At 60.8% G+C, this 207,891-nt stretch carries 176 protein-coding genes and 3 pseudogenes; 89 read left to right on the forward strand and 90 right to left on the reverse strand.

Annotation, left to right across the window (positions count from 1 at the left end):
- Window positions 1-249: 249 nt before the first annotated feature.
- The 4 genes from ACUXUR_RS12995 to ACUXUR_RS13010 form a co-directional block, all read right to left on the reverse strand.
- On the reverse strand, window positions 250-543 hold the full coding sequence (locus ACUXUR_RS12995; protein ID WP_445502782.1) for a hypothetical protein: 294 nt from the start codon (window positions 541-543) through the stop codon (window positions 250-252).
- Window positions 544-657: 114 nt separating this feature from the next.
- Entirely contained in the window at window positions 658-2,214 is a 1,557-nt protein-coding gene (locus ACUXUR_RS13000; protein ID WP_445502783.1) for an AMP-binding protein, read from the reverse strand.
- A gap of 22 nt (window positions 2,215-2,236) precedes the next feature.
- Complete coding sequence (gpt, locus tag ACUXUR_RS13005) at window positions 2,237-2,743, reverse strand: xanthine phosphoribosyltransferase (protein WP_445502784.1); 507 nt, start codon at window positions 2,741-2,743, stop codon at window positions 2,237-2,239.
- Window positions 2,744-2,781: 38 nt separating this feature from the next.
- Entirely contained in the window at window positions 2,782-3,534 is a 753-nt protein-coding gene (locus tag ACUXUR_RS13010; RefSeq protein WP_445502785.1) for a competence/damage-inducible protein A, read from the reverse strand.
- A gap of 115 nt (window positions 3,535-3,649) precedes the next feature.
- Here ACUXUR_RS13010 and sfsA point away from each other — a divergent pair, with 115 nt between their 5' ends.
- Window positions 3,650-4,369, forward strand: a complete 720-nt coding sequence (gene sfsA / locus ACUXUR_RS13015; protein ID WP_445502786.1) for a DNA/RNA nuclease SfsA — start codon at window positions 3,650-3,652, stop codon at window positions 4,367-4,369.
- Window positions 4,370-4,372: 3 nt separating this feature from the next.
- Here sfsA and ACUXUR_RS13020 read toward each other — a convergent pair whose 3' ends face one another.
- Window positions 4,373-5,200 carry an FkbM family methyltransferase gene (locus ACUXUR_RS13020; protein WP_445502787.1) on the reverse strand — a complete coding sequence of 276 codons (828 nt, stop codon included), beginning with the start codon at window positions 5,198-5,200 and terminating at the stop codon, window positions 4,373-4,375.
- 145 nt (window positions 5,201-5,345) lie between these two features.
- On the opposite strand from ACUXUR_RS13020, the gene map reads away from it, so the two are divergent.
- From map to ACUXUR_RS13035, 3 genes are all read left to right on the forward strand, one after another.
- Window positions 5,346-6,167, forward strand: coding sequence for a type I methionyl aminopeptidase (map, locus tag ACUXUR_RS13025; RefSeq protein ID WP_445502788.1), 822 nt, complete (start codon window positions 5,346-5,348; stop codon window positions 6,165-6,167).
- Between the two features lie 82 nt (window positions 6,168-6,249).
- Complete coding sequence (gene radC / locus ACUXUR_RS13030) at window positions 6,250-6,936, forward strand: RadC family protein (protein ID WP_445502789.1); 687 nt, start codon at window positions 6,250-6,252, stop codon at window positions 6,934-6,936.
- A gap of 71 nt (window positions 6,937-7,007) precedes the next feature.
- The gene (locus ACUXUR_RS13035) at window positions 7,008-7,478 is read left to right on the forward strand and encodes a PRC-barrel domain-containing protein (RefSeq protein WP_445502790.1); all 471 of its coding nucleotides are present in this window, start codon (window positions 7,008-7,010) and stop codon (window positions 7,476-7,478) included.
- Window positions 7,479-7,553: 75 nt separating this feature from the next.
- On the opposite strand, the gene ACUXUR_RS13040 is transcribed toward ACUXUR_RS13035, so the two are convergent.
- The 4 genes from ACUXUR_RS13040 to ACUXUR_RS13055 all read right to left on the reverse strand — a co-directional run bounded on the left by ACUXUR_RS13040 (window position 7,554) and on the right by ACUXUR_RS13055 (window position 9,778).
- Entirely contained in the window at window positions 7,554-8,150 is a 597-nt protein-coding gene (locus tag ACUXUR_RS13040) for an exopolysaccharide biosynthesis protein (RefSeq protein WP_445502791.1), read from the reverse strand.
- An 82-nt stretch (window positions 8,151-8,232) separates the two neighbouring features.
- Window positions 8,233-8,502, reverse strand: a complete 270-nt coding sequence (locus ACUXUR_RS13045) for an usg protein (RefSeq protein WP_445502792.1) — start codon at window positions 8,500-8,502, stop codon at window positions 8,233-8,235.
- A 141-nt stretch (window positions 8,503-8,643) separates the two neighbouring features.
- Window positions 8,644-9,177 (reverse strand): GNAT family N-acetyltransferase, encoded by a 534-nt coding sequence (locus tag ACUXUR_RS13050; RefSeq protein ID WP_445502793.1) that lies wholly within the window; start codon window positions 9,175-9,177, stop codon window positions 8,644-8,646.
- A 10-nt stretch (window positions 9,178-9,187) separates the two neighbouring features.
- Window positions 9,188-9,778 (reverse strand): helix-turn-helix domain-containing protein, encoded by a 591-nt coding sequence (locus tag ACUXUR_RS13055; RefSeq protein WP_445502794.1) that lies wholly within the window; start codon window positions 9,776-9,778, stop codon window positions 9,188-9,190.
- A 144-nt stretch (window positions 9,779-9,922) separates the two neighbouring features.
- On the opposite strand from ACUXUR_RS13055, the gene ACUXUR_RS13060 reads away from it, so the two are divergent.
- Window positions 9,923-10,771 (forward strand): methionyl-tRNA formyltransferase, encoded by an 849-nt coding sequence (locus ACUXUR_RS13060; RefSeq protein WP_445502795.1) that lies wholly within the window; start codon window positions 9,923-9,925, stop codon window positions 10,769-10,771.
- Window positions 10,772-10,917: 146 nt separating this feature from the next.
- Here the strand turns inward: ACUXUR_RS13060 and ACUXUR_RS13065 are convergent, their stop codons facing one another.
- A complete protein-coding gene (locus ACUXUR_RS13065) occupies window positions 10,918-11,445 on the reverse strand; it encodes a flavin reductase family protein (protein WP_445502796.1) in 528 nt (175 codons plus the stop codon).
- 296 nt (window positions 11,446-11,741) lie between these two features.
- Here ACUXUR_RS13065 and ACUXUR_RS13070 point away from each other — a divergent pair, with 296 nt between their 5' ends.
- From ACUXUR_RS13070 to ACUXUR_RS13100, 7 genes and pseudogenes are all read left to right on the forward strand, one after another.
- The gene (locus tag ACUXUR_RS13070; RefSeq protein ID WP_445502797.1) at window positions 11,742-12,662 is read left to right on the forward strand and encodes a branched-chain amino acid ABC transporter permease; all 921 of its coding nucleotides are present in this window, start codon (window positions 11,742-11,744) and stop codon (window positions 12,660-12,662) included.
- A 14-nt stretch (window positions 12,663-12,676) separates the two neighbouring features.
- Window positions 12,677-14,089 (forward strand): high-affinity branched-chain amino acid ABC transporter permease LivM, encoded by a 1,413-nt coding sequence (livM, locus tag ACUXUR_RS13075; protein WP_445502798.1) that lies wholly within the window; start codon window positions 12,677-12,679, stop codon window positions 14,087-14,089.
- A pseudogene (locus tag ACUXUR_RS13080) lies at window positions 14,089-14,898 on the forward strand (ABC transporter ATP-binding protein); the annotation flags it as partial. The gene livM and the pseudogene ACUXUR_RS13080, both read left to right, overlap by 1 nt.
- 32 nt (window positions 14,899-14,930) lie before the next feature.
- Window positions 14,931-15,698, forward strand: a complete 768-nt coding sequence (locus ACUXUR_RS13085; protein WP_445502799.1) for an ABC transporter ATP-binding protein — start codon at window positions 14,931-14,933, stop codon at window positions 15,696-15,698.
- Window positions 15,698-16,060 carry a DUF6867 family protein gene (locus tag ACUXUR_RS13090; protein WP_445502800.1) on the forward strand — a complete coding sequence of 121 codons (363 nt, stop codon included), beginning with the start codon at window positions 15,698-15,700 and terminating at the stop codon, window positions 16,058-16,060. The genes ACUXUR_RS13085 and ACUXUR_RS13090 overlap by 1 nt, the downstream gene beginning before the upstream one ends.
- A gap of 241 nt (window positions 16,061-16,301) precedes the next feature.
- A complete protein-coding gene (locus tag ACUXUR_RS13095) occupies window positions 16,302-17,429 on the forward strand; it encodes a branched-chain amino acid ABC transporter substrate-binding protein (protein WP_445502801.1) in 1,128 nt (375 codons plus the stop codon).
- A 102-nt stretch (window positions 17,430-17,531) separates the two neighbouring features.
- Window positions 17,532-18,284, forward strand: a complete 753-nt coding sequence (locus tag ACUXUR_RS13100; protein WP_445502802.1) for a phosphodiester glycosidase family protein — start codon at window positions 17,532-17,534, stop codon at window positions 18,282-18,284.
- A 17-nt stretch (window positions 18,285-18,301) separates the two neighbouring features.
- On the opposite strand, the gene ACUXUR_RS13105 is transcribed toward ACUXUR_RS13100, so the two are convergent.
- The gene (locus ACUXUR_RS13105) at window positions 18,302-19,030 is read right to left on the reverse strand and encodes a cytochrome c biogenesis CcdA family protein (RefSeq protein WP_445502803.1); all 729 of its coding nucleotides are present in this window, start codon (window positions 19,028-19,030) and stop codon (window positions 18,302-18,304) included.
- A 94-nt stretch (window positions 19,031-19,124) separates the two neighbouring features.
- Between ACUXUR_RS13105 and ACUXUR_RS13110 the strand changes: the two genes are divergently transcribed.
- On the forward strand, window positions 19,125-20,150 hold the full coding sequence (locus ACUXUR_RS13110) for a P1 family peptidase (RefSeq protein ID WP_445502804.1): 1,026 nt from the start codon (window positions 19,125-19,127) through the stop codon (window positions 20,148-20,150).
- A gap of 153 nt (window positions 20,151-20,303) precedes the next feature.
- Here the strand turns inward: ACUXUR_RS13110 and ACUXUR_RS13115 are convergent, their stop codons facing one another.
- Window positions 20,304-21,545, reverse strand: a complete 1,242-nt coding sequence (locus ACUXUR_RS13115) for an NAD(P)/FAD-dependent oxidoreductase (protein WP_445502805.1) — start codon at window positions 21,543-21,545, stop codon at window positions 20,304-20,306.
- A 207-nt stretch (window positions 21,546-21,752) separates the two neighbouring features.
- Between ACUXUR_RS13115 and rpe the strand changes: the two genes are divergently transcribed.
- From rpe to ACUXUR_RS13140, 5 genes are all read left to right on the forward strand, one after another.
- On the forward strand, window positions 21,753-22,424 hold the full coding sequence (rpe, locus tag ACUXUR_RS13120; RefSeq protein WP_445502952.1) for a ribulose-phosphate 3-epimerase: 672 nt from the start codon (window positions 21,753-21,755) through the stop codon (window positions 22,422-22,424).
- A 58-nt stretch (window positions 22,425-22,482) separates the two neighbouring features.
- Complete coding sequence (gene purB / locus ACUXUR_RS13125) at window positions 22,483-23,796, forward strand: adenylosuccinate lyase (protein WP_445502806.1); 1,314 nt, start codon at window positions 22,483-22,485, stop codon at window positions 23,794-23,796.
- Window positions 23,797-23,869: 73 nt separating this feature from the next.
- Complete coding sequence (locus ACUXUR_RS13130) at window positions 23,870-25,120, forward strand: class I SAM-dependent methyltransferase (protein ID WP_445502807.1); 1,251 nt, start codon at window positions 23,870-23,872, stop codon at window positions 25,118-25,120.
- Window positions 25,121-25,151: 31 nt separating this feature from the next.
- Window positions 25,152-25,706: an RBBP9/YdeN family alpha/beta hydrolase gene (locus ACUXUR_RS13135; RefSeq protein ID WP_445502808.1), complete on the forward strand. Its 555-nt coding sequence runs from the start codon at window positions 25,152-25,154 to the stop codon at window positions 25,704-25,706.
- A 153-nt stretch (window positions 25,707-25,859) separates the two neighbouring features.
- Entirely contained in the window at window positions 25,860-26,450 is a 591-nt protein-coding gene (locus ACUXUR_RS13140) for a Spy/CpxP family protein refolding chaperone (protein WP_445502809.1), read from the forward strand.
- A 62-nt stretch (window positions 26,451-26,512) separates the two neighbouring features.
- Here ACUXUR_RS13140 and rpsD read toward each other — a convergent pair whose 3' ends face one another.
- The 4 genes from rpsD to ACUXUR_RS13160 form a co-directional block, all read right to left on the reverse strand.
- Entirely contained in the window at window positions 26,513-27,130 is a 618-nt protein-coding gene (rpsD, locus tag ACUXUR_RS13145) for a 30S ribosomal protein S4 (protein WP_134499065.1), read from the reverse strand.
- A gap of 184 nt (window positions 27,131-27,314) precedes the next feature.
- On the reverse strand, window positions 27,315-28,187 hold the full coding sequence (gene murI, locus ACUXUR_RS13150; protein ID WP_445502810.1) for a glutamate racemase: 873 nt from the start codon (window positions 28,185-28,187) through the stop codon (window positions 27,315-27,317).
- 9 nt (window positions 28,188-28,196) lie between these two features.
- Window positions 28,197-29,396: a dienelactone hydrolase family protein gene (locus ACUXUR_RS13155; protein ID WP_445502811.1), complete on the reverse strand. Its 1,200-nt coding sequence runs from the start codon at window positions 29,394-29,396 to the stop codon at window positions 28,197-28,199.
- Between the two features lie 64 nt (window positions 29,397-29,460).
- Window positions 29,461-30,195 carry an RNA methyltransferase gene (locus ACUXUR_RS13160; protein WP_445502812.1) on the reverse strand — a complete coding sequence of 245 codons (735 nt, stop codon included), beginning with the start codon at window positions 30,193-30,195 and terminating at the stop codon, window positions 29,461-29,463.
- A 186-nt stretch (window positions 30,196-30,381) separates the two neighbouring features.
- On the opposite strand from ACUXUR_RS13160, the gene ACUXUR_RS13165 reads away from it, so the two are divergent.
- Entirely contained in the window at window positions 30,382-31,827 is a 1,446-nt protein-coding gene (locus ACUXUR_RS13165; RefSeq protein WP_445502813.1) for an aldehyde dehydrogenase, read from the forward strand.
- An 81-nt stretch (window positions 31,828-31,908) separates the two neighbouring features.
- On the opposite strand, the gene ACUXUR_RS13170 is transcribed toward ACUXUR_RS13165, so the two are convergent.
- Window positions 31,909-32,199: a hypothetical protein gene (locus ACUXUR_RS13170; RefSeq protein WP_445502814.1), complete on the reverse strand. Its 291-nt coding sequence runs from the start codon at window positions 32,197-32,199 to the stop codon at window positions 31,909-31,911.
- Between the two features lie 502 nt (window positions 32,200-32,701).
- On the opposite strand from ACUXUR_RS13170, the gene ACUXUR_RS13175 reads away from it, so the two are divergent.
- On the forward strand, window positions 32,702-33,916 hold the full coding sequence (locus ACUXUR_RS13175) for an NADP-dependent isocitrate dehydrogenase (protein ID WP_445502815.1): 1,215 nt from the start codon (window positions 32,702-32,704) through the stop codon (window positions 33,914-33,916).
- A gap of 1,531 nt (window positions 33,917-35,447) precedes the next feature.
- Window positions 35,448-36,878 carry a DegQ family serine endoprotease gene (locus ACUXUR_RS13180; protein ID WP_445502816.1) on the forward strand — a complete coding sequence of 477 codons (1,431 nt, stop codon included), beginning with the start codon at window positions 35,448-35,450 and terminating at the stop codon, window positions 36,876-36,878.
- A gap of 56 nt (window positions 36,879-36,934) precedes the next feature.
- On the opposite strand, the gene ACUXUR_RS13185 is transcribed toward ACUXUR_RS13180, so the two are convergent.
- From ACUXUR_RS13185 to ACUXUR_RS13205, 5 genes and pseudogenes are all read right to left on the reverse strand, one after another.
- Window positions 36,935-37,216 carry a hypothetical protein gene (locus ACUXUR_RS13185; protein ID WP_445502817.1) on the reverse strand — a complete coding sequence of 94 codons (282 nt, stop codon included), beginning with the start codon at window positions 37,214-37,216 and terminating at the stop codon, window positions 36,935-36,937.
- A 161-nt stretch (window positions 37,217-37,377) separates the two neighbouring features.
- Window positions 37,378-37,598 (reverse strand): annotated as a pseudogene (locus ACUXUR_RS13190) (amylo-alpha-1,6-glucosidase); the annotation flags it as partial.
- Window positions 37,599-37,952: 354 nt separating this feature from the next.
- Window positions 37,953-38,096: a hypothetical protein gene (locus tag ACUXUR_RS13195; RefSeq protein ID WP_445502818.1), complete on the reverse strand. Its 144-nt coding sequence runs from the start codon at window positions 38,094-38,096 to the stop codon at window positions 37,953-37,955.
- Window positions 38,097-38,213: 117 nt separating this feature from the next.
- Window positions 38,214-39,239: a class I fructose-bisphosphate aldolase gene (locus ACUXUR_RS13200; RefSeq protein WP_445502953.1), complete on the reverse strand. Its 1,026-nt coding sequence runs from the start codon at window positions 39,237-39,239 to the stop codon at window positions 38,214-38,216.
- Between the two features lie 346 nt (window positions 39,240-39,585).
- Entirely contained in the window at window positions 39,586-40,263 is a 678-nt protein-coding gene (locus ACUXUR_RS13205) for a protein-L-isoaspartate(D-aspartate) O-methyltransferase (RefSeq protein ID WP_445502819.1), read from the reverse strand.
- A 196-nt stretch (window positions 40,264-40,459) separates the two neighbouring features.
- Between ACUXUR_RS13205 and ACUXUR_RS13210 the strand changes: the two genes are divergently transcribed.
- Both ACUXUR_RS13210 and ACUXUR_RS13215 read left to right on the forward strand, forming a co-directional pair.
- Window positions 40,460-41,017, forward strand: coding sequence for a L,D-transpeptidase (locus tag ACUXUR_RS13210; RefSeq protein ID WP_445502820.1), 558 nt, complete (start codon window positions 40,460-40,462; stop codon window positions 41,015-41,017).
- Between the two features lie 317 nt (window positions 41,018-41,334).
- Entirely contained in the window at window positions 41,335-41,775 is a 441-nt protein-coding gene (locus tag ACUXUR_RS13215) for a GFA family protein (protein WP_445502821.1), read from the forward strand.
- A 161-nt stretch (window positions 41,776-41,936) separates the two neighbouring features.
- On the opposite strand, the gene alaS is transcribed toward ACUXUR_RS13215, so the two are convergent.
- From alaS to cckA, 3 genes are all read right to left on the reverse strand, one after another.
- Window positions 41,937-44,585, reverse strand: coding sequence for an alanine--tRNA ligase (alaS, locus tag ACUXUR_RS13220; RefSeq protein WP_445502822.1), 2,649 nt, complete (start codon window positions 44,583-44,585; stop codon window positions 41,937-41,939).
- Between the two features lie 385 nt (window positions 44,586-44,970).
- Window positions 44,971-46,065 carry a recombinase RecA gene (gene recA, locus ACUXUR_RS13225; RefSeq protein ID WP_445502823.1) on the reverse strand — a complete coding sequence of 365 codons (1,095 nt, stop codon included), beginning with the start codon at window positions 46,063-46,065 and terminating at the stop codon, window positions 44,971-44,973.
- Between the two features lie 171 nt (window positions 46,066-46,236).
- A complete protein-coding gene (cckA, locus tag ACUXUR_RS13230) occupies window positions 46,237-48,768 on the reverse strand; it encodes a cell cycle histidine kinase CckA (protein WP_445502824.1) in 2,532 nt (843 codons plus the stop codon).
- A gap of 387 nt (window positions 48,769-49,155) precedes the next feature.
- On the opposite strand from cckA, the gene ACUXUR_RS13235 reads away from it, so the two are divergent.
- Window positions 49,156-50,379, forward strand: coding sequence for a hypothetical protein (locus tag ACUXUR_RS13235; protein ID WP_445502825.1), 1,224 nt, complete (start codon window positions 49,156-49,158; stop codon window positions 50,377-50,379).
- A 185-nt stretch (window positions 50,380-50,564) separates the two neighbouring features.
- On the opposite strand, the gene dksA is transcribed toward ACUXUR_RS13235, so the two are convergent.
- From dksA to ACUXUR_RS13265, 6 genes are all read right to left on the reverse strand, one after another.
- The gene (gene dksA / locus ACUXUR_RS13240; RefSeq protein ID WP_445502826.1) at window positions 50,565-50,984 is read right to left on the reverse strand and encodes an RNA polymerase-binding protein DksA; all 420 of its coding nucleotides are present in this window, start codon (window positions 50,982-50,984) and stop codon (window positions 50,565-50,567) included.
- 163 nt (window positions 50,985-51,147) lie between these two features.
- The gene (locus ACUXUR_RS13245; RefSeq protein WP_445502827.1) at window positions 51,148-52,134 is read right to left on the reverse strand and encodes a YcjF family protein; all 987 of its coding nucleotides are present in this window, start codon (window positions 52,132-52,134) and stop codon (window positions 51,148-51,150) included.
- Window positions 52,131-53,579, reverse strand: a complete 1,449-nt coding sequence (locus ACUXUR_RS13250) for a YcjX family GTP-binding protein (RefSeq protein WP_445502828.1) — start codon at window positions 53,577-53,579, stop codon at window positions 52,131-52,133. The genes ACUXUR_RS13245 and ACUXUR_RS13250 overlap by 4 nt, the downstream gene beginning before the upstream one ends.
- 126 nt (window positions 53,580-53,705) lie before the next feature.
- A complete protein-coding gene (locus tag ACUXUR_RS13255; protein ID WP_445502829.1) occupies window positions 53,706-56,285 on the reverse strand; it encodes a calcium-binding protein in 2,580 nt (859 codons plus the stop codon).
- A 99-nt stretch (window positions 56,286-56,384) separates the two neighbouring features.
- Window positions 56,385-56,588: a hypothetical protein gene (locus tag ACUXUR_RS13260; RefSeq protein WP_445502830.1), complete on the reverse strand. Its 204-nt coding sequence runs from the start codon at window positions 56,586-56,588 to the stop codon at window positions 56,385-56,387.
- 69 nt (window positions 56,589-56,657) lie between these two features.
- Window positions 56,658-57,665, reverse strand: a complete 1,008-nt coding sequence (locus ACUXUR_RS13265; protein WP_445502831.1) for a hypothetical protein — start codon at window positions 57,663-57,665, stop codon at window positions 56,658-56,660.
- Window positions 57,666-57,824: 159 nt separating this feature from the next.
- Here ACUXUR_RS13265 and ACUXUR_RS13270 point away from each other — a divergent pair, with 159 nt between their 5' ends.
- On the forward strand, window positions 57,825-58,355 hold the full coding sequence (locus ACUXUR_RS13270; protein WP_445502832.1) for a GNAT family N-acetyltransferase: 531 nt from the start codon (window positions 57,825-57,827) through the stop codon (window positions 58,353-58,355).
- On the opposite strand, the gene ACUXUR_RS13275 is transcribed toward ACUXUR_RS13270, so the two are convergent.
- The gene (locus tag ACUXUR_RS13275; protein WP_445502833.1) at window positions 58,352-58,876 is read right to left on the reverse strand and encodes a SixA phosphatase family protein; all 525 of its coding nucleotides are present in this window, start codon (window positions 58,874-58,876) and stop codon (window positions 58,352-58,354) included. The genes ACUXUR_RS13270 and ACUXUR_RS13275 overlap by 4 nt on opposite strands.
- Entirely contained in the window at window positions 58,876-59,724 is an 849-nt protein-coding gene (locus ACUXUR_RS13280; RefSeq protein ID WP_445502834.1) for an AAA family ATPase, read from the reverse strand. Before ACUXUR_RS13280 ends, ACUXUR_RS13275 begins: the two co-directional genes overlap by 1 nt.
- 202 nt (window positions 59,725-59,926) lie before the next feature.
- On the opposite strand from ACUXUR_RS13280, the gene ACUXUR_RS13285 reads away from it, so the two are divergent.
- The 5 genes from ACUXUR_RS13285 to ACUXUR_RS13305 all read left to right on the forward strand — a co-directional run bounded on the left by ACUXUR_RS13285 (window position 59,927) and on the right by ACUXUR_RS13305 (window position 65,423).
- The gene (locus ACUXUR_RS13285) at window positions 59,927-61,213 is read left to right on the forward strand and encodes a cystathionine gamma-synthase family protein (protein ID WP_445502835.1); all 1,287 of its coding nucleotides are present in this window, start codon (window positions 59,927-59,929) and stop codon (window positions 61,211-61,213) included.
- A gap of 129 nt (window positions 61,214-61,342) precedes the next feature.
- Entirely contained in the window at window positions 61,343-63,133 is a 1,791-nt protein-coding gene (locus tag ACUXUR_RS13290) for a cation:proton antiporter domain-containing protein (RefSeq protein WP_445502836.1), read from the forward strand.
- Between the two features lie 11 nt (window positions 63,134-63,144).
- Entirely contained in the window at window positions 63,145-64,320 is a 1,176-nt protein-coding gene (locus tag ACUXUR_RS13295) for a vWA domain-containing protein (RefSeq protein WP_445502837.1), read from the forward strand.
- 136 nt (window positions 64,321-64,456) lie between these two features.
- Entirely contained in the window at window positions 64,457-65,017 is a 561-nt protein-coding gene (locus tag ACUXUR_RS13300; protein ID WP_445502838.1) for a hypothetical protein, read from the forward strand.
- A gap of 109 nt (window positions 65,018-65,126) precedes the next feature.
- Window positions 65,127-65,423, forward strand: coding sequence for a hypothetical protein (locus tag ACUXUR_RS13305; RefSeq protein ID WP_445502839.1), 297 nt, complete (start codon window positions 65,127-65,129; stop codon window positions 65,421-65,423).
- 60 nt (window positions 65,424-65,483) lie between these two features.
- On the opposite strand, the gene ACUXUR_RS13310 is transcribed toward ACUXUR_RS13305, so the two are convergent.
- Both ACUXUR_RS13310 and ACUXUR_RS13315 read right to left on the reverse strand, forming a co-directional pair.
- Window positions 65,484-65,909: a universal stress protein gene (locus tag ACUXUR_RS13310; RefSeq protein WP_445502840.1), complete on the reverse strand. Its 426-nt coding sequence runs from the start codon at window positions 65,907-65,909 to the stop codon at window positions 65,484-65,486.
- A 16-nt stretch (window positions 65,910-65,925) separates the two neighbouring features.
- On the reverse strand, window positions 65,926-66,246 hold the full coding sequence (locus tag ACUXUR_RS13315) for a 2Fe-2S iron-sulfur cluster-binding protein (protein WP_445502841.1): 321 nt from the start codon (window positions 66,244-66,246) through the stop codon (window positions 65,926-65,928).
- Between the two features lie 319 nt (window positions 66,247-66,565).
- On the opposite strand from ACUXUR_RS13315, the gene ACUXUR_RS13320 reads away from it, so the two are divergent.
- Window positions 66,566-71,278, forward strand: coding sequence for an apolipoprotein A-IV repeat region-like domain-containing protein (locus ACUXUR_RS13320; protein ID WP_445502842.1), 4,713 nt, complete (start codon window positions 66,566-66,568; stop codon window positions 71,276-71,278).
- A gap of 351 nt (window positions 71,279-71,629) precedes the next feature.
- On the opposite strand, the gene ACUXUR_RS13325 is transcribed toward ACUXUR_RS13320, so the two are convergent.
- From ACUXUR_RS13325 to ACUXUR_RS13340, 4 genes are read right to left on the reverse strand one after another with little or no spacing between them, the layout of a single operon-like run.
- Window positions 71,630-72,298, reverse strand: a complete 669-nt coding sequence (locus ACUXUR_RS13325) for an ABC-type transport auxiliary lipoprotein family protein (RefSeq protein ID WP_445502843.1) — start codon at window positions 72,296-72,298, stop codon at window positions 71,630-71,632.
- A gap of 24 nt (window positions 72,299-72,322) precedes the next feature.
- On the reverse strand, window positions 72,323-73,660 hold the full coding sequence (locus tag ACUXUR_RS13330; protein ID WP_445502844.1) for an MlaD family protein: 1,338 nt from the start codon (window positions 73,658-73,660) through the stop codon (window positions 72,323-72,325).
- Between the two features lie 9 nt (window positions 73,661-73,669).
- Window positions 73,670-74,470, reverse strand: a complete 801-nt coding sequence (locus ACUXUR_RS13335; protein ID WP_445502845.1) for an ABC transporter ATP-binding protein — start codon at window positions 74,468-74,470, stop codon at window positions 73,670-73,672.
- Between the two features lie 5 nt (window positions 74,471-74,475).
- A complete protein-coding gene (locus tag ACUXUR_RS13340) occupies window positions 74,476-75,552 on the reverse strand; it encodes an ABC transporter permease (protein ID WP_445502954.1) in 1,077 nt (358 codons plus the stop codon).
- 269 nt (window positions 75,553-75,821) lie between these two features.
- Here ACUXUR_RS13340 and dgcA point away from each other — a divergent pair, with 269 nt between their 5' ends.
- Window positions 75,822-76,805 carry an N-acetyl-D-Glu racemase DgcA gene (gene dgcA, locus ACUXUR_RS13345; protein ID WP_445502846.1) on the forward strand — a complete coding sequence of 328 codons (984 nt, stop codon included), beginning with the start codon at window positions 75,822-75,824 and terminating at the stop codon, window positions 76,803-76,805.
- Here dgcA and ACUXUR_RS13350 read toward each other — a convergent pair.
- From ACUXUR_RS13350 to ACUXUR_RS13360, 3 genes are all read right to left on the reverse strand, one after another.
- The gene (locus ACUXUR_RS13350) at window positions 76,775-77,959 is read right to left on the reverse strand and encodes an MFS transporter (RefSeq protein WP_445502847.1); all 1,185 of its coding nucleotides are present in this window, start codon (window positions 77,957-77,959) and stop codon (window positions 76,775-76,777) included. The genes dgcA and ACUXUR_RS13350 overlap by 31 nt on opposite strands.
- 112 nt (window positions 77,960-78,071) lie before the next feature.
- Window positions 78,072-79,079 (reverse strand): glycosyltransferase family 4 protein, encoded by a 1,008-nt coding sequence (locus ACUXUR_RS13355; protein ID WP_445502848.1) that lies wholly within the window; start codon window positions 79,077-79,079, stop codon window positions 78,072-78,074.
- Complete coding sequence (locus ACUXUR_RS13360) at window positions 79,079-79,912, reverse strand: UDP-2,3-diacylglucosamine diphosphatase (RefSeq protein ID WP_445502849.1); 834 nt, start codon at window positions 79,910-79,912, stop codon at window positions 79,079-79,081. The genes ACUXUR_RS13355 and ACUXUR_RS13360 overlap by 1 nt, the downstream gene beginning before the upstream one ends.
- Before the next feature lie 198 nt (window positions 79,913-80,110).
- Between ACUXUR_RS13360 and ACUXUR_RS13365 the strand changes: the two genes are divergently transcribed.
- Both ACUXUR_RS13365 and ACUXUR_RS13370 read left to right on the forward strand, forming a co-directional pair.
- Window positions 80,111-81,043 (forward strand): DMT family transporter, encoded by a 933-nt coding sequence (locus ACUXUR_RS13365; protein ID WP_445502850.1) that lies wholly within the window; start codon window positions 80,111-80,113, stop codon window positions 81,041-81,043.
- 110 nt (window positions 81,044-81,153) lie between these two features.
- Window positions 81,154-81,771, forward strand: coding sequence for a helix-turn-helix domain-containing protein (locus ACUXUR_RS13370; protein WP_445502851.1), 618 nt, complete (start codon window positions 81,154-81,156; stop codon window positions 81,769-81,771).
- A gap of 24 nt (window positions 81,772-81,795) precedes the next feature.
- On the opposite strand, the gene ACUXUR_RS13375 is transcribed toward ACUXUR_RS13370, so the two are convergent.
- The 6 genes from ACUXUR_RS13375 to uraH form a co-directional block, all read right to left on the reverse strand.
- Window positions 81,796-82,731, reverse strand: coding sequence for a c-type cytochrome (locus tag ACUXUR_RS13375; protein WP_445502852.1), 936 nt, complete (start codon window positions 82,729-82,731; stop codon window positions 81,796-81,798).
- A 59-nt stretch (window positions 82,732-82,790) separates the two neighbouring features.
- The gene (locus tag ACUXUR_RS13380; RefSeq protein WP_445502853.1) at window positions 82,791-83,228 is read right to left on the reverse strand and encodes a c-type cytochrome; all 438 of its coding nucleotides are present in this window, start codon (window positions 83,226-83,228) and stop codon (window positions 82,791-82,793) included.
- Between the two features lie 121 nt (window positions 83,229-83,349).
- Window positions 83,350-83,664: a rhodanese-like domain-containing protein gene (locus ACUXUR_RS13385; protein WP_445502854.1), complete on the reverse strand. Its 315-nt coding sequence runs from the start codon at window positions 83,662-83,664 to the stop codon at window positions 83,350-83,352.
- A gap of 67 nt (window positions 83,665-83,731) precedes the next feature.
- Window positions 83,732-84,178: a peptidoglycan-binding protein LysM gene (lysM, locus tag ACUXUR_RS13390; RefSeq protein ID WP_445502855.1), complete on the reverse strand. Its 447-nt coding sequence runs from the start codon at window positions 84,176-84,178 to the stop codon at window positions 83,732-83,734.
- 76 nt (window positions 84,179-84,254) lie between these two features.
- Complete coding sequence (puuE, locus tag ACUXUR_RS13395; RefSeq protein WP_445502856.1) at window positions 84,255-85,697, reverse strand: allantoinase PuuE; 1,443 nt, start codon at window positions 85,695-85,697, stop codon at window positions 84,255-84,257.
- A gap of 3 nt (window positions 85,698-85,700) precedes the next feature.
- Window positions 85,701-86,054, reverse strand: coding sequence for a hydroxyisourate hydrolase (gene uraH / locus ACUXUR_RS13400; protein ID WP_445502857.1), 354 nt, complete (start codon window positions 86,052-86,054; stop codon window positions 85,701-85,703).
- Between the two features lie 191 nt (window positions 86,055-86,245).
- Here uraH and ACUXUR_RS13405 point away from each other — a divergent pair, with 191 nt between their 5' ends.
- The 7 genes from ACUXUR_RS13405 to ligD all read left to right on the forward strand — a co-directional run bounded on the left by ACUXUR_RS13405 (window position 86,246) and on the right by ligD (window position 95,183).
- Window positions 86,246-87,448, forward strand: a complete 1,203-nt coding sequence (locus ACUXUR_RS13405; RefSeq protein WP_445502858.1) for a urate hydroxylase PuuD — start codon at window positions 86,246-86,248, stop codon at window positions 87,446-87,448.
- Window positions 87,449-87,503: 55 nt separating this feature from the next.
- Window positions 87,504-87,938 (forward strand): GlcG/HbpS family heme-binding protein, encoded by a 435-nt coding sequence (locus tag ACUXUR_RS13410; protein ID WP_445502859.1) that lies wholly within the window; start codon window positions 87,504-87,506, stop codon window positions 87,936-87,938.
- Between the two features lie 168 nt (window positions 87,939-88,106).
- Window positions 88,107-89,702 carry a peptide ABC transporter substrate-binding protein gene (locus ACUXUR_RS13415; protein WP_445502860.1) on the forward strand — a complete coding sequence of 532 codons (1,596 nt, stop codon included), beginning with the start codon at window positions 88,107-88,109 and terminating at the stop codon, window positions 89,700-89,702.
- Between the two features lie 81 nt (window positions 89,703-89,783).
- Window positions 89,784-90,704 carry an oligopeptide ABC transporter permease OppB gene (gene oppB / locus ACUXUR_RS13420; protein WP_445502861.1) on the forward strand — a complete coding sequence of 307 codons (921 nt, stop codon included), beginning with the start codon at window positions 89,784-89,786 and terminating at the stop codon, window positions 90,702-90,704.
- A gap of 8 nt (window positions 90,705-90,712) precedes the next feature.
- Window positions 90,713-91,858 carry an ABC transporter permease subunit gene (locus ACUXUR_RS13425; protein WP_445502862.1) on the forward strand — a complete coding sequence of 382 codons (1,146 nt, stop codon included), beginning with the start codon at window positions 90,713-90,715 and terminating at the stop codon, window positions 91,856-91,858.
- A gap of 1 nt (window position 91,859) precedes the next feature.
- Window positions 91,860-93,494, forward strand: coding sequence for an ABC transporter ATP-binding protein (locus tag ACUXUR_RS13430; protein WP_445502863.1), 1,635 nt, complete (start codon window positions 91,860-91,862; stop codon window positions 93,492-93,494).
- Window positions 93,495-93,590: 96 nt separating this feature from the next.
- The gene (gene ligD / locus ACUXUR_RS13435; RefSeq protein WP_445502864.1) at window positions 93,591-95,183 is read left to right on the forward strand and encodes a non-homologous end-joining DNA ligase; all 1,593 of its coding nucleotides are present in this window, start codon (window positions 93,591-93,593) and stop codon (window positions 95,181-95,183) included.
- Here the strand turns inward: ligD and ACUXUR_RS13440 are convergent.
- Window positions 95,165-95,800: a glutathione S-transferase family protein gene (locus ACUXUR_RS13440; RefSeq protein WP_445502865.1), complete on the reverse strand. Its 636-nt coding sequence runs from the start codon at window positions 95,798-95,800 to the stop codon at window positions 95,165-95,167. The genes ligD and ACUXUR_RS13440 overlap by 19 nt on opposite strands.
- A gap of 140 nt (window positions 95,801-95,940) precedes the next feature.
- Here ACUXUR_RS13440 and ACUXUR_RS13445 point away from each other — a divergent pair, with 140 nt between their 5' ends.
- From ACUXUR_RS13445 to greA, 10 genes are all read left to right on the forward strand, one after another.
- Window positions 95,941-96,765, forward strand: a complete 825-nt coding sequence (locus ACUXUR_RS13445) for a polyphosphate kinase 2 family protein (RefSeq protein ID WP_445502866.1) — start codon at window positions 95,941-95,943, stop codon at window positions 96,763-96,765.
- A gap of 62 nt (window positions 96,766-96,827) precedes the next feature.
- On the forward strand, window positions 96,828-97,664 hold the full coding sequence (locus tag ACUXUR_RS13450; protein ID WP_445502867.1) for a universal stress protein: 837 nt from the start codon (window positions 96,828-96,830) through the stop codon (window positions 97,662-97,664).
- A 16-nt stretch (window positions 97,665-97,680) separates the two neighbouring features.
- Complete coding sequence (locus ACUXUR_RS13455; protein WP_445502868.1) at window positions 97,681-98,595, forward strand: SMP-30/gluconolactonase/LRE family protein; 915 nt, start codon at window positions 97,681-97,683, stop codon at window positions 98,593-98,595.
- A 44-nt stretch (window positions 98,596-98,639) separates the two neighbouring features.
- Window positions 98,640-99,575, forward strand: coding sequence for a DMT family transporter (locus ACUXUR_RS13460; protein WP_445502869.1), 936 nt, complete (start codon window positions 98,640-98,642; stop codon window positions 99,573-99,575).
- A gap of 104 nt (window positions 99,576-99,679) precedes the next feature.
- Window positions 99,680-100,870, forward strand: a complete 1,191-nt coding sequence (locus ACUXUR_RS13465) for a substrate-binding domain-containing protein (RefSeq protein ID WP_445502870.1) — start codon at window positions 99,680-99,682, stop codon at window positions 100,868-100,870.
- A 7-nt stretch (window positions 100,871-100,877) separates the two neighbouring features.
- Entirely contained in the window at window positions 100,878-101,657 is a 780-nt protein-coding gene (locus tag ACUXUR_RS13470) for an ABC transporter ATP-binding protein (protein WP_445502871.1), read from the forward strand.
- Entirely contained in the window at window positions 101,650-102,375 is a 726-nt protein-coding gene (locus tag ACUXUR_RS13475; protein ID WP_445502872.1) for an ABC transporter ATP-binding protein, read from the forward strand. The genes ACUXUR_RS13470 and ACUXUR_RS13475 overlap by 8 nt, the downstream gene beginning before the upstream one ends.
- The gene (locus tag ACUXUR_RS13480; RefSeq protein ID WP_445502873.1) at window positions 102,372-103,397 is read left to right on the forward strand and encodes a branched-chain amino acid ABC transporter permease; all 1,026 of its coding nucleotides are present in this window, start codon (window positions 102,372-102,374) and stop codon (window positions 103,395-103,397) included. The genes ACUXUR_RS13475 and ACUXUR_RS13480 overlap by 4 nt, the downstream gene beginning before the upstream one ends.
- On the forward strand, window positions 103,394-104,512 hold the full coding sequence (locus tag ACUXUR_RS13485) for a branched-chain amino acid ABC transporter permease (RefSeq protein ID WP_445502874.1): 1,119 nt from the start codon (window positions 103,394-103,396) through the stop codon (window positions 104,510-104,512). Before ACUXUR_RS13480 ends, ACUXUR_RS13485 begins: the two co-directional genes overlap by 4 nt.
- A gap of 65 nt (window positions 104,513-104,577) precedes the next feature.
- Entirely contained in the window at window positions 104,578-105,045 is a 468-nt protein-coding gene (gene greA, locus ACUXUR_RS13490) for a transcription elongation factor GreA (RefSeq protein WP_445502875.1), read from the forward strand.
- An 11-nt stretch (window positions 105,046-105,056) separates the two neighbouring features.
- Here greA and ACUXUR_RS13495 read toward each other — a convergent pair whose 3' ends face one another.
- The 7 genes from ACUXUR_RS13495 to ACUXUR_RS13525 form a co-directional block, all read right to left on the reverse strand.
- The gene (locus ACUXUR_RS13495; protein WP_445502876.1) at window positions 105,057-106,544 is read right to left on the reverse strand and encodes a sensor domain-containing diguanylate cyclase; all 1,488 of its coding nucleotides are present in this window, start codon (window positions 106,542-106,544) and stop codon (window positions 105,057-105,059) included.
- Window positions 106,545-106,701: 157 nt separating this feature from the next.
- Window positions 106,702-106,908 carry a hypothetical protein gene (locus tag ACUXUR_RS13500; protein WP_445502877.1) on the reverse strand — a complete coding sequence of 69 codons (207 nt, stop codon included), beginning with the start codon at window positions 106,906-106,908 and terminating at the stop codon, window positions 106,702-106,704.
- A 52-nt stretch (window positions 106,909-106,960) separates the two neighbouring features.
- On the reverse strand, window positions 106,961-107,242 hold the full coding sequence (locus ACUXUR_RS13505) for a transglutaminase-like cysteine peptidase (protein ID WP_445502878.1): 282 nt from the start codon (window positions 107,240-107,242) through the stop codon (window positions 106,961-106,963).
- A gap of 147 nt (window positions 107,243-107,389) precedes the next feature.
- Window positions 107,390-107,617, reverse strand: coding sequence for a hypothetical protein (locus ACUXUR_RS13510; protein ID WP_445502879.1), 228 nt, complete (start codon window positions 107,615-107,617; stop codon window positions 107,390-107,392).
- Window positions 107,618-107,632: 15 nt separating this feature from the next.
- Window positions 107,633-111,025: a transcription-repair coupling factor gene (mfd, locus tag ACUXUR_RS13515; RefSeq protein ID WP_445502880.1), complete on the reverse strand. Its 3,393-nt coding sequence runs from the start codon at window positions 111,023-111,025 to the stop codon at window positions 107,633-107,635.
- Between the two features lie 68 nt (window positions 111,026-111,093).
- Complete coding sequence (locus tag ACUXUR_RS13520; protein WP_445502881.1) at window positions 111,094-111,468, reverse strand: hypothetical protein; 375 nt, start codon at window positions 111,466-111,468, stop codon at window positions 111,094-111,096.
- A 77-nt stretch (window positions 111,469-111,545) separates the two neighbouring features.
- Window positions 111,546-111,749 (reverse strand): hypothetical protein, encoded by a 204-nt coding sequence (locus tag ACUXUR_RS13525; RefSeq protein WP_445502882.1) that lies wholly within the window; start codon window positions 111,747-111,749, stop codon window positions 111,546-111,548.
- A gap of 325 nt (window positions 111,750-112,074) precedes the next feature.
- Between ACUXUR_RS13525 and ACUXUR_RS13530 the strand changes: the two genes are divergently transcribed.
- Window positions 112,075-113,526: a protein adenylyltransferase SelO gene (locus ACUXUR_RS13530; protein WP_445502883.1), complete on the forward strand. Its 1,452-nt coding sequence runs from the start codon at window positions 112,075-112,077 to the stop codon at window positions 113,524-113,526.
- An 844-nt stretch (window positions 113,527-114,370) separates the two neighbouring features.
- Here the strand turns inward: ACUXUR_RS13530 and ACUXUR_RS13535 are convergent.
- Window positions 114,371-115,879 carry a type II and III secretion system protein family protein gene (locus tag ACUXUR_RS13535; protein ID WP_445502884.1) on the reverse strand — a complete coding sequence of 503 codons (1,509 nt, stop codon included), beginning with the start codon at window positions 115,877-115,879 and terminating at the stop codon, window positions 114,371-114,373.
- A 299-nt stretch (window positions 115,880-116,178) separates the two neighbouring features.
- Between ACUXUR_RS13535 and ACUXUR_RS13540 the strand changes: the two genes are divergently transcribed.
- From ACUXUR_RS13540 to ACUXUR_RS13570, 7 genes are all read left to right on the forward strand, one after another.
- Window positions 116,179-116,691: a tetratricopeptide repeat protein gene (locus tag ACUXUR_RS13540; RefSeq protein WP_445502885.1), complete on the forward strand. Its 513-nt coding sequence runs from the start codon at window positions 116,179-116,181 to the stop codon at window positions 116,689-116,691.
- A 352-nt stretch (window positions 116,692-117,043) separates the two neighbouring features.
- Window positions 117,044-117,229 (forward strand): Flp family type IVb pilin, encoded by a 186-nt coding sequence (locus tag ACUXUR_RS13545; protein ID WP_445502886.1) that lies wholly within the window; start codon window positions 117,044-117,046, stop codon window positions 117,227-117,229.
- A 114-nt stretch (window positions 117,230-117,343) separates the two neighbouring features.
- Window positions 117,344-117,859, forward strand: a complete 516-nt coding sequence (locus ACUXUR_RS13550) for an A24 family peptidase (protein WP_445502887.1) — start codon at window positions 117,344-117,346, stop codon at window positions 117,857-117,859.
- 58 nt (window positions 117,860-117,917) lie between these two features.
- A complete protein-coding gene (gene cpaB / locus ACUXUR_RS13555; protein ID WP_445502888.1) occupies window positions 117,918-118,679 on the forward strand; it encodes a Flp pilus assembly protein CpaB in 762 nt (253 codons plus the stop codon).
- 32 nt (window positions 118,680-118,711) lie between these two features.
- Window positions 118,712-120,055, forward strand: coding sequence for a CpaE/TadZ family protein (locus ACUXUR_RS13560; protein WP_445502889.1), 1,344 nt, complete (start codon window positions 118,712-118,714; stop codon window positions 120,053-120,055).
- A gap of 8 nt (window positions 120,056-120,063) precedes the next feature.
- A complete protein-coding gene (locus ACUXUR_RS13565; RefSeq protein WP_445502890.1) occupies window positions 120,064-120,618 on the forward strand; it encodes a TadE/TadG family type IV pilus assembly protein in 555 nt (184 codons plus the stop codon).
- Complete coding sequence (locus tag ACUXUR_RS13570) at window positions 120,615-121,031, forward strand: TadE/TadG family type IV pilus assembly protein (protein WP_445502891.1); 417 nt, start codon at window positions 120,615-120,617, stop codon at window positions 121,029-121,031. Before ACUXUR_RS13565 ends, ACUXUR_RS13570 begins: the two co-directional genes overlap by 4 nt.
- Window positions 121,032-121,092: 61 nt before the next feature.
- On the opposite strand, the gene ACUXUR_RS13575 is transcribed toward ACUXUR_RS13570, so the two are convergent.
- Window positions 121,093-121,551 (reverse strand): pilus assembly protein N-terminal domain-containing protein, encoded by a 459-nt coding sequence (locus tag ACUXUR_RS13575; RefSeq protein ID WP_445502892.1) that lies wholly within the window; start codon window positions 121,549-121,551, stop codon window positions 121,093-121,095.
- 214 nt (window positions 121,552-121,765) lie between these two features.
- On the opposite strand from ACUXUR_RS13575, the gene ACUXUR_RS13580 reads away from it, so the two are divergent.
- The 3 genes from ACUXUR_RS13580 to ACUXUR_RS13590 are packed head-to-tail and all read left to right on the forward strand — an operon-like array spanning window position 121,766 to window position 125,247.
- Window positions 121,766-123,265 (forward strand): CpaF family protein, encoded by a 1,500-nt coding sequence (locus ACUXUR_RS13580; RefSeq protein ID WP_445502893.1) that lies wholly within the window; start codon window positions 121,766-121,768, stop codon window positions 123,263-123,265.
- 12 nt (window positions 123,266-123,277) lie between these two features.
- Window positions 123,278-124,273: a type II secretion system F family protein gene (locus ACUXUR_RS13585; RefSeq protein ID WP_445502894.1), complete on the forward strand. Its 996-nt coding sequence runs from the start codon at window positions 123,278-123,280 to the stop codon at window positions 124,271-124,273.
- Between the two features lie 8 nt (window positions 124,274-124,281).
- Entirely contained in the window at window positions 124,282-125,247 is a 966-nt protein-coding gene (locus tag ACUXUR_RS13590) for a type II secretion system F family protein (RefSeq protein ID WP_445502895.1), read from the forward strand.
- A gap of 67 nt (window positions 125,248-125,314) precedes the next feature.
- On the opposite strand, the gene ACUXUR_RS13595 is transcribed toward ACUXUR_RS13590, so the two are convergent.
- From ACUXUR_RS13595 to glgA (ACUXUR_RS13670), 16 genes are all read right to left on the reverse strand, one after another.
- A complete protein-coding gene (locus ACUXUR_RS13595; RefSeq protein ID WP_445502896.1) occupies window positions 125,315-126,694 on the reverse strand; it encodes a pilus assembly protein TadG-related protein in 1,380 nt (459 codons plus the stop codon).
- 118 nt (window positions 126,695-126,812) lie between these two features.
- Complete coding sequence (locus tag ACUXUR_RS13600) at window positions 126,813-129,446, reverse strand: hybrid sensor histidine kinase/response regulator (RefSeq protein ID WP_445502897.1); 2,634 nt, start codon at window positions 129,444-129,446, stop codon at window positions 126,813-126,815.
- Between the two features lie 47 nt (window positions 129,447-129,493).
- On the reverse strand, window positions 129,494-130,225 hold the full coding sequence (locus ACUXUR_RS13605; protein WP_445502898.1) for a LuxR C-terminal-related transcriptional regulator: 732 nt from the start codon (window positions 130,223-130,225) through the stop codon (window positions 129,494-129,496).
- Window positions 130,226-130,752: 527 nt separating this feature from the next.
- Window positions 130,753-131,325 (reverse strand): HupE/UreJ family protein, encoded by a 573-nt coding sequence (locus ACUXUR_RS13610; RefSeq protein ID WP_445502899.1) that lies wholly within the window; start codon window positions 131,323-131,325, stop codon window positions 130,753-130,755.
- A 13-nt stretch (window positions 131,326-131,338) separates the two neighbouring features.
- The gene (gene ureG / locus ACUXUR_RS13615) at window positions 131,339-131,962 is read right to left on the reverse strand and encodes an urease accessory protein UreG (RefSeq protein ID WP_445502900.1); all 624 of its coding nucleotides are present in this window, start codon (window positions 131,960-131,962) and stop codon (window positions 131,339-131,341) included.
- Window positions 131,959-132,705 (reverse strand): urease accessory protein UreF, encoded by a 747-nt coding sequence (locus tag ACUXUR_RS13620; RefSeq protein WP_445502901.1) that lies wholly within the window; start codon window positions 132,703-132,705, stop codon window positions 131,959-131,961. The genes ureG and ACUXUR_RS13620 overlap by 4 nt, the downstream gene beginning before the upstream one ends.
- Window positions 132,653-133,132, reverse strand: coding sequence for an urease accessory protein UreE (locus ACUXUR_RS13625; protein WP_445502902.1), 480 nt, complete (start codon window positions 133,130-133,132; stop codon window positions 132,653-132,655). Before ACUXUR_RS13625 ends, ACUXUR_RS13620 begins: the two co-directional genes overlap by 53 nt.
- A gap of 1 nt (window position 133,133) precedes the next feature.
- On the reverse strand, window positions 133,134-134,861 hold the full coding sequence (gene ureC / locus ACUXUR_RS13630; RefSeq protein ID WP_445502903.1) for an urease subunit alpha: 1,728 nt from the start codon (window positions 134,859-134,861) through the stop codon (window positions 133,134-133,136).
- Window positions 134,861-135,481: an urease subunit gamma gene (locus ACUXUR_RS13635; protein WP_445502904.1), complete on the reverse strand. Its 621-nt coding sequence runs from the start codon at window positions 135,479-135,481 to the stop codon at window positions 134,861-134,863. Before ACUXUR_RS13635 ends, ureC begins: the two co-directional genes overlap by 1 nt.
- Window positions 135,482-135,490: 9 nt before the next feature.
- Entirely contained in the window at window positions 135,491-136,345 is an 855-nt protein-coding gene (locus ACUXUR_RS13640) for an urease accessory protein UreD (RefSeq protein ID WP_445502905.1), read from the reverse strand.
- Window positions 136,320-137,015: an urea ABC transporter ATP-binding subunit UrtE gene (gene urtE / locus ACUXUR_RS13645; protein ID WP_445502955.1), complete on the reverse strand. Its 696-nt coding sequence runs from the start codon at window positions 137,013-137,015 to the stop codon at window positions 136,320-136,322. The genes ACUXUR_RS13640 and urtE overlap by 26 nt, the downstream gene beginning before the upstream one ends.
- A 2-nt stretch (window positions 137,016-137,017) precedes the next feature.
- On the reverse strand, window positions 137,018-137,770 hold the full coding sequence (gene urtD / locus ACUXUR_RS13650) for an urea ABC transporter ATP-binding protein UrtD (RefSeq protein WP_445502906.1): 753 nt from the start codon (window positions 137,768-137,770) through the stop codon (window positions 137,018-137,020).
- A gap of 4 nt (window positions 137,771-137,774) precedes the next feature.
- Window positions 137,775-138,911: an urea ABC transporter permease subunit UrtC gene (urtC, locus tag ACUXUR_RS13655; protein ID WP_445502907.1), complete on the reverse strand. Its 1,137-nt coding sequence runs from the start codon at window positions 138,909-138,911 to the stop codon at window positions 137,775-137,777.
- Window positions 138,908-140,497 carry an urea ABC transporter permease subunit UrtB gene (gene urtB, locus ACUXUR_RS13660; protein WP_445502908.1) on the reverse strand — a complete coding sequence of 530 codons (1,590 nt, stop codon included), beginning with the start codon at window positions 140,495-140,497 and terminating at the stop codon, window positions 138,908-138,910. Before urtB ends, urtC begins: the two co-directional genes overlap by 4 nt.
- Before the next feature lie 63 nt (window positions 140,498-140,560).
- Window positions 140,561-141,844: an urea ABC transporter substrate-binding protein gene (gene urtA / locus ACUXUR_RS13665; protein WP_445502956.1), complete on the reverse strand. Its 1,284-nt coding sequence runs from the start codon at window positions 141,842-141,844 to the stop codon at window positions 140,561-140,563.
- A 260-nt stretch (window positions 141,845-142,104) separates the two neighbouring features.
- Window positions 142,105-143,634 carry a glycogen synthase GlgA gene (glgA, locus tag ACUXUR_RS13670; RefSeq protein ID WP_445502909.1) on the reverse strand — a complete coding sequence of 510 codons (1,530 nt, stop codon included), beginning with the start codon at window positions 143,632-143,634 and terminating at the stop codon, window positions 142,105-142,107.
- 285 nt (window positions 143,635-143,919) lie between these two features.
- On the opposite strand from glgA (ACUXUR_RS13670), the gene treZ reads away from it, so the two are divergent.
- The 4 genes from treZ (at window position 143,920) to glgX (ending at window position 155,274) form a co-directional block, all read left to right on the forward strand.
- Window positions 143,920-145,734: a malto-oligosyltrehalose trehalohydrolase gene (gene treZ, locus ACUXUR_RS13675; RefSeq protein ID WP_445502910.1), complete on the forward strand. Its 1,815-nt coding sequence runs from the start codon at window positions 143,920-143,922 to the stop codon at window positions 145,732-145,734.
- The gene (locus ACUXUR_RS13680; RefSeq protein ID WP_445502911.1) at window positions 145,731-150,587 is read left to right on the forward strand and encodes a malto-oligosyltrehalose synthase; all 4,857 of its coding nucleotides are present in this window, start codon (window positions 145,731-145,733) and stop codon (window positions 150,585-150,587) included. The genes treZ and ACUXUR_RS13680 overlap by 4 nt, the downstream gene beginning before the upstream one ends.
- Window positions 150,588-150,744: 157 nt before the next feature.
- Window positions 150,745-152,973, forward strand: coding sequence for a 1,4-alpha-glucan branching protein GlgB (glgB, locus tag ACUXUR_RS13685; protein ID WP_445502912.1), 2,229 nt, complete (start codon window positions 150,745-150,747; stop codon window positions 152,971-152,973).
- 96 nt (window positions 152,974-153,069) lie between these two features.
- Window positions 153,070-155,274 carry a glycogen debranching protein GlgX gene (glgX, locus tag ACUXUR_RS13690; RefSeq protein ID WP_445502913.1) on the forward strand — a complete coding sequence of 735 codons (2,205 nt, stop codon included), beginning with the start codon at window positions 153,070-153,072 and terminating at the stop codon, window positions 155,272-155,274.
- A gap of 6 nt (window positions 155,275-155,280) precedes the next feature.
- Here the strand turns inward: glgX and glgA (ACUXUR_RS13695) are convergent, their stop codons facing one another.
- From glgA (ACUXUR_RS13695) to ACUXUR_RS13705, 3 genes are all read right to left on the reverse strand, one after another.
- Window positions 155,281-156,732: a glycogen synthase GlgA gene (gene glgA / locus ACUXUR_RS13695; protein ID WP_445502914.1), complete on the reverse strand. Its 1,452-nt coding sequence runs from the start codon at window positions 156,730-156,732 to the stop codon at window positions 155,281-155,283.
- Window positions 156,729-158,012 carry a glucose-1-phosphate adenylyltransferase gene (gene glgC / locus ACUXUR_RS13700; protein ID WP_445502915.1) on the reverse strand — a complete coding sequence of 428 codons (1,284 nt, stop codon included), beginning with the start codon at window positions 158,010-158,012 and terminating at the stop codon, window positions 156,729-156,731. The genes glgA (ACUXUR_RS13695) and glgC overlap by 4 nt, the downstream gene beginning before the upstream one ends.
- A 148-nt stretch (window positions 158,013-158,160) precedes the next feature.
- Window positions 158,161-158,541 carry a DUF2934 domain-containing protein gene (locus ACUXUR_RS13705; RefSeq protein WP_445502916.1) on the reverse strand — a complete coding sequence of 127 codons (381 nt, stop codon included), beginning with the start codon at window positions 158,539-158,541 and terminating at the stop codon, window positions 158,161-158,163.
- A gap of 311 nt (window positions 158,542-158,852) precedes the next feature.
- On the opposite strand from ACUXUR_RS13705, the gene ACUXUR_RS13710 reads away from it, so the two are divergent.
- Window positions 158,853-160,325, forward strand: a complete 1,473-nt coding sequence (locus tag ACUXUR_RS13710) for a phospholipase D-like domain-containing protein (RefSeq protein WP_445502917.1) — start codon at window positions 158,853-158,855, stop codon at window positions 160,323-160,325.
- 3 nt (window positions 160,326-160,328) lie between these two features.
- Here the strand turns inward: ACUXUR_RS13710 and ACUXUR_RS13715 are convergent, their stop codons facing one another.
- From ACUXUR_RS13715 to adh, 4 genes are all read right to left on the reverse strand, one after another.
- Window positions 160,329-161,276, reverse strand: coding sequence for a putative bifunctional lysylphosphatidylglycerol flippase/synthetase (locus ACUXUR_RS13715; RefSeq protein ID WP_445502918.1), 948 nt, complete (start codon window positions 161,274-161,276; stop codon window positions 160,329-160,331).
- Between the two features lie 64 nt (window positions 161,277-161,340).
- Entirely contained in the window at window positions 161,341-162,114 is a 774-nt protein-coding gene (locus ACUXUR_RS13720; protein ID WP_445502919.1) for an endonuclease/exonuclease/phosphatase family protein, read from the reverse strand.
- 146 nt (window positions 162,115-162,260) lie between these two features.
- Window positions 162,261-162,632 (reverse strand): DUF779 domain-containing protein, encoded by a 372-nt coding sequence (locus ACUXUR_RS13725; protein WP_445502920.1) that lies wholly within the window; start codon window positions 162,630-162,632, stop codon window positions 162,261-162,263.
- A 246-nt stretch (window positions 162,633-162,878) separates the two neighbouring features.
- Window positions 162,879-164,396 (reverse strand): aldehyde dehydrogenase, encoded by a 1,518-nt coding sequence (gene adh / locus ACUXUR_RS13730; protein ID WP_445502921.1) that lies wholly within the window; start codon window positions 164,394-164,396, stop codon window positions 162,879-162,881.
- Between the two features lie 248 nt (window positions 164,397-164,644).
- On the opposite strand from adh, the gene ACUXUR_RS13735 reads away from it, so the two are divergent.
- The 3 genes from ACUXUR_RS13735 to ACUXUR_RS13745 all read left to right on the forward strand — a co-directional run bounded on the left by ACUXUR_RS13735 (window position 164,645) and on the right by ACUXUR_RS13745 (window position 168,648).
- Window positions 164,645-166,501: a sigma-54-dependent Fis family transcriptional regulator gene (locus tag ACUXUR_RS13735; RefSeq protein WP_445502922.1), complete on the forward strand. Its 1,857-nt coding sequence runs from the start codon at window positions 164,645-164,647 to the stop codon at window positions 166,499-166,501.
- Between the two features lie 304 nt (window positions 166,502-166,805).
- The gene (gene serA, locus ACUXUR_RS13740; RefSeq protein ID WP_445502923.1) at window positions 166,806-168,053 is read left to right on the forward strand and encodes a phosphoglycerate dehydrogenase; all 1,248 of its coding nucleotides are present in this window, start codon (window positions 166,806-166,808) and stop codon (window positions 168,051-168,053) included.
- Between the two features lie 64 nt (window positions 168,054-168,117).
- Complete coding sequence (locus ACUXUR_RS13745) at window positions 168,118-168,648, forward strand: hypothetical protein (protein WP_445502924.1); 531 nt, start codon at window positions 168,118-168,120, stop codon at window positions 168,646-168,648.
- Window positions 168,649-168,673: 25 nt separating this feature from the next.
- Here ACUXUR_RS13745 and ACUXUR_RS13750 read toward each other — a convergent pair whose 3' ends face one another.
- The 3 genes from ACUXUR_RS13750 to ACUXUR_RS13760 form a co-directional block, all read right to left on the reverse strand.
- Window positions 168,674-169,516 carry an inositol monophosphatase family protein gene (locus ACUXUR_RS13750; RefSeq protein ID WP_445502925.1) on the reverse strand — a complete coding sequence of 281 codons (843 nt, stop codon included), beginning with the start codon at window positions 169,514-169,516 and terminating at the stop codon, window positions 168,674-168,676.
- Window positions 169,517-169,545: 29 nt separating this feature from the next.
- Window positions 169,546-170,382 (reverse strand): aldo/keto reductase, encoded by an 837-nt coding sequence (locus ACUXUR_RS13755; RefSeq protein WP_445502926.1) that lies wholly within the window; start codon window positions 170,380-170,382, stop codon window positions 169,546-169,548.
- A 69-nt stretch (window positions 170,383-170,451) separates the two neighbouring features.
- Window positions 170,452-171,432: a S1C family serine protease gene (locus ACUXUR_RS13760; RefSeq protein WP_445502927.1), complete on the reverse strand. Its 981-nt coding sequence runs from the start codon at window positions 171,430-171,432 to the stop codon at window positions 170,452-170,454.
- 187 nt (window positions 171,433-171,619) lie between these two features.
- On the opposite strand from ACUXUR_RS13760, the pseudogene hemN reads away from it, so the two are divergent.
- The 14 genes and pseudogenes from hemN (at window position 171,620) to ACUXUR_RS13830 (ending at window position 185,735) form a co-directional block, all read left to right on the forward strand.
- A pseudogene (gene hemN / locus ACUXUR_RS13765) lies at window positions 171,620-172,738 on the forward strand (oxygen-independent coproporphyrinogen III oxidase).
- Window positions 172,739-172,977: 239 nt separating this feature from the next.
- Complete coding sequence (gene ccoN / locus ACUXUR_RS13770) at window positions 172,978-174,642, forward strand: cytochrome-c oxidase, cbb3-type subunit I (RefSeq protein WP_445502928.1); 1,665 nt, start codon at window positions 172,978-172,980, stop codon at window positions 174,640-174,642.
- 11 nt (window positions 174,643-174,653) lie between these two features.
- Window positions 174,654-175,388 carry a cytochrome-c oxidase, cbb3-type subunit II gene (gene ccoO, locus ACUXUR_RS13775; protein ID WP_445502929.1) on the forward strand — a complete coding sequence of 245 codons (735 nt, stop codon included), beginning with the start codon at window positions 174,654-174,656 and terminating at the stop codon, window positions 175,386-175,388.
- Window positions 175,389-175,400: 12 nt separating this feature from the next.
- Window positions 175,401-175,556, forward strand: coding sequence for a cbb3-type cytochrome c oxidase subunit 3 (locus ACUXUR_RS13780; RefSeq protein WP_445502930.1), 156 nt, complete (start codon window positions 175,401-175,403; stop codon window positions 175,554-175,556).
- A 4-nt stretch (window positions 175,557-175,560) separates the two neighbouring features.
- Window positions 175,561-176,457, forward strand: a complete 897-nt coding sequence (ccoP, locus tag ACUXUR_RS13785) for a cytochrome-c oxidase, cbb3-type subunit III (RefSeq protein WP_445502931.1) — start codon at window positions 175,561-175,563, stop codon at window positions 176,455-176,457.
- A 142-nt stretch (window positions 176,458-176,599) separates the two neighbouring features.
- Window positions 176,600-178,060 (forward strand): cytochrome c oxidase accessory protein CcoG, encoded by a 1,461-nt coding sequence (gene ccoG / locus ACUXUR_RS13790; RefSeq protein WP_445502932.1) that lies wholly within the window; start codon window positions 176,600-176,602, stop codon window positions 178,058-178,060.
- 12 nt (window positions 178,061-178,072) lie between these two features.
- A complete protein-coding gene (locus tag ACUXUR_RS13795) occupies window positions 178,073-178,567 on the forward strand; it encodes a FixH family protein (protein ID WP_445502933.1) in 495 nt (164 codons plus the stop codon).
- A gap of 14 nt (window positions 178,568-178,581) precedes the next feature.
- Entirely contained in the window at window positions 178,582-180,831 is a 2,250-nt protein-coding gene (locus tag ACUXUR_RS13800) for a heavy metal translocating P-type ATPase (RefSeq protein WP_445502934.1), read from the forward strand.
- 3 nt (window positions 180,832-180,834) lie between these two features.
- Window positions 180,835-180,984, forward strand: a complete 150-nt coding sequence (gene ccoS, locus ACUXUR_RS13805) for a cbb3-type cytochrome oxidase assembly protein CcoS (RefSeq protein ID WP_445502935.1) — start codon at window positions 180,835-180,837, stop codon at window positions 180,982-180,984.
- On the forward strand, window positions 180,981-182,096 hold the full coding sequence (locus tag ACUXUR_RS13810) for an MFS transporter (RefSeq protein WP_445502936.1): 1,116 nt from the start codon (window positions 180,981-180,983) through the stop codon (window positions 182,094-182,096). Before ccoS ends, ACUXUR_RS13810 begins: the two co-directional genes overlap by 4 nt.
- Window positions 182,097-182,286: 190 nt before the next feature.
- Entirely contained in the window at window positions 182,287-183,828 is a 1,542-nt protein-coding gene (locus ACUXUR_RS13815) for a PAS domain-containing sensor histidine kinase (RefSeq protein ID WP_445502937.1), read from the forward strand.
- Window positions 183,818-184,453, forward strand: a complete 636-nt coding sequence (gene fixJ / locus ACUXUR_RS13820; protein ID WP_445502938.1) for a response regulator FixJ — start codon at window positions 183,818-183,820, stop codon at window positions 184,451-184,453. The genes ACUXUR_RS13815 and fixJ overlap by 11 nt, the downstream gene beginning before the upstream one ends.
- A 114-nt stretch (window positions 184,454-184,567) precedes the next feature.
- Window positions 184,568-184,945 (forward strand): response regulator transcription factor, encoded by a 378-nt coding sequence (locus ACUXUR_RS13825; protein WP_445502939.1) that lies wholly within the window; start codon window positions 184,568-184,570, stop codon window positions 184,943-184,945.
- Between the two features lie 112 nt (window positions 184,946-185,057).
- Entirely contained in the window at window positions 185,058-185,735 is a 678-nt protein-coding gene (locus ACUXUR_RS13830; RefSeq protein ID WP_445502940.1) for a helix-turn-helix domain-containing protein, read from the forward strand.
- Window positions 185,736-185,763: 28 nt separating this feature from the next.
- On the opposite strand, the gene ACUXUR_RS13835 is transcribed toward ACUXUR_RS13830, so the two are convergent.
- The 4 genes from ACUXUR_RS13835 to ACUXUR_RS13850 form a co-directional block, all read right to left on the reverse strand.
- Complete coding sequence (locus ACUXUR_RS13835) at window positions 185,764-186,348, reverse strand: 3'-5' exonuclease (protein WP_445502941.1); 585 nt, start codon at window positions 186,346-186,348, stop codon at window positions 185,764-185,766.
- Window positions 186,349-186,450: 102 nt separating this feature from the next.
- Window positions 186,451-188,550 (reverse strand): response regulator, encoded by a 2,100-nt coding sequence (locus ACUXUR_RS13840; RefSeq protein ID WP_445502942.1) that lies wholly within the window; start codon window positions 188,548-188,550, stop codon window positions 186,451-186,453.
- Entirely contained in the window at window positions 188,547-194,390 is a 5,844-nt protein-coding gene (locus ACUXUR_RS13845; RefSeq protein WP_445502943.1) for a HAMP domain-containing protein, read from the reverse strand. Before ACUXUR_RS13845 ends, ACUXUR_RS13840 begins: the two co-directional genes overlap by 4 nt.
- Window positions 194,391-194,619: 229 nt before the next feature.
- On the reverse strand, window positions 194,620-195,549 hold the full coding sequence (locus tag ACUXUR_RS13850; protein ID WP_445502944.1) for a LysR family transcriptional regulator: 930 nt from the start codon (window positions 195,547-195,549) through the stop codon (window positions 194,620-194,622).
- Between the two features lie 142 nt (window positions 195,550-195,691).
- Here ACUXUR_RS13850 and ACUXUR_RS13855 point away from each other — a divergent pair, with 142 nt between their 5' ends.
- The 5 genes from ACUXUR_RS13855 (at window position 195,692) to ACUXUR_RS13875 (ending at window position 202,653) form a co-directional block, all read left to right on the forward strand.
- Window positions 195,692-196,678 carry a glutathione S-transferase family protein gene (locus ACUXUR_RS13855; protein ID WP_445502945.1) on the forward strand — a complete coding sequence of 329 codons (987 nt, stop codon included), beginning with the start codon at window positions 195,692-195,694 and terminating at the stop codon, window positions 196,676-196,678.
- A 41-nt stretch (window positions 196,679-196,719) separates the two neighbouring features.
- Entirely contained in the window at window positions 196,720-197,769 is a 1,050-nt protein-coding gene (locus ACUXUR_RS13860; RefSeq protein WP_445502946.1) for an LLM class flavin-dependent oxidoreductase, read from the forward strand.
- 152 nt (window positions 197,770-197,921) lie between these two features.
- Complete coding sequence (locus ACUXUR_RS13865; RefSeq protein ID WP_445502947.1) at window positions 197,922-199,298, forward strand: pyridoxal-phosphate dependent enzyme; 1,377 nt, start codon at window positions 197,922-197,924, stop codon at window positions 199,296-199,298.
- A complete protein-coding gene (locus tag ACUXUR_RS13870; protein WP_445502948.1) occupies window positions 199,295-200,455 on the forward strand; it encodes a cystathionine gamma-synthase in 1,161 nt (386 codons plus the stop codon). The genes ACUXUR_RS13865 and ACUXUR_RS13870 overlap by 4 nt, the downstream gene beginning before the upstream one ends.
- A gap of 788 nt (window positions 200,456-201,243) precedes the next feature.
- A complete protein-coding gene (locus tag ACUXUR_RS13875; RefSeq protein ID WP_445502949.1) occupies window positions 201,244-202,653 on the forward strand; it encodes a calcium-binding protein in 1,410 nt (469 codons plus the stop codon).
- A gap of 251 nt (window positions 202,654-202,904) precedes the next feature.
- Here ACUXUR_RS13875 and ACUXUR_RS13880 read toward each other — a convergent pair whose 3' ends face one another.
- Together ACUXUR_RS13880 and ACUXUR_RS13885 are read right to left on the reverse strand one after the other, a co-directional pair.
- A complete protein-coding gene (locus ACUXUR_RS13880) occupies window positions 202,905-205,136 on the reverse strand; it encodes an Ig-like domain-containing protein (RefSeq protein ID WP_445502950.1) in 2,232 nt (743 codons plus the stop codon).
- Between the two features lie 596 nt (window positions 205,137-205,732).
- The gene (locus ACUXUR_RS13885; RefSeq protein WP_445502951.1) at window positions 205,733-207,712 is read right to left on the reverse strand and encodes a hypothetical protein; all 1,980 of its coding nucleotides are present in this window, start codon (window positions 207,710-207,712) and stop codon (window positions 205,733-205,735) included.
- Between the last annotated feature and the right edge of the window lie 179 nt (window positions 207,713-207,891).

Genomic DNA, 207,891 nt, shown 5'->3' on the forward strand with positions numbered 1-207,891 from the left:
GTATCTCCAGAATTCTTAAACGCCTGAGTCCAGGACCCGTGTGCAACCGTGACAATACTGATGGGCTCGATTCAGGCAATCTTTCCAAATGTCAGACCTGCCCTTCGAAAGGACTTATTGCCCAAGAAATGGGCAAAACAAGATCGTGCTCAGGAGTTTCCGGGAAAGTGTGTCATAATCTCAACACTTCTGAAGCTCTCCCATTGCCGAAGGACATCTCCCAACGGCAGGGCGCTCTTAGCCCCAGTCTCAATCATCAAAGAAGTACGGGCGATTAGTGCGGCAGCGATACCCGATAGGGCATTGAGGAGTATCTCTGGTCGGCACGAAAGCAGGGTCGAGATACTCGTTGAATTCGCAGAAACTACGATCACGAACGAAGCGATCATAAGTGTACCCGCCTGTGCCCAGGACGGCAGCCCCTCTGGAGAAGATGACCCGCTGGGCTTGGCCGCATGTAAGGTTGAGTGTCGAGAGACGTTGCTGGGCCTGGACGCCGGAACCGAGGATCAAGAAGACCAGAGCAAGAGCTATCCTTTGCATGGCGGCATCCATCGTCCCTGTGCCGCCTTAACAAGGCGGCTCTCTTGCGAGACAACGCAGCGCGCTCAGCTTTGTTACAGGCGAATGGGAGACCGATCCTACAACGGGTCTTGTCTAAAGCATGGCCTGAAGGCGCCGCGCCATCTCCACAGTGGCCGCATAATCGACCTTGCCGGAACCCAACACGGGAATCCCCGAAACGAGAATGGCCTTCGGCACCCACAATTCCGGGAATCCCTCTCCTCGGGCATGCGCCAGCAGCACATCACGATCAGCGGCAGGCTTATCGGTGACGAGCACGAGCTGTTCACCCTTGCGTGGATCAGGCAAAGCAACAACCACGTGATTGAAGTCCGGCCAAAGGCCCTGGATCATCGTCTCGATCGCGGCGAAAGACACCATCTCGCCGCCAATCTTCGCAAAGCGCTTCGCACGGCCCCGAATGGTGACGATGCCGTCCTCCACGGTCACGATGTCGCCTGTGTCGTGCCAGCCGTCCGAAGGCGGAATGACCTCCCCCGGCCGCTCGGGATCGAGATAGCCCTTCATCACGTTCGGGCCGCGCACATGCAGGCGGCCGCCCTCATGGATGCCTTCAACCGGATCGAGACGCCATTCGATGGCGGGCAGGAACGGCCCAACCGATCCCGGGCGATTACGATCGGGCAGGCTGACGCAGATGACCGGCGAGCATTCGGTCGCGCCATAGCCTTCGAGAATGACGGCGCCATGCTTAGCCCAGAGTGCTCGCGTCTCGTCCTTGACCCGCTCGGCCCCGGCGATGACGTAGCGCACACTGGCAAGATCGTTCTCGCTCGCGGCACGGGCATAGCCTTGGAGAAACGTGTCCGTCCCCAGCATGAAGGTTGCGCGTGTGCCGGCGATGAGCTTCGGGATCTGCCGGTAATGAAGAGGGCTCGGGTAGAGCACGGACTTCGTGCCGTTGAGAACGGCCGTCAGAAGCCCCGCCGTGAGACCGAAGGAATGGAAGATCGGCAAGGGATCGAAGAACACATCGTCCGGCGTCAGGATATCGCCGGCCAGGGCTTTGACCTGATAGGCGTTGGCGACCAGATTGGCATTCGACAGCACCACTCCCTTGGGCGTGCCTTCCGTGCCTGACGTGAACAGCACCACTGCCGGATCATCGGGGCTGACTTTTGCTTGCGAGTGAACCCGGCGCGCCATCCAGGAATCGAGAACGCCCCGGAGCTTGTCGAGGCTCGTCAGCGTTCCGCGCACATCCTCAAGCCAGAGAATCTGCCGCCCCTCTCCCATGGTCGTTACGATCTCATCGAGCTTTCCCTGCTCCACGAAACGGCGGGAGGTGACGATGGTCCTGATTCCAGCAATCTCGCATGCCGCCTTGAGGTTCTTGATGCCCGCCGTGAAGTTCAGGAAAGCCGGAACGCGTCCAAAGGCATTCAGGCCAAACAGGGTCACCACGATGGCTTGAACATTCGGCAGAAGGACGCCGACGGTTTCGCGTTCCTTGGTGAGACCCGCAAGCTTCCGCCCCAGAACCAGCGCGCCCAAAACGAGCCGCCCGAAGGTGATGGGCTGACGCTCGAGATCCTCCAAGGCAACCTTGTTCTTCCCGAACTGATCGCGAGCATCGAGGAGCGCGCCGAACAGACTTTTGCGCGTTCGCGCGATGTCGAACTCTGTCACGGGCGCTCCTTAAGCGTAACGCTTAGCCGGCCGAACCTTCGCGGATCGGGGCCTGGTAAGCGAGGCCCATATCCCAGGGGAAGTAGATCCAGGTATCCTGGCTCACTTCTGTGACAAAGGTATCAATCAGCGGGCGACCTGCGGGCTTGGCGTAGACGGCGGCGAAATGCGCGTTCGGCAGCATGTCACGCACGATCTTGGCGGTTTTGCCGGTGTCGGTGAGGTCGTCGATGACGAGCACGCCCTTGCCCAGGCCGTCACCAATGGCCTTGATGGAAGGTGCGATGTCTTTCAGCACCTTCAGCTCGCCCTGACTCTTGTAGTCGTGATAGCTCGCGATGCAGACGCTCTCGATGAGGCGCAGATCGAGCTCGCGCGCCACGATGGCCGCGGGCACGAGGCCGCCGCGGGTGATGCAGATGATCGCCTCGAAAGGACCAGCCGCGGCGAGACGCCAGGCGAGCGCGCGGCAATCGCGATGGAATTGATCCCAGGAGACGGGGAAGGCTTTCGGAGAGGTGGGAGACATCGTCTTGCTCGTATGGTGCTGTGATGAGTGAGAACGCGTTAAAGGGGGGCTTGGTCGCTCTTCAGGCGGCCTAGCAAATCATGAATAGCGTTGGCGGCTCTGGTGACATCGGCAGGGTCCTTGCCCCGCACGACGATCTGGTTGCGAAAGCCGCTCGTGGAAAACGACGGATAAGAGCCGATGGAAACGCCCGGATGTGCGGCGGCAATTGCGCTCAACCCCTCGGCATAGATGCCCTCTGCAAGTCCCTCGGCTTCGATGGTCTCGATGATCATGCGGGCGCCGGTCTGGAGCGTCGGCGCGATGTTGTCGAGCATGGCCTGCATGATCGAGGGGACACCGGCCATCACGAAGACATTGCCGATCTTGAAACCTGGCGCCTTGGAAATCGGGTTCTCGATCAGATCGGCCCCATCGGGGATGCGCGCCATGCGCAGGCGTGCCTCGTTCAGCTCGTGCGGCTGGTAGCGCTCCTGCAGCATGGCGACGGCGCGCGGGTCGTGGCCGATGCCGACGCCGAAAGCCTTCGCGACGCAATCAGCGGTGATGTCATCATGGGTCGGGCCGATGCCGCCGGTGGTGAAGAGATAGGTGTAGCGGCTGCGCAGGGCGTTGACGGCGGAGACGATCTCCTCCTCCTCGTCCGGTACCACGCGCACCTCGCGCAGGTCGATGCCGATGCCTGTGAGGTACTCGGCAATGTAGCCGATATTCTTATCCTTGGTGCGGCCCGTGAGGATCTCATCGCCGATGATGAGAAGGGCGGCTGTAACGGAGACGGCCATGCGCATCGATCCCTTTTGAGGGGCTTTAGCTCCAGAAACGGCAATTCTCAAGCAAGGGTTCAGTTGAAGGCAATGCTTCTCCCCTGCTACGGAAAACCTTTCTTCCCAAGTGATGGATTGAATGCGTTTTCAGGAAACCCTGCTCGAGGGCCGGCTGATCGAGCGTTACAAGCGATTTCTGGCCGATGTGGAGCTTGCCTCCGGTGAGATCGTGACGGCCCATTGCGCCAACCCGGGCGCCATGATGGGCCTGAAGGAGCCCGGCAGCCGGGTGTTCCTCTCCCGAGCCTCGAACCCTGCCCGCAAGCTCAAGTACAATTGGGAATTCGTGGAGGTCGCGGCCGGCGGCGGCCCCTTGCAGCTCATCGGCATCAATACCTCCCGCCCCAACCTCCTCGTGGCCGAGGCCCTGCGCGAGGGACGGCTTGCCCCTTTCACCCGTTACGACCGTGTCCGCCCGGAGGTGAAATACGGCAAGAACAGCCGGGTCGATTTTCTGCTGGAAAAGGACGGTGAGCCGCCCTGCTACCTCGAGGTCAAGAACTGCCACCTGATGCGGGAGGCGGGCTTTGCCGAGTTCCCCGATTGCGTGGCGGCCCGCAGCGCCAAGCACCTCTATGAGCTCGCCGACATGGCGGCCTCCGGAGCCCGTGCCGCCCTCGTCTACGTGATCCAGATGGATGCGAACCGCTTCGACGTGGCGCGCGACATCGATCCAGCCTATGACAAGGCCTTCCGCCATGCCCTTAACTCGGGGGTGGAGTCCTACGCTTATATCTGCCGGATCACGCCGGAAGAGGTCGCCATCGACCGGCCGGTGGAGATCATTACACCACGGTAAGGGCTATTCGGCCCGCTCGAAAACGAGGTTCATCCGGGTCTGGAGGGTCTGGCGATAGCCCTTCTCCTCGAGGAGCTTGCGTATATCCACCTGCCAGCGATCGGCGACGTCGGGGATGATGAATAACGACGGGTAGAGGGAGGCAGGCGCATCCCTGAAAAACGGGTCGAGGATCAGGTCCTCAGCCCCCTCCACATCGAGCTTGACCGCATCCAGATGGGAAAATCCCTCCCGGTTCACCAGGTCGAGCAGGGTCACGGCTGGCACGCGAATCGTGTCGGTCTGGCTCGAATTCACGATCTTGAGGCTCGCCTCGCCCTTGTTGAGAGGGTCGAGGAACAAAGTGAGCTCGCCCGTCTTGTCGGCGACGGCACAATCCACCGCTTTGATCGTGCCGAAGGGATTCAGGCGAATGTTGTGGATCAGCCGATCGAAGATCTCCGGCTGGGGCTCGACCGCCAGGATCCGGGAGGACGCGCAGACCCTGCGGGCCACCAGGAGCGAGTACCAGCCGACATTCGAGCCCACATCGATGAAGGTGAAATCTCCCTTATTGCGGTCAGCGATGAGCTTGATCTCGTCAAGATCAAAGTACTGAGGCGTAAAAAGAATGCGCCGTTCGCAGATGTTCTTGTAGGGAACGATCCGCATCCGGACCCCGAAGGTCTCCAGATCAAGGGGCTGACCTTTCAGGGACTTCATGACCACCCGGCGCATGATCATGGCGATGCGGCGACCCACCCAGCTGCCAGGCAGACCGCGCGTGCGATCGATCACCCAACGGGTGATGCCTGTAGGTGCAAAGGTCCCAAAGGGACGCGGGTCATTCACGACGGAAATATCCAAAGCCACGAAACCGGATGAACAGGGTTGCTCATGACACCCCTGAGGCTTATTCGCAACCCATTGAAGCAGGGTCCTTGCTTGCGCCAGGCAAGATGATCCTTACATTCGGGCTTGAACGCAAGGACCGAGAATGACCGAGACCGACGTTGTCGAACGCAAGCGCTCAGCCGATATCCCGCTGCATGCCCCCGAAGATTTCGAGGGGATGCGGTGTGCCGGGCGCATGGTGGCCGAGTGCCTGGATATGCTCACCGAGCATGTAAGGCCCGGCGTTACAACGGAATATCTGGACCGGCTCGCCTTCGAGTTCATCCGCGACAACGGCGCCTATCCGGCCTGCCTGCATTATCGCGGCTACACAAAGACGATCTGCACCTCGATCAACCACGTCGTCTGTCACGGTATCCCCAACGACAAGCCGCTGCGGGACGGCGACATCATGAATGTCGACGTGACCCTGATCCTGGACGGCTGGCACGGCGATTCGAGCCGCATGTACTACGTCGGCGAGGTCCCCCGTCGCGCCCAGCGGCTCTGTGAGATCACTTACGAGTGCCTGTTGCGCGGAATTGCCGCTGTGAAGCCGGGCGCCACTACCAACGACATCGGCGCGGCCATCCAGGCTTACGCCGAGGCCGAGCGCTGTTCCGTGGTACGGGACTTCTGCGGCCACGGCATCGGCCGGACCTTCCACGATTCTCCGACGATTCTCCACTATGTGGAGCCGGCCTATAACGTCGAGCTGAAGCCCGGCATGTTCTTCACCATCGAGCCCATGATCAATCTGGGCCGATCGCAGGTGAAGGTGCTCTCCGACGGCTGGACCGCCGTGACCCGCGACCGGTCGCTTTCGGCTCAGTTCGAGCATATGGTGGGGGTGACGGAGACGGGCGTCGAGGTGTTCACCTACTCGCCCAAAGGTCTGGATAAGCCGCCCTACAATCTGGGCTGACGAGACAAGCAACTTTGTATCTCACGCCGGCTGAGCTAAAGAGTCTTCGTTCATTCTTCGAGAGCGACGATTCCAGGCAGGTATGAGCGGCGACGAGAATCCTCATTATCACGGCCATCGTGATCGCCTGCGCACCCGCTTCCTCGAAGTGGGTGGTGATGCGCTGCCGGATTACGAGCTTCTGGAACTGGTGCTCTTCCGCTCCATCCCGCGCCGGGATGTCAAGCCAATGGCGAAGGAGCTGATCAAGCGCTTCGGCACCTTCGCCGAGGTGCTGGCGGCTCCCCCTGCCCGGCTTATGGAGGTGGACGGCGTCAGCGAGAGAGTGGTCACCGATCTTAAAATCGTGGAGGCATCCGCCCGCCGTCTCGCCAAAGGCGAGGTGGCGAAGCGGCCGGTCCTGTCCTCATGGAGTTCGGTGCTTGATTACTGCCGTACGGCTATGGCCTTCATGGACAGGGAACAGTTCCGCCTGCTCTTCCTCGACAAGCGGAACGCGCTGATCGCCGACGAGGTGCAGCAGTCCGGCACCATCGACCACACGCCGGTCTACCCGCGCGAGGTAGTGAAGAGGGCGCTCGAACTCTCGGCTTCCGCCCTGATCCTCGTGCACAACCATCCATCAGGGGATCCCACGCCCTCCTCCGCCGACATCAAGATGACCCGCGAGATCATTGATGTGGCAAAGCCCTTGGGCATCACCGTCCTCGACCACATCATCGTCGGCCGCGAGGGCCATGCGAGCCTGAAAGGCCTGCGCCTGATCTGAGCTTTGGATCAGAACCAAGCTGCTCCCGTCGCGTTACACCCTGGCTGAAGACGCGATGTGAGGAGAAACAGATGAAGACGTTGCTGATGGCCGGGCTGCTCGGCTCTGCCCTTTTGGCCACGGGCGCCGTGGCTCAGTCCGGGCAAACCCAAGCCAACCAGTCCTCGCAGGCTCCAAGCTCCCCTCAGTTCATGACCCAACTGCCTGCCGGCTCCATGCTGCTGTCCGATCTGATGGATGAGGATGTGGTCGGCCCCGACAACAAGGACATCGGCGATGTCGAGGATGTGGTGCTCGACCGGAACGGCCAAGTGGCGGCTGTCGTGATCGAAGTAGAACAAGGCCTCGGCGACCGGACGGTGGCGCTGCCTTTCAACGCCTTCCAGATGATGCCCGATGCGGATACCACGGGCTCCATCCAAGGCTCGAACCGGGATGCCGCTTCGTCCAATGCAATCAGATCCGGCGATATGCGGCTCATGCTGAGCATGCCCGTGGATCAGCTGAAATCGGCTCCGGAATTCGACGAGGATGCCGATTAGGATCCGATAGATCTGATCACATCTCATTCAAAGCGAGCATGCCCGGCCTAGCGTCGGGCATTCGCATCTTGAGCGTTAGAAGACGGTTTCCAGACCGGCGACGATTGCGTAGACGAAGCCGAGGCTCAAGGTCATTCCGACGGACCCGATAACCAGCCCGCCGATGATCACGAGGCCGTCCCGCTCCACGAGCCCGAGGCCAACAAGGCACACGGCGAGACCGAGCGGAATCTGCCCCACGAAGGGCGGCGCGAAGAGCAGACCAAGCGCCATCACCAAGATGACTGCGCCCATGAGCCGCATGGCGAGAGGCGTATCGAGGAAAGTCATCCGCGGGCGAGAGAAGCGCTCCAGCTTGCGGAAAGCGGGCATCGCCCGCCCAACGGCCCGCTCCACATCGGTGCGGGCGAGCGACCGGTTCATGAGGTGGCCGGGAAGCCAGGGAGCTTCGCGGCCGAAAACGATCTGGATGGCAACCAAGCCGAGAAGCAGACCGCAGACCAGGGGAATCGGCGGCGGCATGGGAAGGCAGTTCGGAAGACCGAGCAGGACGACGAGGAGCGCGAAGGCTCTGTCCTGCAGCACGGTCATGATGTCGCGCACGGTCAGGCGCTCGCCTGGCTGTGAGGCAAGGGCGAGCAGGATTTGCGATGTGCGAGCGTTAGAAAACAAAGAGCCCTGGCCAGTTCGAGGCGACGAGCCTCTCTAAACGAGTTGCGCCTCCGGGCCAAGGCTTGTGAGAGATTTCTCTCCCTCAATGAATGTTGATCTCCCCCGAGACGGCCCGGAACTCGGCAGGTCGGATCAACCGCGCATGGGTGATGGTGACGGAATGAAGGGGCCCCGCCAGTTCCCGCTTCCAGAACTCCAGAAAATCGATGAGCACCGGAAAACGGGGGGCAAGGTCGTAATCCTGCCAGATATAGGTTTGCAGGAGCGTAGGATGATCCGGCATCCGGTAGAGTATCTGGGCGGTCGTCAGCCCGTAGCCTTCCATTTGGCGGATGAAATCCTTGGATGCCATGCGAACTCCCTCTCTAGGCTCGAGAACCCGAGGCAGGCATCCACCCGATCATGAGGGCGATGTCCTGCCCTATGCTCAAGGCTAAATCTTGACCGCACTCCCCGGTTCCCGCAAGACGCAGCAAGACCTGAGCCGCAAGGTTCAAGCAGGTGTGATCTGCTTGTGGAAATAGGTCGTCGGGCATAGTCCGCCCTGCGGCCAAAGGGCGTAGTTCGGGATGACGCCCACGCGTTCCCAGCCAAGACGCGTGTAAAGACGCTCCGCATCGCTTCCGGTCACCGTATCGAGCACGAGCACGCTCTTCCCTGCTTTGCGTGCGGCATCTTCGGCCGCGAGCATGAGAGCGGCGCCGACGCCGCGCTTTCGCGCTGCGCGATGCACCAGCATCTTGGAAATATCCGCGCGGTGCGGCTGGTTCTCAGGCTGTTTGAGAACCACCTGCACGGTGCCGACGATCTCACCGCTCTCCTCCGCGACGAGAAGGATACGCTCGCCCGCAGCCACACCATCGGCCACACCCCTCCAGAACCTATCCGCCTTGTCCTGCGTCATCGGCAGCATGAAGCTGACGGAAGCGCCGCCCTCCACGCAATCGATCAGAACCTTGGACAAGAAGTTGATCCGCTCGGCAGCCTCTTTCGGCGACAGGACACGGATGGCGACGGTCTCATTCATGGAAATCTCCTCAACGATGTGAAGGCTTGGTGCCGGTGGTCAGCGCCACGAGGTAGCGGGCTGGCTGACCGGACAGGTTGCGGAAGATCGTCGGCTGCTCGATGTCCATGCACAGACAGTCGCCGGCGAAGAGCCGGTAAGTTTCATCTCCGAGCCCCAATTCGATCTCACCTTCGATAATCCAGATCTGCTGGCTCACGCCCACGGAGCGGCGGCCCGTGTCATAGGCGACGCGGGCGCCGGCTGGCAGGAAGACCTCGACAAGTTCGATGGGAGACGGAAAGCCCGGAGGCGACAGATTGCGGCGCACATACCCGCTGTCCGGATCACGCCAGACACGCTGTTCGGCTTGGCGCACCAGCGGCAAGGCTCCGGCATTCTCCTCCTCCGCGAACAGGGAAGCGAGCGTGACGCCCAAGCCCGCCGCCAGCTTGTCGAGCACCACAGCGGTGGGACTGCTCTCGCCGCGCTCGATGAGGGAAATCATGGAGCGGCTCACCCCAGTGCGCTCAGCCAATCCGTCGAGGGTCAAGCCGCGCTCCGCACGCAATCCGCGCAGACGCTCGGCGAGATGTGCATTAATATTGGATGTTTCTTCCATGAAGATAGAATGCAATTCCAGCATAATGGAGTCAATGGCCGCGCTCGTTCCTGTTTAACCGAAGCGATGTAAAAACCTGGCTTGGATGGATACGCAGTCTTGCCTTGATAGGCGTTTAGCCGGCGATGAGGAGAAAACCTAAGAATGCGCTTCGCCTTTGCCGGAATCGATTTTCTCGGAGACGTATTCGAGACTCTGATCGCCAAGGGCTGGCAGCCGGTGAAGCTATTCAGCCGTCCTTGCGACGGCATCTATGATTTTAATGACGCCACGATCACCCGCGCCCGAGCGCTGCGGCTGCCGATTCAGATGACGCGCATTACTCCGGCCGATCTCGCCGCGCTGAAAGCGTCAGGCTGTCAGGTGCTGATCGTGGCGGGCTATCCCTGGCTCATCAGAGGCTGGGAGCAGCACGTTCCCTATGCTCTCAACTTCCACCCCTCGCCCCTGCCGAGCGGGCGCGGCCCCTACCCTCTGTTCAAGGCTATTCTCGATGATGTCCCGGAATGGGGCGTCACGGCCCATACCCTGGAGCCCGCCTTCGACACGGGCCCTATCCTGGCCCAGAAGCACTTTTCCCTTAGCCCACAGGAAACCCATGATACGCTGCTCGCCAAATGCCAGATGGCGGCGAAGGACATTGCGGGCCGGCTGGTCGAGGATCTCCCCCGGCTTTGGAAAGAGGCCAAGCCGCAAGGACCGGGCACCTACTGGCCCCGGATCACACAAGCCGAAAGGACAATCGACTGGACAGGCGGCGTCCAGGACGTGCTGCGCACGATCCGCGCCTTCGGCTCCATCGAGGCCTTCGCGCAGGTCGATTCCCGCTACGTTTATGTATGGGAAGCCTCCGGCTGGCGGGAGGAGCACGGCTTCAGGCCGGGATCCCTCGTCCACAAGCATCGCAAGCACATGGTCGTCGCGGCGAGGGACGGATTCGTGCAGATCACGGGCTGGAGCCCCTATGCGCCGGGACCGGCGAGAGGAACGTAACGCTCAGCGCCGATGCTTCAGCAACGTCCTGGCTTGCCGGAGAAGGACGATATGTCTGATGAACTTGAGCATGGGCGAATCTCCAGGAGCATGCGCTTTAGGGAGGCGGAGACCGAAGGTTCCTCGGGTCACGCACCCTCGAGGTCTCAAAGCTCGTGGTAGAGCCGCCCCTGATAGACCAGCGCCGGCTTCCGTTCGCCGAGGCGGATGTTCACGATCTCGCCGATGATCACGTGGTGGGTGGCGACGACGCGGGCATCGGTCAGGCGGCAATCGAAGGAGACGAGGCTCGTGGTGAGTGCAGGCGCGCCGGTAATGAGCTTGCCCCACTCTCCCTTCAAGAAGCGGTCCGGCCCATGCAGCTCGGTGCGGCCTGCAAAGATATTCGCCAGATCCTGATCGTCCGCGGTCAAAGTGTTCACACAGAACACTCCATTGGCCAGGAGCGCCTGCGCCGAACGAGCGGCCGTGTTGACGCAGACCAGGAGCGAGGCCGGGTCGTCCGTGACGGGGGTGACAGCGGTCGCCGTAAAACCGGCGATTCCGGCCGATCCATCCGTGGTGACCACGTGAACGGCTGCGGCAACGCGGCTCATGCCCTCACGAAAGAGGACGGAGTCGCGACCAAGGGCACCGGATGCGGCAGATGAGGGCGGAGCGGGAGTCTTCAACATGTTCTTCCAGGAAGCCTCTCCCACTCTTTGGAGCGGAGCACAAGGCCGTTGGCGTCCATATGGGTCCTGCGTGCGGGCTTTGGAAGCGGCCGTTCGCGGCTTGCTCTCAATCCGGTCAAACCGTGCCGAATATTCCATCAACAAGACCGATAGGAATCATAACAGTACGTTGTCGAACGAAAAACCGTTTGCTAGAGACGCGCTTAGCCGACGTATCGGCTTGGCCTTGCATCCGCATCGTGCTTTGCTGGGCCGTTCCCAAGCAAGACCCGCTTCCAGAGGGCTAAGGGTAGGACATGGAAATCTTTGTGCAGCAGCTCATCAACGGGCTGACGCTGGGGTCGATCTACGGCCTCATCGCCATCGGTTACACGATGGTCTTCGGTATCATCGGCATGGTGAACTTCGCCCACGGCGACGTCTTCATGCTTTCCGCTTTCATTGCGCTCATCTTCTTCCTGATCCTGACCACATGGCTCGGGATCTCCTCCGTGGTACTGGCGCTCTTCTTCGTGCTGATTATCGCCATGGTGCTCACTTCCCTGTGGGGCTGGGCCATCGAGCGCATCGCTTATCGGCCCCTGCGCGGCTCGTTCCGCCTGGCGCCGCTGATCTCGGCGATCGGCGTCTCGATCTTCCTCTCCAACTTCGTCCAGGTCGCCCAGGGCGCGCGCAACAAGCCGACGCCGCCTATGGTGCAGGACGTGGTGGTGCTGTTCCAGGGAGCGAGCGGCTACAATGTAGCGATCTCCTACAAGCAGATCATCATCATGGTCGTGACGGCGGTGCTGCTGACGATTTTCTGGTATCTTGTGCAGAAGACCTCGCTCGGCCGCGCCCAGCGCGCCTGCGAGCAGGACCGTAAGATGGCCTCGCTGCTTGGCATCAATGTGGATCGTACGGTCTCGCTGACCTTCGTGATCGGCGCAGCCCTCGCCTCCGTCGCGGGCACCATGTACCTGCTCTATTACGGCGTGGTGAGCTTCAACGACGGCTTCGTGCCGGGCGTGAAGGCCTTCACGGCTGCAGTTCTGGGCGGCATCGGTTCGCTTCCGGGCGCGGTTCTCGGTGGCCTGATCATCGGCCTCATCGAGACCTTCTGGTCCGCTTATTTCTCCATCGAGTACAAGGACGTTGCCGCGTTCTCGATCCTCGCCATCGTTCTGATCTTCATGCCCTCCGGTATCCTCGGACGGCCTGAGGTCGAGAAGGTTTAAGGAGCTTGCCGAGCATGAACGCTCCTTCCATTACGACAACGGCGCCGACGACATCGGTCGAGCGCCGCTTCGACCTCGCCGCCGCCCTGAAGGATTCCTTCAAGACGGCGCTCATCACTCTGGGCCTCTCGATTCCGATCCTGTCCTTCAAGACGGAGCAGAGCGGCGCGGACCTGTTCCTCACCCAGCGCTGGGGCCTGGTCGCCATCATGTGCGCCCTGGTCTTCGGCCTGCGGCTCGCCCTTCACGCCTTCACGGCGACGAAGGCCTATCGCCAGGCTACGCCCAGCGCGCATCAGGCCACAGAGCCGGTTCATGCCGAGCCGAGCGCGTTTCAGCATGTCTCCAAGTTCGCAATCCCCTTCTTCCTGGGGATTGCGCTCGCCTTCCCGTTCCTGATCGTTCTGATCCAGGGCGGTCTGGGCGAGTCCCGGTACTGGATCGACCTTGGCGTCCTGATCCTCACCTACGTGATGCTCGGATGGGGTCTCAACATCGTGGTGGGCCTCGCGGGCCTGCTCGATCTCGGTTACGTCGCGTTCTATGCGGTCGGCGCCTATTCCTACGCCCTGCTCTCGACCACGTTCGGCCTGTCGTTCTGGATCTGCCTGCCGCTGGCCGGCATCCTGGCGGCCATGTGGGGCATCATCCTGGGCTTCCCGGTGCTGCGTCTGCGCGGCGACTACCTCGCCATCGTGACGCTGGCCTTCGGTGAGATCATCCGCCTCGTCCTCATCAACTGGGTGGACCTGACCAACGGTGGCGCAGGCATCTCGTCGATCCCGCGCGCAACCTTCTTCGGCATTCCGTTCACGAACGACGAAGGCGGTTTCGCGAATCTCTTCGGGCTCGAGTTCCACACCATGCATCGGGGTATCTTCCTTTATTACCTCATCCTCGGTCTGGCGCTGCTCACCAACTTCGTCACCATGCGCCTTCGCAAGCTGCCGGTCGGCCGTGCCTGGGAAGCGCTGCGCGAGGACGAAATCGCCTGCCGTTCGCTCGGCATCAACACCACGAACACCAAGCTCACGGCCTTTGCGCTCGGCGCCATGTTCGGCGGCTTCGCCGGCTCGTTCTTCGCGGTCCGCCAGGGCTTCGTCTCTCCGGAAAGCTTCAACTTCCTGGAATCGGCGATCATCCTGGCCATCGTGGTGCTCGGCGGCATGGGTTCCCAGATCGGAGTGGCGATTGCCGCCATCGTGCTGGTCGGCGGACCCGAGATTCTGCGTAACCTGACCTTCCTCCAGGCCGTGTTCGGCTCGGGCTTCGATCCGAACGAATACCGCCTGCTGCTATTCGGCATGGGCATGGTGGCGATGATGGTCTGGCGCCCGCGTGGACTGATTTCGGAACGTGAACCCTCGGTGATCTTGAAAGAGCGCAAGGCCATTTCCGGCTCGCTCGTGAAGGAAGGACACGGCTAATGCGCTGGCTGCAGGATCCCATCCTCGACGTACAGCATCTCACGATGCGCTTCGGCGGCCTCGTTGCCGTCAACGACCTCTCCTTCAAGGCCGGGCGCGGCGACATCACCGCGCTCATCGGCCCGAACGGCGCGGGCAAGACAACGGTCTTCAACTGCATCACCGGTTTCTACAAGCCGACTGAAGGCATGATCGCGCTGCGCAAGCCGGACGGCTCGCACCTGCTGCTGGAGAGGCTCCCGGGCTTCGACATCAACTGGAAGGCCAAGGTCGCCCGCACCTTCCAGAACATCCGCCTGTTCTCCGGCATGACCGTGCTCGAGAACCTGCTGGTGGCTCAGCACAACCCGCTGATGATCGCCTCGGGCTTCACCTTCCTCGGCGTGCTCGGGTTCGGCGGCTACCGCAAGGCCGAGAAGGAGGCCATCGAGAAGGCAAAGTTCTGGCTCGAGAAGACCCGTCTCATCGACCGCGCCGACGACCCGGCCGGCGACCTGCCTTACGGCGACCAGCGCCGTCTGGAGATCGCCCGCGCCATGTGCACGGACCCGCTCCTGCTCTGCCTCGACGAGCCGGCGGCGGGCCTCAACCCGCGCGAGTCTCTTGAGCTGAACCACCTGCTGCTTTCGATTCGCAAGGATCACGGCACCTCCATCCTCCTGATCGAGCACGACATGTCCGTGGTCATGGAGATCTCGGATCACGTGGTGGTGCTCGATTACGGCACGAAGATCTCGGACGGCACGCCCTCTGAGGTGCGCAACGATCCCAAGGTCATCGCCGCCTATCTCGGCGTGGCGGATGAAGAAGAGGTGCAGCAAGTCGTAGCGGAGATCGGCGCATGACCGCTGGAGCAAGCATTCAACAAACCGCAGCCCATGCGGGCCGTCAGCCGCTTCTCAGCGTGCGTGGCGTGAAGACCTATTATGGCAACATCATCGCTCTCAAGGGCGTGGACATGGATGTCCATGAAGGCGAGATCGTCACCCTGATCGGCGCCAACGGCGCCGGCAAGTCGACGCTGATGATGACGATCTTCGGCAACCCGCGCGCTCGTGAAGGCACGATCACCTATGCGGGCAAGGACATCACCCGGATGCCGACCCACGAGATCGCGCATCTGTCCATTGCGCAATCGCCGGAAGGCCGCCGCATCTTCCCGCGCATGACCGTGTTCGAGAACCTGCAGATGGGCGCCGCCATCAACGGCATGGCCCATTTCAACCAGGATCTGGAGCGGGTTTGCACCCTCTTCCCGCGCCTGAAGGAGCGCCTACAGCAGCGTGGCGGCACGCTCTCGGGCGGCGAGCAGCAGATGCTGGCCATCGCCCGCGCGCTCATGAGCCGTCCACGCCTGCTCCTCCTCGATGAGCCGTCGCTGGGCCTTGCCCCCCTGATCGTGAAGCAGATCTTCACCATCATCAAAGAGCTGAACGAGAAGGACGGCATGACGGTCTTCCTCGTGGAGCAGAACGCCTACCATGCCCTCAGGCTCGCCCATCGCGGCTACGTGATGGTGACCGGCAACATCACCATGAGCGGTACCGGCAAGGAACTCTTGGAAAACCCGCAGGTCCGTGCGGCCTATCTCGAAGGAGGACACCACTAATGCAGGGTATCCTTTACGAAGAGCCTTCGATCTGGCTCTTCCTCCTCATCACCGTGATCATGGGCGGCTCGGGAGCCTGGATGACCGGTCGGGCCATCGCCATCACCTGGCGCGCCTACTGGAATCTGATCCTGTACCTCTTCATCCTGGGTGCTGCGGTCCGGTTCATCCACTTCGCGCTGTTCGGGGGCACCCTGCTCTCGATCCACTACTACGCAGTGGACACGATCGTGCTGCTGATCGTCGGCTCCCTCGGGTTCCAGTACACCCGGGCTCGGCAGATGACTACGCAATACCGCTGGCTCTACGAGCGGAGCGGCCCGTTTTCCTGGCGGGAAAAGGCTTCTAGTACAAAGGCCTAGTGCATCGTGCGGAAAAGCGATCCCGGTTTTCCGCACCAAACGATGCGCCGCTTTAAAAAGGTGGAGCATCGGATTGATCCCAAAAGTGGTTTCCACTTTTGGGTCCGATGCTCTGGTCCAAAAAATTCCCAGGTGACATCCGCTTAAAAACCAGCATGATGTTACCTTGGATGACGGGTTCCCCGTCAAACCGGCCCCACGAGGAAGAGGGGCCTATAAAACCACCCAGAGGAGTAACCTCATGAAAAAAATGCTGTTGACCGGCGTGGCGCTTGGTCTTGGCCTCGCCTTCTCCAGCGCAGCCAGCGCGCAGATCAAGATCGGCGTTGCAGGCCCCATCACCGGCCCGAACGCGGCTTTCGGCGCTCAGCTGAAGAACGGCGTCGAGCAGGCTATCGAGGACATCAATGCCGCTGGCGGCATCAATGGTCAGAAGCTCCAGCTCGTGATCGGCGACGACGTGTCCGACCCGAAGCAAGGCGTGTCCGTTGCCAACAAGTTCGCCGCTGAAGGCGTGAAGATGGTCGTCGGCCACTTCAACTCCGGCGTCTCGATCCCGGCCTCGGAAGTCTATCAGGAAGCTGGCATCGTCCAGGTCACCCCCGCCTCCACGAACCCGAAGTTCACTGAGCGCGGCATGTGGAACACCTTCCGTACCTGCGGTCGCGACGACCAGCAGGGCGCCGTTGCCGGCGGCTATCTCGCCGACAAGTTCAAGGGCAAGAAGGTCGCTATCGTTCATGACAAGACCCCCTATGGTAAGGGCCTTGCCGACGAGACCCAGAAGGCCATGAACGCAAAGGGCCTAAAGGAAGTCGTCTATGAAGGCATCAACCCGGGCGAGAAGGACTACTCCGCTCTCGTGTCGAAGCTGAAGCAGTCCGGCGTTGACGTCGTCTACTTCGGCGGTCTCCACACGGAAGCCGGCCTCATCATCCGTCAGATGCGCGACCAGGGCCTGAACGCCCCGATGATGTCGGGTGACGGCATCGTGTCGGCCGAGTTCACCTCGATCGCTGGCCCCGGTGCCGAAGGCACCCTGATGACCTTCTCGCCGGATCCGCGTAAGAACCCGAACGCGAAGGACGTGGTGGCCAAGTTCAAGGCCAAGAACTACGACCCCGAGGCTTACACCCTGTACTCCTACGCTGCGGCCCAGATCCTGGCCGAAGCCGCGAAGCAGGCTAACAGCTTCGACGGCAAGAAGATCGCCGACGTCATGAAGGCCGGTAAGCCGTTCAAGACCGTCATTGGCGACATCTCCTACGACAAGAAGGGCGACATTACCCGTCCGGACTACATCATGTACGTCTGGAAGAAGGGCGCCGACGGCAAGATCGACTACTCCGGCAACGAGCTCGGCATGTAATCGATCGGCCTCGCCGAACGAACAGACCCGCCCTGGCAACAGGGCGGGTTTTTGCTGTATTCGGGCATTAGGCGCGTCGAAGCAGGATGATAGAGGACGTTCATGCACCCCTTTTTCCTCGTCTTCACCGCTGTCCTGGCCGCTGCCTGGGTGTCGTTCGCTCCCTTGGAAGCGGCTGCGGCTGAGGGCGTCTGCCAGCCGATTGCCTATGAGGAAGCGAGTTACACGGTTTGCACGATTGATCTGCGCCGCCATCGGCTCAGGCTCTACTGGCAGGGGGCAGACGGAAAAGCCTATGGTTCGTTTGAACGACTGATTGGCGGCACCCGTGAGGGGCGGCGCATCGTCTTTGCCATGAACGCCGGCATGTACCACCAGGATCTTTCGCCGGTCGGCCTCTATATTGAAGACGGGCGAGAACTCAAGAAGATCAATACCGCCAACGGACCGGGCAATTTCCACCTAAAGCCGAACGGTGTCTTCTATCTCACCGGTGATCGCGCCGGCGTCTTGGAAACCGAACGCTATCTCAAGCGCCAGCCGAAAGCCGAGTTCGCGACCCAGTCCGGGCCCATGCTCGTCATCGATGGCAAGATCCATCCTCGTTTCTCGACTGACGGCACCTCGCTGAAGGTCCGCAACGGCGTAGGCATCAGGAATGCCCAAACAGTGGTGTTCGCGATTTCGGAGGGGCCGGTCTCCTTCGGTGCGTTTGCTCGCTTGTTCCGCGATCGCCTATCCTGCAACAACGCCCTCTTCCTCGATGGGACGATTTCCAGCCTTTATGCGCCGGCCCTGAATCGCTCCGACGGGATCTTCCCGCTCGGTCCGATTGTAGGCGCCACGGAGCGCTAAGTTTCAATAGCGGCTGTCTATCCCAACCGCCCAAGAGCCGGAAACGCCTCCAGCAGCCAAAACGACATGTTGGTGATCCAGCCCGTGAGGAAAGCGATGCCGGTGAGGATCAGAAGAACGCCCATAGTCTTCTCGACCAGGCCGAAACGGGAACGCATGCGCTTCATGAGGGCAACGAAGGGCTTCATGGCGAAGGCTGCAAGCAGGAAGGGAATGCCGAGGCCCGCCGAATAGGCTGCGAGCAGCATGGCGCCGTAGGAGACGCTGTCTTCCGATCCCGCCACTGCCAGAATAGCCGCGAGCACCGGGCCGATGCAGGGCGTCCAGCCGAAGGCGAAGGCGAGGCCCATCACATAGGCACCCCAGAGGCCAATGGGTTTTTCTACCTGGAAACGCGCCTCCCGGTGGAGGAAATGGAGCCTGAAGATGCCTAAGAAATGCACGCCCATGATGATGATGGCGATGCCCGCAATCGTGCTCAAGACATCGAGGTACTGCCGGATCACCTGGCCCAGTGCCGAGGCCGTCGCGCCCAGCAGCACGAACACGGTCGCAAAGCCTGCCACGAAGAGCAACGCTGCCACCATCGCACGGCGGCGCACGGCCCGGTCATCCCCGGCGTGCAACTGGTCGAAGGTCGTGCCTGCGAGAAACGACAGATACGGCGGGACCAGCGGCAGAACGCAGGGGCTCAAGAAGCTGATGAGGCCGCCGAGGGCCGCGGCAGGAAAGGAAACGCTGAGCATGAGGCCTTCTAGCCCTTTCCGACGCCTCGAGAAAGCTGGTGGATGCAAGGCTCTCCTGCTTGTGAAGCCGGCGCTTTTGGAGTTGCTTTAGGAGATGACAGCTTTGCGCAATCTTATCACCGATGTGGCAGGCCTTCGGGTCGGCAACGCCCATGATCCGAAACTCGGCTCCGGGGTAACTGCCATTCTGTTCGACGAGCCTGCGGTCGCTTCCTATGCCGTCAACGGCGGCGCGCCGGGAACCCGCGACACGGATCTGCTGGAGCCGGACAAGGTCGTGCCGGGCATCAATGCCATCGTCCTCTCAGGTGGCTCGGCCTTCGGTCTTGATGCGGCCGGCGGCGTGCAGGCCTTCTTACGGGAAAAGGGCATCGGCTTTGCCGTGGGTTCCGCGCTCGTTCCCCTGGTACCCCAAGCCATCACCTTCGATCTCCTCAACGGCGGCAACAAGGAATGGGGTCGCTATCCGCCCTATCGCGAGCTGGGCTACGAGGCCGCCAAGGCCGCCGGTCTCGAGTTTGAGCTCGGGACGGCGGGCGGCGGCTATGGCGCGACGACCGTCGATCTGAAAGGAGGACTCGGTTCGGCGAGCGCGGTGACGAGCGCAGGCCACACGGTCGGCGCGCTGGTCATCGTCAACGCCCTGGCCTCGACCCTCATCGGGGACGGGCCGCATTTCTGGGCAGGAGCCTATGAGGAAGGCCAGGAGTTCGGAGGCTTAGGGTTACCGAGCCGGATCACGCCCGAGATGCGCAGGCTCAACTGGAAAGGCCGTGCTCAGGAAGCCGCGCCGCCCATCTCCACGACCATCGCGCTGATCGCTACGGACGCCGTGCTGACCAAGGCCCAAGCCAAGCGGCTGGCTGTCATTTCCCATGACGGCCACGCGAAGGGCCTGCGCTTCGCCCATGCCCTTTATGATGGGGATACGATCTTTGCCGCCGCAACGGGCAGGAAGCCCCTGAAGGACGAAGCGGCGGACTTCATCGAAATCGGCGCTCTCGCGAGCGACTGTCTGGCCCGCGCCATCGCACGCGGCGTCTACGAGGCCACCGCCCTGCCCTTCACCGGAGCACAGCCCGCCTGGAAGGACAGGTTTAGCGGGCTGGTTAAAGGCTAAGATGCATTCCGAGCACAAAAGCGCTGAAACTTTCCTCCATGTCATCACTGGCCTTGTGCCGATGATCCCGATGCAAAGAAGCCCGGCGCGTCTCAAAAAACGAGATGGCCGGGACGAGCCCGGCCATGCCGAGAAAATGCAGGATCGGAAGGCTCAGAAGCGCTCGACCCGATAGGGCTTCGGATCGACCATCGGGGTCTCGCCCGTAATCATCTCAGCGAGCAGGCGTCCCGTGACGGGACCGAGGGTCAGGCCGTGATGGGCGTGGCCGAAGCCGAACCATAGGTTCTTGTGGCGGGGAGCCTTGCCGATGATCGGCATCATGTCCGGCGTGCAGGGGCGCATGCCCATCCACGGCTCGGGATCGACGCGCTCGCCGAGCGGGAAGAACTCCCTCGCGATCGGCTCGGCCCGGTCGAGCTGAACCGGCGTCTTGGGCGCATCGCGCACGGCGAACTCCGCGCCCGTGGTGAGGCGTATCCCCTTCAGCATCGGAGCCAGGAAGTAGCCACGGTCGAAATCGAGGGTCGGCCGGTTCAACACCGCATTGCCCTCGGGCTTGTAGTGCATATGGTAGCCGCGCTTGACGGCGAGCGGCAGGTTATAGCCGAGCTGCTTCGTCAGCACGTCGGCCCAGGCGCCGAGCGCCACGACCACAGCGCCAGCCTCCACCGGCCCTTTCTCGGTCTGGACACGCCATCCAGTCGAGGTTTCCTCGAGAGTCCGGGCATCGCCGGCAGCGAGCTCGCCGCCAAGACGCTCGAACAGGCCGACATAGCCCATCGTCAGCAGATGAGGATCGGAAACGGTTGCCGGATCGGTCCAGTGGATACCGCCCTCGGTCTCGATCTTCAGGTGAGGCTCGCGCTCGGCCACGCCCCTGGTGTCGAGGGCATCGAAGTTCACGCCGAAATCGCGCTTCACGTTCTCGGCGTCCCGGAACTGCTCGTCCCTGCTCTTCTCGTTGCGGAACACCTTCAGCCAGCCGGTGGGGCGGATGAGATGCGTGGAACCGGATTCCTCGGCCAGCGCCATGTGCTCGGTGACGCTGCGCTCGATGAGCGGCGCGTACATCCGCGCGATCGCCTTGTGCTGGGCCGGACGGGAATGCAGCCAGTACTGGAGCAGGAAGGGCGCGATCCTGGGGATCGCGCTCCAGTGATAATGGGCATCGATGTTGTTGTTCAGCGCGTAGCGCAGCAGAGCTCCGAAATCGTGCGGGAAGCCGTAAGGGTAGACGCCTTCGCGCTGGATCAGGCCCGCATTGCCGAAGGAAGTCTCCTCACCCGGCTTGCGCCTGTCGATCAGGAGAACGGAACGGCCGCGTTTCTGCAAATGCACGGCAATCGACACACCGACGATGCCGGCGCCAAGAACAACCACATCCTTACGCATGAAGCCCTGCCTGTCTCGTTGACTCTCGTGGGGAGAGCGGAGCTTTTCGCTTTGTTTCGGAAGAGTTTCTACTCCCGTTCCCGAGAGGTCGTCCATGCAATTCGTGCGGCAAAAACGTCTCTCCCCAGGCAAGTGGTATTCAATTGGATCATGACAATCGCGAAAGCCCGTTGCCGTCGGAGAAGACGCGTGCTACCGCCCCTTTTCATGACACGCCCGCTTCTCATCGCCCCCTCCATTCTCGCCTCAGACTTCTCGAAGCTCGGCGAGGAAATCCGCGCTGTCGACGCCGCCGGTGCCGACTGGATTCATATCGACGTCATGGACGGCCATTTCGTGCCGAACATCACGATGGGCCCGGATATCGTGAAGGCTATCCGCCCGCACACGTCGAAGATCTTCGACGTTCACCTCATGATCGCCCCGGTCGATCCGTATCTCGAAGCTTTCGCCAAGGCGGGCGCGGACATCATCAGCATTCATGCGGAGGCCGGTCCCCATCTCCACCGCTCGCTTCAGACCATCCGCAAGCTGGGCAAGAAGGCCGGTATCGTCCTGAATCCGGGCACCCACGAGGCCTCCATCGAGCCCGTGCTCGACGATCTGGATCTGATCCTCCTGATGACCGTCAATCCCGGCTTCGGCGGGCAGGCCTTCATCCCCTCCGTCTGCCCGAAGCTGCGGCGCGTCAGGGAGATGGTCGGCAATCGGGCTATCGACATCGAAATCGATGGCGGCGTCACCCCCGAAACCGCGCCTCTGGTGGCGGAAGCCGGCGCCAATGTCCTGGTGGCGGGCTCCGCCGTCTTCAAGGGCGGTCCTTCCGCCTATGCCGCCAACATGGCAGCCATTCGCGAGGCAGCCGCGAAGGCACGTTGAGATCGAGAGGCTATCGTGCTACCGCGCGGGCATATCATCCGCGTGGAAGTGTAGAGCCATGATCCCTCGTTACAGCCGCCCCGAGATGGTGGCCATCTGGTCGCCCGAAACGAAGTTCCGCATCTGGTTCGAGATCGAGGCTCACGCCACCACGGCGCTCGCCAATCTCGGCGTCGTGCCGAAGGAGGCTGCGGAGACAGTCTGGGAAAAGGGCTCCAAGGCAACCTTCGACGTGGAGCGCATCGATGCCATCGAGCGTGAGGTGAAGCACGACGTCATCGCCTTCCTCACGCACCTCGCCGAGATCGTCGGCCCCGAAGCCCGCTTCGTCCACCAGGGCATGACCTCGTCCGACGTGCTGGACACCACCTTCAACGTGCAGCTCGCCCGCGCCACGGACATCTTGCTGCGCGACATGGACGAGTTGCTCGCCGCCATCAAGCGCCGCGCCTTCGAGCACAAGATGACGCCGACCATCGGCCGCTCGCACGGCATCCACGCGGAGCCCACCACCTTCGGCCTCAAGCTCGCTCAGGCCTATGCGGAATTCGAGCGCTGCAAGCTGCGCCTGATCGAGGCCCAGCGCGAGATTTCCACCTGCGCCATCTCGGGTGCCGTCGGCACTTTCGCCAATATCGACCCGAGCGTGGAAGAATACGTGGCCGAGCAGATGGGTCTCCAGGTCGAGCCCGTTTCGACCCAGGTGATCCCGCGCGACCGTCACGCCATGTATTTTGCGACGCTCGGCGTGATCGCCTCCTCCATCGAGCGGCTGGCGACGGAAGTGCGCCACCTGCAGCGCAGCGAGGTTCTGGAAGCAGAAGAGTATTTCTCGGCGGGCCAGAAGGGCTCCTCTGCCATGCCGCACAAGCGCAACCCGGTGCTGACGGAAAATCTCACGGGTCTCGCCCGCATGGTTCGCGCCTATGCGCTGCCCGCCATGGAGAACGTGGCGCTCTGGCACGAGCGGGATATCTCCCACTCCTCGGTCGAGCGCATGATTGGACCGGACGCTACCGTGACCCTGGACTTCGCGCTGGCGCGCCTCACCGGCGTCATCGACAAGCTCGTGGTCTATCCTGAGAACATGCAGAAGAACCTGGACCGCCTCGGCGGCCTCGTTCACTCGCAACGCGTTCTGCTGGCCCTCACGCAAAAAGGCGCCTCCCGCGAGGACGCCTACCGCCTCGTTCAGCGCAATGCCATGCCGGTCTGGCGCGGCGAAGGCGAGTTCCTGACGCTTCTGAAGAACGATCCCGACGTGACGAAGTACCTGAAGCCTGAGGAGATCGAAGCCTGCTTCGATCTGGGCTATCACTTCAAGCATGTGGATACGATCTTCACGCGGGTCTTCGGTTCCGCTGGGGCATAGCTCCGGATCTGGACATTTTTGCCTAACGCGCGACAATCCCCGTGCAGGAGATCAACGGCACGGGGATGAGACCATGCTGTCAGACAAGATCCTCGCCACCGCCTTCACGCGCTCCGTGAAGCGTGGCACCCTGAAAATGACCACCGCCAAGGGGCAGACCTTCACCTTCGGCGATGGCGGGCTCCCCGAAGTCGCGATCCGATTTACGGATACGGCGGCTCAGACGGCTCTTTGCCTCCACCCCGAACTGAAGCTCGGCGAGCTGTTCATGGATGGAAGGCTCGTCATCGAGGAAGGCGATATCTTAGGCCTTCTCCAGCTCGTGCTTCAGGACACGCACGGCGAGCTCAACGATCTTCCTCTCCACCGCCTGCGAAAGATCCGACACTGGCTGACGCTGCGCGGCGAGAACGACGCGACACGCTCCAAGCGCAACGTCGCTCATCATTACGATCTCGACGGGCGGCTCTACTCTCTCTTCCTTGACAGCGACAAGCAGTATTCCTGCGCCTATTTCGACCATCCGGATGCGAGTCTCGAAGAGGCCCAGGCCGCCAAGAAGCGGCACATCGCGGCGAAGCTCCTGGTGGAGCGCGGCCACAGCGTGCTCGATATCGGCTCCGGCTGGGGCGGCATGGGGCTTTATCTGGCTCAAGTGGCCGGCGCGGGTTCGGTGAAGGGCGTGACTCTGTCAGAGGAGCAGTTGGAGGTTTCGCGCAAGCGGGCCGCGACCGCCGGCCTCGCCGACCGGGTGAAGTTCGAGCTCCAGGATTATCGCGCCACGACCGGCACCTTTGACCGCATCGTGTCGGTCGGCATGTTCGAGCATGTGGGCTTGGCGTCCTACGATGACTATTTCCAGACCTGCCGGAAGCTCCTGAAGGATGATGGAGTGATGCTCCTTCACACCATTGGAAGGTCCGGCACTCCCTACCCCGTCAATCCCTGGATCGCCCGCTACATCTTCCCCGGCGGCCATCTGCCGGTGCTCTCGGAGATGATGCCGGCCATCGAGCGCGCGGGGCTGGTGGTGACGGATATCGAAATTCTGCGCCTGCACTACGCCTACACGCTCCAAGCTTGGCGCGAGCGTTTCCTGGCTCAGCGGGACGAGGTGCTGAAGCTCTACGACGAACGCTTCTGCCGGATGTGGGAATGCTACCTTGCCATGTCGGAATCCGCCTTCCGCTGGCAGGATGCGGTGGTGTTCCAGGTTCAGTTGGCCAGGCGCAATGATGTGGTGCCTCTGACCCGCGACTACATCGCGGAGCGGGAGGCGATCCTCAAACGCGCCGAAACCATGGAGTTCAAGCGCAGCGCTTGAACGGACAAGGGTGCGCCTTTATCTCGGGGACATGAAAACCTCCGATTGCGATATCCTCATCGTTCCAGGCTACACGAATTCAGGCACCGACCATTGGCAGAGCCGGTGGGAGCGCCAACTCTCGACCGCGTGGCGGGTCGAGCAGGAGAACTGGGATGCGCCCAATAAGGACAAATGGGTCGAGCGCATCGTCGAGGACGTGAAGCGCGCAAAAAAGCCGGTCGTTCTCGTCGGCCACAGCCTCGGCGTCCTGGCCATCGTCCACGCCGCTCCGCTTCTTCCGGCCGACAAGGTGCAGGGCGCCTTTCTGGTCAGCATGCCGGATGTGGAAAGGACCGACTTCATTCCTGCCATCGACCGCGCCTTCGCGCCGATCCCGCGTGATCCTCTGCCTTTCCCATCGGTGCTCGTGGCGAGCCGCACGGATCCGCATTGCGATTACGAGAAGGCGGAGGACATCGCCTATGCCTGGGGCTCGGCCATCGTCGACGCAGGCGATGCCGGGCACCTGAACACGGACAGCGGGCACGGTCCCTGGCCCGAAGGCCTCATGCGCTTTGCAGGCTTCCTGAAGCGCCTGGGCTGACGCCTCTCCTTAATCTTGGCCGGGCCTGTGCCGGCCATGACGTGGGAGAGACAATCTTCATACAACATGACGAAAAGTTCATGCGGCAGTCATCCAGCCGAGAACAGGATGAGAGCAATCTCATTCTCATCGGTGTTCAAGGAGGATACCCGTATGAAGACAATTGCCACCCTTGCTACTGCTGCTGCCATGCTCGCCGGCGTCGGCACCTATGCCTTCGCCCAGGCGCAGGCTCCCGCCGAGCCTCCGGCGGCACAGGCTCAGGAGCAGGCTCGGCCCCGCATGTCGCAGGATGACTTCAACCGCCTCGTCGATGCCCGCGTCGCTTCGATCAAGGCTGGCCTGAAGCTCACTGCCGATCAGGAAAGGCTCTGGGGGCCGGTAGAAACCGCCATCCGCAACGCCGCCAACCAGCGCTACACGCGGATGACGCAGTTCCGCGAGAACCGCGAACAGCGCCGCTCGGCAGACTTCATGCAGCGCTTCGAGCAGCGCAGTACCGTACAGACCGAGCGCGCGCAGACCTCGTCGGCCATCGCTACGGCTCTGCGCCCCCTCTGGGATACATTCAGTGAAGACCAGAAACGCATCGCGCCGCGCCTCATGCGTGAGGCCGTGAACGACGGCTTGGGCTGGCATCAGCGCCGCGGTCGCGGCGACCGCCGGGCCGAGATGCGGCACCACGGCCCGGTGGGTCCTGGCGGAATGGGCCCCGGCCCGCGTGGTCTTGCCCCTCAGCAGTAAGCCTCACCAAAAACAAAAAGGCCGCCCGATCGGGCGGCCTTTTCAGTTTCAGATCGCAGCAATTAGCGCGAATAGAACTCGATCACGAGATTCGGTTCCATCTGCACCGGATACGGCACCTCGGAGAGGGTCGGGATGCGGGTGAAACGGGCCGTCATCTTGGAGTGATCGACCTCGATGTAGTCCGGAACGTCACGCTCGGCGAGCTGCGACGCGACAACCACGACTTCGAGCTGCTTGGACTTGTCCTTCACCTCGATCACGTCGCCGGCCTTCACGAGATAGCTCGGGATGTTCACGCGGCGACCGTTGACCTTCACGTGACCGTGGTTCACGAACTGACGAGCGGCGAAGGGTGTCGCAACGAACTTCGCGCGATACACGATCGCGTCGAGACGGCGCTCGAGCAGACCGACCAGGTTCTCACCGGAGTCGCCCTTCTGGCGGATAGCCTCCGCGTAGTAGCGGCGGAACTGCTTCTCGGTGATGTTGGCGTAGTAGCCCTTCAGCTTCTGCTTGGCGCGCAGCTGCGTGCCGAAGTCGGACATTTTGCCCTTGCGGCGCTGGCCGTGCTGGCCGGGGCCGTATTCGCGGCGGTTCACGGGGCTCTTCGGGCGGCCCCAGATGTTCTGACCCATGCGGCGGTCAAGCTTGTGCTTGGCCTGAATGCGCTTCGACATCGCTGTTCCTCTTGTTGTCGAATGAGCGAGGAACGCGCCCTCCTCTTCCCCGAAGGGACGACAGGCCGACCGAAAGCCGGGCCACGGGAGCGTAAAAAGTTACGCGGCCCGTGAGGACCGCGCGAACGGGTGGGATGTAAGAGAAAACGGGGCATAAGTCAATCGAGACCGGCCCTTTTCTGTCTCACCCTCGGAGGAGCGGCATATCCTCGATCGTGACGAGGGGCAGGCCCTTGCTCCGCAAGGCTTCACGGAAGGCTGCCGTGATGCCCGCACCGCCGGTGAAGACCGCTAGCGCCTCGTTCTCATCAGCCTCGTGCCCTGGAACGGGCGGACCGATGAGCTGGGTCACGCGGCGAGCGATAGCCGGAGCGGGATCGATCCAGGTGACGGGCCAAGGCGCGAGTGCCTGAAAGCGGGGCAGCAGGAGCGGATAATGGGTGCAGCCCAGAGCCACCACGTCGGTCCGCCCGTCTTCGCCTTCGACGAAGCACGGCTGGAGTTCGGCGAGCAGATCCTCATCAGGGACCGGAGCGCCCGCCAGTTCCGCCTCGGCGAAGCCCGCCAGGCGCCGCGAGCCCACGAGATTGACCTTGCAGCCGCCCGCATAGGTCTCGACGAGATCACGGGTGTAGTCGCGCGCCACCGTGCCGGGCGTGGCGAGCACGGTCACATAGCCCGTCCGGGTTGCGAGCGCCGCCGGCTTGATGGCGGGAACGGTGCCGACGAAAGGCACGGAGAAACGCTCGCGCAGAGGCGGCAGCACAATTGTTGAGGCCGTGTTGCAGGCAACCACCACGAGCTGAGGATCATAGAGATCGATCAGACGCTCCATGACCGAGAGAACCCGCGCGGTCAGAGCCTCCTCGCTCAATCGCCCATAAGGAAAAGCGGCATCGTCGCCCGCATAGACGAAGCGGGCATCGGGACGAGCTTTCAGTACCTCGGAGAACACGGTGAGGCCGCCGAGGCCGGAATCGAAGATGAGGATCGTGGGAACGGGAGACGGCATGACAGCCGCGTTATAGGACGCCCCGGCCAGAAGATCGATACGCATCGGCAAGCCTTACGAACGAAGCTGCTTCAGAAAACCGTTCAGTCCCTGCTTATTCTCGGTGGGGGACATGTTGAGCTTACGGCGGGGCCCCTGCTCCTGCTGCTTCTCTTGGCTCTCAAGCTTCGGCATCTGAGCCGACAGGCGGCGCACGGGCCAGCCGTCGCTCCAGTTGCCCATATCGACGAATTTCGGATCGCGCACGAGGGTGGTGGCGTCCTTGCCAGCGAAGGCCGCATCGGCCGCCATCTCGAAGGTCTTCCAGAGGGCGAGATAGTCGAGACTGTCGGTGCCGTTGTTCCCGAGCTGTTGGGTCAGAATCGTCTGGGGGCCGGAGAGCGCCATGTCGGCGCTCCACTTCCAGGTGTTCTTCTGCTTCGGATCGCGGGGCGGGTCCGGCTGCAGCTTGATGGCAGCGGTATCGTAGTCGGGCTTCGGAGAGCCGGGGAAGGCCAGCGTCGCCGTCAGCGCCGGATAGCCGTGATCGTCCGAGCTTGCCCGCATGAACAGCTTGCGTGTCGTCGGGATCGCGCTCGTCGCCTCGAAGATCCGGCGGGACGCGCGGTCGCTCGGCAGGTGCTCCCGATCGCCGCTCATGGCGATCAGCAGGGTCTGGTCATCCACGGTCGAGAGGTCGCGGAGCATGATTCCCCGCTCCTTCTCGTTCGACGCGATGCCGCCCGGCACGAGGCCGAAGATCAGCTTTGGAGCCGGGAGCTTGGTCTCCTCGACACCCGCCGCCACGTTGAGCGCAATCGGCACGCCGGCAGAATGGCCGATGAAGGCGACGCGGTCGTGATCGGGGCGTGCTTGGGGATCATCGGCCAGAGCCGCCAATGCATCGTGGATCAAAGCCTCCGCCCGTGCGGTCGCATCGGCAGGGCGGGAGCGGTTCACCTCCTGGAAGCGCGGGAAGATGACGAGATAGCCCTTGCGGGCCAGATGATCGATGAAGCCGCCATAGAGGGCCGGGTTCACAGCGCCCCAGGAATGGAAGAATACCACGACCGGGCGAGAGTCGGGTGTGTCGTTGCCATGGAAGACGTAAGCCCCCGAACTGACGGTTCCGGTCCCGCGCTTGACCACCTCGGTGATCCTGTAATCCGACCCGCCCGGCCCCTGCCCCGGCTGACCCGGCGGCGTTGCTGCCATGGCCACCGGAGCGGCAAGGCACGAACCGAGGAAAACAAGGGCAGTCAATGAGCGGCGCATGGCGATCTCAGATCAGAATGTGCGGAGCAAAAAGAGCTCCCGGCAACACTAGAGCAGAAGATCTTTAAGGCTTTCTCAACCGGCGTCCTTCCGCAAGAGCGCGAATCGCCCCGCGCAGGGTGCGCACGTCCTGCTCCGTCATCTCGAGCCGGTGGAAGATATCCCGCATGTTGCGCGTCATGGTCGGCTTCTTATCCTCGGGGTAGAAGTTCACCGCATCGAGCTCGGCTTCGAGATAATCGAAGAACGAGGTCACCATCTCGCGTGGTGCGGGCGGCGAGAGCCTCTCGCCGGAGAACGGCAGCGCTCCGCCGGTGGCGAGCTTGTACCATTCGTAAGCAACGAGCAGCACGGCCTGGGCCAGGTTCAGGGACGAGAATTGCGGGTCGACCGGAAAGGTGATGATGGCGTCTGCCAGCGACACCTCGTCGTTCTCCAGGCCCGTTCTCTCGCGCCCGAACATGATTCCGATACGCTGGCCCTCCGCGCCGCGCCGATGCGTCTCGACCATCGCCTCATCGGGCCCGAAGACCCGCTTCATCTGCCCCCGCTCCCGCGCCGTGGTGGCGAAGACGAAGCTCAGATCGGCAATGGCCTCGCGCACGGAATCATAGAGCTTCGCGCCCTCCAGCACATGCACCGCGCCGGATGCCGCCGAATGCGCGCCCTTCCGCGGCCAGCCGTCGCGTGGAGCGACGATGCGCAGTTCCGAGAGACTGAAATTGGCCATGGCGCGCGCCACCATGCCGATATTCTCGGCAAGCTGCGGTTCCACGAGGATGATGACGGGGCGGATCATGATGCGTCTTTGAACTAAATCTGGCCCGAGGACAGAAGAGATGCCTCTCCATAGCGCCAAACGAAGCGCCGCGCCTAGGGTCCATGTCCATCGCTGAGGCTTTCGCCTCGGCGACTGAACCGCTCTAATATGAATTCGAACGACATCACTGCGCCTCATCAGATGGCGTGTGTCAGGGAGGACAGCATGGACATAAGGCTTCTCATCGGTGATCAGGACGCATCGGCTCAAAGCGGCGTGACCTTCGAGCGGCGCGATCCGGTGACGGGCGAGGTCGCCACGCGCGCACCCGCTGCCGGTGTCGAGGATGCCAACAGGGCGATCGAAGCGGCGTCGGCTGCCTTTCCGCAATGGTCGGATACAGGCCCCGGCGAACGGCGCGCGCTCTTGTTGAAGGCCGCCGATCTGATGCAGGCGAATGCCGGGCGATTTACTGAGCTGATGGTGAAGGAGACCGGCGCCACCGCGCCTTGGGCCGGGTTCAACGTGATGCTCGCCTCCAACATGCTGCGCGAAGCGGCTGCCATGACGACGCAGATCACGGGCGAAGTGATTCCCTCCGACAAGCCGGGCACGACGGCGCTCGCCATTCGCCAACCGGCCGGCGTCTGCGTCGGCATGGCTCCCTGGAACGCGCCTGTCATCCTCGGCACCCGCGCAGTCGCCATGCCGCTCGCCTGCGGCAACACGGTGGTGCTCAAGGCCTCCGAGCTCTGCCCCGGCACGCATCGCCTCATCGGCGAAGTCCTGTCCGAAGCCGGTTTTCCGGCAGGCGTCATCAATGTCGTCACGCATGCCGCCGCCGATGCGCCGAAAGTCGTCGAAGCCCTGATCGTCCATCCGGCCGTTCGCCGCGTGAATTTCACCGGCTCGACCCGCGTCGGCAAGATCATTGCCGAGATCGCGGCGCGGCATCTGAAGCCGGTTCTGCTGGAACTCGGCGGCAAGGCGCCTCTCATCGTGCTCGACGATGCCGATATCGACGCCGCCGTGAATGCCGCTGCCTTCGGGGCCTTCCTCAACCAAGGCCAGATCTGCATGTCCACGGAGCGCATCATCGTGGATGAGAAGGTGGCCGACGAGTTTGTCGCAAAACTCGCCGCCAAGGCCAAGGCCCTGCCCGCCGGCAATCCACGCGAGCATGTGGTGCTCGGCTCCATCGTCAGCGCCGAGGAAGCGGAACGCGTCGAAGGACTGGTGAAGGACGCGGTCGCGAAAGGCGGCTCGCTTGTGGCAGGTGGCACGCGCAACGGCACGATCATGGAAGCGACACTCGTCGACAACGTGGTGCCGGGCATGCGTATCTATGAAGAGGAATCCTTCGGCCCCGCCAAGAGCATCATCCGCGTCAAGGATGTGGAGGAAGCGATCCGCATCGCCAACGACACGGAATACGGCCTCTCCTCCGCCGTGTTCGGACGTGACATCCAGCGCGCCCTGCAGGTCGCCAAGCGGATTCAATCCGGCATCTGCCACATCAACGGCCCGACCGTCGGGGACGAGGCGCAGATGCCTTTCGGCGGCGTGAAAGGCTCCGGCTATGGCCGCTTCGGCGGCAAGGCGGCGATCGCGGAATTCACGGATCTGCGCTGGATCACCATCGAGGATCCGAACCAGCATTATCCGTTCTGAACAATCATCGGCCTATCCAGAACAAAACCTCCCTGGGATCCCAGGGAGGTTTCTCTTTTTCAGCGCCTTCGAAAGCCGCTGTTACCAGCAGCCCCAGCCACAATGATAGTAGTGAGGGCGTGCAGCCGCTGCGCCGATCACTGCGCCACCGACGACGCCGACGGCCGCGCCGGCAGCGGCCTGATTGGCCGCCGTATTCGACTGGGCCACATTGTTGCGATAGCTGGCATTGACGCAGCGCGTGTAAGTCTTGGTGCCCGGTTTCAGACCCGTCTCCTGGCAGACAGACTCGGCATTTGACATGGATTGTTCCGCCGTTTGGCAGCCGGCGAGCACAAGAGCCGTCGCCCCGAGAAGAATGGCAAGACGCATTTCGTTTCCTCTTTGATATCGAAGTAAAACTTCCGATTGCTCAAGGTGAGCGGCGTTTCACAGCCCCAGACACGTCGAACCAGCCCTGTGAAAAGCCATCGGAATAAGAGGATCCCACTACGGCCACGCTTGGATTTCCGTGCGTAAACACACATGACAGGCTGTTATTCCCACCATCGGAACTAAAACTCAGACAAAAGTTTTCTCTAATCCGTTACGTTATGCACTCGCTTTTACCTTGGGAGCAGAACGGTCCTGGCCAGGTTCCTGAATCAGCACCGGAGAACGGACGACACCGTGAAGACCAAGGCGGCCATGGCCAACACGCTTTTGACCCTCACCCCTGCGTCGAGATAAGGAAAAGTCCGTATCGCGCCAGAAAGCGCTGAATTCCTGGTCTCCCCCCACCTTCCCCACCGGCCTCAACCGCGCTATAGCCCCCGGTAACCGCCTGCCGCCCGGCAGGCCTGTTCCAGCTCTTCAAGAAGCGCAAGGTGAGATCATGGCGAAGATCAAGGTTGCCAATCCGGTCGTCGAACTCGACGGCGACGAGATGACCCGCATCATTTGGCAGTTTATCAAAGACAAGCTGATCCACCCTTATCTCGACATCGACCTGAAGTACTACGACCTGGGCATCGAGCACCGCGACGCCACCAACGACAAGGTCACCGTCGAGGCCGCCGAGGCCATCAAGAAGTACGGCGTCGGCGTGAAGTGCGCCACCATCACGCCGGACGAGGCCCGCGTGAAGGAATTCAACCTCAAGGAAATGTGGAAGTCGCCCAACGGCACAATCCGCAACATCCTGGGCGGCGTGATCTTCCGTGAGCCCATCATCTGCAAGAACGTTCCGCGCCTCGTGCCCGGCTGGACCCAGCCGATCATCGTCGGCCGCCATGCCTTCGGCGACCAGTACCGCGCCACGGACTTCAAGGTACCCGGCAAGGGCCGCCTGACGATCAAGTTCGAGGGCGAGGACGGCACCGTCATCGAGAAGGAAGTCTTCAAGTTCCCGGATGCCGGCGTCGCCATGGCGATGTACAATCTCGACGACTCGATCCGCGAATTCGCCCGCGCCTCGATGAACTACGGCCTGATGCGCAAGTATCCAGTCTATCTCTCCACGAAGAACACGATCCTCAAGGCCTATGACGGCCGCTTCAAGGACATCTTCGAGGAAGTCTACCAGAACGAGTTCAAGGCGAAGTTCGACGCTGCCGGAATCACCTACGAGCACCGCCTCATCGACGACATGGTGGCCTCGGCCCTCAAGTGGTCAGGCGGCTATGTCTGGGCGTGCAAGAACTACGACGGCGACGTGCAGTCCGACACCGTGGCCCAGGGCTTCGGTTCGCTCGGCCTGATGACCTCCGTGCTGATGACGCCGGACGGTCAGACGGTGGAGGCGGAAGCTGCCCACGGCACCGTGACCCGCCACTACCGCGAGCACCAGAAGGGCAAGGAGACCTCGACGAACTCCATCGCCTCGATCTTCGCCTGGACCCGCGGCCTCGCACACCGCGCCAAGCTCGACGACAACGCCGAGCTCGCCCGCTTCGCCGCGACCCTCGAGAAGGTCTGCGTCGACACGGTGGAAGCCGGCTACATGACGAAGGACCTCGCCCTCCTTGTCGGCGCCGAGCAGAAGTGGCTCTCCACCACTGGCTTCCTCGACAAGATCGACGAGAACCTCAAGAAGGCGATGGCGGCTTAAAACGCCATATTCATCTATCGGAAAACTCGAAGAGCCCGGCCCTGCGCCGGGCTTTTTGCTGTGCTCATCATCAGCGCATCGTGCGGACTCGAAGGGCCACGCCAGCGAAAAGTGGATCCGGTTTTCCGCACCAACGATGCGTCAATGCTTCAGTCCCGAAGCTTGACAATGTTCTTATTATGTTCTGACAAAACATGAACATTGTCGGAGATGCTTTTGGATGGCTCGATCTGCCGGTTAACAGGGCGTTCTGCTGAAGGCCCGTTATGCGTTTGCGGTCGCCCAGTTGGAATTGCGACGGCTCCTCTTTTAAGGGCGTACAAGCAGTATGACCCGAACCAGCCATGAGTCCCTGCCGGCAATCCCGACGGTGGGCAGTGGACAAGCGGAGGCGGCAGTGGAGGCGGGCCACGCTCGGAATACGCCCAACTCAGACCGTGCCGACTTTCAGGTGGATGGCGCCGCCAGCTTAGAGCATCGGACTCAAGGTGGAATCCACTTTGGAACCCATCCGATGTTGCGCTCTTCAAGGGAGCGCATCGTTGAGTGCGAAGCGAAGATCGCACGATGCGCCAGCGCTGCGCTCGATACGTTCCCCTTATGCGATAGCGGACCAGTAACTTCTATGTATCCTTGTCCGGATGGAGAAGCGTTCCAAATACTGATGCACCCGTCCAAGCTAAAAGGTTCTCCGGAATGAGCGATTTGCCTCCGAACGAAGGCCCTCTGGACTATGCCGTGAGAGAATACCGGCGCTTATTCGAGGAGGCGCGCCTTGATCAGCGGCCATGGGATGAAGAGGCGACCTTGAGAGCAATAGCCGAGAAAACACATGTGACGGTGGAAGAGCTTCGCGCTGCTCTCTCTCGTTCATCAGGTTGATAAGAACACACCCGCTGAATGCGCCATGCCGGATCAATCGCCAACGCAATAGTGCTGATGAATGTTTCTTCTGCCGATGGCTGTTCAGGTTTTCGGAGAGGCCGCGATACCAGATGATTAAAGGGATGCTATGTCCCTGACCCGTTGGATCAAACATCAGCACCCTAACTCATTCAATGCCCGTGATGAGTGTCAATCTCCGAATGCACCTCTGCGGGGCCAAGGACATGAACATCGCGTCCGATCTGTTCGAAGAGCTGGCTTTGCCAGATGCCAGGAGAGCAAACACAAGAACTATGAGATGAACCCGAACCTACTTGCATCGGCAATGCTCATTTTTCTTGGGAGAGGCGATCCGCGCGGACATGTCGTCAGGTTCTCCCCTGGCGAGAAGCACCGGCATGGTGCCATGGTCTCCACCAGCATGTCCCACATTGTCATGGCCGAGAAGTCGATGGCAAGGTTGTCGGTCAGATGGAGCACGTCCCGAACGAGCAGTACAACAACAGCTAGGCACAAGCAGAACGATAGGCGACGGCTAGGCCCCCTCGGCCGCCTACGGGCGTCCTGGGAACCGCTCCCCGTTTCCGGCATTGGCGCAACGCTCTGATCTTTCCGAGCGGTTGATGTTCCAAGCTGGAGGATTCCCATGCCTCGTTCTGCATCAAGCCTAAGCCTGAGGAAGCACGTCATTGCGGGTGCGCTGGCCATCCTGGCGCTCGCTCCGCTCCCAGCTCCCGCCCAGCAGGTTCCTACCGACTTCACAGCCATCGTGAAGCAGAAGATGCCGGCCGTCGTTGCGATCACGACGAAGCAGCGCATCGAAGAGCAGGAACAGGCTCAATCATTGCCCGATGACCTTCCCTTCCGTGAGTTCTTCCGCCGCTACTACGGCGAGATCCCGGAGCCTCGCCGGCAGCAGCCCCGGGAGGCGCTCGGATCGGGCTTCGTGATCAGTTCGGACGGGCACATCATCACCAACAACCACGTGGTGGAGGATGCGGCCGAAATCCATGTCGTGTTCGGGGACAAGACGAATGTTCCCGCAACCCTCGTGGGCCGGGATCCGGCCACGGATATTGCCGTGCTCAAGGTCGATCCCCGACCCAATATGGCGACCGCCACGTGGGGCGACTCCGATGCCGCCGAGCCGGGCTCCTGGGTGATCGCCATCGGCAGCCCTTTCGGGCTGGGCGGTACCGTGACGGTCGGGGTCGTCTCCGCGCGCTCCCGCGACATCCGCTCGGGTCCCTATGACGACTACATCCAGACCGATGCCTCCATCAACCGCGGCAATTCGGGTGGACCGCTGTTCAATGCCCGAGGAGAGGTGATCGGGGTCAACACAGCGATCTTCTCCCCATCGGGCGTCAATATCGGTATCGGCTTTGCCGTTCCGTCGCGCACGGCGCAAGCCGTGGCCGACCAGCTGATCCGGACAGGCCGGGTCGAGCGGGGCTATGTCGGGCTGCGCCTGCAGGAGCTCACGCCTGCCATCGCTCAGGCCCTAGGTCGGACGAACGACAAAGGCGTGCTCGTCGCCTCTGTCGAACCTGGCGGCCCGGCCGATAAGGCAGGGTTCAGGTCGGGTGACGTGATCACGCAGTTCGATGGGAAGCCGGTGGAGAGTGGACGTGCTCTCTCCCGTGCCGTCGCCGCCATGAAACCCGGTATCCAGGCGCCGGTGACCGTGGTCCGAGACGGCAAGCCTCAGGAACTGACCGTCGTCATCGGCCAGCGCAGCGACGAGCAGAGCGCCCGCGCGGCAGCTCCCGACGACGGAGCGGATGGCGGCAAGCGGCTTGGACTCGCGCTCAGTCCGATCCCCGACGCCGCCCGAGGTCAGTTGGGACTGGAACCCGGCACGTCAGGCGTCCTGATCCAGCGGGTCGATCCGAGCGGCCCGGCGGCAGAGGCGGGCCTCAAACAGGGAGACGTGATCGTGTCGGCCAATAATCAGCCAGTGTCCGCTCCGGCAGATGTGGCGAGGGCTTGGGCGGACGCTCAGGGACAAAAAAAGCCGATCCTCCTGCGCGTGAAGCGCGAGGATCAATATCTGTTCGTTGCGATCGAGGGATAATGACATTGAGCCGCGGCATCGCCGCGGCTCCAGCCCCTTGGACGTCATGCAGAGATCTATTCAGGGAGATCAGTGTGGCCCGCCGCTGCATCATCTTTCCCGTTGCGGCTGATGCTGCCGGTCGCCTCAACCTCAGGGGCTTGGCCCGGCATCACCATGGGGCCGGTCATGCCGAACGTGACGAATCCGTTGCACCCATCCTGAAGCCCATCACTCCGAGTCTCCTGCGGAAGGCAACGGGCTGGTAGATCTTGGGTGAGGTCCGGGATCGATGATCCAGACACGGCAACACCCAGAGCCGCCGCTGCGAATGCACCGGGAAATGCATGCCTGCGCATGTCAACCTCCTCTGCAATTTCAACATCGTGAGATCTTTTTGAAAAACAGCAGGCCTTATCCAGGTTCCTGAAAATATCGCCTGAGCCTGGACCATGCCGGTTCCAGATCTGCAAGCCGGGCAGCACGCCCCGGCCGTGCCATGCTGCTATCGGCGAGGAAGGCGGCGGAACGGCACTTCACCGAGCTCGGCCATCTCGCCATACCGCACCTCATGCAGGATTTTTCCCGGCTCGGTATCAGCCTCCGGATTCTCGACCTTCTCTTGGTTCTCCGCCAGGAAATGAAGGACACCGCGGGCAAGCGCCGGACCAACCAGAGGGTCATTTAGGCCGTGATGAGGGCATCGCGCCCGCTCCATGGCGACCCACTCCGGCATATCGGAAAAGCTCGGGAACGCTGCCCTGGAGAAGGATGAACGCTCATTCCTGAGCCCAAACCCGCTCGGCAACGGGGGCGCGTGAGCGCGCCTACTCGGACGAACCGTGGCGCGGCCATCGAAGACCGGCTCGCCGTCTCTTAGAGAAGGAGCCCCTTGACGAGACCGAGCTTGCGCGACTCGTCGGGCCACTCCTCCAGGATGGTCGGCGCGCTGCGGACTGAGATTCCGACTCCGGCTCTCTCCTGGCCAACTTAATAGCGGTGAAGGAAACACTGAGCGTCTCCATCACCGGAAAAGTTTGGCCCAGCCCTGCGAGGGAGCGAGGTGCCTGGATCTGGCACTCTCGCCCCCTAACCTTACTTTTTCATGCTGGTACGGTTGTTCGTACCGGAATCGCGCTCGCCGTGCCTGTCCTTCCAGGACGACAGCCTGCCGGTGACCCGTTTGAGGGTATCCGTGATGTCATATTTCAGCTTGCTGGCCATTTCAGACATGTTCATGACAAACCTCTCGAGGTTCGGCACACAGTCCGTGCCGGACAGATAACGCCGATCTCTCCTTGCCGTTCAGTCGCTCCTCAAACTTGCCCGTGGCGCTGAAGACCTGCCCCTTCCCTGTCAGGCTGCCCGCTCCTCCAATTCGCGCCTCCATTGTCCGTCTGAAGCCAGGCCGTTCATTCGGGCCCTGTGGGTAAAAGCGCGCTGAGCTGCGGCGACGTTTTCCGGCTTGCCGGACCATGCCTTCTGGGGCGCCGCCTGAAGAGCACGGCCATAGGAGAAGGTGAGCCGCCAGGGAACTCCGCCGATCCTGTTCATGGCATCGAGGTGGGCGGTAGCCTCCTCGTCCGACTGGCCGCCCGAGAGAAAGGCAATCCCGGGCACCGCGGAAGGCACGCAGCGTTTGAGGACCGTCAGTGTTCGCTCGGCGACCTCATCCACCGAGGCCTGTTGCGGCGACTTCTTGCCGGCGATCACCATGTTGGGCTTCAGCACCATGCCTTCGAGCACAGCCCGCTGCTCGTAGAGCTCCTGAAACACGATCTTGAGCACGAACTCCGTCACGGTGGCGCAGCGGTCGATGTCATGCGCGCCGTCCATCAGCACCTCAGGCTCGACGATCGGCACCATGTTCTGCTCCTGGCACAGCGCTGCGTAGCGCGCCAGGGCATGCGCGTTGGCCTGCACGGCCGTCCAGGTCGGGATGCCCTCGCCGATGTCGATCACCGCGCGCCATTTCGCGAAGCGGGCGCCGAGACGGTAATACTCCACGAGGCGCTCCCGCAGGCCATCGAGGCCTTCCGTGATGGTCTCGCCGGGGCAGAACGGCAGCGGCTTGGCGCCGAGGTCGACCTTGATGCCGGGGATCGCGCCTGCCTGCTCAATGAGCTTCACCAGCGGCGTTCCGTCCCTGGCATTCTGCCGGAGGGTCTCGTCATAGAGGATGACACCGGAAATATAGTTCTTCATTGCCTCCGTCGAGCGAAAGAGAAGCTCGCGGTAGTCACGTCGATTGTCCGGCGTGGACTCGACGCCAATGGCATCGAAGCGCTTCTTGATCGTCCCCGAGCTCTCGTCGGCGGCCAGGATGCCCTTGCCGGGCTGCACCATCGCTTCGGCCGTTCCTGCAAGCTGATCGAGATTCATCATCTTCCTCCACTGATGGTCAGCCTCGATTGAGTTCCGATTGCACCAGGGCTCGATCTTGCGACGGGATGCCAGCCACGACCCGCCACGAGGAAACTCACCCTCGGCTCCTCACGTGCCACGTCAGTATGCATTGTAATGGTGCCAAGCCCAACAGGTGCGACATCGATCCATGATCCCTTACCGAGCGAACCTGCCCGATGTGGGGTATGACCAGGTTCTCTGGCACGTCAGGTTATCGAAGGATCATTCGGCGGACTTCTGCTTGGTGCCGGAAGGCGACGTTCGGACCGCGGCGGAAAGGTCCAAGCTCACGGCGGAGGTAGAGTCACTCGGCTGGCATGTCTCAGCTAACCGTCTCGAGGCGGCTAAAGCGAACCGGGAGGAGTTCCTGAACTTTTGTCTGGCCGTCTCCATCCTTTTCAATGATTGTGAGGCGCTGCATCTCTTCCGGGCCTAAGGGCATCACCAAGCGTCCGCCCGGCTTGAGTTGCTCAAGCAGGGCGGCAGGCGTCGTGTCGGCAGCAGCCGTGACCAGGATCTTGTCAAAGGGGGCGTGTTCGCGCCAACCGCGTGACCCGTCCCCTACGCGGATCCCGACCGTAGTGTAGCCGAGCTGGTGCAGGAGATCCCGCGCGACGCCGGCGAACTCTTCGACAATCTCAATGCTCCAGACCTGCCCCGCAAGATCTGCCAGAATCGCTGTCTGGTACCCCAATCCGGTCCCCACTTCGAGCACCTTCTCGCTTGGTTGCGGGGACAGCAGATCGGTCATGAGTGCGACAATGAAAGGCTGTGAGATCGTCTTGTTGAAGCCGATCGGAAGGGGCCTGTCCTGATAGGCATAAGGCGCGAGAGGCTCTGGAACAAAGAGGTGCCGTGGCACTTTCCGCATCGCAGCCATGACCCGCTCATCCAAGACGGCTTTGCCGATCTCATCACCGGCCAGATCAGCGTGGATGGCGATCATCTCGACCATATGCCGACGCAAGATCGCCAAGTGACTCTCGTTCATCGGCTTCATGATGTTTTACGTCTCCCTCAACCTGCTTGCCGCCTGGATCGACGAGCAAGCGATTGGTCGTCTCATGATAACGCCGATCAGGACTGCCGAGTTGGATTGATCGGACGGATTCTCGAAGTCCCGGCTGAGGAATGGAACCTTAACCGTTCTGTGGGGTCATCTTCTTGAAGACCCTGGCGATGGGAGGAGCAGGCCGATGCGAAGAATGTTCTCATCCCTGGTTGTGCTTATGGCAATTCTTGCCGGGGTATCTCGGGCCATGGGAGCCGAGGTTCTCATTTCGGTCAACAAGACCACGCAGCGGATGGCCGTGTTGGTCGATGGCACAGAGCGGTACTCCTGGCCGGTATCGACGGGCATGGCGGACTACGCCACACCGGCTGGTGTATTCACCCCATCTCGATTGGTGAAGGAGCACTACTCCCAGGAGTGGGACGATGCGCCCATGCCGCACTCGATCTTCTTCACCGATGCGGGACATGCCATTCACGGGAGCCGGGCCATTCGCCGGCTCGGGACGCCAGCCTCGCATGGCTGCGTGCGGCTGGCACCGGAGAATGCCAGAACCCTCTTCGCTCTCGTCACGGCAGAAGGGCTCGGCAACACGCGGATCGAAGTGACCGGCACTGACCCAATCGGGATGGGGTCCGGGGGCAATTATGGCCGCCTCACCAGCTTCGATCCGCTCATAAATGGTATCATGGCTGGAGGTCCTACTGATCGCCTGCAGTCTGACATGCGCAGACACCCGTAGGATGAACAACGTCAGCGCAGACAAGGTCCGCTTAGATCCTGATAGTAGTCAATAGACATATTGGAGACGCAGTAACTGCTGAACCAGCGCCAACATTCAGGATATCAGGAGCCTCAAGCGGCGTGTCAGCCGAGCTAAGGAACGGATGCCGGGTCGCACCAATATGCTTTCCATGTGCTATGACTTCCATGTGCCTCCCAACGAGCAATTCCGGGAAGCACAGGGCCTCCAAAAAACCTTTCCTGCTCGTGCCAAGTAGAATGGGAGATGAAACCCCAATGGCGGATAAAGTATTTAAATCAGACAACAGAACAGCGATGACCGGCGGCTGTCAGTGCGGCGCTGTGCGCTATGCGCTCATGTCCGAGCCGACCCACGCGAGCATCTGCCATTGCCGCATGTGCCAGAAGGCATTCGGCAATTATTTCGCGCCGCTCACGGGCGTACCGCGCAAGGATCTGGTCTGGACGAGGGGGCAGCCTGGCATCTTCAGGAGTTCGGAGGCCGTGGAGCGCGGGTTCTGCCGGGATTGCGGCACGCCGCTGACCTATTCCTACCTGGAGAACGACCGCATCAGCGTCTCCATCGGCAGCCTCGATGAGCCGACCCGGGTGACACCGGAGATTCAATACGGCATCGAGAGCAAGATCCCGGTTTTCGAGATTCTGCACACGCTGCCCGGCCAGCGGACGGACGATTATGCCTCACAGGAGGAGCTAGCGAAGATGAAATCGCACCAGCATCCCGATCACGATTGAGAGACAGCGGCTCTCCTCGTCATGCCCCTCCACGTCATGGCCGGCCTTGTGCCGGCCATCCACGCCTTTGAACCGCTGCGGCTCCCAAGACGTAGATCCCCGGGAAGAGCCCGGGGATGACGAGGTGAAAGCCGGAGATGACGCGCCGTTGAAGGGCGGCCTTAAGCCGCCGCCATTGCCGCTTCGATGGCCGAGAGGGCAGCGTCGGCCTGTGTCCCATCCGGGCCACCGGCTTGGGCCATATCGCGGCGCCCGCCGCCGCCCTTGCCCCCGAGTTTCTCGGAACCGATGCGCACGAGGGAGACGGCATCGTACTTCGCCGTCAGGTCATCCGTGACAGCGACCACGATGCCGGCCTTGCCGTCTTCGGCGACGCCCACGATGGCGACGACGCCGGAGCCGAGGCGCTTCTTGCCCTCGTCGGCGAGGCTCTTGAGATCCTTCATCTCGACGCCGGTGACTGCGCGGGCCATGAGCTTGGTGCCAGCCACGTCCTTGATCGGATCGCCGCCACCCGCACCGCCGCCCATGGCGAGCTTGCGGCGGGCCTCGGCCAGATCGCGCTCGAGCTTGCGGCGCTCCTCAAGCAGGGCAGACAGGCGCGGAGACACATCATCGACTGGCGCCTTCAGGAGGCTGGCAACTTCACGCAGCTTACGACTTTCACCGGTCAGGTGGCGGCGCGCAGCATCGGCCGTCATGGCCTCGACGCGACGCACGCCTGCGGCGACCGCGCTCTCGGACACGATGGTGATCACGCCGATATCGCCCGTACGGTTCACATGAGTGCCGCCACAGAGCTCGACGGAAAAGACCTTGTTGCCGTCTGCCTTGCCCATGGAGACGACGCGAACCTCGTCGCCGTACTTCTCGCCGAAGAGTGCGCGAGCACCGGACTCGATGGCTTCGTCCACTGCCATGAGCTTGGTGACGACCGGATCGTTCTGGAGCAGCACCTTGTTGGCGATCTCCTCGACCTTTGCGAGCTCCGCGTCCTCGATGGGCTTCGGATGACTGAAGTCGAAACGCAGGCGGTCGGGGGCCACCAGAGAGCCCTTCTGGGCCACGTGATCGCCGAGCACCTGCCGCAGCGCCTCGTGCAGGAGGTGTGTGGCGGAATGGTTCGCGCGAATGGCCGAGCGGCGCTCATGATCCACGATCAGCTCGAGCGACTGGTTCGGCTTCAGCGTGCCGTGCTCCACGGTGACATGGTGAACGAAGAGGTCTCCGAGCTTCTTTTCGGTGCTGGTCACGAAGACCCGGGCGCCGTCGCCCTGCATGACGCCGGTATCGCCGACCTGGCCACCGGACTCGCCGTAGAACGGGGTCTGGTTGAGAACCACGAGGCCGGACTCGCCGGGCTTCAGCTCCTGCACTTCCTGGCCGTCCTTGAGGAGTGCCAGAACCATGCCCTCGGCGGTCTCCGTGTCGTAGCCGAGAAATTCCGTGGCGCCGGTGCGTTCCTTCACCGAGAACCAGACGGTCTCAGTCGCCGCTTCGCCCGAGCCGGACCACGCGGCGCGGGCCTTCTCGCGCTGGCGCTCCATGGCAGCATTGAAAGCGTCCGTATCGACGCCGATTCCACGCGGCTTCAGGGCGTCCTGCGTGAGATCCAGCGGGAAGCCATAGGTGTCGTACAGCGTGAAGGCCGTATCGCCCGAGAGGTTCTGCCCCTTGCTGAGATTGCGGGTCTCCTCGTCGAGGATGGTGAGGCCGCGCTCCAGGGTCTTGCGGAAGCGGGTCTCCTCCAGCTTTAGCGTCTCGGTAATCAGCGCCTCGGCGCGGATCAGCTCCGGATAGGCCTGCCCCATCTCGCGCACGAGAGCCGGCACGAGGCGGTACATGAGCGGCTCCTTCGCGCCGAGCAGCTGCGCATGGCGCATGGCGCGGCGCATGATACGGCGAAGCACATAGCCGCGGCCTTCGTTCGAGGGCAGAACGCCGTCGGCCACGAGGAAGCAGGAGGTGCGCAGGTGGTCCGCAATCACGCGGTGCGAGGCTTTGCGGTCCCCTTCCGGCGCGACACCGGTGGCATGAGCCACGGCCTCGATGAGAGTGCGGAAGAGATCCGTGTCGTAGTTCGAATGCACGCCTTGCATGATCGCGGCAATGCGCTCCAGGCCCATGCCGGTATCGATGGAAGGCCTGGGCAGGCCGATGCGGTTGCCGGGCTCGATCTGCTCGTATTGCATGAACACGAGGTTCCAGAACTCGAGGAAGCGGTCGCCGTCCTCCTCAGGGCTGCCGGGAGGGCCGCCCCAGAGCTTGTCGCCCTGGTCGATGAAGATTTCCGAGCACGGGCCGCAGGGGCCGGTATCGCCCATCTGCCAGAAATTGTCCGAGGTCGGGATCCGGATGATCTTGGAATCGGAGAAGCCCGCGATCTTCTTCCAGAGGTTCGCCGCCTCGTCGTCATCATGGTAGACGGTGACGAGGAGCTTGTCCTTCGGCAAGTCGAATTCCTTGGTGATCAGTCCCCAGGCGAGCTCGATGGCGCGTTCCTTGAAGTAATCGCCGAATGAGAAATTGCCGAGCATCTCGAAGAAGGTGTGGTGGCGCGCCGTATAGCCCACGTTGTCGAGATCGTTGTGCTTGCCGCCCGCGCGCACGCATTTCTGCGCCGTCGCCGCCGTGGTGTAAGGACGTTTCTCGGCACCCGTGAAGACGTTCTTGAACTGCACCATGCCGGCATTCGTGAACATCAGCGTCGGGTCGTTGCGCGGCACGAGGGGGCTCGATGCCACGACCTCATGACCGTTCTTGGCGAAGTAATCGAGGAAGGCCGACCGGATTTCGTTGACGCCGCTCATGGGTTCTCAAACTTAAGGTAAGGGGCTCGAAGCCCAAAAGGTATGACGGAGGGCGGTTTTAGCCGCACTAGGCCCCTCTGTCGAGGCGGCGCGTCGTCTAATTCAGGCCAGTATTCCCCCCTCTCCCGCGCGGGAGAGGGATCAGGGGTGAGTGACCGCCCACTCAAGGCTCGAGATCCCGATCTCCATCGGCCTGACGGGAGCGTCCATCTCTCTGTCATTCTCGGGACCGGCCTTCCCCAGCCCACCCTCTCCCAAATGGGAGAAGGAGAAAAAGAAAAAGACCGCCGCGATCTCTCGCGACGGCCCTTCCTTTGCCCTTGAAGGAGAGCAAAACCTTTATCGAGCATGATCGCAGCCGGACAACCGGCTGAGATTTGCCGCCTTAATCAGCGGACCCTTCGTCCAGATCGTCGGCGGTCGGGCTCGCCTGCTCCAGGATGCGGTCGGCCAGCAAGCCGGCATTCTGGCGGATGAGCGCCTCGATCTTGCCGGCGATCTCGGGGTTGTCGCGCAGGAACTGCTTGGAGTTCTCGCGGCCCTGACCGAGGCGCTGGCTGTCGTAGGAGAACCAGGCGCCGGACTTCTCGACGATGCCGGCCTTGACGCCGAGATCGATGAGTTCGCCCACCTTGGACACGCCCTCACCGAACATGATGTCGAACTCAACCTGCTTGAAGGGCGGAGCGACCTTGTTCTTGACGACCTTGACGCGCACCGAGTTACCGATCGGATCATCACGGTCCTTCAGCGTCGAGACGCGGCGGATGTCGAGGCGCACCGAAGCATAGAACTTCAGCGCGTTGCCGCCCGTGGTCGTCTCCGGCGAGCCGTACATGACGCCGATCTTCATGCGGATCTGGTTGATGAAGATCACCATCGTGTTCGAGCGGGAGATCGAACCGGTGAGCTTGCGCAGGGCTTGGCTCATGAGGCGGGCCTGAAGACCCGGCTGAACCTCGCCCATTTCGCCATCGAGTTCGGCCTTCGGCGTCAGAGCCGCCACCGAGTCGATGACGAGCACGTCCACCGCGCCGGAGCGGACCAGCGTGTCTGCAATTTCGAGGGCCTGCTCGCCGGTGTCGGGCTGGGAGATCAGGAGATCGTCCAGGTTGACGCCGAGCTTGCGGGCATAAACGGGATCGAGCGCGTGTTCCGCGTCCACGAAGGCGCAGACGCCGCCCTTCTTCTGGGCTTCGGCGATGGTGTGCAGCGCGAGTGTCGTCTTACCGGAGGATTCCGGTCCGTAGATCTCGATGATGCGGCCGCGGGGCAGGCCGCCCACGCCGAGCGCGATATCGAGGCCGAGCGACCCCGTCGAGATGGTTTCGATTTCGACCGGCTGCTGGCCCTTGCCGAGCCGCATGATCGAGCCCTTGCCGAAGGCGCGCTCGATCTGAGAGAGCGCCGCGTCGAGAGCTTTCGACTTGTCTTTATCCATTGATGAGCTTTCCACCAGTCTCAGAGAAGACTGCGACATGACCAGACATCCTTATGGCAGGAGGAGGAGTGAATCTCAACGCGGTGTTGAGGGAATATATGTACTCACTTTGTTCCTACCCGCAAGTTCTTTTTTTGTTCTCTTTGAATTATTCACAAGCCCGCCGGCGGCCATGATGCAGCAGGCAAAAACTTGTCTTTTTACAGTTACTTATCGCCCGATCACCTGCTTCACCGTCTCCACAAGCTGACGCAGGCTGAAGGGCTTGGGCAGGAAGTTGAAATCCTCGCCTTCGGGCAGGTTCTTGCGGAAGGCCTCTTCCGCATAGCCGGAGACGAAGATCACCTTGAGGTCGGGATAGAGCTTGCGCAGCTCGCCCAGCAGCGTCGGGCCGTCCATCTCCGGCATCACCACGTCCGAGACCACGAGGTCCACGGGCGCGCCGCGCTCCTGGATGATCTCCAGGGCCTCGATGCCGGAGGCCGCCTCCAGCACCGTGTAGCCGCGTGCAGAGAGCGCCCTTGCGTTCACGGCGCGGACCGGGTCCTCGTCTTCCACCAGGAGGATGGTTCCCTGTCCCGTCATGTCGGCGGCGGGCTTCTTGGGCGCATCGGCCTTGGCTTCCTCGGGCGCCTCCTGAATGTCGGGAATGTGGCGCGGCAGGTAGATGCTGAAGGTCGTGCCTTGTCCGGGCTTCGAATTCACGTCGATATAGCCGCCCGACTGCTTCACGATGCCGAACACCGTGGAAAGGCCGAGGCCCGTGCCCTTGCCCACCTCCTTCGTGGTGAAGAAGGGTTCGAAGATCTTGTCGAGCACCTCAGACGTCATGCCGATGCCGGTATCGGAGACCTCCACCAGCACGTAATCGGCGGGCGGCATGGCACTCACATTGAGGCGCGCCGCCTCCTGGGCCGAGACATTGGCCGTGCGGATCGCGAGCTTGCCGCCGTCGGGCATGGCATCGCGCGCGTTCACGGCGAGGTTCACCACCACCTGCTCGAACTGGTTCACGTCCGCCTTCACGAACCACAGGTCGCGGCCATGGCTGAGGTCCAGCTCCACCCGCTCGCCGAGCAGGCGCTTGAGGAGCATGGAGAGGTCATAGAGCCGGTCGTTGAGATTGAGCACCTCCGGCCGCAAGGTCTGGCGGCGGGAGAAGGCGAGCAGCTGGCGCACCAGGCTCGCGGCCCGGTTCGCATTCTGCTTGATCTGCATGATGTCCTGGAAGGACGGATCGGTCGGCCGGTGGTTGGCGAGCAGCAGATCGCTGTAGCCGATGATTGCTTGGAGCACGTTGTTGAAGTCGTGCGCCACGCCCCCGGCGAGCTGGCCGACCGCGTTCATCTTCTGGGATTGGGCGAGTTGCTCCTCGACTTTGCGGAAATCCGTGGTGTCGAGGGCATAGAGGATTGCCGTCTCACCATCCGCACCCGTATCGCCTGCCGGCGTCACCCACACGCGGACGGAACTGCCGTTCTCGCCCACCGTCTGGAGTTCGAGCGGCGCGATATCGCCCCGGTTCTCGGCCACGGCCTTAAGCGCTGCCTCAAGCGGACCGCTTTCACGGAAGCTCTCGAAGATGGAGGGCCCGTCCCCCCCGCTCTCGCCCGTCCGCGGCAGGGTGCCGAAGAGCTTGGAGAACGGCGCATTCGCATGGACGATCCGGCCTGCCCGGTTCACGGTCGCAATCGCAATCGGCGTGTTGTTGAAGAAGCGAACGAAGCGCACCTCGGCGGCCCGCTGACCCTCATCCACCTCGACACCCGGCGAGCGATTGATGACAAGCGTCCGGGAGGCGCCCATCCGGCCGTCCTGGCCGAAGGCGATATGATGGTAGAGACGCACCGGCAGGAACTGACCGTTGCGGCGGCGAAGATCGAGGTCGAAGGTCTCGGTGCGCACGGTTCCCGGGTCGCCCGTGAACGAAGTCATCATCGCCACCACGTTGCGCGGCACGATATCGGCGAGATTGAGGCCGCCCGAGCCGACCTGGGCGAGATCGTAGTCGAGCCAGGTGGCGAGCGTAGCATTGAGATAAACGATCGAGCCGTCGGGATCGATGGAAAGGAAACCCGCCGGCGCATGATCGAGATAGTCGATGGCGTGCTGAAGCTCCTGGAAGACGTTTTCCTGACGCTCCCGCTCATGGGTGATATCGGCAATGCTCCAGAGAGTCACATTCCGGCTGCCTGAACGCGGCATGGGACGGACGCGGACGCGGTACCAGCCAAATTCCTGCGTTCCCTCGAGGGACGGCGACAGGCGAATCTCCTCCGTGCCGGTCCGGTGTTCGCGGGCAGCCTGGGCCAGGCGGTAGATCGCCTCGGAGACTTCCGGAGCGCCCATGAACAGACGCTCGACGGGGCGAACCTCGTCCCCGTCCGAGCGAGCAAAGGAGAGATAGGCCTCGTTGGCATAGATGATGCGGCCATCGTCATCGATCACGGCCAGCCCCTCGCCCGCCGTATCGGCCATGAGCTTGGTGATGTCGTTGCGAATGGTCTGGCCGGCAAACTGGATGACACCGATGGCCCAGGCGAAGAGGAAGAACACACCTGCCATCGCGAAGAAGGCGAGCAGCCCCAGGATCAGAGGCTGCGCCTGCTCGCTACCGAGGTAGCGAAGGCTCATGACCGCACCGGCCAAAAGGGCAGCCAGCAGCAGGACCCATCCGAAATGGCCGGGACGGTCGGAGCGGTCGATGGTCGAGCTCTTTGGCATGTCGCCTTGGTGAGCCATGAACTTCTCTATCCTTCAGGAAGGCGGATGTACGGTGGCACCGGATGCGGAACCTTGCATCCAACCGCTTGAACTTCGGATCGTCCTACAGGGAATTTATTGATCGACCTCTAAGGCGGCATCAAGAGATTGCGCAAGAGGCCTGTAACCAAAGGTTTTTCCAGGGAAGAGTTCTCAGCCTGCCCCGCGCTAGCCACATTTTGCGTGCTTGAGGGCTCTTCACCTTCCCTTACGGATTGCAGGGATTCCTCTGAACCCCATATGCCGCAAGGCATAGATTGTGCCGTTAACCATCTGTTAACCTTGCGGCTGGCTTTGACGGTCAATGTGGTACAACCAACACAGAACTGGCCTGTCAAAGGCCCCCACAAGGCTTGAGAGTTCATCGTGTCATCTCTTTTTGGTATCGAAGCGTCGCGAGCAGTCCTCTTCGTGATCGCATTCGCGATCATTCTGGCTCTGGTTGCCCTGTTCGGCCTGGTCCTGCGCAAGTTGACGGGCGCTCGCCTCATGATGCCGGGCAGCGACCGGTCCCGCAGCCGTCAGCCCCGGCTTGGCATTGTCGACGTTTACGACCTTGACCGGCAACGACAGCTTCTTCTGCTGCGCCGCGACAATGTCGAGCACCTTCTCCTGATCGGCGGCCCTAACGATGTGGTCATCGAGACCAATATCGTGCGCGTGGCCGGAGCCCGGATTCCGGCTGCGGCCAACGAGGCGGGTCCTGAGCGCATCGAGCCCGCCCTGGATCAGGTTCAGCGCCCCTTGCCGGTCGAGGCCAACGGACGTCCTTCCATTGAGGCTCAGCTTGCGGCCCAGCTCGGCACCTTCGTGCGTCGTCCATCTGAGGAATCCGATGTGGACCAGGAGCTTTCGGCGGTTGCCTCCGTCAGCGCTCCTGTTCCGGCGCATGCCGAGCCCATGCTGAAGCCCGATGTCGTGTCGGTGACGGCCACTCCGGTCGTACAGGGCCTGCGGGCCGAAGCCCGGACGGCAGCTCCTTTCCCGAGCACTCCGGCTGCTCCTGTGGCTCCCGCGCCGGTGGAGCGCCCTGAGCCGCGTCCGACATTCACCCCGCCGCCGTTCCAGTCGCGTCCGACGCCGACGGCTCCGACTCCACCCGCTCCTGCCCCGCAGGCAGAGCCCGTCCGTCCCTTCCAGGCTGCACCTGCCGAGAAGCCGGTGCCCCCCGCCGCCAAGGCTGTGCCTGATGCTGCAGTCCTCTCCAACATGGCCAAGCAGCTCGAGGAAGCCCTGAAGCGTCCCGCCGCGTCGGTCGCCCCTGCTCCTGCCCCGGCCCATGAGCCGCGCGAAGAGGATGTGGCTGACGAGGACGACCTGCTTGAAACCGGGCACACCGAGGCGGCGCCCGTGGCCTACCGCGACGAGGATCACGAGGATCTCGCCGAGGAGCCTGCTCCCGCTCCGGAGCCTGAGCCGCCGCGCCCGGCGGCCGAGCCGGTCCGCCCCGCTCCGTCGCCGCTGCCTCCACAGCAGCCTAAGCCCGCTCCCGCTCTGCAGAAGGAGTCCGATCCCTTCTCCGTAGAGGATATCGAGGCTGAATTCGCCCGCCTTCTCGGACGTCCGCTGGATACCGGCAAGAAGGGCTAAGCACCCAAAACTAATGAAAAGGGCCCCGTCACCGGGGCCCTTTTTGTTTGTGCAGGAATGAATGAGAGGGGGCAGCGCATCGTGCGGAAAAGTGGACCCGGTTTTCCGCCCCGAACGATGCGCCCATGAAAGGGAATGAGCATCGGAGGGATCCCGAAAGTGGAAACCACTTTTCTCGTCCGATGCTAATCGTCCCGGTAAACCCGCTCGTTGCGCTCGTGACGCTCCTGGGCTTCCAGCGAAAGGGTCGCGATGGGGCGAGCCTCGAGGCGCTTGAGAGAAATCGGATCGCCGGTTTCCTCGCAGTAGCCGTAGGAGCCGTCTTCGATCCGGGCGAGAGCCGCATCGATCTTGGCGATCAGCTTGCGCTGGCGATCGCGGGCGCGAAGCTCGATTGCACGATCCGTTTCAGAAGAGGCGCGGTCCGCCAGGTCAGGATGATTCTCGTTCTCGCTCTGCAAGGTGGCGAGAGTTTCCTGAGCCTCTTTGAGGATATCGTTCTTCCAGCGGATCAGCTTGCGCCGGAAATACTCCCTCTGCCGTTCATTCATGAAGGGCTCGTCTTCTGTCGGTCGATAACCCTCATCAATAACGATGTCTGTCATGTTCGGCCATTGTTCCCCAATGAACTGTGGGGCCCCTATATAGGGAAGCAAGTTCCGCGACAACGCTCTTCAGCGTCATCGATTTGTCTAATTATTTCCTTTGCCCCCTTGAAATGCCTAGAATACGGGCAAAGACCTGAAACTGAACGATTTGCCGCACCGGCTAGGAGGCGGCGGCTTCGGCGCGGCTGATCAGTTCCCCGGCCACGTCCCCGATCCTCGGCGGCTCCTCGCGGATGAAGGGCAACGGGCGGCAGACGGAAAGCGCGGCAAGCCCGAATCGGGCCGTCATGAGGCCGTTCAGAACGCCTTCCCCCAGTTTCGCCGAGATCCGAGCCGCCAAACCCAGCCCCAAAACCTGCTGCATGAGGCTGTCGCCCACGGCCACGCCACCGGTGACGGCCAGGTGATTGAGGGCCGCTTTAGCGAGCCGCAAGAAACCGAAGAGGCCCGGCCTGCCGCCGTAAATTCGCGCCAGGGTCCGCAACAGGCGGATTGCGGAGAAGATCACGAAGGCGACGTCCACGATGGCGCGCGGGCTCACAGCCGTCACCAGGGAGACCTGCTTGGCGGCGGCAGCAATCGCGCGCTTGGCCTGGGCATCGAGCGGAGCCAGCAGTTCACGTTCGGCGATGGCGAGACGGTCATCAGCGTCGATGATTTCATCTGTCAGGGCCTTGAGCCTGGCACTTCCCTGGGCCGCGCTGCTTCTGCCGCCGTAGAGGCTCATGAGATCGGCCACGATGCCCTTGGCGGCCTTATGGTCCTTTACCGCCAGAGCATCGACCGCGGATTCACGCAGCTTCTCGATCTTCTGCTCCCGCCAGATCCCTAAAGCTTCCCGCCCAATGATAGCGAGGAAGGCGATGACCGCGATAACGGCAAGAGCCAAGGCCACCCAGCCGAGCCAGGGAGCCACGGCATAGAGATCGACGACCAGATTTTCGAGGGCGAGGCCCAACCCCAGCAGCAGAAGGCCCGAGAGTGCCGAGACCAGAATACTCACCCAAGGCGCGCGTCGCCGGTCGCCCATGGGGACGACGACACCGTCCGCCGCCTCGATGGCGTCGAAGGGCTCCTCCGTGACCTGGATCGAACCGCCGGTCACATTGGGATCGTCGAGGCGAAAGGCGCGAGGTTGGCGGCTCATGCGAAACGGTCCCCCAGCAGGAATTCAAGGGCACGGTCGAGACGGATGTGAGGCATCTTGGCCATGCGGCCCGCCGCATCAACCGGCAGCCTGGGGGGCCTGAAGCGGGGGAAGCGGAAGGAGCCGGGCTCGATGGCACCGTGGAAGATAGCTTCTGCCGATTCCGGCAGTTCGCCCGGAAAGATCGCAGCTTCCGTCTCGCCATCGAAAATCTCATCCCCCACCCGCTCGCCGACCTCGGGAATGCCGGCGACGGCCCGCAGGGTCTCGCGCCCCTCGCGGATGGTCGTCTCTCTGGTCGCGCGCATGGAAGCCAGCGCCACGGTGCCGACCCGCGCGCCCGCAGCCTCCGTGCGACGCGAGGCGCGGTTCACGAGATGGCGGAGGACAGCGTCGAGACGGTCGTGATCCGTATGATGGATATGGTCAGCCTTGGTGGCTGCGAACAGCACCCGGTCGGCCCGAGGTGAGAACAGGCGGGAGAGCAGCGTGTTGCGCCCGGTCCGGAACGCCATGAGCACTTGATCGAGCGCCTCCTCCAACTCGGCCAGAGCCGCAGGTCCGGCATCGATGGCGGCGAGTACGTCCACCAGCACGATCTGCCTGTCGATCCTCTGGAAATGGTCGCGAAAGAAGGGGCGGACCACATGGGTCTTGTAGGCCTCGAAGCGGCGTTCCATGAGGGCGGCGAAGCTGCCGGGAGCGACAGGCTGACCGCTCGGCAGATCGAGTGGCGCGAAGGTGAGCGCCGGGGAGCCAGCGAGATCGCCGGGCATGAGGAAACGCCCCGGAGGTGTCGTCGCCACGGCCTCAGTGCCCGCCCGGAGAGCCATGAGGTAATCCTTGAAGACCTCGCTCGCCTTGGAGGCCAGCATCTCGTCGGCCGGCCCAGCCGGGTCGAGTGTCTTGAGGATCTCGTGCCATGGGCCTGCCACCGCCGCCCGGTCGCGGCGTCGGCTGGCTTCGATCGTCTGACGGGACCATTCGGGGTAAGCAGCATCGAGCAGCGCCAGATCCAGCAGCCACTCGCCGGGATAATCCACGATGTCGAGGGCAAGTGATGCCGGCCCCGGCCGCCACCCCCCCTTGCGTTCATAGTCAACATCCACCCGCAACTCGCTGATCCGACTCGTGGATTGCGGCCAGCGACGATCCTGCGTGAGGGCCGCCATATGCTCTTCGAACGGGAAGCGCGGCACCGCGTCGTCGGGCTGAGGGCTGAGCTGCGCGCGGCGAATCCGCCCCTCGGCGGAGGCCCTGAAGGCGGGCAGGTTCGTGCCGCGCGTCAGATGATGGACCAGGGCGGTGGTGAATACGGTCTTGCCGGAGCGGGCCAGCCCCGTGACGCCGAGACGGAGGGAGGGCTGGATCAGTTGGCCGGAGGCCTCCCAGAGCGATTGCGCAGCAGACCCGGCGCGGGAGGCGAAATCGGTGATCAGCGACACGGGGCTCCGTCTGCTTCCAAGTGATGCCAAGCTTGCTTGTGAACGGGAAGATGGGGCTCCGGTTCCCGGTCCGCAAGCCCGGCCGAGGCGCTGCCGCCCCGTCAGGCCGATTCGCCAAAGCCGAGATCAGATCACCAGGAAGTCGTTGTGGTCGAGAAAGATGCCCTTTGTCACGGTCGCGAATTTGATTGCCTTGGTCTTGCCCGTGCCGTCGGCGTCGTAATAGAGGGCGCCGGCTACCTTGTCGTAGATGACCCGATCAGTCTTATCGTGCGCCTTCCTGCCGACGTGGAACATGGAGGTGTTGAGGATACCGGTTTTCTTTCCGAGCTTGGTGAAGATCGCGTTCTCCAGCGCGATCGTGTCTTCCGCAGCCTTGAAGTCCAGGATCCTGTCCATGTTCAGCTTGACATCGGCCTTAGTGTTGAAGACGAAGCGGTCCTTGCCTTTGCCACCGGTGAGAATGTCGTTGCCCCCCTTTCCGGCAATCACGTTCATGCCGCTATTGCCGGTGATCCTATTCGCCACATCGCTTCCAGTCAGGTTGATCTTCGTGGCCCCGGCCTTCGCGAGCAGATACTCGACCTCCGCGGATCCGAGGGCAAAGCTCGCCGAGGCTATAACCTTGTCCGTGCCCTGTCCTGCAAGCTCCGTCACCGTATCGAGCGCGTCGACATAATAAATGTCGTTACCAACGCCGCCGCGCAGATCATCCCTGCCCGCGCCGCCGTCGATCACGTCGTTGCCACGCCAGTCGTTGATCGTGTCGTCGCCGGCACCGCCAAGCAGTTTGTCGTTCCCCTCACCGCCGTCGAGCTGATCGCGCCCAGCCCCGCCATCGAGGATGTTCGCGCCCGCATTGCCGTACATAATATTGTCGAGAGCGTTACCAGAGCCGACGAAATTGCCGGCGCCCTCGAGGGCGAGATATTCGACGTTTGCGCCGAGAGTGTAGTTGATCGAGGCGAGCACTCGATCGAAGCCGGTGTCGGCGGCTTCCACGACCACATCGCCCGGATTGTCGACCCAGTAAAGATCGCTACCGGCTCCGCCCTCCATCCGGTCGGCGCCCGCGCCACCATGCAGCGAGTCATCGCCACCGAGACCGATCAGCGTGTTGTTGCCGCCGTTGCCGCGAATGACATTGTTGTGCGCGTTGCCGGTCCCCCTGCTTGCAGAGCCCGTCAGAGTGAGGTTTTCTAAATTGGTAGCAAGCGTGTAATCGACGCTGGCTTGGACAGTATCTGTGCCTTCGCCATCGTTTTCGTGCAGGACATCGCCATCACCATCGACGGTGTAGGTATCGTCGCCACCCTCCCCCCAAAGATCGTCGACTCCTGCACCGCCTCTCAATACATCGCTTCCATCGCCGCCCTTGATAGTGTCGTTGCCGTCCAGGCCTTCGAGGATATTGTTGCCACTGTTGCCGAAGAGCTTGTTGGCGATGTCACTGCCGATGCCGATGATATTGTCCGTGCCGGTCAGGTGCAGCTCCTCAACGTAGAGCCCGCCCTGCCTCGCGAGACTGAAGCCTGTCGCCGTGAAGGCTCTGTCTCTCGTGCCCTCGCTAGCTCCTTCGGTGATGATGTCGAGTTGGTCGACGTAATAATCGTCGTCGCCCACACTCCCTATCAGGTTATCGGTTCCCGCGCCGCCATCGAGGGTGTCGTTACCCTGACCACCATCAAGGACGTCGTTACCATTGCTGCCAATGAGGCTGTTATCGAGTCCGTTGCCCGTCGCAGCACCGGCAAGCATCAGAACGACGTTCTCTAGATTTGCGCCTAAAACATAATTCAACCGATGACTGACGATCACTGTGTCGTTGCCTTTGTCGGTCTCCTCCGTAATCACGTCAGCGGTGCTGTCGATCATATACGTATCGTCGCCATCTCCACCCACGAGAGTGTCGGCTTCCGCGCCGCCATCGAGGGTGTCGTCGCCATCCAGACCCCATAGATGATTGGCGCCGCTGTTGCCGACGATGATGTTGTCGAGAGCGTTTCCGGTGCCGTCAATGTCAATTGACGGCACCGTTTCCTCTTCCTCTTGAGGTTCCGTCAGATGGAGTTCCTCAACCTCCAACCCGCCGTTCAGCGCGATGCTGAGATCGAAGGATACGGAAGCAAAAACCGTGTCGTATCCCTGATCCAGCATCTCGGAGATACGGTCCTGTCCACTATCCACGATGAAAGTATCGTCGCCAAGACCGCCGACCATGAAATCATTCCCCGCGCCGCCGTCGAGAGTGTCGTGGCCAATGCCGCCATCCAGAAAGTTCGAACCCGAATTCCCGGTAATGAAATTGTCGAGCCCATTGCCGGTTGCGCCGATACCCGCGGTGCCCGTGAGCGTCACAATCTCAATGAAGGCGTAGCTTGGAATGCCGGACAGATCGATAGACGTGTCCGTCACGATGGTGTCGATCCCGCCGTTCTCGACCTCGCCCTCGATGACATCGTCATCGCCGTGCAGAATATAAATGTCGTGCCCCAGGCCGCCGACTAGGGTGTCCGTGCCAGCGCTGCCTCCGTCGAGGGTATCGTCCCCATCGGACCCGACGAGGCGATTGTTGGCGTCGTTTCCCGTAATCATGTTCTCCAGAGCATTACCGATCACGTTGGCATCGCCATCCGCCGGCTGCAAACTGAAGCTCACTTCGCTCTCCAGCGTGTAGGTATTGGTCTGCGCGTCGTAGATCGCCATAGAGAACTCCATATCATTGTTACGTTAATACATAACGCACGATTGGAGAATCTCAAGCCGGGGAGCAACCGGCTCCGGGCGGGCCTACCCAACTTGGTCCTAATCATCCTCGCCTACTCCCACCGATTTCGGCGTCAGGAAGCGCTCTAGCTGACCGGACTTGCGCCTCACGTGGGCCCAGCTCTCGACGGAGAAGCCGATGACGCCGAGACGGAGGGAAGGCTGGATCAGTTGGCCGGAGGCCTCCCAGAGCGATTGCGCAGCAGACCCGGCGCGGGAGGCAAGATCGGTGATGACGGACACCCAGATGAACCTAATTCTCTCAAGCCAAGCTGAAAGGCAGGGCTTGAAGTCCTATCGCGCAAGGCAGGCTCACTGTTCCCGAGGCCGGTCCGTCTTGATGCTGGCCTCGATCTTGGCGCTGGCCCGCTCGATGGCGGCCTCGACCAGATCGGGGCTCGCCCGCAGCGCTCCCAACTCGAAGGACGACATCGCCAGCATCACGCGGGCAAGGTTCGGCAAGGGCCTGCCCTCCGCAGAGAAGAGCTTGAGATCGTCATTCGGCCCAAGGCCTAAGCCCTCGACCATGCGGCTGGCATAATTGCGCAGGCGCTGTTCGTCGGGAGCGCAGACCGAGGCAACTTTTGTCTTGAGAGCGGTCGAGGCCGTCGTCACAGGTTCGCGCTTGGGCTTGGACCGCTGGATCACGAGAGGCCGCGGGTCCGGAGCCTTCGGCTTCTCGCCCATCCCCACTGCGATGCTTGGGACCCGGTATTGAGGCGTCTTCGGTGTCAGAGGAATGACCATGGACACCCGGCCCGGCTCGCCGCCGGAACCGCTCTTTGCGGTATAGCGCACCACACGCCCCTTGCGGCGGGAGGCGAGGTATTGCGCGCGCACCGTGCCGCCGATTCCCCTGACCGCGAGCACCGCCATGCCGCCGATGCCGGTGACCATACCGCACTCGGCAGGAGCCCAGCGCCGCACGATGTCGAGGGCGGATTTGCGTTGGAAATCGAGATAATAGCGTCTGAGCAGCAGGGCGGCGGCATCGGCTCCGTGATCCGCGGAGGCAAAACCCACATGACCTTCGCTATCGGTGGCGAGCTCTCCATTCCAGCGGGCGCTCTTGATGCACCAGTAATTGTTGAGCTTCACGCAGCGGGTGACGAAGGGGCGCTCGGCCTTGAAGAGAGCAGCCAATGTGACCACCATCTTCGGCTCAAGCGCATCGATGGCTTCCGAGCGCCAATTCGTAACCTCACGGCTCTGCGGCTCATAGCGCACCTGCAGCGCCTGCGCCCCGATCGGGAGATCAGCCAAGCCGGGAAACAAAGCGCGCCCGGCGAACCCAAGCGCAAGAAGCGTCTGAAGCAGCATGTGTAGAGGGTCCCCGCGACCGCCTAAAGCTTTGAAGATCTTTCGGGAGAAACGATGGCGGGGGCGATATGTTCAAGCCGTCACAGCAAACGATCGCCGATCTTGACCGTTTGCCCGGTACATTACACGAATGACCTGCCCTCACATGCATCAGACCCCATGACAGCCGGCATTCTGATCCGTTCTCTGGAGCCCTCGGACGCCCAAGCCTTCCGCGACCTGAGGCTCGAAGCCCTCGCCACCAACCCGGAGGCTTTCGGCTCCAGCTATGAAGAGGAAGCACCGCTTCCCCTTGAGACGATCCGTTCCCGTATTCCTCCTTCGGGTCCGAACGCGATCTTCGGAGCCTTCGCAGGCGAAAGCCTCGTGGGTATGGCGGGCTTTGCGGTTTACGACCGGCGGAAGGCCGCCCATAAGGGCCTGATGTGGGGCGTCTACGTGCAGGCGGACTGGCGAGGCCACGGCCTGGGAAAAAGGCTCGTCCAGCACGTGATCGAGCATGCGTCGCAGCATGTGATCATGCTCGAAGCGGCGGTGGGCCTCACGAACGAGAGCGCGCGGCGAACCTATCATGCCCATGGCTTCAAACCCTATGGCATCGAACGCAAGGCCCTGCGCGTCGGCGAGGTTTTCTACGACGAGGAATTGCTGTTCATCGACTTCTCGCAATCCGGCGAGCAAAGCTCCTAATCGTCTTCGTCAGCCCCGATGGATTTCGGCGTCACGAAGCGCTCCAGCCGGCCGGACTTGCGCTTCACGTGAGCCCAGCTCTCGACCGGGAAGTCGATGACGGCGAGACCGGCTGTCGGATACTTGCGACCGAGGCGCAGGATGCCGTCCATGTCGCCCTCGCCGATCAGGAAGCTCGCGAGATCCTCGAAGCCGGGATTGTGGCCGATCATCAGAACCGTGCGGGCCTCAGCTTCCACCTCGTGCAGGACAGTCAGAAGGCGTGAGACGGGAGCCTCGTAGATGCGTCCGTCGCTTCGGCTCTCCACATCGCCGATGATCGGGTGAATGAGCTCCCAGGTCTCCTGCGTGCGGCGTGCGGAGGAGACGAGTGCGAGATCCGGCGCGAGGCATTCACGCCTGATGTACTTGCCCATCAGCACGGACGCCTCATGCCCGCGCTTGGCGAGAGGACGGTCGACATCGAGAACCCCGGCGGGCCAGGCGGCCTTGGCATGACGGAGAAGAAGCAGGCGGAGCATCAGCGCCCCTCCCTCCTGGCGATGAAGGCCAGCTTCTCAAACAGGCTCACATCCTGCTCGTTCTTGAGGAGCGCACCGTGCAAGGGCGGTATGAGCTTGCGGGTGTCGCGCTCGCGCAGTTGCTCGGGGCCGATATCTTCGGAGAGCAGGAGTTTCAGCCAGTCGAGCAGCTCAGAGGTCGAGGGCTTTTTCCGGAGGCCGGGAACTTCGCGCACATCGAAGAAGATTTTCAACGCCTCTTCCACGAGCCGGTGCTTGATGCCGGGGTAATGCACCTCGACGATGCGTGCCATGGTCTCGGCATCAGGGAACTTGATGTAGTGGAAGAAGCAGCGGCGCAGGAACGCGTCCGGCAGTTCCTTCTCGTTGTTCGACGTGATGATGACGATGGGGCGCTGCCTGGCCCTGATCGTCTCGCCCGTTTCGTAGACGAAGAACTCCATGCGATCGAGCTCGAGCAGGAGGTCGTTCGGGAACTCGATATCCGCCTTGTCGATCTCGTCGATCAGCAGAACGGGACGGGTATCGGACTGAAAAGCCTCCCACAGCTTGCCGCGCTTGATGTAGTTGCGGATATCCGAAACTCGGCTGTCGCCGAGCTGGCTGTCCCGCAGCCGTGAGACCGCATCGTATTCATACAGCCCCTGTTGAGCCTTGGTGGTGGACTTGATGTGCCAGGTGAAGAGCGGCGCGTTCAAGGAGCGGGCGATTTCCTCCGCAAGCACGGATTTGCCGGTGCCGGGCTCTCCCTTCACGAGCAGCGGGCGCTCCAGGGTGATCGCCGCATTGACAGCCACCGTCAGGTCTTCGGTCGCCACATAGGTATCAGTTCCGGTAAAACGCGCCATCCCCACCATTCCCTTTCGCGATCAAACCCTAGAGCATCGGCCTCAAAAGTGGAAACCACTTTTGGGATCAAGCCGATGCTCCCTTTTTAAACGGCGCATCGTGGGACTCGAAGGGTCGCACGATGCGCTAAGTCGTGTCGCCACCTTTCGGCAACCGCTCTCATCATGTAAGCCAATGACAAACTCGGGAGGACAAAAGCCAATGGCTTATAATCGTTATCACAAGGACCGCATCGGCAATCACAAGCTGAAGCCCGAAACCCTCATGCTGGGTTACGGCTACGACCCGACCCTGTCGGAAGGCGCCGTGAAGCCGCCGGTCTTCCTGACCTCGACCTTCGTGTTCACCAGCGCCGAGCACGGCAAGGAATTCTTCGATTACGTGGCCGGCCGCAAGGAGCCGCCCAAAGGTGAAGCCGCAGGCCTCGTCTATTCCCGCTTCAACCACCCGAATGCGGAAATCGTGGAGGACCGCCTCGCCATCTTCGAGGAGGCGGAATCGGGTCTTCTTTTCTCCTCAGGCATGTCGGCGATTGCCACCACGATCCTGGCCTTCGCCCGTCCGGGCGACGTGATTCTCCACTCGCAACCCCTCTATGGCGGTACGGAGACCCTGATTGCCAAGACGCTCGCGAATTTCGGCATCCAGGCCGTTGGCTTCGGCGACGGCGTAGACGAGGCGGGCATCCGCGCGGCAGCGAAGGAAGCGCAAGGAAAGGGCCGTGTGGCGATCATCATGATCGAGACGCCCTCGAACCCGCTCAACACCTTGGTGGACGTGGCCCTCATCCGCACGATCGCGGATGAGATCGGCCAGGCTCAAGGTCAGCGTCCGATCATTGTCTGCGACAATACCCTGCTCGGCCCCCTCTTCCAGAAGCCGCTGAAGCATGGAGCCGACATCTCGGTCTATTCGCTGACGAAATATGTGGGCGGGCACTCGGACCTGATCGCCGGCGCGGCGCTGGGCTCCAAGGAGCACATGAAGAGCGTGCGCCTGCTGCGCTCGGCCATCGGCACCCAGCTCGATCCGCATTCCTGCTGGATGATCGGCCGTTCGCTGGAAACCCTTGCGCTTCGCATGTCGGCGGCGAACCGTAATGCCGAGATCGTGGCCAAGTTCCTGCACGAGCATCCAGGCGTCGTGAAAGTGCACCACCTCGCCTATCTGCCGGAAGGTTCGCGGGCCAAGCAGGTGTACGAAGCCCAGAGCGACGCCCCCGGCTCGACCTTCTCCTTCGACGTGAAGGGCGGTGAGGCGGAAGCCTTCAAGGTCTTGAACGCGCTCCAGGTCTTCAAGCTGGCAGTGAGCCTAGGGGGAACGGAGTCCCTCATCTCGCATCCGGCCTCCACCACCCATTCCGGCGTGCCGAAGGAAACCCGCGACAGGCTCGGCGTCACCGACGCCACGATCCGCGTCTCCATCGGCATCGAGCATCCGGACGATCTGGTGGCGGACCTCGCGCAGGCTTTGGCCACGCTCGGCTAAACTGAAGACAGCGCCATCCCGGGTTCCGCTGACGCGGCCCCGGGATGACGCATGGGATAGCCTGAGCGGACTTTCCCCTTGCACTCCCGTTCCCCGTAGACCCACAATGCGCGCGAACGGAAGGAACAGATGACCGCCTCGATCGACCTGCACGCTTATCAGGAGCCGATTCTTTTTCTGACAACGGCAGGCGTCGTCGTCCCACTCTTTCACAGGCTCAAGGTCAGCCCGGTCCTGGGCTTTCTCGCTGTCGGCGCGCTGTTGGGTCCCTATGGCCTTGGACGGCTGATCCCCGACTATCCTTGGGTTGACTGGCTCACCTTCACGAATCCCGAGGGCACCTCACGGCTTGCCGAGTTCGGCGTGGTGTTCCTGCTTTTTACCATCGGCATCGAACTGTCCTGGCAACGATTGCGCACCCTGCGACGTCAGGTGTTCGGCTTCGGCACGCTCCAGGTGCTCTTATGCGCCCTTGCTTTGGGCCTCTTCGCCTTCAAGGTCGTGAACTCGATTGCCGCAGCTGCGATCATCGGCATTGCGCTTGCGCTCTCCTCAACCGCGATCGTCATCCCCGTTCTGGCTGAACAAAAGCGCCTCAGCTCCACGGCGGGGCGCACGAGCTTCTCCGCCCTGCTCTTCCAGGATCTCGCAGTAGCGCCGATCCTGTTCACCATCGCAGCTCTCGACACGCACCAGCCCGACGAGACGATACTGTCCTTCGCAACCGCGCTGTTCCAGGCGGCCCTGGCACTCGCGATTATCGTCGGCGTTGGCCGCGTGGTTCTCAGGCCCTTCTTTCAGATGGTCTCCGCCACCAAGAGCCCTGAGATCTTCATGGCAGCCTGCCTGCTCGTGGTGATGGTGACGAGCTTGATGGCCGCCATCAGCGGGCTCTCGATGGCGCTCGGCGCCTTCATTGCCGGCATTCTCCTGTCCGAGACGGAATATCGCCGCGCCGTCGATACCACCATCCAGCCCTTCAAGGGCCTCTTGCTCGGCGTGTTCTTCGTGTCAGTGGGCATGAGCCTCGATATCTTCCGCTTCCTCGAAGCACCGGTGACGATCCTGGCCGTGGCGACCTTCCTGATTGCCATCAAGAGCGTGATCATCTTCTGGCTCAGCCGCCCCTTCGGCCTCACCGCCTCGGAAGCCGCCGAGACCGGGTTTCTGCTGGGTCCAGGCGGCGAGTTCGCACTGGTCATTCTCGGCGGCGCTATGGCCGCGGGGCTCGTGCCGACGGAGGTCGGCCAGAACCTGCTGCTCGTGACCACGCTCACCATGGTGGCGATCCCCTTCCTGGCGCGGATTGGGCGAAAGTTGAGCCGTCAGCTTGAGAAAGCGCGCTCTATCGATCCGGAAGCTGCCGTTCCGCCTCCCCCCGAGGAGCCGGGGCGTGTCATCGTTGCCGGATATGGCCGCGTCGGTCAGCTCGTTGGGGACATGCTCCAGCGCCACAAGGTGCCCTATCTCGCCATCGATGCAGATCCAGGTCTCGTGGCCGGCGAGCGCAAAGCCGGAAAGCCCGTCTTCTTCGGTGACGGCTCCTACCCGGCCTTCCTGCGCGCCTGCGGCATCGAGCAGGCCCGAGCCCTCGTCATCACCCTCGATACCCCAAGCGCCATTGAGGCGGTGGTGGCGGCGGCTCGTCAGGAGCGGCCCGACATCACCATCGTGTCCCGCGCCCGCGACGCCAAACATGCGGCGCAGCTCTACGATCTCGGCGTCGACGATGCAGTGCCGGAAACCATCGAGGCCTCGCTGCAACTGAGTGAGGCCGTGCTCGCCGACATCGGCGTCCCCATGGGCCTCGTGATCGCCTCGATCCATGAACGGCGCGACGAGTTCCGTGAGGTCCTGAGGCAGAACAACAAGAAGTCGGATCGAACCGAGTTTCGGGCACGCCGCACCGTGGGCAAGTGAGGTCAGCCGCGATGTTTCTCACCTTCTTCACGGAACTGCGTACGGCCAAGGTACCCGTCTCATTGAGGGAGTATCTCTCCCTGCTGGAGGCGCTCGATCAGGATCTCGCCGACAAGAGCGTGGAGGAATTCTACTATCTGTCGCGCGCGTGTCTGGTGAAGGACGAGCGCCATTTCGACAAATTCGACCGGGTCTTCGCCCATGTCTTCAAAGGCCTGGAGAACATGGGCCAGGCCTTCGGACAGGAAGAGATCCCTGAGGAATGGCTGCGCAAGCTCGCCGAGCGCTACCTGACGGAGGAGGAAAAGCGGCAGATCGAGGCCATGGGCTGGGACAAGCTCTGGGAGAACCTGAAGAAACGCCTCGAAGAGCAGAAAGGCCGCCACCAAGGCGGCAACAAATGGATCGGCACCGCCGGCACCTCGCCTTACGGCGCCTATGGCTACAATCCGGAAGGCATCCGCATCGGCCAGGACAAGAACCGCAACTTCCGCGCGGTGAAAGTGTGGGACAAGCGCGAGTTCAAGGATTTCGACGACAACGTCGAACTGGGCGTGCGCAACATGCGCATCGCGCTGCGCCGCCTCCGGCGTTTCGCGCGCACGGGCTCAGCCGAAGAACTCGATCTCGATGAGACGATCCACGAGACCGCGCACAAAGGTTATCTCGATGTGCGCCTGCGGCCTGAGCGCCGCAATGCGGTGAAGGTGCTCCTCTTTCTCGATGTCGGCGGCTCGATGGATTGGCATATCCAAGCCGCGGAAGAACTGTTCTCGGCAGCGCGGCTCGAGTTCAAGCATTTCGAGCATTTCTACTTCCACAACTGCGTCTACGAGCATCTGTGGAAGGAAAACCGCCGCCGCTTCGACGAGAAGATCCCGACCCTCGACGTGATCCGCACCTATCCATCCGATTACCGCGTGGTCTTCGTGGGCGACGCTTCCATGAGCCCCTACGAGATCACCCATCCCGGTGGCTCGGTGGAGCATTGGAACGAAGAGGCGGGCGGGGTCTGGATCCGGCGCATTCTCGATCATTTCCCGAAGGCGGTCTGGCTGAACCCGGTGCCTGAGCGGCAGTGGAAATACACCCAGTCCATCACCCTCATGCGGCAACTCTTTTCCGAGCGCATGCATCCGCTGACCCTTGAGGGCATAGACCACGCCATGCGCGAACTGGTACGTTAGAGCATCGTGCGGACCCAGCGGGCCGCGCTAGCGAAAAGTGGATCCGGTTTTCCGCTCGAACGATGCTCTCAATTGAGAAAGCATCGGATTAATCCTAAAAGCGGATACCACTTTTAAGTCCGATGCTGTGGAGCCCATGACACAAACCTATACCCACAGTCCCCGCCCCGTGGGCGGGCCGATCAGTTTTGCCATTAAGGGCGATCAGCTGATCGTGGATTCCGGCCGCAAGGTGCATGAAGTCCGCCTCGGCGCGGTCGAAACCGTGCGCATGACTTATGAGCCGGGACGCATCGGCCAGAAATCCTACCGCACGAAGGTGACGATGAAAGACGGCAAGGCTTTCACCTTCACTTCGCTCAACTGGCGGAGCCTCATCGAGGCGCAGGAGATGACGACGGAGTACCGGGCCTTCGCTCAAGGCCTGTGCGAGGCGATCGTGAAGGCCAATCCGGAAGCCCGCTTCATCGCCGGCAAGCCCTGGTGGCTGTGGTTCTCGACGACGGCGATTGCGATCCTGTCGCTTCTCCTGATGGCTTACCTGATCTGGCAGGCTCTTCAGATGGGCTCAACGGGTGTGGCCCTGATTGGCGCCCTGCTTGCAATCGTCGGCGTCTGGCAGATCGAGCCGATGGTGCGGCTCAACAAGCCACATCCCTTTGCTCCCCCTACCCTGCCCGACAGTTTGATGCCCTGAGGCTCCAATCCTCATTCGATGATTGGGTTGCGGTTCAGGTGGACCAGACCAAACTGTAACTCGACTGGTCGAATGACGTCGGGTCACGAAGCTGCTGCAGGAGTTTTTATTGAAAGCCTTGGGAATTGGGATATCCACCACCTTGGCACTCGGTTTGCTGACGGGTGCCGCTTCCGCCGATCCGCATAAGGACGAGAGCGGCAAGGGCCGCTGGAAAGGCGAATATTACCAGAGCTACGACAGTCCGCGCGCTTACGGCTACGAGCGCCCTCGCCGGGAACGCAGGGCCTTCAAAGAAGAATATGATGACGGCCGCTGCAAATACGAGCGCAAGCTTGAGAAGAGCGGCGAGTACAAGGAAGAGGTGAAGTGCCGGGGCGGCTATCGATCGAGCTATCGGTACTAAACTTCGTTCGTAGCGCGCTCCCTGGAGGGATCTCAGGGAGCGCCAAATTTCTGAAGGCTCTTAAGCCCGCACCACCAGCACCGAGCACTTGGCATGGCGCACGATGGTCGCGGCGTTGGAGCCCAGCAGATAGGTCGCCATGCTTGGGCGATGCGAGCCGATGACGACGAGGTCAGCGCCCGTCTTCTCGGCCTCGTCCAGCACCTCGTTGTAAACGGAGCCGAGGCGCACCACGGCAGAAACCTGCTCGGACGGGAGCTTGATGCTGGCCGCGAGCTTGGCGAGCTTCTTCTCTGCCTCGTCCTGCTGCTCCTGGTCGAAGGCCGGAGGCATGAACTCCATGTAGGTCACGGGCACGATGGCCCGCACATAGATCAGGCGGATATCGCCCTCCGCGGCGGTGGCAAGCTCCACGGCCTTGTCGAGAGCGGGCTGCGCCGCCCCGATTTCACCGAGATCGACGGGAACGAGAATCGTCTTGAACATCTTTAAGCCTCCGGGCTCAGCCCTGGCGGATGGGAGTGTGAACGACGAGGCCGTCCATTTCGGGGCGAACCCGGATCTGGCACGACAGGCGCGAATTCGGGCGAACGTCGAAGGCGAAGTCCAGCATATCCTCTTCCATAGGCTGCGGCTGGCCGGTCACGGCCTCCCATTCCTCATCGACATAGACATGGCAGGTCGCACAGGAACAGGCGCCGCCGCATTCGGCCTCGATGCCGGGAATGCCGTTGCGCACGGCAGTCTCCATGACGGTCGAGCCCTCCTCGGCCTCCACTGTCCGGGCCGTTCCCTCGGCATCGATGAATGTAATGTTTATCATTGCAGACCTCTTGGTGTCGGCGCATATTTAAGACATGGTGCGCCGGATGACGAGAGACGGGCGCGAGGCTTGCCGTCTTTTCGCCGCATTTCCCCCGGTAGTGCAGGTTACTGAGCCGTTAACGACGTTCGCAAGTGGCAGGGGACATCGGGTTTCCTTGAACATGACCGGCCGCTAAACTCGCTTGGTAAATAGTAGATTACCGTACGGAAGGACTGTCATCGGCTCTTCCGGACCGGCTGAGGTCACGCGTTTCTCTTAACGGTCAAGGGAACACGGCGGCTTCAACCATCATTCAGTTGCGTCACGAGGGCGGATCATGGCGACCGAGAAGAAGAAGATGAAAGACCCGGCGGAGGCAGCCCTTTCGGCTGTTGAGCAGGCGCTCAACCTTGACGAGACGTTCGAGATCCCCTCTCCGGGCCAGCCGGAGAGCAAGTCTTCTTCCGGCGAGCCGCGGCTCCCGGATATCGACGACCATGATTTCACGAAGGGTCCATTCTCCTTGAGCCCCGACCTTCCGGAGGATCGCGAGAACCGCCTGGATGACCGCGATATCAAGCTGGACGATGCGCCCCGTTCCGGCTTCGTCGCGCCCGACCGCGCGGCCGTCGCCAACGATGATCGCCAGAACGTCGGCGTGATGCTGCAGGCTCTTCAGGTTCGCCCCTCTCGCAGCGCTTATGTGTTCGCAACGCTTGCCTCCCTCCTCTGGCTCGGTGGCATCGCCTTCTTCCTTTACTCCCAGGGCATTGTGACGCCCGAGCAGCTCACTGCCACCTTCTCGACTTCGCAGCTCGCCCTTGGCGCTGTGGCCCTGATCGCGCCGCTCTTCCTGTTCTTCATTGCTGCGATGCTCACCATCCGCTCGCAGGAAATGAAGATGGTCGCGCGTGCCGTCGGCGAAGTGGCCGCGCGTCTCGCTCAGCCCGAGAACTTCTCCACCGATGCCGTTCTCTCCGTTTCCCAGGCCGTGCGCCGCGAAGTGGCTGCCGTTGGCGATGGCGTAGAGCGTGCGCTGGCACGAGCCGGCGAACTGGAAACCCTCGTCCGCAGCGAGATTTCCACTCTTGAACGCGCCTATTCCGACAACGAGATCCGCATCCGCTCCCTCATCGACGAGCTTGTCGCCCAGCGCGAGGCCGTCGTTTCCAATGCGGAGCGCGTGCGTGGTGCCATCACCGGCGCTCACCAGAACCTGATCCAAGACCTCGATATGGCCAGCGAGCGCGTCGTCACCGCCGTCAGTGGCGCGGGCGACAAGGTCACTGGCTCCCTCGAACATCAAGGCGAGCAGATCACCCAGGCCCTCGGCCGCGCCGGCGAACGCGTCGTCGAGGAGATGGCGAGCCGCGGCGTCGAACTCGTGGAACGCCTTTCCGGCGCCAGCGAGGAGATCCGCAACGGCATCGCCGATGTCGGCACCACTATTACCACTGCCCTTGAGAGCAAGGCGCAGGACATCACCGGTGCCTTCGAGCGCACCGGCGACGTTCTCACCCGTCACCTGCAGGAAGGCGCGAGCCAGGTGACCCGTACGCTGGCCGAAACGGGCCGTGGCGTGATCGACGCCCTCGCCCAGCAGGGCAACGACGTGCGAGAGGCCTTCGAGGAGACCGCCAAGAGCCTTGAAGAGAGTTTCGCCCATCGCGGCAGCGAGATCACCGAGAAGCTGGCGGCCACCGGCGGCGTCATCGCCGACGACATCTCCGCCCGCACCGCCGAGATGCGCGATCAGATTGCAGCAGCGGGCCTCTCCGTGAGCGAAGAGCTCATGGCACGCGGCACCGCCCTGCGCGAGCAGCTCGCCACCACCGGCTCGGATGTGGTCAACGACATCATCACCCGCGGCAACGAGTTCCGTGAACACCTGGCGACCACTGCCTCTGAGGTCGGCAGCCAGATCACGCTGCGCGGCAACGAGGTGCGCGAGCATCTCGAAGGCGCCGTGCGCATGGCCGACGAGTCCATCGGCAGCCGCGTCGAGGATCTCGCTGTGCGTCTCGAAACCGCGAGCCAGCGCGTCAGCGAGTCCGTCACCGTTCAGGGCCAGGCGCTCGAGAACAACCTTGCCCAGGTCGGCGAACGCATCTCCTACCTCTTGGGCTCCAAGGTCGAGGAATTCCAGGCGACCTTCGAAACCCGTGGCCAGGAGCTGTCTGATACCCTCTCCCGCCATGCAGACGACGTGCAGACCCGCCTCGCCGGGACGGGCAAGGACATCGTGCTCGCCATCGCCACGCAGGGCGCACGCGTCAACGAGGTGCTCAACCGTACGGCGGAAAACCTCACGACGACCGTCGATACCCGCACCCGCGAATTCGAGGAAACCCTCGGCTCTCGCCTCGAGGCCTTCGAGGGCGTCATGGGTCGCGGCGGCGAACTCGCAGACCGCATCTCCCGCGATGTGGGTAACCTGACGGAAACGATCAGCGGCCGCTTCGAAGAGATGGACCGTCTCATCACCGTGCAGGGTCGTACCATGTCCGAGGCCTTCGCCGAGCGCGCTCGCGAAGCGACCTCAGCCATCGAGTCCCAGCTCACGGCGCTCGAGGAACACGCCTCCCGCCGCACGACGGAGATCACCGTCAACTTCGACACCATCGTCGAGCGTGTGGATACAGTCCTCAGCGCCCGCTCCACGGCCCTCAACGAAGCACTCGTCGTGCGCACCGGTGAGATGGCCCGCGTGATGGCCGAAGGCGGCCGCGACGTGGCGAATGCTCTCCAGGCCCGCGTCGACGAGATCAGTCAGGCGATCACCGCCAAGACCAGCACCATCGCCGACACGCTCTCCTCCAAGGCCGAGCAGATCGGCGAGACGCTGGAGGCTCGCGCCAACAGCATCAATGAGATCCTCGGCAACCGCGCCGGCGAGATCACGCAGACGCTCGAAAACCGCATCTCCACGATCAACCAGATCCTCGGCGACCGGGCCGACGAGATCGCCGAGACCCTCGGCGCCCGCGCCTTCGAGATCAACCAGACTCTCGGCGGTCATGTCGAAGCGATTGCCTCGACCCTCGGCAATCGCACGGAGGAGCTGGCAGCCACTCTCGACCAGCGTGTGAGCCAGTTCGAGGATCGCGTGGTCAACCGCCTCGGCGGCGTGGTGGAAGCCATCGACGAGCGCGGCTCGGCGGTCGTCTCCTCGCTCAACAGTCGCATCGGCGAGATCCGCTCCATCTTTGACACGCAGGGCAACTCGCTCATCGAGTCGCTCGGCAATCGTGGCCAGGTGATCGGCCGCGAAGTCACCGCTATCACCGAGAATACCCTGCGCGCCCTTGAGGATCGCAGCCAGACCATGCTGTCGTCGCTCCAGGAGCGCACGATGGAGCTCACCTCGTCCTACATGCAGTCGACGGAAGCCATGCGCGTTGCCCTCGACTCCGGCACGGAGCGCACGGTCGAGACTCTGCTCGGCACGAACGAGCGCCTGCGCGGCGAACTCACCGACGTGCTCGGCCGCCTGGAGGATGCCAGCCGCACCCTGCAGCATGTGGCGGCCTCCGCCAGCAGCAACCTCGGCGCCGTCGAGGATGGCCTGGGCGGCCGCGTGCAGCAGATCGAGACGCTTCTGTCGGAAATCGCCTCCCAGGCGAACCGCGCGTCCGATCAGGTCGCCGATCAGGTCGATGCACTGCGCAATGTGTCCTCCGGCGCGATCCAGCAGGCGATGGACCTCGCACATGCCCTTGAAGATCGCGCTCGCGGGCTCACGGAAACGACCTACGAGCAGATCAACACCCTGACCCAGGCGACTTCCGCCCTGGAGCGTGTCGAGAGCCGCATGACCGAGGCCCTGACCAGCCGCCAGAGCGCTCTGGACGAGCTCCTCGGCCGCATCGAGGAGCGCTCGCAGGATCTCGAATCCGTCACCCGCGCCTTCACGACCCTCGTGGAAGGTTCGCTCCAGAACGCCGAGAACAAGGCTCGCCAGATCGGCTCCGTCCTTGCTGGCGCCGCCGAGACGACCACCCATGCCATCGGCGAACAATTCGAGCGCATTCGCGCCACCACCAGCGTGGAAAGCGAACGCACCGCGGCGACCCTGCGGAACACCTATGAGCAGGCCGCTGCCGAAATGGCCGAGGCGCTCAGCAACGCAACCGCAAAATTCCGCGACGCCATGGGTGAGCTGCGCGGCATGACAGGCCAGATCCAGCGCGAGCTGGAGGCCACCCGCTCCGAGCTACGCCGCGGCGTGGTTGAACTCCCGCAGGAGACGCAGGAGACCACGGCCAATATGCGCCGCGTGGTCGCCGACCAGATCAAGGCTCTCAACGAGCTCTCCGCTCTGGTCTCGCGCTCCAATCGCGTGGTCGATGCGGCTCCCGCCGCCCAGCCCCGCCGCGCTGCGGTGAACGAGACTCCGGTCGCTGCGACCATGGCCGCAGTGGCCGCCGCCGTCGAGCAGCGCATCGCCTCCCCTGCTCCTGCTCCTGCTCCTGCCCCGGCTCCCGCGCCGACAGTGGCCCGCCAGCCCGAGCCTCGCCCGGCACCGGCACCCACGCCTGTTCGTCAGGCTCCGGCTCCGGTGGAGCGTCCCGCTCCTCGCCGTGAAGAGGCCGCTCCCGCTCGCGACACCGGCAATGCCCGTGGCGGCTGGCTCTCGGATCTTCTGACCCGCGCCTCGCGCGATGAGGAAGAGCCCGTTTCCACCCCGGCACGCGGTGGCCGCACCAACAGCCTCGACTCGCTCGACTCGATCTCGGTCGACATCGCCCGCATGATCGATCACGACGCGGCCGTCGAGCTGTGGGACCGTTACCGTCGCGGGGAAACCAATGTGTTCGGCCGCCGCCTCTATACGGCGCAGGGTCAGCAGACCTTCGAGGAGATCCGTCGCAAGTACCGCCGCGACGAGGAGTTCCGTCAGACGGTCGACCGTTACGTGGACGAGTTCGAGCGCCTGCTCGCCGAAGTCTCCCGTGACGACCGCGACTCCACGCTGACGAAGACCTACCTCACGTCGGAAACCGGCAAGGTCTACACCATGCTGGCTCACGCGAGCGGCCGCTTCGAGTAAGACCGGCCCAGACTAGGACAAGAGAACGCGGCCTTTAGGGCCGCGTTTTCGTTTAGCGCATCGTGCGGACCCAGCGGGCCGCGCTAGCGAAAAGTGGACCCGGTTTTCCGCTCGAACGATGCGCTTTCTATGGAAAGGAGCATCGGACCCAAAAGTGCAAATCCACTTTTCTCGTCCGATGCTCTAGTGTTTCTCTATCCCTGCAACACAGCCTCCTCAGGATGAGGGCAGGGTAAAAGCAAATGGCCGGGACGAGCCCGGCCATGACGAAAAACAGCTGAGCAAAGACAAGCAAAAGGCCCCAATTTGATCGGAGCCTTGAACAATTTTCCAAGATAAGACCGAAAGCGCTTAGGTCGGCGCCTGTTCCTTGAGCGGAGCCTGGCTGCTGACATCGCCCGGCTCCTCGCGCCTTGGGAGCGAGCTACCGCTGACCCAGCGCACGATGTCGAGCATCACGACCGAGAGGGCTTCATCAAGGGCGCGGGCGGCATTGGCGGCATCGACCGAGGCGACGGGCGCGCGGGCGCGGAAGATGCGGCCGTTCACGATGCGACCGCTCTGGTCACCCACGATCTTCATCGAGATCTCGACCACCGCCTCGTTCGAAGGCGTTTCAACCTCGAAGCGGCGCAACTCGGAGACAAGCTGGACATCGGCCACCGCGCCGCTGCTGGGCCGCGAGACCCCGCGGAGCTGGGAGGCATTCTCAAAGGTGTTGATCAGGCGCGTCTGGATGAGGCGCGGCAGATTATCGGCCCATTGCCCTCCTCCGATGAAGGAGATGGAGCCGCTCGCATCCTTCACCAGAATCTGCTGACTGGAGAGCGTCTGCAGGGCTGCCGGCTCGTTCACGAGCACCTGGACACCCGCAGCGCCCCTGATACGGGACGTCGGCGCGGAGAGATCATACGTGGCAGGAGCCGGACCCGACGAGCAGGCGCCGGCAAGCGCCGCCAGAAGCACGACAGGCATCAGGCGTCGAAGCGGCCGAGACAGAGCGGTCGGGGGGAAAGACACGGATGATCCACGCATACAGGTTACTTAACGGCGTCCATTGTATTCGGGGAGATTGGGACGGCTACCGAAAAGAAACTGCTGTGGATTACGTTCGATGCTCCGCACCGCGCGGCTGATGTCCCCAAGCGTCCTGCGGCCCTCGACGGCCAGAGCCTCATATTCCCTCAAGCCTGAATCCGTGAAGCGTCCGACCCCGCTCACCACCCCTTCGATACCCTTGGTCCGCTCGTTCAGATCATTGGCCAGGTCACGCACAGAAACGGCAGCGGCCCGGATCTCGTCGAAGGCTCCCTTGCCCGCCTCGCCGGAGGCCGAACCGAGGAACTTCTCGGCGCCGGCCAGAACGCTGTCGATCCGATCGGCAGACTTGTTGAGCTTCTCGGTGATCGACCGCGCTTCCTGGATCGTCTTGTCGATGTCCGGCCTGCGATTGTTCAGGGTATCCATGAAGGCTTGAACGTTATCGACCGTGCTCCTCACCTTGTTCGGATCGACGGCTTTGGTCAGCGTCGAGATCTCGGTGATCGCAGAATCAAGCTTCGGCGCCGTTTCGTTGAGCCGATCGATCAGGCTTGCCGCATCACGCAGGGCCTCGCTCACCACCTGGCGATTCTCGCCCAGAGCCTGGGTGAAGTTGTCCACATTCTCAACGATCCGCGTCACACGCTGCGGCTCGACCGCGCGAACCACCTGATCGACATTGGTTGCAAGTGTATCGAGTTTCTCGGCCAGAGGACCGATCTTCTCGGCCGCCTGCCCCACCTGGGCGAGGAAACGGTCGATGCCCTCCGCGTTCTCCCCCAGAGCCTGGGAGAAGCGCTCCACGTTCTGAACCGTGCGGTTGATGGAACCCTCGTTGTCGGCCACGACACGGCCGACCCGCTCCAGCACGTCATCGGCCCGGCGGGCGATGTTGCGTGCGGTCTCGATCAGGTCCTGGAAATCGGATCGGTCGGCGAAAATGGTGGGCATGGGCTGGCCAGGACCGGCCACGAGCGGAGGAGCACCAGGCTCGCCGCCGGAAAGGCCGATATTCGCAACGCCCGTCAGGCCTTGGTATTCGAGGCGGGCGCGGGTATCGGCACGGATCGGAATATCGCGGCCCACCTGGACGATCGCCACCACACGGCGCGGGTCCTCCGGGAGAAGGCTGATTTCCGTCACCTCGCCCACGCGAAGGCCATTGAAGGAGACCGTGGAACCCTGGGACAGGCCGGATACGGAACCTGAAAAGACAATGCGCACACTCTGCCGTGCCTGTCCCCGGTCGCCACCGGAGAACCAGTAGACGAAGCCGAACGCCGCCGCGATCACCGCCAGTGTGAAGATGCCGATCAAAGCGTAATTCGCACGCGTTTCCATCGTAGTCCCTTACGCGCCGCCGGCGATTGCCGCGCGTGCCCGTTTTCCATGAAAATAAGAGCGGAGCCACGGGTGATCCGATGCCAGCATCGCCTCGATAGGCCCTTCCGCCAGGATCTTGCCCTCACCCAGCGCCGCGATCCGATCGCACACCGTGTAAAGGCTGTCCAAATCATGGGTTACCATGAATACGGTGAGCCCCAAAGTCCGCTGTAACGTCGCAATCAGCTCGTCGAAATCACCCGCGCCGATAGGGTCGAGACCGGATGTCGGCTCGTCGAGAAACACGATGTCCGGATCGAGGGCGAGAGCCCGCGCAAGCGCCGCGCGCTTGATCATGCCGCCCGAGAGTTCGGAGGGCAGCTTGTCCGCCGCATCGGGCTTCAACCCTACCATCTCGATCTTCAGCATGGCGAGCTCATCGAGAAGCCGCTCGGAGAGGTCGAGATGCTCGCGCATGGGAACTTGGACGTTCTGCTTCACGGTCAGCGCCGAGAACAAGGCGCCCTGCTGGAACAGCACGCCCCAGTGCCTCTCCATCATGCGTCGCTCCGAGGGCGACAGCTCATCGAGGTTCTGGCCCAGCACCTCGATGGTGCCTGCGCGCTTCGGGACGAGGCCGAGAATGGCGCGGGTGAGCACCGACTTGCCCTGGCCCGACGCGCCGACAAAGCCGAGAATCTCGCCGCGATAGACGTCGAGATCGAGGCCCTTGAGGATGGTCTTCTCACCGAAGCCGACCTCGATGTCGCGCACGCGGATGATCACCTCGCGATCTTGAGTGGAAGCAGGATGGCGCCGTTCGAGCATCGCTGTCAGTACCTGATGGCCGCGAAGAACATGGCAAAGAGACCGTCGAGCACGATGACCATGAAGATGGCCTTCACCACCGAGGAGGTCACGTGCCGGCCGAGGGACTCGGCGGAGCCCGCCACCGCCAAGCCTTCCAGCGTGGCGATGATGCCGATGACCATGGCCATGAAGGGCGCCTTGATGAGCCCGACCATGAAGGTGTTGAACCCGATCGCCGCCCGCAGGCGGGTCAGGAACACATCGGGGCTGATGTCGCCATAGACCCAGGACGTGATCCCGCCCCCAAGCAGCGCCGCAATCGAGGCGAGGAACGTGAGCAGCGGCAGGCCAATGATGAGGGCGAGGATTCGGGGCAGGATGAGCACCTCGATGGGATCGAGCCCCATGACTCGCAGGGCATCGATCTCCTCACGCATTTTCATGGAGCCGATCTCGGCAGTGAAGGCCGAGCCGGAACGGCCCGCCACCATGATCGAGGTCAGCAGCACGCCCAATTCACGCATCACCAGAATGCCGATGAGATCGACCACGAAGGGCGTGGCACCGAACTTGACCAGCTGGAAGATGCCCTGCTGGGCGACGATGGCGCCGACGAGAAACGAGATGAGGACGATGATGGGCACGCCGCGATAGGCGATCTGCTCCAGCTGGTTCACTACCGCCGTGCCCCGGAAGCGCCGAGGATGGACGATCACCCGGAGGAAGGCCGATACCAGCTCCCCCAAGAAGGCGACGCCACGCACGAGGTCGTCGCCCGCTCCGGCCACGGTCTGACCCACATCGACCAGGAAATCGACGAAGCGCGAGGGTTTGGACTTCTGCTGCTCCTGGAAACCGCGATAGGCAACCTCGTTCAGAAGGATATGCTGTTCCTGGCTGGCGTTGACGAAATCGGAAGCCAGACCGCCCTCGCCGAGTTCATGACGGGTGCGGTCCAGAACCCAGGCCCCGAGGGTGTCGAGCCGCTGGACACCGCCGAGGTCGATGATGAGGTGATGCCGATCGGCCTGAGCCGCGATCTCGCCTGCCAGGGATTCGACAATGCGCGCATGCTCAGCCGTCCAGGGACCGGACAGCATCGCGGTGACCTTGTTCCCGGCACGCTCTATTTTCAGCTGCGGCTCGTGAGCCAGGGTGCTCTGCGCCACGATCTTCCTTCCGGCATTGATTCCGTTTGGTGATAGCGTGTAGCTGCGTCACAAGTCGAGATGAAGTTCGAGCGCATCGTTCGGAAAAGTGGATTCCGGTTTTCCGCGCCTGACGATGCGCTCTATAGAAGAGGAAAGCATCGGATGGGTCCCAAAAGTGGACACCACTTTTGGGTCCGATGCCCGGAGAAGCCAAGAGAATGCGTCAGCTCACCGTGTCCATCGACCGTTTTCCCATTGCGGGCAAGTTCACCATCGCCCGTGGCTCGCGCACCGAAGCGGTGGTGGTTACGGCGACCATCAGCGAGAACCGCGCCGTCGGGCACGGGGAATGCGTGCCTTATCCTCGCTACGGCGAAACGGTCGAAGGCGTGGCGGCGGCCATCGAGGCCATCCGTCCGCAGATCGAAGCCGGACTGACCCGGGAGGCGCTGCAATCCCTCATGCCGGCGGGAGCCGCCCGCAACGCGGTCGACTGCGCCCTCTGGGATCTCGACGCGAAGCGCTCCGGCATCCGCGCCCATATCACGGCGGGCCTGACCCGCTGGCCGCCGGTGACAACCGCCTACACGATCAGCCTCGACACGCCTGAGGCCATGGCAGAGGCAGCCGCCAAGGCTGCGGAGCGGCCGATCCTGAAGGTCAAGTTCGGCGGGCCCGAGGGCGACATCGAGCGTATCCGGGCAGTTCGCCAAGCCGTCCCGCAAGCAACGCTCATCGCAGATGCCAACGAGGGCTGGACTGACGGTAATATTGAGGCGCATCTCGCGACCTGCGCCGAGGCCGGCTATGCCCTCGTGGAGCAGCCCCTTCCCGCCAAGGCGGATGGGCTCCTCGCCAAGATCGCGCGTCCCGTTCCCATCATGGCCGACGAGAGCGTGCACGACCGGCAGAGCCTGCAGCGGCTGGTGGGGCTTTATGACGTCGTGAACATCAAGCTCGACAAGACAGGCGGATTGACGGAAGCGCTGGCTCTCGCCGATGCGGCGGAGACTCTCGGCTTCCCGCTCATGATCGGCTGCATGGTCGGCACCTCGCTTGCCATGGCACCCGCCATGGTGATCGCGCCGCGCTGCCGCTTCGTGGACCTCGACGGGCCGCTCCTTCTCGCCAAGGACCGGGAACCCGGCCTGAAATACGAAGGCAGCCTGGTCTATCCTCCGGAGCCTGCACTCTGGGGCTGAGCCTTCAGTTTGCCGATCACGATCAGCATGAGAAGGAACCCGATGGCGCCCAAGGGAGCCATCGCGGCGAAGACCAGCGGGCCGGCCTTCTCGTAGATCATGCCGCTGCCGATGGTGGAGATCGCCGTCGTCAGGGCTGCGAGCGAGCCGTAGATGCCTTGAGCCCGCCCCCTCGCCCGCATCGGCGCGAGAGCGGTCAATGCGGCCATGGTGCCGATATGAGTCGCGGCGAAGGACAAGCTGTGCATGGTCTGGAGCACGAGGGTCACGCCCAGTCCCGGCTGAAGGGACATCACGAAGAAGCGGATCGCAGCTGCCGCCGATCCAAGCAGGATCAGCCCCACGCCGGAACCACGCCCGACAGCGCGGCCGAGGAAGATGAACACCAGGATCTCGGCGATCACGCCCGCCGCCCAGAAATAGCCGATGGCGGAATCCGAAAAGCCGAGGGAGCGCCAATGGATGCTGGCGAAGGCATTGAGCGCGCCATGGCTTCCTTGGGTAACCGCACCCGCAATCAGGAGGAGCCACAGGACCTTCGGCAGGGCTGGCGAGGCCTTCTTCTTGTTATCTTGGGTCCTGGACAGATGATCCGGCACCTCGTTCGGTACGGCTGTGAGCGTCGCCGAAATTCCAAGAATCGGGATGAGCGTGAGCGCGAGGACCACCACATTCGGCCCGAAGGCTCCCACGAGATAGCCGGCCAGGATGTTGGTGATGAAGAAGGCAACGGAGCCGCTGCCCCGAATGCGTCCGTAATTGAGGCCCGGATAGCGCTGCACCGCATTCGTCGAGACGAGATCGTTGCCGGGAATGACGGCCGCCTGAGCGAAAGCGACGAGGGCGACGAGCGTAATGATCACGGCACTGCGGTCGGTGAGCATGAGCAGGGGAAAGCCCAGCATCTGACCCATATGGCTCGCCAAGAGCAGCCGTCTTGCGCCGAAGGAGCGGTCGGCCAAGCTCAGCAGCGGAGCCGTTGCGATGATCCGCACGATGATCGGGAGAGCGACCACGAATCCGATGATGGTGGGCGAGAGCGCTTTGCTCTGGAGCCAGAGCGGAAAGAACGGCAGGTAAACGCCGTGGCTCACGAAACTCGCCGCCTGCAAGGCGCCCAGCCGGATTTCGAGGGCTCTGGTCGAGGAGATCAAGGACGGCGCTTTCCAGAATCAGCATAAGTGCGAAAGGCGTCCATTAAAGACAAGTGCACGTGCCAGCCAAGGCCCGGCTGTCATGGATGTGTTGAGAGGAAGCAGAGGGCGATCAGGTGTTCGCGTGAGCCGCCTGGATATTTGAGAAGAACTGCCGGGCGCTCTCATGCCAGGTGAAGGTCTCGCCATAAGCTCTGCATCTGTCCTTGGAAATCTCGAGGGCAGAGAGAGCAGCCTTCCGCAGATCGGCGTCGATAACACCGCAACCCGACGAGCCGACGACGTCCACCGGACCCATCACTGGAAAGGCGGCGATGGGAAGGCCGGAGGCCAGGGCTTCGAGCAGGACGATGCCGAAGGTATCGGTAAGGCTTGGGAACACAAATACATCGGCGGAGGCGTAAACCCGCGCCAGATTCTCTCCGGTGAGAGCGCCAAGGAAGCGCGCCTGAGGATAATGACGCTCAAGATCCTCACGCGCGGGCCCGTCGCCGACGACCACTTTCGTGCCGGGAAGGTCGAGAGACAGGAATGCCGCAAGATTCTTCTCCACCGCCACGCGGCCGACATATAGAAAGATCGGCCCTGCACAATCGAGAACGCGCTCGTGACGTGGGCGGAAGAGCGTGGTGTCGACGCCTCGCGTCCAGCGCACGATATTCTTGAAGCCTCGCGCACTCAGCTCGCGCTCGAGCGAGCGCGTGCTGACCATCATGGCTTTCGCCTCGCGGTGGAACCAGCGAAGAACGCCATAAGACCACTTCTCCGGAACCGGCAGGCGCGCAGAGAGGTATTCCGGAAAGCGCGTGTGATAGCTGGTCGTGAAGGCTCGCCGTTGCCGCTGACAGGCCAAGCGCGCGGAGAAACCGAGAGGTCCCTCGGTGGCAATGTGGACATGATCGGGATCGGTTTGAGCGATCATTCGACCGACGATCTCCGGTCGCGTCAACGAGAGACGAATCTCCGGATAGGTCGGCATCGGGAAGGAGCGAAACCGCTCAGGCGTGAGAAATGAGATCTCAGAGCCGAACAAAGGCGCTTGCTCCGCCATGTATTCGAGCGAGCGCACGACGCCATTGACCTGCGGCCGCCATGCATCGGTGACGATGAGCACACGCATCAGGCGGCTCTCCCGTCGAGAGCAACAGGTTTTTCGATCGAGATTGCTATCTCGGGGCCGGGGCTCGGAAGGCTCCTGCGGCTGGCCTCGCTCCAGCGGATCAGCTCGAGCGCCCCATCGAAGTGTTCCACCACGACCGTGCAGGACTCCACCCAGTCACCCGTATTCACGTAAGAGACGCCGAAGTTCTCGTGCATTGCGGCGTGGTGGATATGGCCGCAGATCACGCCATCCACTTCCTGCCGCCGGGCTTCAGCCGCCAGAAGCTCTTCGAAGCGGCTGATGAAGTTCACCGCATTCTTCACCTTCAGTTTCGCCCAGGCGGACAGGGACCAATAGGTCAGGCCGAGCTTGCGCCGCGCGATGTTGAGATAGGTGTTGACGAACAGGGCCGCCGTGTAGGCCCAGTCCCCCAGGAGCGCGAGCCAGCGGGCGTGGCGCACGACCAGGTCGAACTGATCCCCATGGATCACGAGATAGCGCTTGCCGTCCGCGGTCTCGTGGATGGCATGCTCGGCGAGTTCGATCCCGCCCAGGTTGACGCCGACATAGTCGCGCAGGAACTCGTCATGATTGCCAGGCACGTAGATGAGCGACGAGCCCTTGCGGACCTTGCGCAGCAGCTTCTGCACCACGTCGTTGTGGGTCTGCGGCCAGTACCAGCCCGACTTCAGCCGCCACCCGTCGACGATGTCGCCCACGAGATAGATCGTCTCGGCATCGTAGTATTTTAGAAAATCCAGAAGGGCTTCCGCCTGGCATCCTTTGGTGCCCAGGTGGAGATCCGACAGGAACAATGTACGCACGCGGATCGTGTCCAGGTCCCTCGGCATGCGGCGTCCTCTTTTGATTGGCCTCACGCCAGCCAAACCGGATTCGCATCTCGTCCCCGTGACAATCCGTTTGCAGTTTCATGACAAAACCTGAGGGGTTCCATGAGCATGGCGCAGGTAAGTCGCGCAGATAAGGGCTTCACGCAGGGGGCTTGTCGTGGTTCTTGTGCAACTCCTTGGTGCAAGTGACTCGCTATCGTGAAACCTCTTCTGGGGATCTCCCTCAAAGTCCTGTCAGCCTTCGTCTTCACGATGATGTCGGCAGTTCTCAAGACCCTGATGGATCGCTACCCGACCGGGGAAGTGGTGTTCTTCCGCTCATCCTTCGCCATTCTGCCGCTCTGGGTGTGGCTGACCTGGAAGGGCGACCTGATCAACGGCTTGCGGACGAAGACCGTGCTCGGCCACTTCAAGCGCGGCCTTCTCGGCACGGGCGGCATGTATCTGGGATTTGCCGCCCTCTCCCTTCTGCCACTCCATGATGCGATCGCCATCGGTTATGCATCGCCGCTCATTCTCGTGATCCTGGCGGCCATTCTTCTGAAAGAGGAAATCCGCGCCTACCGCTGGACGGCAGTCGCTGTCGGCTTCATCGGTGTCATGATCATGCTCTCGCCTTACCTGACGCCGGAAACGTTTGCGGGCGGCATTCTGGCCGGACCGTCCCTCGGGGCCATCTGTGCCTTCGCAGGCGCGGTCTGCTCCGCGGGCGCGATGGTCCAGGTGCGACGACTGACCGGAACGGAGAAGACAGGCGCCATCGTATTCTACTTCTTCATCCTGGCCTCAGGGCTCTCGTTCTGCACCATCCTTCTCGGCTGGAACATCCCCGATGCAAAGGATCTCGCCCTATTCACTCTCGGCGGTATCCTGGGCGGGATTGGCCAGATTCTGCTGACCGAATCCTACCGCTACGCAGATGCTTCCGTGATTGCGCCTTTCGATTACACCACCATGGTCTGGGCGCTCCTGTTCGGCTGGCTCATATTCGGGGACCTGCCGACCCCCACCATTCTGGTCGGAGCCGCCATTGTGGCTGCCACGGGCCTCTTCATCGTCTGGCGGGAGCACCGGCTTGGCCTGGAACGGTCCCAGGAACTGAAGGTCGCCTCGCAAAAGCCGGGAGCATAGTCTTAAGGAAAACACTCCCCGCGACCTCTCTGGCCTTGACCCGCCTCGCCTCTTATCTCACAACCGTTTAAAGGAACGGACGTTCGGTTTTTCAGAACAGAGGCATTGTGATGGGCGTCGAAGGCAAAGAGCGGCATCGGGACCTGGAAACGGGTGCGCAGGTTCTGTCCGGGAACATGGGCAAGACGATCCAGCGTCTGCGCAAGGCCTATAACCTGTCCCTGTCGGAGCTCGCTGAGCAATCGGGCGTGGCCAAGTCCATTATCAGTCAGATCGAGCGGAACGAGACCAACCCGACCCTCGCGACCATCTGGCGCCTCAGCCAGGCTCTCGACGTCTCCATCGAGCGGGTGCTGGCCTCGGCGGATGAGGAACCCTTCATCGAGAAGTCGTCAAAGGCCGACACGCCGATCCTTATGTCCGACGACGGCAAGATGAAGCTCGCCATCATCGGCTGGATCAAGACTATCGAGTGGCTGCAATGGTATGACGTGCAGTCCGAGCCGGGCGGCGTGCTCGATTCCGACAGCCACCAGCGGGGCTCGGTGGAGTGCCTTTCCGTCCTCGAAGGCGAGTTCGAGGTCGAGGTTGGCGGCGTCACCCAGCAGGCCAAGGCAGGCGAGTCTTTGCGCTACCGCTGCGACCGCCCCCATTCCGTGCGTTGCATCGGCGACAAGCCCGGCCGCGCCACCATGGTCTGCATCCTCAAAGCCGCCGTGATGGATTGAGGCTTCGCTTCTCCCTCAGCGCCTTCAAGGCTTGGGAGCCTTGTAGCCCTCCTTGGGCGGCAGCGAGAGCAGATACTCGGCTATGGCCTTGCGGTCAGCCTCCGGCAATTGCGCCGTATTGCGGACCACGGAACCCATCGGTCCGCCGACCGTATCAAAGTTCGGCGTCTCGCCCGTCGTGAGCAGGGTCACGAGATCGTCTTGCGTCCAACCACCAATCCCGCTTGGGCTCGGCGTGATGTTCGGCACCGAGCCCCTGCCCTCCGGATCCGGCCCGCCGGCAAAGCGGCGGTCATCGATGATAGCGCCTGCGAAGTTGCGTTCGCTATGGCATTCCGCACAATGGCCCGGACCATTCACGAGATAGGCGCCCCTGTTCCAGCTTTCGGATTTCGAGGGATCCGGCGTGAAGGGCTTGCCATCGAGGAACGCGAGCTTCCAGAGGCCGACGCCACGCCGGATGTTGAAGGGGAACGGCAATTCGTGAGGAAGCGCCCTTCCCTCGACGGCGGGAAGGGTCTGCATGAAAGCGAAAAGATCGGCCAGATCCTCGCGCCTCATGCGCTGGTAAGATGGATAGGGAAAAGCCGGATAGTAGTGCCGCCCGTCCGGAGACGTTCCCTCCTGCATGGCGCGGATGAAATCGGCGGTCGTCCAGGCTCCGATGCCATCCTGTTTGTGCGGCGAGATATTGGGAACGTGGAAGGTTCCGAAAGGGGATTTCAACGCGTAGCCGCCGCCAAGCCGCAGCTTGTCGTCCTGGTTCGGCGTGGCATGGCAGGATGTGCAACCTCCTGCGAAGAACATGACGCGCCCGTTCTCGGGATTGGGCTTGTAGCCGTCCAAAGATGTCGAGGCCTGTGCACGCAGCAACCGATAAGCCGAAGGCGATGTGAACGCCAGAAAGCCCAATCCGCCTAAGATCGCCAGAACGCCTAAGCCCACAATCGCTCTACGCATCGCTCTTCCCGAACTGAATCGGGCGGCCTTTGAAGCCGCCCGCTCGATGGCTCAAAACGCTAAGAGCTCTTCTTGCGGAACTCGTTGTGGCAGGCGCCGCAGCTCTGCATCACCTTCGGCATCTCCGCCTTGAAGGAGGCCTCGTCCGTGATGGAGGCGAGAGCCGTCTTCGCATCCTGATTGAACTTCGTCATGGCCGCGTCGAACTTCGCCTTGTTTTCCCAGATCGACGGCAGGGCTTCCGTATCCCCAACGCCCTTCGTGTTTTCGGGGAAGAGCGTTGCCGCCTTCTGGGAATTATCGGCAAATACCTTGAGACCGGCCTGCACCTTGGCCAGATCGAACGGCTCCTGACCGCGCAGCATGCCGCCGATCGGCCGCGTCTGGGCGGCCATCTGCTTCATCAGGCCCTGGCGCTGCTCGACCACGTCGCTCTGTGCGATGGCCGCAGTGATACCCAGCGCCAGAAGGCTGGCGACGAAAACGGTACGCTTCATGAATGTTCTTCCCTTTATTTTCTTGAGCGGCCGCCGATCCTGGAGGCGGCCGGACGAAACACAGTACTGCACTATTTGTCGCAGCGGAGTAGCCCCGCTTCATACAAATCTCTGTGAGGCCTTACTCGACCGGCTCGCCTGCCGCGATCCAATCCTTGAACCCGCCTTTGTAATGCTCGCGGATGTCACGCCCCGCCGCCTGGGCGAACTCCATGGCACGCACGGACCGGACACCGGCAGCACAGGAAAATACGATGCGCTTACCTTCCGGCAGGGATGAAGGATCGAAGGTCGAGAGAGGATGCGAGACTGCGCCCGGGATATGCCCGGCTGCATATTCATGGGGCTCGCGTACATCGACCAGGAGAATTGAACCATCCTGGAGCCCCTTCTTGACGTCTTCGCGATCGAGGTTGATGACCTGTGGCGCGTTCATGGAAAACCCTCCCTGCAATCACTTCACTCTTATCGGCATTGCAGGGAGGATGGCAATCGACGGCATTCTAGGAAAGCGGAGGAATCCGTAACACCCAACCGGGCTGGATCATATCGGGATCCTTGACCGGCGGGGAATTGGCCTTGACGATCTCGGTGTATTTCGCGCCTTTGCCCTTGCCGTAATGTTTCTCGGCAATCTCCCAGAGAGTATCGCCCTTCTGCACCGTGTACATGGTCGAAGGTGTCGAGGGCTGCTGGATCTTAAGATCGTTCGTATCCACTTCGGCAACGCCATAGGTATTGCCGAGTGACAGAATGATCTTCTCTGCCTCTTCCTGAGTAACGGCCTGACCCGATAGCTTCACCTGATCGCCATTGACTTGGATTCCGAGCTTGCTCGCGTCGAAGCCGTGTCCCTGAACCTCCTGCTGCAGCTTCTCGGGCGTTGCAGCCGCGGCGCTGCCGCCAAAGATCTTGGCGCCAGCTTCCTTGATGAATTTGAATAAACCCATGTGCTTCTCCTCCTGACCTGACCGCTCATGCGGCCAAGCTGAGACGAAGACGCATAGGCGCGGAGAAGAGTTCCGCTCAAGCCAAATTCGAGAACACATCCGCCAGGGACGGCAGCCGATCCTTGAGGCGGAGCAGCGCGATCAACTCGATTTGCACGATGGCCGTGTCAAACTCCGTCTCGGCATCATGTTCCAGCCGCTCCTCAAAGGCTGCCATGATCTCGTCCTTCGTGCGACCCTTCACGGCCATGATGAAGGGGAAGCCGAATTTCTGCTTGTAGGCATCGTTTAATGCGATGAAGCGATCCCGCTCCTCCTCGGTGAGACTGTCGAGGCCTGCGGAGGATTGCTCGTTGCGGGAATCCGCCGTGAGATCGGCAAGCTTCAGGCGGCCAGCGAGATCGGGATGCGCGCAAATGAGCGCGAGCTTCTGATCACGTGTCGCTTCCGAGAGCATATGCACCATGGAAGCATGCAGTCCTTCCGCCGTGTCCTGAGCCGTCGTGAAACCGGCATCATAGGCACGCTCCGCGATCCACCGCGAATGCTCGAACACATCGCCGAACAGTTCCACGAAAACCGCCTTGCTCATGGTGCTGGGCTTGAGGCTCACCGGGCGATGATAACGGATCCAGAGCCGGGCAATGTCGATGCGCCTGGCGATCCAGACGTCATCGTGAGACGCGACATAATCGAGAAAACGCGCAAGCGCCGCAGCACGTCCGGGGCGGCCGGCGAGTCGGCAATGAAGACCGACCGACAACATCTTCGGCGCATGTTCACCCTCGGCATAGAGCGTGTCGAACGAGTCCTTCAAGTAAGCGAAGAACTGATCGCCCGAATTGAAGCCCTGCGGCGTCGCAAAGCGCATGTCGTTGGCGTCCAACGTATAGGGCACGATGAGTTGCAGGTGATGACCATGCTGCTCCCAATAAGGAAGTTCATCGGCATAGGAATCCGCGCTGTAGAGGAAGCCTCCCTCCTCCGCCACGAGACGGTTGGTGTGCTCCGAGGTGCGGCCCGTATACCAGCCGAGCGGACGCTCGCCGGTCACCTCGGTGTGGATGCGGATTGCTTCCCTCATATGCGCCCGCTCCTCCTCGGAGGAGAAGTCGCGATAATCGATCCATCTGAGGCCGTGGCTGGCGATCTCCCAATCGGCTTCCTTCATGGCTGCCACTGCTTCCGGGTTGCGCATGAGCGCCGTCGCAACACCATAGACGGTGACCGGCATCTTGCGCTCCGTGAACATGCGCCACAAACGCCAGAAACCCGCGCGGGAGCCGTATTCGTAGATCGATTCCATGCTCATGTGCCGCTGGCCGGGCCAAGGCTGCGCACCGACGATCTCGGAGAGGAAAGCTTCCGACGCACGGTCGCCATGGAGGACGTTGTTCTCGCCGCCTTCCTCATAATTGATCACGAACTGAACGCAGATCCGCGCATCGTCCGGCCAACGCGGATGAGGTGGATTGCGCCCGTAACCGACGAGGTCGCGAGGATAGGTGGTCTCGGGCATGTCTTAGCTTCCGCGATAGGTGGAATAGCTCCAGGGAGAGACGAGGAGCGGCACGTGATAATGGCCATCGGTCTCGGCGATGGTAAAGCGGATGGGAACGATGTCCAGGAAAGGCGGATCAGCCGTCGGCGTCCCGATCGCCTTGAAATAAGCACCGACCTCGAACACGAGCTCATAAGTGCCGGCGCGAAAGGACTCGCCAACCATCAGAGGCGCATCGGTACGGCCATCCGCATTGGTGACGGTACGCACGACGGAACGACGGCTTCCGTCCTCAATGGCAAAGAGCTCGATGGCGACACCCTTTGCGGGCTTGCCGTTGACATTATCCAGAACGTGGGTGGACAGGCGGCCCATGAAACCTCGCGAGCGTGACAAGAGGCCTTGAATCTTCGGGCCTTACGCTCCGTCGTCAAGCGCCCAGCCACCATAAGCTGGAAAGCGCAGGATTCCAGGAGCAGTTCCTGTTGAAAAAGGCCTAAGGAAGGCCTTTCGCAATCGAGTCCCCCGCCCTAGGCTAAGGCTTCTTTCATCGTGACAGTGGCTGCATGATCGACCCGCAAATCTCCGAATGGATCAGTCAGATCCTGCGTTGGACCCATGTGATCACGGCAATCGCCTGGATCGGCTCCTCCTTTTACTTCATTCATCTGGACCTGAGCCTGAAGAAGCGGGAGGGGCTGCCTGAGGGCGTCGGCGGCGAGGCCTGGCAGGTCCATGGCGGCGGCTTCTACAATATGCGCAAGTACCTCGTTGCGCCGCCCGAACTGCCGAAAGAGCTCACCTGGTTCAAATGGGAGAGCTATTCCACATGGATCAGCGGCTTCTTCCTCATCGTCTGGGTCTATTATCTCCATGCCGATCTCTACATGATCGACCCCGCCGTTCGTGCGCTCGCGCCCTGGCAGGCCTCAGTCATCGGCATTGGAGCCCTGGTGGTGAGTTGGTTTGTCTATGAAGGCTTGTGCCGCTCTCCGCTCGGCAAGAACGGCCTCGTACTCGGCATCGCGCTTTTCGTTTATATCCTTCTTGCTGCTTTTGGCTTCACGCAGGTCTTCAACGGGCGCGCGGCCTTCCTTCACACAGGCGCGATGATCGCCACCTGGATGTCGGCGAGCGTGTTCTTCATCATCATCCCAAACCAGAAAAAGGTGGTGGCCACCCTGCTGGCCGGAGGCTCGCCCGACCCGAAGCTCGGCAAGGAAGCGAAGCTGCGCTCAACGCACAACAACTACCTGACGCTGCCCGTCATCTTCCTGATGCTGTCGAACCACTATCCGCTGGCCTGGTCATCCCGCTACGCAGTGGGCATCATCGGCCTCATCCTGATCGCCGGCGCGGTGATCCGGCATTTCTTCAATTCCCAGCATGCGGGCAAGGGCTCACCCTGGTGGACCTGGGGCGTGGCCGCCGCCGCCATCCTCGCGGCGATCTGGCTTTCGATTATCGGCAAGCCCGGCAATGCTAACCTGGCGGATGGCTCGGCAACGGCGGCTCCTGCGGCCGCCTTCGAGGAAGCCACCCTCGCGATCCAGTCCCGCTGCTCCATGTGCCATGCGGCCGAACCCGTGTGGGACGGCATCGCCATCGCCCCAAAGGGCGTGCGCCTCGATACGCCGGAGGAGATCGCCCGCCATGCGGAACTCATACGGGTTCAGGCCGTGCTGACCCACGCCATGCCGCCGAACAACATCACCGAAATGACGCTCGACGAGCGCAAGGCAGTCGCAGCCTGGCTGGCAAGCCGCTAATCCCCCTTCAATTCGTGCAGTCCCGCACCAAGAACAATCCAACGGAGGATCACCCATGTCCGAGCTCACCTTGAAGACGGCCCAGACCATTGCCGAAGCGACCCTCAAGACCGCCCGGGAGAAGTCGTTCAAACCGCTCGCAGTGGTTGTCTATGATGCGCGGGGTTCCCTGAAGGCCCTGCTCGCCGAGGACGGCACGAGCCTCAAACGCGCGGAAATCGCCATGGGCAAGGCCTATGGAGCATTGGCTCTCGGCGTGGGTTCGCGGGCACTCCACAAAATGGCGACCGACCGCCCCTATTTCGTCTCCGCGGCCACCCATGCGGTGGGCGGACAGCTCATTCCGGTGCCCGGTGGCGTGCTGATCAAGGATTCCCAGGGGGATATCCTGGGGGCGGTGGGCGTGTCGGGCGACACCTCGGATAACGATGAAATCGCCGCAGCGGGCGGAATCGCAGCCGCCGGGCTCGTTTTCGACACCGGGGCGTAACTTCTCCACATCCGGCTCCCTTACCAACCCAGGGTTTCAGGGCCGGAGGGGGATAGTACTGGACATAAACAGTTGATTGATCAACAAATAGGACAAGGTTACTGCCTTATCGGCTCTGACCGAGACATTCCAAGACACTAAGAGAAAATCAGAAAGGGAACGCGTCCGATGTCATCATGGATCAAACGCACGGCGCTGGCTGCCGTCGCCACGGCCGCCCTCATGGGCGCCATGAACCCCGCCTTCGCCGAGGTCGTCTACAACCGCGCCAATTCCGGCGAGCCTGAGACCCTCGATACCCACAAGACCTCGACCGTGCAGGAAGCGCATATCCTGCGCGACATGCTCGAAGGCCTCGTGACCTACAACGCCAAGGGCGAAGCCGTTCCCGGCCAGGCCGAAAAATGGGAGGTTTCCGACGACGGCAAGACCTACCGCTTCACGCTCCGCGATGGCATCAAATGGTCGAACGGCGATCCTGTGACGGCCGAGGACTTCGTCTTCTCCTACCGCCGCATCATGGATCCGGCCACGGGCGCGAAATACGCGAATATCCTTTACCCGATCAAGAACGCCGAGAAGATCAACAAGGGCCAGGCCAAGCCTGAAGAGCTCGGCGTGAAGGCCGCCGACGCCAAGACGGTCGAGATCACGCTGGAAGCTCCGACCCCCTATTTCATCGAGCTGCTCACCCACCAGACCAGCCTGCCGGTGCACAGGGGATCGGTCGAGAAGTTCGGCAAGGATTTCGTGAAGCCGGGCAACATGGTGACGAACGGCGCCTACAAGCTCGCCGAGTTCGTGCCGAACTCTCATATCAAGCTCGTGAAGAACGAGAACTACTACGACGCCAAGAACGTCCAGATCGACACGGTCAACTACTTCCCGACCCCCGACTTCGCCGCGATGGTCCGCCGCTACGAGGCCGGCGAACTCGACACCACCGACGACGTGCCTGCCGACCAGATGAAGTCGCTGAAAGAGCGCTTCAAGGATCAGGTCAAGCTCGGCCCGTATCTCGGCACTTGGTACCTCGTCGTGAACTCCTCCAAGGCTCCGTTCAACGACGTGCGCGTGCGCCAGGCACTCTCCATGCTGGTTGACCGCGAGTTCATCGCCGAGCAGATCTGGGGCCAGACCATGCAGCCGGGCTACTCCTTCATGCCTCCGGGCGTGGGCAATTACGGCGAGCCGGCCTACATGGACTACAAGGACACCTCGCCGATCGACCGCGAGGACAAGGCCAAGGCGCTCCTGAAGGAAGCCGGCTTCGGCCCTGGCAAGCCGCTGAAGGTTGAGATCCGCTACAACACGACGGACAACAACCGCAACACGGTCATCGCCGTCGCCGAGCAGTGGAAGGCAGCCAACATCGAGACCTCCTTCATCAACACGGACGGCAAGACCCACTTCGCGCACCTGCGCGACGGCGGCGACTTCGACGTCGCCCGTTACGGCTGGATCGCCGACTACTCGGATCCGAACAACTTCCTGTTCCTGCTTAAGAGCGACAACAAGGGCTTCAACTACGGCAAGTACAACAACCCGCAGTTCGACAAGCTCCTCGACCAAGCCGCGACCGAGCTCGACCTGAAGAAGCGCGCCGACCTCATGAAGCAGGCCGAGGCGATCCTGATGAAGGACATGCCCTGGATCCCGATCATGTACTACGGCAAGAGCAACCTGATCTCGCCGAAGATCAAGGGCTTCGTGCAGAACACGCGGGGCGTCTATCCGACGCGCTTCCTTTCCAAGACGCAGTAAAATATTTGCGCTATGGGGGCGGCCTGAAGCTCAGGCCGCCCTATCTTTTTGTGTTATCGTATATCAGTAGGAGGAGCATCCATGCTCTCCTTCATCCTCCGCCGCTTCCTGTCGGCGATCCCGACGCTGTTCATCATCGTCACGATCTCGTTCTTCCTGATCCGTCTCGCGCCCGGTGGCCCATTCGACCTCGAACGTCCCCTCGAGGCGAAGGTGATGGAGAACCTCAACCGGATCTATCAGCTCGACAAGCCACTGATCGAGCAATACTGGCTCTACCTGAAGGCCGTCATGCACGGCGATTTCGGCCCATCGTTCATCCTGCGCGACTTCTCGGTGGCCGAACTCTTCGCCCGCGGCCTTCCTGTTTCCGTGACCTTGGGCTCACTGGCGCTATCGCTCGCCATCCTTGTCGGCGGAACGCTCGGCACCATCGCGGCGCTGCGGCAAAACAGTGCCATCGATTATCTCGTCACCGGCATGGGCGCCCTAGGGCTGACCATTCCGAACTTCGTGGTGGCCCCCATCTTCCAGCTGGTATTCGGTCTGGCTCTTGCGTTGCTGCCCGTCGCCGGCTGGGCCGACGGCAATCCGCGCAACTTGGTGATGCCGGTCGTCGTCCTGGCGCTGCCGCAGATCGCGGTTGTGGCACGCATGACCCGTGCTGCGATGATCGAGAACCTGCGCTCGAATCATATCCGCACCTTGCGCTCCCTCGGCCTGCCGACCCGGACTATTGTCGCCCACGCACTTCGCGGCGCTGCCCTTCCGGTGGTGTCTTATCTCGGCCCTGCAGCGGCCGCCCTGCTCACGGGGTCGGTGGTCGTTGAAACGATTTTCGGCCTGCCAGGCATCGGACGCTACTTCGTGGAAGGCGCGCTGAATCGCGATTACACGCTCGTCATGGGCACGGTCGTGGTCGTGGCCATCTTCGTTCTGCTCTTCAACCTCGTGGTCGATATCCTCTACGCATTGATCGACCCACGCATTCGTTATGATTGAGGTGAGCCATGGCTGAAGGCGCTGTTCTTCCTGTCGAGACCATGGCCGGGCCGGTCGTCACCGGCCGCTCCCTTTGGGCGGAGGCCCGTGGTCGTCTCATCCGCAATCGGGCAGCTCTCACCAGCATCATCGTGCTGAGCCTGATCGCACTCGCCTGTATCTTCGGGCCGTTCTTCACCGGCCACCCCTTCGACCGGGTCTATCCTGATTACGTGAAGGTACCCGCGAGCCTCGAAGCTTACCCGAAGGCCGACCAGATCGAGCCGAACATCGAACGTATCGGATCGCGCGTGCGCGCCAAGGCGGAGAACATCGCTATCGACGATGGCGTCGTGCATCTCACTCTCGTGAGCACGAGCACCCGCCCCGTTGACGAGCGGCTTCTGGCCTATTTCGAGCGCTCCGATTTGTTCGGCCCCGCCAAGGTGGTCGAGCGCCAGGAGGAGGGCCGCAGGCTCATCGTCGATGTGCCGGTCCGCCAACAATACTTCTTCTTCGGCACCGACACGAACGGCCGTGATCTTCTCACCCGCACCATGAAGGCTGGGCAAATCTCGCTTGCCATCGGACTGCTCGCCACCTTCGTCGCGATCTTGATCGGCGTGGTCTACGGCGCGACGTCCGGCTATCTCGGCGGCCGCATCGATCTCATGATGATGCGCATCGTCGACATTCTCTACTCGCTGCCGTTCATCTTCTTCGTGATCATGCTGGTCGTGTTCTTCGGCCGCAACTTCATCCTGATGTTCCTTGCGGTCGGCGCGGTGGAATGGCTTGACATGGCCCGCATCGTGCGCGGCCAGACATTGTCCATCAAACGGCAGGAATACGTGCAGGCGGCGGAAGCGTTGGGTGTCGAGACCAAGGGCATCATCCGCCGTCACGTGATCCCCAACACGCTGGGACCCGTCGTCGTCTACATGACGCTGCTCGTGCCGAAGGTGATTTTGCTCGAGAGCTTCCTCTCCTTCCTTGGCCTTGGCGTTCAGGAGCCCAACACCAGCCTCGGTGTCCTGATCTCCGAGGGCGCCAAGAACATCCAGGGCGCCACCTGGATGCTGCTGTACCCGTCCATCACGCTTGTCGCGATCCTGTTCTGCCTCAACTTCATCGGCGACGGCTTGCGCGATGCTCTCGACCCGAAGGATCGCTGACATGACCGAACCCGTTCTTTCTGTCCGCAGCCTTCAGGTCCGTTTCCGTACCGGTGACGGTATTCTCCATGCGGTTAAGGGCATCGATCTCGACATTCCGCCTGGCGAGACCGTCGCCATCGTGGGCGAGTCCGGATCGGGCAAGAGCCAGACCATGATGTCGGTCATGGGCCTGCTTGCCTCGAACGGATGGGCCGAGGGCTCCGTGAAGTATCGGGGGCAGGAACTGATCGGGCTTTCGCCGGAGAAGCTCAACACCTATCGCGGTTCGAAGCTCACCATGATCTTCCAGGAGCCGATGACCTCGCTCGATCCGCTCTATCGGATCGGTGACCAGCTCGCCCTGCCCTTGATGACTCATGGAAAGATGGGCAAGGCGGCAGCGCGCAAGCGCGCCATCGAGCTCTTGGAGCTGGTTCGCATTCCGGATCCTGCTCGCCGCATCGATGCCTATCCGCATGAAATGTCCGGCGGCCAGCGCCAGCGCGTGATGATCGCGATGGCACTCGCCAACAACCCGGACGTGCTGATCGCAGACGAGCCCACCACTGCGCTCGACGTAACGGTGCAGGCACAGATCCTGGAATTGCTGCGTGACCTCCAGAAGCGCCTCGGCATGTCCATCGTGTTCATCACACACGATCTCGGCATCGTGCGCCGCTTCGCCGACTACACCTATGTGATGAAGCGCGGCGAGGTCGTGGAGAGCGGACGCACTGCCGACATCTTTGCGGCCCCCAAGCATCCCTATACGCAGATGCTGATCGATGCCGAGCCCCGGGGCCGCAAGGAGCCTGCACCGGCGAATGCGCCTGTCATTCTGGACGCCAGGAACATCCAAGTGACCTTTGCTCTCGAGAAGAACTTCTTCGGCAAGGCCACGCACATCCTCCGCGCCGTCGACGACGTGAGCCTGACCGTGCGGGCCGGTGAGACCGTAGGCGTCGTGGGCGAGTCCGGCTCCGGCAAGTCCACCCTCGGACGCGCGATCCTGAAGCTGCAGCCCGCCTCCGGCATGGTGCGCTTCGAGGACCGCAATCTCATGCCGCTCGACCGTGCGGGTATGCGCCCCTTGCGCCGCCACCTGCAGCTCGTGTTCCAGGATCCCTTCGGCTCCCTTTCCCCGCGCATGACGGCGGGCGAAATCGTGACCGAAGGCCTGCTCGTCCATGAATCGAGCATCTCCCGAAAAGAGCGCGACCGCCGCGCGGCGCAGGCCTTCGAAGAGGTGCAGCTCGATCCGGCCTGGCGCAACCGCTTCCCACACGAATTCTCGGGCGGCCAGCGCCAGCGCATTGCGATTGCCCGCGCGATGATCCTGCATCCGAAGCTCGTGGTGCTCGATGAGCCGACCTCGGCCCTCGACCGCTCCGTGCAGAAGGAAATCGTGGAGCTGCTGCGCAACCTGCAGAAGGCGCATGGTCTGGCCTATGTGTTCATCAGCCATGACCTCGCCGTCGTCCGGGCGCTGTCGGATGAGATCATGGTCATGAAGACCGGCAAGGTGGTGGAGCGCGGCACGGCCGAAGAGATCTTCGAGCGCCCGCGCGAGGCCTATACCCGCGATCTGATCGCGGCCGCCTTCCTGGCCGAGCGCGAAAGGACCGAGACCAGGAGCCGACCCCTGGCCTCCTGAGCTGGAACCGAAGCCCATGGCGCGGATTTGATCTTTGTTCACCGCATGATCATGCGGTGAACCGGTATCCACTTCACCGGATCATGCTCTGGCGCCATGGCAAAGCTCGCATCCTATCGCGCCAAGCGCGACTTCACCCGAACCTCCGAGCCGAAGGGCAAAGCCACCCGGCACAAAGGTTCATCCTTCGTCGTTCAGAAGCACGCCGCATCCCGTCTGCATTACGATTTCCGCCTTGAGCTCGACGGTGTGCTCAAGAGCTGGGCCGTTGCGAAGGGGCCGAGCCTCGTCAAGGGCGAGAAACGCCTCGCGGTCCATGTGGAGGACCACCCGCTCGACTATGCGGATTTCGAAGGCCTTATCCCCGAAGGACAATATGGTGGCGGAACGGTCCTGGTCTGGGATCGCGGCATCTGGGAGCCGGAGGGTGATCCCCACGATGGCTATGACAAGGGCCGCCTCACCTTCCGCCTCGACGGAGAAAAGCTCCATGGCACATGGCATCTGATCCGCATGGCGAAGCGTCCTCGTGAACGCCAGGAGGCCTGGCTGCTGATCAAGGCGGATGACGCTTATGCTCGAGCGGAGAACGATCCGGACATTCTCGAAGAAGCGCCACTCTCGGTAAAATCCGGCCGCTCCATCGAGGAGATTGCCCCAAGCCCAACGGCCAAAGCTGCGGTGAAGCGAAAAGCCGCTTCGAAGAAGCCTGCAGCCTCTTCATCGAAAAAGTCGGCATCACCTGCGAAGCGCACCACCGCTGCCAAGGCGACCAAGGCAAGCGATGTGGAGGTCGCTGGCATTCCTCTCACTCATCCCGAGCGCGTACTGTGGGAGGAACAGGGCCTCACCAAACAGGCGCTGGCTGAGTTCTATGCCGACATCGCCGATTGGCTGCTGCCGCATCTCGTCAACCGTCCTCTCACCCTGATCCGCTGTCCTTCCGGCGCGCAGAAGAAGTGCTTCGTCCAGCGCCATTCCTGGGCCGGCATGAACCCGGCAATCCATCGCACCATGGTACCGGACAAGCCAAGCAAGCTGGAAGTACTGACGGTCAGTGACATTCAGGGTGTCATCGCCCTCGTCCAATCCGGTGTGCTGGAGATGCATGTCTGGGGCGCGACACTGGCCGATCTGGAAAGACCCGACAGATTGATCTTCGATTTCGATCCCGGGGAAGGCGTGGAATGGCGCCAGGTGATCGAAGGGGCCTTTGCCATTCGGGAGCGCTTGAAGGTACTGGGCCTTGTGAGCTTCTTGAAGACGACAGGCGGAAAAGGCCTGCACGTCGTAGTGCCCTTGAAGCCCAAGGCTCCCTGGAAGGAGGCGCTGGCGTTTACGCGCAGCATGGCGGAAGCGATGGCGAAGGACGAGCCGGACCGCTACACCACCACATCGGTCAAGAACGAACGCCAGGGCCGGATCTTCATCGACTACCTGCGCAACAACCGCGAAGCCTCCGCCGTTGCGCCCTACTCCACCCGCTCACGCCCCGGCGCACCCGTAGCGACACCTGTTGCGTGGGATGAACTGACGCCAGGCCTCAAGCCGAACGGCTTTACTGTGGAGAATTTAGGTGTGCGCCTTGCCGCCTTACGCCAGGATCCCTGGGCTGAGATCGCCAAGGTCGATCAGGTCCTGCCTGACGTGAAACGCACGAAGCGCACTTCTCAGAAGAAAGGCGCCTGAATCCCTTCAACCTTTAACGCCTCCTGCACGGCCGGACGCGCAATCACCCGCTCGGCCAAAGCATTCAGATTGGAGAGCGAGCGGGGCGGGCGAGGCATGCCCCTGCCCCAGCGGATCAGCATGAACAGGAAGAGATCCGCGGCGGAGAACCGATCTCCAAGGAGCCATGTCTTGTCACCGAGTTGCTCGGAAATCACATCGAACATCCGATAAAGGCGCTTCTCGGCAGCCTGCTTCGCGGCAGGTGCAACGGCCTCGTCGCTCACGTGCTCATGAGGATAGAACCAGGCGCGATACTCAGCCTGCGGCGTGTTGGTCAGATGCACCATCCACTTGTAGAACTCCGCCCGTTCCTTGGTGCCCACAGCCGGGGCAAGACCGGCCTGCGGGAACTTGTCGGCAAGGTGCAAGGCGATGGCTGCGGTCTCGAACAGCACGAGATCGTCGTCCACCAGCACGGGGATACGGCCGTTCGGGTTGAGTTTCAGATATTCAGGGCTCTTCTGGGCATTGTTGCCCCGGTCGACGAGACGCATCTCGAAAGGCACGCCGATCTCCCGCAGCATCATGTGCGGCAGCAGGCTGGCATTGCCGGGATAGTAGTAGAGAGCCAACATCGCGAGGAACCTTTCGTGACCTGAGCCCCTCCTTCGTAAGGAGCGATCCGCTGTGCGTAAAGGTGCGTGAAGCCGCCATCCATATCTTCCTTTCGAGGGCCAATGCCCTATCGTCCTGAAAGAACCGAGGAGTGCCAGGAATGACAGATCATGCACACCGCATCATCGCGAAGTTGCAGGTCAAACCGGGAGAGCGCGTGAAGCTGAAGGAGCGAGATCCACGGGATTCCAGCCTCTTCGGCGACGAGCAGGAAACAAAAGCCGCAACCGCTGCCCTCGCAGAGGACATCGATGTGCTGCAGGACAGGCTTTATGCGGAGGGTTCGCGCGCCCTCCTCGTCGTCCTCCAGGGCACCGACACCTCCGGCAAGGATGGCACCATCCGCGGCGTCTTCAATGCCACCGGGCCGCTGGGTGTCTCCGTCACCGCCTTCGGGGTGCCGACGAAAACGGAGCTGGCGCACGACTATCTCTGGCGGGTGCACGACGCCTGCCCCAGGCGAGGCACCATCGGCATCTTCAACCGTTCCCATTATGAGGACGTGCTGATCGCGAAGGTGAGGAACTTCGCCTCGAAGGAAGCGATCGAGCAGCGCTATGATCAGATCAACGCGTTTGAGAAGATGCTGCTCGAGAATGGCACGACCATTCTCAAGTTCATGCTTCACATCTCGAAGGACGAGCAGAAGGAGCGGCTCCAGGAACGTCTCGACGATCCGAGGAAGCACTGGAAATTCAATCCTGGCGATCTCGATGACAGGAATTACTGGGACGAGTACCAGGAAGCCTACGAGACCATGCTGCGCCGCTGCTCGACGGAGCATGCTCCCTGGTACGTCATTCCGGCCGACCGGAAATGGGTGCGCAACGCAGCCATCGCCTCGATCGTCAAGGCGACCCTTGAGGAGATGAACCCGCAATATCCGAAGGCGCCGTGGAATCCGAATGACTTCGTCATTCCCTGACCCGAATGCCACCTTCGTCGAAGGCCCTTGCCGAGATGGGGTTTCAGCGCGACAATAATCTTATGAAAAGCATCCTCGTTCCCATCGAAGACCATGGTCAGATTGAGAGCCAGCTCGAAGTGGCCCTCCTCCTGGGTCGTACCTTTGACAGCTATATCGAGGGTCTGGCGATCACCCCCGATTACCCCGTCGTTCTGCCGGTGGACATCGCCATCGGCGTCCCATCGCCCCTCACCCCTGAAAACCGCTTCGAGATGGCGCGCGGTTGCCGCGAGCGGTTTGAGGGGTTCATGGCCACCAAGCAGATTTCGCGTTCTTCAGTAGGCTTGGCCGGCCTGAGCTTCGGCTGGCGCCAGGACGGGCTGATGGAAGATGCCTTCCTTGGCGCATATGGCCGGGTTTTCGACACCGTCGTGGTCGGCAGACCCGATGGCTCGAACGGGCAGACGCGGCTTTCAACGGTCGAAGCTGCCCTTTTCGAAACGGGCCGCCCGGTTCTGATCGCTCCGCCGTCCGTACCTCGCACCTTCGGCGAAGTCGCCGTGATCGCCTGGAACCGCAGCACCGAGACAGCCCGTGCGGTGCTGGGTTCCATTCCGCTTCTCAAGAAAGCGCGTCGCGTCGTGGTACTGGAACTCGAGGATTGGGGGGTTCCTGGCCCCTCGGGGTCGGAACTCGCTCGCTCCTTGCGGATGCATGACATCGCTGCCGAGGCCATGACAGCTCCAGACCCTTCGGACAAGCCGGGCGAGACCATTCTGGCCGAGGCCGCCTCCCTCGGCTGCGACCTCCTCGTCAAGGGCGCTTATACCCAAAGCCGCCTGCGGCAGATGTTCTTCGGCGGAGCGACGAGCCATATCCTGAGCAACACGACGATCCCCGTTCTGATGGCCCATTGAGAGTGAGGGCCAGACCATGTTTCGGGATGTCTCCGTTGTTCTGGATGAACGCTTTCGCCGTCTGATCATTGGCTCCGCGCGACTGGAGAAGCTCGCGGAGGGCTGCCGCTGGGCGGAAGGCCCTGCCTATTTCCCGGCTGGCCGCTATCTCGTCTGGAGCGATGTCCCGAACGATCGCATGATGCGCTACGACGAGACATCGAACACGGTCAGCGTGTTTCGGAATCCGTCCGGTTATTCCAATGGAAACACGGTCGACCGGCAAGGCCGCCTCGTGACCTGCGAGCACGGCAACCGGCGCGTGACGCGGACGGAGCATGACGGTTCGATCACGGTCATCGCGAGCCATTATGACGGGAAGCGTTTCAACAGCCCCAACGATGTCGTGGTGAAATCAGACGGCTCGATCTGGTTCACGGACCCGGCTTACGGCATCGACTCCGATTACGAAGGCCACAAGGCGGAGAGCGAGATCGGCGCCTGCCATGTCTATCGCGTCGATCCGCAGAGCGGCGCTGTCAGCATTGTGGCGGATGATTTCGTCCGCCCCAACGGCCTTGCCTTCTCGTCGGATGAGAAGCGTCTTTATATCGCTGATACGGGCGCGACGCACGTTGCCGACGGGCCGCGCCACATCCGCGTGTTCGATGTGGGCGAGAACGGCAAGCTTAAAGGCGGCGATGTCTTCGCTACCTGCGCCAGCGGTCTCTTCGACGGGTTCCGGCTGGACGAGGCGGGACGGATCTGGACCAGCGCAGGTGACGGCGTCCATTGCTACGAGAGCGACGGTACGCTCATCGGCAAGATCCTGGTGCCGGAAGCGGTAGCCAATGTGGTCTTCGGTGGCGTGAAGCGCAACCGCCTCTACATCTGCGCCACCACGTCGCTTTATTCCATCATGCTTCCGGTGAATGGGGCGAGGACCTTCTAAAGAAGTCTTGTGAATAGCGCCCTCTTCCCTCATGTATGCGCGCCATGAGTCACTCTGCCTCCCAATCCGCGAAAATGGTGCGTTCGGGCGCGCTCGTCGGCATCGGCCTGATGCTGCTCGGCACCTTCATGTTTTCCGTCAACGACGTGATGGGCAAGTGGTTCGTTGCCACTTATTCCGTCGGCCAGGTTCTGCTGTTGCGCGGTGTCGCGGCACTGGCCGTTCTTCTTCCGATCATGCGGCAACAGAACATCCCGATCAAGATTCCGCCGCAACCGGGGTTTCACGCCTTCCGGATCCTGCTTTCGACACTCGAAGTGTCCTGCTTCTATTGGGCGGTCACCTACCTGCCGCTCGCGGATGTGATGACCTATTACCTCGCAGGGCCGATCTATGTCGCAGCCTTCGCGGTGTTCTGGCTGGGCGAGAAGATCGACAAGCCGCGCATCCTCGCGATCGGCGTCGGTTTCGTGGGCGTGCTGATCGCGCTTCGCCCCTCACCGGCAACGATCTCCTGGCCAGCCCTTATCGCCCTGGCAGGCAGCATGTTCTATGCGCTCCTGATGATCACGACCCGAAAGCTGCGTAACACCGACGACGGAACACTGGTATTCGGGCAGATGCTCGGCAACGTGATCTTCGGCCTCGCCGTTGCGCCTTTCGCATGGGTCACGCCGGGATGGCTCGACCTGGCTGGCCTGTTCCTGTTGGGTGTCGTGTCGATGGCGGCCCATGCCTGCGTCAACCGCTCGCTGAAAATTGCTCCGGCCTCTGTCGTCGCGCCATACCAATATACGCTCATCATCTGGGCGATTGTGCTGGGTTATCTCGCCTTCGGCGACATCGTCGAGTTCTGGACTCTTGTGGGCGCAGCCGTGATCTGTACGGCTGGTCTGGCGCTGCTGCTTCTCGAACATGAAGCTGCGCGCCGCGGGCGCGTCCCTAAGGATATCGAGGAGCCCGTGCTGCCGGAAGCTTAACCCAAAGACCAACGCGCTCTCCACAGACTGCCCAACAATCGCGCTTGACAGTTTCCGCCACGGGACCGCCAAATGGTGCAACAAAAACACACATGGGGAGTGCGATGCGCCTCAAGCTCAAAATCGCTGCCGCAACGGCAGGAATTCTGTTCGCCTCTGTGGCTTTCGCCCAGGACATCAAGATCGCCCTGATTGCCGGCAAAACCGGTCCGCTTGAAGCTTATGCCAAGCAGACAGAAGCCGGCTTCATGATGGGCCTTGAGTACCTCACCAAGGGCACCATGGCGTTGAACGGCCGAAAGATCTCCGTGATCGTCAAGGACGACCAGCTGAAGGCCGACCTCGCCAAGACGCTGCTGGAGCAGGCCTATAACGACGACAATGTCGACATCGCTGTCGGCACCACCTCCTCCGCTGCCGCGCTCGCCATGCTGCCGGTTGCGGAAGAGAACGGCAAAGTGCTGATCGTCGAACCCGCCGTGGCTGATGCGATCACCGGCGAGAAATGGAACCGCTTCATCTTCCGCACCGCCCGCAACTCCACGCAGGATGCCTATGGCGCTGCAGCGGCCATTCCGGCCAGCGGCGATGTTTCCATCGCGACGCTCGCGCAGGACTACGCCTTCGGCAAGGACGGCGTGGCTGCTCTCAAGAACGCGCTCGCCGAGATCCGCCCGAACGCGAAGGTGGTGTTCGAGGAATATACACCTCAGAACGCCACGGATTTCACCGCTTCCGCCCAGCGCATCTTCGACGCGCTGAAGGACAAGCCGGGCAAGAAGATCATCAACATCATCTGGGCCGGTCAGCATCCGTTGCCGAAGATCGCCGATCTGAAGCCCGAGCGCTTCGGTATCGAGATTGCGCCCGGCGGCAACATCCTGCCCGTCATGCAGATCTACAAGAACTATCCCGGCATGGAAGGCGCTGTGTACTACTATTATGCCTTCCCGAAGAACGCGATGAACGACTGGCTCGTGGCCGAGCACCAGAAGCGCTTCAACTCGCCGCCGGACTTCTTCACCGCAGGCGGTTTCGCCGCTGCTTCCGCTGTCGTCACCGCCATCGAGAAGGCCGGCGGCACCGATACCGAGAAGCTGATCAAGGCCATGGAAGGCATGAGCTTCGAGACACCGAAGGGTACCATGACCTTCCGCAAGGAAGATCACCAAGCACTGCAGGTCATGTACCATTTCAAGGTCAAGGCCAACGGCAAGGACGCGAACGACCTGCTCGATCTCGTCGACACGATCCCTGCCGGCAGGATGCCTATTCCGGTTCGCAACAAGCGCTAAGCTAATTGTGACATCATCAGCAACGACAACGCCCGCGCTTGAAACGCGCGGGCTTACCATTCGCTTCGGGGGCCATGTGGCCGTCAATAACGTGTCATGCCAGTTCACCCCTGGCACGCTCACGGCCATTGTCGGCCCGAACGGCGCTGGCAAGACGACCTATTTCAACCTGATCTCCGGCCAGCTGCGCGCAACGTCGGGACAGGTTCTGGTCGAGGGAGGGGACATTACTTCTCTGCCGCCGTCCGCCCGCGCCAAACGCGGTTTGGGCCGCGCCTTTCAGCTCACAAACCTCTTCCCGGACCTGACCGCGCTGGAGAACGTGCGCCTTGCCGTGCAAAGCCGCGCCGAGGCGGGCTGGTCCCTGTTCAAGGTCTGGAACAGCCGCCGCGATCTCATCGCGAAGGCGGAAGAGATCCTTGAGCGTGTGCGCTTGAGCGACAAGCGCCATATTCCACCGAAGGCGCTTTCGCATGGCGACCAGCGCAAGCTCGAAGTCGCGCTGCTTATTGCGATGGAGCCCAAGGTCTTCATGTTTGACGAGCCCACCGCCGGCATGAGCGTCGACGAAGTACCGACAATCCTCGAACTCATTCATGACATCAAGCAGCGCGGTGATGCAACGGTGCTCCTCGTCGAGCACAAGATGGATGTCGTCCGCTCGCTTGCCGACCGCATCATCGTACTGCACAACGGCACTCTCGTGGCTGACGGCGATCCAGTGGAGGTCATCACCTCGCCCGTGGTGCAGGAAGCCTATCTCGGTGTGGAGGTAGCGAATGGCTGAATCGCTTCTCCAACTCTCCGGCGTGCACACGCATATCGGGCCATATCACATCCTGCACGGCGTGGACTTTGCCGTTCCCGCAGGCCAGCTCACCATGCTGCTCGGCCGCAACGGGGCAGGCAAGACGACGACGTTACGCACCATCATGGGCCTGTGGCAGGCATCATCCGGCGCGATCCGCTTCGGTGGCGACGATATCACCAGGACCAGCACGCCGGATATCGCGCGCGCCGGTATCGGCTACGTGCCGGAATCCATGGGCATCTTCACGGACCTTACGGTGCGTGAAAACATCGTGCTTGCTGCCCGCAGCGGCCCGGTGGATTCCGCGCGCCTCGACTGGATGTTCGGCCTCTTCCCGGCGCTCAAGCGCTTCTGGAACCTGCCCGCAGGCAATCTCTCCGGCGGCCAGAAACAGATGCTCGCCATCGCCCGCGCCATTGCCGAGCCACGCCGCCTTCTGCTCATTGATGAGCCCACCAAGGGTCTCGCACCCGTGATGGTGCGCAGCATGATCGAGGCCTTCAAAGCCCTGAAGGCTGCAGGCGAAACGATCCTGCTCGTGGAGCAGAATTTCCATGCGGCCTCCGCCCTTGGCGACAATGTCGTCGTGATGGATGATGGACGCATCGTGCATTCCGGCGCCATGAGCGAACTGGTGACGGACAAGAACCTGCAGCAGCGCCTGCTTGGCCTCTCCCTGGATGCACACCAATGACCGATACGGCTGTTGAACCGACTGCATCGACCGTGCCGCTTCCGCACAACAAAACGGATTGGCTGCCGCTCGCGCTCGTTCCCGTGCTCGCGCTCCTTGCCCTACCCTTTGTCGGCAGCGGCTCGACCTGGGTGACGCTCACCGTCGCGGGCCTTGCGATGGGCATGATGATCTTTCTCATGGCATCCGGACTCACGCTGGTGTTCGGTCTCATGGACATCATCAATTTCGGCCATGGCGTCTTCATCTCGCTTGGGGCCTATGCGACCCTTCTCGTCCTCGGCCCGCTCGCTGGCTGGGGGCAGGCCGATTCCGTCTGGTTGAACCTTGGCCTCCTGCTGCTGTGCATTCTCGCTGCCATGGGGGTCACCGGCGTCGTCGGCGCGGTCTTTGAGCGCATCATCGTGCGTCCTGTCTATGGCAGCCATCTCAAGCAGATCCTGGTCACCATGGGGGGCCTGATCGTGGCCGAGCAGGCAATCCACGCCATCTGGGGTGCATCGCCTATCCCGCTTCCGCTGCCGCAAACCCTGCGTGGCGCGTTCATCGTCGGCGATATCGTGATGGAGCGCTATCGCGTCGTGGCAGTGGGCGTGGGCCTTGTGGTGTTCATCGGCATGCAGTTGCTGCTCAACCGCACGCGCATCGGCCTTGTGATCCGCGCGGGCGTCGAGAACCCTGAGATGGTCGAGGCGCTGGGTTATCGCATCCGCCGCCTCTTCGTGACCGTGTTCGTGGCAGGCTCAGCGCTTGCTGGCCTCGGCGGTGTAATGTGGGCCTTCTATCGCCAGACGCTCACCGCAGGCATGGGCATGGAGGTGATGGTGCTGGTGTTCATCGTCATCATCATTGGCGGCCTCGGCTCCGTTGGCGGCTGCTTCGTCGGCTCCGTCCTGGTCGCGCTGGTAGCCAACTATGTCGGCTTCATCGAGCCGAAGCTCGCCTTGATCTCCAACATCCTTGTCATGGCCCTCGTGCTGATCTGGCGTCCGCAGGGCCTCTTTCCGGTAGCGCGTCGATGAGCACATCTCCTGCCCTGCCCCTCGCTTTCGATGAGACCCGCAAGAGCGGCGGCGTTTTAAGTGGCATCCTGTCCTCGGACATGCCTCGCTCGAAGATGCTGACTTTCATCCTGCTCGCCATTCTGGTGGTACTGGCGGCAACGCCGTTCCTGTTCTCCGGCAGCCAGCCATTGAGCACGGCCGCCAAGATCTGCGTCTTCATCGTGCTGGTCGCAAGCTATGACTTGCTGCTGGGCTATACCGGCATTGTCTCTTTCGCTCACACGATGTTCTTCGGCATCGGCGGCTACGGTATTGCCATCGCGCTTGAGCGTCTTGGTGCCGCCTGGACCTCTGTCGCCATCGGCCTTGCCGCGGCTCTTGTGCTCTCCGCTGTGCTGGCTGTTGCGATTGGCCTGCTGTCGCTGCGGGTGCGTGCAATCTTTTTTTCGATGATTACGCTGGCGGTTGCCTCCGCCATGTCGGTTCTCGCCTCGCAGCTTTCCGGTATCACTGGCGGCGAAGATGGTCTGTCGTTTCAGTTGCCGAACGAGCTGCGCCCCGCCTTCAGGCTTTTGTCCGAGCCGATCCTTGGCGTCGCCATTAATGGGCGTCTCATTGCCTATTACATGGTGTTCGTCATCGCCCTTCTGATGTTCCTTCTGCTCCTGCGCATCGTGAACTCTCCGTTCGGACGCGTGCTGCAGGCGATCCGTGAGAACGAGTTCCGCGCCGAGGCTTTGGGCTATCGTGTGGTGGCGTATCGGACAGCAGCCTCCGTCATCTCGGCTCTCACCGCCACGGTGGCCGGTGCCCTCATGGCCCTGTGGCTGCGTTACAATGGTCCGGATACCACGCTCTCCTTCTCCATCATGATCGACATTCTGCTCATGGTCGTCATCGGCGGCATGGGAACGATGTATGGTTCCGTGATTGGCGCCTCTCTCTTCGTTCTCGCCCAGAGCTATCTGCAGGTTCTCATGGAGGCCGGAAGCAAAGCGCTCGCCGGGGTGCCGGTGCTGCCGAACCTGATCCACCCGGATCGGTGGCTGCTCTGGCTCGGTGCGCTCTTCGTCATCAGCGTCTACGCGTTCCCAGGCGGCATTGTTGGGCGCTTGCGACAGGCTAAGCAATAAAGGCTTAAGGCACGGAAACTTAGCCGGTTTACAGCGTTTTCTTCGAAAGAGCGGAGGAAGCGCCTATGAGTCGTGCCTTTGTTCGCGAGACTGAAGGCGGTGAAGCTTTCGAGGACCTGCCTAATCGGACCGTGAGCCCGCATCATCTCGTCACGCCATTGGGACTTACGCAGATGGATGCCGAGATCAACACCCTGGAACGGCGCCTTGAGGAAGCGAAAGCCGCCGACGACAAGGCTGAGATGGCGCGTCTCTCGCGCGATCTGCGCTATTGGTCGGCCAGGCGGGTTTCGGCCGTGGTCGTGCCTCCTCCCTCCGACACGGCCCATGTCCGTTTTGGCGCCCTCGTTACCATCGAGCGCGAGGATGGGCGGCAACAGACTTATCGGATCGTCGGAGAGGACGAGGCTGATCCCGCCAAGGGAACCATCTCCTACGTCTCGCCGCTCGCCCAGGCCCTTATGGGAAAAGAGGTTGGCGACGTCATCCCCTTAGGATCGACGCAAGCCGAGATCATCACGATAGCCGCCTGAAGGTCAGCGCTTCAAACGCCGCCGTTCCCCTGCAGAGTGGCGTAATAGGCACGTTTGGCCTCATACATCCGCAGATCGGCGCGCTTCACCACGGATTCCAGCCGCTCGCCAGGCTCGCTTGTCGCCAGTCCCATGGAAAAGCTGAGCGGAAGACCGGTGTAGAACTGGTTGTTGACCTCGAGCAGGTTCTCGATGCTCTCCAGGACCACCTTGGCGTCTCGCTCCTCCGTTCCCGGCAGCAGCAGAGCGAACTCGTCGCCACCGATGCGAGCCGCACACGAAGGCTTGTCGACCGCCTTGTTGAGCACCTCGCCCGCGCGGCGTAGCAATGCATCCCCGGCGGCGTGTCCGAGCTGATCGTTCGCCGTCTTTAACCCGTTGAGATCAATGATGACCACCGTCACAGGAAGCGGCCCCTTGCGCTCAAGGCGATTGAGCTCATCGACAAAGAAGGAACGGTTGTAGAGCTTAGTCAATACATCGTGCTTGCCGAGATATTCCAGATAGGCTTCGGCGCGCTTGCGAGCCGTGATATCCGTCAGCGCCACCTGGACGAGCGACCAATCCTGCTCGTAGCCGGGCAGAACGGAAAACTGCAGGTGCAGGTGAAGCTCGTCGCCAGCCAGGGAGTAGTTTACCACCTCCCGCTGCTGGAAAATTCTGCCATGCCAGAGATCGATGAGCTGCTCCCGGAAATGGTCCTGCATCTCCTCCCGGAAAACCTCACTGAGATTGCCAAGCAGGGTCTTCTTATCAGGCGCGGCAAAGAGCTCGAGCGTGTGCCGGTTCACGTCGATGACGCGAATTTCGCTCATGCAGCGCGAGACGAACTCCGGATGCACGTCCGTAAAGGTACGGAAGTTACTGATCCCCTGCCGTCGCACATCATCAAGCAATTGCTTGACCGCGCTGAAATCCTCAACCCACAACGACACAGGAGAATGTTCGAAGAGACCGCGCGCGTAGGTCTCGCTGACCGCCAGTTCGCGACGCGCTGTTTCCCTTTCCGTCACATCCTCAATGGCCACGAGAACGCGATCCCAGCTGTCCTCGTGTCCCGGCAGGATCGTTCCCTTCAGCTGAATGTCGAGCCGCTTTCCCGCAAGGGTGTAGTTGACAGTGTTGCTCCCGAACTCGAGCTTACCCTCCCATAACTGGACCAGCTCATTGATATGGGTCTTGAGCATGTCGGCGCGGAAGATCCGGGAGAGATTGTCAATCAGATGTCCCGGGCTCTCGGCCTCGAACAGACTGAGCGTCTTGCGGTTGACCTTGATGACACGAATACAGCCCGAACAGGCGCGGACGCGTTCGGGATCGGCCTCAAGATGGGCCCTCAGCGAAGTCACACCGTCGGCTCGCCACTCTTCGAAAAGCTGCTTCAGGCCGCTGTAATCTTCCAGCCACAGAGAAACGGGCGCCAAGTCGAACATGCGGGCATCGTCTTGGTAATTGTCCGAAGCATGAACGCGCAGAGCGCTGGAGTTGGGATGGGGCATGGAAGGCCTGCGGGGATAGACAAGATATGGGCCATTCAGCCTGCAGACGCGCTGTAATACTAGATCAGAAGGGAAAATTTTTCCTGACTTGGCTTCATTTTCAGCCTGGAACAGCGATCGGATTGCATAGCGTTCATCCGATTCCCCCCTGAGAAGCTCAGCCCCTTCGGTCGCGCAAACCCACCCGAGCCACCGGCAGGTCCGCCATAGGCTCGGCGGTTTTCTCGCCGTTGGCCGAAATCCAGCCTTTACCGGACTGACGAGCATAATAGCTGTGCCCCGTCCGGGAAGGCGGAAGGATGGACGAGCTGAGATTATCGAGCACGAGCTGAACCCTGGGCGGCAGAAACCGTGAAAACCGCATGGGCCGCTCCCTCCGCGGTTGCGCCAACCGTGACGGATAAGGCGGACGCCGGTCAGCCACGCTCGATCAGCATCTTGCGCTTCAGGAGCACGAAGTCCTCGCAATCACCTCTCCCACTTGCAGGAAGGGTCCAGGCATCCTCCCGCCCGTACTGTTCCAGGTCAGTCGTTTCCACGATGGTGGCGTTTACATGGCGGTTGACCTGCTGCAGCTCTGCGAGCCGTTCCGGCGCCAGAACAACCTGTCGCGCGGGCTTTGCCACGGCTGCGTGAATCGGCGAAGCCACGACGACAAGCAGACATGCAGCGGCCACGCTGCGCAGAATCGAAAACATCGGAAGGCCCCCAGTGCTTTTGCTGCAGGAGCCTTGTCTACAGCCCCGCCTTGCTCAAGCTTGTTTGGGAATAAGCCGGTGCATTGAGCCCAAAATGGGCAGCTTGCCTGTGGGTAGGATCAAGTCTTCGAGGAGAGAAGGAAGACCTCAGGCATCCGCCTGCATCCCGTCGGCCACACTCTGGCTCATGTAAGGATGCCCCGCCTCATTGAGAGCTCGATCCAGTGCCTCGATGGCGGTCAGGATTTTCGAAAGCTCTTCCGCCATTTCCACCGAGGGAAGCGGCGCCTCCGCGATTTGCCGCGCCATTTCTCGCCGGCGTTTGACAAGGCTCTCGCGCGCTGCATTCAGCTCCTTGATTTCCTCGGAAGTCATGGGCTCCTCATCGTCTCAAGCGGTTTTAGGGATAAGTCCCCTCGGCTGAATATGTTCGCATGCGACCTGCAAGCAAGTGGCCGAGCGACAGATCTCAAGCAAACTTTCCAACAGCGCCCGAATAGGCTTCAGCCGCTCGGTAGGCTCTTCTATGGAGCGCGCAAGGATCAGCCGCTCACCGCTCCAGCGAAGCTCGCCGGTGGAGGCCTCAAGGACTTTGTTCAGTGGTATCACGTCGGCAGATCCGGATCGGAACGTCAGTGCGATGGCCTGTGGCCCGGCATCGATGCGCGCAATGCCGAGACGAAGACACAATTGCTTCAGCTCCGCCAGGCTGATGAGGTTCTGCAGGGATTGCGGCAAGGCTCCAAAGCGGTCCTCGATCTCGGCTTCGAGATCCTCTACGCTCTCGAGCGGATCAAGCCGCGATATCCGCGCATAAAGATTAACCCGCGTTTCCGGATCGTTGATGTAGCTCTCCGGGATGGCGCCCATGAGGCCGATGTTGAGTTCGGGCGACCATGCATCCTCGATGCTCTCGCCCCGCAGGGCGCGCCGCAGCATATGCTGGTAGAGGTCTGCTCCGACGAGCTTGATATGACCGGCCTGTTCCTCGCCGAGGAGTGAGCCCGCCCCACGCTGATCAAGATCCTGCGCGCTGATGGCAAATCCAGCGCCAAGGCGATCCAGCGCCTCGAGTGTCCGCAAGCGCTTCTCGGTTGCCTTGGGAAGCACCTGATCAGGCTCGGTCAGGAGATAAGCGGCGCCCCGAATGCGTCCTCGTCCAACCCGTCCCCGCAGCTGATGAAGCTGCGCGAGACCGAAACGGTCGGCCCGCCATACCAGCATGGTGTTCGCGCGAGGAACATCGAGGCCGCTCTCAATAATATTTGTGGCGAGCAGAACATCTCCCTCTCCATCCGCGAAACGGACCATTGCCTCGTCCGTTTTCTCGGGCGGCATCTGGCCATGCGCCACGATCAGCTCGAGCTCAGGAACAAGTCTAGCCAGCTGCTCCCTCATCGGTTCGATATCCTCGATCCTCGAACACACGACGAAGCTCTGCCCTGCGCGTCGCTTTTCGCGCATGAGAACTTCCCGCACTGTGGCTGGATCGAAGGCACTCAGGAAAGTCCGGACCGGCTGGCGCCGCGCGGGCGGTGTAGCGATGATGCTGATATCTTGCAGACCAACAAGAGAAGATTGCAGCGTGCGCGGGATCGGTGTCGCAGTCAGCGTGAGCACGTGCCCACCACGTCCTAATTCCCTGAGCTTGTTTTTGTGAGCGGTCCCGAAGCGCTGCTCCTCGTCGATGATCACCAAACCAAGATCCTTGAACTTGATCCCCTTCCCCACGAGCGCATGCGTCCCCACTACGATCCTGATCGATCCATCGGCGAGACCTTTCTTGACAACCCGCGCCTCTGCAGGAGTGACCAGACGCGAGAGATGGGCAATTTCCATGTCCAATCCGGTAAATCGCCGTTGGAATATCCGGAGATGCTGACGAGCGAGGACCGTGGTAGGCGCGACCACAGCTACCTGCTTTCCGGACAAGGCAACAGCCGCCGCAGCACGCAAGGCAACTTCAGTCTTGCCGAAACCGACATCGCCACAGACGAGACGATCCATGGGATGCCCGGAGGCGAGATCCTGCAGAACCTCCTCAATGGCACGGGCCTGATCAGGCGTTTCGGTAAACGCAAAGCGAGCGACGAAACGCTCATAGTCCCGGTTTGGCGGGGTGATCGGATCAAGCTGAACGGCTCCGCGCTCGTCAACCAGAGACTTCAATCGCTTGGATGCGTCCTGGATCTCGATTTCAATCGTCTTGCGGCGCGCAATCCATGCATCGCCATTCAGCCTATCCAACTTAACAGCATCGGACGCCGGACCATAACGCCAGATCTGGTCCATGTCCGTCGCGGGAACCATGATCCTTGCCTCATCTGCATAAGCCAGGCGGATAGCATCTTCGCCGCTCTGATCTCCGAGCGAAATTGTCTCAATTCCCTCCAAGCTCCCGATGCCATGCTCAATGTGGACGACGATGTCACCAATGTGAAAGCCTGCATCCGTCTGCAGAGACCATACCGAAGTTGCTTCAGACGTCACCTCTGTACTGACCCGACTCCCCAGAACATCGTATGCCGTGATGACTACGGCTCCAGCATCATCATCGATGAAGCCACCTCTGATATCCGCCTTGATGGAAAACCATCCTTGGGGTTCTCCATCGATCACCTTATTCCAACTGTCCACGGCAGCTATTTTCGATCGAATGTTTTGCACTCTGCGTCGCAACCGATTGAGATCGCGCTCTGTCGCCGCGATAAGCACAATTCTCCGCTGCAATTTCTCCTGGGAGTTAATGAAGTTCGACAACGCCTGCGCCGGCTTGGAAGCACTTGCAAAGAACGGAACCTTGCTTTCGCCGGCTTCTGATTCACGAGCCTCTCGAATGATGGTCAATCGTCTTGCATTCAGAACCTGCTGCCATTCGCCATCAAGGGTGAAGAGCCGCTCTGGCTTGACTGCGCCGGCGCGAAAACTGTTTCGGCTTTCATAGGCATCCGCAATCTGCTCCATTACATTCTGACGGCGCTCTTCTGCTCTTTCCTCCATGACGATTTCAGCATCAGGCCAATAGTCGAACACAGTCTCAAGCTGTCTATAATATTCCGGCAGGCGGTGCTCCATCCCCGCGTGGCGATCTTGGGAAGAAGAAGCATCACTCATCTCGCTCAGAACGACTTCCGAGGCTGGCTCCAGGGTGATGCTGTCGACATCCTCTTCCGTTCGTTGCGAGACAGGATCGTAACGACGAATGGAAAGGATGGAGGAACCATCATGCTCCGCGCGATAAGGCAGCGGACAATTGGCGGGAAAGAGATCGATAACCTGCCCGCGAATGGCCGCCTCTCCGGCTTCGTCGACCCTGTCGTCCAACACATAACCAGCGCGATGCAAGAAGTTCTCAAGCGCCTCTTGGACAAAAGCGTCGCCTGTCTTGAGAGGGAAAGTCGCACTCGGCCATAGCTCCCTTGGCGGCACACGTTGGACAATGGCGGCCGGGTTGCAGATCAGCAGACGTGGCCCTTTCGCAGGCGCCGCCATTTGGCGGAGGACGGACATCCTCTGCCCCATAACATCGCGTGAAGGCGACGCGCTATCGTAAGGAAGACAGTCCCAGGGTGGCAGAACATGGACTTCCAGATCCGGCGACAGTCCTTTGACTGCGCTTGCCAGTTGCTCAGCCCAGCGTTGCCCGTGCACCAGGTGAATGAGGCCCTGCGCCCCGGCACGGTGTGCCAACGCGATGAGACGCACTGCATGCAAGCCGGCAAGGGGTGCAAGGAATAAATCACGATGCCCAAGTTCCTGAGAAGCGGCGGGCTCGGCGCGCATAGGGTTCCTTTGGATGGAAGACGCTCTGAACAGAGCATCAACGCCCAGTGTCCCTCGCAGTTGCAGAATTAGAGACTTCTTCTCCGCAGGAGAGCGCCGATCCGTGGGACTGCAGTCTCTGCCTTTCGCATCTCGAAAAGCGCATCCTGAATCACATCGATCGATGCGACCGCCTGCGCACGGGAGGCGGCGATCACGGCTGGATCTCGCGCGGAGAAACGGTCCGCATCCCGCGCCAACTTCATGCAACGCTCCCGAACGACGCAGCGCGCCTCCTTCAGTCGCGGCGTCGGCTGAGAGGACCGAGCCATGTCATCACAGATCTTCAGCACATCGCGGGCGAGGTCCTCTCCAGAATATAGCCCCGAGTAAGAGCAGATCATGCTGCGCACGCCCCTCAAGGAACGGCGAATCTCCTGCCGCAGAATGCTATCATCGCTCATCGTGAGGATCCGAATGGACTGAATGAGCCCGTTTATCGGGATGAGGGCCGATATACCTCAGGAAATCTAAGAGACTCTTAGCCCTGTCCCCCTGAAGCAGGCGCAGTTTTAACACGGATCAGCAGGTCCGGCAAAGGCGCTTGATCTTGGGCGGCGGTCACGGATGAGCGGAGGCCAGCCTTCTGCAGCACCGGCCCGGCGATGATCCCTGCAAGGAATGCAAATGCAAGAACGATCAAAGCAACACGCCCGTAGAGGGCTGCCAGATCCTTGAGTGCCATTGATCTCTCCCAGGACTTCTTCGTTGAAAGAATCATAGGATTCGCCGTTGCCTCAGCCAAGCTCTGAGACAAAAATTCGCGCAAACCCCTTCGGAGAGAGCCAAAATTTCAGACGTAACTCTTGGATATAAAAATAGTTTTTCTCTTGGCCTTACTGGAAAATACTTTTCCACAACATGGTTAAATCGTGATATTTTCTTATACGATGTTACATTAAGATCCGAGTGAAGCATCGCTGTTTCAAGTTGCACGAAAACGGCTCGAGGGCCCTCGTGAACATTTTGCCTCGACCATGATTGAACCTGTCAAACCGGAATGAGAGCCGATGCCCCTTTCTTCTGCGTATCATGCCTCGACGTCTCACCAAGGTCTGGGCTCGGATTTCTTTGATATCGTCGTACCTGCCGGATTTCCGATCCACATTCTGCGTTATCGTAATCAGCGCTGGGCTGAGCGGACGGGTCTTGCCGATCTGACGGATGAGGAATGGATCCGGCACTTTGGCCGTTTCGCACCGCTTCCTGGGAGCTTCGAGCAGGCCCTGGCGCTGCGCTATCATGGCCACCAGTTCCGAACCTATAATCCTTATCTCGGAGACGGCCGCGGCTTTCTGTTCGCGCAATTGCATGACATCAAGGATGGCAGGCTTCTCGATCTCGGCACCAAGGGAAGTGGACAGACACCCTGGTCTCGCCACGCCGATGGGCGCCTGACGCTGAAGGGTGGAGTTCGGGAGGTGCTGGCAACCGAGATGCTCGAAGCACTGGGTGTCAACACATCGAAATCATTCAGCCTGATCGAAACTGGCGAGGAGCTCGAGCGCAGTGACGAGCCTTCTCCCACCCGCTCGTCGGTTCTCGTGCGCCTCAGTCACTCGCATATCCGCATCGGCACGTTCCAGCGCCTGCTCTATCTCGACGAGACAAACAATATCAGCAAGCTGCTCAATTACACGATCGCAACCTACATGCCTGAGATTTGGAGCGAGAGTGAAGGAGAGCGTGCGGCAGCTTTTGTCGAGGAAGTGTGCCGACGCGTCGCACGCATGGGCGCGCAATGGATGGCTGCAGGCTTCGTTCATGGCGTGCTCAATACCGACAATATCAACGTCACGGGCGAGAGTTTTGATTACGGTCCTTGGCGTTTTCTTCCCTCTTACGATCCAGGTTTTACGGCTGCCTATTTCGACGAGACAGGCCTCTATGCGTTTGGGCGCCAGCCCGATGCCCTTTTATGGAATCTGTTCAGGCTCGCTGAATGCTTCGTTCCGATTGCAGAGCAGAGCAAACTTGAAGCCTCATTGGCGGCCTTCGAACCTGCTCTTCATCAGGAGTTCGCGGCTGCCATCCTCCGCCGTCTCGGCCTTTGCTCTGAAGGCTATGAGCAGGATGGCCTGCTTGCCAAAAACCTATGGACATTCCTTCACAGCACGAAAGCTCCCTTCGAGCAGACCTTCTTTGACTGGTTTGGCGGCTTGAAGGCTCTTGAACGCGCGACGCACGGTCCATCCGCCGGGTTTTACGCTCATCCCAGCTTTCAGCCATTTCGCCAGAGTCTTGAGGATTTCAAACCGCTTCCAAACCTCAGGCTCGACCATTCCTATTTTACGAGAACAACACCTTATACGATGCTGATTGAGGATGTGGAGGCAATCTGGGAACCTATTGCCCGCGCCGATGACTGGTCCGCCTTCAATGCTAAGCTGGCGGAAACTGCGCTCTTGGCTGAGGCTTATGGCCTCTCGATACCCGTCCCTACTGTCATGCAAGAGCCGTAGCCATATCAAGCAAAGTTTCCTAAATGGTGACCTTTCATACATTACTATCCAAGCCTGCAAAGAAGAATTTCAGCTATGTCTGCAATTTAAAAATTGTTCCAGCTGCTAAGCTGCAATTTGTTCAACAACTCACGGGAACGATATTTCTAGGTTTGCGTAATAGAGCCACGCAAGTCGTCAAGCGGCGGATTAAGTACCGCAAAATCTTTCCAGCAGGTGAACCGTGACGCGTTCGCACGCAACGGCAATGTCGCCGTAAGTGGCACGACAGGCGGCCGCCCACGGGATCTAGCAGCGGCGGTGCAGTTGCGGATAATTACGGCGTAGTCAGCAGCGGTACCGGCGGATTGGCCGGTGGCGGCACATTCAGTGGCGGTGACACCGACAATGGTAGACCGGGCAATTCCGGCAATGGCGGCGGCGACGGCAGCCCCAACGGCAAGGGCGATACATACCGCTAAACTCGCCTGATCCCTTTTGTGAGAAACCCCTGGCTCCGTGGGGGCCAGGGGTTTCTTATTTGCGGAAGATCTTCACCTGCTGCGCAGACTATTGTGGCGATGCAGGGGCGCTCGGTGCAGGAGCAAGAGCAGGAGCAGCAGCTCCAGCCTCTCCATTACCGGTGCTGTAGCGCCGCATGACAACAGCCGTGCGCTGCCCATCGCCCGGGATCTGGGTATTCATCACGTAAGATGGCCAAGGATCCGAAGTGTGCACTGTCCGGTTCCAGGCCTGCGCCTCACCTGCAGAGAGAGTGATCGTATCGCGATGTTCCATGTAATCCACGCAACCGCCAAGCGATATGGCCGAGAGGACCAGGGTCGCTGAAACGGTGAGCCGAGCCTTACTGCTTAACGACTTTTTTGACGACATTGCGCTTTCCTGGCTTCAGCTCGATGATGTGCCCATAAGGTCCGATCACGCCCGTTCCCTCGGCGAAGCGCTTCTGCATGTCGCCATCGACTTCGAGCTGACCGAGAAGGAAGAACTCGAGATCGTTGCTGGGCTTTGCTGAATCGAGTGGTGTGCGAAGCGGTTGCCCTGGCTTGCCCGGCTTCACAAGACGTGGTGTCACGATGATGACGAGATCCGTCTCCTGCTCTTCGAAGTCGGAGGAGCTGAACAGCGTACCGATGATGGGCAATTGTCCGAGCCATGGAACCTGCTCGCGGCTTTTCGAGTGAACACTCTGCAGCAAGCCTGCCATCGCAAAGCTCTGGCCATCCCGGATCTCGATGGAGGTGCTGGCACGACGGGTGATGAAACCTGGAATGGAGATCAGACCCGTGCCGACCCGAACCGTCTCGTCGATCTGACTGACCTCAGGCTCCAGCTTGAGATTGATGATCCCGTTCTCGAGCACAGTAGGCGTAAAATTCAGGCGAACACCGTATTCCTTGTAGGTAACCGTCACCTTGTTGTCGTCAGCCGACACAGGAATAGGAATCTCACCACCGGCGAGGAAGCTCGCCTTCTCACCCGAGAGGGCTATGAGGTTCGGCTCGGCGAGACGACGGGCCAACCCCTTTTGCTCTAGAGCCTGCACGAGGATATCTGCACTGACGCCTCCTCCAAGGACGTTCGCTAGCACGGTACCGAAGGGTGTAGCGCCGCTGGGCAGGAGCGGGTTGTAGGTGACGCCGGAAGTACCGGTCTGTGGAGGCTCGAAATTGCCGATTGCAACTCCGCGCCCAGATGTATCGCCGGCTTTGCGTCCGAACCAGCTGATACCCAGTTCGCGGCCAGCACTACGGTTCGCTTCGATGAAGCGGACTTCCAGCATGACCTGCTGGCCGCCTGTGACACGTAGAGCATTGATGATCCCATCCGAGCCGCCGTATTGCTCTGCGATTTCCAGAGCCTTACGCAACGCGATCCCGTCCGGAACCGTGCCGCTCAAGCGGAGACGCCCATTAACGGTTTCCGTTCTGATGTTGGCCTGGGGGATGGTTTCCTGGATGGTGGCGGCGAGGTCAGGCGTGTCGGCGCCAACCTCCACATTGACCGTTCCCATCAATTCGTCGTCGGCTCCATAAACCGCGACATTGGTCCGCCCTTCTGCCTTGCCCAGAACGTAGAAAGAGCGCGCGGTGAGAGGAACGGCCGTTGCAATATCAGGATTGCCGACGATCACACGCCCGACATCCGCAGCGGTCCTAGCGGTCAGGAATTGGCCTTGGGCCACATCGATATCGCCGATGGCGCGTCCCTTGTTGAATCGGAGGAGCCTCTCTTGAGCGTGAGCGGGGGATAGCACTCCGGCAAAGGCAGCCATGAGGGCAACCAGTACGAGAACGGGCCCGATCTTGCTCAGCGCAGCACGGCAGCGCTCCGGATCAAACGTTACTCGCATCACTGAAAACCGCCCCCGAAAAACGCTACGTTGTTCCATTGCGACGATCTAATCCGCCTCTGGACTCCGCGTCCAGCCGATCAAATAGCCTAGAACGTCAACACTTGAGGGCATGCAGGGTTAATGGGCCGTAAAAAACGTGCAGCCTAAGCCATTTGGCCTAGCCAAACCTTGGATTGGCTGCGCTTTGCTGCAAACGCATCAGCCATGTGTCCGGGCTTGCGAGGGCCATTGATCCATTGCTACACCCATAAGTGAATCGCACATCCAGTGCGGCGGAAAGATGCGTGGGGGCTGCAATGGGGACACTCGAACGGAAGCTGGCATCAGCACTGCTCGTATGCGCACTTCCGCTGTTGTCCGCCTGCAACAGCACCGGCAGTTCGAGCTTCGGCAACAGCGCCGCAGAAATCGAGCTCCCCTCCTCCGTCGAGGAATATCCGGACAACGAGGTCTTCAAGGTTGCGAAAGTCCAATTCGCAGCGGGAAATTATGGGCATGCCGCCCGCTACTATGAGCGCACGGTGGAGGTGGAGCCGAACAATGGCGAAGCCTGGCTGGGGCTTGCCGCCTCTTACGACCGGGTGCGTCGGTTCGACCTCGCCGACAGGGCATACCGGGAGGCCGGCCGCCTGATCGGAGACCGGGCCGAGTACTACAACAACATCGGCTACTCTTATCTTTTGCGCGGCGATGTAGTGAAGGCCCGCAGCAACTTCCTCAAAGCCCACGAACTCGATCCTGCAAGCGCCACGATCAACAACAACCTGGACCTTCTGAGGGATAACGTCGCTCGTTCAAGACAACGCTGATCCAGAGTCGAAGCTCGCTTCTCAAGTACGGTTGCCTTCAACCCTATGGACAATGGAGTGCGCGACGGGAAATGCGCGAGAAAGACCTCACGGGCGCCTGCTCGTTCTCGCCTGCCTCCGGGGACACGTTGCTGACGGAAGCCCGAAAGATCTTTTCTTCACCCCTGAAATAAGAGCCTCTCATCACTAGGCCGTTTGGCCGAATTCAGGCTCTCGGAAGCTCTAGGCCATCAGGCTGAATAGACCAAGCTACGAAAAAGTTCTTTGTATATCTTTAACACAGCCACGAGGGCTTGTGGGGGGTCGCATCGAGCATGCGACAGACCAGTGTACCAAACCGAGGAACAAAACTATGAAGTCTCTCGTTAAGCGCTTCCTGAACGACGAGTCCGGCGCCACCGCTATCGAATATGGCCTTATCGCTGCCCTGATCGCAGTCGTCATCATCGGAGCCGTGACCGTAATTGGCACCCAGCTGGATATCAGCTTCGACAAGATTTCGACGGCGCTGACTACAGCCAATGCCGCAAATCCATAATCAGTAGGATCGTGCAAGCTCACGCCTTGAACATGGCGGAGGGGCACCATCCCCTCCGCTCCTTTCATTAAGCTCTATACGTTCGTTAAGACACGATCACTCTGAGGGGCAGGAATGACGATCTCCGCCGTAGCAGCGCTCACCGCAAGCATCTGCTTCGCTGCAGGGACGATCTGGGCGGGCCTCATGGATCTGGCCACGATGAAGATCCGCAATGAGCTGGTTCTGTTTCTTCTCGCCATCTATGCCGCCCTGGCACCGCTTGCTGGCTTCGGAGCCGTGCAGATCGGGTGGAGCGCAGCGGTCGCGCTGGCTGTCCTGGCGGGCATGTTTGTTTTCTTCGGCCTGGGATGGATCGGCGGCGGCGATGCCAAGCTCATCGCAGTGGTCGTGCTGTGGCTCGGCGCAGAGCAGGCCCTGCCTTATGTCCTTTACATAGCCATCTTTGGCGGTGTTCTGAGCCTGCTCCTCCTGAAGTTTCGTTCATTGCCGCTTCCGGCTTTCTGCACGCGCATACCCTGGATCGTTCAGCTGCACTCGCGAGAGTCCGGTATTCCCTACGGAATTGCGATCGCAGCAGCTGCTCTTTTCATATTTCCGAGTACGCCTTGGATGACGATGCTGTCATGAGACAGGTCATCATGACACGTCTGAAGGCACTCCTTCTCATTCGATAGGGTCGTTGATCATGCTGCGCATTGTCATTCTTGCCATCGCTATCGCAGCCGGCGGCCTTGCCGGTTGGCTTGCATTGTCCATGAGACCCGGCGTCGCCGTCACGACGACTCCTGCTCCGGCGCCTCAGGTCGCCATGATCGATGTTCTCGTTGCATCGGCAGAGCTGGGTCAGGGACAATATCTGAACAACAAAAGCCTTCGGTGGCAACCCTGGCCTGCCGATGCGGTCAGCCCCGATTTCATCACCCGCTCTGCGCAGCCGGAGGCCATCAAGACTTTGACGGGCATCATGGTGCGTAGCCAGTTCGTCTCTGGCGAGCCGATCCGCGAAGACAAGCTCTCCCGCAGTTCGAGCCTGCTCGCCTCGATCCTCGCACCGGGCAAACGCGCAGTCGCCATTCGCATCTCGGTGGAGAGTACGGCTGGCGGGTTCATCCTGCCGAACGACCGAGTGGACGTGATCCAAACCGTCGCGCGCCCCGGACAGGGTCAAACCGACAATCTCAGCCGCACGATTCTCACCAACATCCGTGTGCTGGCTGTCGACCAGAAAATCGAGGAAGCCAAAGGACAGCCTGTCGCTGTCGGCAAAACGGCGACTCTCGAGCTCAGCCCATCTCAGGCCGAAGCCATCGCCGCCGCCCAGGCGACAGGCATTCTCTCTCTTTCATTACGTTCGGCTGCCGATAACGACGACGAGCCTCTGCTTCGTCCGGAGAGCGTATCCGTGCGGATCCTGCGGGCAGGCCAAAGCGAAGTCGTGAAATTCTAGCACGCGAACCTGCGACAGGACCGCTCTTTCAGATGACGGACATGACTTTCGACATGGCAGACGACCTCCCCCGCAGGGCGATCCGGCAGGATCTTGACCAAGCTGCACCGTCAACGAGCACTTTGGAAGACATCGCCCGCGCCCGCGAAGCCGTGCGCATCCCGCGCATCAACATCGATGCGTTTTGCGATAGTCCGGATGTGGCAAGCGTCATCGAGAATGCAGCCCGTGATCGTTTGATGTCGCGCACACGGGTCAATGTGCATATGGGCGGTGTCGCTGCCGCCGTCGAACATTATCGCAAGACATCGACTCCCAACCTGGTCATCATCGAGAGCCGTTCGGCCGGGAATCTCTATCTTGCCGATCTCGACCGTCTTGCCGAAGTCTGCGATCCGGGAACACGCGTCATGGCGATCGGCCACGCCAACGACATCGTGCTCTACCGTGAGCTCATCAAGCGAGGCGTCAGCGAATATCTCCTTGCACCGGTAGATCCTGTTTCGCTGATTGCATCGATCTCCAGTGTCTATGGCGAGAACAGATCAAGCAAGCTCGGCCAGACCTATGCCTTCATCGGCGCCAAGGGCGGTGTCGGCTCGTCGACGCTTGCCCATAATGTCGCATGGATGATTGCCCGCCAACTCGGCTCCGACGTGATGATCGCCGACCTGGATCTCCCCTTCGGAACTGCCAGCCTCGATTTCAATCTTGATACCGGACCGGGTATCTCGGACGCGATCCAGGACACGGGCCGCCTCGACGAGGTACTTTTGGACCGTCTTCTGGCCAAGTGCGGTGACCATTTGAGCCTCCTCTCCGCTCCGACGGATCTGGAGAAGCCCTATGATCTCCACGAGAGCGCGCTCCAGCCCCTGATCGACGTTGCACAATCGAGCATTCCCTTCACGGTTCTGGATATGCCGCATATGTGGACCTCCTGGGCCAGGAGCGTGCTGGTTGCGGCAGATGAGATCGTCATCACAGCCGTGCCGGATCTCGCCAACCTGCGAAATGCGAAGAACATCATTGGTGTTCTGCGGCAGGCGCGCCCTCATGATCCTCCGCCCAAGCTGGTTCTGAACCAAGTCGGCATGCCGAAGAGGCCCGAGATCAAGCCTAAGGAATTCGCCAAGGCCGTTCAGCTGGAGCCGATTGCCTGCATCGGTTTCGAAGCCCAGCTGTTTGGAACGGCCGCCAACAAGGGGCAGATGGTCGCTGAAATCTCCAGCAAGGGAGCAGCGCCGAAAGCCTTCGGGGAGATTGCTGATATCCTGACTGGTCGAAAGGATGCAAAGCGCTCGCACAAGAATGTGCTCAGCCTGGGATCTCTGTTCGGCACGTTGAAGCGCGGCTCCGGTTCGGCGAGGAAGTAAGCGAGGTCATGGCCGTGCAGCGGGATCTTGCGCCACTCAGGTTGATGGGGAGAGCCTTCTCGGTACTCGGCCTTTATCGGCCCTGGGCTGCATGGACCAGACTTCTGCGCGATCAAGCCGGCGTCTCGGCGCTTGAGTTCGCACTTCTTGCACCGATCATTCTGCTGGGCTCCCTTGCCGTCGCGGACCTGGCGCTTCTCGCTCATCAACGCATGGCGATCGATCAGGTCCTAAGAGCCGGCGCTCAGCAAGCCATGCTGGACAAATCCACAAGTCCTGCGGCCGAGGAGGTCGTCAAGGTCCTCAACACCATGGCAGCCACGGGGAACTTTGCTGTCGGCAGCACAGTCCCGGTGAATGAGAAGCCGCCCCTTATCGTCGGCGCCTCTCGCTATTGTGTATGCCCCGATGCGACCGAGGGCCCTCATATCGCGTGTTCGACAATATGCACAGGCTCTAAGCCGACCCTCGCCTACTACTCGGTCCGAGCCAAGAGCAGATCCTCGAACATGCTCCTGCCGGACTTCTCGTTCGAACCTCAGATCAGGGTCCAGGTTCGATGAGAAGGATCGCCCGCACGTTCAGGCGTCTGGGCCCTTGCGAGAATGGATCCGTTGCCGTCGAATTCGCTTTCATCGGCATGCTCCTGATTGCAGGATCCTTGATCGCCATCGACTTTGGCCGTGCGTTCTATATCTACAACAAAGTGTCGAACGCCATGGATCGGGCGGCCCGAAAAAGCCTGGTCTTCAACACAAGCAATGAGCAGCTGATCGCTGAGGTCATGAAAGATTTTCCGGCATTCGCGATCACAGACCCGGGTCAATATCCGGATGAGATCCCGAAGATTACCGTTACTGAGAATACGGATTTCCGATCCGTGAAAGCCGATGTGATCTTCAGGCCTGTCGTACCTGCCTTCGTGCGCGACACATTCATGATGTCGCTCACCCGTCGCTTCCCCAAGGCGACGTGAACGCTAGGCACGGGCGTGGACCGAGATGGCCCCGCTTCTGCTTCGAGAGGCGGATCATTCCTTATTTTGCAGGGTCAGCCTTTCCGACCGGCCGGCAGGTATCGACGCAGGAATATGTCTGTTGCACGCCGCCATGATCGACCGTGGTCATCTGTCGCGCGTTGGCGGACACGTTCACGCGCAAATTGGCGATCTCCTGCCCACCCTCCCCCAGAACGATCATGTTCGTGGTTCCTATCGACTTTCCGGTGAGCACGATGGTGGTATCATCACTCAAGGTGCCATCGACGATCCCAGGATTGCCGATGATGATCGTCCGTGCGGGCTGGTCGAAGGTCAAAATCTTGGCGAAATCCAGAACGATCGGGAGAGTTGTCTGATCCCGGGTGAGCTTGAGTCGAGCGTTCGATGAACCCGCAGGTGCCTGGACGAGCGCCTCATCTGCCCAACCCTGTTGTGAAAGGGCAGGGCTCCCCAACAGGAGAACCGTAGCAATCAGTTTAAGGGAACGGCGTTGCATAAGGAATGTCCGGTCGTCTGGCATCCTTCTTTCAAACCATTTCTTACGCCAGAGGAGCAATTAGACCATTTGGCCGAGGCGTGTCTCGGCCAGTCCTAGACCATGAAGCTGAATAGACCCTGACGGCACCTAGGTTCTAATAAGCATTCATGAATTGTGGCAACGAGCCTGACGGGCAGGTCGGAGGGCCAAACGGAAAAGCGGGGCTTGCAGCATGTTCGGCAAGAGAAGTTTGCAGAACGAAGGCATTAAACAGCCTCCTGCCCCCCCACCCGGATTGCATATCGACAGGCAGTCCCAGGCTCTATCCCCTGGCGCAACCCAGCCGGCCCGTCCCACTGAGCCGCCCTCTCGCATCTCATCCGCAACAGTTCCTCCGACCCAGAATCTGTCGGAGGGATCGGCGGCGCGTTCGCAGGGCAGCCGAAAAACCGACGAGTATTACGGTCTGAAAGCCCAGGTTTTTGCGGCACTGATCGAAGCCATCGATGTCGCCCAGCTGGGCAAGATGGAGCTCAGGGAGGCACGTGACGCGATCGGTGAAATCGTCAAGGACATCGTGACGGCCAAGAAGCTCGTCATGTCGATTGCCGAGCAGGACGAACTCCTTCAGGATATCTGCAACGACGTTCTAGGTTATGGCCCTCTCGAACCTCTTCTGGCCCGGGACGATATCGCCGACATCATGGTCAACGGCGCTGATGAGGTCTATATCGAGGTCGGCGGCAAGGTTCAGAAGACGGATATCCAGTTTCGCGACAATGCACAGCTTCTGCATATCTGCCAGCGCATCGTCAGCCAAGTCGGACGCCGTGTCGATGAATCCAGTCCCATCTGCGACGCGCGCCTCCCGGATGGCTCGCGCGTCAACGTGATTGCTCCACCGCTCGCCATCGATGGACCGACCCTCACGATCCGTAAATTCAAGAAGGACAAGCTCACTCTCGATCAGCTCGTCAAATTCGGCTCGATCACTCCCGAAGGTGCGCAGATTCTCGAGATCATCGGACGAGTCCGCTGCAATGTGATTGTTTCCGGAGGTACAGGCTCCGGTAAAACGACGCTACTGAACTGCCTCACTCGCTACATTGAGCCCGGCGAGCGCATTGTGACCTGCGAGGACGCCGCGGAGCTTCAATTGCAGCAACCTCACGTCGTACGCCTGGAAACACGCCCGCCGAACATCGAAGGCGAAGGCCAGATCACCATGCGCGATCTCGTGAAGAACTGTCTGCGCATGCGCCCGGAGCGCATCATCGTCGGCGAGGTTCGCGGACCGGAGGCCTTCGATCTTCTTCAGGCGATGAATACGGGTCATGATGGATCCATGGGAACCCTTCACGCCAACTCCCCCCGAGAGGCAGTGTCCCGTATCGAGTCCATGATCACGATGGGCGGATACAGTCTGCCGTCAAGGACGATCCGTGAGATGATCGTTTCTTCGGTCGATGTGATTGTTCAGGCTGCCCGTCTGCGTGATGGTTCCCGTCGCATTACGCATATCACCGAGGTACTCGGCCTCGAAGGCGACGTCATCATTACCCAGGATCTCTTCACCTATGAGGTCCTCGGCGAAGATGCGAAAGGAAACATCATCGGACAACATCGCTCGACGGGTGTCGGTCGCCCGCGTTTCTGGGATCGCGCGCGTTACTATGGAGAGGAAAAGCGCCTTGCAGCCGCCCTCGACGCCGCCGAAAAATCTCACACGTAGCGAGCTGCCAGAATGCTGACGCAAGAGCTCATTCCCGTCTACATTGCCCTGCTCGCCACCTTCTGCGCAGGCGGCATTGTTATCGCCCTGTTCTATTCCTACATCGAGCGCCGTTCCGAGAGCTACAAGCGCTTCGCAGCCATTGCCGCAACGGGGCCGGTCGCCGGCCGCGTCGTAGGCAATGACGATTCCAAGAGAAGAAAGGCTGTTGAGGCCACCCTGCGCGAGCTGGAAGACAAGCAAAAGATCAAGAAGACCTCCAAGCTCACATTGACGGCCCGCATGCGCCAGGCGGGCCTGAGCTGGAATCTCAGAACGTATTATGTGGTCTGCCTCATTGCTGGTGCCGTCTCCTTCCTGACGTCCTTGGCTGCCTTCGGTATCGGTCCCATTCCTTCCATCGGTTTTGGCGTGGCGGGCGGGCTTCTTCTCCCCTATCTCTACGTGAATGGTAAGAGGGGCAGCCGCTTCAAGAAATTCTCGGAGGCGTTCCCGAATGCTGTCGATGTGATCGTCCGTGGCGTCAAAGCGGGTTTGCCGCTGGTGGATTGCCTGAGGATCATTTCACTGGAGGCGCAGGAGCCTGTCAGAAGCGAATTTCGCGTCATTCTGGAGGATCAGACCCTGGGCGTGCCCATGGACGAGGCCGTTCAGAAATTTGCCGAACGTATTCCTCTCCCGGAAGCGAGCTTTTTTGCCATTGTTATCGCCCTGCAAAGCCGGACGGGCGGCAGCCTTTCGGAGGCTCTCGCAAACCTTTCCAAAGTATTGCGTGAGCGCAAGAAGATGAAAGCGAAAATCAAGGCCGTCAGTTCCGAAGCCAAGGCCTCGGCAGGCATTATCGGCAGCCTGCCTGTCGTCGTCACTGTTCTCATCTATCTGACTTCGCCTGAGTATATCAACCTTCTCTTCACCACCACCACAGGACATTTAACGCTTGCGGCATCTGGTTTTTGGATGCTGATCGGAATTCTCGTCATGCGTAAGATGATCAATTTCGATTTCTGAGGCATGTGATGCTCGGAGCCCTCCTCACGAACACTGATTTCATCATTGCTTTTTCGTCCGCGATTTCGGTCGGCGGCGCCATTCTTGTCCTGTCGTGGCCCTATTTCGCTCGCGACGAACTCAATACCAGAATGGCGCAAGTTGCCAGTGAGCGGGAGCGCATTCGCTTGAGAGAGCGCGCCCGCCTGAATGCCAAGAACAAGCAGCCGTCTCTGCGAAGCGAGCCAAAAAAGCTGTTCAAGGCGATTGTGGACAGGCTCGACCTCGAAAAGCGCATAGAGGATGGGGACCTTAGCCAGAAGTTGCGTATGGCCGGCTTCCGTGGACAGAGCCCTGTCATCACATTTCTGGCGATCCGAGCGATTGCACCTCTGGTGATGTTCCTCGTCGCTATCTTTTATGTCTTCGTTGTGCTGCGTCTGCAGCACCCGCTCTTCGTCAAGCTGGGTATTGCGGTTGCAGCTGCCTGGTTCGGCTACTTCGCCCCTCAGCTTTACGTGAAGAACAAGATCACAAAGCGGCAGGAGGCGATCCGCAGGTCCTGGCCCGACGCGATGGATCTCCTCCTGATCTGCGTCGAGTGCGGCATGGGCATCGAGAGCGCCTTGCGGAAAGTATCGGAGGAGATCGGCTCCCAATGCGTCGAGCTCGCCGAAGAGCTCAGCCTGACGACGGCAGAGCTGTCCTATCTCCAGGATCGCCGAAAGGCCTACGAGAACCTGGCCGAGCGCACCGGCCTCGATGGCGTCAAGGGCGTCGTGACGAGCCTGATCCAGTCGGAGAAATACGGCACTCCTCTTGCTCAATCCCTGAGGGTGCTAGCTCAGGAAAACCGAGACATGCGCATGAGCGAGGCCGAGAAGAAAGCTGCAGCGCTTCCGCCCAAGCTCACCGTTCCAATGATCCTGTTCTTCCTGCCCGTTCTCTTCGCAGTCATCATCACGCCTGCCGTGATCAAGATCATGAGCATCTAGCGATTGCAACGCTGACCCAAATTCGCGAAGAGCGCTTCTTAGTGACCTGAGTAAAGTTCGCCCGGTCTTATTCCACGAGCTTCACGACTTCCCCAACGAGGACAGTCTTTGTCCCGGTTCCCGCGCACGCCGCTCCCATCTCGATTTCTGAGTTACCTGTAAAGGTTACTCTATCGGCAATGATCTGAAGGCAGCTCGACGTTGCATTCGTGCCTCCAAGGAACTCGATCGCCGATCCCGGCAGATAGATGGCGCCTTTGATGCTGGTGGTGGACGAGTTGCCCGTTATTTTGAACACCTCTCCGCATTCGGTCGGAGCGTCCTCACAGCTTGAGCCGAAGAATACGAGACCCGCGAACGTTCCCGTCGTCGGCGCAGATAGATCGAGCACCGCCGAACCTGAGATCGAAGCGGTCGTGTTGTTGGCAAAGAAGAAAGTCGCTCCAGTCGCCTTCAATGTCGCATTGTTGTTGACCTTCAACTCCCCACTGGTGATGACATAGAGACCGGGTTTGAATTCGGCGGTCGTGTTTGCCTCAACCTCGATACCCGAGCAGAAGACCTTTATTGGACCGTAGACGGGATCGGTGCGGTTCGTCTCGATCAGACCTGATACAACTTTTTTAGGTTCATCACAGACTGTAACGACCGGCTCCGGAACGTCGGCATAGGGATCCGCGACCGGCGGCGCATTCTCCTGCACGCTTTCGCAAACCTTCAGATCCAATAGGCCGCTTGACGAATCCTTGACGGAAGAGCCGCCGACTGTGCTGATGCAATCGGCCGTGAGGTCTGCCGTGGAATTCGGCATGAAATAGGCATCGGGCTGCACCGAATTGGCAGCGACGCTGCAATCGTTGAGAGTCACGCTGGTATTGCCGGAAACCTCGACGGCTCTCGGTGCCGTTTCAGACAATGCCACGACGCATGCAGGAGAGCCTCCGTCGAGCTTTGCAACGGCGCGGGCTTTGATTTCGACGGCCTCGTTGGAGAAGATCGAGGACAGGAGACGCGGCTTGGTCTCCGTGAGAATAACCTCCACCGCCTTTGTGTTGCCGACAAATCCACCAGCCTGCGGTGGATTGTTGATGGTCAGGTTGGCTGCGATTGGCTGTGTAACAGCAGGATCAGGATTGGCATCCGTCATTACGGGCAAAAAGCCCGACGCAGAGGCTACCTGAGTGGCCGCTGTGCGAAGCGGCACCCCGCTTTCGCCTGCGCGTTTGCGAACTCCGGCCGCGTGAGCCGCGACGTCGGCCGCATGCTGGAGCTTGCGTTGAGTATAGTACCAGTATCCTGTCTCACCTCCCAAAGCCATGCCGCCGATAATGATGGGAGACATGATGCCCACTGCAACGGCTGCTGCCCCGCCCTCATTCTTCCAAAAGGTGTTCAGACGAGACAGAACGCCCGACATCCGAAATTGCGGTCGATGGATTTGGGTCATTCTTCTGCTCTCCGAGGGAAGCACCGGAAGGTACCCGCTCAAGCCTAGCCTAGGATATGAAACTTTGCCTCATTCCTAAAGCCAGCTCCATTCCCCTGAATGGTCTAGGCCGATTGCGCTATGCAGGTGACGGAGAGGTCATGCAGGCGATCACTTCCCGAACCACCTGGGCGGCATGGCACACGTTTTTCAGAGGCACGGAAATGTCGTTGCCCGCTCCACATTCGCGCTCGAGAGCTGTGCAGGACTCGGCCAGATCCGAGAAACCCAAAAGGGCTGCTTGGGAGGTTATGGCATGGGCAGTCCTTGCAATGTGGCGACGATCTGTCCCCGCGAACATATCGCTGGCGAAGGTTGCGGCCAACTGCTCGTCAAGCCGCATGAGCCATTGAAGGACCCGGTCTGCACCAATCGTGTTCTTGAAATCGACAAAGTGTTTTTCCTGAAAGACGCTCAGCCCTCCTGAGCGCGCATCGGAATGGAAGTCCGCTCCCCCCGCGGTATCGGGAAGCCATTCCCTCATTTTTCGGAAAAGATCATCGCGCCGAATAGGCTTGCCGATATGATCATTGAACCCGGCACCCATAAAGTCGCGCACCTGCTGCGGCAGGACATTCGCCGTCATGGCAGCAACGAAAACCTGACTGGAGGAGTGATCGAGGCGGCGGATTTCACGGATGGCCGTCATTCCATCCATTCCCGGCATCTGGATATCCATCAGCACCAGATCGTAGGTTGTGGTCTGGACAGCTGCGACTGCCTCCTCCCCATTGGAGACGGCGTCGATGACGTGCCCCGCGGATTCAAGCAGGGTCTGCACCAACTCCCGGTTGATATCGACATCCTCGACGATGAGGATACGGGCCGATTTGGCGGCCCGAGGCAAGCCAGCTTCAGTCGCGAGTGGCAGTTGCATCTCCGTGTGAGGTAATGCCAGCTCGATCCAGAAGGTTGACCCCTTGCCCTGCTCACTGTCCACGCCGATCTGGCCGCCCATCAGTTCGACCAAGCGCTTGGAAATGGCAAGCCCCAGCCCCGTGCCACCGAACTCGCGGCGAATGGATGGGTCGCCTTGAGAGAAGCGCTTGAAGAGACGGCTATGCTGCTCTGGTGCGATGCCGATTCCTGTGTCGGTCACGGAAATGCGGATCACATCCCCCGCCTCGGAAACTCCTTTGCTCTCCAGGCGCGTCGTGATTTGCCCTTCGCGCGTAAACTTCACGGCGTTGTTCAGGAGATTGAGCAGGACTTGGCGCAGGCGCGCCTCATCGCCCAGAACCATTTTCGGAACATTTGGATCACATTCGATCCAGATCGGCACGCCTTTCTTGCCGGCGCCGCTGCTTACAATCGAAACCGTGTTGTCGACGAGTGAGACGAGCGAGAATGGCTCGATCCGCAATTTGATCTGATCGGCCTCGATGCTGGAGAAATCGAGAATATCATTGGCAACCGTCAGCAGGGCGGAAGCGGACACCTGGATAAGGTCCGCATAGCGCCTCTGCTTTGCGCTGAGCCTCTCATCCAGCAATTGTTCCGTATAGCCGATGATGCCGTTCAAGGGCGTTCGGATCTCATGGCTCATCGAAGCCAAGAAGTTTGTTTTTGCCTGGCCGGCGATATTGGCCTGGCTGAGAGCTTTCTCCGCCACATCCTTGGCCGCCACCAGTTCCTTCTCTCGATCGGCAACGGCCTGAGCCATCCTGTTGAAGGCGCGTTCGAGAATGCGAACCTCACCTGCCCCTTTGTACGGTGAGCGCACATTGAAGCGTCCGTGCTCAAGCGCCTCTGCCGTCTGAACCAAGCTCCGCAAAGGTCTCAGGATCAACCCTTCGACACCGAGCAAGCCGAGGAGAAGAGAGCCGCTGACGATCACAATGACCAGAAAAATCCTGTAACGCAGCGTCTCATCGATCGGGCCGATCACCGATGCCCTGTTCAAACCGATCGCGAGTATGGCCTCGGTCCCCGGCAGGGTTCGAAACACGAACAGCCGGGAGGTCCCCATAAGGTCCGCTGCCTCCGCATTGCCTTGCGGGGTAGCAAGGGCCTTCTGCACGACGTCGTAGCCCTGAAGGTTCCGGCCAACAAGGTCCTTTCTAGGGGGATAATGAGCGACAAGAGTGCCGTTACGATCGATCACGAGCATGTTGACGTCGAGATCAGGACCGAACTGGGTGAGAGAGTGCTCATCCAGCAGGCTAGGCCGCACATCAGCAGAGATCATGCCCTTGATCCGGCCGTTCTGGAGGATCGGCACTGCCGCTGTCATGTTGAGATTACCGTTCGTCGGGTCGACAGCAAGCTCACTCAATGCAAATCGCTCGCCATTGAGAATACGGCGGAAGAATTCACGCTTCGCGAAGTTCGGCGCCGTGGCATCGGCATGGGTACTGCAGATTTCATTACCGCTCGGGTCTAAGACCCGAACTGCGCTCATCCAACGATACATGCTCAGATGACGTTGCAGGGTTGCTTCGCACGTCCTCCTGTCGGATTGGAGCGCCTCTGCCTCGCTCATGAAACCCAATGCCGTGCTCGCCGCACTAATAATATGGCTCTGGCTATCGACGGAGTAGGAAATCAGAATTTCAGCGCGCTCCCGCGTTGCCTTCATCGCGAGCTTTCGCTCATCGCCCGCGAATTGGACGAGAGCGGCGGTCAGCGGCGCCAGAGCTGCGATCCCAATCAGCAGGAAGCGCCAGAGAAGACTATCCCGGTGCAGGCGGAGCAGCTTTGCCCCTGCTCGCATTATTCTGACTCTGTAGGCGAGCCCCATCGCGACGCACTTCTATTGAATTACATGCCGCTCATCAGCTTGCGACGGCGGTTCGGATAAGGGCGTGCGCCGGCAACTGCCGCTGCGGCGCGGTTGTTCACGCCGAAGTAGCGGAAGATCGCTGCCATATGGATCTTGACCGTTCCCTCTCCGAGGCCGAGAGCCAAGGCGATCTCCTTGTTGGTCTTGCCCTGTACCAGAAGATCGAGCACGTCTTGCTGGCGTGGCGTCAGAGGGCTGATGGGTTCACCATGCTCCGGTTCTGGCTCGGGCGCTGACGGCTCGGTCTTTTCTGCAGCCTTCTGCGGTTCTTCTTCCGTCGCATCCACAGGCGTGCCGGAAATATCCGCCAAGCAGGGAGGCACATAGATCCCCCCATCGAAAATGGTTTGAAGGGCAGCAGCAAGATCCGTAATGCTCAGGCTCTTGAGCATGTAACCATGCACTCCCGCCTCAAGAGCCAGGAGGATATTGCGGCGATTGCTGGATGCTGAAATAACGGCGACCCGCGTATCGGGAAAGCATTCCCGAACCGTGCGCAGGTTTGTGGGCGTTCTCATGCCCGGCATGGAAAGGTCGAACAGCGCCACCCCAATGTTCGGATGCTCGCCCAGTCGCTCCAGAGCCTCATCCAAAGAACCTGCCTCGATGATCTCTGAGAAACCGAACTGCCGAATAAGAATTGCACCCACGGCCATTCGGAAATACGCATCATCATCGGCAATAAGGCCGATGCGCGCAGGCGCCCCCATTATTATTCCCCCCTTCAAAGCACATGTCTGATCGACAAGGATAGGACAGAAGTCAATTCTTATTGTTTACACGGTTCAACTTGCCGCACTCTTAATGGAAGAACAGCATGATACACCGTTCCGTATAAATAAAGCAATGACAACATTGTTCTTTGAAGATTTCCGCACATCCAGCAGAACTATTTCAGACGCCACGCTCAACGATTACGTAATTACATTTATAATCATAGAGCTGGTGTGAACAGGGTTTGTCTTCGCGCTCTAAGCAGGAACACAGATAGGTATAGACAGGAAAACTACGGCTCCCCAAGGTTATAAGCGTATCTGGGACACTGGCACGGTTCGTGCTATTATTACACACGACAAAGTGCATATATATTTTGCGAAATTGCAAAATATGAGCGCCGCAGAAGTGGCGACATCTGCCAACCCGTAGAAAAACAAGCGCGCCCCTGCAACTTGACCTGCATAAACGCAAACTTTTTCAACCAGAAGGAACCGCGCGGCCTGAAGACCGCGCGGCAATGCTATCCGAAAACAACCCATAGGCCTGCCAAAGTAACGGCCACGCCTGAAATGCGCGACGCTTGGCTTTGTCTAGTTGGGCCGGCACCCATAGCAAGGCCAAAGAGGTGCAGGGCAAGGCTCGCAAGAGCAAAGCCCGTGCTATAGGCGAGAGCGCTGCTTCCTCCGGGAAACTCGATGCCGTGCGCATAGCCGTGGAAGAGAGCAAAGGACCCCACAAACACCATCGCTGCGGCCGGATGCCAGGAGCGCCCCCATGCCATCAGTGCTCCAAGGACAATGACAGAGGCAGCAATGCCAGTCTCTACGGCAGGAATGCTCACTCCCATCATCCCCACCGCTCCGCCGACGAGCATCATGGCAATGAAGCCTGCAGGGACAGCCCAGATCGCTCGACTGCCCAGAAAGGCGGCGAACAGGCCAACGCTGACCATGGCAAGGATATGATCCAGACCTGTGAACGGATGTCCGAAGCCGGCTGCGAAACCGGAGATGAGGTGCTGACCCGTATGGGCCAAGGCCGGAGTGGCGCTGGCCACTACACCGATTGCCAGAATTGAACGCATCAATCTCATCGAAATCCTCCTCTTACGCAGCCGCAGCCAAGCCGCCGGCTTGCTCGATGAACTTCGCGATGGCATCGACCCCGACACCTTCACGAATATTGCTGAACACATAAGGACGCTGGCGACGCATGCGCTTTGTGTCCTCCTCCATGATAGCGAGATCTGCACCGACATACGGTGCCAGATCGATCTTGTTGACGACGAGCAGATCCGAGCGGGTGATGCCGGGACCGCCTTTGCGCGGGATCTTCTCTCCACCCGCCACATCGATGACATAGATCGTGAGATCGGCCAGTTCAGGTGAGAAGGTCGCTGCGAGATTGTCGCCCCCGGACTCCACCAGAACGATATCGAGAGCCGGAAAACGCTTTCGCATCGTGGCGATGGCAGCCAGGTTGATGGATGCGTCCTCACGAATAGCCGTATGCGGGCAACCGCCCGTCTCGACACCCATGATGCGTTCGACCGGAAGAGCACCTGCGACTGTCAGAAGGCGCGCATCCTCTTTGGTGTAGATGTCGTTGGTGATGGCGCAGATATCGTAGCGCTCACGGAAGGTTTTGCAGAGCGCTTCCATCAATGCCGTCTTGCCGGAGCCGACAGGCCCACCGATACCGACGCGAAGGGGTCCCGTTTGAAAATTCATGAGCGGAAGAGCCTCGTATATTGATTTTCGTGATGGAAGGAGCCGAGATCGGCACGGAAGGTCGCGCTGCCGATATCATCGAGCGACAGATCAAGAACCTGGTGCGCTACATCCTGGACAATGGCGGCCAATGATGCGCAGGCACGAATGCCCGCGGTCTGGCCAATCGGCGCCAGCCTGATGGCAGCGGAAACGAGAGCCTGAACCAGCCCAAAGAGATAAGCAGCTGCGGCAGTGGTCAAAGGGATTTCATGAGCTGCCGTGGCCATGCCGATGGTGACAGGAAAAGCGACGTCGCCTTCCAGCGGTATCAACAGAGGAGAAGGCCATGCTGCAAACGTCGCATCCAGAAAGCTCCGCCCCTGCTGGCTCGTCTCAAGATAGAGCTCGGCCGACGGTGAGAGAGCAAGCGCGAGTTCGTTGACCTCTTCGAGAGCAGCAGCATCGCCTGATCTCACCGCACCATGGGCATGACAGAGCAGAATTGCATCATTGCGTCCCTGCCCCAATGTCAGAAAGTCGCCAAGCCAGGCAACGAGCGTTTCCTCGTTCGTGACGTCTCCTGCCTCCACTGCCCATTCCAGAGTATGGGAATAGGCATAGCAGCCCACGGGATAGGATGGCGACAGCCAGGCAAAAAGCGGCAGGATCGCCATTGCCTCACGATCAATCTTCTGAAGCGGCCTGCGATCATCCATGGGCATGTCCATGATGCTGGTGCTCCGAATGAACGCCGTGGTCATGATAAGCCCCGCGCACGGGGCAAAAGGGACGCTCGACGATATCGACCCGAGCCCCAAGACCGCGCAGCATGTCGACCAGCACATGATCATAGCCGATAAAGATCGCGTCCCGCGTGATCTCCGCGGGTACGTGCCGGTTTCCGATATGCCAAGCCAGCGTCAGGAGTTCGAGAGGATCGTCTGTCCTGATCTCGACGAGACGCTCGGAAGCAGCCTTCACCTCGACCAGCCATCCTGTCTCCAGGCAGATGGCATCGCCGTCCTCCAGCACGTCTGCCTTGGCGAGATCGAGCAGAAAGCTGGTGCCGCCATCGGCATTCAGCACGATGCGGCGGCGGTGGCGATCCCCATGGTCAAGAGTGATCACATCGACGATGCGGTCGGTGTCAACGTTCTCGCGGCGAATGATGGATATGGCGCGGATCATGTCAGAACAGGAAATAGCGTTGGGCCATGGGGAGGATCTTTGCGGGCTCGCAGACCAGCAACTCGCCATCGGCGCGGACGTCGTAGGTTTCGGGATCGACCTCGATCACAGGCGTGGCGTCGTTGAGCACCATGTCCTTCTTGCCGATGCCGCTGCGAACGTTCTCGACCGCGACGAGCTTCTTTTGAACGGAAAGCCTGGATGCCAGCTCATTCTCTACGGCCGCTTTTGAGACGAAGGTCAGCGATGTCGTGGCGAGCGCCCGCCCATAGGCTCCGAACATGGGCCGGTAATGCACGGGTTGCGGAGTCGGGATCGAGGCATTGGGATCTCCCATGAGCGCAGCCGCGATCGCCCCCCCTTTCAGAACGAGATCTGGCTTCACGCCGAAAAAGGCGGGTGTCCAGACCACGAGATCGGCGAGCTTTCCGACTTCGACTGAGCCGATATGCTTGGAGACGCCATGCGCAATGGCCGGATTGATCGTATATTTCGCGATGTAGCGGCGCGCGCGAAGATTATCGTTTTCGCCTGTTTCTCCCGGCAGCTTGCCTCGTTGCACCTTCATCTTGTGAGCCGTTTGCCAGGTGCGAATGATGACCTCTCCGACGCGGCCCATGGCTTGGCTGTCGGATGACATCATGGACAGCGCCCCGATATCGTGAAGAATATCCTCCGCCGCAATGGTCTCCTTGCGGATGCGGCTCTCGGCAAAGGCCAGATCTTCCGGAATCGAGGGTGAAAGGTGATGGCAGACCATGAGCATGTCGAGATGCTCGTCGATCGTGTTCACCGTGTAGGGACGCGTCGGGTTGGTGGAGGACGGCAGCACGTTGGGCAGCCCTGCCACCTTGATGATATCCGGCGCGTGTCCACCGCCTGCACCTTCCGTGTGGAAGGCATGGATAGTGCGTCCCTTGAAAGCCGCAATCGTATCCTCGACGAAGCCTGACTCATTCAGGGTATCCGTGTGGATCATTACCTGCACGTCATAGGCATCGGCCACCGAGAGGCAGCAATCGATAGCGGCAGGCGTGGTCCCCCAGTCCTCGTGCAGCTTGAGAGCGCAGGCGCCAGCCTGGATCATTTCCTCCAGCGCACCCGGCTGCGAGGCATTGCCCTTGCCGGTGAAGGCCAGGTTCATCGGGAAAGCATCCGCCGCCTCGATCATGCGCGCGATATGCCAGGGGCCGGGCGTACAGGTGGTGGCGAAGGTGCCAGTCGCCGGTCCCGTGCCGCCGCCAAGCATCGTAGTGATCCCCGACATGAGCGCCTCTTCGATCTGCTGCGGGCAGATAAAGTGAATGTGGGAATCGAAGCCGCCCGCCGTGATGATCTTGCCCTCGCCTGCAATGATCTCCGTGCCTGGACCGATAATGATATCGACGTTGGGCTGCACATCCGGATTGCCGGCCTTGCCGATAGCGGCGACGCGCCCATCCTTGATCCCGATATCGGCCTTCACCACGCCCCAGTGATCAAGGATCACCGCATTGGTGATGACAGTATCGACGGCTCCCTCGGCCCGTGTCGTCTGCGACTGTCCCATTCCGTCGCGGATGACTTTGCCGCCGCCGAATTTCACCTCCTCGCCGTAGGTTGTGAAATCCTTTTCAACCTCGATCATGAGAGAGGTGTCGGCAAGACGGATCTTATCTCCCTTGGTCGGGCCAAACATATCGGCATAGGCTGCGCGCGGGAGAGAGGAAGGCTTTCTCGTATTCGACATCAGAGCGCTCCCATCACGCTTTGGCGGAAGCCATAGACCTCGCGCTTGCCGGAAAGCGGGACCAACACCACCTCCCGTGTCGCTCCAGGCTCGAAGCGCACCGCCGTGCCTGGCGCGATATCGAGCCGCATGCCGCGTGCTTTCTCCCGGTCAAAGGACAAAGCCGGGTTCGTTTCATAGAAATGATAATGGCTCCCGACCTGAATCGGCCGGTCACCCGTATTGGCGACTGTCAGTGCGATACGCTCGACCCCTTCATTGAACACGATCTCGCCAGCTCGCGCCTTCACCTCGCCCGGCACATCCACTGAGGCGGCGCCGCGGATCGGGTGATGAACGGTGACAAGCTTCGTTCCATCCGGAAACGTGGCTTCGACCTGCACGTCATGAATCATCTCAGCGACGCCTTCCATGACCTGATCGGCGGTGATGACATGGGCGCCAGCCTCCATCAGCTCCGCAACGGATCTTCCATCACGGGCTCCCTCCACCACCGTATCCGCAATAAGTGCGATGGCTTCCGGATGGTTGAGCTTGACGCCGCGCTCAAGGCGCTTGCGTGCGACGATAGCGGCCATCGCAATGAGGAGTTTGTCTTTTTCACGGGGTGTGAGTTGCATGAGGCTATCCTAGCTGAGCCAGACACGCGGCAGAGGCGCGCCGCGGAATGCGAGGAGAAATGGGATAGTCGCGCCGTGCAGCGCTTCGATGCTCATCGCGCAGAACCGCACGGCCAGCAGCCCGTTCCAGGCGCTGGCGGCAGTCTCACAGCCATTTCCAGAAGAAAGATGCTCGCGAGCAGAGTCGACACGGGACTCGGCCTCCGGTGAGATATGGATCAAGGTTGCGAAAGCACGAGCACCGTTGCCGATACTCGGCCTTTCCAGCAGATCTGCGATGGGGCCGTCCAACCGTAACGTATCGGCGTAAACCAAGCGTCGCCCGCGACGAATACGCCAGCGATCTTCAAACAGGCCATCGGTAATATGCTCGGCGCGCGCTTCACGGCCGAACACAACGGCCTCGAATAAAGTCAGATGCGCATCCTCTTCGATTGTCGCATCGAGCCGACGGACCAAGCGTGCTTTATCGAACAGAAGGGTCTCCTGCGGGAGCCAATCGAGGCGCGCCCCGGAATGCACATTCAGCGATACGGCCAGTTCCGCAACAGGCCCGTCAGAACGGTAAACCTTCTCCGCTGCCGGTGTCGCTACCGTGATAGCCGCTCTAGGTCCCGCCTCAATGTCGATAGTGAAACGGTCGCCGCAAGCGATACCGCCTGCGGTATTCACGAGAACGGCATCGAGACCGGCCCCCTCACCCTTTGGGATCCGAATGCGCATGGAACCGCTTTCCTCAATGCGCATCGGGCGCGTGGATCCATTCAACCCCGCCGCACTGAATGCGACACGTCCGAAGGCGCGCTGACGCTGAGGAGCGGTCACCTGTGAAGCGCCGTCAAATGGCCAAGCGTTGACGTACATCGTCGCCCTCAAGCGCCTGACGATCGCCCTTCTGAACGATCTCGCCACGCTCCATGACCACGAAGCGGTCAGCCAAATCTCGAGCAAAATCGAAGTATTGCTCAACCAGCAGAATGGCCATGTCCTTCCGCTCACGCAAGTAGGCAATCGCCCGCCCAATGTCCTTGATGATCGAAGGCTGAATGCCCTCCGTCGGCTCATCGAGCACGAGGAGTCGAGGCCGTGTCACGAGCGCTCTGCCGATCGCGAGCTGCTGCTGCTGTCCGCCGGAAAGGTCTCCGCCACGCCGGTTCAGCATGGATTTGAGAACGGGGAAGAGCTCAAACACCTCATCTGGGATCCGGCGTTCCGAGCGCTTCAAGGGCGCAAAGCCGGTTTCCAGGTTCTCTCGAACCGTCAGCAGTGGGAAAATCTCTCGCCCCTGTGGAACGTAGGCAATGCCTAAAGCTGCGCGTTCGAACGGCTGCAGACGAGCAATGTCCTTGCCATCGAAGCGGATCGTCCCGTCCGAAATCGGCCGGTGTCCAGCGATGGCCCGCAAAAGAGATGTCTTTCCGACACCGTTACGGCCAAGAATGCAGGTGACCTCACTCACAGCGGCGTCAACGGATACCCCGCGCAAGGCTTGGGCCGCGCCGTAGAATAAGGACAGTTTCTCAACTGAAAGCATCGTCATCGGCCCAGATAAACCTCAACCACGCGCTCGTTTTCGCTGACCGCATCGAGCGACCCTTCCGCGAGCACGGAGCCCTCGTGAAGACACGTGACCTTGACATCAAGATCGCGCACGAAGGTCATGTCATGCTCTACCACAACAACCGCTTTCGTTTTGGCAATGTCACGCAGGAGTTCGGCTGTATCGGCGGTCTCCTGGTCGGTCATACCAGCGGCAGGCTCGTCGATCAGCAAGAGCTTAGGTTCCTGCGCCAGCAGCATCCCGATCTCGAGCCACTGCTTCTGGCCGTGGGACAGTTCACCTGCCTTGCGATGACGATAGGCAGTCAGGCGAATGCGTTCGAGCAGAGCCTCAATTCTCTCCCTCTCCTGCGCCGTGCGCCGTGAGAGCAGCATCGAGAAAGGCCCGCGCTTGCCCTTGATCGCGAGAAGAAGATTGTCCTCGACAGAATGCATCTCGAACACGGTCGGCGTCTGGAACTTGCGTCCGATGCCGAGTTCAGCGATGGCCGCTTCATCCAGAGCCGTCAGGTCATGAGATCCTTCGAAGAGCGCAGTCCCTTCATTGGGCCTCGTCTTTCCCGTGATCACATCCATCATCGTCGTCTTGCCCGCTCCATTGGGACCGATAATGGCGCGCATCTCCGCATGGTCGATGGCAAGAGACAGTGAATTCAACGCCCGAAAGCCATCGAAGGAGACCGTAACATTGTCGAGATAAAGAAGGGCCGGCGTAACGGGTGCGCTCATGGTTCTACTCTGCCGCCTGAGATACTGCTTCGGGAGAAGGCTTTGATCCGAGCCTTTGCCGTGCGCTCCCCCACAGCCCCTGCCCCGCACCGAGAATGCCGCGAGGCATGAACAGCGTGACAAAGACGAAGAGGCCGCCCAGGGCGAACAGCCAGAACTCCGGAAGCGCCCCCGTGAACCAAGTCTTGCCGGCATTCACGACCAGTGCACCCAGAATAGCACCAGCCAGCGTTCCGCGCCCGCCAACGGCCACCCAAATAACGAGTTCGATGGAGTTCGCAGGAGCGAACTCGCTCGGGTTGATGATGCCGACCTGTGGCACATAGAGCGCGCCGGCTATGCCTGCGAGCATTGCGGAGATCGTAAAGACAGCCAGCTTGTAATGCTCAACCCTGTAACCTAGGAATCGTGTTCGGCTCTCAGCGTCGCGGACTGCCACGAGCACCTTGCCGAATTTGGAACTGACGAGCCAGCGACACAGCAGATACCCTGCTCCCAGTGCAGCGACGGACGACACGAACAGGACAAGACGCGTCGAGGCGGATTGTAGAGGAAAACCCAGAATGTCCTTGAAATCGGTCAGACCGTTATTCCCGCCGAAGCCCATGTCATTGCGGAAGAAGGCCAGCATCAGCGCATAGGTCATCGCCTGCGTGATGATGGAGAGATAGACGCCTGTGACGCGAGAGCGGAAGGCAAGCCAGCCGAAGATGAAGGCGAGAATGCCAGGAACCAGCAGCACCATGAGCATCGCGAATGGAAAGACGTCAAAGCCATACCAGAACCAGGGAAGCCCCTTCCAGTTCAGGAAAACCATGAAATCCGGCAGGACAGGATGAGCATAAACGCCACGAGATCCGATCTGACGCATAAGGTACATGCCCATGGCGTATCCGCCGAGCGCAAAGAAGGCGCCGTGCCCCAGTGAAAGGATGCCGCAAAAGCCCCAGATCAGGTCGACAGAGAGCGCCAGAAGAGCAAAGCAGATGTATTTTCCAAGCAGCGGAACAAGATGGTCAGGCAGATGCAGAGCGGAACCCGGGGCAGCCAGTCCGTTCAGGACCGGCACCAGAACAGCCGCCACAGCCAGAAGGGATAAGACGATGACGGACTGCCTATCGAGCACGGATTGAGCCTTCATGCTTCCACCGCCCTGCCTTTCAGCGCAAACAATCCGCGCGGACGTCTCTGGATGAAAAGGATGATCGCGATGAGAAGCACGATCTTGCCGAGGACAGCGCCTGCATAAGGCTCGAGCATCTTGTTCGCGATACCAAGCGTCATGGCGCCGACCAGAGTGCCCCAGAGATTTCCGACGCCGCCGAACACGACAACCATGAAGCTGTCGATGATATATCCCTGCCCAAGATTGGGACTGACATTGTCGATCTGCGACAGGGCAACACCGGCGATACCGGCCACGCCGGAGCCCAAGCCGAAGGCAAGCGCATCGATGCGATTGGTTCGGATCCCCATGGAACCCGCCATGCGCCGGTTCTGCGTGACGGCCCGGACGTAAAGGCCGAGCGACGTATAGCGCATGACGAGGAGAAGAACGGTCAAGACCGAGAAGGCAAAAACTACAATGGCGATGCGGTTGTAGGTCAGGCTCAGCCCACCGATTTCAAGCGCGCCACTCATCCAGCCCGGTGTACCGACTTCACGGTTAGTCGGACCGAAGATGGTTCGCACTCCCTGCTGCAGAATGAGCGACAGACCCCATGTCGCGAGCAGGGTTTCCAGCGGTCGTCCATACAAAAAGCGGATCACTCCGCGCTCGATCAGAATGCCCACAGACCCGGCAACAAGGAAGGCAAGCGGCAATGCGATAAACAGAGAGGCATCGAAGAGGCCTGGTGCATGGGCACGGATCAGTTCCTGCACCACGAAAGTCATGTAGGCCCCGATCATGACCATCTCGCCATGGGCCATGTTGATCACGCCCATGGTTCCAAAGGTGATGGCAAGCCCGATCGCGGCCAGAAGCAGGACCGATCCAAGGGAAATGCCGTACCAGACATTCTGAAGCGCATTCCAGAACGCCAAGCGCGTCTGAATGCCCTCTGCGGCGGCGCCTGCAGCTTTGACGAGCTCTGGCGACGCACCGGCGGGCAATGTGGTGAGGAGAGCAAGAGCCTCCTGGTCGCCGCGCGCGCCCAGGATCGCGATGGCTGCTCTCTTGTCCGCAATCGAAGCGTCGGACTTGCTTAAGATGATCGCAGCGCGTGCACTCTCCAACGCATCTCGCACATGGACATCGCTCTCCTGAGCGATGGCACGTTCGAGCACCGATAAGGCGGCGACATCCCGAGAGCGGAAAACAGCGCGAGCTGCATTGAGACGGGTTGCCGGATCGGCGCTGAGCAGCGTAAGGCTGCCCAAAGCCGCCTCAATGGCACGCCGAACACGGTTGTTCACCCGAACCGGCTTGAGGCTTCCTCCCGGATTTGCCGCCTGCCCTGTTGCGGCATCAACAAGGGTGCCCGAAGTCTCTTTCAGATAGACCTGCCCAGCCCCGACCAGGAGACGGCCGTCCCGCAGCGCCTCGACAACGATTAGAGCCCGGGCGTGACCGCTGCCTGCGATTGCTGAAAGAGCAGCCTCCGTATCCGCATAGCTGTCAGCGGCAAATTTCGGCAGTGCCTCCTCATAGGGGCCTGCCATGGCACTGGCAACCATACCGATCAGCAGAACAAAGGCCGGCCAAACATTGCGCAAGCTGGACATGAATCGAACTTCGAAAATGGAAAAGGATGAGAGCGGCCATACAGTCGCTCTCTGCTCACCTAGTTAGGCACCGCACTTCTTGGTGACGGTGTTGTAATTGCCGCATTTGAGCGTCTTCCAATCGGCGATTAGGTCCTTCGATCCTTCGAGGTACTTCGACCAGGCTTCGCCAGGCACGAGTGAATCCGTCTGCGAGACGGTTTCGAACTGACCGTCTTCCTTGATCTCGCCGATGAGAACCGGTTTCGTGATGTGGTGGTTCGGCAGCATCTCGGATACGCCGCCGGTCAGGTTCGGAACCTGCACGCCGACGATCGCATCGATCACCTTGTCCGGATCGGTCGTGCCGGCCTTCTCAACCGCCTTCACCCACATGTTGAAGCCGATCACGTGAGCTTCCATGGGATCGTTGGTGACGCGCTTCTCGTTCTTGGTGAAGGTCTTCCACTTCTCGATGAAAGCCTTGTTCTCAGGCGTATCAACCGACTGGAAGTAATTCCATGCGGCCAGGTGGCCGACGAGAGGTTTCGTGTCGATGCCGGCGAGTTCTTCCTCACCGACGGAGAAGGCGATGACGGGAATGTCCGTAGCCTTAATGCCCTGGTTGGCGAGCTCCTTATAGAAGGGTACATTGGCATCGCCGTTGATCGTGGAGACCACGGCCGTCTTCTTGCCTGCCGAGCCGAATTTCTTGATGTCCGCGACGATCGTCTGCCAATCGGAGTGACCGAACGGCGTGTAGTTGATCATGATGTCCTCAGGTTTGACGCCCTTGGATTTCAGATAAGCCTCGAGAATCTTGTTCGTGGTTCGCGGGTAGACATAGTCGGTACCGGCGAGCACCCAGCGCTCCACCTTTTCTTCCTTGGCGAGGTAATCGACGGCAGGAATGGCCTGCTGGTTCGGCGCGGCGCCTGTGTAGAACACGTTGCGCTCACTCTCCTCACCTTCATATTGAACGGGATAGAACAGGATATTGTTGAGTTCCTTGAAGACTGGCAGAACGGACTTGCGCGACACTGAGGTCCAGCAGCCGAAAACGGCGGCGACCTTGTCTTGGCTGATCAGCTGACGGGCTTTCTCCGCAAAAAGTGGCCAATCGGAAGCTGGATCGACCACCACAGCCTCGAGCTTCTTGCCCAACAGGCCGCCTTTCTTGTTCTGCTCTTCGACGAGCATCAGCATGGCATCCTTCAGCGTGGTCTCGCTGATCGCCATGGTGCCTGACAAGGAATGAAGAATGCCAACCTTGATCGTTTCCTGTGCCTGTGCGGCTCCCGCCATCGCGCCCGAAACCAGTGCGGCCGAAGCCAGCGCGATCAGGCGTCTACGTGTCATCTTCAACATCGACATGGTCCTCTCCCTCGCCTGCCCTGTTTGAGGTGCAGCACGGGATCACAAGCAATAACCATGCCAATATGAGCTTTAAGGCGGATCGAGCCCTTCAAGGGTTCAAGTCCCCCTCTCCAGGACGAGAATTGAGCACGCTGATTGAAAAAGCGGCAGAGATTGGAGGCGAGACCGCAACTGCCTTTCAGTTCTCTTGCACAAAAAAAGCGGCTGAACGGAAACCGCTCACCCGCCATGTTGTCCGCTATGGAGTGGAATTAGACGTATGCTGCCGTCTGATAGGCCCGCTCGTAGACTTGCCTATATTTAGAGGCGGAGCGGTCCCAGCCATGAGGCCTGTTCATCGCGGCCCGACGCATGGCCGAGAGGCGCTGCCGTGAACGGAAGGTCTCAAGGCCCCGCCTGATCGCATCGGTGAACCGATGGACACAGGGCGCTCCGAAAAGAAAACCATTCACGCCATCCTCAATGGTGTCGGCCAGACCGCCCGTTTTATGAGCAATCGGCAAAGATCCGAAACGCTGAGCATACATCTGGCTCAATCCGCAAGGCTCGAAACGGGACGGCATGAGAAGGAAATCGCTGCCGGCATACATGCGGCGCGCATCACCCTCGTCATAGCCTATCTTCACGCCCACCGAGCCCGGATGGCGATGAGCAAGAGCCTGGAGTTCCGCTTCGAAACGGGGTTCGCCCTGACCGATGACGGCGATCTGCCCGCCTTGCGACACGATGGTTTCGGCCGCTGAAATCGCGAGATCCACACCCTTCTGATGGACGAGACGGGAAACGACGGCGAAAAGCGGGCCATTGGAGAGATCAAGCCCGAAGCTCTTGCGCACGTTGCTGGCATTGGCGCGCTTGCCCCGGACATTCTCTGCCGAGAAGCGACTCACCAGATAAGGATCCTTGGCGGGATCCCAGCTCGGATCGATGCCATTGATGATGCCATCGAGACGACCTTGGCTCGCGCGCGTTCTCAAGAGACCATCGAGGCCGCAGCCGAACTCGGGCCGGGTGATCTCCTGAGCGTAGGTCGCACTCACGGTCGTAATATGGGACGCATAGAAGATTCCTGCCTTCAGGAAAGACAGCTTTCCATGAAACTCCACGCCATTGATGTGAAAAGCGGCATCCGGAATGCCGAGACGCGATAACCGATCGCGTTCGAAGATGCCCTGATAGGCAAGATTGTGAATGGTGAGAATGGTCGGGATATGCTCCCCGCGCCAAGAGAGGTACGCAGCTGCTAATCCCGATGGCCAATCATTGAGATGCAGAAGGTCTGCACGCCATAGAGGATCGCCGTTGCCGCAGGCAATGTCGGCTGCTGCCAGGCCAAGACGCGCAAATCGGATATCGTTGTCGCTCCAGTCCACACCAAAAGGATCGACATAGGGCGATCCGTCACGCTCATACAACTCGGGACACAGAAGGACATAGACGGTCAACCCGTCCTTCGTCATCCCACGGCCAAGGCCACATGCCGGAATACCGAAAGAGGCCGGCAGCCGCGCAATCTCCTCGACCGACCCGATTTGCGAGAGAACCTGTCGGTATCCTGGTATCAGAATACGGACATCATAGTGATGCCGCAGCGCTCGCGGCAAGGCAGCCGAAACTTCCCCGAGACCACCCGCCTTTACGTAGTCGGCTATTTCGGATGTCACGAAAAGGATGGATTGTTTACGCGTTACTGAAATCGAAGGCGGACGATCATGATGCAGCTCGGCATGTGCTACCGTCGCGAAAGCCGCACCAGCTTCCGGTTGAAATGTTTCCAACATGTTATCACGAGGGCGCGCTCCCCAATGACCCCCGCGCCCAAAGCAGGTCAGGTTGTTTAACGCTCATTCCCGCAGAAGGTTCCACAAAAATTCTGATTATTGTTAGCTAACCCGGGCGCGGCGATTATGTCGCAGGATCCTTGGAACTTTTCGCCGAGAGCATCTCGCATTGTGAAAATGATTCCCGCAACCTTAGCCGTCACTTTTCAAGGGCCGGGAACATTGCACAGCGAAGCTCGTTCGCAAGTGCCTCGATTACAAGTGCCCCGATTATTGGGAGATCCCATGCAGCGTATTCACCCGATGCCTTTCGGGACGGAGATCACGATAGATGGTGTTCGCTTTGCCCTCTGGGCACCCACCGCGAGTGAGGTTAAGCTTGTGCTTGACGGGGCAGATCAGGCGATGGAAATCCACGAGGATGGCTGGTATCGCCTCGTCTCGTCCCATGCTCGGGCAGGCAGCCGTTACGGCTACAGGGTCGATGGAAATCTTGTGGTGCCGGATCCCGCCTCCCGCTTTCAGCCGGACGACGTGCACGGGTTGAGTCTTGTTGTCGACCCACGCTCCTATGAGTGGTCAGACACCTCCTGGAGTGGGCGCCCCTGGGAAGAGGCCGTCATCTACGAAGTGCATGTGGGCACGGCAACGCCTGAAGGCACTTATGCAAGCCTCGTGAAAAAGCTGGATGCTCTGCGCGATCTGGGCATCACGGCTATCGAACTGATGCCGATTGCCGAATTCCCTGGCCGCCGGAACTGGGGATATGACGGCGTCCTTCCCTATGCCCCGGATGCTGCCTATGGCCGTCCGGAAGACTTGAAGCGGCTTATCGACCATGCGCACGAGCTTGGGCTGATGATGTTCCTCGATGTGGTCTATAATCACTTCGGCCCATCCGGGAATTATCTCCACGCCTATGCGAAACCTTTCTTCACGGAACGGCACCCGACGCCTTGGGGTGCCGGTATCAACGTGGATGGCGAAGGCGCTCGCTTCGTGCGCGACTTCTTTATTCATAACGCGCTCTACTGGCTGGAAGAGTATCATTTCGACGGGCTTCGCTTCGATGCGGTTCACGCCATCGTCGACGACAGCAGGCCGCACTTCCTTGAGGAACTCGCCACACGCATCCGTCAGTCCATTCGGGACCGACACATCCATCTCGTTCTGGAGAACGAAGCCAATCAGGCGCGCTGGCTCGAGCGGCACTCTGACAGAAGCCCTCGCCTCCACACGGCGCAATGGGCGGATGACATTCATAATTCCTGGCATGCCCTGCTGACCGGGGAGAATGAAGGTTACTACCAGGATTATGCGGACGAGCCTCTTAGGCGACTCGGCCGCGCGCTCGCCGAGGGCTTTGCCTATCAGGGTGATCCATCGGCCCATAAGCCGGGCGTCATCCGAGGAGAGTCCTCCGCTCATCTGCCGCCGACAGCTTTCGTATCCTTCCTTCAGAATCATGATCAGGTCGGCAACCGCGCGTTCGGGGAGCGCCTCTCCCATCTTGTCCCACAGGATCGCCTAGCACTGGCGCAGGCCATCTTTCTTCTCTCACCCCAGATTCCGCTGATCTTCATGGGTGAGGAATGGTCAGCATCAACCCCGTTCCAGTTCTTCGTCGACTTCGAGTCGGAGCCCGATCTCGCCAAGGCCGTGCGAGAGGGGCGCCGGGGTGAGTTCAAGCACTTCAAAGCCTTTGCCGATCCTGACACAGCACAGAGCATTCCTGATCCAACGGACTCTGCGACTTTCGAGCGCTCCAGGATCGACTGGGCGGAGCCCGAGCGCTCTCCCCATCGGGAAGCCCTGTTGGAGACAAAGCGCCTGCTGAAACTGCGGAAAGACGAGATCCTGCCTCTCCTCAGAAGCGAATATCGCGGTTCTCGCTACACGATCTCACCTGAGAGCATGCTTGATGTCACCTGGGCATTTGCGGGCGCAAAACTCCGCCTGCTGGCGAACTTCGGAGATCGGCCTATGTCCATCGACATCGGAAACGATGTCCAGGTGCTCTGGTCAAATTCAGGTCCTTCCGATGGAAACGCGCAGCTCGAACCCTGGAAGGGCATGATCGTGAAAGAGGCATCGGCATGAGCAAGCTGGATGCTCTCTTGGAGCGCATGGCTGAACTGGTCGGCATTTCACCGGACTACGCCGATGCCTTCGGGCGGAGCATCGAGACGAGCCCGGAAACACGCAACGCCCTTCTGGCGGCTCTCGGTCTCAGGATCGGCTCCGAAGATGAAGCGCAGCAGAGCCTTGCCCGGCTCGAAGGATTGAAAGCAGGTCCAATCCCTGCCGTCGTTTCGATTTCCTCCGATCGTCCAGCAATCATCCCACTTCGCGGCAAAGTCGAGCAGGCCGGCTGGGTGGTCACGGAAGAGACGGGAGCGACACATGAAGGAACTCTCCCGAAAGGCGAAGCGGCGCTGAATATCCCTGCCCTGCCCATGGGCTATCATCGCCTGCAGATCGGAGAGTTTGAAGCGACGATCATCTCAGCACCCGACGCCTGCTGGCAGCCTCAGGCATTCGAAGGTCGGAAGCGTCTGTGGGGAGCCACTGCTCAGATCTACTCTCTGCACTCGGAGAACGACCTCGGCATCGGCGATTATACGGACATCGCCCTCCTCGCTGAAGGTGTCGGAACACTTGGCGGAGCCTTCCTCGGCCTCAGCCCCGTTCATGCGCTCTTCTCAGCCGACCGCGCGAAGATCTCGCCCTATTCGCCCTCCTCCCGTCTTTTCCTGGAAGCACTTTATATTGATCCGACCCGTGTAGAAGGTTTCGCCGAGAGTGGGGCCAGGCAGATCTTGAAACAGAAGGATGTTCAGGAGCGCTTGTTCCGTCTTCAGAGCGCCCAGCTCATTGATTATACGGAGGCTTGGGCGATCAAGCGTCCGATGCTTGATGCCTTGTGGAGCCACTTTCAGAAATCCGGCGACCATGCTGCGTTCGAAGCCTTCAGGCGCGCAGGAGGAGAAGCACTTGAAGCGCATGCGACATTCGAGGCTCTTTCCGAGTATCTTCATGAGCAGGGACACACGTGGGTCGGCGAGTGGCCTGAGGCCTACCGCGATATCCATTCAACCGAGATCGAGCGCTTTCGCGACGATCGTCGGGAATGCGTCTCGTTTTATGTGTGGCTTCAATGGCTGGCAGACCGTCAACTGGCACAAGCGGCCGAGCGCGCACGGGCCGCTGGCCTGACGATCGGCCTTTATCGCGATCTTGCCGTCGGGGCTGACGGCGGCGGCTCTGAAATCTGGGCGACGCCCGATCGATTTGCGCCTGGGCTCGCTGTCGGAGCGCCTCCCGATCCTCTTGGGCCACAAGGTCAGAACTGGGGCCTGCCGCCCTTCAATCCCCTGACATTGGAAGAACAAGGCCTGGCAGCCTTCCGCGATCTTGTGGCGGCGAACATGCGCCATGCCGGTGCGATACGCATCGACCACGCCTTTCAGCTGCAACGCCTCTTCCTCATTCCATCTGGCGCGCCGGCATCGCAAGGGGCCTATGTCGATTATCCGTTCGGCGCCATGCTCGCGGTTCTGCGCATCGAAAGTCATCGCGCCCACTGCCTTGTCATCGCGGAAGATCTTGGAACGGCCCCAGAGGGCTTTTCGGATGCCATCATGGCATCGGGTCTTCTCAGCTATCGTGTCCTGCCCTTCGAGCGTGACGGGGCCGACTTCAAGAAGCCGGAGGATTATCCACGCTCAGCCCTTTCCGTCCTGACGACCCATGACCTTCCCACATTCACCGGATGGTGGCGAGGACTCGATATTGACCTGCGGCAGACGCTCGGTGTGTTCGACCCTGAGACAGCAGCAAATGAACGTGCTGCGCGCCAAGCGGATAAGCAGCACTTCACGAAAGCTCTTGCCGAAGAAGGCCTTCTCTCATCAACGAGCACGCCGGATGAACCACCGCTCGAAGGAGCTGTGCGCTATCTCGCACGGACCTCATGTGTGCTGACGGCCTTGCAAGTTGAGGATGCCTCGGGCGAGCTGAACCAGCCAAACATGCCAGGCATGGATGCAGGCCACCCCAACTGGCGCCGGCGTCTTTCGAACACGATCGACGACATTACGGCTCCCGGTCAGCTGATGGCGAAGTTATCCGTCGCTCTGACGGAAGAAGGACGGGACGCGCGGCCCCGGAGAAATGCCCTCGCATCTCCGCCACCTCGCGCCACATACCGGCTGCAATTTCATAGGGACTTCACCTTTGATGATGCCGTCAGGATCGTGCCGTACCTGGCCAAGCTCGGCATCAGCCATGTCTACGCATCGCCCATTCACGCGGCCAGCCCTGGCTCGACGCATGGCTACGACATCGTCGATCACTCCGCCATCAATCCGGAACTTGGCGGCGAGGAGGGATTCCTCCGCCTGTCGGATGCATTGACGGCCCACGGCCTAAAACTTCTGCTCGATATCGTGCCCAATCATATGGGCGTGGGCGGGAGCGCCAATGGCTGGTGGCTGTCGGTGCTGGAATGGGGGCGGCTTTCGCCTGCGGCTGATGCCTTCGACATCGATTGGGAGAGACCCGGAGCTCAGGGCAAGCTGATCGTGCCTGTTCTCGGCAGTCTTTACGGCGAGGCCCTGGAAAAGGGCGAGCTGCAACTGAAATTCGACGCCAATGAAGGCAATTTCAGCGTCTGGCATTGGGAGCACCGGCTGCCTATCTGCCCGACAACCTATCCCATGGTGCTCGACCAAGCCTTGGCTGCTCTCGATGAAAGAGCAAAGGCCGGTGACCTGCTGGCACTGACGGAACGCCTGCGCGCCATGGGCGAGCCGACATCGTTGGAGCATCCCTCCTCACTGCAGGAAGAAGGTGAGCAGCTGAAACGGCAATTGTCGCGCATTGCTGCCGATCAGCCATCGATCAGGAAAGCGATCGACCATGCCTTGAAGTTTCTCAATGGCACTCAAGGCCTTCCTGACAGCTTCAATGCCCTGCACCGCCTTCTCGAAGCTCAATCCTACCGCCTGGCCTATTGGCGGGTTGCGTCGAGCGATATCAACTATCGCCGTTTCTTCGACATCAACAATCTCGCAGGCATGCGGGTCGAGGTTCCGGAGGTTTTCGAACGGACGCACGAGCTCATCTTGCGTCTGGTGAAGGAGAACCGGATTCATGGTCTGCGGATCGACCACATCGACGGCCTTGCCGACCCGGAAGGATATGCTCGCGCGCTGCAGCGCAAGGTAGGCCCCGGGTTCTATGTCGTCGTCGAGAAAATTCTGGAGCCCGGAGAGCAACTGCGTCCCTGGCCTGTTGCCGGCACGACCGGATATGACGCTCTCAACCTGATTGACGGCGTTCTTCTCGACGAGCAGGCAGGCGAAACCTTCGAACGTATCTACCGCGGGGCATCCGGCCCTGCGGATGAGTATGACGATCTGCTGAAGCAGGCAAAGCTCGAAATGACACAATCGAATTTTGCCGGTGAGCTTGAGGTCCTGGTCTCCGACATCAAGACAATTGCGGATGCCAGTCGCCACACCCGGGACTACACGGCTTATGCCCTGCGTCGGGCTCTGGTGGAGATCATCGCTGTTTTCCCGGTCTATCGCAGCTATCTTGGCGAAGGCGAGCCTTCACTCGCGGATGTCCACCTCGTCGAGGGAGCCGTCCAAGCCGCCAAGCAGTCCAGCGCCCTGCCCGACCGAAGCGTGCATGACTTCATTGCTGCGGTTCTATTCGGCAGGGGGCAAGCAGCCGATCCCGCTGACGTCCGACGCTTCCGCCGGCGCTTCCAGCAGCTGACCGGCCCGGTCATGGCCAAGAGCCTGGAGGACACTCTGTTCTACCGTTATGGGCGCCTCATTGCCTTGAACGAGGTCGGTGGCGATCCGGGGCATTTTGGTCTTACCTTGCAAGAATTCCACGAGGCCAATGCCAAAAGGGCGAGCGACTGGCCCTATGCCATGATTGCGACCGCCACTCACGACACGAAACGCGGCGAGGATGCCCGCGCCCGCCTGCTGGCGCTCTCCGAAATACCCGAGGAATGGGAAGAAGCCGTCAGCCTCTGGCGTGAGGCCATCTCGCCTTATCTCTCCGACGTGAACGGCTCCGCTGCCCCGGATGCGAATGATCAAGTGATCCTGCTTCAGGCACTCCTCGGCGCATGGCCACTGGAGCTTCTCGATGGGGATGACGGCCAAAAGCTGGCATCCTTTCATGAACGCATGAAAGGCTATGTCACCAAAGCTCTTCGGGAGGCCAAGCGGCAGACGAGTTGGGTCAATCCGAATAACGAGTACGAAGAGGCAGCGCTGAGCGTGCTACAGGCCGTGCTCGACCCGAAAGGCGGAGTCCTCGATCGGCTGCGGCCCCTTGCCCGGCGTATTTCTGTCCTCGGCATGCTGAACGGTCTCTCGCGCACCATCCTTAAAATGACCCTGCCGGGGGTGCCTGATATCTACCAGGGGACGGAGTTCTGGGATTTTTCTCTCGTCGATCCCGACAATCGCAGGCCCGTCGATTATACTGCCCGCGCTCGGGCGCTTGCTGAGATACCATCTCTGGAGGCACTCCTATCTGAATGGCAGGATGGCCGCGTCAAGCAGTCCATTCTCGCACGCCTTCTGCAGGATCGAGCCTCGACACCCAGCCTCTATGCCGATGGTGATTATCAGGCGATACCGGTTGAGGGCGAGCGTGCCTCCCATGTGATTGCCTTCATGAGGCAGCACGGCGACGGCAAACTCGCCGTCATTGTTCCTCGCCATTGGAACAGCCTCGTCAGTACAGACCGCCCCAAGTTCGACCCTGCAATGTGGAGCGGGTTGGGTCTCGCCTTGCCTGACGGCCAGTGGCGGAATGTGATAACGGGCCAGGTTAGCACCATTATGGCCGGTGGACAGGACCTGGGCGAGCTTTTGTCCTCCTTCCCCTTTGCGGTCTTAAAGCAGGATCGATCCACATGAGGACTTGCGCCACGCAGTGCTTACCCTCACCTCCCTTCGCCCTCCTCCGTCTGGTCGCGGATCGGGTCCGCCCCATAATGGTGTTCTCTCGTGATGCAAGAACGCCGCCACGAAGACTCATCAATGGCAGCGGAAGAACGACCAAGGGAAAGTCAGCATGGCCCAGCGCAGGGGTGGATCGCAGAGCGTGAAGGAGCGTTCGGTCGAGCCGCAATCGGTTGCTGACATCATCGCATCCGGTGACCCCTTTTCCGTGCTCGGTCCTCACGAGATTTTACCGGGCACCTGGGAAGTCAGAGCCATCATTCCCCATGCGGATGCGGTCACTGTCGTCGCGCGTGACGGACAGACTGCTCTCGTTCCTATGGAGAGGAGGCTTGCCGATGGGCTGTTCGTCGGTACTCTGAATACTTCGGAACGTCCGGATTACAGGCTGAAGGTCGAGAGCCAGGACCATGTGGAGATCAGGCACGATCCCTACAGCTTCGGAACTTTCCTTTCCCATCACGATGTCGCGCAGCTCCGCGATCCCGGCAGCAATGCGATCTACCGAAAGCTCGGCGCCCATCATCTGGATTTGGGGGGCATCCAAGGCTTTCTGTTCGCCGTGTGGGCTCCGAACGCATTGCGCGTGAGCGTCGTCGGCGAGTTCAACAACTGGGACGGACGGTGCCACCCGATGCGGCGACGCCATGAGGGTGGCGTTTGGGAGCTCTTCATTCCCGACGTCATGGCGGGCCAGCGCTACAAGTTCGAGATCGTCGGCCTTCACGGAAATCTGCTGGCGCTCAAAGCCGATCCTCTCGCCTTTATGGCTGAGCATCCTCCCGCCACTGCCTCCATTCTCAAGGACACTCCAGAGTTCGCGTGGAACGATGGGGCATGGATGAGGGCCCGCGCCGCGCAGAACCAGCGCAAGGCGCCCATGTCCATCTATGAATGCCATCTCGGATCCTGGGCGCGCGTGCCGGAGGAAGGCAACCGCTATCTCACCTATCGCGAGCTGGCCGTCAGGCTCATCCCTTATGTGAAGGGTCTGGGCTTCACGCATATCGAGCTCTTGCCGATCACCGAATATCCTTTCGACGGGTCCTGGGGCTATCAGCCGATCTCCCTTTATGCACCCACGAGCCGCTTCGGCACGCCTGAGGATTTTGCAGCATTCGTGGAAGCGGCCCATGCTGCCGGAATCGGCATCATCCTCGATTGGGTGCCGGCCCATTTTCCGAACGATCCGCATGGCCTGAGCTATTTCGACGGCACGCATCTCTATGAGCATGCCGATCCGCGTCTCGGATTCCATCAGGATTGGGGCACCCACATCTACAATTACGAGCGGCAGGAGGTTGCCACTTTCCTCGTCGCGAATGCCCGCTTCTGGCTGGAGCGCTACCACCTCGATGGCTTGCGTGTCGATGCGGTGGCCTCGATGCTCTATCTCGACTACTCCCGCAAACCTGGCGAGTGGATTCCCAATCGATACGGCGGCAACGAGAATTTGGGGGCGATCGACTTCCTGCGCCGCATGAACGAGGTCGCCTATGCCTCGGCGCCGGGGGCTATCACCATCGCTGAGGAATCCACCGCATGGCCCGGCGTTTCGCAGCCGACCTACACCGGCGGTCTTGGCTTTGGCTTCAAGTGGAACATGGGGTGGATGCACGACACCCTGCGCTACATCACCAAGGACCCGATCTTCCGCCGTTATCACCACCACGATCTGACGTTCGGTCTTCTCTACGCTTTCTCGGAGAACTTCATTCTGCCGCTCAGCCATGACGAGGTCGTTCATGGCAAAGGCTCACTCATCGGCAAGATGCCCGGCGATCAATGGCAGCGTTTTGCGAACCTGCGCGCCTATTTCGGGTTCATGTGGGGGCATCCGGGAAAGAAGCTGCTGTTCATGGGCGGAGAATTTGCCCAGGAGCAGGAATGGAACCACGACCAGAGCCTCGACTGGCACCTTCTGGACGATCCCTACCACAAGGGTGTCCAGACGCTCATCCGTGATCTCAATGCCGCCTATCGCTCTGTTCCGGCACTGCATGAACGCGACTGCGAGTGGAAAGGCTTCGAGTGGATCGTCTCCGATGACAGAGACAACAGCGTCATCGCGTGGCTGCGGCGGGGCGATGACGAGAATTCCATCGCGGTGGTTGTCTCCAACTTCACCCCTGTTCCGCGGGAGGAATACCGCATCGGCGTGCCGTTGCCCGGTTTCTATCGGGAGGTCGTAAATACGGATGCCTCAGTCTACGGAGGCTGCAATGTCGGCAATCTCGGAGGGGTTTCGGCCGAGGAGACGCCGAGTCATGGGCGCCCCTGCTCCCTCTGTCTCACCATCCCGCCTCTGGCCACTCTCATCCTGGTTCTCGAGCGCGCCTGATTGGCGGAAAGCATATTGTCGAGCTTCCCACGGGACTTCCAGCCTCCTGGCGCGTTGATGATGTGAACCGATCTGCTCCGCTTCCTGAGACCCGCGATGAACGACAAAATCGAGATCCGAGAACCTGCCCCAGTCGACATCGTTACTCCAACTGTTCGGCGGACATCCCGACTTCGGGAGGGACTGCCCTACCCTCTGGGAGCGACCTGGGACGGCCTTGGCGTGAACTTCGCCCTTTTCTCCGCCAATGCCACGAAGGTCGAGCTTTGCCTCTTCGACCTTGAAGGCAAGCGCGAACTGGAGCGGATCGAATTGCCGGAATATACGGACGAAGTCTGGCACGGCTACCTGCCGGATGCGCGTCCCGGCACCACCTATGGTTACCGTGTGCACGGGCCTTACGAGCCCGATGCCGGACATCGCTTCAACCACAACAAGCTGCTTCTCGATCCTTACGCCAAGCAGATCATCGGTCACTTGAGGTGGGACCCAGCCCTGTTCGGCTACAAGGTCGGTTCGCCCGACGCGGATCTGTCTTTCGACGAGCGCGACAGCGCAGCCTTCATGCCCAAATGCCGTGTGATCGACACGGCCTTCACATGGGGGAGTGAACGCAGGCCGCAGATTCCATGGGAGCGCACGATCATCTATGAGGCGCATCTGCGCGGTTTCACTATGAAGCATCCCGCGATCCCGAAAGAGTTCCGCGGCACTTTCACGGGCCTGATGCATCATGAATCGATCAACTACATCAAGAGCCTTGGCGTCACTACCGTCGAACTCCTGCCGATCCACGCCTTCGTGGACGACAGTTACCTGATCGAGAAAAATCTACGCAATTACTGGGGTTATAACACCATTGGTTTCTTTGCCCCGCAGCCGCGTTATCTCGCGAGCCCATTCGTGAACGAAGTGAAGGAAATGGTCAGCCATTTCCACGATGCCGGGATCGAGGTGATCCTCGACGTTGTCTATAACCACACGGCTGAAGGGAACGAGTTGGGCCCAACCCTTTCCTTCAAGGGCATCGATAATGCCTCCTACTACAGACTTGCTCCCGAGAAGCGCTACTACATCAACGATACCGGCACCGGGAACACGGTCAACTTGAGCCATTCGCGGGTCCTGCAAATGGTCACCGACAGCCTGCGCTATTGGGCGCAGGAGGTCCATGTGGACGGTTTCCGCTTTGACCTTGCCACCATCCTCGCCCGTGAGCCCCATGGCTTCGAGGAGGATGGACGCTTTCTCGATGCCGTAAGGCAGGATCCCGTGCTCAGTCGCATCAAGCTGATCGCCGAGCCGTGGGATTGCGGCCCCGGCGGCTATCAGGTCGGGCGCTTCTCTCCCGGCTGGGCTGAATGGAATGACCGCTACCGCGATACAGTCCGCGCCTATTGGAAGGGGGAAGATGGACAATTACCGGGGCTCGCTTCTCGCATCACTGCCTCTGCGGACCTCTTCAACAAGCGTGGCCGCAAGCCTTGGGCCTCAGTGAACTTCATCACAGCCCATGACGGCTTCACGCTCCGCGACCTCGTCTCCTACAACGACAAGCACAACGAGGCGAACGGCGAGGACAACAAGGACGGACACGATCATAATCTCTCCTGGAACCACGGCGTCGAAGGCGAGACGAACGATCCCGAGATCCGCGCCTTGCGCTTCCGGCAGATGCGCAACATGCTCGCCACCCTGATCTTCTCCCAGGGCACACCCATGTTGCTGGCAGGTGATGAATTTGCCCGCACGCAGCACGGCAACAACAATGCCTATGCGCAGGACAACGACATCTCCTGGATCGACTGGGAAGGAGTCGACGAGGATGGCGCGGAACTCTTCGAGTTCACCCGCAGGCTGATCCAGCTGCGCCAGAGCCTGCCGATCCTTCGCCGCGGGCGTTTCCTCTCTGGCGTCTACAACGAGGAACTTGACGTCAAGGATGTGACATGGCTCACACCTTCAGGCGATGAAATGACTCCCGTGCATTGGGAAGATCCTCACGCCCGCTGCCTCCTTATCCTGCTGGACGGCCGTGCACAGCCGACAGGCATCCGCAAGCGCGGTACGGACGTGACCTTGCTCCTGATCCTCAACGCCCATCATGATGTGGTGAAGTGCAAGCTCCCCGCCGTCACCGGCGGTCGGGCATGGGCATGCCTTGTCGACACGAACAGGCCGGACTTGAATGTCCCTACATCCTTCAATTTCGACAAGGTATACACGGTAACCGGTCGTTCGCTGCTGCTGTTCCAACTTCAGCCGGAGGAGCAACCGAAGAAGAAGCGGAGTACCGGATAGATGTTCTCAGACTTCCTCGAGGCATGAGCGATAGAGATGGACATATTGGCGGGCAGCCCTGTCCCATCCAACCTCCGCTGCCATGCCGTTTCTTTGCAGCCGACGCCAGGCCTCCATGTCAGACCAGAGGATCTTGGCCCGGTTGGTTGCATCGATGAGGCCCGTCAGATTGACGGGTGAAAACTGGAAGCCCGTGGCGACGCCTGCCGCCACGGCCATTTCATTGGCATCGATGACAGTGTCGGCGAGGCCTCCGACACGAGAGACAATGGGCACATTGCCGTAGTGCAAGGCGCAGAGCTGTGTCAGCCCGCAGGGTTCGAAACGGGAGGGCACGAACAAGGCATCGCTTCCACCCTGGATCAGGTGCGCCAAGCCTTCGTCATAGCCGAAGAAACAGCCCACCTGTCCCGGATAAACGATGGAGGCGGTTCGAAAACTCTCCTCAAGCGTCCGCTCACCGGCGCCCAGGAGAGCAAGCTGCGCTCCATCCGCCAGAAGTGCAGGCAAGGCCGCGAGCACGAGATCGAGCCCCTTTTGCTCGGACAGGCGGCTCACCACGCCGAAGAGCATCGCGTCGGGATCCTCATCGAGACCAAGCCGCTGCTGCAGAGCCCGCTTGTTGGCATCGCGCCTGTCCAGTGCGTCACGGCTGAATGCCGCAGCAAGAGAAGGATCCCTCGCAGGATTCCAGACGTCTTCATCAATTCCATTGAGAATGCCGGAAACGTCCTTTGATCGGGAGCGCAGAAGACCGTCGAGACCCATTCCACCTTCAGGCGTTTGAATTTCCTTCGCATAAGTCGGAGACACTGTCGTAATGCGATCCGCAAGCAGCAAGCCTGACTTCAGGAATCCGATCTGACCGTAATACTCGACTCCGTCCACCGTGAAGGAATGGGGCGGAAGGCCCAGTTCGTAGAGCAGATCCGCGGGAAAGATCCCTTGAAAGGCGATGTTGTGGATCGTCACGACCGTGCCCGGCCGGGGCATATCGCTGTAATGCAGATAGGCTGGGGCGAGTCCTGCCTGCCAGTCATGGGCATGGACGATATCAGGAAGGAAGCCGGGCACATGACCCTGCCCGATATCGGCAGCCACCCGTCCCAGAGCCGCGAAGCGCCTCGCATTGTCCGGCCAGTCCCGCCCGTCAGGCGTCAGATACGGCGAACCTGGGCGCTCGTAGAGATGCGGCGCATCGATGACGAAGAGATCAAGCCCCTTCACCGTCGCCGAGAGGAGACGAGCCGAGCCTCCGAAAAGATGCGGATATTCACGAACCGTTTCAGTGTGCCCCAGCGCTTTCAGGACAGCGGGGTAGCCGGGAAGAAGGGAGATGACATCCACTCCCTCGCGGGCCAGCGCGAATGGCAACGCACCGGCCACATCAGCCAAGCCACCTGTCTTGATGATGGGAAACAGCTCCGACGCGACGGACAGAACGCTCAGAGACTTCATCCAGACAGCCTATCGATCATCGGCTTCGTGATAAGGCAGATCCCCCGCTCCGTGCGCCGGAACCGTCGGGCATCCTCGTCAGGATCCTCACCCACCACCAATCCATCCGGGATACGCACGCCACGGTCGATCACCGCGTTCTTCAATCGCGCTCCCCGTCCGATATCGGCATAGGGAAGAATGACCGCGCCCTCCACATGGGCATGGGAATGCAGGTGCACGGCGGTGAAGACAAGGGACTGGCGCAAGGATGCGCCGGAGACAATGCAGCCGCTGGCGACAAGCGAATTGATCGCATATCCACGCCGGCCATCCTCATCGTGCACGAACTTGGCAGGTGGCCAGGTTTCGGAGAAGGTCGAAATCGGCCAGTCGCGGTCATAGAGATCGAGAGTCGGAACGATGGCAGTCAGGTCGATATTGGCCTCCCAATAAGCGTCAACCGTCCCGACGTCGCGCCAATAGGCCGGCGCATCGCTTCCGCCTGCCTCTGCGCCCGAGCGCACGCAGGAAGTGGTGAAGCGATGCGCGACCGCTTTCCCGTGCTCGACGAGATAGGGAATGATGTCCTTGCCGAAGTCCCGGCTCGAGCCTGGGGTAGCCGCATCCCGCCTCAACTGGTCAAACAGGAATCGCGTATTGAAGACGTAGATCCCCATGCTGGCCAGCGCCATGTCAGGTTTGTCGGGCATGCCGGGTGGATCGGCAGGCTTCTCCAGAAACGAGACGATGCGCTCCGTTTCATCGATAGCCATCACGCCGAAGCCCGTTGCTTCCATGCGCGGAACCTCGAGGCAGCCGACGGTCACGTCCGCACCGGAATCCACATGCTGGCGGAGCATGATCTCGTAATCCATCTTGTAGATGTGATCGCCTGCCAGAATGACGATGTATTCGGGATCGATGCTCGCGATGATATCGAGGTTCTGATACACCGCATCCGCCGTTCCCTCATACCACATGGTCTCGGAAACGCGCTGGCTTGCGGGGAGAATGTCGAAGCTCTCATTGCGCTCGGAGCGAAAGAAGTTCCAACCTCTCTGCAGGTGCCGGATGAGGCTGTGCGCCTTGTACTGCGTTGCCACCCCGATGCGCCGAATGCCGGAATTGAGCGCATTGGAAAGGGCAAAATCGATGATACGCGTAGTGCCGCCGAAATAGACGGCGGGCTTGGCGCGAATATCCGTCAGCTCCATGAGCCTGGAACCGCGACCTCCCGCAAGAATGTAAGCCATGGCATGGCGGGCAAGAGGCGCGGAAGCAACGCTCGGGCTTGGCAAGGTAAGGTCCTCATATCAAGGGCGCTGTGTGCCCTGTTTGTAGACTCTGAACCCGGCCGGAAGTTCTCTTGCCTGTTCCGGATTGCAGAGGGAGTTCCTGCCCCATAACCTTCGCATCCATCGCGCGAAGGCTAGAACGCTTCTTGCGTCATATCGTCGGTTTTGTGGATCGCCTCCGTTTCGGAGCAGCGACTGTCTCGCCGGCAGCTTCATTCACCTCCCCGACAGTTGCAGCTGCTTCAGCAGCAGTGCTTCTGCGCCTTCTCGTCTTGGGGGCGGCAGGGCTGCTCAGAACCTCGTCCAGGGTCTCGCTCGTCATTCCGAGGGGGGCCGGATTCGTTTCGACAGGAGCGTCTTCGTCGCTGCCGACGACAGGAAACGAGATGCTGCTGGAGACATCGTCTTGCTCTCCGAGAATCTCGCGTTCTGCCTGATACCAATATTCATCAGCCTGGCCGGGCTGGCTCCCGTGCTGCATCCATAATTCGTACGCCCGTTCCCGGATTCTTTGTTCAAGTTCCTTGTCCATGATCGCCCTTTTGTCCTCACGCCTGCTCTCGCCTGGGAGACAGTGAACCGGATGGCCACTCATCAGGCTTCATCATCAACGCCCGTACGCTGCATAAGTTATTAGGCAGCGTACGCGAATGACAACGGCTCGGGTCGAGCAAGCTTGGGGTTTTTGAGCCTCATTAGGGGATTAATTTTTAGGCGCAGTGGAAAGGGCCCGGCGCGGACTTCGCTACAATATATCGAAAACTGGAACCTTGGCCTCGTACCCGAGTTGCCGATGCAGTTCCGATGACCATGAGCAACGTGCATTTGTTTGATGAGACAGGCGTGCTGACTGGAAGTGTTCCAGGCTTGGAGACCGCGCGGGCATTGTCGCGCCCGATCCTCCAGCCTGGCCGTAATTGCTGGCGCGTCGTGCCTGCGGATCGCGCCTCGGCCCTTATTGACGGGGCAGAGTATTTCACCCAGCTCGAAGCCGCGATGCGCAAAGCGCAGCGCTCGATCATGATCATCGGCTGGGACTTCGACGGCAGCATTCGCCTGCGCCCCGATGTCGATCCGCAGAGTTCGCCCCCGCTCGGCCCCCTCCTGCGCTCGCTTGTGGAGGAGAAGCCTGAACTTGAAATTCGCATCCTCGTCTGGAGCATCGCCGTTGTCCATGCTCCGGGCGCACCGGGCCCTCTGATCTTCGGCGCCGAATGGCAGAACCATCCTCGCCTGAAGCTGCGCCTCGACAAGCACCACCCGCTTTATGCCGCGCATCACCAGAAGGTCGTCTCCATCGACGACAGCCTTGCTTTCGTGGGCGGTATGGATTTGACCGTGAGGCGCTGGGACACGAACGACCACGCCTGCGACAATCCTCACCGCCTCAGAGACGATGGCACGATTTACGATCCGGTTCACGACATCCAGATGGTCGTGACGGGGCCTGCCGCCCATTGCCTCGCAGAACTGGCCTATGAACGCTGGAGGATCGCGACAGGCGAGGAGGTTTCACCCCTGCCCCAGCCTGGGCTGGATCCATGGCCGCCGGATCTTCCCCCTCATTTTACCAACACACCGGTTGCCATCGCGCGAACCTATCCGGCGTGGGGCGTGCATTCCGCCGTGCAGGAGACGGCAGCGCTCAATCTGGACGCTCTCCGCGCAGCGAGCCGATCCATCTACATCGAAGCGCAATATATGACGGCGCCTTACATCGGCGACGTTCTCGAGCAGCACCTTGCCGATCCTGACGGCCCGGAGATCGTCGTGATCCAGACTCATGAATCCCATGGCTGGGCCGAGAAGAAGGTGATGGGCACCAACCGCGACCGTCTCATCCGGCGATTGCGCAAGGCGGACCGGTATGATCGTCTGCGTGTCTACTACCCCGTCGTACCGGCGGAAGACGGCTTCTGCCAGGTGCTGGTTCATTCGAAGCTCATCATCGTGGACGATACGTTCCTGCGCATCGGGTCGTCGAACCTGAATAACCGCTCGATCGGTCTCGACACGGAATGCGACCTCGCTATCGAGGCAACCAATGACGACATACGCCGGACGATTGCGGGCCTGCGAGACCGGCTGTTGGCCGAGCATCTCGGCACTGACCCAGACGTCTTCTCCGGTACGGTTTCGGAAGAACGTGGCTCGCTGATCGCCGCCATCGAGCGCCTGAACGTGAACGGACGTTGCCTTCGTCCCTTCGACGCGATGTACGATGAAGGCCCTGCAGATCCCGCCATAGGCACGAGCCTTCTCGATCCGCTGGAGCCCTTCGAGCCACTCTGGTTCCTGAAAGGGCTGAAAGGCTAAGGCTCACGCCCTCACCGGGGTCTCGCTCCGGCTCGCATGTGCTTGGCTCCTCCGGCGATAAAACAGTTCCGTCAGCCCGAACACAACGATGCCGATGCAGAGCGGAATGAGGAAATAGACGAACCGGAACACCAGAAGCGGTCCGATGAGATCCTGCCCTGGCAGAAGATACATGACCACGCTTTCAATGACGCCGAGGCCACCAGGCACATGGCTGATGAGGGCTGTGGTATTGGCGATCACATAAACGGACGCCACGCCCATATAGGCAACATCCGTGACGGCTGCGAGCGCCTGATGAAGGCATGCGGCAACGCAGGCGAAGTTGACGGAGCCGATGACGATTTGTCCGACGGCAAGACGCAAGGGCGGCATCTCCAGCGCCCAGCGGCGTATCCTGAGAGGCCTCCGCACGAAGGTGGAGAGCACCAGGTAGAGCGCCGGCATGGCCAAGCAGGCAAGGCCAAGCACGATTACGATAGGTTTCGCGAGGCCGGTGATCTCAACCGCCAGGCTCGAGCGCAGCAGGAGCGCCGCGCCTCCCAGGACCATCAGGCCGAGCCCGACCGTGATGCCGCAGAAGAGGATGACCTTCGCCACCTGCTCGGCACTCAGGCCCCAGCGGGTGTAGAAGCGATAGCGCACCGCACCGCTGCTGAGGAAAGCGAGGCCGATATTGTGGCCGAGCGACAGGCTCGTGAAGGAGGCCCAGGCTGCCCGATACCAAGGCTGCGGCCGACCGACATAGCGCAAGGCGAGATAATCGAAGCCGCTCAGACATACGTAGCTGGCCGCTGCGAACGCGCCTGCGGCTCCCAATCGCGCCACTGGGACGGCAAGGACCGCCTCCAGCAACTGGTCCAGGCTGTAGCGGCTGAGCGTGCGGTAGAGCAGGAAAGCGGCGAGGCCGATGGCGACAACCGCGATCAGGGGCTTCCAGATCTTCCGCATCTGTTCTCCGGTCTTTCTGGGCTGATTTCTGGACAAGCGATCCTTGAAAGGACTGGTTCCACCTCTAATCGCGAACGTGTTCCACTCTGGCCTTGTGAACCCTGACCGGCATCACCTGAAACTCGATCATCAAGGGCAGATGATCAGATGCGACACGAGCCACGGCCGAACGGATTGATTCGACCCGGATCACATGGATCGAGTGGCTGACGAAGGCATGATCGATCCGCAGCATGGGCAACCGGGACGGGAATGTCGGCTTCGTGCGATGGAGAGGCACTGCTTTCTGTGCATCACGCAGGCGCAATGCCAAGCGCTGATAGGCCCGCGAACGGGGAGACGCATTGAAATCGCCGAGCAGAATCACGGGCTCGCGGCAGGCATTATGTCCCAGCCATTGCGGCCCGAGGAGGCAATCCACCTGCGCCAGCCGCTCGTTTCGGCGCAATCCCAGGTGGGTCGTGATCACCTGCACGGCTGTTCCACCGAGATTGACGGACGCCCAAAGCGCTCCTCGAGGCTCTGGTGCCAGGCGCCCGATTCTGCCCGGGAGAGGGCCTGCCTTGATCAATTGCGAGGGGCGATGGGTGAGAATGGCGTTGCCATATTCCTCCTCCAGCACGCGCAAGCTGGCATGAAAATGCATTTGCATGCCAAGAGCCTGCGCGATGGCATGGGCCTGATCGACCCCACCGGTGCGCGCCCGCCTCACATCGAGTTCCTGGAGGGCCACGACGTCCGGTTCGTAAGCCGCAACCACGTCGGCAATGCGCCCCGGCGAGAGCCGACCGTCCGTACCAAGACAGCGACGCACGTTATAGGTCAGGATACGCGGCACCTCGTCTCCTTCCATGGGAATTATTACATGTGCAGACAGGGCTGCGGAACGGCAACCTCAGCAGCAATAACCCACGAGCGGCTTAGAATTTCCCCGCCGTCTTCCAGAGAGCGCAACATTATTTTAGAATCGAGAACAGGAGCCGCTCAACCGCTCAGACCAAGCTGCACGGCTTCCTCATCGGAGAAAAGGCGCGAGCGCGTGAGAAAACGGACATCGCGGCCATTCTCGAGAGAGAACATCCCTCCTCGTCCTGGCACCACGTCGATGATGAGCTGAGTGTGCTTCCAGTATTCGTACTGTGAGGGGCTCATGTAGAAGGGTGCACCGCCAATGGTGCCGAGGAGAACATCGGCATCACCGACGATGTAGTCTCCTTGCGGATAGCACATGGGCGATGATCCATCGCAGCAGCCGCCGGATTGGTGAAACAGGACAGGTCCGTACTCGTTTTGCAACGTCGCGATCAGGTCGAGCGCCGCAGGCGTTGCCGTCACGCGCAAAATGCCAGCATCCATTCCTTCTCCCTCCCTCGGTATTAGGCCGGGACGCAGTGCGCCCCGGCCTTGTTGGAGCCCGATCCCTTCGGACGACTGCCCCTTCGTCCGCGTCGGCCTCCTAGAGCATCGGACGAGAAAAGTGGACTTTCACTTTTGGGATCGATCCGATGCTCAATTTTTTCAATCAGCGCATCGTTTGGAGCAGAAAACCGGGTCCACTTTTCGTTGACGCGGCCCTCCGGGTCCGCACGATGCGCCAGGGCATCAGAAGAAGCCGAGAGCCTTGTCGCTGTAGCTCACCAGCAGGTTCTTGGTCTGCTGGTAGTGATCGAGCATCATCTTGTGCGTCTCGCGGCCGATGCCCGACTGCTTGTAGCCGCCGAAGGCCGCATGGGCCGGATAGGCATGATAGCAGTTGGTCCACACACGGCCTGCATGGATGGCGCGGCCGAAGCGATAGGCGCGATTGCCGTTGCGTGTCCACACGCCTGCGCCGAGGCCGTAAAGCGTGTCGTTGGCGATGTGCAGCGCCTCGTCCTCATCCTTGAAGGTCGTGACGGAGACCACAGGCCCGAAGATTTCCTCCTGGAACACGCGCATGCGGTTGTGGCCACGGAACACGGTGGGCTTCACGTAATACCCGCCGGCGAGATCGCCCGACATCACGTTGCGCTCGCCGCCGGTCAGCACCTGAGCGCCCTCCTGCTTGCCGATATCGATGTAGCTGAGAATCTTCTCGAGCTGCTCGCTGGAGGCCTGAGCGCCGATCATCGTGGTGGGATCGAGAGGGCTTCCCTGCTTGATCGCCTCGACGCGCTTGAGCGCCCGCTCCATGAACCGGTCGTAGATGGATTCCTGGATCAGCGCACGGCTCGGGCAGGTGCAGACCTCGCCCTGGTTGAGTGCGAACATCACGAAGCCTTCGAGGGCCTTGTCGAAGAACGCGTCATCTTCCGCGAGCACGTCGGAGAAGAAGATATTCGGCGACTTGCCTCCGAGTTCCAGCGTGACCGGAATGAGGTTCTGGCTCGCATATTGCATGATGAGACGGCCGGTCGTCGTCTCGCCGGTGAAGGCGATCTTGGCGATGCGCGAACTCGATGCCAGCGGCTTGCCGGCTTCGAGACCAAAGCCGTTCACGATATTGAGCACACCTGCCGGCAGCAGATCGGCGACGAGTTCCGCCCAGACCAGGATCGAAGCGGGAGTCTGCTCGGCAGGTTTCAGCACCACGCAATTACCGGCGGCAAGAGCCGGTGCGAGTTTCCAGGCCGCCATGAGGATCGGGAAGTTCCAGGGAATGATCTGTCCGACCACGCCGAGCGGCTCATGGAAGTGATAGGCGACCGTGTCGTGATCGATCTCGGCCGCCGAGCCTTCCTGCGCTCTGATACAGCTCGCAAAATAGCGGAAATGGTCGATGGCGAGCGGAATATCGGCGGCTGTCGTCTCACGGATCGGCTTGCCATTGTCCCAGGTCTCGGCCGATGCGAGAAGATCGAGGTTTTCCTCCATCCGATCGGCGATCTCATTGAGAATGCGTGCACGCTCGGCAGGTGCCGTCTTGCCCCAGGCGTCCTTCGCCGCATGCGCCGCATCGAGAGCTTTCTCGATATCGTCCTTGTCGGAGCGCGCTATTTCGCAGACCACCTTGCCGTTCAGGGGCGAAGCATTCTCAAAATACTTTCCGGCGACAGGCTCCTTCCACTCGCCTCCGATATAATTGCCATAACGGGTCTTGAAGGGTGCTTTTGCGATCGAGAGAAATTCTGGCTTGTTCATTTGGTTTCCTCCCTGGATGAACATAGCCAGATGAGCAATTTCCGTGCCAAAGCACTGTTTTGCAAAGCAGCAATCGTCCCCGCAGCGCCGTAAGTCACTGTCTGCAATCATGAGACCGGCAATGCTTGACCGTGTGCACTTTTGACCGCTTCGCTTTACCGGAAGTTCGGCTATGATGCTTTGCGTCACGTAAAGAAACGCATCTGCGACAGCTGTTGCAATTTGCGACACCGGGACAGGAGGAAGCCGTGTCGTCAGATAAGATTCAGCATGCGCGTCAATCGTTCTTTTCCAGGGGCAGTGTCCCCGGTGGGTTGATCTCGCAGCCCATTCTCCGCTCCTGGACCCGCTGCGCGGCTTTAGGTCTTGAAGGGCGTGCCAATTCCCTACCGGAACCTCTCACCTCTCGCGAATTCGCCATCTCCGCGGAAGAAGCGGAGACGTTCAGGCGTCTCTGCCGGCCCGAGATCGAGGCCCTGTATGCGGATGCGGAAGCGACCGATAGCATCGTCATCCTCACCAATGCGCGCGGGCTCGTTCTCGACACGATCGGCAGCGTTGATTTCGCCCAGCGCGCAGCACGCGTCGCTCTCATGCCCGGCGTGCCCTGGAGCGAGCAGACGGTCGGCACGAATGCGATCGGAACGGCTCTCGCGGAAGGGTGCCCCATCGAGGTCCGGGGCGCCGAGCACTATCTCGAATGCAACCGGATCCTGAGCTGTTCCGCCACCCCCATCATCGGGCCGCATGGAGAGGTGCTGGGAGTTCTCGATCTCTCAGGTCCGGCTGAAGTGCATCACGCCCATGCGCTCGGTCTCGTGCGGCTTGCTGCCGAGCAGATTGAGTATCGCCTGTTCGATCGCGGTTTCGAGCATGCGGATATCGTACACATCCACACGGACCCGGCCATGCTGGGAACGTCTCGTGAGGGCATTCTCGTTTTTGAGGATGGTTGCCTCAAGGCCGCCAACAGGTATGGCCTGAAGCTCGTTGGCCGTAACTTCGATGCGCTGGGGACAGTCACCTGGTCAGACCTGTTCCAGAACGGTGTCAGGACCCTTGCCGATACGGGCAACCTGAAGCGCAGCGATGGCGCCGCCCTTCTCGGACGGCTGGAACATCGCAAACCCACTCTCTCGTCAATGCTTCGACGGAAGCAGGCGCTCCCGCCCGCGAATATCGGTCCCATCTTCAATGCCGAAACACAAAGGGCACTGGACCGCGCCGTTCGGCTGCTCAACGCGGACGTTCCGGTTCTGGTATGGGGCGAGACGGGAACGGGCAAGGAAGTTTTCGCCCGTGCCGTTCACGGCGGGAGCGCGCGGGCGGACAAGCCATTCGTCGCCGTCAACTGTGCCGCCCTGCCCGAGACCCTGATGGAAGCGGAGCTGTTCGGCTACCAGGCGGGAGCGTTCACCGGTGCGCGTCCCGGCGGATCGAAAGGTCACTTACGCGAAGCGGATGGCGGCGTTTTGTTTCTCGATGAGATCGGCGACATGCCGCTCTCCCTCCAGACCAAGCTTCTGCGCGTGCTCCAGGAGCGGGAAGTCGTGCCTCTCGGCGGCAGCCGCGCGGTGCCCGTGGATTTCACCCTTATCTGCGCCACGAACCGCAATCTCTCGGAGCTCGTCCAGACCGGCGGGTTCCGCTCCGATCTCTATTTCCGGATCGCGCAATACAGTATCGAGCTGCAACCATTGAGGCATCGGGCTGACAGGATGCAGCTGATCGACGCCATCTGGGAGTCCCTTGGTGCAGCCTCTCAAGCAATCGTTCTGGAGCCTGAATGCCGGAAACGACTCTCCAGTTACGACTGGCCCGGCAATTTCCGCCAGCTGGTTGGCTGCCTCAGGGCCATGCTGGCACTGTGCGAGCCGGGAGACCGGCTGGGGAGTGACGCCCTCCCCCCGGATGTGAGGAATGCGCCACCGGCGCAGAGCCCTGCCCCGGCAAGGCCCGCGCCTCTCCCGGCGACGCTCGATTCAATGACCATCGCGGCCATGCGTGAGGCCCTTGCGGCAGCCGAAGGGAATGTTTCGCTCGCCGCCCGCAGACTCGGGATCAGCCGCAGCACCCTCTATCGGCGTCTCCAGGGCAACGCCTGAAGCACGCCTGTTCCGCCCGAAAGAACGGGAGCCGTGCGTACATCCGGCACTGGCTCCCGCCTTTCTGACCGGCCGCCCGAGCGACTGGATTCGTTCAGGATACGCCCAAAGCGCATTGATGGCGGCGACGCATAGGAGGTATGAAATTGCCTCCTTCGAGGGGCCTTCCTCTTGCGAAAGCCTATCAGCCTGAGGCACTGACCGTGCCTGTCAGTCAGACCTGTCTTGGGCGAGATGGCAAAAGGGATTTTCCTGGCCGACCCAACAAGCTATGGGCATGCCGCGACAGGTGAATGGAGCCGATATGAGCGAGCAGTTCTCTCTTGAGAAAGACAAGATCCGGGTGCTTCTGCTCGAAGGGGTCAACGAGAGTGCCGTCGAGCTTATCCGTTCGGCGGGCTACACGAACCTGACCTATCTCAAGACGGCTCTCGATGAGAAGGAGCTGATCGAGGCCTTGCAGGGCGTTCACATTCTGGGCATCCGCTCCCGGACCCAGCTGACACCTGAGGTCTTCGCGGCAGCCAACCGCCTCATCGCCGTCGGCTGCTTCAGCGTGGGCACGAATCAGGTCGATCTCGACGCCGCGCGCCATGCTGCCATTCCTGTCTTCAACGCCCCCTTCTCGAATACCCGCAGCGTCGCTGAACTCGTGATTGGCGAGATCGTCATGCTGTTGCGGCGTATCTTCCCGAAATCCACGGCGGCTCATGCCGGTGCCTGGGACAAATCGGCCATCGACAGTCACGAGGTTCGGGGCAAGACGCTCGGCATCGTCGGCTACGGCAATATCGGCTCGCAACTCTCGTATCTGGCCGAGTCGATGGGCATGCGCGTGATCTTCTACGATCAGACCGATAAGCTGCGCCACGGCAACACGGAGCCCGTCGAGAACCTGCACGATCTGCTCAGTCAGAGTGACGTGGTGAGCCTGCACGTGCCCGAAACGCCTGCGACGCATGGCATGATCGGGGCCTCCGAGATCGCTGCCATGAAGAAAGGCGCGTACCTCATCAATAACAGCCGCGGCACCGTGGTGGATCTGGACGCATTGGCTGAGGCGCTGAAGAGCGGACATCTGCGCGGCGCCGCCGTCGACGTGTTTCCCGTCGAGCCCGCTTCCAACAAGGAGCGCTTCGTGACCCCGCTCCAGGGCCTCGACAACGTGATCCTGACCCCGCACGTCGGCGGCTCCACGGAAGAGGCGCAGGAGCGCATCGGCGCCGAAGTCGCCAGGAAGCTGATCGACTATTCCGACGTGGGCTCGACTATCGGCGCGGTCAACTTCCCGCAGGTGCAATTGTCGTCACGCGCCACGGGCACGCGCTACATCCACGTGCATCGCAACGTGCCCGGCATGCTGGGACGTCTCAACCAGGCCTTCTCCAAGCGCGGCCTTAACATTACAGCGCAGCATCTGCAGACCGACGGCGAGATCGGTTATGTGGTGATCGAGGTCGAGGGGCAGCCTGAACAGAGCCGGGAGACGCTCCGGGAGATCCGCGCGCTGGAAGGCACGATCCGGGCCCGCCTGCTCTACGCCCTCGGCTGATCGGACGTCACACGATCCTGCATTGGCCCTTTCCTAAAGCGTGGAGCCATGCTTGGATCGTCCCATGATCGCCCGCGTTCAGGAACGGATCCGCAGCCTTCTCCAGCAAACAGCTTCACGCCTTGCTGAAGTTGCGCGTCTGCCGGCGGTCGGCGCTGAAGACACCGAAGCGCCCCTCGGTGCCGATCAGCGTCCCACCCCCCGAACACGCCCTCGTGCGGGCAATCGATTCTCTTCACCCTCCATCACTCCCAAAGAGCCGGAATCTTCAACAGACATGAGCGCCTCCGTCGACACACTCGCCGAACAGATGCTGACTCTGGTGGATATTGTTTCCGCTCAGGAGAAGGATATCAAAGCTCTCAAGGAGCAGTGCCGGAGGCTCGAAGAGCACAACCAAGCCATCATGGTGGCCTTCTCGGCATTCTTTCATGTGCTCTCGGTTGGGCGGGTGGCGAAAGCGACCGACGTCGCCGCTTTGCTGCAGAACATCAGCAGGATCGCCGAACAGGAAGGACGGCCCAGGGAATCCGTGGCCTTTCTCCAGGACCTCGCCAGGATGGTTCCCGATGCGGATACCAAACCCAACGCATAGGGACACTTTCCTCATTTACCGTCGCTCAGAAATCCCCCAACTGAGGCGGCAGGAGCGCATCGCGCAAAGCCTGCCAGCTGTCCTTGTCCGGCGCACTGATCAGGCCGCCTCCACGACTGATGGGCTTGTAGGGTGAGCCGTCGAAATGCGCCGTATAGCCGCCGGCCTCGCGGTGGATCAGCCAGCCCGCCGCATGATCCCAAGGCATCACGCTCGACGAGAAGGCGAAGTGGAGATGGCCGCCGGCGATCTGGCGATAGGTGTGCGCCGCGCATCGCAAATCCGCAGCCATGGCGATGCGCGGAAGATGACCGGTCACGACAGGACGAAGGTCTTGCGGCAGATAGCGCCACGACACGTTACCCGCCATCTCCGCAAGCGGGACGGGAGAAGCCACGTTCAAGGGAGCTGTGCTGCCGTCGGGCCGCTGCAGCCACGCACCTTCTCCGCGCACGGCCACGGCCCAGTCGTCACAGATCGGGTCGAGAATGACGCCGCAAACCACTTCGCCCTTCATCACGGCGGATGCCATGACCCCGAACAGCGGAAGACCTGATGCAAAATTCAAGGTGCCGTCCACGGGATCGAGAATGAAGGCGAGATCGGCATCGCCCAATCCATCGAGAAGATCGGGATTGCGGCTGACGCCTTCTTCGCCGATCACGAGCGCGCTCGGAAAGGCACGCAGAAGATCGGCCTCAATCATGCGCTCCGCCGCCTCGTCCGCATCCGTCACCAGATCGAGCTGCGATGTCTTCGTGCGGATCGCATCGGCGGACAGGTTCTTGAAGCGGGGAAGGATTTCCCTCTGAGCAGCATTCCTGAGGATTTCCGCAACTTTGAGGGCATCGGTTCTGGAAAAGCTCATCGTGCTCACGTTTTGCCGAAGAAAGAGGATCAGATCATTTCGAGCGGACGCTTGCGCTTAGGCGCTGGAAACTCTGCATCGATGGCATTCAATTCTTCAGGACTCAACCGGATTTCGAGAGCACGCTGATTGTCCCGCACATGAGCAGGGCTCGACGCCTTGGGAATGGCGATGATGCCTGGCTTCTGCAGAAGCCAGGCCAAAGCGATCTGATAGGGGCTTGCCCCATGATGGCGCCCGATGGTTTGCAGGATGCCAGCTTTCGGAAGACGCCCCTGCTCGATCGGGCTGTAGGCCATGAGCGGCATGCGGCGCTCCGTCATCCAGGGGAGCAGGTCATATTCAGGGCCGCGCCGCGTCACATTGTAGAGCACCTGATTGGTGGCGCAGTTTGCGCCGCCCTCGATTTCGAACAGCTCCTCCATATCGTCCGTGTCGAAATTGCTGACGCCCCAGTGGCGAATGATGCCGGAGCGGCGCAATTCCTCGAAACCTGCTACCGTCTCTTCCAACGGCACGCTGCCGCGCCAATGCAGCAGATACAGATCGAGATGATCTGTCTTGAGCCTCTTCAGGCTTCGCTTGCATGCTTCGATGACACCCCTGCGGCTCGCATTATGCGGATAGACCTTGCTGACGAGGAACAGACGGTCGCGCTCCGACCCGAGAGCCTCAGCGATGAGTTCCTCGGCAGCGCCTTCGCCATACATCTCTGCGGTATCGATCAGCGTCATGCCCAACTCGACTCCCAGGCGCAGCGCCTCGAACTCCTGGGCACGCTTGCCGCACATGTCGGCCATTTGCCAGGTTCCCTGCCCCAATGCGGGAACGACCTCGCCTGTCGGCAGCGTGACGTATCGGCTCATAACGGCACCTTGAGAAAAAATGGTGGAGGCTGCGTCTCTTGAGGATCAACTCGGATCCTTCGCTGCAAGCTATTGCAGGCGTGGCGTTTTCATGAAGCGTCCTCGGTCGGCGGAGCGGATCGTCACGTCGAACGTATCGCCCTCGCGCTCCAAGGTCAGCGGCACATCCACGCCCGCAGGCCCGAGAGCCCAGATGGCGCGATAGAACTCGGCGAGCGATGTGACGGCTTGGCCGGCGACGGCATGAACATTGTCTCCGGCCCGCAATCCGGCGCGCTGTGCCGGAGCATCGCCGGCAAGGCCGATGATCGAGATCTGATCCTCTTCCGTTTCCGAGGCATAGAAGCCGAGCCACGGCTTCGGTGGCCGGCCGACGCGGCCCAGAGTCAGCAGATCGTCGAGGATCGGCTTCAGAAGATCGATGGGCACACTCATGTTCAAGGGCACGATGGCACCACCCTGAGCCTGATGCTGAAGCTGAAGCGAGCCGATGCCGACAAGATCCCCACGCGGGCCGATCAGGGCCGTGCCACCCCAATTGGGATGGGCCGGCACCGTGAAGATGGCATTATCGATGAGGTATTCCCAATAGCCTGCGAACTCCTGGCAGGCGACCACCTGAGCCGCGAGCGAATGGGTGCTCCCGCCGCTGCCGCCCATGACCACCAGATCCCCCGGTGAGAGACGCCTGGAATCGCCCAAAGCCATCACCGGCAACCCGAGCGGCTCCAGAGCCTGAACCAGGCCGAAGCCGCTGTCGTAATCGTAGGCGATCACATGAGCCTCGACCGTGCGCCCCTTGTTGGTCGTCAGCCAAACCTCCTCAGCTTCCGCGATCAGGTATCCAATGGTCACCACGAGGCCATCGTCCCGGATGACCACGCCCTGGCCGGCGCGCTCAATGCCGAGGGTTTCAGCCGTGAAGGCGTCCTCAGGCACCCGGGCCCGAAGCGACACGATGGAGCTCAGGGCTACTCGGAGATCATAGGCGAGAGCGTCCTGATCGGGCTGGAACTCGGGCGGGATCTGCCATTCTTCCGGTGACTGCATCGGAATACTCCTTAACCCCGCCTGCTCTGGCCTGAGGACCCAGGCCAAGAGGAAGACGATCCATACAATCAAGATGGCGGAAAAACCCGGACGTTCAACCCATGCTGCTTGCATGCGAAGGAAGAGAGCACACACGGGCTCGACCTAAATCAAGGCTGGTTGACCCGGGACGAAGCAAGGGGCTGGCATGACGCCAGAATTCATTGCCCGCTACGACGAGCGCGTCCCGCGCTATACAAGCTACCCCACCGCCCCGAATTTCAAGCCGGAGGTCAGCTTCGAAACCTATGCGAGGTGGCTCTCTGGGCTTTCGCCTCGGACCGCGCTCTCGCTTTATCTGCATGTCCCGTTCTGTGCGGAGCTGTGCCTCTATTGCGGATGCCACACGAGCGTGGCCCGCACCTACAGCCCGGGTGCGTCTTACGTGGAGCTTCTGGAGCGGGAGATCGAACTGGTGGCCCGGCATCTGCCGGGCCGTATGGGTGTCACCCATATCCATTGGGGCGGCGGCACGCCGACGATCCTGTCTGGGAATGATCTCAGGCGCGTCATGAGCCTGCTTCAGCGTTCCTTCGAGATCCGCTCGAGCGCCGAGATCGCCGTCGAGATCGACCCGCGCACGCTCACCGTGGAGCATGTGGAGGCGCTCGCAGCCTCGGGCCTCAACCGGGTGAGCCTGGAGTCCAGGATTTTGATCCCAAGGTTCAGAAGACCATCAGCCGGATCCAATCTATCGAGCAGACCGCCAAGGTGGCCACTTGGCTGCGTCATGCCGGTGTGACAGGGCTCAACCTCGACTTGATGTATGGCCCGCCCTACCAGACCAACCGAGAGCGTGCTCCGCACCGTCGAGCAGGCCCTGCTGCTCGCCCCGGACCGCATCGCCCTCTTCGGCTATGCGCATGTTCCGTGGATGAAGCGACATCAGACGCTGTTGCCGGAGAAGGCCATGCCGGATGCCATCCAGCGCGTCGAGCAGAACACCGCCGCAGCCGCAGCCCTCCTTGAGGCGGGCTATGTCCAGATCGGCCTCGACCACTTCGCCAAGCCGTCCGATCCCATTGTCCTGCGCCAGCGCGAAGGACGCCTGCACCGGAATTTTCAAGGCTACATGACCGATGAAGCCGCGACCCTCATCGGGTTCGGAACCTCGGCCATCGACGAGCTGGCCCGAGACGGCCTTGTGAGGCGCGATGGCTTGTCCATCGCGATTCCCGAGGACAGCCGTCTCCTGGTCCGGAACGTCTGCGCGGCGTTCGACCGCTATCTCGAAAGCGGCGTCGCGCGGCATTCCCGCGCTGTCTAGCGCATCATGCGCAACCGGAGATCCGCTCGAAGGACGCGCTCTCCATCGAAGGGAGCATCGGGCGAGATCCCAAAGTGCAGATCCACTTTGGGCCCGATGCTCTAAGCCTTTCGTGGGGCATTGGCGGGGGCACCAGCCCCGTTTGATTTGCATCAATGCCCCTTCCCCACCCCACCCCTAGTGAGGAACACTGATGGCGAAGCTCAGGGCCTCGCCAAACTTCAGAACGGTCGAGACCTATGGCTCAAACGGCAACATCTCCTAAAGGAATGACCATTGGCGAAGCAGGCTCCGCTCTTGCTTTCGCGGCTCTGGCTCTCCTGAGCATTATCATCGCGGCGAAGGCCTATACGCCTGAATACGCCTTCCATGCTTATCTCTTCGCGGCCGCAAGCGTCGCGGCTGTGTTCGCGATCGTCAATCGCTACTACGAGCGGCCCGCCGCTCTGCCGGCGCCGACGATCAACGGCAAGCCCAACTACAACATGGGCCCCGTGAAGTTTGCGACCATCGCCGCCGTGTTCTGGGGCATCGCAGGATTCACCATCGGTCTTCTGATCGCGTCTCAGCTGGCCTTCCCGGCACTCAATTTCGACACCGCCTGGCTCTCGTTCGGGCGCATGCGGCCGCTGCACACCTCCGCCGTGATCTTCGCCTTCGGCGGCAACGTGCTGATCGGCAGCTCGTTCTATGTGGTCCAGCGCACCTGCCGCGCACGCCTCGCCGGCGATATCGCGCCCTGGTTCGTGGTGCTGGGTTACAACTTCTTCATCATCATTGCCGGCACGGGCTACCTGCTCGGCATCACCCAGAGCAAGGAATATGCCGAGCCTGAGTGGTACGCCGACCTCTGGCTGACAATCGTGTGGGTGACGTATCTCCTCGTGTTCCTTGGCACGGTCATGCGCCGCAAGGAGCCGCACATCTACGTGGCGAACTGGTTCTATCTCGGCTTCATCCTGACGATCGCCGTTCTGCACCTCGGCAACAATGCGTCGATCCCGGTCTCGATCTTCTCGCCGAAGAGCTACATCGTGTGGTCGGGCGTGCAGGATGCACTGGTGCAGTGGTGGTACGGCCACAATGCGGTGGGCTTCTTCCTCACGGCCGGCTTCCTCGCCATCATGTACTACTTCATCCCGAAGCGGGCTGAGCGGCCGGTCTATTCCTACCGCCTCTCCATCGTTCACTTCTGGGCCCTGATCTTTACCTATATCTGGGCCGGTCCGCACCACCTGCACTACACCGCCCTGCCCGACTGGGCGCAGACGCTGGGCATGGTCTTCTCGGTCATTCTGTGGATGCCCTCCTGGGGCGGCATGATCAACGGCCTCATGACCCTCTCGGGAGCCTGGGACAAGCTCCGCACGGATCCCGTGCTGCGCCTGATGGTCGTGTCGGTCGCGTTCTATGGCATGGCGACCTTCGAAGGCCCGCTCATGTCGGTGAAGGCCGTGAACTCGCTCTCGCACTACACCGACTGGACCATCGGTCACGTCCACTCGGGCGCTCTCGGCTGGGTGGCCTACGTGTCCTTCGGCGCGATCTACTGCCTCGTTCCGTGGCTGTGGAACAAGAAGGAGCTCTACTCCATGAAGGCCGTCTCCTGGCACTTCTGGATCTCCACCCTCGGCATCGTGCTGTACATCTCGTCGATGTGGGTTGCGGGCATCCTGCAGGGCCTCATGTGGCGTGCCTATACCAGCCTCGGCTTCCTTGAGTACTCGTTCATCGAGACCGTCGAAGCGATGCATCCCTTCTACATCATCCGTGCACTCGGCGGCGCTCTCTTCGTGGCTGGCAGCCTGATCATGGCGTGGAACGTCTGGAAGACGATTACCACGGCAGAAGCTGTCGAAGAAGAAGCCCTCCCGGCCCAGCCCGCGCTCGTCGCTGCGGAGTAAAGGAAACGATCATGTCACTCTGGTCCCGTCATAAGATCTTCGAGACCAATTCGATCATTCTCGTCCTCGGCGTGCTGATCGTTGTCTCCATCGGCGGTCTCGTCGAAATCGTACCGCTCTTCTACCTGAAGAGCACCATCGAGAAGGTGGAGGGCGTCAGGCCCTACACCCCGCTCGAGCTCGCCGGGCGCAACATCTACGTGCGTGAAGGCTGCTACAACTGCCACAGCCAGATGATCCGCCCGTTGCGCGACGAGGTGGAACGCTACGGTCACTACTCACTCGCTGCCGAGAGCATGTATGACCGTCCCTTCCAGTGGGGTTCCAAGCGCACCGGACCGGATCTCGCCCGCGTCGGCAACAAGTATTCCGACGACTGGCACCGCGACCACCTGAAGAACCCGCGCGCCGTAGTGCCCGGCTCCATCATGCCGAGCTATCCCTGGCTCGAGCAGAACGAGCTCGATGCAAGCAGGATTGCCGAGGATATGAAGATCCAGGCCACGCTTGGCGTGCCCTACAGCGAGGAAATGCTGAAGAAAGCCGACAGCGACGTTCGTATCCAGGCCACCGCCGACGATCCGAATGCCGAGGATCTCGCCACACGCTATCCGAAGGCCCAGTCACGCAGTTTCGACGGCAACACGCAGAAGGTCACTGAAGCGGACGCCCTGATTGCCTATCTGCAGATGCTCGGCACGCAGGTCGACTTCAAGCTCTACGACAACAAGGCCAACGTGCGCTGAGGACGAACCACCATGCCAGCCGCATACAAATTCTTTGCTGAATTCGCCCAGACCTGGGGACTGCTGTATTTCGTAGCAATCTTCCTGGTGGTCCTGGTCTACGCCCTCGCACCCTCGCGGAAGGATCGCTTCGAAGCGGCCGCCCGCATGCCTCTCCAGGAGGATTGATCCTATGGCCCAAGGAACCCATGAAGGGACTCACGAACAGGTCGACGCCGTCACCGGCGTGGCCACAACCGGGCACAGCTGGGACGACATCCAGGAGCTCAACAACCCGCTGCCGCGCTGGTGGCTGTGGACCTTCTACTTCACCATCATGTGGGCGATTGCGTACAGCATCGCCTATCCGGCCTGGCCGATGGTCTCGTCCTACACCAAGGGCGTGCTCGGCTGGCAGTCCCGCGATGCCATCGAGGTCGAACTCGCGGCTCTCAAGGACCAGCGCTCGGGCATGACGGCGAAGCTCGCCGAAGCCTCGCTCGAGGACATCAAGAAGAATCCCGAGCTGTTCGCTTTCGCCCGCGCTCAGGGCAAGGCGTCCTTCGGCGACAATTGCGCGCCTTGCCATGGTGCAGGCGGCGGCGGCGCCAAGGGCTACCCGAACCTGAACGACGACGATTGGCTGTGGGGCGGCTCTCTGGAGCAGATCCAGCAGACGATCCAGTATGGTGCCCGCTCCACCAGCGATCAGGGCCATACCGGCAACATGCCTGCCTTCGGCCGTGACGGCCTGCTCAAGCGTGAGGAAATCTCGCAGGTGGCGGATTATGTGCGCTCCCTGTCGGGTCTTCCGGCTGAAAAGGGTGTCGATGTCGCTGCCGGCGCCAGGATCTTCGCCGACAATTGCGCAGCCTGCCACGGCGACAAGGGCCAGGGCATGCAGGAGATGGGTGCCCCGAACCTCACGGATAAGATCTGGCTGTTCGGCTCCGACAAGGCCACCATCATGGAGGGGCTCAACAACGGCCGTGGCGGCGTGATGCCGACCTGGCACGGTCGCCTTGATGACACGACCATCAAGGCTCTGACGCTCTATGTCCATTCCCTGGGCGGCGATCAGAACCGTTAAGCTGCGTCAAAGCGCTCCAGCTTGAGCATAACACCGTGGCCGGGGGCCTCCCCCGGCCACTGGCTTGACTCAAATCAAGGCGGTTTCCCGCCCCGCAGCCTATCCCAGGGTCACTCCTGATCGAGAACCCACGACGGATTCGATGGCTGACGCTCCTGTTTCCCCTTCCCTTGCGAGTGCAGAGGCCGATGACGCCCCGCTTTTTGCGCCACGCAAGCAGATCTATCCGCAGGCCGTGAAAGGCCGCTTGCGCACGATCAAATGGATCGTGCTGCTTGTTACGCTGGGCATCTACTATCTCGTTCCCTTCATCCGCTGGGACCGCGGCCCGAATGCCCCCGATCAAGCCGTTCTGGTCGATCTCGCCAATGGCCGCTTCTATTTCTTCTTTATCGAGATCTGGCCGCAGGAAGTTTACTACATCACAGGGCTCCTCGTTCTGGCGGCCCTGACCCTCTTCCTCATGAACGCCGTCGCGGGCCGCGTCTGGTGCGGCTATCTCTGCCCGCAGACGGTCTGGACCGACCTGTTCTACGCCGTCGAGCGCTGGATCGAAGGCGACCGCCGCGAGCGGATGCTTAAGGACAGGGAAAAGCTCACTCTGAAAGTGGCGGCTCAGAAGGGCCTGAAGCACTTCATCTGGCTGATGATCGCCTGGTGGACCGGCGGCGCCTGGGTGCTTTACTTCGCCGACGCGCCGACTCTCGTCTATGAGCTGGCCACGTTCCAGGCGCCGATGATCGCCTACATGTGGATCGGCATACTCACCTTCACCACCTACACGCTCGCCGGCTTCATGCGCGAGCAGGTCTGCACCTATATGTGCCCCTGGCCCCGCATCCAGGCTGCACTGACAGACGAGTACGCGCTCAACGTCACCTACCGCTATGACCGGGGCGAGCCGCGCGGCTCGATGAAGAAGAACGAGGTCCTGAAGCTGCAAGGACTGCCTGCAGGTGACTGCATCGACTGCAATCAGTGCGTCAATGTCTGCCCCACCGGCGTCGACATCCGCAAGGGCCTGCAGATGGATTGCATCCAGTGCGGCCTCTGCATCGACGCGTGCAACGCGGTGATGGAGAAGATCGATCGCCCGCTGAACCTCATTGCCTATGACACGGAAATGAACGTGAAGGCCCGCATGGAGGGTCGTCCGGAGGTGCGCCGCATCGTGCGTCCGCGCACTCTCTTCTATGCTGGCATCATCGCGATCGTCGGCGCGACCATGATCGGCTCGCTCGCCATGCGCCAGAGCATCTACTTAAGCGTCATGCACGACCGCAACCCGCTCTTCGTGCGCCTGTCCGATGGATCGATACGAAACGGCTTCACCGTTCGCGTGGCCAACAAGAACCTCGATGAGCGTACCTACGCTCTCACGGTGGATGGTTTGCCGAATGCGAAGCTCGATATCGTGGGCGGCGAAATCGATCAGCAGGGCCGCATAGTTGTGAGGGTCGGCCCCGACCAGACGCTGGAGGCCCGCGTTCTCGTCAGCTCGGAGGGTTCGGACGTTCCCTCGTCAACCGACATTCACTTCACGCTCACCGATCTTGCCACCGGCGATACGAGCCGGATGAACGATCACTTCAAGGCGCCTTGAGAGGATACCTCCATGTCCACAACAACAGCCGGCCGCCCTCCTCGCATCATTACCGGGCGCACGGTTCTCAACTACTTCATCACGTTCTTCGGCATTATCTTTGCCATGAATTTCGTGATGATCCGCTTCGCCGTGTCGAGTTTCAGCGGCGTTGAGACGGAAAGCTCCTACAAGGCCGGTCTCACCTTCAAGAACGACGTGGCGGCGGCTCACACCCAGGATGCCCTTCACTGGGCAGTGGACGCGAGCATCCAGCGCGGCGGTGAGAACCGCATCCTCATCACGGCCCGCGATGCGAAGGCGCAATCCCTCTCCGGCCTCACGGCCGAGGTGCGCCTTGCGCATCCGACGGATAAGCGCCGCGATATCGCCATCGAAGTTGTGGAAACCACCGCTGGCCAGTTTCAGAGCCTCACTCCGCTTCCGGAAGGTAGCTGGGATCTGGTGATCGGCTTGCAGCGCTCAGGTGAAACCGTCTTCCGCTCCAAGAGCCGCATTTCGCTCTAAAGGAAAAGAATACCATGGCCGAACCCCTCGATCTCTCAATCTTCGTCAAGCGTCAGGACGACGGAACGGCGCATCTCGATCTTGCCATCGAGGGCATCGATTGCGCTGCCTGCATCGACGAGATCGAGGGCGGCCTATGCCGGCTTCATGGCGTCGTGGATGCGCGACTGAACTACACCACGCATCGTCTTGCGGTACAGTGGCAGGAGGGAGTCATCGCGCCCTCTGCCGTTGTCGATGAATTGCAGCGCCTTGGCTATCGCGCCCATCCTTATCAGTCGCGTCTGGTGGAAGAGGAAGAAGCACGCCGCTCCCAGTGGCTCCTGAAATGTCTGGCCGTGGCGGGCTTTGCCTCCATGAACATCATGCTGCTTGCGGTCTCCGTCTGGTCGGGCAACGTGACCGACATCACGCCGGAAACCCGCGACTTCTTCCACTGGCTTGCCGCTTTCATCGCGCTGCCGACTGTGGCCTATGCGGGCCAGCCGTTCTTCCGCAGCGCCATGAGCGCGTTGAAGGCTAAGCGCACCAACATGGACGTGCCGATCACCATCGGGATCCTGCTGGCGCTCACCATGTCGGTGGTGGAGACCATCAATCATGCCGAGCACACCTATTTCGACTCGGTCGTGATGCTGCTCTTCTTCCTTCTCTGCGGCCGCTATCTCGACCAGGCCATGCGCCGCCGCACCCGCGCGGTGGCGGGCAATCTCGCCGCTCTCAAGGCGGAGGTCGCGCACCGCCTCGACGACAAGGGCGAGGCCGTTCTCGTTCCCACGGCTGCCCTCAACCCTGGCGATCGCGTTCTCGTGCGCTCCGGCGAGCGTGTCGCGGTCGACGGCGTCGTCATTGCGGGCACTTCCGAACTTGACGAGAGCCTCGTGACAGGTGAAACGGTGCGCCGCTCCGCTGCGATCGGCGATACGGTTTATGCCGGCAGCATGAACTATGACGGCACGCTCACTCTCCGGGTGACGGCTGCGGGCAAGGGCACCCTTCTCGATGAGGTGGAGCGGCTTCTCGAAACCGCTGCCGCAGCCAAGTCCCGCTATGTGCAACTGGCGGACAAAGTGGCGCGTGCCTACGCTCCGGTGGTGCATCTGACGGCTGCTCTGACGGCGATTGTTTGGATTGCCCTTGGGGCCACCGTCCATGATGCCGTCATCATTGCCGTTGCAGTATTGATCATCACCTGCCCCTGCGCACTGGCGCTTGCCGTGCCTGTCGTGCAGGTCGTCGCCTCGGGTGCCTTGTTCCGCTCGAATGTCTTCCTCAACTCCGGCGATGCGCTGGAGCGTCTGGCTTGTGCCGACGCCATCGTGTTCGACAAAACCGGTACCCTGACGCTGCCCGAGATGCGGGTTGCCAATGCCTCTTCGATCCGCCCGGATCTTCTTGAGGCGGCGGCACGGCTTGCTCTCTCGAGCCATCACCCGCTGGCGGCCGCCGTCGCGCAGGAGGCGAAGGAGCGCCGTCCCTACGAAGAGGCAACGGAAGAGGCTGGCCAAGGCGTGAAGGCCATCGTGCATGGCGTGGAGCATCGCCTCGGAAGCCCTGCCTTCTGCGGTGCCGCCGATCTCGTGCCCAAGGCAGTGGGTCAAGAGGCGGATGCCTCGATGATCGCCTTCGCCCGCGGCCATGAACGCGCCATCATGCTGGTCCGTCAGACCCTGCGTCCTGATGCCGTGACGACGGTGAAGGCTCTGCGTGATCTCGGCATCGATTGCCGCATCCTCTCCGGTGATCGCCCGGAAGCAGTCGCTCCCATTGCAGCCGCTCTTGGCATCCGCGAATGGCGCGGCGGCGCGAAGCCCGCGGAGAAGATCGCCGCCATCGAAGTACTCAAGGCTGAAGGCCGCAAAGTGCTCATGGTCGGCGATGGCCTCAACGATGCACCGGCCCTCGCCACGGCGGACGTCTCCATCTCGCCGATCACGGCTGCCGATATCACCCAGGCGCATGCGGATGCGGTCTTCCTCGGCGACAAGCTCTCTCCTGTTCTGGATGCTCTCAGCATCGCTCGCCGCTCACGCGCACTGATGCGCCAGAACCTGATGATCGCGCTCGTCTATAACGTGATCGCGGTTCCGCTGGCCTTCATGGGTTATGTGACGCCGCTCATTGCCGCACTCGCCATGTCCGGCTCATCGAGCCTGGTGACGCTGAACGCCCTTCGCGCACGAAACGCAAAGGCCAAGGCCTTCCCGGAAGCGCCGGCCTCCTCCGACCCTACACCTGCCGTTCCGGTCTTGCAGGGAGCCTGATCCATGGAAGTTCTCATCTATCTCGTGCCGACGGCGCTGCTCTTAGGCCTCACGGGTCTCGCCGCCTTTCTGTGGTCGCTCAAGAACGGCCAGTATGACGATGTCGAAGGCGCGGCCATTCGCGTTCTGAAGGATGACGACATCGCACCATGAGCACATCCACTGCCATGCCACGGGCGGGGCGGCTCGACTGCCTCTGCGAGCCGATTGAAGCAGCCGACGGCACGCCGGATTACGGCGGAACGGCGTTGCTCGCGATTGCCTTCGCATTGTCCGTGCTCTCGCAGGTATTGACCCTCACCATTCTTCCGCTTGCAGGCCTGTCGCTTGCTCCGAACGCAATCTGGGCCACCCTGCCCTATGCCGCCTTCTATGCCGGTGCGGCGCTCGCCAGCCTGCCTGCCTCCCTGCTGCTTGATGCCTTTGGCCGTCGTGCCGCTTTTTCCCTTGGTGCAAGCCTCGGTGTCGCTGGAGGCTTGCTGACAGCCTGGTCCCTGCTGCAATGGCAGTTCACCGGATTGGTGCTGGGCGCCTTCTGGCTCGGCATCGCCAGCGGCTTCAGCCTGTTCTATCGCCATGCGGCAGCCCCGCTCGGAGCGAAAGGAGCGGGCGCCATCTCACTGGTCTTTGGAGCTGCCACCATTGCGGGTCTCCTTGCGCCGAGCGTCGCGGCCTTCGCTGAGGGTCTCGCCGTCCCGCACGCCCTGGTGGGCATGGCAGGTGCGGCCGCGCTCGCTCACGTCGGTTCGCTTCTTGCCACGGCAGCTCTGCCCTATCGCCGGCTTCGCGGCGCTCGGACAGGGGCCGCGCCCTTGCAGGGATGGCAGCGCATTCTCTGGCCGAGCCTCGTCGGTGCACTTGGCTGGTTCGCCATGACGGCTCTGATGGGGGCCACCCCCATCGCGATGGTCGGCTGCGGTCTCGGCGAAGCTGTCTCTGGAGCCATCGCCTGGCACGTCATCGCCATGTATGCACCGTCTCTGGCTTTGGCCGGACTGCCCAAGTCGATCAGACCTGTCTGGATCGCCCTTGGCGGGTGTGTCCTGATAACCGTAGCGGCGCTCGTCTTTCTGGTTTCCAGCACGACAGCGGCCTTCACCCTCTCAGCCGCACTCCTCGGGATTGGCTGGTCTCTCGTGACGATAGGCACCACTCTCTGGGTTCACGAGGATGGTGAACTTTCCCGCTGGCTGCTTGGCCTCCATGATGGGGCCCTTCTCGGATCGGCGCTGCTCGGTGCCTTGGCGGCCGGTGTCGTGCATTAGAGCATCATGCAGAAAACCGGATCCATTTTTGAAGCATGATGCGCTCGGCGCTCTGCCGCTATTCCGTCGCGACATTATACGCCTGTAGGAAGCCACCTGTGCCTGTGCTAGGAACGCCATAGGAAAGATGACCGTTCTCCGTTGATCGACCCTGATCGAGCCGTGGAGGCCATCCCGACTGGAGTTTCCTTTGACTGCCTCGGATTCTGCGCCCTCTACCCTGTCGCAACAGGATATCAGCTTTCAGCTGCTGGTTGACGCGGTGACCGATTATGCGATCTGCATGATCGACACCGAGGGGCGGATCATCAGCTGGAACACGGGTGCCGAGCATATCGGCGGCTGGGGCGAGGACGAGATTCGTGGTCGCCACTTCTCGATTTTTCACACCCCTGAAGACCTCGAAAGCGGCAAGGCTGCGAGGGCGCTCGAGATCGCCCGGGACACCGGACGTTACGAGGAACAGGGCGTGCGCATCCGCAAGGATGGCTCGAGCTTCATCGCCCATGTCAGCCTCACGACCTTGAAGAACGAGGCCGGCGAGCTTCTTGGGTTTGCCAAGGTGATGCGCGACATCACGGAGCGCGTCGCCGCCGAAGAGGCCCTCAGAACCCGCGAGGCGCATCTACGCTCGATTCTGGAGACGGTACCGGATGCCATGATCGTCATCGACGAGGAGGCGCGCATCCAGTTCTTCAGCGCCGCCGCCGAACGCCTGTTTGGCTACACGGATCAAGAGGTCATCGGCGAGAACATCAAGATGCTCATGCCCGAACCTTACCGCGGGCAGCATGACGGTTACATGCATCGCTATCTCACCACGGGCGAGCGCCGTATCATCGGCATCGGCCGCGTGGTGGTGGGACAGAGCAAGGACGGAGCCACCTTCCCCATCGAGCTTGCCGTCGGCGAGATGCGTTCGGGCGGCCAGCGTTACTTCACCGGCTTCATTCGCGATCTCACCGAGCGGCAGAAGACGGAAGCCCGCCTGCAGGAGCTCCAATCGGAGCTCGTGCATATGTCGCGTTTCACGGCGCTCGGCGAAATGGCCTCGACCCTCGCGCACGAGATCAACCAGCCCCTCACAGCCATTGCAAACTATCTCAAAGGCTGCCGCCGCATCCTCCAGCGCATGGAAGGCCAGGACGTCAAGATGCTCGAGGGAGCCGTGAACCAAGCCGCGGAGCAGGCGCTGCGCGCCGGCCAGGTCATTCGCCACCTGCGCGAGTTCGTGGCGCGCGGCGAAAGCGAACGCCACCTCGAAAGCCTGCCCAAGCTGGTCGAGGAGGCCAGCGCCCTCGCCCTCGTCGGCGCCAGGGAAAAGGGTGTGCGCGTCATATACCGCTTCGACCCTGAGGCTCCGATGGTGCTGGCGGATCGCATTCAGATCCAGCAGGTGCTTTTGAACCTCATCCGCAATGCTATCGAGGCCATGGAGGATGCGCCCCGCCGGGAACTGGTGATCGCCACCCGATCCCTGCCGAAGGAGGAGTTGGTCGAGGTCAGCGTTGCCGATACGGGCACCGGCATCGAACCCGAGGTCTTGGAGCGTCTCTTTCAGCCATTCGTGACGACGAAGAAACATGGTATGGGCGTCGGCCTGTCGATCTGCCGAACCATCGTCGAATCCCATGGCGGGAAGATCTGGATCGAATCGGAAGTTGGCCGGGGAACCACGTTCAGGTTCACATTGCGTGCTGTCAGTCAGGAGGAGCTAGCGAATGCCGAGTGAAGCGATCGTGCATGTGGTGGATGACGACCTGGCGGTGCGCCAGTCCCTGTCCTTCCTGCTCGCCTCGGACGGTTTGCCGGTGCGCCTCCATGAATCGGCGTCCGCCTTTCTGGACAGCGTGAAAACCGCCTCCGACGGCTGCATCGTCACGGATGTGCGCATGCCCGGCATTGACGGCATCGAGTTCCTGCGACGCCTGAAAAGCCGTGGGTTCAAGCTGCCGGTCATCGTGATGACCGGCCATGCGGACGTGCCGCTTGCGGTGGAAGCCATGAAGGAAGGCGCCATCGACTTCATCGAGAAGCCGTTTGACGACGACCTCTTCCTGACGGCTGTCCGTGCAGCACTGAAATACCAGGAGGAGCATGCGCATCACGACGCGCAGACCGCCGAAGTGCGCGCCCGCGTCGAGGCCCTCTCGGAGCGGGAGAGCCAGGTTCTCGAAGGCCTTGTCGCCGGCAAGGCCAACAAAGTGATCGCTTACGATCTCGGCATCAGTCCCCGCACGGTCGAGATCTACCGGGCGAATGTGATGACGAAGATGCAGGCTTCCAGCCTCTCCGAACTCGTCCGCATGGCTCTTCTCGTCGGTATCCGCCCCACAGGACCTGGGGGAACTCCTTAAGGAATATTCCTGAAGTGCCAGCCGGCAGGGGCTTGACCCATATCAAGCCCTCGGTCCCTCGGTTGAATTAGGTTCTCGTGTGACCCTAGAGCCAGGGACCATTAGGACCTCATCATGTCCATGACACCAGGGCCGGTCATCGTCGTGGATGATGATGCCGCCGTTCGACAATCCTTAAAGTTCGCCCTCGAGCTCGAGGGGATGGACGTGCGCGTCTACGAAAGTGGCGCCGAACTGCTTGCCGAACCGGAGCTGCCCGCCAATGGCTGCCTGGTTGTCGATTATTACATGCCGTCCATGAACGGGGTCGAGCTGATGGACAGGCTCCGCCGGCGCCTTGTGAAGCTCCCTGCCATCTTGATTACCGCCCGCGCGACGGACGACATGCGCAAGCGCGCGGCCCATTCCGGCTTCCGCCAGGTCATTGAAAAGCCCTTGGAAGACAGCACCTTGCTCGACAGCATTCGCGGGGTCCTGAGCACCCCGGCCTGACCGTCTCGGGCCCCTCCGGGATATTCCTTAGGAGAGCATCTGAATTTCGCCCTCCGCTGCGTCAGGTTACCCCTGAGCTCACGTCAGACATTCACCAAAGACGAGAGCCCCGATGCAGACCGCGCACGCTTCCCTCAGGACCCAGATTGCCCCGAATGCTGCGCTCCTGCGCGACATCCCGGCATCCCGCACCACTCCCGAACTCGGCGCCGCCCGCACGGTAGCCAAGGACGAGGAGATCTTTGCCGAGGGCGACCGGGCCGCTTACTTCTACAAGGTCGTCTCCGGTGCCGTGCGCACCTTCAAGCTCCTGAGCGACGGCCGCCGCCAGATCGACGCCTTCCATCTCCCTGGCGATATCTTCGGCCTGGAATCGGGCGACGAGCACCGCTTCAGCGCCGAAGCTCTCGGTGATGCGACCATCATCGCCTATCGCCGCTGCAGCCTGGACGTTCTGGCCTCCCGCGATCAGGCCTTCGCCAACCAGGTGATCGCCTCCATGATGCGCTCCCTGGAGCGGGCTCAGGATCACATGCTGCTGCTCGGCCGCAAGCACGCCCTGGAAAAGATCGCGACCTTCCTGCTCGTTCTCTCCGAGCGTCTCACGGAAAATAGCCACGTCGATCTTCCCATGTCGCGCATCGACATCGCCGATCATCTGGGCCTTACCATCGAAACCGTCTCGCGCTCGCTCACGCAGCTCGAACGCCAGGGCATCATCGGGCTTCCGGCCCATCGCCGCTCCATCGTGCTGCGCGACAAGGCTGCCCTCGAGCGCCTCGAAGCCTGATCGACGTCATATCCTTCGTGAGAAAGCCTCAGGTCAAAGGCCCGAGGCTTTTTACGTATTCTACAGCGCGTCTTTGCACATCGCGCCACACGCGCAATTCCCGTTTGGCGTCTGCGAGAGCACGGTGAACAGGATCACCGTCCGCCTCATCCTTCCGGCGTGCCTGCGCGAGGATCTCCTTTGCAAGATTCGCCAGTTCGCTCTCCGGTACATTCGCCCCCTGCAAGATCCGGGTGATTGTTCCCTCATGCGCGACATCGGTATCCTGCAAGCGCAAGGCATGCCGCGGCAGCCCGGCGCCCCTCAGCAGCCTGCTGAGCCATTGCCCGTCCCATGAGGGAGCCGTGGCATAAAGAGCATGGCCTGAGAGCACATCCAGCATGCGCCTAGCCACCTCGTCATGTGCCTCCCCCTCGGAGATCAATCGCTCCCGCGTGAGATGATGAGTCGCTTCCGACTCCGCTGACCACTCTGTCCATGAGGGAGCAGGCTTGATGAGGTGCGTCTCCTCACCTCCCGATGCGAACACCCATGCAACCTCGATCGGGTAACCTTTCCTACCAAGCGAGGAGGCTTCGAAATCCAGAAAAACGATATCTGCCGTGTCGCCCATCGCCCGCTTCCGTGCGATCCACTTATAGATCCTACACTGCTAGGCGATATCGAAGAAGAGCAAGCCACCCTGCCCGCAGGAAAAGCTCGAATCCAATAGGGCTCACGCGGATGCCGCGGCCAGCATGGAGACAAGGTTTCTGGCAGATTGCTTCGGCTTCTCCAATAGAGCTTGGATTTTATCGGCGAGATCGGCGGCGCGATAAGGCTTGTAGAGCAGCTCAACGTCCTCGATCATTTCTTCGCTATCCACATAACCGGTTGTCAGGAGAACGTGGACGTCGGGCTTTTCGCTCTTGATGAAGCGAGCAAGGTCGATTCCGCTCAAGCCCCCGGGCATGCGGACGTCAGAGAGAACAAGACGAATGTGATCGTTCGTTTTCAGCACCTGGGCAGCCTCATCGCCGGTTTCCGCCTCGACAACGTCGAAACCGAGTGAATGCAGGGTTGAGATGGCCACCTGACGGACAGCAGGATTATCCTCTACGACCAGGACGGTCTGTCCCTTGCCGAAGGGCTTTGCGAAAACCGTCTGCTGCTCGTCGAGGCTCTCGGCCACCCCATGAGCTCGCGGCAGGAAGATACGAATTGTCGTTCCCTGATTGGGTGCGCTGTCGATCTCCACATGGCCGTGAGATTGCTGGACAAATCCGTAGACCATGCTGAGGCCCAGGCCCGTCCCTTTGCCGCTCTCCTTCGTCGTGAAGAACGGCTCGAAGACCCGTTGGAGAACGTCCGGCGACATGCCGATTCCCGTATCATTGACCGAAATCACGACGTAATCACCGGGGTGCTCAACCTTGCCTTCGTCCAAAGTCTGCGTGCCGACGGAGATCGACAGATCGCCACCTTCCGGCATGGCATCGCGCGCATTGACCGCAAGGTTGAGGAGGGCCGCTTCGAGCTGGGCTCGATCGACCTCGATCGGGTAGACATTGTCCGCCACATCCAAGCTGACATTGATCCGCTCGCCCAGGGTGCGACGCATCAGCTCCAGCAGCCCCGGCATCAGAGCGCCCACATCGATCATGGAGACCTGCAGCGGCTGGCGACGCGAGAAGGCGAGAAGCCTGTGCGTGAGATCAGCACATCGTTGAGCGCCTTCCATGGCCATCCTGACGCGCGTCTCCGCCTTCGCATTGCCTTTGATGACTTTCTGCAGCAGATCGAGATTGCCGATGACAACGCTCAGCATGTTGTTGAAGTCGTGCGCAATTCCACCCGTCAGGCGCCCCACGGCTTCCAGCTTGCTGGCATGGAGCAGGTTCTGCTCCATCTGCTTGCGCTCCGTGATGTCGAACCACATGCCGAAAAACTCGCGCGGACGTCCCTCGTCATCGTGCATAAGCATCGTCTGATCGAGGAAGAACCGCTCCGTCCCATCGGCACAAGTCCAGCGGTACTCCAAAGTGACGGCGCCTTGGTGCGTCAGCTCCTGGAGCTGCGCAAGCACCCTCTCCCGATCATCGGGATGAAGACGCGACGACCAGAAGTCCGGCGATTGCAGGAACGCCTTGGGCGGGAATCCGGTGATGCGTTCGACGCTCTCACTCGTGAAATGGAGCTGCCGGTGATCTTCCTGCACGGATGCGGTGTAGAGCGCAATCGGCAGTGATTCCAGGACAATGGATTGATGCTCCTCCCGGCGTCGCAGAGCCTGCTCGGTCTTGAGCTTCTCACTCCTGACCCTGAGGTTCTCCATGAGCAGGCGGCGTTCTTCCTCACCCTGTCGGCGGATCTCCTCCGTCTTGCGGTAAAGATCAACGAACACATCGACCTTCGACCTCAGGATCAGCGGCTCGATGGGCTTGAAAACATAATCGACAGCGCCGGCCGAGTACCCGCGGAAGACGTGCATGTCGTCCTTGTTGAAGGCCGTCAGGAACAGGATGGGAACACGTGACGAGCGTGGCCGGTTGCGGATGAGACCCGCAACCTCATAACCGTCGAGGCGGGGCATCTGCACGTCGAGAAGGATGACCGCGAAGTCATATTTCAGCACCTGCCGCAAGGCAGCCTCACCGGAATCTGCCGTGATGATCTCTATCCCAGGCGCCCGGAGGATCTCCTCGACAGCAATCAGATTCCGGGGGTCGTCATCGACCACCAGAATCTTTGCTGGCACAGGATTAGACATAGCGCGCGCCGGAACCTGAGGCTTCAGGTCGGTTTCCGGCTCACGTTGTCCGATACGTTCCATCATGTCCTCAGGCCGGTCTCTGCTGCACCACTGGAGTGTGTCTTCCCCTCAGGCACATAGGTGCTCCGACTCAGTTGAACGCGCAAGACGGCGAGAAGTTGATCGATGTCCACAGGTTTCGAGACATAATCGGTCGCACCCGCTTCCAGACATTTCTCCCTGTCACCCTTCATGGCCTTTGCCGTGACGGCAATGAGCGGAAGATTCCGATAGCGAGGATCCTTTCGGATTTCCCGCATCGTCTCGTAGCCATCCATCTCCGGCATCATGATATCGACAAGGGCGATGTCCACGTCAGGTGTCTCACGGAGCTTCTCGATGCCTTCAAGGCCATTCTCCGCAAAGATAACGCTGAGGCCATGTTGCTCAAGAGCGCTCGTCAGCGAGAAGATGTTGCGCATGTCGTCGTCGATGATGAGGACCTTGCGACCATCGAGCGCAGCCTCTCCTTTCGGTTCAACGATGATCTGACTCTCCTCCGGGATCGCACTGATCGAGCGATGAAGGAAGAGAGCCGTATCGTTCAGAAGCCGCTCGGATGATCCCTCACCCTTGAGGATCACGGTTGCAGCGATCTGTTCCAGACGACGCTCTTCCGCACGGCTCAGATCCTGTCCGGTATAGATGACGATCGGGAGATCCTCTCCTCCCTTTGTCTTGCGGATTCGCTCGATGAGCTCTGCGCCCGGAAGATCCGGCAAGCCGAGATCCACAACCGCACAGTCAAACTTGCGTGCCTGGATGGTCTCGAGGGCGGCCTCCGCCGTGGCAACGGCGGTGACATCCACCTCCTCGCCTTTCATGAGTTCGGAGATGCTCATCCGTTGGTTGTCATCGTCCTCGACGAGGATCAGCTTTTTGACCGGGCGATCGATGAAATCCTTGGTGCGGTTCAACGCCATCATCAGAGATTCCCGATCGACTGGCTTCTCCAGGAAGCCGAAGGCGCCTGCCTTGAGACCGCGCTTCTTCTGGTCATCCACCGAGATCACGTGGATAGGCACGTGACGCGTCCTCGGATCGTGCTTGAGAAGATCGAGCAGCGCCCAGCCATCCATATCGGGCAGACCGATATCAAGCGTGATCGCATGCGGCTTGTATCGATGCGCCAATGCAAGCGCCGAAGCTCCATCCATGGCGATCAGCCCCTTGAAGCCCTGCTCGCGAGCAAGTTCAAGAAGCACAGACGCAAACATCGCATCGTCCTCGATGATCAGAACGACCTTGTCCCCGGACACAATGGCGTGTCTGTCATCAAGCGATGCCGAGAGCGCCATGGGCGCCGATGGCTGACGCAGAATGGTGGACGAGGTATCGTCTGCAGCACCGGTCGCTCCACTTCCGTTAGGGCGCGGGCTCGAGGTCGATGTTTGGACACCGTGGTTTGCAGGCGGCTCCAGCGGCACGAACAGAGTGAAGGTCGATCCCTGTCCCGGCACACTCGACACCACGATCTCGCCACCGAGCAGACGTGCAATTTCGCGGCTGATCGAAAGGCCGAGACCCGTACCGCCATATTTGCGGCTCGTCGTGCCATCCGCCTGCTGGAACGCCTCGAAGATGATGCGTTGCTTGTCCTCCGGAATACCGATTCCGGTATCCGTGACGGAGATCGAGATCCACTGGCTGCCGGCCCGCAGAGGTGAACCTTCAGCCGAACCGATGTGCAGTCGCACGCCACCTTTTTCTGTGAACTTGAAGGCATTGGACAGGAGATTGCGCAGGACTTGCTGCAGCCGCTTCGAGTCCGTCCTGATCATGGGCGGAAGTTGCGGATCCACATCGATATGGAAGTCGAGCTTCCGCTCCTCCGCAATCTGGCGGAAGGTGCGCTCCATATGATTGACGAGATCCTTGAAGCCCACATTCGTGACTTCGAGGCTCACCGTGCCGGACTCGATCTTCGACAGGTCGAGGATGTCATTGATCAGGGCAAGCAGGTCCGAGCCCGCCGCGTGGATCGTCTTGGCGAATTCCTTCTGCTTATCGGTCAGATTGCCATCAGGATTTTCCGTGAGGAGCTTCGACAGGATCAGGAGAGAGTTCAGCGGCGTACGCAGCTCATGGCTCATATTGGCCAGGAACTGGGACTTGTAGCGCGAGGTCAGCGACAATTGCTCGGCTTTCTCCTCCAGAGCTGTCTTCGCGACAGAAACCTCGCGGTTCTTGGCCTCGACCTCCTGCTTCTGCAGCTCGAGCAGGCGAGCCTTGTCCTCAAGCTCCTCATTGGACTTCTGAAGCGCTTCCTGCTGCTGGCGCAGAAGCTCTTCCGACTGACGGAGGGTCGCCGCCTGCTGCTCCAGACGGTCATTCGTGTTCTTCAACTCCTCCTGCTGGCTCTGCAGCTCGATCGTGAGAAGCTGCGATTGCTTGAGCAGGCCTTCCGTCCGCATGTTGGCGGCAATGGTGTTGAGAACGATACCGATCGACTCGGTCAGCTGGTCGAGGAACGACTGATGCGTTTCCGAGAAGCGGCTGAACGAGGCAAGCTCGATGACAGCCTTTACCTCCTGTTCGAACAGCACCGGCAGAACGATGATGTTGAGCGGCGGAGCCTCGCCCAATGCGGAGCTGATGGTAATGTAATCGCCTGGGGCATTGGTGACGAGAATGCGCTTCTTCTCATAGGCAACCTGCCCAACAAGGCCTTCCTTGAGACGGAAGCGATTGTTGAGATGCTTGCGCTCGGTAAAAGCGTAAGAAGCAACGAGCTCGAGCATCGGCTCGCTGCCATCCGCGTCGACCGTATAGAAAACGCCATGCTGTGCGTTCACCAGCGGCGCGATCTCCGACAGGATCATGTTGGACACTGTGGTGAGATCGCGTTCGCCCTGCAGCATGCGAGTGAACTTGGCGAGGTTGGTCTTGAGCCAATCCTGCTCCGCATTCTTGAGCGTCGTGTCGCGCAAGTTGCGGATCATCTCGTTGACGTTGTCCTTAAGCGAGGCAAGCTCGCCGGATGCCTCCACCGAAATCGATCGGGTCAGGTCGCCCTTCGTCACGGCAGTCGCCACGTCCGCGATGGCGCGCACCTGCGTGGTGAGGTTGGCGGCAAGCTGGTTCACGTTGTCGGTCAGATCGCGCCACAGGCCCGCTGCACCCGGCACCCTCGCCTGGCCGCCCAGCTTGCCCTCGACACCCACCTCGCGAGCCACGTTCGTGACCTGGTCCGCAAAGGTGGCGAGCGTGTCGATCATTTCGTTGATGGTATCGGCGAGCGCTGCGATTTCGCCCTTGGCGTCCACTGTGAGTTTGCGCTTGAGATCACCTTCTGCCACTGCGGTCACGACGCTGGCGATACCGCGCACCTGACCGGTGAGGTTGTTCGCCATCGTGTTCACATTGTCGGTGAGGTCCTTCCAGGTTCCGGCAACGCCGCGCACTTGGGCCTGGCCACCGAGCTTGCCCTCGATACCCACCTCGCGCGCCACGCGAGTAACTTCCGATGCGAAGGAGTTGAGCTGGTCCACCATCGTGTTGATGGTGGATTTCAGCTCCAGGATCTCACCGCGGACATCGACGGTGATCTTCTTGGACAGGTCACCATTTGCAACGGCGGTGGTGACCTCGGCAATGTTGCGCACCTGACCGGTGAGGTTCGCGGCCATCATGTTCACATTATCAGTGAGATCCTTCCAGACACCACCGACGCCGCGCACCTGCGCCTGGCCACCGAGCTTGCCCTCTGTGCCCACTTCGCGCGCCACGCGGGTCACTTCGCCCGCAAACGAATTGAGCTGATCCACCATCGTGTTGATGGTGTTCTTCAGCTCGAGGATCTCACCTTCGACCGCCACGGTGATCTTCTTGGACAGGTCGCCCATGGCGACAGCGGTCGTCACCTCGGCGATGTTGCGCACCTGACCCGTCAGGTTCGCCGCCATCATGTTCACATTGTCGGTGAGGTCCTTCCAGGTTCCGGCCACGCCGCGCACCTGGGCTTGGCCACCGAGCTTGCCCTCGGAACCCACTTCCTTCGCGACGCGGGTCACTTCCGAAGCGAAGGAGTTGAGCTGGTCCACCATCGTGTTGATGGTGTTCTTCAGCTCCAGGATCTCGCCGCGCACCTCCACAGTGATCTTCTTGGACAGGTCGCCCATGGCGACAGCGGTCGTCACCTCGGCGATGTTGCGCACCTGACCCGTCAGGTTCGCCGCCATGAGGTTCACGTTGTCGGTAAGGTCCTTCCACGTGCCGGCAACGCCCTCCACGCGAGCTTGGCCGCCGAGCTTGCCTTCCGAACCCACTTCGCGCGCCACGCGGGTCACTTCGCCCGCGAACGAATTGAGCTGGTCCACCATCGTGTTGATGGTGTTCTTGAGCTCCAGGATCTCGCCGCGCACCTCCACGGTGATCTTCTTGGACAGGTCGCCATTCGCAACAGCGGTAGTGACTTCAGCGATGTTACGCACCTGACCGGTGAGGTTTGCGGCCATGAGGTTCACGTTGTCGGTCAGGTCCTTCCACGTGCCGGCCACGCCGCGCACCTGGGCCTGGCCACCGAGCTTGCCTTCCGAGCCCACCTCGCGTGCGACACGCGTCACTTCCGAAGCGAAGGAGTTGAGCTGGTCCACCATCGTGTTGATGGTGTTCTTCAGCTCCAGGATCTCGCCGCGCACCTCCACGGTAATCTTCTTGGACAGGTCGCCATTCGCAACAGCGGTGGTCACCTCGGCGATGTTACGCACCTGGCCCGTCAGGTTCGCCGCCATCATGTTCACGTTCTCAGTGAGGTCGCGCCAGACGCCGCCGACGCCCTCCACCTGCGCCTGGCCACCGAGCTTGCCCTCGGAGCCCACTTCCTTCGCGACGCGGGTCACTTCCGAAGCGAAAGAGTTGAGCTGATCCACCATGGTGTTGATGGTGGATTTCAACGCCAGAATTTCGCCCTTCACATCGACGGTGATCTTCTTGGACAGGTCACCCCGGGCAACGGCGGTGGTGACCTCGGCAATGTTGCGCACCTGGCCGGTCAGATTTGCGGCCATCATGTTCACGTTTTCCGTCAGGTCCTTCCAGACGCCGCCGACGCCACGCACTTCCGCCTGACCGCCGAGCTTGCCCTCGGTGCCCACTTCGCGCGCCACGCGGGTCACTTCGCCCGCGAACGAATTGAGCTGGTCCACCATCGTGTTGATGGTGTTCTTCAGCTCCAGGATCTCGCCGCGCACCTCCACGGTAATCTTCTTGGACAGGTCGCCATTCGCAACAGCGGTAGTGACTTCAGCGATGTTACGCACCTGGCCGGTGAGGTTTGCGGCCATGAGGTTTACGTTGTCGGTCAGGTCCTTCCACGTGCCGGCCACGCCCTTCACCTTGGCTTGGCCACCGAGCTTGCCTTCCGAGCCCACCTCGCGGGCCACGCGGGTCACTTCGGACGCAAAGCTTCCGAGCTGGCCCACCATCGTGTTGACGACCTTGCCGATGCGCAGGAACTCTCCACGCAGGGGGCGCCCTTCCGTTTCAAGTTCAATGGTCTGGCTGAGATCGCCCTTGGCCACGGCGCCGATCACGCGGGCCACTTCAATGGTCGGCTGAACGATGTCGCCGATCATGGAATTCACAGAAGCGATGCAATCACTCCAGCAGCCTGTCGCTCCATCGAGGCGACCACGTTCGCTAATGCGGCCTTCCTTACCCACCACCTTCGCGACGCGATCGAGCTCGCGGGCGAGGCCCTGGTTCAAATCGGCAATATCGTTGAAGGCTTCTGCAACCTCGCCATCGATCCCGGTCATGTCGGTTGGCAGGCGAACCGAAAAGTCCCCTTTCCGGAAAGCACGCAAGACTTTGAGCAGCAGCCTGGGATCAAGCTGCGATGTAGCAGATTCGATTTGTGGCATGAAGGCCCCCGTAACACCATCCGGGCAAACGGCCCGGCACCCCTTGCAGTGCGGCAAACCGACGGGTGCTCACTCCACCTCTGGACGGAAGCCGACCCTCCTTAACGTAGACTTGGGATAAAAGTTCCCAAATGCAAAGGCGCCGCCACAGGACTCTTTTCCGCAACCACGAACAAGGTTAACTGGCAACGCAAGTGATATGAAATACCAGAGAAGTGGCTGCGAGCTGTCAGCCCTGCAGCTTGAGCCCGCGGTCCCAAGGAGGGCTGGGACCGAACCGTTGTGCCAGGAAATCCACGAAGGCTCGTACCTTGGCCGGCGGATGGCGGTTGGCCGGATAAACCGCAAAAACCCCGGGCAGTTCGAGCGGCGGATAATCGAGACTCAGGGCCAGAAGCCGCCCTGCCCGCAGTTCTCCGCTGACGACGAAGGTAGGCTCATAGATAAGGCCCTGTCCTGCAACAGCAGCAGCCACGAGAGCATCACCATTGTTGACGCGAAGGTTACCCTTGATCGGGATCTTTACCCTCCCCTCTGCGTCAAACGCCCATTCGTCCGGCCCAAGAGCACGGGACAGGGTGTAGCCGAGGCAGTTGTGTTCCGTGAGATCCGCCACGGTTTTCGGCGTCCCCTTCTCTTGAAAATACGCCGGCGATCCGCAGACCGCGAGCCGGCAGGGGGCAATCCTGCGTGCGATCATGGTGGAATCCCGCAAGCGCCCAATCCGCACGGCCACATCCCATCCCTCCTCGATCAGATCGACGAAGCGGTCGTTCAATCCGAGATCGACCGTTACAGCGGGATGGAGGCGAGAGAATTCGGCCATGAGGGGTGCAACCTCCCGAAAGCCGAAGGAGAGCGGTGCATTCACCCGCAGCATGCCCTTCACCTCGACCCGCTCTGCGGAAGCCACAGCTTCCGCCTCCTCCACTTCAACGAGGATGCGCTCGGCGCTCTCAAGATAACGCCGACCTGCCTCGGTGAGGGTGAGACGCCGGGTCGTACGGTGGAGGAGCTTGACGCCAAGCCGCTCCTCAATAGCCCCGACATGCTTTGTCGCCATGGTCTGAGAGATGCCAAGCGATCTGGCAGCAGCCGATAGGCTGCCAAGAGCGGCCACTCGCACGAAAATCTGCATTCCAGTGACGCGATCAAGCATGAATTTCACTCCCCAAGGGTGAAGTCTTATCCAAGGCGCCGGGATTATCAACTCACAAGGTGAGGCATAGATGAGCCTGAACGACTCTCGGGCCCTCCCGCTCGCAGCGGGACGGTTCCCGCCTCTCTCTAAGGATTTTGCAATGCTCGTGAATGGGAAATGGTCGGCTGAATGGCACCCTGTACAGGCCAAGGATGCTAAAGGCGGCTTCGTGCGGCAGACATCGAGATTCCGCAACTGGATCACGCCAGACGGCAGCGCGGGCTCCATGGGTGAAGCCGGATTCAAGGCTGAAGCTGGGCGCTATCACCTTTATGTTGCGCTGATCTGCCCCTGGGCCTCACGCACCCTGATCGCCCGTGCGTTGAAAGGTCTGGAGAACGCCATCTCTGTTTCCATTCTCGAGCCGGCGCTGACCGACGAAGGCTGGCGTTTCGGCGACGGCGGTGGCGAAACCCGCGATAAGATCAATGGGGCGACCTACATGCACGAGATATACACAAAGGCCGATTCGACCTTCACAGGTCGCGCGACCGTGCCGGTTCTCTGGGACAAGGAACGGCAGACCATCGTGAACAATGAATCCGCCGACATCGTCCGCATATTCAACTCTGGCTTCGGCAGCCTCGCTAACGACACATACGATCTTTACCCGGAGGATCTGCGTGCCAGCATCGATGCGCTCAACGACATCATCTATCCAGGCCTGAACAATGGCGTTTACCGCGCAGGCTTTGCAACGACGCAGGCAGCATACGAAGAAGCCTTCCATCAGGTCTTCACCACGCTGGACAGGTTGGAAGGTCTTCTGTCCGATCGTGCCTTCCTCTTCGGCAGCCGTCTGACGGAAACAGATATCCGTCTCTTCGTCACCCTCATCCGCTTTGATGCGGCTTATCATGGGCTGTTCAAGTGCAACCTGCGGCGTATCGCGGATTATCCGCACCTCTCCACTTATCTCGGCCGCATGCTGGATATCCCAGGCATCGCTACTACAGTCAGCATCGACCACATCAAGAGAGGCTATTATTCGATCAAAGCTCTCAACCCGAACAGCATCGTGCCTGTCGGGCCTGAGCTGCCTTTTGCCGAAAAGCTGCAGGTCACCGCCGATAAGGCAGCGGTCTGATACGCTGGAAGCAAGTGAAACAATTGCCTGAAAAGGTTATCATGGAACTGGGCATCTACACTTTCGCCGAGAGAACGCCGAATCCCAAGACGGGTCATCTCATCAGTGCCGCACAACGCTTGCGGGATTTGATCGAGGAGATCGAGCTTGCCGATCAACTCGGCTTGGAGGTGTTCGGCGTCGGTGAACATCATCGGCCGGATTATGTGGTATCCGCTCCAGCCGTCGTTCTGGCAGCCGCCGCCGAGCGCACGAAGAACATTCGCCTGACCAGCGCCGTGACGGTGCTGAGTTCCGATGATCCCGTGCGCGTATTCCAAAGCTTCGCGACGCTTGATCTCCTATCTGGCGGACGCGCAGAGATCATGGCGGGTCGCGGCTCGTTCATCGAGTCGTTCCCGCTCTTCGGTCATGATCTGAAAGATTACGACACGCTCTTCGCAGAAAAGCTCGACCTGCTCCTGAAGATCCGAGATCAGGAGCGCGTCACCTGGTCAGGCGAACATCGTCCTCAGCTTCAAGACCAGCCCGTTTATCCGCGTCCTGTTCAGAATCCTCTGCCGATCTGGATCGCTGTAGGCGGCACACCGCAATCGGTGGTGCGCGCAGGCGTGCTTGGGCTTCCACTCGCAATCGCCATCATCGGCGGAGAGCCGGAGCGCTTCGCACCCCTCGTCTCACTCTATCGTGAAGCGGCACGGCGGGCTGGCCGTGATCCCTCGCGCCTCAAGGTCGGCATCAACACCCATGCCTATGTGGCACCCACATCGCAGCAGGCAGCTGATGAATTCTTCCCGCCCTATGCCGACGTGATGTCGAAACTCGGGCGAGAGCGCGGATGGGGACCGACGACGCGGGAACATTTTGAAGCGATGCGCTCCCCTCGTGGCGCGCTAGCCGTCGGCAGCGCACAGGAAGTCATCGATAAGATCCTTTTCCAGCATGAGATCTTCGGCCATGACCGCTACCTCGCCCAGTTCAGCGTCGGCACAATGCCTCATGGCCAGATTATGCGGAGCATTGAGCTGTTCGGAACGAAGGTCGCGCCCATTATTCGGAAAGAAGTCCAAGGCCGCCGCAAAGCCGAATAGGTCAGAGGGGGCGGACCCCGAATCCCTTCTCCAGCACTGCGTCACAACGCACAGACGCCCATCCCTGAGAATTCTCAGGGATGGCTATAGGCAGAAATCTTTTTCACATCTATATAAAAGCATTAGAATATTTCACATGGGAAAACGTGAAAATGGCTGCACGTGGCGCCTTGGACCTGATCGGCAAAACGCCTCTCCTCGAAGTAACGCACCTGGATACCGGCCCCTGCAGGCTATTCCTGAAGCTTGAGAGCGCTAATCCGAGCGGCTCCATCAAAGACCGCCCTGCCCGCGCCATGATCGAGGCCGCAGAAAAGAACGGCAGCCTGAAGCCCGGCGGTACCATCGTGGAGGCCACTGCCGGCAATACGGGCGTTGGACTCGCTTTGGTCGGTGCCAGCAAGGGCTATCGCACCCTCCTCGTCGTTCCGGACAAGATGTCCCGCGAGAAAGTGCTGCATGCGAAGGCCCTCGGCGCCGAAGTAATCATCACGCGCTCGGATGTCGGCAAGGGTCATCCCGATTACTATCAGGACCTCGCCCAGAAGATCACGAGCCAGACGCCCGGCGCCGTCTACGTCAATCAATTCGAGAACCCCGCGAACCCGGCAGCTCATGAGGCGAGCACAGGCCCTGAAATCCTTGAAGGCATGGGAGGCGATGTCGATGCCGTCGTTGTCGGCGTCGGCTCAGGCGGCACGCTGACCGGTATTGGGCGCTACCTCAAGAAGGCTTCTCCCAAGACAGCGATGATTCTTGCCGATCCTGCCGGCTCCATTCTCGCCCCGCTCGTGGAAACGGGAGAGATGACGGAGGCAGGCTCATGGGCCGTCGAAGGTATCGGCGAGGATTTCGTGCCCCCAAACTGCGACCTTTCTCTCGTGAAGAAAGCCTATTCCATCGGCGACAAGGAAAGCTTCTCCGCTGCTCGCGAATTGCTGCGTAAAGAAGGTATTCTTGCCGGTTCATCATCCGGCACATTGCTGGCCGCGGCCTTACGTTATTGCCGCGAGCAGAGCGAGCCGAAGCGCGTGGTCACGCTCGTCTGCGACACGGGCGCCAAGTACCTGTCGAAGGTGTTCAACGATGCCTTCATCGCACAGGAGGGATGGCTTGATCGTACGCCGACCGGAACTGCACGCGACGTGGTGATCAACCCCTTCGGCGAAGGCGCCACGATCTTCGTCTCCCCGAACGAGACACTTCGTTCCGCCTTTGCGCGCATGCGCTCCTCTGACATCTCGCAGCTTCCGGTGATCGAGAATCGCCGTGTTGTCGGTCTCATCGACGAGAGCGACATCCTCGACGCGCTGGTCGCAAACGAGAATGCTCCGCAGAGCGTCTTCAACAAGCCCGTGCGCGAAATCATGGTCACGCGCCTGCAGACCGTTTCTGCGCAGGCTCCCGTCAAGGAGCTTCTGCCTCTCTTCACCGTCGGTCTCGTGCCGGTCATCATGGATGGCGACAATTTCGTCGGCCTCGTCACCCGCATCGACCTCATCAACTACTTCCGGATTCAGGCTCAATGAACGACCGCAACCAACTCGCCTTCGCCACCCGCTGCATCCATGCGGGCCAGACACCGGATCCTACGACGGGCGCGGTGATGATGCCGATTTACGCGACATCGACCTTCGCGCAGGAAAGCCCCGGCATTCACAAAGGCTTCGAATACGCACGCTCGCAGAACCCGACCCGCATGGCCTTTGAGCGCTGCATTGCTGACCTCGAAGGAGGAACGGCCGCTTTCGCATTCTCCTCCGGACTCGCTGCGAGTGCGACCGTTTTGGATATGCTGGAACAGGGCTCTCACATCGTCGCATCGGACGATCTCTATGGCGGCACGCGCCGCCTCTTCGAGAAAGTACGCAAGCAATCGGCCGGACTCGATATCAGCTATGTTGATCTCGGCAATCCGGATGCCGTGAAGGCAGCCTTGCGCCCCAACACGCGCCTCGTCTGGGTTGAAACCCCCACTAACCCGCTCCTGAAGCTTGCAGACCTGGAAGCCATTGCCCAAGTCACGCGCGGCCACGGCACATGGCTGGTCGCGGACAATACATTCGCGAGTCCCTGGGTACAGCGTCCGCTGGAATTCGGTTTCGACATCGTCGTGCATTCTACGACCAAGTACCTGAACGGCCATTCCGATATGGTGGGCGGTGTCGTGATCGTAGGCCAGAACCAGGAAGCTCGCGAGAAGATCGCATTCCTTCAGAATGCCGTCGGCTCGATCTCCGGCCCCTTCGACAGTTTCCTGGCGCTGCGTGGTTTGAAAACCTTGTCTCTTCGCATGGAGCGGCACTGCACATCGGCTCTGAAGATTGCAGAGTTTCTTGAGGCGCACCCGCAGGTGGATAGTGTGATCTATCCGGGCCTAGCCTCCCATCCACAGCATGAACTGGCAAAGCGCCAGATGCGGGGCTTCGGCGGCATTATCACGGCTCGCATCAAAGGTGGACTCGATGGCGCAACGCGCTTCCTGGAGCGCTGCCAGCTCTTTACACTTGCGGAGAGTCTTGGTGGCGTGGAGAGCCTGATCGAGCATCCGGCCATCATGACCCATGCTTCCGTTCCGCCGCATGTGCGCGCAGAACTCGGGATCGACGACGGATTGGTGCGCCTCTCTGTCGGCATCGAAGATGCCGACGATCTGATCCAGGATCTACGCTCGGCTCTTGCTTAATTGGAATAAATCCCTGAAGCGGCTCGAGAACTCGGCCCTTCCTACTCTTAAGGCAGCTTCGATGCGATCCTCTTGATCGTGACTTTGAGCAGGGTCATCACTGCCTCCGTGGTGAGATCAATCATCACGGAGGCAGTGTCCCGGCTCTTCCGGAGCCGACCAAGCGCACGCGGCCATATCAGGTGAGGTTGCGCCGAGCGCATCAGGCAGAACTTGTCATTTGTGATGAGAGTGTTGAGCGGACCTCTTCGGATCGACCACGCGCTTTCGCTGTCTCATGAGCACTTACGAACACTTACCTCAAATCCTCGTCGATCTGCATATCGTTGCGTTGGCCCATATGATGCTGCGGCAGGCTACAGATTGTGCGACGTTTCGCCCTAGCGTTCGGACTCGCCTGTCGTCTCCGAGGATTTGAATGCGCCAATATGCGTTCTACAGGCAATATTCTCGAGAGAACTTCTCTAGCTTCGCGCTCCGGATATTCAGGGAAGAATTTCGACCGAGCGGCAGAGAATCGGCTCTCGTGAAGGCTTTGTTTCACAACTCCATTCACGCAGCAGGCATCATCTCGAATGTGTGGCTCGCCCTGCTTTGACCACATTCAGCATTAGGTTGCACTGCTCCTACCTCCGGCCTGATTCATCCGATTAGGCTGAAAATCCAAGTAAGCGTCGCACCGCTGCCGCCACCTGCGCTCCTCACTTTTTCGGAGAAGAAGGTGTCTGTTCGGAGCGATCAACGATGATCACTCTCCTGCGACCATCACATAAAAGGACTAAATTTTTATGAGCACCATTACATTGACTGGAGATTACGCCTACAGCCCCTACAAGGTGACCAATCTCGCTAGCAACACTACCATCGACGCGACAAGCGCCTCGTGGATCGTGGCTAACCAAGGCAGCAAGACCAACACCTATCCGTTCCAAGTTGTAGGCGCGGGAACGGGTCTCACTGTGCTCGGCGGCCATATCAACGGTGAGGTGTCACAGACTGGCGACTGGAGAGAGACTTACATCAACTCCGCCGCCGTGCGCTTTGCCGATACCCCGGGCGCCGTGATCAAGAACTGGTGGATTGACAAGCCGTGGGACGGCATCCGCCCGAACGGCTCCTCGCAGAACTTCCTGATTGAGGACGTCTATATCTCGAATGCTCGAGATGACGCGATCGAGAACGACGACGCACTCACCGGCACTGTCCGCGATAGCCTGTTTGACGGTGTCTTCTCCGGCATATCGACCAGCGACGGCGACTTCAACGGCTCGACCAATACGATGACCATGGATGGCATGCTTCTGCGCATGAAGTCCTACTCGTATGAGGGCGAGATGACTCACGGCTCGCCGTTCAAGCTGGAATACAACTCGAACACTGGCGGTTCCGAGACTAACCCGCATCTGAAGTTCGTGAACAATGTCGTGGCGATTGAGGACATCAACCACATCGGCATGGGCCGATTGGAGCATGCTTGGGAGCGCATGACGGACGACTCCACAGGCAATTATTATCTGAACCTGTCCGATACGCCGTTCCCGGAAGACTATCCACTGCCGACGAAGGGCTGGACGGTCCTGCAGGGGCAAGCCGCACGGGATTACTGGAATAAAGCCAAGTCCGCATGGCTGGACGCCCATGACGGCACCTCGACACAGGCCCCGACCGACACAACTCCGACCACAAGCGAGCCGACCACAACCGAGCCGACGCCCACGCAACCGGTGCCGAGTGATTCGACCGCGATCAATGGTACCTCCAGCTCCGACAAGCTCGTTGGCACCAGCAGCGGTGAAACCATCGACGCTCTCGCAGGGAATGATACCCTCTGGGGCAAGGGTGGAGCGGATATCCTGAAGGGAGGCAGCGGCAAGGACATCTTTGTCTTCGATACAGCACCCGGCAACGGCAATATCGATACCATCACTGATTTCAATGTTGCTGACGACACCATCTATCTGGACAACGCCATCTTCACCAAACTTGGTTCCGGCTCCATGTCGAGTCCCAAGAAGATCTCGTCAGGCTATTTCGAGATCGACGACAGGGCTGAGGAGAGCAACGATTTCCTGCTCTACAACAAGCAGACCGGATCGCTGATGTACGATGCCGATGCAAATAATTCAGGAGCACCGGTTGAGATTGCTAAACTCGCCGCAGGCCTGAGCCTGACCAGTTCCGACATCTATATCATCTAAGGCAATCACGTCTCGGAGCGGTCCCGAATCATATCGGGACCGCTTTTTTGTAAGCGGGTTTGGAGCGTCGTGGGCAGGTTAACCATTTTGTGTCGGTGAGTATCTTAGCTGGCCTTGCAACTCAGTTTTCCTGCTCGGGCACAGCGGCTCCCTAGGTCCGGAGGTACGCTTGTCGGGCAATCTCCATACGTATGTACCTGAACTGGCGAAACATGACTGTTCTGGACCAGCCTCTCTGCGGACGGACACACTCAGAACAGGAAATCCGTACTCGTAAGGGATGCAACCGAAATATTCCATACGTTGATAGTCTGGCCGGAAACCTGAATCCGAGCATCATCAACCAAGCCGTCACGGTCCAGGTCCATCTGTGTTATGACGAGATTCTGGAAGCTCAGTCCGGCATCTAGGGCGAATTTATCGCGCCCGTCTTGATAATCAGTGACTGTATCGACGCCGAATGCGCCTGTGAAAACAAACACGTCGTTTCCTGCGCCGCCGGTGAGTCTGTCATTACCGCCTTGCCCACCATTTAGGCGGTCATCGCCGCCATAGCCCAAGATCACGTCATCACCGGAACCGCCGCTCAGACCTGTGTCCGCCGTCGTAGTGCCTATAAGCGTAACACCGGCTTGAACTACTGTGTTCCCGGCTTGATCTGTGGCTACCGTTGTTATTCCCCGGACAACATCCTTGAGCCACACGGACTTTGCCGACCAAGTGCCATCACTGTTGGCAACACTGCTCGCCAATAGCGTTTGCCCCTCGTAGACTTGCACTATACTGCCTGCCTCAGCCGTTCCGCTGAATGTGGTACCGTCCGCCGCTCTCAAGGCAGCGGTCGTCACAGGCAAGGGAGCGCTTGTGCTGTCAGGGCTGATTGTGATCGCGTATGGGCTGGAGGCTGGACCCAGATTGCCTGCTCCATCTGTTGCCGTCGCGGTGAAGCTGTGGCTCCCTTCGGCAAGAGCAGCCGTTGTGAAAATGAATGTGCCGGCCGTTGCTGTTTCCGTCGCTGTGCCGAGCAAGGTCATGCCGTCATAGATCCTAACCGTCGATCCCGCCTCGGCGGCGATCGTCAGGGTCGGCGTAGTATCGTCGCTGCTGCCTCCATTTGCCACTGGGCCGGTCACGGGCGCTATGTCGTCGTTGACCACCGTAATCGTTGGCGCACTCGGTGGCGTCGTATCCGTGGGCAAGGTGCCAGATTTGAGATGGGCCACGGCTGTTTGCCACCACCCTGCATCGACATACTCATTCGAGATCCAAAATGAGGATGGATCGTTAGGATCGACAATTGCCGAGGAGTAGTCACCCCACCGCTGAACGCTGGCTCCGTTACCTGTGTCGAAATATCCGGTGCTCGCCTTGTACAGGACAGGAGCGCTCCACGGCTGTGCGGAAGAGAGATCCTCGCTGTATACATAATAACAGGCGGGATACATATCCGGACCAGACGCCGTGAAGTTGATAACGGCCGCCCCGGCCTCGTTGACTGCGATCGAGCCGTTGAATGTTGCAACGCCGTCACCGATCGACGCGCCAGATATGTCACCCTGTGCTGCGAGGACAGGTGCGTCGGGATTTCTTGCGTCGATCTTGAACCAGTGTACCAGTGGCACGCTCGAGCCCGGCGGCTTCAACTCGCACACGCCATATACAAACCCGTTGATGTACTGAATGTCCCAAGGACGCTTGTCGCCGGCGTCTAACAGGAGGCTCGTGCCCATCTGCTGGGCCGTATAGGCACCACCTTGATCAATCTTGCCCAAGGATATGATTTTGGTGGCGCCGAAGGTTTTTGTGACTTCGTCATAAGCTTGAAGCGCGACGACAATATTGCCGCCACCGGAATTGTAGGTTGAAGCAAGATAAGTGGTGTTAGTTCCATCGGCAGCGACATTGGAAATGCCCTGTTTGGGGCTTGTCACTTGAGAGGAAATGACCGTCAGCTCGCCTCCATTATAGATCCCGCCCCCTGGCCCGGTCGTAGTACCGATTACGAAGCAGCTGGTTCCTTGGTACCCGGATCCCGAGACATTGTACTGAGGCGCCGTGATGTAGATGTTTGATCCATCCACCGACAGCATTGGCCGGTCCGCCGAAGTTATTTGGCCGTTGATTGAAAGCCACGTGTCCAACGAGGAAAAATACCAGCCATCGCTCGGATTAGAAGTCTTGGAAACGGCAATGTTGATCGTGCTTACGCCTGTTTCGCGAGAGATGTTGCATGTCGTAACAATATATCTGTCGTTGACGCTGTCGTACACGCATTTCGGATCAAATAAGCTCGTGGTTGCGGCAGAACCAAGCGGCTTGAAGAACTGATAGAGCGATACTGTAGTCGCTCCGCCGCCCGACAGATCCGTCCAACAGATCTGCTTGCCCTCAGTCATAACAATATAGTTGTCTCCGACCGCAAGACCGTTGTCTGGGTTGGACGATGAATTCGAGATTCCTGAAAATGAGGTGTCGATCAGCATGGCTACCTCATAAGTGCTATACAACTTCTAAATTGCTTTTAGGCGTGCAAGCTGCGCATGCTGAAGTATTCTTGTGTGCGATATGCTACCTAATCAAGCATTTGATCGCATATTCTAGCATGGCTCGATATCTACGTCAGTGGCCATAGGAGGTAGAACTCACCACGGAACGATATTATCTCTATCGACTTGGGCCACTTCTGCGCGGATTCAGAGGACGAGGCATTCGGTTTGAGCGGGTGACGAACGACTCGTGTCAGCCGGTGTCTCGCAGTTGTTGGCAAGGCTCCACGGATGCTTGGAGGCGGGCATATCTGCACCCGCCTCTACATGCTCCAAACTAGTATGCCGAGCGCATCGTCCAGATCCTCTCGCGCGAATAGGCGTATGCACCACCATTCCACACATTGGATGCCCGTATCGTCGACCTTGGATAGGCCTCCGCGAGCAGGCACAAGATCCAATCACTAAGTCGGTGCACATTGGTATGCAGCGCTTTGGGGTGAGTTAAAGCTGAGCAATGAGCTGGGTAGAACTGATCCACACGGCTGCTTCCTATGCCCTCGTAGCCATCTCGCTTTATGTCATCGGAGCAGTTAGAGGCGCTGGGGAACGCAGGTCGCTCCAGCAGGGACAGGTCGGAATGACTCGCGCACATTGAACGGAAACACATCGAATTCAGCGGCGGGCGTGCCGAATGGGATTGCGCCGATGTCTCGCGAGGAGCGGCTATCCGGCAAGGCGAAGGCCGGAATGGGGTCGATCACTATGCCCGCGCCGATAGCCGGACTCTGCGCGCATAGCATGAAATCAGTGATGGTAAGGACTTCGCTCTCCGGCTCAAGTTGCCAGACAGTACTGGCAGAATCCGCGATTTTCAAATTGAGGCCAGCCAGCCGTGGATCAGTTCCACGGCCCGGAACATCGCCGATCCCATGCGCCTCGATACCCTTAATCCGACTGAGTTGTCGGATCGTATTCGCGTTCCATGCGAGAGGAAGCCCGTCGTTCGGATTGATCTTCCAATACAAATTGCCGTCGACCACCTGGCCTTCGCCGAGGCGGTATCTTCCATTGGTCGGGCCATTGACGGTCATAATAATATTATTCGCAATTCTCGAATTTTCCGGATCCTTCGGTGTGATGTTGACTCCTCGGCCTGTGCTTCCAAGAAGTAGAAGCGTATTGTGATAAATATGCACGTTGCGCGTCATGAAGCGTGTGCCGTCGCTGTTCTTGAACATCTCAAGAAAGCCGAACTTCTGCCCCTTGTCCCAGGCATTGATGCCGGGCGCCCGACTCACGGGGGGATTGCGCAGGAGCGACACCACATTGCGGTAAAACAGAAGGGGCCCGTCGAAGCGGGGGGTATCCTGTCCGGGCGCCAGGGCGGTCAGGCAATTCGCAATGTAGTTGTCGTGGATCGACACCAGTCCGACATTCACCGACCCTTCAATCTCAAAGGCATCGTCGCCACAGTTCTCGAGCCGATTATGATGAACGAAGATCCTGTCCTCATTGGTATTCGTGCTCACCAGATCCTGACCCGACCCGCGGATATGATTGTAGGAAATGTCCCAGTTGTGGGCTCCAGCGTGAAGGTCAATCGCGGTCACGCGCATGAGCAGGGCGGGAAAGGGCGCATTCTTCATGTCGCTCCAGAAGATCCAGTATGGATTGTCGCCATAGATCCGCGAGCGTGTGATTGTCACGTTGTGCACGTTTTCTGCTTCGGCAGTGATTCCTTTCGCGCCATTCCAGACGGTGAGCCCTTCGAAGCGGATATCATGCACGCTTGCGGAAATCTGAATGGTGCGGGTGGCCTGATTAACAGTGAGATCCTTGAAGGTGAGGTACGACCCTGCGACCTCCAGAGTGACACGCGCCATAGATAAAAGAATTGAATAGCGCCGTGGGTCTGGAAAATCGCTAGGGAACACTGGGCCGTAGCGCGCTTCCGCCGCCTTGAGGTCGCTTGTCTTGGCAAGTCTGATATGGATGCGCTCGTCAGAAGAGTCGTAGTAAACGCCCGGACCTGCATAGATGGGAGCCGCCTCGTCCATATATGCGTCGCTTGAGGCGCGAAAATGCTCTGCGCCTTTGTAGGGCACAAGCAGCACACGTTCATTTTCATATCCAGCGATCCCACTGATATATGCGAAAGGTGTGTCGCCCGCCGGAAAGCGGCGAACAGACCTGAACTCGCCGAGATCTCGGTTCACGGGCTCCCAGTCTGCGTTCCCAGGCTCGCGGAATTCGCTCGGGCCTGAATCGATCGTGACATTCTCATTAGGGTAGGAGCGGACCGTGATGGGCGCCTCCTGGGTTCCGTTCGTCGTCACACGCACTGTCTCGAAGTAGGTACCGCCACGAATGAAGAGCACATCGCCGGGCTTCAGCCTCCCAACGGCGTAATTGATGGTTCTGAATGGAGCATCCAGACTTCCAGACTGCGCATTATTGCCTGTGGTGGACACATAATAATCGGTGGCGCCCACCGGTGTCGCCGCAAGCAGCGCGAGGAGTATCAGAAAGCCCAAGGGCATGGCTACAAAGTGGCGTTGATGGGCGACCATCTCACACTCCGTGATACTGCTTGTACCATTGGACGAAGCGGTTGACGCCGTCCTCGAGGGATGTTGAAGGCGCAAAGCCGACGTCGCGGCGCAGGTCCGTCACGTCCGCCCGCGTCTCGAGCACGTCGCCCGGCGGCAGCGCCACCTCCACGCGCTGGGCCTTCCGGCCCAGGGCGGCC

It is taken from the genome of Microvirga medicaginis (genome assembly GCF_052658925.1).

Coding starts and splice junctions, on each gene's coding strand:
- ACUXUR_RS12995 (WP_445502782.1), bottom strand. CDS start 543: ATGCAAAGGATAGCTCTTGCTCTGGTCTTCTTGATCCTCGGTTCCGGC.
- gpt (WP_445502784.1), bottom strand. CDS start 2,743: ATGTCTCCCACCTCTCCGAAAGCCTTCCCCGTCTCCTGGGATCAATTC.
- ACUXUR_RS13010 (WP_445502785.1), bottom strand. CDS start 3,534: ATGCGCATGGCCGTCTCCGTTACAGCCGCCCTTCTCATCATCGGCGAT.
- sfsA (WP_445502786.1), top strand. CDS start 3,650: ATGCGTTTTCAGGAAACCCTGCTCGAGGGCCGGCTGATCGAGCGTTAC.
- map (WP_445502788.1), top strand. CDS start 5,346: ATGACCGAGACCGACGTTGTCGAACGCAAGCGCTCAGCCGATATCCCG.
- radC (WP_445502789.1), top strand. CDS start 6,250: ATGAGCGGCGACGAGAATCCTCATTATCACGGCCATCGTGATCGCCTG.
- ACUXUR_RS13035 (WP_445502790.1), top strand. CDS start 7,008: ATGAAGACGTTGCTGATGGCCGGGCTGCTCGGCTCTGCCCTTTTGGCC.
- ACUXUR_RS13045 (WP_445502792.1), bottom strand. CDS start 8,502: ATGGCATCCAAGGATTTCATCCGCCAAATGGAAGGCTACGGGCTGACG.
- ACUXUR_RS13050 (WP_445502793.1), bottom strand. CDS start 9,177: ATGAATGAGACCGTCGCCATCCGTGTCCTGTCGCCGAAAGAGGCTGCC.
- ACUXUR_RS13055 (WP_445502794.1), bottom strand. CDS start 9,778: ATGGAAGAAACATCCAATATTAATGCACATCTCGCCGAGCGTCTGCGC.
- ACUXUR_RS13060 (WP_445502795.1), top strand. CDS start 9,923: ATGCGCTTCGCCTTTGCCGGAATCGATTTTCTCGGAGACGTATTCGAG.
- ACUXUR_RS13065 (WP_445502796.1), bottom strand. CDS start 11,445: ATGTTGAAGACTCCCGCTCCGCCCTCATCTGCCGCATCCGGTGCCCTT.
- ACUXUR_RS13070 (WP_445502797.1), top strand. CDS start 11,742: ATGGAAATCTTTGTGCAGCAGCTCATCAACGGGCTGACGCTGGGGTCG.
- livM (WP_445502798.1), top strand. CDS start 12,677: ATGAACGCTCCTTCCATTACGACAACGGCGCCGACGACATCGGTCGAG.
- ACUXUR_RS13085 (WP_445502799.1), top strand. CDS start 14,931: ATGACCGCTGGAGCAAGCATTCAACAAACCGCAGCCCATGCGGGCCGT.
- ACUXUR_RS13090 (WP_445502800.1), top strand. CDS start 15,698: ATGCAGGGTATCCTTTACGAAGAGCCTTCGATCTGGCTCTTCCTCCTC.
- ACUXUR_RS13095 (WP_445502801.1), top strand. CDS start 16,302: ATGAAAAAAATGCTGTTGACCGGCGTGGCGCTTGGTCTTGGCCTCGCC.
- ACUXUR_RS13100 (WP_445502802.1), top strand. CDS start 17,532: ATGCACCCCTTTTTCCTCGTCTTCACCGCTGTCCTGGCCGCTGCCTGG.
- ACUXUR_RS13105 (WP_445502803.1), bottom strand. CDS start 19,030: ATGCTCAGCGTTTCCTTTCCTGCCGCGGCCCTCGGCGGCCTCATCAGC.
- ACUXUR_RS13110 (WP_445502804.1), top strand. CDS start 19,125: ATGACAGCTTTGCGCAATCTTATCACCGATGTGGCAGGCCTTCGGGTC.
- ACUXUR_RS13115 (WP_445502805.1), bottom strand. CDS start 21,545: ATGCGTAAGGATGTGGTTGTTCTTGGCGCCGGCATCGTCGGTGTGTCG.
- rpe (WP_445502952.1), top strand. CDS start 21,753: ATGACACGCCCGCTTCTCATCGCCCCCTCCATTCTCGCCTCAGACTTC.
- purB (WP_445502806.1), top strand. CDS start 22,483: ATGATCCCTCGTTACAGCCGCCCCGAGATGGTGGCCATCTGGTCGCCC.
- ACUXUR_RS13130 (WP_445502807.1), top strand. CDS start 23,870: ATGCTGTCAGACAAGATCCTCGCCACCGCCTTCACGCGCTCCGTGAAG.
- ACUXUR_RS13135 (WP_445502808.1), top strand. CDS start 25,152: ATGAAAACCTCCGATTGCGATATCCTCATCGTTCCAGGCTACACGAAT.
- ACUXUR_RS13140 (WP_445502809.1), top strand. CDS start 25,860: ATGAAGACAATTGCCACCCTTGCTACTGCTGCTGCCATGCTCGCCGGC.
- rpsD (WP_134499065.1), bottom strand. CDS start 27,130: ATGTCGAAGCGCATTCAGGCCAAGCACAAGCTTGACCGCCGCATGGGT.
- murI (WP_445502810.1), bottom strand. CDS start 28,187: ATGCGTATCGATCTTCTGGCCGGGGCGTCCTATAACGCGGCTGTCATG.
- ACUXUR_RS13155 (WP_445502811.1), bottom strand. CDS start 29,396: ATGCGCCGCTCATTGACTGCCCTTGTTTTCCTCGGTTCGTGCCTTGCC.
- ACUXUR_RS13160 (WP_445502812.1), bottom strand. CDS start 30,195: ATGATCCGCCCCGTCATCATCCTCGTGGAACCGCAGCTTGCCGAGAAT.
- ACUXUR_RS13165 (WP_445502813.1), top strand. CDS start 30,382: ATGGACATAAGGCTTCTCATCGGTGATCAGGACGCATCGGCTCAAAGC.
- ACUXUR_RS13170 (WP_445502814.1), bottom strand. CDS start 32,199: ATGCGTCTTGCCATTCTTCTCGGGGCGACGGCTCTTGTGCTCGCCGGC.
- ACUXUR_RS13175 (WP_445502815.1), top strand. CDS start 32,702: ATGGCGAAGATCAAGGTTGCCAATCCGGTCGTCGAACTCGACGGCGAC.
- ACUXUR_RS13180 (WP_445502816.1), top strand. CDS start 35,448: ATGCCTCGTTCTGCATCAAGCCTAAGCCTGAGGAAGCACGTCATTGCG.
- ACUXUR_RS13185 (WP_445502817.1), bottom strand. CDS start 37,216: ATGCGCAGGCATGCATTTCCCGGTGCATTCGCAGCGGCGGCTCTGGGT.
- ACUXUR_RS13195 (WP_445502818.1), bottom strand. CDS start 38,096: ATGAACATGTCTGAAATGGCCAGCAAGCTGAAATATGACATCACGGAT.
- ACUXUR_RS13200 (WP_445502953.1), bottom strand. CDS start 39,239: ATGAATCTCGATCAGCTTGCAGGAACGGCCGAAGCGATGGTGCAGCCC.
- ACUXUR_RS13205 (WP_445502819.1), bottom strand. CDS start 40,263: ATGAAGCCGATGAACGAGAGTCACTTGGCGATCTTGCGTCGGCATATG.
- ACUXUR_RS13210 (WP_445502820.1), top strand. CDS start 40,460: ATGCGAAGAATGTTCTCATCCCTGGTTGTGCTTATGGCAATTCTTGCC.
- ACUXUR_RS13215 (WP_445502821.1), top strand. CDS start 41,335: ATGACCGGCGGCTGTCAGTGCGGCGCTGTGCGCTATGCGCTCATGTCC.
- alaS (WP_445502822.1), bottom strand. CDS start 44,585: ATGAGCGGCGTCAACGAAATCCGGTCGGCCTTCCTCGATTACTTCGCC.
- recA (WP_445502823.1), bottom strand. CDS start 46,065: ATGTCGCAGTCTTCTCTGAGACTGGTGGAAAGCTCATCAATGGATAAA.
- cckA (WP_445502824.1), bottom strand. CDS start 48,768: ATGGCTCACCAAGGCGACATGCCAAAGAGCTCGACCATCGACCGCTCC.
- dksA (WP_445502826.1), bottom strand. CDS start 50,984: ATGACAGACATCGTTATTGATGAGGGTTATCGACCGACAGAAGACGAG.
- ACUXUR_RS13245 (WP_445502827.1), bottom strand. CDS start 52,134: ATGAGCCGCCAACCTCGCGCCTTTCGCCTCGACGATCCCAATGTGACC.
- ACUXUR_RS13255 (WP_445502829.1), bottom strand. CDS start 56,285: ATGGCGATCTACGACGCGCAGACCAATACCTACACGCTGGAGAGCGAA.
- ACUXUR_RS13265 (WP_445502831.1), bottom strand. CDS start 57,665: ATGCTGCTTCAGACGCTTCTTGCGCTTGGGTTCGCCGGGCGCGCTTTG.
- ACUXUR_RS13270 (WP_445502832.1), top strand. CDS start 57,825: ATGACAGCCGGCATTCTGATCCGTTCTCTGGAGCCCTCGGACGCCCAA.
- ACUXUR_RS13275 (WP_445502833.1), bottom strand. CDS start 58,876: ATGCTCCGCCTGCTTCTTCTCCGTCATGCCAAGGCCGCCTGGCCCGCC.
- ACUXUR_RS13280 (WP_445502834.1), bottom strand. CDS start 59,724: ATGGCGCGTTTTACCGGAACTGATACCTATGTGGCGACCGAAGACCTG.
- ACUXUR_RS13285 (WP_445502835.1), top strand. CDS start 59,927: ATGGCTTATAATCGTTATCACAAGGACCGCATCGGCAATCACAAGCTG.
- ACUXUR_RS13290 (WP_445502836.1), top strand. CDS start 61,343: ATGACCGCCTCGATCGACCTGCACGCTTATCAGGAGCCGATTCTTTTT.
- ACUXUR_RS13295 (WP_445502837.1), top strand. CDS start 63,145: ATGTTTCTCACCTTCTTCACGGAACTGCGTACGGCCAAGGTACCCGTC.
- ACUXUR_RS13300 (WP_445502838.1), top strand. CDS start 64,457: ATGACACAAACCTATACCCACAGTCCCCGCCCCGTGGGCGGGCCGATC.
- ACUXUR_RS13310 (WP_445502840.1), bottom strand. CDS start 65,909: ATGTTCAAGACGATTCTCGTTCCCGTCGATCTCGGTGAAATCGGGGCG.
- ACUXUR_RS13315 (WP_445502841.1), bottom strand. CDS start 66,246: ATGATAAACATTACATTCATCGATGCCGAGGGAACGGCCCGGACAGTG.
- ACUXUR_RS13320 (WP_445502842.1), top strand. CDS start 66,566: ATGGCGACCGAGAAGAAGAAGATGAAAGACCCGGCGGAGGCAGCCCTT.
- ACUXUR_RS13330 (WP_445502844.1), bottom strand. CDS start 73,660: ATGGAAACGCGTGCGAATTACGCTTTGATCGGCATCTTCACACTGGCG.
- ACUXUR_RS13335 (WP_445502845.1), bottom strand. CDS start 74,470: ATGCTCGAACGGCGCCATCCTGCTTCCACTCAAGATCGCGAGGTGATC.
- ACUXUR_RS13340 (WP_445502954.1), bottom strand. CDS start 75,552: ATGCTGTCCGGTCCCTGGACGGCTGAGCATGCGCGCATTGTCGAATCC.
- dgcA (WP_445502846.1), top strand. CDS start 75,822: ATGCGTCAGCTCACCGTGTCCATCGACCGTTTTCCCATTGCGGGCAAG.
- ACUXUR_RS13355 (WP_445502848.1), bottom strand. CDS start 79,079: ATGCGTGTGCTCATCGTCACCGATGCATGGCGGCCGCAGGTCAATGGC.
- ACUXUR_RS13360 (WP_445502849.1), bottom strand. CDS start 79,912: ATGCCGAGGGACCTGGACACGATCCGCGTGCGTACATTGTTCCTGTCG.
- ACUXUR_RS13370 (WP_445502851.1), top strand. CDS start 81,154: ATGGGCGTCGAAGGCAAAGAGCGGCATCGGGACCTGGAAACGGGTGCG.
- ACUXUR_RS13375 (WP_445502852.1), bottom strand. CDS start 82,731: ATGCGTAGAGCGATTGTGGGCTTAGGCGTTCTGGCGATCTTAGGCGGA.
- ACUXUR_RS13380 (WP_445502853.1), bottom strand. CDS start 83,228: ATGAAGCGTACCGTTTTCGTCGCCAGCCTTCTGGCGCTGGGTATCACT.
- ACUXUR_RS13385 (WP_445502854.1), bottom strand. CDS start 83,664: ATGAACGCGCCACAGGTCATCAACCTCGATCGCGAAGACGTCAAGAAG.
- lysM (WP_445502855.1), bottom strand. CDS start 84,178: ATGGGTTTATTCAAATTCATCAAGGAAGCTGGCGCCAAGATCTTTGGC.
- puuE (WP_445502856.1), bottom strand. CDS start 85,697: ATGCCCGAGACCACCTATCCTCGCGACCTCGTCGGTTACGGGCGCAAT.
- uraH (WP_445502857.1), bottom strand. CDS start 86,054: ATGGGCCGCCTGTCCACCCACGTTCTGGATAATGTCAACGGCAAGCCC.
- ACUXUR_RS13405 (WP_445502858.1), top strand. CDS start 86,246: ATGATCGACCCGCAAATCTCCGAATGGATCAGTCAGATCCTGCGTTGG.
- ACUXUR_RS13410 (WP_445502859.1), top strand. CDS start 87,504: ATGTCCGAGCTCACCTTGAAGACGGCCCAGACCATTGCCGAAGCGACC.
- ACUXUR_RS13415 (WP_445502860.1), top strand. CDS start 88,107: ATGTCATCATGGATCAAACGCACGGCGCTGGCTGCCGTCGCCACGGCC.
- oppB (WP_445502861.1), top strand. CDS start 89,784: ATGCTCTCCTTCATCCTCCGCCGCTTCCTGTCGGCGATCCCGACGCTG.
- ACUXUR_RS13425 (WP_445502862.1), top strand. CDS start 90,713: ATGGCTGAAGGCGCTGTTCTTCCTGTCGAGACCATGGCCGGGCCGGTC.
- ACUXUR_RS13430 (WP_445502863.1), top strand. CDS start 91,860: ATGACCGAACCCGTTCTTTCTGTCCGCAGCCTTCAGGTCCGTTTCCGT.
- ligD (WP_445502864.1), top strand. CDS start 93,591: ATGGCAAAGCTCGCATCCTATCGCGCCAAGCGCGACTTCACCCGAACC.
- ACUXUR_RS13440 (WP_445502865.1), bottom strand. CDS start 95,800: ATGTTGGCTCTCTACTACTATCCCGGCAATGCCAGCCTGCTGCCGCAC.
- ACUXUR_RS13445 (WP_445502866.1), top strand. CDS start 95,941: ATGACAGATCATGCACACCGCATCATCGCGAAGTTGCAGGTCAAACCG.
- ACUXUR_RS13450 (WP_445502867.1), top strand. CDS start 96,828: ATGAAAAGCATCCTCGTTCCCATCGAAGACCATGGTCAGATTGAGAGC.
- ACUXUR_RS13455 (WP_445502868.1), top strand. CDS start 97,681: ATGTTTCGGGATGTCTCCGTTGTTCTGGATGAACGCTTTCGCCGTCTG.
- ACUXUR_RS13460 (WP_445502869.1), top strand. CDS start 98,640: ATGAGTCACTCTGCCTCCCAATCCGCGAAAATGGTGCGTTCGGGCGCG.
- ACUXUR_RS13465 (WP_445502870.1), top strand. CDS start 99,680: ATGCGCCTCAAGCTCAAAATCGCTGCCGCAACGGCAGGAATTCTGTTC.
- ACUXUR_RS13475 (WP_445502872.1), top strand. CDS start 101,650: ATGGCTGAATCGCTTCTCCAACTCTCCGGCGTGCACACGCATATCGGG.
- ACUXUR_RS13480 (WP_445502873.1), top strand. CDS start 102,372: ATGACCGATACGGCTGTTGAACCGACTGCATCGACCGTGCCGCTTCCG.
- ACUXUR_RS13485 (WP_445502874.1), top strand. CDS start 103,394: ATGAGCACATCTCCTGCCCTGCCCCTCGCTTTCGATGAGACCCGCAAG.
- greA (WP_445502875.1), top strand. CDS start 104,578: ATGAGTCGTGCCTTTGTTCGCGAGACTGAAGGCGGTGAAGCTTTCGAG.
- ACUXUR_RS13495 (WP_445502876.1), bottom strand. CDS start 106,544: ATGCCCCATCCCAACTCCAGCGCTCTGCGCGTTCATGCTTCGGACAAT.
- ACUXUR_RS13500 (WP_445502877.1), bottom strand. CDS start 106,908: ATGCGGTTTTCACGGTTTCTGCCGCCCAGGGTTCAGCTCGTGCTCGAT.
- ACUXUR_RS13505 (WP_445502878.1), bottom strand. CDS start 107,242: ATGTTTTCGATTCTGCGCAGCGTGGCCGCTGCATGTCTGCTTGTCGTC.
- ACUXUR_RS13510 (WP_445502879.1), bottom strand. CDS start 107,617: ATGACTTCCGAGGAAATCAAGGAGCTGAATGCAGCGCGCGAGAGCCTT.
- mfd (WP_445502880.1), bottom strand. CDS start 111,025: ATGCGCGCCGAGCCCGCCGCTTCTCAGGAACTTGGGCATCGTGATTTA.
- ACUXUR_RS13520 (WP_445502881.1), bottom strand. CDS start 111,468: ATGAGCGATGATAGCATTCTGCGGCAGGAGATTCGCCGTTCCTTGAGG.
- ACUXUR_RS13525 (WP_445502882.1), bottom strand. CDS start 111,749: ATGGCACTCAAGGATCTGGCAGCCCTCTACGGGCGTGTTGCTTTGATC.
- ACUXUR_RS13530 (WP_445502883.1), top strand. CDS start 112,075: ATGCCCCTTTCTTCTGCGTATCATGCCTCGACGTCTCACCAAGGTCTG.
- ACUXUR_RS13535 (WP_445502884.1), bottom strand. CDS start 115,879: ATGCGAGTAACGTTTGATCCGGAGCGCTGCCGTGCTGCGCTGAGCAAG.
- ACUXUR_RS13540 (WP_445502885.1), top strand. CDS start 116,179: ATGGGGACACTCGAACGGAAGCTGGCATCAGCACTGCTCGTATGCGCA.
- ACUXUR_RS13545 (WP_445502886.1), top strand. CDS start 117,044: ATGAAGTCTCTCGTTAAGCGCTTCCTGAACGACGAGTCCGGCGCCACC.
- ACUXUR_RS13550 (WP_445502887.1), top strand. CDS start 117,344: ATGACGATCTCCGCCGTAGCAGCGCTCACCGCAAGCATCTGCTTCGCT.
- cpaB (WP_445502888.1), top strand. CDS start 117,918: ATGCTGCGCATTGTCATTCTTGCCATCGCTATCGCAGCCGGCGGCCTT.
- ACUXUR_RS13560 (WP_445502889.1), top strand. CDS start 118,712: ATGACGGACATGACTTTCGACATGGCAGACGACCTCCCCCGCAGGGCG.
- ACUXUR_RS13565 (WP_445502890.1), top strand. CDS start 120,064: ATGGCCGTGCAGCGGGATCTTGCGCCACTCAGGTTGATGGGGAGAGCC.
- ACUXUR_RS13570 (WP_445502891.1), top strand. CDS start 120,615: ATGAGAAGGATCGCCCGCACGTTCAGGCGTCTGGGCCCTTGCGAGAAT.
- ACUXUR_RS13575 (WP_445502892.1), bottom strand. CDS start 121,551: ATGCAACGCCGTTCCCTTAAACTGATTGCTACGGTTCTCCTGTTGGGG.
- ACUXUR_RS13580 (WP_445502893.1), top strand. CDS start 121,766: ATGTTCGGCAAGAGAAGTTTGCAGAACGAAGGCATTAAACAGCCTCCT.
- ACUXUR_RS13585 (WP_445502894.1), top strand. CDS start 123,278: ATGCTGACGCAAGAGCTCATTCCCGTCTACATTGCCCTGCTCGCCACC.
- ACUXUR_RS13590 (WP_445502895.1), top strand. CDS start 124,282: ATGCTCGGAGCCCTCCTCACGAACACTGATTTCATCATTGCTTTTTCG.
- ACUXUR_RS13595 (WP_445502896.1), bottom strand. CDS start 126,694: ATGACCCAAATCCATCGACCGCAATTTCGGATGTCGGGCGTTCTGTCT.
- ACUXUR_RS13600 (WP_445502897.1), bottom strand. CDS start 129,446: ATGCGAGCAGGGGCAAAGCTGCTCCGCCTGCACCGGGATAGTCTTCTC.
- ACUXUR_RS13605 (WP_445502898.1), bottom strand. CDS start 130,225: ATGGGGGCGCCTGCGCGCATCGGCCTTATTGCCGATGATGATGCGTAT.
- ACUXUR_RS13610 (WP_445502899.1), bottom strand. CDS start 131,325: ATGAGATTGATGCGTTCAATTCTGGCAATCGGTGTAGTGGCCAGCGCC.
- ureG (WP_445502900.1), bottom strand. CDS start 131,962: ATGAATTTTCAAACGGGACCCCTTCGCGTCGGTATCGGTGGGCCTGTC.
- ACUXUR_RS13620 (WP_445502901.1), bottom strand. CDS start 132,705: ATGACCACGGCGTTCATTCGGAGCACCAGCATCATGGACATGCCCATG.
- ACUXUR_RS13625 (WP_445502902.1), bottom strand. CDS start 133,132: ATGATCCGCGCCATATCCATCATTCGCCGCGAGAACGTTGACACCGAC.
- ureC (WP_445502903.1), bottom strand. CDS start 134,861: ATGTCGAATACGAGAAAGCCTTCCTCTCTCCCGCGCGCAGCCTATGCC.
- ACUXUR_RS13635 (WP_445502904.1), bottom strand. CDS start 135,481: ATGCAACTCACACCCCGTGAAAAAGACAAACTCCTCATTGCGATGGCC.
- ACUXUR_RS13640 (WP_445502905.1), bottom strand. CDS start 136,345: ATGTACGTCAACGCTTGGCCATTTGACGGCGCTTCACAGGTGACCGCT.
- urtE (WP_445502955.1), bottom strand. CDS start 137,015: ATGCTTTCAGTTGAGAAACTGTCCTTATTCTACGGCGCGGCCCAAGCC.
- urtD (WP_445502906.1), bottom strand. CDS start 137,770: ATGAGCGCACCCGTTACGCCGGCCCTTCTTTATCTCGACAATGTTACG.
- urtC (WP_445502907.1), bottom strand. CDS start 138,911: ATGAAGGCTCAATCCGTGCTCGATAGGCAGTCCGTCATCGTCTTATCC.
- urtB (WP_445502908.1), bottom strand. CDS start 140,497: ATGTCCAGCTTGCGCAATGTTTGGCCGGCCTTTGTTCTGCTGATCGGT.
- urtA (WP_445502956.1), bottom strand. CDS start 141,844: ATGTTGAAGATGACACGTAGACGCCTGATCGCGCTGGCTTCGGCCGCA.
- glgA (WP_445502909.1), bottom strand. CDS start 143,634: ATGTTGGAAACATTTCAACCGGAAGCTGGTGCGGCTTTCGCGACGGTA.
- treZ (WP_445502910.1), top strand. CDS start 143,920: ATGCAGCGTATTCACCCGATGCCTTTCGGGACGGAGATCACGATAGAT.
- ACUXUR_RS13680 (WP_445502911.1), top strand. CDS start 145,731: ATGAGCAAGCTGGATGCTCTCTTGGAGCGCATGGCTGAACTGGTCGGC.
- glgB (WP_445502912.1), top strand. CDS start 150,745: ATGGCCCAGCGCAGGGGTGGATCGCAGAGCGTGAAGGAGCGTTCGGTC.
- glgX (WP_445502913.1), top strand. CDS start 153,070: ATGAACGACAAAATCGAGATCCGAGAACCTGCCCCAGTCGACATCGTT.
- glgA (WP_445502914.1), bottom strand. CDS start 156,732: ATGAAGTCTCTGAGCGTTCTGTCCGTCGCGTCGGAGCTGTTTCCCATC.
- ACUXUR_RS13705 (WP_445502916.1), bottom strand. CDS start 158,541: ATGGACAAGGAACTTGAACAAAGAATCCGGGAACGGGCGTACGAATTA.
- ACUXUR_RS13715 (WP_445502918.1), bottom strand. CDS start 161,276: ATGCGGAAGATCTGGAAGCCCCTGATCGCGGTTGTCGCCATCGGCCTC.
- ACUXUR_RS13725 (WP_445502920.1), bottom strand. CDS start 162,632: ATGGATGCTGGCATTTTGCGCGTGACGGCAACGCCTGCGGCGCTCGAC.
- adh (WP_445502921.1), bottom strand. CDS start 164,396: ATGAACAAGCCAGAATTTCTCTCGATCGCAAAAGCACCCTTCAAGACC.
- serA (WP_445502923.1), top strand. CDS start 166,806: ATGAGCGAGCAGTTCTCTCTTGAGAAAGACAAGATCCGGGTGCTTCTG.
- ACUXUR_RS13745 (WP_445502924.1), top strand. CDS start 168,118: ATGATCGCCCGCGTTCAGGAACGGATCCGCAGCCTTCTCCAGCAAACA.
- ACUXUR_RS13750 (WP_445502925.1), bottom strand. CDS start 169,516: ATGAGCTTTTCCAGAACCGATGCCCTCAAAGTTGCGGAAATCCTCAGG.
- ACUXUR_RS13755 (WP_445502926.1), bottom strand. CDS start 170,382: ATGAGCCGATACGTCACGCTGCCGACAGGCGAGGTCGTTCCCGCATTG.
- ACUXUR_RS13760 (WP_445502927.1), bottom strand. CDS start 171,432: ATGCAGTCACCGGAAGAATGGCAGATCCCGCCCGAGTTCCAGCCCGAT.
- ccoN (WP_445502928.1), top strand. CDS start 172,978: ATGGCTCAAACGGCAACATCTCCTAAAGGAATGACCATTGGCGAAGCA.
- ccoO (WP_445502929.1), top strand. CDS start 174,654: ATGTCACTCTGGTCCCGTCATAAGATCTTCGAGACCAATTCGATCATT.
- ACUXUR_RS13780 (WP_445502930.1), top strand. CDS start 175,401: ATGCCAGCCGCATACAAATTCTTTGCTGAATTCGCCCAGACCTGGGGA.
- ccoP (WP_445502931.1), top strand. CDS start 175,561: ATGGCCCAAGGAACCCATGAAGGGACTCACGAACAGGTCGACGCCGTC.
- ccoG (WP_445502932.1), top strand. CDS start 176,600: ATGGCTGACGCTCCTGTTTCCCCTTCCCTTGCGAGTGCAGAGGCCGAT.
- ACUXUR_RS13795 (WP_445502933.1), top strand. CDS start 178,073: ATGTCCACAACAACAGCCGGCCGCCCTCCTCGCATCATTACCGGGCGC.
- ACUXUR_RS13800 (WP_445502934.1), top strand. CDS start 178,582: ATGGCCGAACCCCTCGATCTCTCAATCTTCGTCAAGCGTCAGGACGAC.
- ccoS (WP_445502935.1), top strand. CDS start 180,835: ATGGAAGTTCTCATCTATCTCGTGCCGACGGCGCTGCTCTTAGGCCTC.
- ACUXUR_RS13810 (WP_445502936.1), top strand. CDS start 180,981: ATGAGCACATCCACTGCCATGCCACGGGCGGGGCGGCTCGACTGCCTC.
- fixJ (WP_445502938.1), top strand. CDS start 183,818: ATGCCGAGTGAAGCGATCGTGCATGTGGTGGATGACGACCTGGCGGTG.
- ACUXUR_RS13825 (WP_445502939.1), top strand. CDS start 184,568: ATGTCCATGACACCAGGGCCGGTCATCGTCGTGGATGATGATGCCGCC.
- ACUXUR_RS13830 (WP_445502940.1), top strand. CDS start 185,058: ATGCAGACCGCGCACGCTTCCCTCAGGACCCAGATTGCCCCGAATGCT.
- ACUXUR_RS13835 (WP_445502941.1), bottom strand. CDS start 186,348: ATGGGCGACACGGCAGATATCGTTTTTCTGGATTTCGAAGCCTCCTCG.
- ACUXUR_RS13840 (WP_445502942.1), bottom strand. CDS start 188,550: ATGATGGAACGTATCGGACAACGTGAGCCGGAAACCGACCTGAAGCCT.
- ACUXUR_RS13845 (WP_445502943.1), bottom strand. CDS start 194,390: ATGCCACAAATCGAATCTGCTACATCGCAGCTTGATCCCAGGCTGCTG.
- ACUXUR_RS13850 (WP_445502944.1), bottom strand. CDS start 195,549: ATGCTTGATCGCGTCACTGGAATGCAGATTTTCGTGCGAGTGGCCGCT.
- ACUXUR_RS13855 (WP_445502945.1), top strand. CDS start 195,692: ATGCTCGTGAATGGGAAATGGTCGGCTGAATGGCACCCTGTACAGGCC.
- ACUXUR_RS13860 (WP_445502946.1), top strand. CDS start 196,720: ATGGAACTGGGCATCTACACTTTCGCCGAGAGAACGCCGAATCCCAAG.
- ACUXUR_RS13865 (WP_445502947.1), top strand. CDS start 197,922: ATGGCTGCACGTGGCGCCTTGGACCTGATCGGCAAAACGCCTCTCCTC.
- ACUXUR_RS13870 (WP_445502948.1), top strand. CDS start 199,295: ATGAACGACCGCAACCAACTCGCCTTCGCCACCCGCTGCATCCATGCG.
- ACUXUR_RS13875 (WP_445502949.1), top strand. CDS start 201,244: ATGAGCACCATTACATTGACTGGAGATTACGCCTACAGCCCCTACAAG.
- ACUXUR_RS13880 (WP_445502950.1), bottom strand. CDS start 205,136: ATGCTGATCGACACCTCATTTTCAGGAATCTCGAATTCATCGTCCAAC.
- ACUXUR_RS13885 (WP_445502951.1), bottom strand. CDS start 207,712: ATGGTCGCCCATCAACGCCACTTTGTAGCCATGCCCTTGGGCTTTCTG.